Source organism: Sphingobium scionense, from assembly GCF_014197035.1.
GTDB lineage: Bacteria > Pseudomonadota > Alphaproteobacteria > Sphingomonadales > Sphingomonadaceae > Sphingobium > Sphingobium scionense.
Window position 1 is genome coordinate 1 of the sequence record NZ_JACIEU010000010.1, and the last position, 219470, is coordinate 219470.

General features: G+C 65.8%; 205 protein-coding genes, 4 tRNA genes, 1 pseudogene and 2 riboswitches. Of the genes and pseudogenes, 112 read left to right on the forward strand and 98 right to left on the reverse strand.

All coding sequences use genetic code 11. The features are described 5' to 3' along the window. Positions 1 to 78 precede the first annotated feature (78 nt). Genes GGQ90_RS12930 through GGQ90_RS12940 form a run of 3 tightly spaced genes read left to right on the forward strand, consistent with a single transcriptional unit; the run spans position 79 to position 2425 of the window. Complete coding sequence (locus GGQ90_RS12930; RefSeq protein ID WP_281391437.1) at positions 79 to 828, forward strand: 3'(2'),5'-bisphosphate nucleotidase CysQ; 750 nt, start codon at positions 79 to 81, stop codon at positions 826 to 828. Between the two features lie 21 nt (positions 829 to 849). Beyond that, on the forward strand, positions 850 to 2013 hold the full coding sequence (locus tag GGQ90_RS12935; protein WP_188082517.1) for a sulfotransferase family protein: 1164 nt from the start codon (positions 850 to 852) through the stop codon (positions 2011 to 2013). Between the two features lie 4 nt (positions 2014 to 2017). Next, the gene (locus GGQ90_RS12940; RefSeq protein ID WP_188082518.1) at positions 2018 to 2425 is read left to right on the forward strand and encodes a nuclear transport factor 2 family protein; all 408 of its coding nucleotides are present in this window, start codon (positions 2018 to 2020) and stop codon (positions 2423 to 2425) included. Positions 2426 to 2429: 4 nt separating this feature from the next. On the opposite strand, the gene GGQ90_RS12945 is transcribed toward GGQ90_RS12940, so the two are convergent. The 5 genes from GGQ90_RS12945 to GGQ90_RS12965 all read right to left on the reverse strand — a co-directional run bounded on the left by GGQ90_RS12945 (position 2430) and on the right by GGQ90_RS12965 (position 8602). Next, a complete protein-coding gene (locus GGQ90_RS12945; protein WP_188082519.1) occupies positions 2430 to 3347 on the reverse strand; it encodes an SDR family NAD(P)-dependent oxidoreductase in 918 nt (305 codons plus the stop codon). 83 nt (positions 3348 to 3430) lie between these two features. Further along, on the reverse strand, positions 3431 to 4645 hold the full coding sequence (locus GGQ90_RS12950) for a CaiB/BaiF CoA transferase family protein (RefSeq protein ID WP_188082520.1): 1215 nt from the start codon (positions 4643 to 4645) through the stop codon (positions 3431 to 3433). A gap of 2 nt (positions 4646 to 4647) precedes the next feature. Beyond that, a complete protein-coding gene (locus GGQ90_RS12955) occupies positions 4648 to 5715 on the reverse strand; it encodes an alpha/beta hydrolase (protein ID WP_188082693.1) in 1068 nt (355 codons plus the stop codon). Positions 5716 to 5867: 152 nt separating this feature from the next. Next, positions 5868 to 7016, reverse strand: a complete 1149-nt coding sequence (locus tag GGQ90_RS12960) for an FAS1-like dehydratase domain-containing protein (protein WP_188082521.1) — start codon at positions 7014 to 7016, stop codon at positions 5868 to 5870. A 17-nt stretch (positions 7017 to 7033) separates the two neighbouring features. After that, a complete protein-coding gene (locus tag GGQ90_RS12965) occupies positions 7034 to 8602 on the reverse strand; it encodes an acetate--CoA ligase (RefSeq protein ID WP_380766851.1) in 1569 nt (522 codons plus the stop codon). Positions 8603 to 8757: 155 nt separating this feature from the next. On the opposite strand from GGQ90_RS12965, the gene GGQ90_RS12970 reads away from it, so the two are divergent. Continuing rightward, positions 8758 to 9591 carry an IclR family transcriptional regulator gene (locus GGQ90_RS12970; RefSeq protein WP_188082523.1) on the forward strand — a complete coding sequence of 278 codons (834 nt, stop codon included), beginning with the start codon at positions 8758 to 8760 and terminating at the stop codon, positions 9589 to 9591. Here the strand turns inward: GGQ90_RS12970 and GGQ90_RS12975 are convergent. The 12 genes from GGQ90_RS12975 to GGQ90_RS13030 all read right to left on the reverse strand — a co-directional run bounded on the left by GGQ90_RS12975 (position 9577) and on the right by GGQ90_RS13030 (position 23353). After that, positions 9577 to 11175 (reverse strand): SMP-30/gluconolactonase/LRE family protein, encoded by a 1599-nt coding sequence (locus GGQ90_RS12975; protein WP_188082524.1) that lies wholly within the window; start codon positions 11173 to 11175, stop codon positions 9577 to 9579. The two genes, GGQ90_RS12970 and GGQ90_RS12975, sit on opposite strands and share 15 nt — an antisense overlap. A 1-nt stretch (position 11176) precedes the next feature. Next, a complete protein-coding gene (locus GGQ90_RS12980) occupies positions 11177 to 12592 on the reverse strand; it encodes an aldehyde dehydrogenase family protein (RefSeq protein ID WP_188082525.1) in 1416 nt (471 codons plus the stop codon). Positions 12593 to 12666: 74 nt separating this feature from the next. Further along, positions 12667 to 14451 carry a thiamine pyrophosphate-binding protein gene (locus GGQ90_RS12985; RefSeq protein WP_188082526.1) on the reverse strand — a complete coding sequence of 595 codons (1785 nt, stop codon included), beginning with the start codon at positions 14449 to 14451 and terminating at the stop codon, positions 12667 to 12669. Further along, positions 14448 to 15824: an aromatic ring-hydroxylating oxygenase subunit alpha gene (locus GGQ90_RS12990; protein WP_188082527.1), complete on the reverse strand. Its 1377-nt coding sequence runs from the start codon at positions 15822 to 15824 to the stop codon at positions 14448 to 14450. The genes GGQ90_RS12985 and GGQ90_RS12990 overlap by 4 nt, the downstream gene beginning before the upstream one ends. 167 nt (positions 15825 to 15991) lie before the next feature. Beyond that, positions 15992 to 17821, reverse strand: a complete 1830-nt coding sequence (locus GGQ90_RS12995) for a flavin-containing monooxygenase (RefSeq protein ID WP_188082528.1) — start codon at positions 17819 to 17821, stop codon at positions 15992 to 15994. A 186-nt stretch (positions 17822 to 18007) separates the two neighbouring features. Next, positions 18008 to 18163, reverse strand: a complete 156-nt coding sequence (locus tag GGQ90_RS13000; protein ID WP_188082529.1) for a hypothetical protein — start codon at positions 18161 to 18163, stop codon at positions 18008 to 18010. A gap of 152 nt (positions 18164 to 18315) precedes the next feature. Further along, entirely contained in the window at positions 18316 to 18993 is a 678-nt protein-coding gene (locus GGQ90_RS13005; protein WP_188082530.1) for an SDR family NAD(P)-dependent oxidoreductase, read from the reverse strand. A 19-nt stretch (positions 18994 to 19012) separates the two neighbouring features. Further along, the gene (locus tag GGQ90_RS13010; RefSeq protein WP_188082531.1) at positions 19013 to 20461 is read right to left on the reverse strand and encodes an NAD-dependent succinate-semialdehyde dehydrogenase; all 1449 of its coding nucleotides are present in this window, start codon (positions 20459 to 20461) and stop codon (positions 19013 to 19015) included. Between the two features lie 163 nt (positions 20462 to 20624). Further along, entirely contained in the window at positions 20625 to 21173 is a 549-nt protein-coding gene (locus GGQ90_RS13015; protein ID WP_188082532.1) for a nuclear transport factor 2 family protein, read from the reverse strand. A gap of 1 nt (position 21174) precedes the next feature. Continuing rightward, positions 21175 to 22053, reverse strand: a complete 879-nt coding sequence (locus GGQ90_RS13020; protein WP_188082533.1) for an SDR family NAD(P)-dependent oxidoreductase — start codon at positions 22051 to 22053, stop codon at positions 21175 to 21177. 11 nt (positions 22054 to 22064) lie between these two features. Then, positions 22065 to 22604, reverse strand: a complete 540-nt coding sequence (locus GGQ90_RS13025) for a nuclear transport factor 2 family protein (protein WP_188082534.1) — start codon at positions 22602 to 22604, stop codon at positions 22065 to 22067. A 113-nt stretch (positions 22605 to 22717) separates the two neighbouring features. Continuing rightward, the gene (locus tag GGQ90_RS13030; protein ID WP_188082535.1) at positions 22718 to 23353 is read right to left on the reverse strand and encodes a TetR-type transcription factor C-terminal domain-containing protein; all 636 of its coding nucleotides are present in this window, start codon (positions 23351 to 23353) and stop codon (positions 22718 to 22720) included. Positions 23354 to 23436: 83 nt separating this feature from the next. On the opposite strand from GGQ90_RS13030, the gene GGQ90_RS13035 reads away from it, so the two are divergent. The 6 genes from GGQ90_RS13035 to GGQ90_RS13060 are packed head-to-tail and all read left to right on the forward strand — an operon-like array spanning position 23437 to position 29501. Beyond that, positions 23437 to 24561, forward strand: a complete 1125-nt coding sequence (locus GGQ90_RS13035; RefSeq protein WP_188082536.1) for an acyl-CoA dehydrogenase family protein — start codon at positions 23437 to 23439, stop codon at positions 24559 to 24561. A 12-nt stretch (positions 24562 to 24573) separates the two neighbouring features. Further along, entirely contained in the window at positions 24574 to 25758 is a 1185-nt protein-coding gene (locus GGQ90_RS13040; RefSeq protein WP_188082537.1) for an acetyl-CoA C-acyltransferase, read from the forward strand. Between the two features lie 22 nt (positions 25759 to 25780). Further along, positions 25781 to 26542 carry an SDR family NAD(P)-dependent oxidoreductase gene (locus GGQ90_RS13045; protein WP_188082538.1) on the forward strand — a complete coding sequence of 254 codons (762 nt, stop codon included), beginning with the start codon at positions 25781 to 25783 and terminating at the stop codon, positions 26540 to 26542. A gap of 5 nt (positions 26543 to 26547) precedes the next feature. Continuing rightward, positions 26548 to 27336, forward strand: a complete 789-nt coding sequence (locus tag GGQ90_RS13050) for an enoyl-CoA hydratase/isomerase family protein (protein ID WP_188082539.1) — start codon at positions 26548 to 26550, stop codon at positions 27334 to 27336. Between the two features lie 3 nt (positions 27337 to 27339). After that, positions 27340 to 28503, forward strand: coding sequence for an acetyl-CoA C-acetyltransferase (locus GGQ90_RS13055; RefSeq protein WP_188082540.1), 1164 nt, complete (start codon positions 27340 to 27342; stop codon positions 28501 to 28503). Then, positions 28503 to 29501 carry an NAD(P)H-dependent flavin oxidoreductase gene (locus GGQ90_RS13060; RefSeq protein ID WP_188082541.1) on the forward strand — a complete coding sequence of 333 codons (999 nt, stop codon included), beginning with the start codon at positions 28503 to 28505 and terminating at the stop codon, positions 29499 to 29501. Before GGQ90_RS13055 ends, GGQ90_RS13060 begins: the two co-directional genes overlap by 1 nt. Before the next feature lie 351 nt (positions 29502 to 29852). Here GGQ90_RS13060 and GGQ90_RS13065 read toward each other — a convergent pair. The 4 genes and pseudogenes from GGQ90_RS13065 to GGQ90_RS13080 form a co-directional block, all read right to left on the reverse strand. Next, a pseudogene (locus GGQ90_RS13065) lies at positions 29853 to 31469 on the reverse strand (alpha-amylase family glycosyl hydrolase). 302 nt (positions 31470 to 31771) lie between these two features. Beyond that, entirely contained in the window at positions 31772 to 33142 is a 1371-nt protein-coding gene (locus GGQ90_RS13070) for an efflux transporter outer membrane subunit (protein WP_188082542.1), read from the reverse strand. Further along, on the reverse strand, positions 33139 to 36300 hold the full coding sequence (locus GGQ90_RS13075) for an efflux RND transporter permease subunit (RefSeq protein ID WP_188082543.1): 3162 nt from the start codon (positions 36298 to 36300) through the stop codon (positions 33139 to 33141). Before GGQ90_RS13075 ends, GGQ90_RS13070 begins: the two co-directional genes overlap by 4 nt. A 10-nt stretch (positions 36301 to 36310) precedes the next feature. Next, a complete protein-coding gene (locus tag GGQ90_RS13080) occupies positions 36311 to 37444 on the reverse strand; it encodes an efflux RND transporter periplasmic adaptor subunit (RefSeq protein WP_188082544.1) in 1134 nt (377 codons plus the stop codon). Between the two features lie 197 nt (positions 37445 to 37641). Between GGQ90_RS13080 and GGQ90_RS13085 the strand changes: the two genes are divergently transcribed. Beyond that, on the forward strand, positions 37642 to 38370 hold the full coding sequence (locus tag GGQ90_RS13085; RefSeq protein ID WP_188082545.1) for a response regulator: 729 nt from the start codon (positions 37642 to 37644) through the stop codon (positions 38368 to 38370). Continuing rightward, positions 38367 to 39737, forward strand: a complete 1371-nt coding sequence (locus GGQ90_RS13090; RefSeq protein WP_188082546.1) for an ATP-binding protein — start codon at positions 38367 to 38369, stop codon at positions 39735 to 39737. Before GGQ90_RS13085 ends, GGQ90_RS13090 begins: the two co-directional genes overlap by 4 nt. Here GGQ90_RS13090 and GGQ90_RS13095 read toward each other — a convergent pair. The 4 genes from GGQ90_RS13095 to GGQ90_RS13110 are packed head-to-tail and all read right to left on the reverse strand — an operon-like array spanning position 39734 to position 43984. Further along, positions 39734 to 40048 carry a DUF3325 domain-containing protein gene (locus GGQ90_RS13095; RefSeq protein ID WP_188082547.1) on the reverse strand — a complete coding sequence of 105 codons (315 nt, stop codon included), beginning with the start codon at positions 40046 to 40048 and terminating at the stop codon, positions 39734 to 39736. The two genes, GGQ90_RS13090 and GGQ90_RS13095, sit on opposite strands and share 4 nt — an antisense overlap. Further along, complete coding sequence (locus tag GGQ90_RS13100) at positions 40045 to 41559, reverse strand: PepSY-associated TM helix domain-containing protein (RefSeq protein WP_188082548.1); 1515 nt, start codon at positions 41557 to 41559, stop codon at positions 40045 to 40047. Before GGQ90_RS13100 ends, GGQ90_RS13095 begins: the two co-directional genes overlap by 4 nt. Further along, entirely contained in the window at positions 41556 to 41864 is a 309-nt protein-coding gene (locus GGQ90_RS13105) for a ketohydroxyglutarate aldolase (RefSeq protein WP_188082549.1), read from the reverse strand. The genes GGQ90_RS13100 and GGQ90_RS13105 overlap by 4 nt, the downstream gene beginning before the upstream one ends. Continuing rightward, a complete protein-coding gene (locus GGQ90_RS13110) occupies positions 41861 to 43984 on the reverse strand; it encodes a TonB-dependent siderophore receptor (RefSeq protein ID WP_188082550.1) in 2124 nt (707 codons plus the stop codon). Before GGQ90_RS13110 ends, GGQ90_RS13105 begins: the two co-directional genes overlap by 4 nt. Before the next feature lie 196 nt (positions 43985 to 44180). On the opposite strand from GGQ90_RS13110, the gene GGQ90_RS13115 reads away from it, so the two are divergent. Further along, positions 44181 to 46574, forward strand: a complete 2394-nt coding sequence (locus GGQ90_RS13115) for a membrane-bound PQQ-dependent dehydrogenase, glucose/quinate/shikimate family (protein WP_188082551.1) — start codon at positions 44181 to 44183, stop codon at positions 46572 to 46574. A 24-nt stretch (positions 46575 to 46598) separates the two neighbouring features. Here GGQ90_RS13115 and GGQ90_RS13120 read toward each other — a convergent pair whose 3' ends face one another. Both GGQ90_RS13120 and GGQ90_RS13125 read right to left on the reverse strand, forming a co-directional pair. Next, positions 46599 to 47762, reverse strand: a complete 1164-nt coding sequence (locus tag GGQ90_RS13120) for a TonB-dependent receptor domain-containing protein (protein WP_188082552.1) — start codon at positions 47760 to 47762, stop codon at positions 46599 to 46601. After that, positions 47753 to 48844, reverse strand: a complete 1092-nt coding sequence (locus GGQ90_RS13125; RefSeq protein ID WP_188082553.1) for an endonuclease/exonuclease/phosphatase family protein — start codon at positions 48842 to 48844, stop codon at positions 47753 to 47755. The genes GGQ90_RS13120 and GGQ90_RS13125 overlap by 10 nt, the downstream gene beginning before the upstream one ends. A gap of 199 nt (positions 48845 to 49043) precedes the next feature. Here GGQ90_RS13125 and GGQ90_RS13130 point away from each other — a divergent pair, with 199 nt between their 5' ends. Further along, positions 49044 to 49814, forward strand: a complete 771-nt coding sequence (locus GGQ90_RS13130) for a thioesterase family protein (RefSeq protein ID WP_188082554.1) — start codon at positions 49044 to 49046, stop codon at positions 49812 to 49814. On the opposite strand, the gene GGQ90_RS13135 is transcribed toward GGQ90_RS13130, so the two are convergent. Continuing rightward, the gene (locus tag GGQ90_RS13135) at positions 49815 to 51149 is read right to left on the reverse strand and encodes an acetyl-CoA hydrolase/transferase family protein (RefSeq protein WP_188082555.1); all 1335 of its coding nucleotides are present in this window, start codon (positions 51147 to 51149) and stop codon (positions 49815 to 49817) included. A 125-nt stretch (positions 51150 to 51274) separates the two neighbouring features. Beyond that, positions 51275 to 52774, reverse strand: coding sequence for a CoA-acylating methylmalonate-semialdehyde dehydrogenase (locus tag GGQ90_RS13140; RefSeq protein ID WP_188082556.1), 1500 nt, complete (start codon positions 52772 to 52774; stop codon positions 51275 to 51277). A gap of 154 nt (positions 52775 to 52928) precedes the next feature. Between GGQ90_RS13140 and GGQ90_RS13145 the strand changes: the two genes are divergently transcribed. Together GGQ90_RS13145 and GGQ90_RS13150 are read left to right on the forward strand one after the other, a co-directional pair. Continuing rightward, positions 52929 to 54557, forward strand: a complete 1629-nt coding sequence (locus tag GGQ90_RS13145; protein ID WP_188082557.1) for an AMP-binding protein — start codon at positions 52929 to 52931, stop codon at positions 54555 to 54557. A 49-nt stretch (positions 54558 to 54606) separates the two neighbouring features. Then, positions 54607 to 55044, forward strand: coding sequence for a c-type cytochrome (locus tag GGQ90_RS13150; RefSeq protein ID WP_188082558.1), 438 nt, complete (start codon positions 54607 to 54609; stop codon positions 55042 to 55044). Between the two features lie 102 nt (positions 55045 to 55146). Here the strand turns inward: GGQ90_RS13150 and GGQ90_RS13155 are convergent, their stop codons facing one another. Both GGQ90_RS13155 and GGQ90_RS13160 read right to left on the reverse strand, forming a co-directional pair. After that, positions 55147 to 56133: an alpha-ketoacid dehydrogenase subunit beta gene (locus GGQ90_RS13155; RefSeq protein WP_188082559.1), complete on the reverse strand. Its 987-nt coding sequence runs from the start codon at positions 56131 to 56133 to the stop codon at positions 55147 to 55149. Then, positions 56130 to 57125 (reverse strand): thiamine pyrophosphate-dependent dehydrogenase E1 component subunit alpha, encoded by a 996-nt coding sequence (locus tag GGQ90_RS13160; protein WP_010335430.1) that lies wholly within the window; start codon positions 57123 to 57125, stop codon positions 56130 to 56132. The genes GGQ90_RS13155 and GGQ90_RS13160 overlap by 4 nt, the downstream gene beginning before the upstream one ends. A 204-nt stretch (positions 57126 to 57329) precedes the next feature. On the opposite strand from GGQ90_RS13160, the gene GGQ90_RS13165 reads away from it, so the two are divergent. Then, a complete protein-coding gene (locus tag GGQ90_RS13165; RefSeq protein ID WP_188082560.1) occupies positions 57330 to 58337 on the forward strand; it encodes a zinc-dependent alcohol dehydrogenase family protein in 1008 nt (335 codons plus the stop codon). A gap of 16 nt (positions 58338 to 58353) precedes the next feature. Continuing rightward, complete coding sequence (locus GGQ90_RS13170; protein WP_004209488.1) at positions 58354 to 58653, forward strand: hypothetical protein; 300 nt, start codon at positions 58354 to 58356, stop codon at positions 58651 to 58653. A 129-nt stretch (positions 58654 to 58782) separates the two neighbouring features. Here GGQ90_RS13170 and GGQ90_RS13175 read toward each other — a convergent pair whose 3' ends face one another. Continuing rightward, on the reverse strand, positions 58783 to 60471 hold the full coding sequence (locus GGQ90_RS13175; RefSeq protein ID WP_188082561.1) for an FAD-dependent oxidoreductase: 1689 nt from the start codon (positions 60469 to 60471) through the stop codon (positions 58783 to 58785). A gap of 134 nt (positions 60472 to 60605) precedes the next feature. Here GGQ90_RS13175 and GGQ90_RS13180 point away from each other — a divergent pair, with 134 nt between their 5' ends. Then, entirely contained in the window at positions 60606 to 61406 is an 801-nt protein-coding gene (locus GGQ90_RS13180) for an enoyl-CoA hydratase/isomerase family protein (protein ID WP_188082562.1), read from the forward strand. A gap of 142 nt (positions 61407 to 61548) precedes the next feature. Here GGQ90_RS13180 and GGQ90_RS13185 read toward each other — a convergent pair whose 3' ends face one another. The 7 genes from GGQ90_RS13185 to GGQ90_RS13215 all read right to left on the reverse strand — a co-directional run bounded on the left by GGQ90_RS13185 (position 61549) and on the right by GGQ90_RS13215 (position 68338). After that, entirely contained in the window at positions 61549 to 62652 is a 1104-nt protein-coding gene (locus tag GGQ90_RS13185; protein ID WP_188082563.1) for a Gfo/Idh/MocA family protein, read from the reverse strand. A 1-nt stretch (position 62653) separates the two neighbouring features. After that, positions 62654 to 62884 (reverse strand): biotin/lipoyl-containing protein, encoded by a 231-nt coding sequence (locus GGQ90_RS13190; RefSeq protein ID WP_188082564.1) that lies wholly within the window; start codon positions 62882 to 62884, stop codon positions 62654 to 62656. Between the two features lie 117 nt (positions 62885 to 63001). Beyond that, on the reverse strand, positions 63002 to 63655 hold the full coding sequence (locus tag GGQ90_RS13195) for a carboxymuconolactone decarboxylase family protein (protein WP_188082565.1): 654 nt from the start codon (positions 63653 to 63655) through the stop codon (positions 63002 to 63004). A gap of 22 nt (positions 63656 to 63677) precedes the next feature. Continuing rightward, on the reverse strand, positions 63678 to 63980 hold the full coding sequence (locus tag GGQ90_RS13200) for a DUF1330 domain-containing protein (RefSeq protein ID WP_188082566.1): 303 nt from the start codon (positions 63978 to 63980) through the stop codon (positions 63678 to 63680). Between the two features lie 17 nt (positions 63981 to 63997). Continuing rightward, entirely contained in the window at positions 63998 to 65347 is a 1350-nt protein-coding gene (locus GGQ90_RS13205) for an MFS transporter (RefSeq protein WP_246428241.1), read from the reverse strand. Between the two features lie 160 nt (positions 65348 to 65507). Next, the gene (locus tag GGQ90_RS13210) at positions 65508 to 66926 is read right to left on the reverse strand and encodes an acyl-CoA reductase (RefSeq protein ID WP_188082568.1); all 1419 of its coding nucleotides are present in this window, start codon (positions 66924 to 66926) and stop codon (positions 65508 to 65510) included. Then, entirely contained in the window at positions 66923 to 68338 is a 1416-nt protein-coding gene (locus GGQ90_RS13215) for a hypothetical protein (protein ID WP_246428242.1), read from the reverse strand. Before GGQ90_RS13215 ends, GGQ90_RS13210 begins: the two co-directional genes overlap by 4 nt. A 27-nt stretch (positions 68339 to 68365) precedes the next feature. Here GGQ90_RS13215 and GGQ90_RS13220 point away from each other — a divergent pair, with 27 nt between their 5' ends. Genes GGQ90_RS13220 through GGQ90_RS13230 form a run of 3 tightly spaced genes read left to right on the forward strand, consistent with a single transcriptional unit; the run spans position 68366 to position 71168 of the window. Continuing rightward, positions 68366 to 69031: a TetR/AcrR family transcriptional regulator gene (locus tag GGQ90_RS13220; RefSeq protein ID WP_188082569.1), complete on the forward strand. Its 666-nt coding sequence runs from the start codon at positions 68366 to 68368 to the stop codon at positions 69029 to 69031. 50 nt (positions 69032 to 69081) lie between these two features. Continuing rightward, a complete protein-coding gene (locus GGQ90_RS13225; protein WP_188082570.1) occupies positions 69082 to 70308 on the forward strand; it encodes an MFS transporter in 1227 nt (408 codons plus the stop codon). Continuing rightward, positions 70305 to 71168, forward strand: coding sequence for an SDR family NAD(P)-dependent oxidoreductase (locus GGQ90_RS13230; protein ID WP_188082571.1), 864 nt, complete (start codon positions 70305 to 70307; stop codon positions 71166 to 71168). Before GGQ90_RS13225 ends, GGQ90_RS13230 begins: the two co-directional genes overlap by 4 nt. A 98-nt stretch (positions 71169 to 71266) precedes the next feature. On the opposite strand, the gene GGQ90_RS13235 is transcribed toward GGQ90_RS13230, so the two are convergent. From GGQ90_RS13235 to GGQ90_RS13250, 4 genes are all read right to left on the reverse strand, one after another. Then, positions 71267 to 72199 (reverse strand): SDR family NAD(P)-dependent oxidoreductase, encoded by a 933-nt coding sequence (locus GGQ90_RS13235; RefSeq protein ID WP_188082572.1) that lies wholly within the window; start codon positions 72197 to 72199, stop codon positions 71267 to 71269. Positions 72200 to 72201: 2 nt separating this feature from the next. After that, a complete protein-coding gene (locus GGQ90_RS13240) occupies positions 72202 to 73239 on the reverse strand; it encodes an NAD(P)H-dependent amine dehydrogenase family protein (RefSeq protein ID WP_188082573.1) in 1038 nt (345 codons plus the stop codon). Between the two features lie 25 nt (positions 73240 to 73264). Continuing rightward, the gene (locus GGQ90_RS13245; protein ID WP_188082574.1) at positions 73265 to 75454 is read right to left on the reverse strand and encodes a TonB-dependent receptor; all 2190 of its coding nucleotides are present in this window, start codon (positions 75452 to 75454) and stop codon (positions 73265 to 73267) included. A gap of 133 nt (positions 75455 to 75587) precedes the next feature. Further along, a complete protein-coding gene (locus GGQ90_RS13250) occupies positions 75588 to 77252 on the reverse strand; it encodes an MFS transporter (protein ID WP_188082575.1) in 1665 nt (554 codons plus the stop codon). Positions 77253 to 77412: 160 nt separating this feature from the next. Between GGQ90_RS13250 and GGQ90_RS13255 the strand changes: the two genes are divergently transcribed. Continuing rightward, positions 77413 to 78669 carry an acetyl-CoA C-acetyltransferase gene (locus GGQ90_RS13255; RefSeq protein ID WP_188082576.1) on the forward strand — a complete coding sequence of 419 codons (1257 nt, stop codon included), beginning with the start codon at positions 77413 to 77415 and terminating at the stop codon, positions 78667 to 78669. 82 nt (positions 78670 to 78751) lie between these two features. After that, positions 78752 to 79216 carry a MarR family winged helix-turn-helix transcriptional regulator gene (locus GGQ90_RS13260; protein ID WP_004209468.1) on the forward strand — a complete coding sequence of 155 codons (465 nt, stop codon included), beginning with the start codon at positions 78752 to 78754 and terminating at the stop codon, positions 79214 to 79216. Positions 79217 to 79330: 114 nt separating this feature from the next. Here the strand turns inward: GGQ90_RS13260 and GGQ90_RS13265 are convergent, their stop codons facing one another. Together GGQ90_RS13265 and GGQ90_RS13270 are read right to left on the reverse strand one after the other, a co-directional pair. Further along, entirely contained in the window at positions 79331 to 79633 is a 303-nt protein-coding gene (locus GGQ90_RS13265) for a hypothetical protein (protein ID WP_099233781.1), read from the reverse strand. A 199-nt stretch (positions 79634 to 79832) separates the two neighbouring features. After that, positions 79833 to 80624 (reverse strand): SDR family oxidoreductase, encoded by a 792-nt coding sequence (locus GGQ90_RS13270; RefSeq protein ID WP_188082577.1) that lies wholly within the window; start codon positions 80622 to 80624, stop codon positions 79833 to 79835. A 219-nt stretch (positions 80625 to 80843) separates the two neighbouring features. Here GGQ90_RS13270 and GGQ90_RS13275 point away from each other — a divergent pair, with 219 nt between their 5' ends. The 5 genes from GGQ90_RS13275 to GGQ90_RS13295 are packed head-to-tail and all read left to right on the forward strand — an operon-like array spanning position 80844 to position 86448. Beyond that, positions 80844 to 82070 carry a CaiB/BaiF CoA transferase family protein gene (locus GGQ90_RS13275; protein WP_188082695.1) on the forward strand — a complete coding sequence of 409 codons (1227 nt, stop codon included), beginning with the start codon at positions 80844 to 80846 and terminating at the stop codon, positions 82068 to 82070. 36 nt (positions 82071 to 82106) lie between these two features. Next, on the forward strand, positions 82107 to 82397 hold the full coding sequence (locus GGQ90_RS13280) for a hypothetical protein (protein ID WP_188082578.1): 291 nt from the start codon (positions 82107 to 82109) through the stop codon (positions 82395 to 82397). Positions 82398 to 82407: 10 nt separating this feature from the next. Then, positions 82408 to 83904, forward strand: a complete 1497-nt coding sequence (locus GGQ90_RS13285; protein ID WP_188082579.1) for a class I adenylate-forming enzyme family protein — start codon at positions 82408 to 82410, stop codon at positions 83902 to 83904. A 1-nt stretch (position 83905) separates the two neighbouring features. Continuing rightward, positions 83906 to 85060, forward strand: a complete 1155-nt coding sequence (locus GGQ90_RS13290; protein ID WP_188082580.1) for a CoA transferase — start codon at positions 83906 to 83908, stop codon at positions 85058 to 85060. After that, positions 85054 to 86448, forward strand: coding sequence for an amidohydrolase family protein (locus GGQ90_RS13295; protein ID WP_188082581.1), 1395 nt, complete (start codon positions 85054 to 85056; stop codon positions 86446 to 86448). Before GGQ90_RS13290 ends, GGQ90_RS13295 begins: the two co-directional genes overlap by 7 nt. On the opposite strand, the gene GGQ90_RS13300 is transcribed toward GGQ90_RS13295, so the two are convergent. Continuing rightward, positions 86410 to 87357, reverse strand: coding sequence for an enoyl-CoA hydratase/isomerase family protein (locus tag GGQ90_RS13300; RefSeq protein ID WP_188082582.1), 948 nt, complete (start codon positions 87355 to 87357; stop codon positions 86410 to 86412). The genes GGQ90_RS13295 and GGQ90_RS13300 overlap by 39 nt on opposite strands. Before the next feature lie 73 nt (positions 87358 to 87430). Between GGQ90_RS13300 and GGQ90_RS13305 the strand changes: the two genes are divergently transcribed. From GGQ90_RS13305 to GGQ90_RS13315, 3 genes are all read left to right on the forward strand, one after another. Beyond that, the gene (locus tag GGQ90_RS13305; RefSeq protein ID WP_188082583.1) at positions 87431 to 89002 is read left to right on the forward strand and encodes a class I adenylate-forming enzyme family protein; all 1572 of its coding nucleotides are present in this window, start codon (positions 87431 to 87433) and stop codon (positions 89000 to 89002) included. A 77-nt stretch (positions 89003 to 89079) separates the two neighbouring features. After that, entirely contained in the window at positions 89080 to 89946 is an 867-nt protein-coding gene (locus GGQ90_RS13310) for a helix-turn-helix domain-containing protein (protein WP_188082584.1), read from the forward strand. After that, the gene (locus GGQ90_RS13315) at positions 89939 to 91213 is read left to right on the forward strand and encodes an amidohydrolase family protein (RefSeq protein WP_188082585.1); all 1275 of its coding nucleotides are present in this window, start codon (positions 89939 to 89941) and stop codon (positions 91211 to 91213) included. The genes GGQ90_RS13310 and GGQ90_RS13315 overlap by 8 nt, the downstream gene beginning before the upstream one ends. Before the next feature lie 76 nt (positions 91214 to 91289). Here GGQ90_RS13315 and GGQ90_RS13320 read toward each other — a convergent pair whose 3' ends face one another. Further along, positions 91290 to 91682 carry a gamma-glutamylcyclotransferase family protein gene (locus tag GGQ90_RS13320; protein WP_188082586.1) on the reverse strand — a complete coding sequence of 131 codons (393 nt, stop codon included), beginning with the start codon at positions 91680 to 91682 and terminating at the stop codon, positions 91290 to 91292. Then, positions 91675 to 92031, reverse strand: a complete 357-nt coding sequence (locus GGQ90_RS13325) for a hypothetical protein (protein ID WP_223178247.1) — start codon at positions 92029 to 92031, stop codon at positions 91675 to 91677. Before GGQ90_RS13325 ends, GGQ90_RS13320 begins: the two co-directional genes overlap by 8 nt. On the opposite strand from GGQ90_RS13325, the gene GGQ90_RS13330 reads away from it, so the two are divergent. After that, positions 92030 to 92215, forward strand: a complete 186-nt coding sequence (locus GGQ90_RS13330; RefSeq protein ID WP_188082588.1) for a PspC domain-containing protein — start codon at positions 92030 to 92032, stop codon at positions 92213 to 92215. The genes GGQ90_RS13325 and GGQ90_RS13330 overlap by 2 nt on opposite strands. A gap of 319 nt (positions 92216 to 92534) precedes the next feature. On the opposite strand, the gene GGQ90_RS13335 is transcribed toward GGQ90_RS13330, so the two are convergent. Next, on the reverse strand, positions 92535 to 93284 hold the full coding sequence (locus tag GGQ90_RS13335) for a DUF72 domain-containing protein (protein WP_188082589.1): 750 nt from the start codon (positions 93282 to 93284) through the stop codon (positions 92535 to 92537). 120 nt (positions 93285 to 93404) lie between these two features. On the opposite strand from GGQ90_RS13335, the gene GGQ90_RS13340 reads away from it, so the two are divergent. Then, positions 93405 to 93641: a DUF2061 domain-containing protein gene (locus GGQ90_RS13340; RefSeq protein ID WP_188082590.1), complete on the forward strand. Its 237-nt coding sequence runs from the start codon at positions 93405 to 93407 to the stop codon at positions 93639 to 93641. 4 nt (positions 93642 to 93645) lie between these two features. On the opposite strand, the gene GGQ90_RS13345 is transcribed toward GGQ90_RS13340, so the two are convergent. Next, the gene (locus GGQ90_RS13345; RefSeq protein WP_188082696.1) at positions 93646 to 94320 is read right to left on the reverse strand and encodes a peptidylprolyl isomerase; all 675 of its coding nucleotides are present in this window, start codon (positions 94318 to 94320) and stop codon (positions 93646 to 93648) included. A 199-nt stretch (positions 94321 to 94519) separates the two neighbouring features. Here GGQ90_RS13345 and GGQ90_RS13350 point away from each other — a divergent pair, with 199 nt between their 5' ends. Together GGQ90_RS13350 and GGQ90_RS13355 are read left to right on the forward strand one after the other, a co-directional pair. Beyond that, on the forward strand, positions 94520 to 95059 hold the full coding sequence (locus GGQ90_RS13350) for a glycoside hydrolase family 108 protein (RefSeq protein WP_188082591.1): 540 nt from the start codon (positions 94520 to 94522) through the stop codon (positions 95057 to 95059). A gap of 14 nt (positions 95060 to 95073) precedes the next feature. Then, a complete protein-coding gene (locus GGQ90_RS13355) occupies positions 95074 to 95355 on the forward strand; it encodes a 3TM-type holin (protein WP_188082592.1) in 282 nt (93 codons plus the stop codon). 42 nt (positions 95356 to 95397) lie between these two features. Here the strand turns inward: GGQ90_RS13355 and GGQ90_RS13360 are convergent, their stop codons facing one another. Continuing rightward, complete coding sequence (locus GGQ90_RS13360) at positions 95398 to 95847, reverse strand: hypothetical protein (RefSeq protein ID WP_188082697.1); 450 nt, start codon at positions 95845 to 95847, stop codon at positions 95398 to 95400. A gap of 137 nt (positions 95848 to 95984) precedes the next feature. Here GGQ90_RS13360 and GGQ90_RS13365 point away from each other — a divergent pair, with 137 nt between their 5' ends. Beyond that, entirely contained in the window at positions 95985 to 96659 is a 675-nt protein-coding gene (locus GGQ90_RS13365) for a spermine/spermidine synthase domain-containing protein (RefSeq protein ID WP_188082593.1), read from the forward strand. A gap of 553 nt (positions 96660 to 97212) precedes the next feature. On the opposite strand, the gene GGQ90_RS13370 is transcribed toward GGQ90_RS13365, so the two are convergent. Beyond that, entirely contained in the window at positions 97213 to 97764 is a 552-nt protein-coding gene (locus GGQ90_RS13370; protein WP_188082594.1) for a hypothetical protein, read from the reverse strand. A 347-nt stretch (positions 97765 to 98111) separates the two neighbouring features. Between GGQ90_RS13370 and rpsM the strand changes: the two genes are divergently transcribed. From rpsM to guaA, 11 genes are all read left to right on the forward strand, one after another. After that, complete coding sequence (rpsM, locus tag GGQ90_RS13375) at positions 98112 to 98480, forward strand: 30S ribosomal protein S13 (RefSeq protein ID WP_004208751.1); 369 nt, start codon at positions 98112 to 98114, stop codon at positions 98478 to 98480. Positions 98481 to 98556: 76 nt separating this feature from the next. Beyond that, positions 98557 to 98946, forward strand: coding sequence for a 30S ribosomal protein S11 (rpsK, locus tag GGQ90_RS13380; protein ID WP_004208752.1), 390 nt, complete (start codon positions 98557 to 98559; stop codon positions 98944 to 98946). Between the two features lie 125 nt (positions 98947 to 99071). Beyond that, positions 99072 to 100133, forward strand: coding sequence for a DNA-directed RNA polymerase subunit alpha (locus GGQ90_RS13385; protein ID WP_007707981.1), 1062 nt, complete (start codon positions 99072 to 99074; stop codon positions 100131 to 100133). Between the two features lie 206 nt (positions 100134 to 100339). Continuing rightward, positions 100340 to 100765: a 50S ribosomal protein L17 gene (rplQ, locus tag GGQ90_RS13390; protein ID WP_004208754.1), complete on the forward strand. Its 426-nt coding sequence runs from the start codon at positions 100340 to 100342 to the stop codon at positions 100763 to 100765. Positions 100766 to 100868: 103 nt separating this feature from the next. Next, the gene (locus GGQ90_RS13395) at positions 100869 to 103076 is read left to right on the forward strand and encodes a prolyl oligopeptidase family serine peptidase (protein ID WP_188082595.1); all 2208 of its coding nucleotides are present in this window, start codon (positions 100869 to 100871) and stop codon (positions 103074 to 103076) included. 63 nt (positions 103077 to 103139) lie between these two features. Next, positions 103140 to 103775, forward strand: coding sequence for a hypothetical protein (locus tag GGQ90_RS13400; RefSeq protein ID WP_188082596.1), 636 nt, complete (start codon positions 103140 to 103142; stop codon positions 103773 to 103775). Positions 103776 to 103853: 78 nt separating this feature from the next. Further along, positions 103854 to 104453, forward strand: a complete 600-nt coding sequence (locus tag GGQ90_RS13405; protein WP_188082597.1) for an OB-fold-containig protein — start codon at positions 103854 to 103856, stop codon at positions 104451 to 104453. Between the two features lie 9 nt (positions 104454 to 104462). Continuing rightward, a complete protein-coding gene (locus tag GGQ90_RS13410; RefSeq protein ID WP_188082598.1) occupies positions 104463 to 106175 on the forward strand; it encodes a flotillin domain-containing protein in 1713 nt (570 codons plus the stop codon). 240 nt (positions 106176 to 106415) lie between these two features. Next, positions 106416 to 106766, forward strand: a complete 351-nt coding sequence (locus GGQ90_RS13415; protein WP_246428243.1) for an outer membrane protein — start codon at positions 106416 to 106418, stop codon at positions 106764 to 106766. Between the two features lie 355 nt (positions 106767 to 107121). Then, the gene (locus GGQ90_RS13420; protein WP_188082599.1) at positions 107122 to 108357 is read left to right on the forward strand and encodes a TCR/Tet family MFS transporter; all 1236 of its coding nucleotides are present in this window, start codon (positions 107122 to 107124) and stop codon (positions 108355 to 108357) included. A 182-nt stretch (positions 108358 to 108539) separates the two neighbouring features. Next, the gene (gene guaA, locus GGQ90_RS13425; protein WP_188082600.1) at positions 108540 to 110111 is read left to right on the forward strand and encodes a glutamine-hydrolyzing GMP synthase; all 1572 of its coding nucleotides are present in this window, start codon (positions 108540 to 108542) and stop codon (positions 110109 to 110111) included. A 70-nt stretch (positions 110112 to 110181) separates the two neighbouring features. On the opposite strand, the gene GGQ90_RS13430 is transcribed toward guaA, so the two are convergent. After that, positions 110182 to 110448, reverse strand: coding sequence for a DUF6356 family protein (locus GGQ90_RS13430; RefSeq protein ID WP_188082601.1), 267 nt, complete (start codon positions 110446 to 110448; stop codon positions 110182 to 110184). Between the two features lie 115 nt (positions 110449 to 110563). Between GGQ90_RS13430 and GGQ90_RS13435 the strand changes: the two genes are divergently transcribed. Then, positions 110564 to 112024 (forward strand): amidohydrolase family protein, encoded by a 1461-nt coding sequence (locus tag GGQ90_RS13435; protein ID WP_188082602.1) that lies wholly within the window; start codon positions 110564 to 110566, stop codon positions 112022 to 112024. Positions 112025 to 112028: 4 nt separating this feature from the next. On the opposite strand, the gene GGQ90_RS13440 is transcribed toward GGQ90_RS13435, so the two are convergent. Then, positions 112029 to 112805 carry a carbonic anhydrase gene (locus GGQ90_RS13440; RefSeq protein ID WP_188082603.1) on the reverse strand — a complete coding sequence of 259 codons (777 nt, stop codon included), beginning with the start codon at positions 112803 to 112805 and terminating at the stop codon, positions 112029 to 112031. A gap of 169 nt (positions 112806 to 112974) precedes the next feature. On the opposite strand from GGQ90_RS13440, the gene GGQ90_RS13445 reads away from it, so the two are divergent. Beyond that, positions 112975 to 114159, forward strand: coding sequence for an aminotransferase (locus tag GGQ90_RS13445; protein ID WP_188082604.1), 1185 nt, complete (start codon positions 112975 to 112977; stop codon positions 114157 to 114159). Here the strand turns inward: GGQ90_RS13445 and GGQ90_RS13450 are convergent. The 3 genes from GGQ90_RS13450 to GGQ90_RS13460 form a co-directional block, all read right to left on the reverse strand. Then, positions 114114 to 114626, reverse strand: coding sequence for a hypothetical protein (locus tag GGQ90_RS13450; protein ID WP_188082605.1), 513 nt, complete (start codon positions 114624 to 114626; stop codon positions 114114 to 114116). The genes GGQ90_RS13445 and GGQ90_RS13450 overlap by 46 nt on opposite strands. 137 nt (positions 114627 to 114763) lie before the next feature. Beyond that, positions 114764 to 115549 carry an SDR family NAD(P)-dependent oxidoreductase gene (locus tag GGQ90_RS13455; RefSeq protein WP_188082606.1) on the reverse strand — a complete coding sequence of 262 codons (786 nt, stop codon included), beginning with the start codon at positions 115547 to 115549 and terminating at the stop codon, positions 114764 to 114766. 132 nt (positions 115550 to 115681) lie between these two features. Further along, on the reverse strand, positions 115682 to 116512 hold the full coding sequence (locus GGQ90_RS13460; RefSeq protein ID WP_188082607.1) for an alpha/beta fold hydrolase: 831 nt from the start codon (positions 116510 to 116512) through the stop codon (positions 115682 to 115684). A gap of 130 nt (positions 116513 to 116642) precedes the next feature. Between GGQ90_RS13460 and GGQ90_RS13465 the strand changes: the two genes are divergently transcribed. Next, entirely contained in the window at positions 116643 to 117626 is a 984-nt protein-coding gene (locus GGQ90_RS13465) for a GlxA family transcriptional regulator (RefSeq protein WP_188082608.1), read from the forward strand. A gap of 77 nt (positions 117627 to 117703) precedes the next feature. Continuing rightward, on the forward strand, positions 117704 to 119185 hold the full coding sequence (locus GGQ90_RS13470; RefSeq protein WP_188082609.1) for a DNA recombination protein RmuC: 1482 nt from the start codon (positions 117704 to 117706) through the stop codon (positions 119183 to 119185). Positions 119186 to 119197: 12 nt separating this feature from the next. Here GGQ90_RS13470 and GGQ90_RS13475 read toward each other — a convergent pair whose 3' ends face one another. Beyond that, on the reverse strand, positions 119198 to 120214 hold the full coding sequence (locus GGQ90_RS13475) for an acyltransferase family protein (protein WP_188082610.1): 1017 nt from the start codon (positions 120212 to 120214) through the stop codon (positions 119198 to 119200). A gap of 35 nt (positions 120215 to 120249) precedes the next feature. Between GGQ90_RS13475 and GGQ90_RS13480 the strand changes: the two genes are divergently transcribed. The 11 genes from GGQ90_RS13480 to GGQ90_RS13530 all read left to right on the forward strand — a co-directional run bounded on the left by GGQ90_RS13480 (position 120250) and on the right by GGQ90_RS13530 (position 127358). Continuing rightward, positions 120250 to 120879, forward strand: a complete 630-nt coding sequence (locus tag GGQ90_RS13480; RefSeq protein WP_188082611.1) for a nicotinate-nucleotide adenylyltransferase — start codon at positions 120250 to 120252, stop codon at positions 120877 to 120879. A 12-nt stretch (positions 120880 to 120891) separates the two neighbouring features. Then, positions 120892 to 121281 (forward strand): ribosome silencing factor, encoded by a 390-nt coding sequence (rsfS, locus tag GGQ90_RS13485; RefSeq protein WP_007708029.1) that lies wholly within the window; start codon positions 120892 to 120894, stop codon positions 121279 to 121281. Positions 121282 to 121334: 53 nt separating this feature from the next. After that, positions 121335 to 121757: a 23S rRNA (pseudouridine(1915)-N(3))-methyltransferase RlmH gene (locus tag GGQ90_RS13490; RefSeq protein ID WP_004209840.1), complete on the forward strand. Its 423-nt coding sequence runs from the start codon at positions 121335 to 121337 to the stop codon at positions 121755 to 121757. 57 nt (positions 121758 to 121814) lie between these two features. Continuing rightward, entirely contained in the window at positions 121815 to 123053 is a 1239-nt protein-coding gene (locus tag GGQ90_RS13495; RefSeq protein ID WP_188082612.1) for a murein hydrolase activator EnvC family protein, read from the forward strand. 55 nt (positions 123054 to 123108) lie between these two features. Then, positions 123109 to 123306: a type II toxin-antitoxin system VapB family antitoxin gene (locus GGQ90_RS13500; RefSeq protein WP_188082613.1), complete on the forward strand. Its 198-nt coding sequence runs from the start codon at positions 123109 to 123111 to the stop codon at positions 123304 to 123306. Between the two features lie 12 nt (positions 123307 to 123318). Continuing rightward, positions 123319 to 123696 carry a PIN domain-containing protein gene (locus GGQ90_RS13505; RefSeq protein ID WP_188082614.1) on the forward strand — a complete coding sequence of 126 codons (378 nt, stop codon included), beginning with the start codon at positions 123319 to 123321 and terminating at the stop codon, positions 123694 to 123696. Positions 123697 to 123799: 103 nt separating this feature from the next. After that, positions 123800 to 125155, forward strand: a complete 1356-nt coding sequence (locus GGQ90_RS13510) for a S41 family peptidase (RefSeq protein WP_188082615.1) — start codon at positions 123800 to 123802, stop codon at positions 125153 to 125155. Between the two features lie 73 nt (positions 125156 to 125228). Further along, on the forward strand, positions 125229 to 125723 hold the full coding sequence (locus GGQ90_RS13515) for a disulfide bond formation protein B (protein WP_188082616.1): 495 nt from the start codon (positions 125229 to 125231) through the stop codon (positions 125721 to 125723). Further along, entirely contained in the window at positions 125720 to 126289 is a 570-nt protein-coding gene (locus tag GGQ90_RS13520; protein ID WP_188082617.1) for a demethoxyubiquinone hydroxylase family protein, read from the forward strand. Before GGQ90_RS13515 ends, GGQ90_RS13520 begins: the two co-directional genes overlap by 4 nt. Before the next feature lie 15 nt (positions 126290 to 126304). Further along, complete coding sequence (locus GGQ90_RS13525) at positions 126305 to 126862, forward strand: hypothetical protein (RefSeq protein WP_188082618.1); 558 nt, start codon at positions 126305 to 126307, stop codon at positions 126860 to 126862. A gap of 97 nt (positions 126863 to 126959) precedes the next feature. Next, entirely contained in the window at positions 126960 to 127358 is a 399-nt protein-coding gene (locus GGQ90_RS13530; protein ID WP_188082698.1) for a hypothetical protein, read from the forward strand. A gap of 9 nt (positions 127359 to 127367) precedes the next feature. On the opposite strand, the gene GGQ90_RS13535 is transcribed toward GGQ90_RS13530, so the two are convergent. Then, positions 127368 to 127784 carry a DUF1801 domain-containing protein gene (locus GGQ90_RS13535; RefSeq protein ID WP_188082619.1) on the reverse strand — a complete coding sequence of 139 codons (417 nt, stop codon included), beginning with the start codon at positions 127782 to 127784 and terminating at the stop codon, positions 127368 to 127370. A gap of 34 nt (positions 127785 to 127818) precedes the next feature. Then, positions 127819 to 127927, forward strand: a riboswitch (yybP-ykoY riboswitch). Positions 127928 to 128021: 94 nt separating this feature from the next. Here GGQ90_RS13535 and GGQ90_RS13540 point away from each other — a divergent pair. The 5 genes from GGQ90_RS13540 to gltB all read left to right on the forward strand — a co-directional run bounded on the left by GGQ90_RS13540 (position 128022) and on the right by gltB (position 136871). Further along, positions 128022 to 128600, forward strand: coding sequence for a TMEM165/GDT1 family protein (locus tag GGQ90_RS13540; RefSeq protein ID WP_188082620.1), 579 nt, complete (start codon positions 128022 to 128024; stop codon positions 128598 to 128600). Between the two features lie 102 nt (positions 128601 to 128702). Next, positions 128703 to 129632 carry a complex I NDUFA9 subunit family protein gene (locus tag GGQ90_RS13545; RefSeq protein ID WP_188082621.1) on the forward strand — a complete coding sequence of 310 codons (930 nt, stop codon included), beginning with the start codon at positions 128703 to 128705 and terminating at the stop codon, positions 129630 to 129632. A gap of 184 nt (positions 129633 to 129816) precedes the next feature. After that, entirely contained in the window at positions 129817 to 130626 is an 810-nt protein-coding gene (locus GGQ90_RS13550) for an undecaprenyl-diphosphate phosphatase (RefSeq protein ID WP_188082622.1), read from the forward strand. A gap of 165 nt (positions 130627 to 130791) precedes the next feature. Further along, positions 130792 to 132243, forward strand: coding sequence for an NAD(P)-dependent oxidoreductase (locus tag GGQ90_RS13555; protein ID WP_037507231.1), 1452 nt, complete (start codon positions 130792 to 130794; stop codon positions 132241 to 132243). Positions 132244 to 132335: 92 nt separating this feature from the next. Beyond that, positions 132336 to 136871, forward strand: coding sequence for a glutamate synthase large subunit (gene gltB, locus GGQ90_RS13560; protein WP_188082623.1), 4536 nt, complete (start codon positions 132336 to 132338; stop codon positions 136869 to 136871). Here the strand turns inward: gltB and GGQ90_RS13565 are convergent, their stop codons facing one another. Continuing rightward, positions 136872 to 137387: a hypothetical protein gene (locus GGQ90_RS13565; RefSeq protein WP_188082624.1), complete on the reverse strand. Its 516-nt coding sequence runs from the start codon at positions 137385 to 137387 to the stop codon at positions 136872 to 136874. It abuts the gene before it with no gap. A gap of 140 nt (positions 137388 to 137527) precedes the next feature. Here GGQ90_RS13565 and GGQ90_RS13570 point away from each other — a divergent pair. From GGQ90_RS13570 to GGQ90_RS13620, 11 genes are all read left to right on the forward strand, one after another. Next, positions 137528 to 137614, forward strand: a tRNA-Leu gene (locus GGQ90_RS13570). Between the two features lie 136 nt (positions 137615 to 137750). Continuing rightward, positions 137751 to 140018: an FdhF/YdeP family oxidoreductase gene (locus tag GGQ90_RS13575; protein ID WP_188082625.1), complete on the forward strand. Its 2268-nt coding sequence runs from the start codon at positions 137751 to 137753 to the stop codon at positions 140016 to 140018. Then, complete coding sequence (gene fdhD, locus GGQ90_RS13580) at positions 140015 to 140794, forward strand: formate dehydrogenase accessory sulfurtransferase FdhD (protein ID WP_188082626.1); 780 nt, start codon at positions 140015 to 140017, stop codon at positions 140792 to 140794. Before GGQ90_RS13575 ends, fdhD begins: the two co-directional genes overlap by 4 nt. Before the next feature lie 591 nt (positions 140795 to 141385). After that, positions 141386 to 143821 carry a TonB-dependent receptor gene (locus tag GGQ90_RS13585; RefSeq protein ID WP_188082627.1) on the forward strand — a complete coding sequence of 812 codons (2436 nt, stop codon included), beginning with the start codon at positions 141386 to 141388 and terminating at the stop codon, positions 143819 to 143821. 22 nt (positions 143822 to 143843) lie between these two features. Then, a complete protein-coding gene (locus GGQ90_RS13590) occupies positions 143844 to 145262 on the forward strand; it encodes an MFS transporter (protein ID WP_188082628.1) in 1419 nt (472 codons plus the stop codon). A 31-nt stretch (positions 145263 to 145293) separates the two neighbouring features. Next, positions 145294 to 146232: a TauD/TfdA dioxygenase family protein gene (locus GGQ90_RS13595; RefSeq protein ID WP_188082629.1), complete on the forward strand. Its 939-nt coding sequence runs from the start codon at positions 145294 to 145296 to the stop codon at positions 146230 to 146232. Positions 146233 to 146324: 92 nt separating this feature from the next. After that, the gene (locus GGQ90_RS13600; protein WP_188082630.1) at positions 146325 to 147959 is read left to right on the forward strand and encodes an arylsulfatase; all 1635 of its coding nucleotides are present in this window, start codon (positions 146325 to 146327) and stop codon (positions 147957 to 147959) included. 152 nt (positions 147960 to 148111) lie between these two features. Next, positions 148112 to 148912, forward strand: coding sequence for an LPS export ABC transporter ATP-binding protein (gene lptB, locus GGQ90_RS13605; protein ID WP_188082631.1), 801 nt, complete (start codon positions 148112 to 148114; stop codon positions 148910 to 148912). Positions 148913 to 148957: 45 nt separating this feature from the next. After that, positions 148958 to 150475 carry an RNA polymerase factor sigma-54 gene (rpoN, locus tag GGQ90_RS13610; RefSeq protein WP_188082632.1) on the forward strand — a complete coding sequence of 506 codons (1518 nt, stop codon included), beginning with the start codon at positions 148958 to 148960 and terminating at the stop codon, positions 150473 to 150475. Between the two features lie 207 nt (positions 150476 to 150682). Beyond that, positions 150683 to 151534 (forward strand): D-amino-acid transaminase, encoded by an 852-nt coding sequence (locus GGQ90_RS13615; RefSeq protein WP_188082633.1) that lies wholly within the window; start codon positions 150683 to 150685, stop codon positions 151532 to 151534. A gap of 221 nt (positions 151535 to 151755) precedes the next feature. Beyond that, positions 151756 to 152748 carry a helix-turn-helix domain-containing protein gene (locus GGQ90_RS13620; RefSeq protein ID WP_188082634.1) on the forward strand — a complete coding sequence of 331 codons (993 nt, stop codon included), beginning with the start codon at positions 151756 to 151758 and terminating at the stop codon, positions 152746 to 152748. A gap of 14 nt (positions 152749 to 152762) precedes the next feature. Here GGQ90_RS13620 and GGQ90_RS13625 read toward each other — a convergent pair whose 3' ends face one another. After that, on the reverse strand, positions 152763 to 152960 hold the full coding sequence (locus tag GGQ90_RS13625) for a hypothetical protein (protein WP_188082635.1): 198 nt from the start codon (positions 152958 to 152960) through the stop codon (positions 152763 to 152765). Positions 152961 to 153117: 157 nt separating this feature from the next. Here GGQ90_RS13625 and GGQ90_RS13630 point away from each other — a divergent pair. The 8 genes from GGQ90_RS13630 (at position 153118) to GGQ90_RS29025 (ending at position 158319) form a co-directional block, all read left to right on the forward strand. Then, positions 153118 to 153193: transfer RNA gene (locus tag GGQ90_RS13630), tRNA-Val, on the forward strand. 147 nt (positions 153194 to 153340) lie between these two features. Further along, complete coding sequence (locus GGQ90_RS13635; RefSeq protein ID WP_188082636.1) at positions 153341 to 153520, forward strand: hypothetical protein; 180 nt, start codon at positions 153341 to 153343, stop codon at positions 153518 to 153520. A gap of 53 nt (positions 153521 to 153573) precedes the next feature. Then, positions 153574 to 153801 (forward strand): zinc-finger domain-containing protein, encoded by a 228-nt coding sequence (locus GGQ90_RS13640; RefSeq protein ID WP_037518483.1) that lies wholly within the window; start codon positions 153574 to 153576, stop codon positions 153799 to 153801. A 44-nt stretch (positions 153802 to 153845) separates the two neighbouring features. Next, a complete protein-coding gene (tldD, locus tag GGQ90_RS13645) occupies positions 153846 to 155288 on the forward strand; it encodes a metalloprotease TldD (protein WP_188082637.1) in 1443 nt (480 codons plus the stop codon). A gap of 89 nt (positions 155289 to 155377) precedes the next feature. Beyond that, positions 155378 to 155953 carry a DUF924 family protein gene (locus tag GGQ90_RS13650; RefSeq protein ID WP_188082638.1) on the forward strand — a complete coding sequence of 192 codons (576 nt, stop codon included), beginning with the start codon at positions 155378 to 155380 and terminating at the stop codon, positions 155951 to 155953. A gap of 156 nt (positions 155954 to 156109) precedes the next feature. Further along, positions 156110 to 156448: a P-II family nitrogen regulator gene (locus tag GGQ90_RS13655; RefSeq protein ID WP_004209785.1), complete on the forward strand. Its 339-nt coding sequence runs from the start codon at positions 156110 to 156112 to the stop codon at positions 156446 to 156448. A gap of 13 nt (positions 156449 to 156461) precedes the next feature. Continuing rightward, entirely contained in the window at positions 156462 to 157808 is a 1347-nt protein-coding gene (locus tag GGQ90_RS13660) for an ammonium transporter (RefSeq protein ID WP_188082639.1), read from the forward strand. 187 nt (positions 157809 to 157995) lie between these two features. Then, complete coding sequence (locus tag GGQ90_RS29025; protein ID WP_223178248.1) at positions 157996 to 158319, forward strand: hypothetical protein; 324 nt, start codon at positions 157996 to 157998, stop codon at positions 158317 to 158319. Between the two features lie 24 nt (positions 158320 to 158343). Here the strand turns inward: GGQ90_RS29025 and GGQ90_RS13665 are convergent, their stop codons facing one another. From GGQ90_RS13665 to GGQ90_RS13685, 5 genes are all read right to left on the reverse strand, one after another. Continuing rightward, the gene (locus GGQ90_RS13665) at positions 158344 to 159333 is read right to left on the reverse strand and encodes a phytoene/squalene synthase family protein (protein WP_188082640.1); all 990 of its coding nucleotides are present in this window, start codon (positions 159331 to 159333) and stop codon (positions 158344 to 158346) included. A gap of 54 nt (positions 159334 to 159387) precedes the next feature. Then, positions 159388 to 159969: an LOG family protein gene (locus tag GGQ90_RS13670; RefSeq protein WP_010335596.1), complete on the reverse strand. Its 582-nt coding sequence runs from the start codon at positions 159967 to 159969 to the stop codon at positions 159388 to 159390. A 31-nt stretch (positions 159970 to 160000) separates the two neighbouring features. Beyond that, positions 160001 to 161482 (reverse strand): phytoene desaturase, encoded by a 1482-nt coding sequence (locus GGQ90_RS13675; protein WP_188082641.1) that lies wholly within the window; start codon positions 161480 to 161482, stop codon positions 160001 to 160003. Further along, positions 161482 to 162630, reverse strand: coding sequence for a lycopene beta-cyclase CrtY (gene crtY, locus GGQ90_RS13680; protein ID WP_188082642.1), 1149 nt, complete (start codon positions 162628 to 162630; stop codon positions 161482 to 161484). Before crtY ends, GGQ90_RS13675 begins: the two co-directional genes overlap by 1 nt. Before the next feature lie 61 nt (positions 162631 to 162691). After that, positions 162692 to 163219 carry a cupin domain-containing protein gene (locus tag GGQ90_RS13685; protein ID WP_188082643.1) on the reverse strand — a complete coding sequence of 176 codons (528 nt, stop codon included), beginning with the start codon at positions 163217 to 163219 and terminating at the stop codon, positions 162692 to 162694. Positions 163220 to 163404: 185 nt separating this feature from the next. Between GGQ90_RS13685 and GGQ90_RS13690 the strand changes: the two genes are divergently transcribed. From GGQ90_RS13690 to GGQ90_RS13705, 4 genes are all read left to right on the forward strand, one after another. After that, entirely contained in the window at positions 163405 to 164187 is a 783-nt protein-coding gene (locus GGQ90_RS13690; RefSeq protein ID WP_188082644.1) for a hypothetical protein, read from the forward strand. Positions 164188 to 164287: 100 nt separating this feature from the next. Further along, positions 164288 to 165025, forward strand: a complete 738-nt coding sequence (locus GGQ90_RS13695; protein ID WP_188082645.1) for an SDR family NAD(P)-dependent oxidoreductase — start codon at positions 164288 to 164290, stop codon at positions 165023 to 165025. Positions 165026 to 165089: 64 nt separating this feature from the next. Continuing rightward, positions 165090 to 166559, forward strand: coding sequence for an aldehyde dehydrogenase family protein (locus tag GGQ90_RS13700; RefSeq protein ID WP_188082646.1), 1470 nt, complete (start codon positions 165090 to 165092; stop codon positions 166557 to 166559). A 31-nt stretch (positions 166560 to 166590) separates the two neighbouring features. Next, positions 166591 to 167325: a TetR/AcrR family transcriptional regulator gene (locus GGQ90_RS13705; protein WP_188082647.1), complete on the forward strand. Its 735-nt coding sequence runs from the start codon at positions 166591 to 166593 to the stop codon at positions 167323 to 167325. A 265-nt stretch (positions 167326 to 167590) separates the two neighbouring features. On the opposite strand, the gene GGQ90_RS13710 is transcribed toward GGQ90_RS13705, so the two are convergent. From GGQ90_RS13710 to GGQ90_RS13725, 4 genes are read right to left on the reverse strand one after another with little or no spacing between them, the layout of a single operon-like run. Continuing rightward, on the reverse strand, positions 167591 to 168397 hold the full coding sequence (locus GGQ90_RS13710; protein ID WP_188082648.1) for an enoyl-CoA hydratase/isomerase family protein: 807 nt from the start codon (positions 168395 to 168397) through the stop codon (positions 167591 to 167593). Positions 168398 to 168407: 10 nt separating this feature from the next. Beyond that, positions 168408 to 170618 (reverse strand): acyl-CoA dehydrogenase family protein, encoded by a 2211-nt coding sequence (locus GGQ90_RS13715; protein ID WP_188082649.1) that lies wholly within the window; start codon positions 170616 to 170618, stop codon positions 168408 to 168410. Positions 170619 to 170623: 5 nt separating this feature from the next. Beyond that, positions 170624 to 171457, reverse strand: coding sequence for a coniferyl-alcohol dehydrogenase (locus GGQ90_RS13720; RefSeq protein WP_188082650.1), 834 nt, complete (start codon positions 171455 to 171457; stop codon positions 170624 to 170626). A gap of 22 nt (positions 171458 to 171479) precedes the next feature. Then, positions 171480 to 171710, reverse strand: a complete 231-nt coding sequence (locus GGQ90_RS13725) for a ferredoxin (RefSeq protein ID WP_188082651.1) — start codon at positions 171708 to 171710, stop codon at positions 171480 to 171482. Between the two features lie 236 nt (positions 171711 to 171946). On the opposite strand from GGQ90_RS13725, the gene GGQ90_RS13730 reads away from it, so the two are divergent. The 7 genes from GGQ90_RS13730 (at position 171947) to dmeF (ending at position 177885) form a co-directional block, all read left to right on the forward strand. Beyond that, positions 171947 to 173200: a cytochrome P450 gene (locus GGQ90_RS13730; RefSeq protein WP_188082652.1), complete on the forward strand. Its 1254-nt coding sequence runs from the start codon at positions 171947 to 171949 to the stop codon at positions 173198 to 173200. After that, positions 173200 to 173604, forward strand: a complete 405-nt coding sequence (locus GGQ90_RS13735) for a Zn-ribbon domain-containing OB-fold protein (protein WP_188082653.1) — start codon at positions 173200 to 173202, stop codon at positions 173602 to 173604. The genes GGQ90_RS13730 and GGQ90_RS13735 overlap by 1 nt, the downstream gene beginning before the upstream one ends. Next, a complete protein-coding gene (locus tag GGQ90_RS13740) occupies positions 173601 to 174767 on the forward strand; it encodes a thiolase family protein (RefSeq protein ID WP_188082654.1) in 1167 nt (388 codons plus the stop codon). Before GGQ90_RS13735 ends, GGQ90_RS13740 begins: the two co-directional genes overlap by 4 nt. Positions 174768 to 174772: 5 nt before the next feature. Beyond that, entirely contained in the window at positions 174773 to 175522 is a 750-nt protein-coding gene (locus GGQ90_RS13745) for a DUF2889 domain-containing protein (RefSeq protein WP_188082655.1), read from the forward strand. After that, a complete protein-coding gene (locus GGQ90_RS13750; protein WP_246428246.1) occupies positions 175497 to 176504 on the forward strand; it encodes an alpha/beta hydrolase in 1008 nt (335 codons plus the stop codon). The genes GGQ90_RS13745 and GGQ90_RS13750 overlap by 26 nt, the downstream gene beginning before the upstream one ends. Positions 176505 to 176590: 86 nt before the next feature. Continuing rightward, on the forward strand, positions 176591 to 176863 hold the full coding sequence (locus tag GGQ90_RS13755) for a metal/formaldehyde-sensitive transcriptional repressor (protein ID WP_188082657.1): 273 nt from the start codon (positions 176591 to 176593) through the stop codon (positions 176861 to 176863). Continuing rightward, positions 176860 to 177885 (forward strand): CDF family Co(II)/Ni(II) efflux transporter DmeF, encoded by a 1026-nt coding sequence (gene dmeF, locus GGQ90_RS13760; protein ID WP_188082658.1) that lies wholly within the window; start codon positions 176860 to 176862, stop codon positions 177883 to 177885. The genes GGQ90_RS13755 and dmeF overlap by 4 nt, the downstream gene beginning before the upstream one ends. Positions 177886 to 178048: 163 nt before the next feature. On the opposite strand, the gene GGQ90_RS13765 is transcribed toward dmeF, so the two are convergent. From GGQ90_RS13765 to GGQ90_RS13775, 3 genes are all read right to left on the reverse strand, one after another. Then, on the reverse strand, positions 178049 to 178477 hold the full coding sequence (locus GGQ90_RS13765) for a protein tyrosine phosphatase family protein (RefSeq protein WP_007706725.1): 429 nt from the start codon (positions 178475 to 178477) through the stop codon (positions 178049 to 178051). Positions 178478 to 178610: 133 nt separating this feature from the next. Continuing rightward, positions 178611 to 180383 (reverse strand): DNA helicase RecQ, encoded by a 1773-nt coding sequence (recQ, locus tag GGQ90_RS13770; RefSeq protein WP_188082659.1) that lies wholly within the window; start codon positions 180381 to 180383, stop codon positions 178611 to 178613. Between the two features lie 93 nt (positions 180384 to 180476). Beyond that, positions 180477 to 180797: a hypothetical protein gene (locus GGQ90_RS13775; RefSeq protein ID WP_188082660.1), complete on the reverse strand. Its 321-nt coding sequence runs from the start codon at positions 180795 to 180797 to the stop codon at positions 180477 to 180479. A gap of 38 nt (positions 180798 to 180835) precedes the next feature. On the opposite strand from GGQ90_RS13775, the gene GGQ90_RS13780 reads away from it, so the two are divergent. Next, positions 180836 to 181960 (forward strand): serine hydrolase domain-containing protein, encoded by a 1125-nt coding sequence (locus GGQ90_RS13780; protein ID WP_188082661.1) that lies wholly within the window; start codon positions 180836 to 180838, stop codon positions 181958 to 181960. Here the strand turns inward: GGQ90_RS13780 and GGQ90_RS13785 are convergent. From GGQ90_RS13785 to GGQ90_RS13810, 6 genes are all read right to left on the reverse strand, one after another. Then, complete coding sequence (locus tag GGQ90_RS13785) at positions 181957 to 182742, reverse strand: PhzF family phenazine biosynthesis protein (protein ID WP_188082662.1); 786 nt, start codon at positions 182740 to 182742, stop codon at positions 181957 to 181959. The genes GGQ90_RS13780 and GGQ90_RS13785 overlap by 4 nt on opposite strands. Positions 182743 to 182958: 216 nt before the next feature. Beyond that, positions 182959 to 184740: an SLC13 family permease gene (locus GGQ90_RS13790; RefSeq protein WP_188082663.1), complete on the reverse strand. Its 1782-nt coding sequence runs from the start codon at positions 184738 to 184740 to the stop codon at positions 182959 to 182961. Positions 184741 to 185003: 263 nt separating this feature from the next. After that, positions 185004 to 186077 carry a chorismate synthase gene (aroC, locus tag GGQ90_RS13795; protein WP_188082664.1) on the reverse strand — a complete coding sequence of 358 codons (1074 nt, stop codon included), beginning with the start codon at positions 186075 to 186077 and terminating at the stop codon, positions 185004 to 185006. A 27-nt stretch (positions 186078 to 186104) separates the two neighbouring features. Beyond that, positions 186105 to 186911 carry an enoyl-ACP reductase FabI gene (gene fabI, locus GGQ90_RS13800; RefSeq protein WP_188082665.1) on the reverse strand — a complete coding sequence of 269 codons (807 nt, stop codon included), beginning with the start codon at positions 186909 to 186911 and terminating at the stop codon, positions 186105 to 186107. After that, positions 186908 to 187831 carry a YihY/virulence factor BrkB family protein gene (locus GGQ90_RS13805; RefSeq protein ID WP_188082699.1) on the reverse strand — a complete coding sequence of 308 codons (924 nt, stop codon included), beginning with the start codon at positions 187829 to 187831 and terminating at the stop codon, positions 186908 to 186910. The genes fabI and GGQ90_RS13805 overlap by 4 nt, the downstream gene beginning before the upstream one ends. 56 nt (positions 187832 to 187887) lie before the next feature. Next, positions 187888 to 188805 (reverse strand): DnaJ C-terminal domain-containing protein, encoded by a 918-nt coding sequence (locus tag GGQ90_RS13810; RefSeq protein WP_188082666.1) that lies wholly within the window; start codon positions 188803 to 188805, stop codon positions 187888 to 187890. Positions 188806 to 188942: 137 nt separating this feature from the next. Between GGQ90_RS13810 and pdxH the strand changes: the two genes are divergently transcribed. Both pdxH and GGQ90_RS13820 read left to right on the forward strand, forming a co-directional pair. Further along, a complete protein-coding gene (gene pdxH / locus GGQ90_RS13815; RefSeq protein ID WP_188082667.1) occupies positions 188943 to 189518 on the forward strand; it encodes a pyridoxamine 5'-phosphate oxidase in 576 nt (191 codons plus the stop codon). 180 nt (positions 189519 to 189698) lie between these two features. Next, positions 189699 to 191030: a dicarboxylate/amino acid:cation symporter gene (locus GGQ90_RS13820; protein ID WP_188082668.1), complete on the forward strand. Its 1332-nt coding sequence runs from the start codon at positions 189699 to 189701 to the stop codon at positions 191028 to 191030. 63 nt (positions 191031 to 191093) lie between these two features. Here GGQ90_RS13820 and GGQ90_RS13825 read toward each other — a convergent pair whose 3' ends face one another. Further along, positions 191094 to 191978: a bestrophin family protein gene (locus GGQ90_RS13825; protein WP_188082669.1), complete on the reverse strand. Its 885-nt coding sequence runs from the start codon at positions 191976 to 191978 to the stop codon at positions 191094 to 191096. 137 nt (positions 191979 to 192115) lie between these two features. On the opposite strand from GGQ90_RS13825, the gene GGQ90_RS13830 reads away from it, so the two are divergent. Then, positions 192116 to 193444: a dicarboxylate/amino acid:cation symporter gene (locus tag GGQ90_RS13830; protein ID WP_188082670.1), complete on the forward strand. Its 1329-nt coding sequence runs from the start codon at positions 192116 to 192118 to the stop codon at positions 193442 to 193444. On the opposite strand, the gene GGQ90_RS13835 is transcribed toward GGQ90_RS13830, so the two are convergent. After that, positions 193407 to 193976, reverse strand: a complete 570-nt coding sequence (locus GGQ90_RS13835) for an NADPH-dependent FMN reductase (protein ID WP_188082671.1) — start codon at positions 193974 to 193976, stop codon at positions 193407 to 193409. The genes GGQ90_RS13830 and GGQ90_RS13835 overlap by 38 nt on opposite strands. A 154-nt stretch (positions 193977 to 194130) precedes the next feature. Here GGQ90_RS13835 and GGQ90_RS13840 point away from each other — a divergent pair, with 154 nt between their 5' ends. Further along, positions 194131 to 195060, forward strand: a complete 930-nt coding sequence (locus tag GGQ90_RS13840) for a family 43 glycosylhydrolase (RefSeq protein WP_188082672.1) — start codon at positions 194131 to 194133, stop codon at positions 195058 to 195060. Between the two features lie 37 nt (positions 195061 to 195097). Here GGQ90_RS13840 and GGQ90_RS13845 read toward each other — a convergent pair whose 3' ends face one another. Both GGQ90_RS13845 and GGQ90_RS13850 read right to left on the reverse strand, forming a co-directional pair. Next, the gene (locus GGQ90_RS13845; RefSeq protein WP_007706693.1) at positions 195098 to 195280 is read right to left on the reverse strand and encodes a hypothetical protein; all 183 of its coding nucleotides are present in this window, start codon (positions 195278 to 195280) and stop codon (positions 195098 to 195100) included. Between the two features lie 135 nt (positions 195281 to 195415). Then, positions 195416 to 196705, reverse strand: coding sequence for an adenylosuccinate synthase (locus tag GGQ90_RS13850; protein ID WP_188082673.1), 1290 nt, complete (start codon positions 196703 to 196705; stop codon positions 195416 to 195418). A gap of 241 nt (positions 196706 to 196946) precedes the next feature. On the opposite strand from GGQ90_RS13850, the gene GGQ90_RS13855 reads away from it, so the two are divergent. Continuing rightward, a complete protein-coding gene (locus GGQ90_RS13855) occupies positions 196947 to 197807 on the forward strand; it encodes an alpha/beta hydrolase (protein ID WP_188082674.1) in 861 nt (286 codons plus the stop codon). Here the strand turns inward: GGQ90_RS13855 and GGQ90_RS13860 are convergent. The 3 genes from GGQ90_RS13860 to GGQ90_RS13870 all read right to left on the reverse strand — a co-directional run bounded on the left by GGQ90_RS13860 (position 197801) and on the right by GGQ90_RS13870 (position 201928). Then, positions 197801 to 198931 carry an ATP phosphoribosyltransferase regulatory subunit gene (locus GGQ90_RS13860; RefSeq protein ID WP_188082675.1) on the reverse strand — a complete coding sequence of 377 codons (1131 nt, stop codon included), beginning with the start codon at positions 198929 to 198931 and terminating at the stop codon, positions 197801 to 197803. The two genes, GGQ90_RS13855 and GGQ90_RS13860, sit on opposite strands and share 7 nt — an antisense overlap. A gap of 149 nt (positions 198932 to 199080) precedes the next feature. Continuing rightward, positions 199081 to 200661 (reverse strand): phosphoglycerate dehydrogenase, encoded by a 1581-nt coding sequence (gene serA / locus GGQ90_RS13865; RefSeq protein ID WP_188082676.1) that lies wholly within the window; start codon positions 200659 to 200661, stop codon positions 199081 to 199083. Between the two features lie 106 nt (positions 200662 to 200767). Then, complete coding sequence (locus tag GGQ90_RS13870; protein ID WP_188082677.1) at positions 200768 to 201928, reverse strand: phosphoserine transaminase; 1161 nt, start codon at positions 201926 to 201928, stop codon at positions 200768 to 200770. Between the two features lie 160 nt (positions 201929 to 202088). Here GGQ90_RS13870 and GGQ90_RS13875 point away from each other — a divergent pair, with 160 nt between their 5' ends. From GGQ90_RS13875 to dapD, 4 genes are all read left to right on the forward strand, one after another. Beyond that, entirely contained in the window at positions 202089 to 202787 is a 699-nt protein-coding gene (locus tag GGQ90_RS13875; RefSeq protein ID WP_188082700.1) for an extensin family protein, read from the forward strand. 112 nt (positions 202788 to 202899) lie between these two features. Then, positions 202900 to 203775: an LOG family protein gene (locus GGQ90_RS13880; protein WP_188082678.1), complete on the forward strand. Its 876-nt coding sequence runs from the start codon at positions 202900 to 202902 to the stop codon at positions 203773 to 203775. 107 nt (positions 203776 to 203882) lie between these two features. Beyond that, positions 203883 to 204554 (forward strand): pyrimidine 5'-nucleotidase, encoded by a 672-nt coding sequence (locus GGQ90_RS13885; RefSeq protein WP_188082679.1) that lies wholly within the window; start codon positions 203883 to 203885, stop codon positions 204552 to 204554. After that, positions 204551 to 205390 (forward strand): 2,3,4,5-tetrahydropyridine-2,6-dicarboxylate N-succinyltransferase, encoded by an 840-nt coding sequence (dapD, locus tag GGQ90_RS13890; RefSeq protein WP_188082680.1) that lies wholly within the window; start codon positions 204551 to 204553, stop codon positions 205388 to 205390. The genes GGQ90_RS13885 and dapD overlap by 4 nt, the downstream gene beginning before the upstream one ends. Positions 205391 to 205418: 28 nt before the next feature. Here the strand turns inward: dapD and cobU are convergent, their stop codons facing one another. Genes cobU through GGQ90_RS13930 form a run of 8 tightly spaced genes read right to left on the reverse strand, consistent with a single transcriptional unit; the run spans position 205419 to position 212502 of the window. After that, on the reverse strand, positions 205419 to 205925 hold the full coding sequence (cobU, locus tag GGQ90_RS13895; RefSeq protein ID WP_188082681.1) for a bifunctional adenosylcobinamide kinase/adenosylcobinamide-phosphate guanylyltransferase: 507 nt from the start codon (positions 205923 to 205925) through the stop codon (positions 205419 to 205421). Further along, a complete protein-coding gene (cbiB, locus tag GGQ90_RS13900) occupies positions 205922 to 206875 on the reverse strand; it encodes an adenosylcobinamide-phosphate synthase CbiB (protein WP_188082682.1) in 954 nt (317 codons plus the stop codon). The genes cobU and cbiB overlap by 4 nt, the downstream gene beginning before the upstream one ends. After that, positions 206868 to 207851 (reverse strand): threonine-phosphate decarboxylase, encoded by a 984-nt coding sequence (locus tag GGQ90_RS13905; protein ID WP_188082683.1) that lies wholly within the window; start codon positions 207849 to 207851, stop codon positions 206868 to 206870. The genes cbiB and GGQ90_RS13905 overlap by 8 nt, the downstream gene beginning before the upstream one ends. Beyond that, on the reverse strand, positions 207848 to 208567 hold the full coding sequence (locus tag GGQ90_RS13910; RefSeq protein WP_188082684.1) for an adenosylcobinamide-GDP ribazoletransferase: 720 nt from the start codon (positions 208565 to 208567) through the stop codon (positions 207848 to 207850). Before GGQ90_RS13910 ends, GGQ90_RS13905 begins: the two co-directional genes overlap by 4 nt. Then, positions 208564 to 209133 carry a histidine phosphatase family protein gene (locus tag GGQ90_RS13915; RefSeq protein ID WP_004209730.1) on the reverse strand — a complete coding sequence of 190 codons (570 nt, stop codon included), beginning with the start codon at positions 209131 to 209133 and terminating at the stop codon, positions 208564 to 208566. Before GGQ90_RS13915 ends, GGQ90_RS13910 begins: the two co-directional genes overlap by 4 nt. Beyond that, positions 209130 to 210143, reverse strand: coding sequence for a nicotinate-nucleotide--dimethylbenzimidazole phosphoribosyltransferase (cobT, locus tag GGQ90_RS13920; protein WP_188082685.1), 1014 nt, complete (start codon positions 210141 to 210143; stop codon positions 209130 to 209132). Before cobT ends, GGQ90_RS13915 begins: the two co-directional genes overlap by 4 nt. Further along, entirely contained in the window at positions 210140 to 210547 is a 408-nt protein-coding gene (locus tag GGQ90_RS13925; protein ID WP_188082686.1) for a DUF1636 domain-containing protein, read from the reverse strand. The genes cobT and GGQ90_RS13925 overlap by 4 nt, the downstream gene beginning before the upstream one ends. Continuing rightward, positions 210547 to 212502: a TonB-dependent receptor gene (locus GGQ90_RS13930; protein WP_188082687.1), complete on the reverse strand. Its 1956-nt coding sequence runs from the start codon at positions 212500 to 212502 to the stop codon at positions 210547 to 210549. Before GGQ90_RS13930 ends, GGQ90_RS13925 begins: the two co-directional genes overlap by 1 nt. Positions 212503 to 212638: 136 nt before the next feature. Further along, a riboswitch (cobalamin riboswitch) is annotated at positions 212639 to 212831 on the reverse strand. Between the two features lie 66 nt (positions 212832 to 212897). Here GGQ90_RS13930 and GGQ90_RS13935 point away from each other — a divergent pair. Beyond that, positions 212898 to 213758 carry an ABC transporter substrate-binding protein gene (locus GGQ90_RS13935; protein ID WP_188082688.1) on the forward strand — a complete coding sequence of 287 codons (861 nt, stop codon included), beginning with the start codon at positions 212898 to 212900 and terminating at the stop codon, positions 213756 to 213758. A 14-nt stretch (positions 213759 to 213772) separates the two neighbouring features. Here the strand turns inward: GGQ90_RS13935 and GGQ90_RS13940 are convergent, their stop codons facing one another. Beyond that, positions 213773 to 214171 carry an acyl-CoA thioesterase gene (locus GGQ90_RS13940; protein WP_188082689.1) on the reverse strand — a complete coding sequence of 133 codons (399 nt, stop codon included), beginning with the start codon at positions 214169 to 214171 and terminating at the stop codon, positions 213773 to 213775. Continuing rightward, positions 214171 to 216243: a S9 family peptidase gene (locus tag GGQ90_RS13945; protein ID WP_188082690.1), complete on the reverse strand. Its 2073-nt coding sequence runs from the start codon at positions 216241 to 216243 to the stop codon at positions 214171 to 214173. The genes GGQ90_RS13940 and GGQ90_RS13945 overlap by 1 nt, the downstream gene beginning before the upstream one ends. A 110-nt stretch (positions 216244 to 216353) precedes the next feature. Between GGQ90_RS13945 and GGQ90_RS13950 the strand changes: the two genes are divergently transcribed. Beyond that, the gene (locus tag GGQ90_RS13950; protein WP_188082691.1) at positions 216354 to 218135 is read left to right on the forward strand and encodes an aminopeptidase P family protein; all 1782 of its coding nucleotides are present in this window, start codon (positions 216354 to 216356) and stop codon (positions 218133 to 218135) included. A gap of 6 nt (positions 218136 to 218141) precedes the next feature. Here GGQ90_RS13950 and GGQ90_RS13955 read toward each other — a convergent pair whose 3' ends face one another. After that, positions 218142 to 218282, reverse strand: a complete 141-nt coding sequence (locus GGQ90_RS13955; RefSeq protein WP_180275829.1) for a hypothetical protein — start codon at positions 218280 to 218282, stop codon at positions 218142 to 218144. Between the two features lie 115 nt (positions 218283 to 218397). Here GGQ90_RS13955 and GGQ90_RS13960 point away from each other — a divergent pair. Next, positions 218398 to 218472 (forward strand) — tRNA-Thr (locus GGQ90_RS13960). Between the two features lie 577 nt (positions 218473 to 219049). After that, on the forward strand, positions 219050 to 219289 hold the full coding sequence (locus GGQ90_RS13965) for a hypothetical protein (protein WP_188082692.1): 240 nt from the start codon (positions 219050 to 219052) through the stop codon (positions 219287 to 219289). A gap of 86 nt (positions 219290 to 219375) precedes the next feature. Here the strand turns inward: GGQ90_RS13965 and GGQ90_RS13970 are convergent. Beyond that, positions 219376 to 219452: transfer RNA gene (locus GGQ90_RS13970), tRNA-Met, on the reverse strand. Between the last annotated feature and the right edge of the window lie 18 nt (positions 219453 to 219470).

Genomic DNA, 219470 nt, shown 5'->3' on the forward strand with positions numbered 1-219470 from the left:
CAACACCGTCGAGATGACCCCGGAGGAAGCCGCCGAGCATATCATCCGCAAGATCATGCCGCTCAAATGAGCAACGTCATGACAGACGCGGACCTGGCCGCCCATCTTGCGCAGACTGCCGGCCGCCTGCTGCTGGAGGTCCGTGCCTCGGGCCTGTTCAGCGCCAAGGCGCTCGGCAAGGCCGGCGACCAGACCGCCAACCAGTTCCTGGTCCATGCGCTCCAGGAACAGCGGGCCGAGGACGGCCTGCTCTCCGAGGAAATGGCCTGTGACGGCGCGCGGCTCCAGCACAGCCGGGTGTGGATCGTCGATCCGGTCGACGGCACCCGCGAATATGGCGAGGAACGCGCCGACTGGGCTGTCCATGTCGGCCTTGCCATCGACGGCGTGCCGACCATCGGCGCGGTTGCGCTGCCGGGCCATGAAGACGGCATCGTCTTGCGCACCGACCAGCCGCGCGCAATCCCGCCCGCGCCCGACAAGCTCCGCATGGTCGTATCCCGCACCCGCCCCGCCCCACAGGCGGTCGCGGTCGCCGAGGCGCTGGGCGCCGAACTGGTCCCCATGGGATCGGCCGGTGCAAAGGCCATGGCCGTGATCCTGGGACAGGCCGACATCTATCTCCATGCCGGCGGCCAATATGAATGGGACAGCTGTGCCCCCGCCGCCGTCGCCATCGCTCACGGCCTCCATGCCTCCCGCATCGACGGATCGCCGCTCATCTACAACCAGCCAGACACATACATGCCCGACCTCCTCATCTGTCGCCACGAACATGCCGACATCGTGCTGGGGGCCTTGGCCGAGATCGCGGCGCAGGCCGCCTGAAAAACAGAAGGGAAGAGGATCATGACCACCGACACCATCGGCCTCGACGCCGACGCCCTGGTCGCCGCCGCGCGCGAACAGACCGGCCTTACCGACCTGGGCGACGACGCCATATTGGAAGGGCTGGACGTGCTGGTCGACGCGATCAACCGCGAGGCCAAGCTGACCGAGGCGGCGCAGGGCCGCTGGGCGCAGCAGCTGACCGCAACGCTCGCCAACCGCCTGCAGGTCGAGGACTGGCTCGCCCGCCATCCAGACCTGCTCGACGCCCCGGTCGAGAAGCCGATGTTCGTCTTCGGCCTGCCGCGCACCGGCACGACCTTGACGATCAACCTGCTGAACGCCGATCCCGCCCGCCGGTCCTTCCTGCGCTGGGAGGCGTTCAATTCGGCGCCGCCCGCCGCCGCCGGCACGCTCAGCAGCGATCCGCGCTATGTCGCGGAACAGGCGCGGCTGGACATGTCGCTCAAATATGCGCCGCATATCTCGGCCATCCATCATGAGGATGCCGACAGCCCGACCGAGTGCCAGTTCGCGATGGCGCCGTCCTTCTGCGCCCAATATTATGACTCGGTGCTGCATGTGCCGAGCTATCAGAAATGGCTGTTCGCCACGAGCTACCTGCCTGCTTTCCGCTATCACAAGCGGCTGCTGCAATTGCTGCAGGCGGAAAATGGCGGTCGCTGGACGCTGAAAAATCCCTGGCATCCGCTGTTCCTGGAAGATCTGACCACCGTCTATCCCGATGCCCAGCTGGTGATGACCCATCGCGATCCGGCCGATGTCGTCGGCTCGGCCTGCAGCCTCGTGTATCAGGTGCGCAAGATGTTCAGCGCCGATGTCGATCCGGTCGAGGTCGGCCGATCGCAGCTGCGCACTTTCGACCTGATGATCGAGCGGATGCTGGCCTATCGCGCCAAGCATGGCCAGGATGCGATCCACGACATCCAGTATGACGACCAGCTGCGCGACCCGATCGGCGAAATGCGCAAGCTCTATGCCCGGTTTGACGCGCCCCTCACTGCAGAGGCCGAGGCCGGTATGAACGCCATGCTGGCCGCCAATCCGCAGGGCAAACATGGCAAGCACAGCTATGACCTGGCCGATTATGGCCTGGATCGCGCGCAAATCCACGCCCATTTCAAGGACTATACCGACCGTTTCTCGATCCCGACCAAGGCCTGACCTCATGACGCAGGCGCATCACGACCTCGCCCGCCGCTTCTTCGCCGCCCTGTCGGCGGCGGCGCTGCCAGACGAGTTGCTGACCGAGGACATGACCGCCTGGACGACGACAGGGGGCGTCGATGCGCCCGCCGCCGCCTATCAGCGCGGCGTGGCGATGCTGGGGTCGCTTTTCCAGGGCGGGCTGACCTTCACCGTCGATTCACTGACGGCGCAAGAGGATCGGGTGGCGGCCGAGGTGCGGTCGGCGGGTATGCTTGTGAATGGCGAGCCCTTCGCCAATCGCTATGTCTTCCTGCTGCGCATCCGCGACGACCGGATCGCGTCGGTCGCCGAGCATTTCAACCCGGCACCGGTGGAAGCCCAGATCAAGCCGCTGATCCAGGCGATGATGGCGGCGAAACAGGGCTGAACGATCAGTCCTGTTTCGCGCCTTCGCTGGCCATCGCGAAACTGTAGCGCAGATGGTCGAGATGACCCGTCGGCACAGGCGGGAACAGCAGCGCGCCTTGCGCGTCGCGTATCCCCTCGAGCCGATCGGCGATCTGCTCGATCGTCCAGTCGGGCTGGAAGACGCCGACCGTTTCCATCGTGTAGGCGCGCGCAACCCGGCCGGCCATGGCGATCAGCATTTCACCACTGACCGCGCAATCCTGATGCGCCAGATAGCCGACGGCCGGCGCGACCAGTTCCGGGTCCATCGGCGGGTAGGCGCTGGTGTCGAGCCCCTCGGCCATGCGGGTGACGGCGCCCGGCAGGATGATGTTGCTCTTCACGCCATGGGTTGCGCCTTCGATCGCGGCGACGTTGGACAGGCCGATCATCCCCGCCTTGGCGACGCTGTAATTGACCACGCCGGCATTGCCATAAAGGCCGTTGATCGATCCGGTCAGGACGATGCGGCCATAGTTCGCTGCGCACATATGCGGGAAGGCGGCGCGCACGACATGGAAGGCGCCGCGCAGATGAACGTCGAGCACCGTCTCGAAATCAGCATAGCTTAGCTCCGCCAGACCGCCGCGCCGGACGATGCCGGCATTGTGGATAACTATGTCGATGCTGCCGAAATGATCGCGCGCCAGATCGATCATCGCCTGCCCGCCTTCGGGCGTGGCGACGCTGTCGGTCGAGGCAATCGCCTGGCCGCCGGCAGCGCGGATTTCGTCGACCACCGACTGGGCCGGGCCGGCATCGGTCCCCTCGCCCTGCACGCTGACGCCGGGATCATTGACCACTACCTTGGCCCCGCGCGCCGCCAGCAGCAGCGCATAGGCCCGGCCGAGGCCACGCCCCGCCCCGGTGATCAGGGCGACGCGGTCGTCAAATCGCAGCATGATGGTCTCTCTCCCGGATAGTGATTGGCGGGGAGCTTAGCGGTGCGTGCCTCATCTCCCCAAGCGGGAGGGGAAATGATCGCTCAGGCGACGATGCCGGCGTCCCGCAGTCGGGCGATGGTCTGCGCATCCATCCCGAGAAGGTCTGCCAGCACCATATCGCTATGCTCGCCCAGCACCGGCGGCGCGCTCGGCACCGGCTGCTCCGCACCGGGAAAGCGGAAGGGGCGGTTGACGATCGGAATTATGCCCAGCGTCTTGTGCTCGGTTTCCACCACCATGTTACGGGCCAGCGTCTGCGGCTGCGCCAGTGCCTCGCTGATGGTCAGGATCGGTGCGTGGGGCACCTGATGCGCGGCGAACAGGTCGGCGAGGTCGGCGACGGTGCGGGCCTGTGTCACCGCCGACAGCAAGGCATTCACCTCCGCCCGCCGCTCCCGCCTCTTGTCGAGCATGTCGTAGCGCGGATCGTCGGCCAGCGCGTCCAGCCCCAGCGCGACGCAGATCTTGCCCCAGAAATGATTGGTGAGGCAGGCGATGACGATCGATCCGTCGCTGGCCGGGAAGACGCCATAGGGGACCAGATTGGGATGCTGCGATCCCTGTGGCACCGGGTCCTGTCCGGTAAAGAAGCTGAGTTGCGCCAGATAGCCGAGCAGGCCGATCATCCCGTCCATCAGGCTGATGTCGATCAGCCGGCCGCGCCCGGTGGCATGGCGCTCATGCAGGGCGGCAAGGATCGCGATCGGCCCGTTGATGCCGCCGACCAGATCGCCCAACGGAATGCCGAGCTTGGTCGGCAGCCCACCCGGCTCGCCATTGACGCTGAGCGCACCGGACATGGCCTGCAGCACGATGTCGAAGGACGGCCGGTCCTTGAGCGGCCCGGTCATGCCGAAGCCGGAAATGGCGCAGTAGATGAGGCCGGGGTTGATCGCCGACAGCGCGTCATAGCCAAGGCCTAGCCGATCCATCACGCCGGGCCGGTAATTTTCGATGACGATGTCGGACTTCGTCGCCAGGTCGCGCGCGACCGCCAGCCCCTCGGGCGCCTTGAGGTCGAGCACGATGCTCTTCTTGCCGCGATTGACGCTGAGGAAATAATGACTCTCGCCCTGGCGCAGCGGCGGGAAGCTGCGAGTATCATCGCCGCTGCCGGGCGGCTCCACCTTGATGACCTCTGCGCCGAGGTCGGCAAGCGCCAGTGCAGCCGAGGGACCGGCCAGGACGCGGGTGAAATCCAGCACCCGCACCCCGGCCAGCGGCCCCGCCCAATCGCTGCGCACATCGTCCGCCATGCCTATTTCAGATGCTCCCTGAAGAAGGCAATGCTGGCCGCGTGGGCATCGCGCGCTTCGGGCAGGTCCGCCATGTAGGAATAGCAATGGCCCATGGCTTCGCCGACGATCAGGGTCGATCGGCGTCCGGCCTTGAGCAATTGGCTGTTGGTGTAGACTGCAGGGCTCATGTCCATCGCCCGGGTGCCGGTAATCAGCAGGGTCGGCGGAAAATGCGCGAGGACGTCCGGATGCAGCGCCGGCGAGATGATCGCGTCGCCCATGTCGGCCGCCTTGAAATAGCCGCGCGTCATATCGATCGCCGCTTCGCCGGGACGGGCAGGCGCCGGAAAGCTGCCATCGATGGCGGCCGCGATCCAGGCGGAATCACCGCTTTCCATCCGCACCGCACCAGCGCCGAAAATGCCGATCGCCCCCGCCTGAGGCAGGTGATGCGCCGGCAGCCAGGCAGCCAGTTGCGCGGTCAGCGCTCCGCCGGCGGAACAGCCGAAGACGCCGATCCGCTGCGGCCGATAATGTTTCAACAGCGCCGCATAGACGCTGGCAGCGTCCTCCACACCGGCGGGATGGGCCTGCTCGGGCGCCATGCGATAATTGACCGACACCACTTTGTAGCCGCCGAGCGCCGCAATCGGCGCGGATTCAAGGACCGAGCAACTATCCCAACACATGGTGAAGGCACCACCGTGCAGATTGATCAGCACGCGCGCGGGATCGGCCTTTGCCCCCTTGGGCGTGAAGATCCGCACCGGCACACCGGCGATCACATCCTCGGCGATATCCACCGGATAACGGGTGCGCATCGCCTGCACCTGCGGAGCCATCATCGCGTCGAGCTGGGCGCGACGGGCGGCGATATCGGGTTCTTGCTGCCGTGGCGGCGCCGCCGGGCGCACACCGCGCTGGCGCTGCATCGCCCGCGCTTCCTCGCTGGCCAATTCCGACGGCGGCAGGTCGAAGGCGGGAACCTGAACCGTGCCGTCCGGCGTGAAGCGCGGCTGGGCCTGCTCGGCGTGGGTGGCAGCGGCAGACAGAGCCAACAAGCTGGCCAGGCAAAAGCGAGCGCGCATCACGGTTCCTCTCCCTATCATGTCCGGAAATGATTGGGGCGGGCGGCGGGGCGGTCAATCGCCGCCACGCCACCCGCCCCAATCATCGCTCAGGCGACAGGCCGTTCCCTCCTATCCTCCCCAGGGGGAAGGAACGGCCCGCCGCGCCCGGATCAGGCCGGGCGGCTGGGCAGTTCGGCGATCGAGGTGCCGAAGGCCGAGATTTCGCCGCGATGGGTTTCCGCGCGCTGCTGGATCTCGACATATTTCTTGCCGTTCTCCTCGAACTTGCGGATCACGCTGCCGTCGATGAAGATCACGTCGCCATCGGGATTATGACGGCGGATCTGGCACTTGCTCTTGTGCAGGAAGCCATCGTCGCCGATCCAGTTGGTAACCTGATGGGTCAGCCAGCTGCAGCGTTCCGGACCATAGTCATAGGCGCCCGGCGCGCCGACTTCGAGCGCGAACGCCTCGTCCCAATGGACGCGTTCCGGGCAGTCGGGCACGTTGAAACGGTTCTTGATGCCGGTGCCGGGATGCTTCTGCTGCATCTTCCACGCCAGCTTGTTGGCGCGGATATAGAGCCCGCCCCAGCCCTGCGCGTAGCAGATGAAGCCGGTGACGGTCATCGGCCCCTTCATCATGCGCGGCAGTTCGTCACCGACCTGCACATCTTCCCAGTAACGAGGGGTGGCGCCGCGAATTTCTTCCTTCTCGTACAGCTTGTACATCTCGGCCAGCTGTTCGTCGGTGAAGGGCTCCACGCGGCCACGGGCTTCGGTATATTTGGTGCCGCGTTCGCGCGCTTCATCGCGGTCGGTGCGGAACACCCAGCTGTCGCCTTCGGCGACCTTGTCGCCCGACTGGTTGAAGAAATCGACATGGTAGATTTGCTGGAAGCTGCGGCCGGCAAACTTGGTCTGATGCTCGACCAGATCCTTCAAATAGGCTTCGGTGCGGATCGTGTCGTTGCGCAGCACGGGCTTGTGCCAGGTCCAGTCGGCGCCCGCCCACATGGCATGGACGCCCGACAGGCCACCGCAATAGCCCGAAATGATACGGCTGGTGGTGAAGAGGAAGCTCGGCAGCGCAACCAGCGAACCATGCTTGGTCTTTTCGGCATAGGCCGGATCGCACCACAGCGGATTATCGTCACCGATGCCATGGGCATAATGGCGGATCGCGTCGCGCGTGGCTTCGTAGTTCCAGGGTTCGACGGTATTCTCGATCTTGACGCCGATGCGCTTGCGCAGGTCGTCCAGCCCCTCCTCGGTGATCTTGGGGAATTTGTTCACGGGCGCGTCGGCCAATGTTGCCATCTCTCTTCTCCTGATATTCAGTTGGCGAGTTCGACCGCCTTGGCGGCCTCACGGTCTCTCAAAATCTTGCGGTGAACCTTGCCGGCCGGCGTCTTGGGCAGGTCGGTCACGAATTCGACGATGCGCGGGAATTCATGCTGGGCGAGCTTCTCGCGGGTGAAGTCCTGCAACTCGCGGACGAGCGCGTCGCTGCCGTCGCGATTGAGGATGATGAAGGCCTTCACCACCTGGCCGCGCTTGTCGTCGGGCACGCCGATCACCGCGCATTCCAGCACCGCCTCATGCTTGAGCAGCGTATTCTCGATCTCGACTGCGCTCATCGTCCAGCCGGCCGAGATGATGACGTCGTCGGCACGGCCGCAATGGTAGAAATAGCCGTCGGCATCGATCTTCGCCCGGTCCTTGGTGGTTTCCCACCGGTCGCGGCGCCACAGCATCAACTCGCCAATCTCGCCGGGATCGCAGGCGCTGCCCTCGGGGCGCTGCACTTCCAGCCTCTGGCCCGGCACCGCCTTGCCCAGCGAACCCGGCTTCACCATGAAATCCTGCGCGCCGGGATAGTTGACCAGCACCACGCCGATCTCGGTCGTGCCGTACATGGAGCAGGCCGGCACCTTGAAATGGGCGTCGATAAACTCCAGCGTGGCCGGGTCGATCGGCTCGCCGGTGTAGGACAGCTTGTCGAAATGGAAGGCGAAGTCGGCGGCCCGGCCGCTATTCTTCATCATCCGATAATGGGTCGCGGCGGCCGACATGTTGGTGATCTTGTGATCCGACAGCGCCTGCATCAGCCGTACCGGATCGAAGCGGCCGGCAAAGGTGCCGGTGGTCACGCCGAGGCCCAGCGGCGCCAGCGTGCCATGCCACAGGCCATGGCCCCAGGCCGGCGAGGAGGGGCAGAAAAACTCGTCGCCCGGCCGGATGCCGGTGCCGTAGAGGGCGGCGAACATCAAGGTCACCAGCGCGCGATGACTGTGCTTCACCGCCTCGGGCAGTTCGCGAGTGGTGCCCGACGTATATTGGAAGACAGCCAGGTCATTGGCCTTGGTCTTCGGGCTGTAGGTTGCCGGGAAGCGGGCGAGATCGGCCAGCAATGCGTCGTCGGCGACGATCACGCGAGGCCCGTCCATGCTGCGCGCGAGGTCCGCCTTTTCAGCATTGGTGATGAGGATGGCCGGCTTGCAATCATCCACCCGCAGCCGCAGCGCATCCGGGCCGAACAGGGTGAAGAGCGGCACCGAAATCGCGCCGGTCTGCATCGCTCCGAACAGGCAGACATAGAAGGGCAGCGAAGGCTCCAGCATGAAGGCGATGCGCTCGCCCGGCTGAACGCCCTCGGCATCGAGCCAATGGGCAAAGCGCGCAGCCCCCGCCGCGATCAGGTCAAAACTGAGGATTTCATCTCGACCATCGGAATGGGCGATGCGTACGGCGGCGCGGCCCGATCCATCGGCATGACGGGTGATGCATTCATGGGCGATGTTCAGTTCGTCGCGGTCGCCATCGAACAGATCCCACAGCGCGGCGGAGGTCGCATGCGCCTGTGCATCGGCATAGCTGCGATAGTCGGTTAGCTTCGCCATCATCCCATCCCATCGGTCCGGCATTCAACCGGGCGAACGGGTCGAAATCCCGTCGCTGCTTGCAAAAAGCGATGTCACAGCGACTCATTTGTTGTAAATAGTGAATGATGTTTTATATTTCGAATGACAGGCCATCGGTGTCGCGATAGGGTGAGGCCATGACCGACAGCCGCACCACGCCCCGCCCGCCCTCCACCGTCCGCAAGGTCGCCAAGGCCGTGCAGGAGAGCAAGGCGCCCGCCATCGCCCGCGCCGCCGCGATCCTGCGCCTGCTGGGCAAGAGCGACCGGCCGCTCGGCGTGCAGGCGATCGCCAAGGAACTGGGGCTGGTGCCCAGCACCTGCCTCTATGTGCTGCGCGCATTGGTGGAGGAGGAACTGGTCGCTTTCGACCCCGACACCAAACGCTATGCGCTGCAGGCCGGCGTGCTGACGCTGGCGCGCAACTGGCTGCGCCGCGACGCCTTCAACGACCTTGCCCAGCCGGCGCTGGATCGGCTGGCACAGCGCTTTGGCCTTACCATGCTGGGGGTGCAGGCGGTGGGCCTCGACCATATGATCGTCGTCGCCATGGCGCAGTCGGGCAGCGGCTTTCAGCTGAGCGCCCAGGTCGGCAGCCGGTTTCCCGCCCTCATCAGCGCCACCGGCCGCTGCATCGCCGCCTTTGGCGATTATGGCGAGAAGGAGCTGAAGGCGCGGTTCGACACGCTGCGCTGGGACGATCCGCCGCCCTTCGCCGACTGGATGGAGCAACTGCGCCAGACCCGCGCGCAGGGCTTCGCGGTGGATGAGGGCCAATATATTGCCGGCGTCACCGTCGTCTCCGCGCCCGTATGGAAAGGCGCGAGCCGCCCGGTCCATGCGCTGGTGGCGATCGGCATTGGCGCCGCGCTGCAACGCGAGGGGCTGGGCGCATTGCAACAGGCGCTGGTCGAGGCGGCGGACGCGCTCAGCCACCAGTTGAGCGGCGAGCGGCCCCTACCGGCGGCGTAGCGCCAGCACGCTCCCCTCGGCGTCGCCCGACACATAGAGCGTGCCGTCCGATCCCGCCGTCACATCGGCGAAATTGATCATCGGCCCGGCCATGTCGCCGATCGGCCCCAGGAACTTGGGCGTCACGCCAGCCGGCGCCCCCACCGGCAGGGCGCTGGCGATCGTCGCGCGCGCGCCGCCCGACAGGTCGGTGGCGACCAATGTCTTGGTCCGCGTATCAACGACGAACAATTGTCCGTCGTGGATCGCAAGCCCTTCCGGCCGATCCAGCCCGTCGAGGATCGTCTCGCTGCGGCCGCCCGCGATGCGCACCACGCGCCCCGCCCCGGCCTCGGCGACATAGACTGTCCCGTCCGGCGCCAGCGCCACGCCCATCGGCTGGTCGAGGCCGGTGGCCAGTTCGCCGACCGCGCCAGCTTCGATAGAGAGCAGCCGGCCGGTGCCATATTCGGCAACGACCACCGCGCCGTCGGGCGCGACCGCCACGCCCATCAACTGGTCGAGGCCGGTGGCGAGGAAATCGCTTTCCCCCTGTCCCGGCCGATAGCGCGCCACTGCGCCCAGACCGGTGCTGATGATCCACTCCCCTGCCTGCGCGCCGGCGGCAACGCCGCGCATATAGCCGGGACAACCGGGATAGAAGATCATGCCGGCCAGGGTCAGCGCCTCGCCGGCCCGCAGCGTGTAACCGAAAGTGCCGTCGGCGACGAACAGCGCGCCGTCCGCGCCCATGGCGAGGCCCAGCGGCCATTGCAGTGCGCGGGGCACCACGGAACGGACTTTGCCATCGCCCAGCAATTCGGTAATCTCGCCCGGAATGCTCGACACGAATATGCGGTCGCCAATGAAGCTGACATTGTCGAGACCGGGTCCGAGATCAGCCAGCACCTCGCGCGTGCCGCTCACCAGGTCGAGCCGCAACACCTGGCCGCTTGCTACCTGGGTCGTGACGATCCGCCCCTTGCTGTCGAACTTGACCGAATCCGGCACGCCCAGATCGCCGGCCACCACTTCGGGTGCGCCGCCATTCAGGTCTACCCGCCAAATCTCGTTGGCGCCCATCACCGGGAAATAGAGCTTGCCGTCCGGCCCGACCTGAAAGGCGTTGGCCATCGGAATATTGTCGAGGATGATGCGCGGTTCGCCGCCATCCAGGTCCAGCTCCATGATCCGCGCGCCGATGCGGCATTCGCCCGCGATCAGCCGGCCTTGATGCCAGGTGATCGGGTTGGCGACCGGAATGTCGCCGCGTATCACGCGGACATCCCCCGACGGCGTGCGCATCGCGACCCGCCCCTCGGTAATCTCGGTCAGATAGAGGTTGCCGGCGTCGTCGAACACCAGATCGTCGGGGGCGACGATGGCGCCGCCCATCGCGCTGATCGTCTCGATCGCGCCGCTGTCGACATCGATCGCGCTGACCTGGCTGCCGCCGACCTGCGCCACATAAAGTCGGCCGTCCGGCCCGGTCGCCAGGCCATTGGCGCCGTGCAGGCGGCTGGGCGGGGTCAGCCGCGCGAGGGACCAGCCCTCGGCAGCGACCGCAGCACTGGCGGCGCCATAGCGCCCGGACTGGACCGCCATCTCAGGCGTAGCCCAGCAGCGACTTCACTTCGAGATATTCGAGGAAGCCATGCTCGCCCCATTCCCGGCCATTGCCACTGCGCTTGTAACCGCCAAAGGGCGCATGGAAATCGAACCCGCCATTGATGCTTATCCAGCCGGTCCGCATCCGCCGGGCAACCGCGCGGCACTGGTCGACATCGGTGCCGCTCACATAGCCAGCCAGGCCGAAATTGCTGTCATTGGCGATGTCGACCGCATGGTCGATATCGTCATAGCCGATGATGACCAGAACGGGACCGAATATCTCCTCGCGCGCGATCACCATGTCGTTGGTGCCCACGAACACGGTCGGCTTGACGAACCAGCCCTTGTCGATCCCATCCGGGCGACCGGCGCCACCGGCGATCAGGGTCGCGCCCTCGTCCAGGCCCTTCTGGATATAGTCCTGGATGATATTATACTGGCTCTTCGACACCACCGGACCCATGGCGACATTGCCGGTCGGATCGCCAACCGTGACCGCTTCCGCCGCCGTCTTGGCTGCGGCCACCACTTCATCCATGCGTGCGGCCGGCACCAGCAGACGCGATCCCGCGCTGCAGGTCTGGCCCGAATTGCCCATCATGCCGCCGGTCGCGCCCGCGACATTGGCGGCCAGCGCGTCATCATCCAGCACGATGAACGCGCTCTTGCCGCCCAGTTCCAGCCCGACCCGCTTGATCGTCGTCGCGGCATCCTTCTGAATCTGGACGCCCACCGGCTCCGACCCGGTGAAGGACACCATGTCGACATCCTCGTGGGTGGAAAGCGCGGTGCCGATCACGCCGCCGCTGCCCTGGACCATGTTGAACACACCCGCCGGCACGCCCGCCGTATCGAGGATTTCGGCCAGGATCTGGGCCGAGAAGGGGGCGAGCTGTGGCGGCTTGAGGATCATGGTGCAGCCGGTCGCCAGCGCCGGGAAGATCTTCACGCAGGTCTGGTTCATCGGCCAGTTCCACGGCGTGATGAGCGCGCAGACGCCGATCGGCTCGCGCGCGATCATCGTCGCGCCATGTGGTTCGTCGAACTTGAAGTCGCGCAGCACCTCGATCGCGGTCTGCAGATGCCCCGCGCCCAGCCCGACATGGAAGCCATGGGCGAGCGAGGACGGCGCGCCCATTTCTTCGATGATCGCGTCGCCCAGTTCCGCCTGGCGCCGCGCATATTCGGCCTGGATGGCGAGCAGCAGGTCGAGCCGCTCTTCGCGCGTGGTCTGCGACCAGCCGACAAAGGCCTTGCGCGCGGCGGCCACCGCCTTGTTCACATCGGCCACGCCGCCGAGCGAAATGGTGCCGGCCACCGCCTCGGTCGCGGGGTTGATGACATCCGCGGTCTTCGGTTCGACCGGAGCAACCCACTGGCCGTCGATATAGAAGTTCCGATAGTCGCGCATGTCCTCACCCGTACAAAAGAGGGATTATCTTATAAATGGCCGGGCCGACATGACGCCGGCCCGGAGATCATTTCTTACTGGGTGCCTTCGGCGTACCAGGTACGGAATTCGGCATATTTTGGCATTTCTTCCGAATTCGCCTTGGGATCGATCACGACGTGGACGACGCCCGGCTTGCCGCTGGCATAGGCGCGCGCGATCGCGGGCTTGATGTCCTCGGCCTTGGTCACATATTCGCCGTGGCAGCCAAAGCCCTCGCCGATCTTGTCGAAGCGGACTTCCTTGCTCCAATGGGTGCCGGTTTCTTCCGTGCCCTGGCCGAAGGTGCGCTTGTAGACGCCCACTTCCAGGCCCCACTGGTTATCCACGCCGACGACGCAGACCAGAGGCAGCTTGGTGCGCACCGCCACTTCCAGTTCGGCGATATGGAACATGAAGCTGCTGTCCGACGTCAGCAACAGGCCCGGACGGCTAACGCCGGTGGCCGCCTTGTCCGCCAGCATCGCGCCGGTGGCATAGGGGATGCCGGTGCCGATATGACCGAAATTCTGGTTCCAGATGACGTCGTTCGGCTTGCACTGCGAATAGGTCCACTGGAAGATCACGCCGGCGCCGCCATCGCGGATCAGGATGCCGTCCTTGGGGAAGGCCTCGGTCGCTTCCACCGCCAGACGGGCGGGATGGATCGGCAGGTCGCCGGTGCCGTCGCTCTTGGTGCGCGATTCCGCCGCCAGTTCGTCCAGTTCCGCCTGGCCGTCCCGCATGAAGGCTTCCAGACCGGGCGCGGGTGCGCGCGGCGTGTCCTTCAGCGCCTCGACCAGCTGCGGCACGACACCGCGCAGATCGCCGACCAGCGGCACGTCGATCGGGCGGTTGACGCCGATCGCGGCGGGGTCCTGCTCGACATAGATCCACTTGCGGATCGCTTCATTCTTCATCCAGTAGCGCCATTTGCCGAAATGGACCGGCTCGCCCAGTTCGGTGCCCAGCGCCAGCACCAGATCCGATTCCGTGACCGCCTCGATCGACGCCTTGGAGAAGACATATTGGAAGGTGCGGTCTTCCAGCCCCTTGATATAGCTGGTGCCGCCCGAAGTCTGGATCACCGGGCAGTTCATCAGGTCCGCCAGTTGCTTGACCGCCGCGCCGGAGCGCGAGGTGTGGACGGCATGGCCGACCAGCAGGATCGGGTTCTTGGCGGCGCGGATCAGGTCGGCCGCTTCCTTGACCCGGTCGATGTCCGCGCCCTGATTGACCAGGCGATAGCGGTCCGGCGCCAGCGGCGCGGGCAGGTCCAGCTCTTCCAGGATGATGTGGCTGGGATATTCGATATAGACCGGGCCGGGGGTGCCGCCCATCGCCTTGCGAATGCCCTCGCGCACGACTTCGTCGGTCTGGTCGGCATATTCGATCGACGCGGCATATTTGACGCTATTCTCGAACAGCGGCATCTGCTTCACGAACTGGATGCGGCCGCGACGGACGCGCTGTTCGGTGACGCGGGCGCGCTGGCCCGACAGGAAGATGACCGGCGAATTTTCGACCAGCGCACACTGGATGGCGGGCGCCATATTGGCGATGCCCGGCCCCAGCGTGCCGATGGCGACGGCGGGCTTGCCGGTGATGCGCGACGCGGCCTCGGCCATGAAGCCGGCGGCGGCCTCATGATGGGGGGCGACCACGGTCCAGCCGCGACGCTCCGCCTCCAGGAACATGTGGACGAAATTGGGATCGGGAATGCCGAACAGCGTGTTGATGCCTTCGGCCTCGAACAGGTCCAGCATCCGCTTGTAGACCGGCGTGCCCTTCTTGTCGGTGGCATTCACGTTCACGGCGGGCTTGGGATCGTCATAGCTCATTTGAGTAACCTCGGTGCGCCCGTACCCATGTACGTGGCTAGGTTGCGGTGGAAATTGGTGATCTTGCGTTCCTGGTGGGGATTGGGCAGCGGCCCGCGGAACCCGCGCGACTTCATGCCCTTCTGCACCCATTCCATGTTCGAAAAGTCCTGGGCGAGGACAGCGCCCCAGCCTTCGGCGGTGGCCTCCGTCTCCTCCCACTCGGTCGCCGGCACTTCGCCTTCCGGGAAGCGCTCGATCGCGTAGGATTCAAAGATGCACATGTCGGGATCGTCGCCATAGGGACGGGTGCGGTAGCAAAGGGCGAAGGTGATCCCCTGCAGCACCGACATGTTGGGAAAGACGTGCCAGGCGAGGCCCGCTTCGGCCATCACCTCGGGCGGGATTTCCGGCCAGATGACGCCGCGCGCGGCATCGTCCGCCTTGGCGGATTTCAGCCAATGGGCGATGACGTCGCCGGCCGCCGTGCCTTCGGGCAGTTCGTCGACCAGCCGGCTCGCCGCATTGACCAGCGTCTCGGTCGAGGCCGCATAGTTCAACGTCTCGTAATTTTCGCGGATCAGCTCATAGGTGGAGCGGCGCGGATCATCGCCCTTGCCGGCGCGGGTGACGCTGCTGCTCTGGCTCATCTGGAACGCCGGGTCGCGCTGGTCGAAACCGCTGACGCCATGCAGGCCATAGGCCGCGCTGTATGCGTAATAATCGCCATAATCGAGCAGCTGGGTATGGGTGCCCGCGACATGATAGGGCTCCATGAAGGCTTCCAACGCGGTCTTCCAATTGGCCGGATAGACCACCCATTTGCGCCATTTGTAGCGCATCTTGTCCATCTCGAAGTGGGACAGGATACGCCCGGCATCGCCCAGGAAATCGGCCAACGGCGCGGCATCTGGATCCATATTGATCCAGATCCAGCCACCCCATGTGTCGATCTTCACGTCCGACAGGCGGGTGCATTCGGGCGTCAGCGCGCCCTGCCAGTCCTGCGGGTCGAGGATGTAGCTGTTGTTGCCCTCGGTATCGAAGGTCCAACCATGGAAGCCGCAGACGAAGCTGCGCCGGTTCTTGCCGCGCACCGAATGCACATCCTTGGGCACGTCGACCAGCTGGCGACCGCGATGCGGACAGACATTGAAGAAGGCGCGCAACGTGTCGGGCGCGGTCCGCACGATGATGATCGACTCGTCGCAAATGTCATAGGTCATCCAGTCGCCGACATCGGGCAGTTCCTCGACCCGCGCCGCCATCTGCCAGACATGGGGCCACAGCCTCTCCTTCTCCGCCAGGGCATAGTCCTTCGACAGGAATGCCTCGGTCGGATAGGTCAGCGGCTTGGCCAGCGCCTCCACATCGATATTGTCGATCTTGCTCATGGCATCCTCCTGCAACGTCCGCGTTGCCCGATGGGTACGGCCCGCGAGTCCACTCGCCGGGTCCGCAAGGACAATATTTTCAACCTGCCTATCGCAACTGGCGGGAGCGCCCCAAGGGAAGAGCGGCGAGCGCTACGAACCATCCCCGGGGCGATCCGGCCCATGGCTCAGGACCGCAATTCCATGCCGTCCAGATCGCCTTTGGCGCGCCAGTCCTGCACCAGCTTCTGGAACGCGCCCCAGCCCGGCCCATAGCTGCGGAACAGCGCCCAGGGCGCCTTCACCTGGCCTTCATTGGTGAAATAGCTGGGGGTGCATTCCTGCTGGAAGGCGGTCATGTCGATTTCCATTTCCTCGAAATGGCGGACATAATCCTCCTGCCCTTGCAGGGTGGTCTCGACCACCTTGGCGCCCTTATCCATCACCGCATGGATGATATGGGCGATATGCTCCGCCTGGCGGCCGAACTGTTCGGTCACGCTGGCATTGAGGCCGCCCTGGATATAGCCGATGAAGAACTGATTGGGGAAACCATGGGTCATGGTGCCGTGCAGGGTGCGCGGACCATTGGCCCAATGATCGTAGATGGACAGGCCGTCGCGCCCCTCGACCGCATCGATGCCCCAGCGGCGCTTCAGCTCGCTCGTCACCTCGAAGCCGCTGGCGAAGATGATGCAGTCGACCTCATATTCGACGCCGCCCGACACGAAGCCCTTCTCCGTGATCTTCTCCAGCCCCTTGCTGTCAGCGACGTCGATCAGCGTGACGTTGGGCCGGTTGAAGGTCGGGTAGAATTCGTTGCTCGACAGCGGCCGCTTGCACAGGAAGCGATACCAGGGCTTCAATGCCTCGGCCGTCGCCTTGTCCTCCACCATCTCGTCGACGCGGGCGCGCAGCCGCTCCATCACGCGATAATCGACCACCTCGCGCTTCGCCATAAACTGCTCGATCGAGATTTCCGGCCAGCCTTCAGCCTCCAGTTCGGCCGACAGGTTGCGGGCGATCTCGGTCCAGATGTCGCAGATGAGGTCAGGCTCGCCCGGTGCGAAGGATTCCATCGCGGCGCGGTGGAAATTGGCCTGGCGCTCCGCCTGCCAGCCGGGTTGCAGCGACGCGCTCCAGTCGGCATCGGTCGCCGGATTGGGCCGTTCGTCCACGGTCGATGGCGTGCGCTGGATAACATAGAGCTGCTTGGCGTGACGACCAAGATAGGGCACCGCCTGGATCGCGGTCGCGCCGGTGCCGATGATGGCGACGCGCTTGTCGGCCAGCCTGTCGAGCACCGGATTGTCGTAGCTGCCGCCGCTATAGTCATAGTCCCAACGGGCGGTGTGGAAAATCTTGCCCTTGAAGCTGTTGATGCCGGCGATGCCGGGCAGCTTGGGCATGTTGAGCACGCCGCAGCCCATCACCACGAAACGCGCCAGCAATTCGTCGCCCCGGCTGGTGCCGACGCGCCAGCGCTGGATCGCCTCGTCCCACTTCAAGGATGTGATGAGGGTATGGAACAGCGCCTTGTCGGCAAAGTCGAACTTTTCCGCGATCTGGCGGCAATAGGCCTGGATCTCCGCACCGTCGGCGAATTTCTTCGACGGCATGAAGCCCGTCTCTTCCAGCAGCGGCAGATAGCAATAGGCGTCATTGTCGCACTGGATGCCGGGATAGCGGTTCCAGTACCAGACGCCTCCGAAATCGCCGCCATGGTCGATATTGCGGAAATTGGTGACGCCCTGCTTGGTCAGATGATAGCCGGCGAGCAGGCCGGCAAAGCCCGCGCCCAGCACCACGACATCCAGTTCCTCGACGATCGGATCGCGCGCGACGACCGGCATATGCGGGTCGACGTCATAGCTGTGCGTCGTGTCGTCGGTGGTGGGCTGATATTGCCCTTCCCGGTCGGCGCGCATCCGCTTGTCACGCTCGGCACGATATTTCTCGCGCAGGGTCGGGATATCGAATGTGTCAGCCGCAGGCGTCTGCGTCGGCTTGCAGGTCATGACCTCTCCTGGGGATCGCTGTTCTCACCATTTTGTTAATCAACACATCTGTTGACTTGCAATGGCGGAGCGTCGAGCGGGCGCTGTTAGCGCCGTGGCGATCCCTTGGCGGCCTTCCGAGGCCGCGGCGCGATCCGGTAACGGGCCGCAGCGAGAGAGGTAGTCAGGTGGTAAGCGGCGGCCCGATCAGGCGGCGCGAGCCAACTTCTGTTCCTGGGCGACCGGGAAGGTCACGACATCGGCCGATGCGGGGGTAGCGGCGGGCGTCAGGCCGGCGATGTAGCGCTCGGCGGTGACGACATCCCGGCGATAGGAAAAATAGAGCGCGATAAGCGAGAACATGATGAACCTCTGAATAGACATTTGCTGCGTCGCAGCATCGAGGCTTATCTCGTCTTTCCGGGCTTTTTCGCAAATGCAAAGGCGCCAAGGCCAGTTGCACGAAACGACATGGACCGGTTGCGCGCCTTGCAACGGCAACCGGCCCATGTCGATCAGACCCGGCCGGTGACCGGGATTAGCACGCCGGTGATCGGCGTAGCAGCGGGCGACAGCAGGAAGGCGATCACTCCGCCCAGCGCCTCCGGCGAGACCCAGCGGCTGGCGTCCGCGTCGGGCATGTCGGCACGATTGGCCGGCGTGTCGATGATGCTCGGCAGCACCGCATTCACCCGCACGCCTGCATCCTTATATTCTTCGGCCAGCGCCTCGGTCAGGCGCGCGACACCCGCCTTGGACGCCGCATAGGCGCCCATGCCGGCCGCCGCCTTCACCGATGCCGCAGCCCCGATATTGACGATCGCGCCGCCGCCATCGCGCAACAGCGGCAACAGCGCGCGAGTCGCGATCAGCGTGGTACGGACATTCATGCCATAGAGCCGGTCCCATGTGGCGACCGATCCGCCCTCGACCGTTTCCCAGCTGAAACCGCCGGCGATATTGACCAGCGCATCCAACCCACCCAGCGCTTCGCCGATCTTGTCCGCCGCGCCGGCCACCGCCTGCTCGTCGGACAGGTCGACGCCGCCCAGCGCCAGGTCGACGCCATCGGTCGGCACATCGCCCAGGTCGATGCCCGCCACCGTCCAGCCCGCCGCGCGCAACACCTGCACCGTCGCCCGGCCCAGCGCACCGGCCGCGCCGGTTACCGCCACCACTCCCGCCATCATCATCCCCTTTCGATGTCTTGCGTCAGATCCCGGCCATGCACAGATATTTGATCTCGACATAGTCCTCGATGCCATGGCGCGATCCTTCGCGGCCCATGCCCGATTCCTTGATGCCGCCGAATGGCGCGACCTCGGTCGAAATGAGGCCGGTATTGATGCCGACCATGCCCACCTCCAGCGCCTCGCCCACGCGCCAGGCGCGCGACAGGTCGCGGGTGTAGAAATAGCCCGACAGGCCGACCTCGGTGGCGTTGGCCAGCGCGACCGCTTCCTCTTCCGTGTCGAACAGGAAGAGCGCGGCCAGTGGCCCGAACGTCTCCTCGTCAGCCAGCTTCATCTCCGGGGTGCAGCCGCTGATGATGGTCGGCTCGAAGAAGCTGTGGCCCAGCGCGTGACGATGCCCGCCGCTCACCAGCGTGCCGCCCTTGGCCAGCGCGTCGGCGACATGTTCCTCGACCTTCTCGACCGCCTTCTCGTCGATCAACGGCCCCTGGGTCACGCCCGCCTCGGTGCCCGGCCCGACCTTCAGCTTGGCGACGGCGGCTTTCAGCTTCTCGGCAAAGGCCGGCGCGACGTCGCGCTGGACCAGGATGCGGTTGACGCACACGCAGGTCTGGCCGCTGTTGCGATATTTGGACGCGATCGCGCCTTCGACGGCGGCATCCAGATCAGCGTCGGCAAAGACGATGAAGGGCGCGTTGCCGCCCAGTTCCATCGACAGCTTCTTCATCGTCGGCGCGCATTGCGCCATCAGCGTCTTGCCCACCTCGGTCGATCCGGTGAAGCTCAGCTTGCGCACCAGCGGGTTGCCGGTCAGTTCCGCGCCGATCACCCGCGACGATCCGGTGACGACATTGAACACGCCCCTGGGCACGCCCGCGCGCTCCGCCAGCACGGCGAGCGCCAGCGCGGTCAGAGGCGTCTGGGTCGCGGGTTTCAGCACCATGGTGCAGCCCGCCGCCAGCGCCGGCGCCGCCTTGCGCGTGATCATCGCCGCCGGGAAATTCCACGGCGTGATCGCCGCGACCACGCCGACCGGCTGCTTGATGACGACGATGCGGCTGTCGGCGCGATGGCTGGGAATGATCTCGCCATAGATGCGCTTGGCCTCTTCGCCGAACCATTCGATGAAGCTCGCGGCATAGGCGATCTCGCCCTTGGCCTCGGCCAGCGCCTTGCCCTGCTCGCGGGTCAGGATCATCGCCAGGTCATCCTGATGCGCGATCAGCAGTTCGAACCAGCGGCGCAATATGCGCGAGCGTTCGCCCGCCGTCTTCGCCTTCCACTCTGGCAGCGCCGCCTCGGCCGCCTCGATCGCCGCACGCGTGCCCGCCTCGTCGATCGCGGGAATGCCGGCCAGCCGCTCGTCCGTCGCGGGATCGGTCACGTCGATGCTGGCGGTGCCGATCCACTGGCCGTCGACATAGCATTGTTCGCGCAGCAGGCTGGGGTCGGCAAGGGCTATGGTCATCGGATCACCTTCTTCGGCAGGATGCGGGGCTACAGGCGCAGGGCGCGCCCGTCGCTGCGTCAAACGCAGCATGGCCCCATTTCGATGCGAAGGTGGGATGCAGCGCAAGCGGCGTCAACGTGGACAGAATGTCCCCGCTCAAGGATCGACCCCGCGATGCGCGCTATTGGGGAATATGCGGCGCCCGTCGATTGACCAGCGGCCGCTGATAGGAGGGATCGCTCGCGCCCCGTGCCGGCGCGCCATTGGCATGCAGGTCCGGCACGTCGCCGAACGGCAGCGGCAGCGTCGGCACAATCCCGGACCATTCGATCATGTTGGTGCGCAGCGCGATCTTCCACTGGCCATCGCGCCGTTCCAGCCGGTCGAGATAGCGGCCCCCGGCGATCCAGTTGCTCTCGTCCCGGTTGCGGCCGACGAACAGATAATAGGTTTCGGCATGGGCGGCGTCGCCGTCGATATCGATCGTCATGTTGAGCAGATTATGATGCGTCGCCACCTGCCCGCCCTCATGCAGGGCGCTGGCCCAGGCATAAAGCGCATCGGGGGCGCCGACGAAGCTGCCCGCCGCGACCGTGGCGTCATTATGAAAGGCCGACAGGAACAGGCTGCGGTCGAACCGGTCCATGCCCCGGCTGAACCGGGTCAGGCAGTCGACGATGTCCTGTCGGTCGAGCAGCGCGTCCATCCGCGCCTGGCGATCCGCGTCCATCCTATGCCTCCGTCCGCGGCGCGATCGGTTGCCAGATCGGCGCCCCGCGCTCGGCCCGCAGCGACGGGATGGTCTTTCCGTCGACATCGGTGATGCCATAATCCTGTGCCACCTCCGCGGTGATGAAGGTGCCGCCGGACCGCGCCATGATCGCCGGATCAGCGAGCAGCGCGGCGATTACCCGGCCGGGAAATTCAGGCGAGCAGCCGACCAGCGGATTGGTCACGGTCAGCGCCGTCATCGCCGGATTGGCGGCAATATTGCGCTGCGCCCGCTCGGTCATGGTCAGCCCCTGCCATAGCGAGAGCGAGGCGACGCCATGGGGCTGCAACTCTACGCCCATATCCCGCGCCATCCGGTCGACCGCCGACTTGGCAGTGCCGAACACGACGCCATAGGTATAAGTCACGCCGACATAGCCCGATATCGCAACGATCAGGCCTGATCCCTGCGGCACCATCATCTGCGCGGCATGGCGCGCGGCGACGAAGTTGGAGCGCACGCCGACATCGACCATGTCCCAGTTGGACAGCGGCTTTTCCCAGAAGCTGCCCGGCACAGTCAGATCCTCGGGGATCGCAAAGGCATTATTGACCAGCAGGTCGAGCCGCCCCTGTTCGCGCCGGACCTGGTCGAACAGCGCGGCAACCTGCGCATCGTCGCCATGGTCGACCTGCACCGCAATGCCCCGGCCGCCGCGCGCATCGCATTGCGCCGCCGTCTCGCCGACCGTGCCCGGCAATTCATGGTCGCCCGCATTGACCGTGCGCCCGGTGACATAGACCGTCGCCCCCTGTTCGGCGAGCGCCAGCGCCATCCCCTTGCCGATGCCCCGGCTCGCGCCGGTGACGATCGCAACCTTGCCGTCCAGCGGTTTCATGATCCTCTCCCTCAGTCGGTTGCGCGCGCGAAGAAGCGCACGCTATGATCGCCGTTCGCGCGACCGGTGAAATGCGGCGCGCTGAAGGCCATGCCCATCACGCCTTGAGCCCAATCGGCCGATGCGCCGATATCCTGCACCCAGTCATAGAGCATGGTGCGCCGCGCGATCCGCCACTGGCCCTCGCGCCGTTCGAAAATGTCGAGATAGCGGCCGCCGATCATGACGTCGCGCTGCGCATCGCCCATGTCGATGCGATGGTAGGATTGTACCTGCGTCTCGACCCGCGCCGTGTCGCCCTCCAGAACGATGAAGCTCTGCCCCAGCAGATGCTGGGTGCACAGGATCGCGTCGGCGCCGGGCACCACCCAGGCGAGATAGGCGTCGAAATCGCCGGCGAACACGCCATAGTCGGTGCTGCCATCGGCCCAGCAACTGGCCCGGATCAGGTCGGCGTCGCGCCGGTCCTCACCGCGCGCCAGTCGGGCAAGACAATCGCGGATCGCCTCCCGGTCCAGCATCGCCTGCAATGGCGTGGCACCATTCTCCATCCGGCCCTCTCCTTCCCGCCCGTCGCGGCGGGCTGTCTGTCCATGGGCCGGTCATAGGCGCGCGCCATGGCGCATCGCTTGACCAATTCAGACAGGAAGGAAGCCGGGCGGCCTCAGCCGCGCGGGGCGAGGCCCGCAATCAGCAGATCGACCTGCGCCGCCGCAATCGCCTCGGCGCTCAGCGCGCCGGCGGGATCGCGCCAGCGCGCCGCCCAGTTGAGCGCGCCGGCCAGGGTGAAACCGGCCAGCTTCACGTCGACCGGGGCGATCGACCCGTCCGCCACCGCGTCGGCGATCAGCCCGCGCATGGCCAGATCGATGTCGCGCTTGCGCGACCGGAACAGGATCGCCCCTTCGGCCGACAGGCATTCGTCGCCCGTCCGCACCACGCAGGCGCCGAAATCATCCATGATCACCGCGCCATAGCGGCGCAGGAAATAGCCGAGCCGGGCCAAGCCATTGCCTTCGCCCGCGCGCGCCTCATCGGCCGCCGCGCGCAGCATCTCCAGGCCGCGGGTGACGCATTCGATCAGCACCTGCTCCTTGTTGCCCAGATAATGATAGATGGTCGGCTTGCTGATCCCCAGGCTCGCGGCGACATCATCCAGCGAGGTCGCATGAAAGCCGCGCGCATTGAACATGCGCACCGCCGCGCGCAGCACCGCCTCGCGCTTTTCCTCCCGCTCGCGCGCCTTTTCCTCCCGCGTGCGGAAGGGAGACGGGATCGCCACTGCGCTTTTCGCCGACACCTGCTGTTCCTCCATGCCGCCTGTTGACAAGAAATCGCAACAGGCGCAACCTACTCATGAGTATAGGAGAGACGCAAGGGTTTATGCTGACCGAAATCCAGAGCGCGATTCGCGACACCGTCCGGGATTTCGCCCAGGCGACGATCCGCCCGCATTCGGCGCGGTTCGAGGCGGAGGGCGGCTACCCCCGCGCGCTGTTCGAAGAGATGGCGGGCCTTGGCCTCTGGGGCATGACCGCGCCCGAAGCCTATGGCGGCGCGGAGGCTGACTCGGTCTCCTATGCCCTCGCCCTGATGGAACTGGCCGCCGCCGACGGCGCCCTCTCCACCATCGTCTCGATCCAGAATTCGATCCTCGTCTCCGGCCTGCTCAAGGACGGCAGCGAAGAGCAGAAGGCGCGCTTCCTACCCGAGCTGATCGGCGGCCGCACCATCGGCGCCTTCGCCCTCACCGAAAGCGATGCCGGCTCCGACGCGTCGGCCGTCCGCACCCGCGCGGTCAAGGTCGATGGCGGCTGGCGCATCACCGGCGCCAAGCAGTTCATCACCTCGGGCAAGATCGGCGGGCTGGTGATGATCGTCGCCGTGACCGATCCCGACGCGGGCAAGAAGGGCCTGTCCGCCTTCATCGTGCCGACCGACCGGCCCGGCTATGCGGTCGACAAGGTCGAGCACAAAATGGGCCAGGGCGCTTCGGACACCTGCGCACTGCGGTTCGACGACATGTTCGTCGAGGATGATCTTCTGATCGGCCAGCCAGGCCAGGGCTATCGCATCGCACTCGCCAATCTGGAGACTGGCCGCATCGGCATCGCCGCCCAGTGCGTCGGCATGGCGCAGGCGGCGCTGGAGATCGCCGTCGCTTATGCCAGGGACCGCAAGAGCTTCGGAAAAGCCATTATCGAGCATCAGGCGGTTGGCTTCCGCCTTGCCGATCTCGCCACCCGGCTGGAGGCGGCGCGCCAGCTCGTCCTGTCCGCGGCCGCGATGAAGGACAGCGGCCAGCCCGCCCTGACCCAGGCATCGATGGCCAAGCTGTTCGCCTCCGAAGCGGCCGAGGCGGTGGTATCCGGCGCGATGCAGACACTGGGTGGCTATGGCTATCTTGAAGAATTCGGAATCGCGAAAATCTACCGCGATGTCCGCGTGTGCCAGATTTACGAGGGCACGTCGGACATCCAGCGCATGGTCATTGCGCGCAGCCTTTGAAGGAGTATTTCGATGCAGGACGATCCGGTAGTCATTGCGAGCTATGCCCGCACCCCCATGGGCGGGTTCCAGGGCGCGCTCTCGGCGGTCAAGGCGACCGATCTTGGCGCCACGGCGGTGAAGGCCGCAGTCGAGCGCGCCGGCGTCGCCACTGACGCCATCGATCGCATCTATATGGGCTGCGTGCTACCCGCCGGCCTTGGCCAGGCGCCCGCGCGCCAGGCGGCGCTCGGCGCGGGCCTCGGCCTCAATACCGAGGCCACGACCGTCAACAAGATGTGCGGTTCGGGCATGCAGGCGGCGATCATGGCGCATGAGGCGCTGGCATCGGGCGCGGCCGATATCGTCATCGCCGGCGGCATGGAAAGCATGACCAACGCCCCCTATGCCCTGCCCAAGCATCGTAGCGGCGCGCGCATCGGCCATGACCGCATCATCGACACGATGATGATGGACGGCCTCGAAGACGCCTATGAACCCGGCAAGGCGATGGGTGTCTTCGCCGAAGAGGCGGTGCGCGACTATCAGTTCACCCGTACCGACCAGGATGATTATGCCATCCGCTCGCTCGACCGCGCCAACGCGGCGATCGGCAGCGGCGCCTTCGTCCGTGAGATCACGCCCGTCACCGTTTCGGGCCGGGGCGGCGACACCGTCATCGATACCGACGAACAGCCCGGCAAGGCCCGGCCGGAAAAGATCCCCGGCCTCAAGCCCGCCTTCGTCAAGGATGGCACCATTACCGCCGCCAACGCCTCGTCCATTTCGGACGGCGCCGCCGCGCTGGTGATGACCCGCCAGAGCGTCGCGGAAAAGCAGGGCATGAAGATTGTGGCGAAGGTCGTCGCCACCGCTGGCCATGCCCATGAACCCGCCAAGTTCACCACCGCGCCGGTGCCCGCGATGCGCAAGCTGCTGGCCAAGGCCGGCTGGTCGGTCGAGGATGTCGACCTGTTCGAGGTCAACGAAGCCTTTGCCGTGGTCGCGATGATCGCCGCCAAGGAGCTGGGCATCCCGGCCGACAAGCTCAACGTCAATGGCGGCGCTACCGCGCTCGGCCATCCGATCGGCGCATCGGGTGCGCGCATCGTCGCCACCCTGCTCGGCGCGCTGGAAACCCGCGGCCTCAAGCGCGGCGTCGCCAGCCTCTGCATCGGCGGCGGCGAAGCCACCGCCATGGCCGTCGAACTCGTATAATTCTGCCGGGAGAGGACAGATAATGGATATCAAGGGACTGGCCGCCATCGTCACCGGTGGCGCCTCCGGCCTTGGCCGTGCCACCGCCACCATGCTCGCGGCGCAGGGTGCCAAGGTCGCGATCTTCGATCTCAATGAGGAAGCCGGCAAGGCGGTCGCCGCTGAAATCGGTGGCCTTTATGTCGGCGTCAATGTTGCCGATGATGCCAGCGTCACCGCCGGACTCGACACGGCGGAGGGCGCGCACGGCGTCGCCCGCATCCTGGTCAACTGTGCCGGCATCGCCCCGGCCGTGAAGACGGTGGGCAAGGAAAATGTGCCTCATCCGCTCGACAGCTTCGCCAAAACGGTGACCGTCAACCTGATCGGCACCTTCAACATGATCTCCAAATTCGCCGCCCGCGCGGCCGCCGCCGAGGAGATGGGCGGCGAGCGCGGCGTCATCGTCAACACCGCATCGGTCGCGGCCTATGACGGCCAGATCGGCCAGGCGGCCTATTCAGCGTCGAAGGGCGGCGTGGTCGGCATGACCCTGCCGATCGCCCGCGATCTGGCCCAGCACAAGATCCGCGTCATGACGATCGCGCCGGGCATCTTCCTGACGCCGATGCTGGAGGCCTTCCCCCAGCATGTGCAGGATGCGCTGGGCGCACAGGTGCCCCACCCCAGCCGCCTCGGCAAGCCGGCCGAATATGCCCAGCTGGTCGAATCGATCGTCCGCAACCCGATGCTGAATGGCGAAGTGATCCGGCTCGACGGCGCCATCCGCATGGCGCCCCGGTGACGGACATGGCGAGCAGCGACGGCGTGGCCCTGGCGATCGCAAACGGCATCGCCCGAATCACGCTTGATCGTCCGGCGGTCGGCAATGCGATCGACCTGCCGCTCGCCCACGCGCTGCTCGACGCCGCGATCCAGTGCGAGGGCGACGCGGCGGTCCGCTGCGTCGTCCTGACCGGCAACGGCAAGCTGTTCTGCGCCGGCGGCGATGTCGCGCTGATGGGCGGCGCGGGCGCGCAGCTGCCCACCGTCCTCACCGAACTCATCGCCACTTTCCACGCCGCCGTCACCCGCCTTGCCCGCATGGCCAAGCCGCTCATAACGCTGGTGAACGGCCCCGCTGCCGGTGCCGGCTTCAGCCTCGCCATATTGGGCGATGTCGTGCTGTCCGCCCGCTCGGCCCATTATACGGCGGCCTATGGCGCGATCGGCCTGACCGCCGATGGCGGGCTCAGCTGGCTGCTGCCGCGCCTCGTCGGTCTGCGCCGCGCGCAGGAAATCATCCTCACCAATCGCCGCATCAAAAGCGAGGAAGCCGAAGCCATCGGCCTCGTCACCCGGCTGGTCGATGACGACGCGCTGGAAGCCGAGGGGCTGGCGCTCGCCGCCCGCCTCGCCGATGCGCCGACCGCGGCCTATGGCGCCGCCCGCACCCTGCTGCACGACAGTTTCGACACCGGCTTCGAAACCCAGCTCGACAGCGAACTCCGATCGATGGCGGTCGCCGGCGCCGGTGAGGCGCAGGAAGGGCTTGCCGCCCTGCTCGCCAAGCGTCCCCCGAATTTCAGAGGAGCCTGACCCATGGCCGATGCCTATATTGTCGATGCCGTCCGCACCGCCGGTGGCCGCGCCCGCAAGGGCGGGCTGATCGACGTCCATCCCGCCGATCTGGGCGCCACCATTCTCAACGCGCTGGTCGATCGCACCGGCATCGATCCCGCCGCCATCGAGGATGTCATCGTAGGCTGCGTCAGCCAGGCAGGCGAACAGAGCTTCGCCTTTGGCCGCAACCTCGTCCTCGCCTCGAAACTACCCGACAGCGTGCCCGCCGTGACGATCGACCGGCAATGTGGCTCCTCGCAGCAGGCACTGCATTTCGCGGCGCAGGCGATCCTGTCCGGCACCCAGGATCTGGTGATCGCGGCGGGCGCCGAAAGCATGACCCGCGTGCCGATGGGGTCCAACTTCCAGCTCCACGCCGCCGCCGGCCTGGGCGATGGTCCCTGGCCCAAGAGCATCCAGAAGCGCTATGGCATCGCCGAATTCAGCCAGTTCCATGGTGCCCAGGCGATCGCCAACAAATATGGCTTCACCCGCGAGGATATGGACGCCTATGCGCTCGCCAGCCATGCCAAGGCGGCGGCGGCGATCGACAGCGGCGCCTTCAAGGCGGAGATCGTCCCCGTCCTGACGCCCGAAGGAATTTTCGACACCGATGACGGCGTGCGCCGTGGCGGCACGATGGAGGCGATGGCCAGCGTCAAGACGCTGGAGGAAGGCGGCACCATCACCGCCGCCAATGCCAGCCAGATGACCGACGGCGCATCGGGCGTGCTGGTGGCGAGCGAAGCGGCGATCAAGCGCTTCGGCCTCACCCCGCTCGCCCGCATCGTCAATCTGACCGTCACGGCGGGCGATCCGGTCATCATGCTGGAGGAGCCGATCCCCGCCACCCGCAAGGCGTTCGAACGCTCGGGCCTGAAACTCGACGATATCGACCTGTTCGAAGTGAACGAGGCTTTCGCCTCCATTCCCATGGCCTGGCTCAAGGCGATCGGTGCCGATCCGGCCAGGCTCAACGTCCATGGCGGCGCGATCGCGCTCGGCCATCCGCTCGGCGCTTCGGGCACCAAGCTGATGAGCACGCTCGTCCATGCGCTCAAGGCGCGGGGCAAGCGCTATGGCCTGCAAACCATGTGCGAAGGCGGCGGCATCGCCAATGTGACGATCGTGGAGGCACTGTGATGGCTTTGAAGACGCGTTTCACCGAACTGTGCGGCATCGAGCATCCGATCGTGCAGGGCGGCATGATGTGGGTCGGTCGCGCCGAACTGGCCGCCGCCGTCTCCAATGCCGGGGGCCTCGGCATCCTCACCGCGCTCACCCAACCGACGCCCGACGATCTGCGCCGCGAGATCGATCGCTGCCGCGCGATGACCGACAAGCCGTTCGGCGTGAACCTCACCATCCTGCCCTCGGTCAATCCACCGCCCTATGCGGAATATCGCCAGGCGATCATCGACAGCGGCGTGAAGATCGTCGAGACCGCCGGCCACAAGCCGCAGGAACATGTCGATGATTTCAAGGCGCATGGCATCATCGTCGTCCATAAATGCACCGCCGTCCGCCATGCCCTCTCGGCCGAGCGGATGGGCGTCGATGCCATCTCGATCGACGGTTTCGAATGCGCCGGCCATCCGGGCGAGGATGATATTCCCGGCCTCATCCTGATCCCGGCCGCGGCCGACAAGCTCAGCATCCCGATGATCGCCAGCGGCGGCTTCGGCGACGGGCGCGGACTCGCCGCCGCGCTGGCGCTGGGGGCGGAAGGCATCAACATGGGTACCCGCTTCTGCGCCACGGTCGAAGCGCCGATCCACCAGAATGTAAAGCAGTTCCTGGTCGACAATGACGAACGCGGCACCAACCTCATCTTCCGCAAGTTCAAGAATACCGGCCGCGTCGCCAAGAACAGCGTGTCGGACGAGGTGGTCGAAATCTCGCTGCGCGAAGGATCGGTCTTCCCCGACATCCAGCCGCTGGTGTCCGGGGCCAAGGGCCGGGTCGCGCTCGAAACCGGCGATCTCGACGCAGGCCTGATCTGGGCCGGCCAGATTCAGGGCCTGATCCACGATATCCCGACCTGTCAGCATCTCATCACCCGCATCGTCGACGACGCCACCGCCATCATCCAGAATCGCCTTGCCGGCTTGGTCACGCCGGAACTGGCACCGGTAGGCTGATCTGCCCAATGCCTCCCCAAACCTGACTTGGGGAGGCATTGGAGACGCGTGTCTTCATTGGCGTATCTCCAATAGCCCTGTCCTACTCGCCGCTTCTCTGATCTATCCTCAGCGATGGATCCCGTCTGCGCGCCCTTAATTCCCAAAGAGCATTCGTGCCCCAACCGACGCGTGGACAGTGCGTGGCTGGCGCGTGGCCGATACGTCGTCATGACCCGAAGGGCGCGTCACCCTGACCCGGATGTGACCCGATCGTCGCGTCGGTGGGGCGCTGCAGGGGCATTTGGGGGGCATTCGGCCCTTTTTGCCGCACGACACTATATACTTTGCCCGGTGGAACGCAGGTGTGACCTAATCCTGCGCCAGCAGCAGTGCGGCATAGCGCGGCAATGCCATCCCCGGCGCCGCATCGCTGATCGCCGCGACGATCGCGCCGCGCCCGTCCACCTCGATCGGCCAGGGCGCAGGCGCCGACGACAGGTTGAAGACGCAGGTCAGCGCCTGATCCTCTGTCACCCGGCGGAAGGCCAGGCACTGGTCGTCGGCACGCATGATATCCAGGCGCCCATGGCGCAACGCCGGATTGGCCTTGCGCAGCGCGATCATCGCGCGGGTGAAGTGCAGCAGCGAGGCCGGGTCGCCCTCCTGCGCCGCCACCGCCCGCGCGACATTGTCCGCGCCCAGCGGCAACCAGGGCTCACCGTCGGTGAAGCCCGCCTCCGCCGCATCGACCGACCAGGGCAGTGGCGTGCGCGCGCCGTCGCGCGACAGGGTCAGCGGCCAGTTGGCGATCGCCTCGGGGTCTTGCAGCTTCTCGAACGGGATATCCACCTGGGTGATGCCCAGTTCCTCGCCCTGATAGAGGATGACATTGCCGCGCAACGCCATCAGCAACAGCATCTTGAGCCGGGCGAAGGCCGCCTGATCCTCCGACGCGCACCAGCGCGACAAGGCACGCGGCGCATCATGATTCTCGAACGCCCAGCTCGGCCAGCCCATGCCCGGCTCATCCGGCCAGCGTGCCAGCGTATCGGCGATCAGGCCGGGGGTCAGCGCCGGGGCATAGAGAAAGTTGAAGCCATAGGCGCTGTTGAGATGATCCTCGCCCGCCGTATAGGCCTTCATCTCCTGCTCGGCGAGGTCTCCGCCCACCTCCGCCACGGTGAAGATCGCGCCATAGCGGTCGGTGAGTTCGCGGATGCGCGCGACGAAATCGACCACGCCGGGGTGCGACTGGCTGTAACGACGAATCTGATAGTCGAACGGCCGGGTGCGCGGCCCTTCCCCTTCGGGCGCGGGCGGATTGTCGCGCAGTTCCGGGTCGTGCATCGCATGATTCAGCGCATCGAGGCGAAAACCGTCGACGCCCCGATCCAGCCAGAATCGCATCGCGCCCAGCAGCGCATCCTGCACTGCGCCATTATGGACGTTGAGCTGCGGCTGGCTGGTCAGGAACTGGTGCATATAATATTGCCGCCGCCGCGCGTCTCAGGTCCAGGCCGGGCCGCCGAACACCGACTGCCAGTTATTGGGCGGCGTGCCGTCCGCCCTGGGATCGGCCCAGACGAACCAGTCCGCCTTGTCATTGTCCCGGTCCTGCCGGCTCTGCGCGAACCAGGGGTGCAGGTCGGAACTATGGGCATAGACCTGGTCGATCGTGACCTTGATCCCCAGTTCATGCGCGCGCGCCACCAGCGCGTCGAAATCGGCGAGCGTGCCGAAGATCGGGTCCACCCCGCAATAATCGGCGATGTCATAACCAAAATCGCGCATCGGCGAGGGGAAGAAGGGCGAAATCCAGATTGCGTCCACACCCAACCGGGCGACATGCTCCAGCCGCGCGGTGATGCCCGGCAAATCGCCAATGCCATCACCGTTCGAATCCTGAAAGCTGCGGGGATAGATTTGATAGAGGACCGCGCCCTTCCACCAGGGCCGATCGCCTGCATTACGACTGTCGGGAGCCATCTGCGCCACCCCATGTCCCAAGCCTGCGGCGCATCGTGCCGCAGCGCCAGTCTACACGGCGGCGCGCGCAGGTGAAGAACTATGTTGCGAGTGCGAAGAGATCAGGGCGTGTGCCGGGATCGCGCCACGCTGGAAATCAGCTGGTTGATGACACACTCGTCCTGCGCGGCGGAAGCACAAATGCCGCACAGCCAGTCCAGACACCGAGCCAGAAATGCCATGGCCCTCTCCTTCTTCTTTATGCGCGCAGAATAGCAGGATTCGCGGGCCTAGAAAAGCGGGAGAAGAGGGCGGATCGGCGCTTACTGGTCGGCGCCGATCACCCGGTAGAGCAGGATGCGATTCTGCACCGCCGCCAGCTGTGTCGCGATCGCCGACTGCTGCGCGCTGTAGAGCGACCGCTGGCTGGTCAGCGACGTGAGGAAGGTGTCGATGCCTGCACGATAACGCTGGTCGGCCAGCGCATAATAGCGCTGGTTCGCCGTCACCAGCGCCTGCTGCGCCGCCTGCTGCCGGTCGATCGTCCCGGCCCGCGCCAGCCCGTCCGACACTTCCTGGAAGGCGGTCTGGATCGCCTTCTCATATTGCGCGACATACAGGTCGCGCTGCGCCTTGCTATAGTCCAGATTGCCGCGCGCCGCGCCGCCGAAGATCGGCATGCTGGCGGACGGCGCCGCCGACCAGGCAAAGCCGCCATCGCCGAACAGCGAGGACAGGGCAGAGCTGGCCACACCGATCGCCGTGGTCAGGCTGATCTTGGGGAACATCGCCGCCCGCGCCGCGCCGATATCGGCATTGGCGGCCTTGAGCTGATGTTCCGCCTGCAGCACATCGGGCCGTTGCAACAGCACGTCGGAGGAGAGGCCAGCGGGCACCTTCGCGGTCGACTGCAACAGGCTGTCGAGCGATTGCGGCAACAGCGCATCCTCGACCGGCGCACCGACCAGCAGTTCCAGCGCGTTGCGGTCCTGCGCCACCTGGGTGACATTCGCCTCGATGTCGGCGCGCGCCTGCTCCACCGTGGTTTCGGCCTGATGCACGTCCAGCTTGCCGGCCAGACCCGATGTGTTGAGCGTCTGCGTCAGTTTCAGGCTGCGCTCGGCGCTCGCCAGCGTCTGGCGCGACAAGGCGAGCAATTCCTGGTCCGCCGCCATCGTCGCATAGGCGTTCGCCGTCTCGGCAATCAGGGTGATGCGGGTCGACCGCATCCCTTCCTGCGTCGCCAGATAGGATTCCAGCGCCGACCGGGTCAGATTCTTGACCCGGCCGAACAGGTCGATCTCGAACGCGCTGAAGCCGACATCGGCGCTATAGCTATTCTGCCGATTGTCGTTCTGGCGGCTAAAGCTCGCCGCCGCATCGCCGGTGATCGTCGGCAGCTGCGCCGCCCGCTCGACCATATATTGCGCCCGCGCCGACTGGACATTGGCCAGCGCGACGCGCAGGTCGCGATTATTGGCCAGCGCCCGCTCGATCACGGTCTTGAGCCGCGTATCGCCGATCAGCTCGGTCCAGGGCAGGCCCGCAGGCTCGGCGCCGGCGGGGGCATAGGCTTCCCCCGTCGGGAAAGCCGGCGCCACCGGCGTTTGCGGCCGCACATATTTGGGCGCCATGTCGCACCCGGCCAGCACCAGCGCCGACAGCGGCATCATCATCCATGCAGCGCGGGTCATGCGGGCACTCCGTCCACGGGCGCGTCCTGAACCGGCGGCTCGCCACCCGGCTTCTTCTTGTCCATGCCGAACAGGCGGGCGATCGAGACGAAGAAGAGCGGCACGTAGAAGATCGCCAGCACTGTCGCCGTCACCATGCCGCCCACCACCGCCGTGCCGATCGCGACGCGGCTCTGCGCCCCCGCTCCGGTGGCGATGGCAAGCGGAATGACGCCCGCGATGAAGGCCAGGCTGGTCATCAGGATCGGACGGAAGCGCAAACGCGCAGCCTCCAGCGCCGCGTCCAGCGCATTGCGGCCATTGCGATGCGCCAGTTCGGCAAACTCGACGATCAGGATCGCATTCTTCGCCGCCAGCCCCATGGTGGTGAGCAGGCCGACCTGAAAGAAGATATTATTCTCCAGCCCGCGCAGCGTCACCGCCAGCACCGCACCGATCAGGCCAAGCGGAATGACCAGCAGCACCGACAGCGGGATCGACCAGCTTTCATAGAGGGCGGCCAGGCACAGGAAGACGACCAGCACCGACAGGCCATAGAGAAGGGGCGCCTGTCCGCCGGACAATTGCTCCTGATAGCTGAGACCGCTCCAGGCATAGCTGGTGCCGGCCGGCAGCTGCTTCTGCAGCGCGACCATCCGGTCCATCGCATCGCCCGAACTGGCGCCCGGTGCCGACTGGCCCTGAAGCTCGTAGGCGGACAGGCCGTTGAAGCGTTGCACGCTGCTCGGTCCCATCACCCAATGGCTGGTCGCAAAGGCGGAGAAGGGCACCATCTCGCCAGTCGTGCTCGAGCGCACCATCCAGTTGTCGAGGTCGCTGGGGAGCGAACGATAGGCACCGTCAGCCTGCATGAAAACGCGCTTCACCCGGCCACGATCGACGAAGTCGTTGACATAGGTGCTGCCCCAGGCGGAACTGAGCACATCGTCGACATTGGCCTGGGTCAGGCCCAGCACGGTCAGCTTCTCGGTATCGATGTCGATCTTGAGCTGCGGCGTATCCTCCAGAGATGCCGCACGCACGCCGGCCAACACCGGATCCTGCTGCGCAGCGGCGATCAACTGGTTGCGCAGCTCCAGGAAGCGTTCCCGGCTGAGTCCGCCGCTGTTCAGCAGTTCGAAGGTGAAGCCGTTGGACTGGCCCAGACCGCGGATCGCCGGCGGCGTCATCGCCAGCACCTTGGCATCGCGGATCGCGCCCAGCTGCTTGGTCGCCCGATTGGCGATCGTGCCGGCCTCGTTCGCCTTGCCCTTGCGGTCGTCCCATGGCGCCAGGTTGATGAAGCCCTGGCCGACATTCTCGCCCTGCCCCTGGAAACTGAAGCCGGTCATGATGAACGCGAAGGCGACATTGTCCTTCTCGTCATTCAGGAAATAGCTCTGCACCTGGTCGATCGCCGCATTGGTGCGGCTCGACTTGGCGCCCGACGGCAGCGTGACCTGCACCATCACCTGTCCCTGGTCCTCGACCGGCAGGAAGCTGGTGGGCAGGCGCATGAACAGCAGCACCAATATACCCAGTACCAGCACATAGAGGCCCCAGAAGATGCCCCGCTTGCCGATCACCCCCTGGGTGCGACGGACATAGCTGTTGGTCAGCCGCTCGAACCAGCGGTTGAACTTGCCGAACCAGCCCTTTTCCCGATGCGCCTTGTCGATCGGCTTCAGGATGGTGGCGCACAGGGCCGGCGACAGGATGAGCGCGACCACGACCGACAGCAGCATCGACGACACGATCGTGATCGAGAATTGGCGATAGATGACGCCGGTCGATCCGCCGAAGAAGGCCATGGGCAGCAGCACCGCCGACAACACCAGCGCGATGCCGACCAGCGCACTGCCGATTTCCATCATCGACTTGATCGTGGCGTCGCGGGGCGACAGCCCCTCCTCCTCCATGATGCGTTCGACATTCTCCACCACGACGATCGCATCGTCGACCAGCAGGCCGATCGACAGCACCATGCCGAACAGGGTCAGCGTGTTGATCGAATAGCCGAACAGGGCAAGGATGCCGAACGTGCCGAGCAGCACGACCGGCACCGCGATCGCGGGCACCAGCGTCGCGCGCCAGCTCTGCAGGAAGACGAACATCACGATGACGACCAGCACGACCGCCTCGATCAGCGTCTGGACGACTTCCTCGACCGACAGCTTGATGAAGGGCGTGGTGTCGCGCGGATAGACGATCTTGTAGCCGTGCGGCAGGTTGCCGCCCAGTTCGGCGACGCGCGCCTTCACCAGTTCGGCGGTCTTGAGCGCGTCGGCACCCGGCGCCAGCTGCAACGCCATGCCCGATGCCGGATGGCCGTTGAGGCGCGCGCTGGTGGTATAGCTTTCATTGCCCAGTTCGACGCGGGCCACGTCGGACAGGTGGACGACCGACCCGTCGCTCTGCGTCTTCACCACGATATTGCGGAACTGGTCCGGCGTTTCCAGGCGCGCGCGCGCCGTGACGGTGGCGTTGATCTGCTGGTTGGCCGGTGCCGGATCGGCGCCGATCTGGCCGGCCGACACTTCGATATTCTGCGCCTTGATCGCGGTTTCGACGTCCGACGGCATCAGCTTGACCGCGGCCAGCTTATAGGGGTCCAGCCAGATGCGCATCGCATATTGCGACCCGAAGATCTGGGTCGCGCCGATGCCGTCGATACGGGCGATCGAATCCTGGAAATTATTGACCAGATAGTCGGCAATGTCCGCCTGGGTGGCATTGTCGGTCTCGTCATAGAGACCGACCAGCATCAGGAAGTCGGTCTGCTGCTTGGTGACCGACAGGCCCTGCTGCTGCACGGCGCTGGGCAGGCGGCTCAGCGCCTGCTGCACCCGGTTCTGCACCTGCACTTGCGCGGTGTCGGGGTCGGTGCCCTTCTGGAAGGTGACGGTGATGCGCGACTGCCCCGTCGATGTCGACGAGGAGGAGAAATACATGAGGCCGTCGATGCCGGTCAGCTGCTGCTCGATGACCTGGGTGACGCTGGTCTCGACCGTTTCGGCCGACGCGCCCGGATAGGTGGCGCTGATGCCGACGCCCGGCGGCGCGATATCGGGATATTGCGCGACCGGCAGCGACAGCATGCCGCCGAGGCCCGCCAGCATGATGCCGATGGCGATGACCCAGGCAAAGATCGGCCGGTCGATGAAAAAGCGGCTCAGCACCGGGCCTCTCCTACTTCTTCGCCGCGACGGCGACGGGCTTCACCTTGTCGTCGGGCTGGACCTTGTCGGTGCCCTCGACGATCAGCCGGTCGCCGGCCTTCAGGCCTGCGGTGATCAGCCACTTGTCGCCGATCGCCTGCGCGGCGGTGACGGTGCGGCGCTCGACCTTGTTGTCCTTGGTCACGACCAGCGCGGTCGCATTGCCCTTGGCATCGCGGGCGATACCCTGCTGCGGCGCCAGGATCGCGCCGGGCACGACCGACTGGGGCGCCACGACACGCACGAACATGCCGGGCAGCAACATCCCGTCGGGATTGGGGAAGCGCGCGCGCAGTGTCACCGTGCCGCTGTCGACATCGACGATCGGCTCGGCAAATTCGATCCGCCCTTCCAGCGGATATTCGCTGCCATCGTCCAGCTTCAGCCGGATCGTCGCGCTGGCTGGCAGCGTCTTGCCCGCCGCCAGCGATCGCCGCAGCTGCAGCAACTGGCTGCTCGACTGGGTGACGTCGACATAGATCGGATCGAGCTGCTGGATCGTCGTCAGCGGATCGGTCTGGCTGGCGGTCACCAGCGCACCGGGGGTGAAGAGGGTGCGGCCGATCCGCCCACTGATCGGCGCACGAAGCTGGGTGAAGGTCAGGTTGACATTGGCCGTGTCGAGCGAGGCGCGGGCCTGACCCACTGCTGCACTCGCCTGGCGAGCGGTCGCGATCACATCGTCGCGGTCCTGAGCGCTCACCGCCTCGGTATCACCAAGGCTGCGATAGCGCTGCGCCTTGGCCTGCGCGGCCACCGCCGTCGCCTGCGCACTCACCAGCGCCGCCTGCGCCTCGTCGCGTGACGCGCGATAGAGCCGCTCGTCAATCTGGTAGAGCGGCTGGCCTGCGGTCACCATCGATCCTTCGGTGAACAGCCGCTTCTGGATCACGCCGGTGATCTGGGGCCTTACTTCCGACTGCATGGTCGACACGGTGCGCGCCGGCAGTTCGGATGAGACGGTCACATTCTGTGCCGTCAACGTCACCACGCCCACTTCCACAGGCCCTTTCTTTGGCGCCTTTTCCTGTCCGCAAGCGGTGATCAGGATGCATAATGCAATCGGTGCGACCCGGAGGCTCCGGAGCTCTGCGAAAATGGGCATGGCTTCACATCGTTACCGCCGGCAGGCAGCGCCGACGGTCGCCTGATCGCGATTTGCGCAGTAGCGTGCTAGACCAAGTTGATATCCTGACGCATCAACATGTCGCGTGACATCCGGCCGCGTATCGCTTTGTATCGCCCTGTATCATCCCCGGTAGAGGCACAGACTTTTGCAATATCCGTCGCTAGAAGCGCAGCATGGCTGACCTGTCCGATACCCGCCGCAACAGCGTCATCGTCGTCGATGACGATGCCGATATTCGCGGCCTGATCGTCGATCAACTGCGGCAGGAAAATTACGACCTGCTTGCCGCATCGAACCTCACCGAATTGCGCCAGGCGCTGCGCGACCAGCCGGTCGACCTGATCGTCCTCGATCTCAACCTGCCCGATGGCGACGGCCTGTCGCTGTGCCGCGAACTGCGCGCCGAAGGATCGGGTATCCAGATCATCATGGTGACGGCGCGCGGCAGCGCGATCGACCGGGTGCTGGGGCTGGAACTGGGCGCCGACGATTATCTGACCAAGCCGTTCGAGCCGCGCGAGTTGCTGGTGCGCATCCGCAACCTGCTGCGTCGCCCACGCATGGAGCCCCCCGCGCCGACCGCTCAAGCGCGCTACGCCGTCTTCGGCCCCTGGCGGCTCGATCTGCTGCAACGCCGGCTGATCACCCCGGACGATCGGCTGGTGATGCTTTCGTCCGCCGAATTCCGCCTGCTCTCGCGCTTCATCGAGGAGCCCAATGTCGTGCTCGCGCGTGAGACTTTGCTGCCCGAACGGCGCGCCACCGCCGCCTTCGACCGCACCATCGACCTGCAGGTCAGCCGCCTGCGGCAAAAGCTGGCCGGTGCAGCAGGCGGCGGCGAACTGATCCTGACCGTCCGTGGCGAAGGCTATGTCCTCGCCAGCCCGGTGCGCTACGAATGATCGGCCAGCCGGTGCAGCGCGTGCGCGATTTCTTCCGCTCGATGGCGGGGCATATCTTCGTGCTGCTGACCGTCGGCATCTCGCTCTCGGCTCTCCTGGCGCTAGCCGTGTCGGAACAGGGCCGCCGCCATGACTTCGAGCGCGTCCGGCGCCAGCGCGTCCTGGCCAGTGCCTTCGACGTGGCCGACCGGCTGCGGCGCGATCCGGTGCGCGTCCAGCAGATGCTGGAAAATCATGGCATCGTCGGTGCCTCCAGCGTGCCCGACGGCATCGCCATCAACGAGCCCGATCCCGATCTCGAAGCCGCGCTCGCCCGGCGCTTCGGTCCCCGCGCCCAGCCGGAAGCGGGGCAGGTGCCCTTCGGCCTCTGCTTTCCGGACAAGGATGCCGGGCGCAGCCGCGCCGCCGGGTTGATCGACGCGCCCCGGCCCGATTGCTGGATCGTGCGCATGACCGATGCGACCGGCCAGCGGCGGGGCATGGCGCTCACTTTCCCGCGCCTCGCCCGTCCCCCCAGTTCCCTGTTCAGCCCGGCCTATCTGGTCGTCATCCTGCTCTCGGCCGCCGGCCTCTCCATCCTGATCGGCCGAATCGCCGCCAAGCCACTGCGCCGCCTGTCCCAGGCAGCCGAGGCCTTTTCCGTGTCACGTGACCCGGAGGAGATTCCCGAGCGCGGGCCGGAAGAGGTGCGCGCCGCCCTCTCCACCTTCAACCTGATGCAGCGCCGCGTCCGCGCTGGTTTCACCGAGCGGACCCAGTTGCTGGCGGCGATCAGCCATGATCTCCAGACCCCGCTGACCCGGCTGCGGCTGCGGCTGGAACTGGTCGAGAATGAGGAACTGCGCGCCCGCCTGTTGCAGGATCATGAGGCGATGCAGCGGCTGGTGCGCGAGGGGCTCGATCTCGCCGCCAGCACGGAAACGCACGAGGATTGGTCGGTGATCGACCTTGATTCCCTGCTCGCCAGCATGGCCGAGGATGCGCAGGAACTGGGCGCCCCGGTCCAGTTCGCCGCCGGCTGTGGCGTGTCGGTCCGGGTCAAGCCCAATGCGCTGGCCCGCTGCATGAGCAATCTGGTCGACAATGCCGTCAAATATGGCGGATGCGCGGAAATTAGCTGCCTGCGCACGCCCGGCCATGTCACGATCGAGATACGCGATCATGGCCCCGGCATCCCGCCGCAGGATCTGGACCAGATGTTCGAACCCTTCACCCGCGGCCCCAGCAGCCAGCCGGGCGGTCGTCACGGCACCGGCATCGGCCTTACCATCGCCCGGTCGCTGGGCCTCAGCTTCGGCGCGATCGTCGCGCTGCGCAATGCGCCCGATGGCGGCCTGATCGCCAGTATCGAGATGAAGGCGTCCTAGATCGCGCCAACCGCCATCAGCGCCAGCGCCACCAGCAAGCCACAGCGGGCTAGCCGGGGACCATAGGTCAGCGCCAGCAGCACCGCCCCGGCCATCAGCGGCAGCAGCCCGCACCAGGTGACGATGCCGATCCCGTCCGCCCCGGCCAGGATCGCGCCGAGCAGCGACAGGGCAATCGCGCTCCAGCCCAGCAGCGGCAGATGCCGGGCCAGGCCATGGCGCTGCCAGGGGCCAAGCAGCGCCGGCCCATGCCGCGTCATCGCCGCCGCCAATGCGAAGAAGCCGATATAGAGCAGCCCCGCGACGATCATGCCGGCTGCTCCCGCATCCGCCGACGCGCCGGTGTCGGGGCGTTGCGCCGCCGCATCTGCCGGCGCACGATCAGCGCCAGCGCGCCGGCCATGGCCAGGAACAGAAGATTGCCGACCAGCAAGACCGGTTCGGTCGACCAGACCGGTCCCAGCACCGCCGCCAGCACGCAGGCAACGGCCAGTAGACCCATCATCAACGGCCAGCCGATGGCCGGTCGCAGCACCAGCCCGGCCAGCACGGCCACCGCCGCCGTCCACAGCGCCACGGACACTTCCGCTTCCGGTCGGCCCGCCATGCCGATCGGCAACAGGCGATTGGCGATGAAATAGGCCACCGCGCCCAGCGGCACGCCGGTGATCACGCCGACATTCAGCCGTTCGAGGATGCGATTGCCGATCGAGAGCGGCTGGCGCTCGCGCCGCTTGGCGATCCACAGCACCATCCCGGTCGAGATCGCCAGCGTCAGCATCGCCCCGCCCAGCACATAGAGCCAGCGCGTGCCCATGGGTGCGAAGCGCGCCATGTGCAGGCCATAGATGACCTGATAGGTGCGCATCGCCGGCCGCCGTTCGACCCAGCTCTTGAGCAGCCGGCCCGTCCCCCCGTCGAAGCTCGCCTGGCCCCGCATATAGCCGACCGTGTCGGCATCGGACTGATAGACGGTGACGACCGATGCGGCATCGCCGGGATTGAACACATAGACGCGGCCGACATGGCCGCCGCCAAATTCGTGCTCGGCCGCCGTCAGCATCGGTGCGATCGGCGCCAAAGACGCGGGCTTGCCGGCCGCCGGCCGGGTCACCGCGCCCGGCGCCAGCGCCTCGTACATCTCCATTACCTTGTCACCATAGCCGGCACTGATCGGCCAGGGCATGTTGAGCGACGCCAGCGTCAGCAGCCCGGTGAAGGTGATCATCAGGTGGAAGGGCATGGCCAGCACGCCCGTCGCATTATGCCCGTCGAGCCAGGACCGCTGGCCCTTGGCCGGGCGGAAGGTGAAGAAGTCCTTGAAGATTCGCTTGTGCGCGATGATGCCGGTGACCAGCGCCACCAGCATGACCATCGCCGCCAGCGAGGCGAGCAGGCGACCCCAGGGATAGGGAATTTCCAGCTCGAAATGGAGGCGGTAGAAAAACTCCCCGCCCAGTGTCTCCCGCACGACCGGTGCGCCGGTCACCGGATCGAGCGCGCGATAGAGATAGTCCGTCCCCTGGTCGTAGGATGCCTCGACCGTATTGGCCCGGCCGTCGGGCGCGGTCAGATACCAGCCGGTGGAACCGGGCGCATTTTTCGACAGCCAGCCGGTCGCCGCGACGATCGCGCTCTTGCTGTCCGCCTGCGCCGTCACTTCGGGCCGCATCCAGCGGCCGATCTCCGGCTTGAAGACGCTGAGCGTGCCAGCGAGGCACATGACGAACAGCACATAGCCCAGCAGCAGCCCGGTCCAGCCATGCAGCCAGGCCATCGCCTGCCGCACACCGTCGCGCACCATCGCCGATGCCCCGCTCATGCAAAACCCCCGCTGATCCAGACCAACCCCGCCAACAACCCCGACAGCGCCACCACGCCGCCCAGTGCCACCCAAGGGCCGCGTGCCAGGAAGGCCCAGACGCTCACTGCCGGCGCGAACAGATAGGACAGCATCGTCGCCACTGTCACCGCCTCCAGCCGGCCCATCGGAAGGGCGCGGGCCAGCAGCATCGCCGCCAGCGCCGCAACCGCATAGGCCCCGACCGTGCCCGCCAGCGTGCGCAGCGCGACATTGCCGCGATAACGCCAGCCGCTACGGGCGCGCAGAGCCGCTGCCTTGCTCAATAGTCGACGCTCAGTGTGAACACCGCCGTGCGCGGCGCGGCATAGAAGGCCTGGCCCCACATCAGACTGCCGAGATATTTGGTGTTGGTGACATTCTTCACGTTCACGCTCGCCCGCAGATGATCCACCACCCGGATACCCGCCATCAGGTCGAGCACGGCATAGCTCTTCTGCTTAACGACCACATCGCCCATGTAAACATCGCCGTCATAGACATCGGTCAGCGTCGTCTTGATCGCGTTCTGCCAGCGCATCTGCGCGCCCAGCTTCAGGTCATTGAGCTGCGGCACCTGGTAGGTGGTGGCCAGTTTCAATGACTTGGTCGGCAGCCAGGTGCGGGTGTCGTTGCCCTCGTCATCCTCGATATCATATTGGGTATAGCCGCCGCTCAGCGTCCACTGGTCGGTGATCTTGCCCGCCACTTCCAGCTCGAAACCGGTCGAGGTGGTATCGACGCCGGCATAATAGCTGCCGCCGGCCTTGCCCGGACCATCCTCGCCAAAGGTGCCGGCATAGTCGGCCAGCCCCTTCTGCTTGGCGCGGAAGACGGTGGCCGTGGCATAGAGGCGATCGCCGAACCAACTGCTCTTGATGCCGCCTTCGATGCTGGTGCCCTTGGCCGGGTCCAGCTTGCGATTGTTGGCGTCGACCTCCGCCTGCGGATTATAGATGTCGGTATAGCTGGCATAGAGGGTGACATTGGGCGTCACGTCATAGAGCAGGCCGAGATAGGGGCTGATCTTGTGATCGTCGCGCGCCTGGTCGGTGCCATAGGAAGTGCCGGACGACTTGATCCACATCGCGCTGGCGCCGATCACGCCCTTCAGCTGGTCGGTGAAGTTGAGATGCGCCGCGCCATAGAGGCGGGTCAGCTCGTCGCTATATTTGGCGGCCAGATATTCGCCCGGATAATCCGGCTCGGTCACCTGCGCGTTGCCCCAGTCATAGACCGACGGATAGACCAGCGCCGTGTCTTCGGCGAAATTCTCCCATTCCTTGGCATTGGACTTGGCGTAGGACAGGCCCAGCACCAGCTTGTGCTCGCGGCCCAGCAGGCTGAACGGGCCGGTGGCGCTGAAATCGCCCAGATATTGCTTATAGTCGGACGGGTAGATGCCCGCCATGCCATAGACGCCCTCGCCGGTTTCCTTGTCGGGATAGCCATAGGCATAGAGCAGCTTCGCATTCTCCTGGAAACGCTTGTAGGTGAACATGCCGCTCAGCGTCCATTGGCCCATGGTATAGACCAGTTCGCCAAAGCTATTCTGGTCCTTGGTGTTCCAATAGGTCCAGTCGGCCGAGGTGGTCGCCGAACGAGGATAGTCGATCCGCGTGCCGTCGGTGAAGACCAGCGGCATCGCACCCCACATCACGCCGTCGGCGTCATTTTCCTGACGCGTGTAACCGACCGTCGCCTTGAGGTCGGGCGTCACCTGCCAGGCGACAATCGCGCCATAAACGTCACGGTTGATATGGTTGTAGTTCAGGTGGGTGTCGCGATCCTCATGCGCATAGATGAAGCGCGCCGACACCGTATCGGTCACCGGGACATTGACGTCGCCTTCCACGCGCCACAGGTCGCGCGAACCGACCTGGGCCGTGCCCTTGGCCTGGAACTCGTCGAGCGGCCGCTTGCGGACATAGTTGATCGTCGCCGATGGGTTGCCGATGCCGGTCATGATCGCATTGGCGCCGCGCACCGCCTCGACATTCTCGAACAGGGCGGTGTCGAGGTCGCCGAACTGGATGCCCCAGGCCAGCGGCAGGCCGACGCCGTCGACCTGAAAATTGGACACGTCGAAACCGCGCGAGTTGAAATAGGTGCGATCCGTCTCGACGCGCTCGACATTGATGCCGATCGTCTGGTCGAGCAGGTCGTTGACATTGGTGATCGCGAAATCCTCGATCCGTTCGCGATTGATGATCGTCACCGACTGCGGCGTCTCGCGCACCGACAGGGACAGGGCGGTGGCGGAGCTGGACGGCTGGTTGGCCGCGGTCACGACGATGCGCGACGCGTCCTCTGCGGCGTTGTCCGCTTCTGCCGCGCGGGCGACATGCGGCATCACGACAAGGGCAAAGCTGCTGCTCAACAGGAGGTGGCGCAACGACAGACGCATTTTTATTTCCCCGATGGCTCTCTATCTGCGCCGCGCGTTAGGCATGTCCAGAATGCGAGTCAAACGCATTAGCATTGCATGTGCGCTACAATCACGCCACGAAGATGAAATTTTGTTCATGTCTGGAACGAAGCTGGTCGGTTTCTCCTTTGTAAACCGGCACCTGCCCGTGCCTCCTGCCCAGGGAGTATCCGACATGACAAACGCACCGTCCCGCCGATCGATCGCCGCCCTGATATTGGGCATCGTCTTCGGCCTCATCGGGCTGGTGCTGACTGGCGGCGGCGCCTGGCTGCTGATCTCCGGCGGCTCGCCCTATTATCTTATCACCGGCATCGCCCTGATCGTCTCGGGCGTGCTGCTGGCGCGCGGGCGCAAGGCCGGCGGCTGGCTCTACATTGTCATCTTCGCTGTCACTTTGCTCTGGGCCTATTGGGAAGTGGGCCTTGATCCCTGGGCGCTGGTGCCGCGCGTTGTCGCCCCGCTGGTCCTCCTGATCGCGCTGCAACTGGTCTGGCCGACGCTCGATCGCAGCATCGGCCGTTGGCGCCGTGCATGGGGCGGTGTGGCTGTCACTTTCGCTGTCGCGATCGGCTTTTTCTGGAGCATCGCCGGCAACTTCATCCCGCCGGTGCTTCAGGGCCTGCCCGACGCCCGCTATGCGATGGCCGATCCCTCGATCGGCACCACCGGCGCCGACTGGCCGGCCTATGGCGGCACCAACAGCGCCCGGCGCTACTCGCCGCTCGCCCAGATCACTCCGGCCAATGTGGGTAACCTCAAGCGCGCCTGGCTGATCCACACCGGCGACCTTCCCGCGTCGGCCCAGATCCGCAACACCTATGGCGCGGAAAACACCCCGCTCAAGATCGGCGACACCCTCTATGTCTGCACGCCCAAGAGCATGGTGATCGCGCTCGATCCCGCCACCGGCAAGCAGAAATGGCGCTTCGATCCCAAAGTGTCGGACGAGGCCATTCCCTATACCGCCGCCTGTCGCGGGGTCAGCTATTATGCCGTGCCCGGCGCCGCTGCCGGCGCGCCCTGCGCGCAGCGTATCATCCTCGGCACGCTCGACGCGCGGATCATGGCCCTTGATGCCCGCACCGGCCGGCAGTGCCGCGACTTCGGCAGCAATGGCCAGGTCCGCATCACCGACGGCATGGGCAGCGTGCCGCCCGGCTATGTCTCCATCACCTCGCCGCCGACCATCGTGCGCGGCGTGATCGTCACCGGCCACCAGGTGCTGGACGGCCAGGACCGCTGGGCGCCGTCCGGCGTGATCCAGGCCTATGACGCGGTGACCGGCAAGATGCGCTGGGCCTGGGACATGATGCATCCGGAACGCAGCGGTCCGCCGCCGGCCGGCCAGACCTATGCTCGCGGCACGCCGAACATGTGGACGATCGCCTCGGGCGACGAAAAGCTCGGCCTCGTCTATCTGCCGATGGGCAACAGCGCCGCCGACTATTACAGCAGCCTGCGCCGCCCGGAGGAAAATCGCTACGCCACCTCGCTGGTCGCGATCGACGTGATGACCGGCAAGCCGCGCTGGAATTTCCAGGCGGTGCGCAAGGATGTATGGGACTATGATTTCGGCGCCCAGGCGACCCTGATCGACTTCCCGACGGCGCGTGGTCCGGTGCCGGCGATGCTGCTGCCCAGCAAGCAGGGCGACATCTATGTGCTCGACCGCCGTACCGGCCAGCCGCTGACTCCGATCGGTGACATCAAGGCGCCGCAGATCGGCGTCGAGCCGCAGCAGCGCGCCGTCACCCAGCGCATCTCGCTCTACCACACACTGCGCAAGCCCGACCTTACCGAAAAGGACATGTGGGGCATGTCGCCGATCGACCAGATGTTCTGTCGCATCCAGTTCCGCCGGGCGAGCTACATGGGATTCTTCACCCCGCCCGAGGCCGACAGGCGCTCGATCGAATATCCCGGCTATAATGGTGGGACCGACTGGGGCGGCATCGCCGTCGATCCGGCGCGCGGGGTGATCGTCGCCAATTATAACGACATGCCCAACTATGTCCGGCTGGTGCCCCGCAAGGAAGCCAACAAGAAAGGCTGGGCGCCGCGCGATCAGGCGCGGGGCGCGATCGGCGGGGCTGAGGGCGCGGGCGATCCGCAGGCACACACACCCTATGCGATCGACGTCAATGCCGGCTGGCGCCTGCCCTTCACCGGCCTGCTCTGCAAGCAGCCTCCCTATGGCGGCATCCGCGCGATCAACATCGCCACCGGCAAGACGATCTGGGACCGCCCCTTCGGCACGGCACGGACCAATGGCCCGTTCGGCATCCCCTCTATGCTGCCGCTGACGATCGGCACGCCCAATAATGGCGGGTCGGTGGTGACGGCCGGTGGCCTGATCTTCGTCGCCGCGGCTACCGACAATCTGATCCGCGCGATCGACCTCAAGACCGGCAAGACTTTGTGGCAGGATGTGCTGCCCGCAGGTGGTCAGGCGACGCCGATGACCTACAGCCAGAATGGCAAGCAATATCTGGTCATCATGGCCGGCGGCCATCATTTCATGCAGACGCCGGTAGGCGATGCACTGATCGCCTATGCGCTGAACTGAGGCGCTTTGTCGCCGCCCTTTGCCTTACCAGGCGAGGGCGGCGGTCAGCATCAGTGCCTGCGCCTGATCCTCCGGTCGCGCCGCGCCGGAAGTTTCGGCGCGTATGAGCCGGCTGCTCGCCAATTGGTCGGGGTCGGTGAGGTGCAGGCCGATGCGCATCGACCCGCGCCCGGCCAGCGCATAATCGATGCCAGCTTCCAGCCGCAGGCCACCATCATCCTGCATCAGCGCCGGCGCGCTGCTCTGCGCGGCAGCGATCCGGCAGCGCCATGGGCCTTGCGCCCACAGTCCTTCAAGCATCAGTTGCTGCTCCTGCACGCGGCCACCCCGGTCCTGGCGCAGTCGCGCCATATGGTAGCGCGCCGACAGGCTGAGCGCAGGCGTCAGCCGATGCTCCGCCAGCATCGCCAGCCCCCGCACATGCGCCGACCCGCGATTGACCGGCAGATAGCCGTCCTCGACAAAGGCCAGCCGGTCCTCGACCTCGCCGTCAAAGGCATCGACTGCGAATGTCAGGTCCGGGGCCACCATCCAGTCGCTGCCCAGCCGCATGCGGCTGTCGCGTTCCGGCCGCAAACCGGCCTGCAATGTGCGGAACGCCTCGAGCGTCAGCCCCAACGCGCCCGACAGACCGACCCCGGCATAGGCCTCTATCGTCTCGCGATAGTCCGCGCGCAGGGTGACGCCGGGCGCGGCGTCATAGGCCAGCCGCCCCGTCGGCAAAAACAGGTCGCGGCTCTTGATTGCGTCGCTACCATAGAGCGCCGTGACATTGGCGCCGCGATTGTTGAGCTTGGCCCCTTGCCAGCCCAGCTCGGCCTGCAAGCCGTCCGCCAGCGGCAAACTGCCATGGGCGTCGACCAGCATCAGACTGCTGCGTGGCTGGGCATCGCCGGACAGGTCGGCAAGCAGGGGCACCGCGCCGATCCGACGAGCCGGCAGCGCCACCATCCGGTTGCGCTTGCGCTGGACGGCGATGCTAATGGCCGCAGGTTCGGCCGGAGAAGGCGCCAGTTCGAGAGCATAGATGCGCGCCGGCTTCGCTGCGCCGTCCAGCGGCGCAGGCAGCAGGGAAAAACGAAGCGGCCGCTTCAGTACGAAACCACCATGGTCGGGAGTGATCGTCTGGGCCGATACCGGGATGGCAAGTGCTGCCAGCGGCATTAACATCCAGCGGATCAGCGCCATGACGCCACGGCCTCCCGACTGACTAGTTGGACTTTGCCACCGTCCGGCGCATAGGCGATCATGTAACCGAAATGGTCGGACAGCGGCGCGCCCTCCACCTCCGTACCAAAGGGCACGGCCGCGTGGATGGCCCGCATCGGCCGACCACGATCGTCGCGCGCGAACAGCCAGTCCTTGCCGCGCGCGCTTGCCTGTTCCAGATCGGCATGATTGCCGACATCGGTCAGGACGCGATCGACAAGCGCCCTGCGCGCGCCGCCCAGATGCGCCGCAACGAAGTCCATGCCCGTTTCCGCCCAGCGGCGGAAAAAGGCCCGGATGCGGTGGCGATCACCGCCGATATTGAGGTCGCCGCCCAGGATCATGGACTGTCCGGCGGGCACATGGCGCCGCACGAAATCGGCCAGAATCCCAGCCTGTCGGTCGAAGGCCCGTTGCGATCGGGCGATCGCCACGCCTGCCGCCTTGCGCGCGTTGAGATGGGTGTTGACCACGCTGACCGGCCGGTCGATACTTGGCACCGCCAGATGGGCAATCAGCACGCCCTTGTTCGCCAGGCAGTCAAAACCGGCACAGGCGAAATCGGGATAGGCCATGCGATCGATGCCGGTGATCGGATAATCGGACAGGATGAGCAGACCGCTGTTCAACTGCTTGGGCGCTGTCTCGCCCCGGTCCCATCGCGCCGCCTGCAGATAGGTGCGGTCGTCCGCTCCCGCTGCGATCACCGTGCGCAACCCGCGGTCCGGCCCGATCGCCACATGCGCATAGCCGGCGCGGCGCGCCAGTTGCTCGGCCTGCGGCGAAAAGGCTTCCTGCAGCAGGACGATATGGGGCTGCCGCCCGGCCCGGCGCAGCGCCGCCAGCCGATCGGCGATGCGTCCCAACGCTTGCTCCCGGCCAAGGGCCACCGGCCAGGGCAGGCCCATCACATTATAGGTCATCACCGACAAGGGCATGTCCGGTTGCGGCATGGTCGCCGCCGGCCCGGCGACATCGCCCTGCCGGCTTTCGCCCTGCGATCCCGTGGCGGCCAATACCGCCAGGCTCGCAACCAATATGGCACGCAAAGGCTTCGCCATCCCTCATTCCCCTGCGTCCGTCATAACGGGCAGATGAGTCACGCCGATGTCGATCGCGCGGCAGTCGGGTTAAATTTCGAAGGCGGTAATGGTCATCGGAGCGACGCGGGACTGTCATCTTCGCTGTCGGCTTGCCGCCCACAGGATCATGCTGATAGGGCAAAGGTCCCCCCGTCCAGACGGTAATGAAGAGGATCCTATGGCCTATTTCCGGCGTGTTGACGCTCGGCACTTCACCCCGACCGAACTGGTCGGCGGCGCCTGGACCGTGACGGAACAGCATGTCGCGCCCGCCATCGGCCTGCTTGCCCATGCGATCGAGGTGGATGCCAAGGCGCGCAGGCCCGATCCACTGCAACTGGGCCGCCTATCCTATGATATATTGGGTACAATCCCGCTCGACACGGTCGAGATCGACGTCACCGTCATCCGCCCCGGCCGCACCATCGAACTGGTCGAGGCACGGCTCAGTCACGACGGCCGACCGGCGATCCTGCTGCGTGCCTGGCTGGCGCAGGCCTATGATACCGGCGCGATCGCCGGCGGCGGCTTTGATCCCATTCCCGCCCCCGAAACCATGGCGCAGTGGGACGGCACCGGCGAATGGCCCGGCGGCTTCATCGCCAGCATCGATGCCCGCCGCCAGCCTATCGCGCCGGGCCGCGCCATTGGCTGGATTCGCACGCCCCATGCGTTGATCGAGGATGAAGCGGTATCATCGCTCGCCCGTGCCATGGGGCTGGTCGATACCGCCAATGGTCTCGCGCCACTGGTATCGACCGCCGACGCGGCCTTCCCCAATCTCGACCTTACCGCCCATATCTTCCGAGTGCCGGTCGGCGAATGGCTGGGCTGCGACGTCACCGTCTCTTTCGGTGCCGACGGCATCGGCCTCACCCACAGCATATTGCATGACCGGGACGGCGCGATCGGCACCGTCTCGCAATGGCTGACGATCCGTCCGCGCTGATCAACCGGCGAACAGCCCAGCATCGAATGCCGCGCGTTCCAGCTGCTCGCGGAAATCGGGGTGGGCGATGGCGATCAGCGCCCTGGCCCGCTCGCCTACAGACTTGCCCTTGAGGTCGGCCAGGCCATATTCGGTGACGATCAGATGCGTATCCATGCGCGGCGTCGTCACCGGCCCGTCGAGATGCGGGGTGATCCGGGAAATCGTGCCCTTGGCCGCCGTCGAATGGCAGGCGATGATCGATCGTCCACCACGCGAAGCATAGGCGCCGCGCACGAAATCCACCTGTCCGCCGGTGCCGCTGAACTGTCGCCCGTTGACGAATTCGGAATTGCAGGCACCGTGGAAATCGACCTGGAGTGTCGCGTTCACCGACACCATATTGTCGTTGCGCGCGATCAGGAACGGGTTGTTCACATAATCGACCGGATGCGCCTCGACCGCCGGATTGTCGTGCAGGAAATCATAAAGCGCCTGATCGCCGAGCGCGAAAGTGTAGATCGCCCTGCCGGCATGAATCTGCTTGCGGCTATTGTCGACCACGCCCGACTGCATCAGTCCGGCCAGCCCCGTGGTCATCATTTCGGTATGGATGCCCAGATGCCGGTGATTGGCAAGGCCGGCGCACACCGCCTCCGGCAGGGCGCCGATCCCCATCTGCAGGCAGTCGCCATCGCGGATCAGGCCGGCGACGGTGGCCCCGATCGCGTCGTCGACCGCCGTGCGGGTGATGGCCGGCAGCGTCGGCAGCGCGACATCATGCTCGACCAGCGCGGTCACGGCCGACAAGGGGATCATGCAATCGCCCTGAACATAGGGCATATGCGCATTCACCTCCAGGATGATCCGGGTGCCCGGCTTGCGCGCCACCGCCAGCGCATAGTCGACATCGGTCCCCAGGCTGAAATTGCCGTCGGCATCCATCGGCGCGACCGTCGCGATCAGCGTATCGACGCCGACATGCTCGACCATGGCCCGCGGCACCTGGCTGAAATGGCAGGGCAGGAAATCGACCATCGGCAGATGGGCCTCGCCATGCTGGCGATCCAGCATCCGTTCGACGCCACTATGGAACAGGCTCATCGGCGCGATCCGGTCGCGCAGTGCGAAGTCGAACACGCTGGCGCCAGCGATCCCGGTGCAGAGCATATAATAGATGCGCAGATCGGCGACCGAACCGGACCGGGCGCGTTCGGCAAGTGCGGCGAGCAAGGCGGGCGGCTGGCCGGTCCCCAATGCCATGCAAATTTTCGCGCCCGACGGGATCAGCGAAGCCGCCTCTTGCGCCGGACATCGCTTCTGCCCGTAGATTGCCTGGTCGCCCTTTTGGGTCATGGATCGCCTCTCTCCTGTGGTCGATCCCTACCCTATAGCGGCCGGCCCGCGTTTCACCACGCGGCAAACGGACCAAGGGCGGGCCGGTCACCCGGCCCGCCCTTGCCTTATCCACGGGAGACGCGTCAGCCCATGGTCGGGATGACGAAACTCTGGTCCAGCACCGCGCCGCCACTCGGCCAGCGCTGGGTCACGGTCTTGACCCGCGTGTAGAAGCGCACGCCATCCATGCCATATTGGTTCGTGTCGCCAAAGCCCGAACGCTTCCAGCCGCCGAAGCTGTGATAGCTGACCGGCACCGGGATCGGCACGTTGATGCCGACCATGCCGACCTCGACATTGGCGCAGAAGCGACGGGCGAAATCGCCATTGCGGGTGAAGAGCGCGACGCCATTGCCATATTGATGCTTCGTCGGGTAGCTCAACGCTTCCTCGAAGGTTTCGGCGCGCACCATCTGCAGGACGGGGCCGAAAATCTCCTCGTTATAGCTCTTCATGTCAGGCTTCACATGGTCGAGCAGGGTCGGCGCAAGGAAGAAGCCATCCTCATAGCCCTGTAGCGAGAAACCGCGACCGTCGATCACCAGTTCGGAGCCCTCGTCGACCGCCATCTGGATATAATTCTCGATCCGCGCCTTGTGTGCGGCACTGACCACCGGGCCATAATGGGCGTCGGGGTCGCTCGGCACGCCAACGCGCAGCCCAGCAATCCCCGCCTCCAGCTTGGCGCGCAATGCCACCGCCGTCTGTTCGCCCACCGGCACCACCACCGGCAGCGCCATGCAGCGCTCGCCTGCCGAGCCATAGGCTGCGCCGAGAATGTCTGCGACCGCCTGATCCAGATCGGCGTCGGGCATGACGATGCCATGATTCTTGGCGCCGCCCATGCACTGCATCCGCTTGCCGTTCGATGCGCCCCGGCCATAGACATATTGGGCAATGTCGGACGAACCGACGAAGCTCACTGCCTTGATCGCGGGATGGTCGAGGATCGCGTCCACCACCTGCTTGTCGCCATGGACGACATTCAGGATGCCGGCCGGCAGCCCCGCCTCCATCGCCAGTTCGGCCAGGCGCACCGGCACCGAGGGATTGCGCTCGCTGGGCTTCAGGATGAAGGCATTGCCGCAGGCGATCGCCGGGGCGAACATCCACATCGGGATCATCGCCGGGAAGTTGAAGGGGGTGATGCCCGCCGCGATGCCGATCGGCTGGCGCAACGAATAGACGTCGATGCCGGGGCCGGCACCTTCGGTATATTCGCCTTTCAGCAGATGCGGGATGCCGCAGGCAAATTCGACCACGTCGAGGCCGCGCTGGATATCGCCCTTGGCATCGGAATGGACCTTGCCATGCTCGACCGACAGAAGTTCGGCCAGCTCGTCCATATGCTGTTCGATCAGCGCCTTGAGGTTGAACATCACGCGGGCGCGGCGCTGCGGGTTCATCGCCGCCCAGGCGGGCTGCGCGGCCTGGGCATTGGCAACTGCTTCATCCAGTTCGCTCGGCGCTGACAGGCGGACCTGTGCCTGCACCTGGCCGGTGGCGGGATTGAAGATGTCGCCCAGGCGCGTCGACGCCGATGCGCGATGCTGCCCCCCGATGAAATTGTCGACTATACGCATGCTGCCCTCTCGAAACGGATCGGTCCGGCCATAAAGGAGGATCGGAAGGGTCGGAACCGGCTGGCCGATTTGATCGCGGGGACGGTGGATCGGCGCCGCGCTTGCCCGGTCGGCGCTTCTTTCGCATGGCTCATCCATCGACAGCGGAGCGAGCATGGCCGGGACAGGAGCAGGACGGCGGATCACCGCCGCAGGATGGGACATACGCTGGGATGCCGATCAGGCGGCACAGACCTATGCGGATGGCTGGTGGCGATCGGACACGGCCGCTGATGCGCTGGCGAGCGCCGCCCGCGACACGCCCGATCGCATCCTGCTGATCGACGGCGACCATTGCCTGACCGCTGCCGATCTGCACGACCAGGCGCAGCGACTGGCACAGGCGCTGCTGGCGCGCTTCCCGGTCGGCAGCGTCATATCCTTCATGCTGCCCAACTGGCAGGAGGCGGCGGTCATCTATATGGGCGCGACCCTGGCAGGGATGGTCGCCAATCCGATCCTGCCGTCGCTGCGCGATCACGACCTGCGTTTCATCCTGGCGGATGTGGACAGCCGGATGATCTTCGTGCCTGAACGCTTCCGTGGCCATGATTATGGCGCGATGCTGGAACGGGTGGCGGCGGAGATGGAGAGGCCGCCGGAGATCGTCATCGTCCGGGCGGAAGATGGCGAAGTTTGCGCCTATGACGCCCTGTTGACTTCGGCCCCGACCGGCCATCCACTGCCCGCGCTCGACGCCGACGAGGTGCGGATGGTCATGTACACCAGCGGCACCACAGGCCGGCCCAAGGGGGTGATGCACAGCCATAATTCGATCAATGCGCTGATCCGCCAGATTGGCCGCCACTGGCTGGTCGAACCGGGCGACCGCTTCCTCGTGCCGTCGCCGATCAGCCATATCGGCGGGTCGATCTATGCGTTCGAGACGCCGCTGCTGCTGGGCGCGACGGCGATCCTGATGGAACAGTGGAACCCGGACGATGCGGTGCGGATCATGGCCGAGGCCGATTGCACCCATATGGCCGGCGCCACGCCCTTCCTGCAGCATCTGCTGGCGGCGGCGCGCGCGGCGGATACGCGACTGCCCGCGCTCAAATTGTTCATCTGTGGCGGGGCGTCGGTGCCGCCGGCACTGATCCGCGAAGCGGCCGGCTATTTCGAGCAAGCGGTGGTCAGCCGCGTCTATGGATCGACCGAATTGCCGGTCACGACCGTCGGCGTGATCGACCGGGCCGATATCACCCATGCCGCCGAAACCGACGGCCGCCCCGGCATCGCCACCGTCCGCATCGCGCCGGATGGCGAGATTCGTGCACGCGGGCCGCAGATGATGGTCGGCTATATCCACAAGGAGGATGAAGCCGCGAGCTTCGATCCGGACGGCTATTATCGCAGCGGCGACCAGGGCGCCTGGATCGATGGCGACCATCTGGTGGTCACCGGCCGAATCAAGGATCTGATCATCCGCAATGGCGAGAATATCGCACCCAAGGAGATCGAGGATCTGCTGGTCGGCCATGACGCCATTGCCGAGATCGCGATCGTCGGCGTCCCCGACGCGCGCACCGGCGAGCGGGCGGTGGCGGTGATCGTGCCGCGCCCCGGCGCCACGCCCGACGTCGCGGCGCTGGCCGCGCATCTGGCGGGCCATGGCGTCGCCCGCTTCAAATATCCCGAGGCGGTGGCGCTGTGGGACGCGCTGCCCAAGAATGACGCCGGCAAGGTGCTGAAGCAGCAGATCCGCGCCCGGCTGGTGGAAGAGGCCGCACCAGCGACGTCGTAGGACAATCGGTCCGCTGGCCGCGCGCCCGCCGATCGGGCATGGGCGCGCCATGTTGCGTCCCGCCTCCGCCGCCCTGTTGCTGACCCTGAGCCTGATCGGCTGTGCCGACGATCGCCGCGCCGAGCGGTTGAAGGCGGCCGGCCCCAATCCGACGCTGGAAAAGCTCATGACGGTGGCCGATGCCAAGGCGGGCGCCCGGCTGTTCGGCACCTGCGCCGCCTGCCACACCAGCAGCGCTGGCGGCCCCGACACCGGCGGCCCCAATCTGCACGGCATTTACGGCCAGCCGATCGGCCAGCACAGCGCCCGGTTCGGCTATACCGCCGCGTTGCGCGCCAAGGGCGGCAATTGGGACGACAAGGCGCTCGACGCCTGGATCGCCAATCCGCAGCGCTTCGTGCCCGGCACCAAGATGCAGTTCAGCGGCATCCCCGACCCGCTCGCGCGCGCCGACCTGATCGCCTATCTGCGCAGCCTGTCGGACTAGCTGCGGCCACCCGATACTCGCGGACGCCGGCGACCCGACAACAGAACGGGGCCGGGACATTGGCTGCCCCGGCCCCGTCGGCCATCCCCCCAATAGTCTCGATCAGGCCATCAGCGCCTTGACGGCTTCGGCCACGCGCTCGGGCGAGACGATATAGGCGTCCTCCAGCACCTTGGCGAAGGGCACCGGCGACTTGGGCGCGCCCAGACGCCGGACCGGAGCCTTCAACTGGCCGAACAGTTCCTCGGCGATGGTCGAGGCGATTTCGCCACCCGGACCGAAGTCGCGCACTGCTTCATGCACCACCAGCGCGCGGCCGGTCTTGGCGACCGAAGCCAGCACAGCTTCGCGATCCCAGGGCGACACGGTGCGCAGATCGACCAGCTCGACCGAAATGCCCGCCTCCGCCAATGCCGGCAGCGCGGCCTGGCAGCGCAGCACCTGCGACGACCAGGAAACGATGGTGATGTCGGTGCCTTCCTGCACGATCCGCGCCTTGCCCAGCGGGATCGGCGTCGCGACCTCATCCACCTCGCCCGGAATGAACAGGCTGCCGGCGGATTCGATGAAGATGCAGGGATCGGGATCCTGGATGCAGGACAGCAGCAGCCCCTTGTAATCGGCCGGGGTCGAGGGCGCGACCACCTTGATGCCGGCGGTATGGGCGAACCAGCCTTCCAGATGGTCGGCATGCTGGCCGGCCGTCTGCCAGCCCGCACCGGTCAGGGTGCGGATGGTGATCGGCACTGTGCTCTGCCCGCCCGACATGAAGCGCAGCTTGGCGGCATGGTTGAAGATCATGTCCATGGCAACGGTGGTGAAGTTCATCAGCATGATCTCCGCCACCGGCTTGTAGCCGGACAGCGCCGCGCCGATCGCCGCGCCGATGATCGCCTGTTCGGAGATCGGCGTCGATTTGACGCGATCGTCTCCGAAGCGGGTCGAGAGGCCAGCGGTCGCGCCGGTGACGCCGCCGCCCTCGCGGTCGGCGACATCCTCGCCCAGCACCAGAACCTTGTTATCCTCCGCCATCGCCTGGGCGAGCGCCGAATTGACGGCCTGGAGCGAGTTCATCTTCTTGGCCGTCATGCGGGCATCTCCTGGGCAAACACATCGCGGCGCAATTCGTCGACCGATGGCAGCGGGCTCGCCAGCCCGAATTCCTGGGCATCCTCGACCTCGGCCTCGATCTTCGCCTGCATGTCGGCCAGCTGATCCTCGGTCGCGTGGCCCTGTGCCACCAGCCATGCCTTGAAGGCGGGCAGCGGATCCTTGGCGATCGCCGCGGCCTTTTCCTCCTTGGTCATGTATTTGTCGTCGTCACCCAGCACATGGCCGAGGAAACGGAAGGTCTTGCACTCCAGCAGGGTCGGCCCCTCGCCCTCGCGGGCGCGGGTGATCGCTTCATGCGCGGCGGCATACATGGCGAGCGGATCATTGCCGTCAACGGTATGGCCGGGCATGCCGTAGCCGATTGCGCGCTTGGCGATGAAGTCGACCGAGGTGCCATTTTCGTAGCGCGTATGTTCGGCAAAGCCGTTATTCTGGCACACGAAGATCACCGGCAGCTTCCACACCGACGCGAGGTTCAGCGCTTCGTGGAAGGCGCCGATGTTCGATGCGCCATCGCCGAAATAGGCGATCGTCACCCGCTTCGATCCGTCGAGCTTCGCCGCCCAGGCGAGGCCGTTGGCGATCGGCATGGAGGAACCGACGATGCCGGTCGTCACCATCACCCCGGTTTCGGGATGGGTAAGGTGCATCGGCCCGCCCTTGCCCTTGCAGGTGCCATCGACCCGGCCGGCAATTTCTGCCCAGAGCGGGCGCAGCGGCATGTCCTTGGCCACCATGTCGTGGATGCCGCGATAGATGGTGCAGATCTTGTCGTCATCGGTCAGCAGCGACGAGATGGTCGCTGGGATCACTTCCTGCCCGCGCGCCGAATAATAGGGCATGACCAGCCGCCCCAGGCGGATGGTCTTGCGGATCGCGTCGTCGTTGCGCTCGATCCGGATCATGCGGCGGTAGATATCCACCAGCGCTTCCTGGCTCGGCGCCGGGGCGTTGCTCAACTCTGCCATGGGTTCCTCGATGGCTATGGAATGTGCCCCCTGCATTGGCCGTCCGGCATCGGGGGTCAACTCGCCCCGGCGATATGTGCCCCCGCGCCCGAAAAGGCGCGAAAAGGCGCCGGTTTTCCGAGCGATTTCGCTCCACCGATATGCGGCCGGCGATGCTTGCAATGCGGTCCGATCGGCCCAAGCTGGCGGCAGGGAGAGCGCGCGATGACGAACATGCTGACCGCCGTTGCCAGGGGCGGCGAAGGGATTGAGGGGATCGCGCTCCGAAGCGTGCCGATCCCGGTTGCGGGGCCGGGCGAGGCGCTGGTGCGGCTCAAGGCGGCGACGCTCAATTTCCGCGATCTGATCATCGCCCGCGGCATGATGGCGGGACTCGCCAAGGAACCCGACTATGTCCCCCTGTCCTGCGCGACCGGCGAAGCGGTCGCGGTCGGCGAGGGCGTATCGCATGTGAAGCCGGGCGACCGGGTCAACCCGATCTTCGCGCTGGGCTGGCTGGAGGGACGACAGCCGAGCATGGCGATGCTGGGCGGCAGCGCCGACGGCGTCGCGCGCCAATATGCGATCTTTCCGGCCGAGAGCCTGTGCATCGTGCCAGACGCGCTCGGCGATCTGGAGGCCGCGACTTTGACCTGCGCCGGCCTCACCGCCTGGAACGCGCTGTTCCTGCCCCGCCCGATCCAGCGGGGCGAATGGATATTGTGCCAGGGCACCGGCGGCGTATCGATCGCGGCACTGCAATTTGCCAAGGCGGCTGGCGCCCATGTCGCCATCACCTCCTCCTCCGACGCGAAGCTGGCGCGCGCCCGCGCGCTGGGCGCCGACATCAGCGTCAATTATCGCACCGATCCGGACTGGCCAGCGGCGATCCGCCAGGCGCTGGGCGGGCGCGGCGTCGACATCGTCGTTGACGTGGTCGGTGCCAGCCAGGTCGAAACCGCCGCATCGCTGCTCAACCCCGGCGGGGTGATCGCCGCGATCGGCATGCTGGGGTCCGAGTTCAGCTGGCACCTGGCCGATGTCGGCGGCCACCCCGTCGCCCGCATCTCTGTCGGCAACCGCGCCGAGCATGAGGCGATGCTGGCCTTTTGCGCGCAACATCGCATCCGGCCGGTGGTCGATGCCGTCTATGATCTCACCCGCCTGGCCGATGCCTGCCGCCATCTGGAAAGCGGCCAATTCTTCGGCAAGATCGGAATCACCCTCCTCTAGATGCTGGAACGGACGCATGGACAAGAATGAAAAGGCGCGCGAGGCGGCCGAGCGCGTGCTGCAACTGGAGGCCGAGCTGGAGGCGGAGGGCGATGCCCGGACCGGCGGCGACGAACTCGCCCATTCGCGCGCGGTGCTGCACCAATGGGTCGATACGGTGGTCGCGGTCGTGGCCTCGCCGGGGGTCGGCCGCGTAACGCTGATCCACGCCGATGGCGGCCAGACCAAGATCGCCTCGCCCAGCCTGCCCTTCCTGCTCTCGCGTCCGGCCCGGTTCGATGCGCAGGATGAAAATTCTCCACCCGACGCGGGTTGAAAGCCGCAGAAGGCTTCCTATCTTTGAATGGTCCCGGCCAGCCCCCTCAGGCCGAGACATCTTACCAGGCCCCCGGCGCACTCCCCCCGCGTCGGGGGCAATGGTTTTCCGGGGCTATCCCTTCCCTCGTTACTGATTTTCCAGCCCGGCTGCATGGCGCGCGGCGATATAGCCGAACACCATCGACGGCCCGATGCTGGCGCCCGCCGCGACATAGACATTGCCCATGACCGACGCGGTGGTGACGCCGGTGGCATAGAGGCCGGGGATAGGCGCACCTGCGCCATCCACCACCCGCCCGCGTTCATCGGTGACGACGCCGCCATAGGTGCTGACATCGCCCGGCACGACCGGCACGGCATAGAACGGCCCCTGCTCGATTGATCCCATGGAGCGTTCCGCGGAAAAGGGATCGCCGACGAAGCCGCAATTGTCATAGGCGCGCGCGCCGCGATCAAAGTCGCCATCCTTGCCGGCGGCGACGAAGCCGTTCCAGCGCGCCACGGTAGCGGCCAGGGTGGCGGGGGCCGCACCGATGCTGGCCGCCAGCCCCTCGATCGTGTCGGCACTGTGCAGATAGCCGCTTTCCACCCAGCCTTCGGGAATCGCCTTGTCGATGAAGCGGCCGGCAACGGCATAAAGCTCGACATATTGACGGTCCAGGATCGCCCAGCTCGGCACCGCGGGCACGACCGCGTTCCGCCGGACCATCGTCTCGCAATAAAGCTCGTAGCTGCCCCCTTCGTTCATGAAGCGGGTGCCGCCCTGATCGACCAATATGGCGTGCGGCTTGCCGGTCATCGACTGGGCGCCGGGCGCGACATAGCCCTTGTCCCAGCCCGGCGCCGGGGTCAGCTGATAGCCGACCATCTGGTCCATCTGTGCCAGCCGGCCGCCGACCCGCTCCAGTTCCTGCTGCATCTCGCCGGTATCGCCTTCGGGCGTCTGCGACCATTCGGCGCGGGTGCCGGGCATATAGCGGTCACGCATCGCCTGATTGCGGGCAAAGCCGCCGGCATTGACCAGCACGCCGAGCCGCGCGCCGATCCGCCAGGGCTTGCCGTCCTTCACCGTGACGACGCCGGTGGCGACGCCCTCCTGCACGATGATCTCACCCACCGGCGCGTCGGTGCGGACATCGGCGCCGGCGGCCAGCACGGCTTTCAGCATCCGCCCCTGCAGCGCGGCCCCGGCGGTGGTATATTTGCGGCCCAGCAGCTTGTCGCGAATGGTGCGCAGCGCGATCTTCGCCATCAGCTTGCCCGATGCCTTGTTGGTGCGGCGATGGCCCTGCGCCTCCATCCCCTCGACCAGGGTCACGTTGAATTCGGCAAAGCCCTGGCGCAGCCGGTCGGCCCAGTCGCCCAGTTCCTTGCGGTTGAAGGGCTTTGCCACCACGGTGCGCGACGTCTTGCAGCCGCCAGGCTGCTCATCATAATAATCCGGCCAGAAGGTCGAACCGCGTTGCAGCGCGACGCCCTGATCCACCAGGAAATCGACCGCGCGCGGCGCCTGCGTCACATAGGCGAGGCGCTTCTCGCGCGAGGTGCCGGGGGCCGGATGGCCGTCCAGCGCCTGCAGCGCGTCGAGATAGGTCATCGCCGCCTCGGCACTGTCCGTCTCGCCATCGGCCAGCATGAAGCGGTTGGCGGGAATCCACATGACGCCGCCCGACTTGGCGGTGGTGCCGCCGATCTTGTCGGTCTTTTCCAGGATCATAACCGACTTGCCGGCCTGGCGCATGACCAGGGCCGAACTCATCGAACCGGCGCCGCTGCCCACGACCACCCAGTCGAATATCTCGTCGAACCCGTCCATGCGCCGCTCTCCCTTTTCTATGCGTCCGGGCTATCGTGCCGGGGCCATGATGGGGAGGGTGGCGCCACGCTCATCGCCACGGCGACGTTGGTGCTGAGCGGTGCCATGCTAGAGCAGGCCGCAAGGAGAGACGCATGAACCACGACCTGCCCGATTATCGCACAATCCTGCTGGAGCGGCGGGGGCGGCTGTTGGTGATGACGCTCAATCGGCCGGAAGCACTGAACGCGGTCAATCTCGACCTGCATGACGAACTACCCGAGGCGCTGGCCTTTGCCGGGCGCGACAATGGGTCGGACGTTGTGCTGCTGACCGGCGCGGGCCGCGCCTTTTCGGCTGGCGGCGACATCGCCCATATGGAGCATAATGCCGCCAATCCGCATCTGTTCGATCATGAGGCGCGGCAGGCGAAGCGGATCGTGTCCGCCCTGCTCGACATCGAAAAGCCGGTGGTGTGCCGGATGAATGGCCATGCGGTCGGCCTGGGCGCGTCGATCGCCCTGCTGTGCGACATCATCTTTGCCGCGGAGGGCGCGAAGATCGGCGACCCGCATGTCGGCATCGGCCTTGTCGCCGGCGATGGTGGCGCGGTCATATGGGCGCAGCGGATCGGCCTTGCCAAGGCGAAGGAATATCTGCTGACCGGCGAACTGCTGAGCGCGGCCAAGGCGGCCGAAATCGGCCTCATCAACCATTGCCTGCCGGCCGATCAACTGGACGAGGCGGTCGATACCTTCTGCGCCAAGCTGCTGGCCGGGGCACCCAATGCGATCCGCTGGACCAAGATCTTGACCAACATGGAATTGAAGCGGATCGCCGGCGCGGTGATGGAAGCGGGCATCGCCTATGAATCACTCAGCGTCCGCACCGCCGACCACCGCGAGGGGATTGCCGCGCTCAAGGAGAAGCGGACAGCGAAGTTTACAGGGCGATAGAAGGCCACTGATAGATGCGTAGGCGACAGCCTTCTTCATACCGTCATCCCAGCGAAGGCTGGGATCTCTCTTTTCTTTCAAGCCCATCGCCAAAAGAAGAGAGATGCCAGCCTTCGCTGGCATGACGAACGGTGGTGGCGCGTCAGATCATATCCGCCACGCGCACCCAGCGGCGTTCGGCACTGGAGATGCGGATCGCTTCCTGGATGCGTTCGACCTCCAGCGCGCGGGCGAAGTCAGGGGCTGCGGTGCCGCGTTCATGGATCGCATCCACCATGGCCTGCATCGACAGCGCCATCGGATAGCTGGGCTGCGGCTCGCTCTGCCAGTCGAGGGCGATGCCGGGCGTCGCCTTGAACGCATCGGGCAGCGCCACGTCCGCCAGCGTGCCGCCCAATTGCCCGGCGCGCAGCGTGCAGTCGCGCGCGGTCGGGAAAGTCGGTGAAGTGGAGACCATCCGTCCCTTGTCGCCGAACAGGTCGAGCAGGAAGCCATCGTGCAGCGCCATGCTCCAGCTGATCTGCATCTGCAGCACCAGCCCGCTTTCAAAGCGCAGGATGACATTGGCGAGATCGGTGGTTTCCGGCGTGATGGTGTCGCCGTCCGGGAAGGTCCAGCGCTGGAGTATCTGGCGGTCGTCGGCGACCAGTTCGGCGATCGGGCCGAGCAGGTGGCGCAGCAGATAGAGCGCATGGCTGCCATTGTTGCGCACCGCCGACACACCCTGCCCGGCCTGCGCAAACCAGTTATAGGGGAAGAGCTTGTTGGGCTGGTTGAACAGCGAGATGTTGAAATGGCAGGTGCCGCCGAGCGGCGCGCCGATATGGCCGTCGTCCAGCATCGCCTTCATCTGCCGCAGGGCGGGCAGATATTGCGAGAAGGCGTCGACTACGCCGATGCTGCTGCTATCGCGCCAGGCCGTGTCGATCGCCTTCGCCCCGGTCCAGTCGGGCGCATGAGGGCTGGCATTATAGACATGCTTGCCATGGGCGAGCGCGGCCAGCACCATCGGCAGGCGGACGCTGGGCCGGGTGCCGAGGTCGACAATGTCGATGTCGGGATCGGCGCACATTTCCTCCGCATTCCAGAAGGCGCGCGGCAGGCCGAGGCGCTGCTGCGCGGCGCGGGCCGTCTCCTCGCGCGCGGTGCAGATCGCCGTCACCTCGACGCCGGGAATGGCGCGCCAGGCAGGCAGATGCGCGAAGGCGCCCCAGGCGGCGCTGACGATGCCGACGCGCAGTGCCATCTTATTCGATCGTGCCCAGAACGGTGCCGACCTCATAGGTTTCGCCGGGCTGGGCGATGATGCGCAGCGTGCCGCTGGCCGGGGCCTCGACCTCGTTCGCCGACTTGTCGGCTTCCAGCAGATAGAGCGGCTGGCCTTCGGAAACGGCGGCGCCATCCTCGACCAGCCATTCGGCGATCTGCGCCTCGGTCATGGAAAAGCCGATCTTGGGCAGCAGGATGTCGGTGGCCATGTTGTGTCCCCTTCTAAGCGGAAATATCTTTCCTCCTGCTATCGCGCCTTTGGCGGCGGACAATGCGCAAAAGCGGCCCGCCGCCGCCATATCACCGGCGCGATAGAAGGGCGGGCATCAATAGCCGCGCGTGTCGGTCCAATTATCCGCTTCGCCCGGCTTGTAGGTCTTGCCCGGCGTCTTGCCCGATCCGGTTTTGAGGTCAAAGCCGATCGGGTCGGCACCACCCTCGATACCGACGCCGAAGGAGGAAAGCGCCCAGCTGGTCATGACATAATGGCCGATCGAAAAGACCAGATCCATCTTCTGCCGCGTGTCGAAATGGGCGCCCAGCCCCTCCCAGCTGGCGTCGCTGATCTTGCCATCCTCGATCAGTTCGTCGACCGAGCGCAGCACCAGCGCATCTTGCTCCGCCCAGTCGCCGCCTTCGGGGAAGTCACGGATCGCGCCAATCTCTTCCAGAGTGATGCCGGCGTTGAGCGCATAGCCGACATGATTATGCCACTCATAGGCCGAGTTCACCCGCCAGGCGACGCGCAGGATCAGCAGTTCCAGCGCACGCGTCGACAGGCTGTTCGCCATCAGCAGATGCTTGCCCCAGATATTATAGACCTTCCCCAGCGGCGGATGGTTGGCCATCACCATCATGACATTGGTCTTGGACCCTTCCTCCCAGGCATTGGGCTCGCCCCAGAAGGCGAACACCTCACGCGCGTCGTCGGTCCACTGGTCGCGCGGCAGATGGGAGATACGGGGGGTGATGTCGATCATGATGCGTCCTCAGTGGAGAATCTCAAAGTCCCTCGACCAGCAGCACGCGATAGGGCGCTGCCTTCATCCGATAAGGCAAGGCCGCCTGATATTCGGGGCTGTCATACCAGGCGCGGGCCTTGGCGGCGTCGGGAAATTCCAGGATGATCGCGCCGTCCGCACCTTCGCCCTCCAGCAATTGCTGCGCGCCATAAACGGCAAGCGGGCGGATGCCGTAATGGGCGACGAAGGTCGCCGCATTGGCGCGGTTCATCGCGCTATAGGCATCCATCGCCGCCTGATCGGCGATCGGGCCTTCGCGGGTGACGATCATATAAGCGGGCATGAATTGTGCTCCTCGCGTCAGTGAATGGCGGCTGGCATTGCAGCCCCACCCCAGCCGCCGATGGCGGCAAAATCCTTGCGGCAGCTGCGGCTGGCGAGCCAGGCGAGGATGGTGCTGGGAATGCCGACCAGCAGCGCCCAGCGCATCGCCATGCCCAGCGAATCCTCGCCATAGACCGGGCGCAGCGCATCGCTGAGCGCGCCCACCAGCACCGGCCCGCCACCCAGGCCAATGACCTGGATCGACACCATCAGCACCGCGATCGCGGTAGCGCGCGAGCGCGAGGGCACCAGCCCCGCCACCACCGCCATCAGTGGCGCGGCGGAGAGGCCGCCCAGCAGCATGTTGAGGCCATAGAGCGGGAAGACGCGCTCACCCGGCCCGGTCAGGATCATCCAACCGATCGCGGTGGCGCAGGCGCCCGACAGCATCAATATCCAGACATACCAACGCAGGTCGCGCCGCCCGAGATAGTCGGCCAGCGGTCCGCCCAGCGTATGGCCGATCGCCGAGCCGAAGAAGAGCGCGCCGCCCATCTGCAACCCGGCCTGGCTGGCCGGCATGCCGTGGGTCCGCTCCATGAAGGCCGGCGCCCAGCTGATGAAGCCCATGGTCAGCAACGCATTGAGCGAGGCGGCGGCAATCAGCGGCGGCAGGGTGCGGATCGCCAGCAATTCGCGCGCGGTCTGCAGGAAGGGCACGGGCCGCGCCTGTTCGGCCGAGGCACCGTCAGCCAGGCCCGATCGACTGTCCCGCAAGGTGAACCAGACGATCGGCGCCAAGATGAAACCGGGAATGGAGGCGAAGATCAGCGTCTCGCGCCAGCCATAGGCCTGCACCGCCCAGCCGCCGACCGCCGGGCCGAGAAAGGTGCCGAGCGAAGCGCCGAGCAGGAAGATGGATAAAGCGGTCGCGCGCTGACGGATCGGGAAAAGATCGGCGATCCAGGCCTGGGACGGCGGGGTGAAGCCGCCTTCGCCAAGGCCGATGCCGGCCCGGCCGATCAGCAATATCCAGAAGCTCTTCGCCAGGCCGCAGACGATGACGGCGGCGCTCCACACGGTGGCGGCGATGGCGACGATCTTGCGCTTCGACCAGCCATCGGCCAGCCGCGCCAGCGGGATGATGGCAAGGATATAGACGATCGCGATGATCATGTCCTTGGCCATGCCGATCGCCGCGTCGGACAGGCCCAGTTCGTGGCGGATCGGCTCGACCATCACCACCATCAGATAGCGTTCGCCCTGGACCGAGGCCGACACCAGCACCATCAGGAAAAGGAAATAGGCGCGATAGGCCATGGAGGGCAGCGCTTCGGGCGGCGTGACGGCGGAAGCCGTGTCGAAATGCGGGTCGCTGTCTGCCATGCGCTTGTCCTCACCTGTTGCGGCGCGGTCGTGGCGCGCGACGATCATGCGGCTGGGGCCGTCTTGTCCGGGCAGGATTTGAAACCGGTTCGGCGCGGGAGGCAATGCAGGCGGGAAAGGATCGCTTGCGCGATGGTCCCTCCCCGCCCACGAAGGAGGATCAGGCGTCCTCGTCGCTCATCCAGTGGACGAAGCGCTGGAGCGGCAGCATGCCGTCATGGGCGCCGCCCATCACATGCTTGGCCGCGCCGCCCAGCCGCACCACCCGCTGCGCGCCGGCGCTGGCGAGGCGGTCGCGCAACGCGAACTTGGCGGCGGGCGGATAGATGCCGATCGTCTGGGTCGCGACATTCACATGGCGGACCGCGTCGTCGAGCGAAGCGACATGGACGACATTGGCGGTCTTGTTGCTCGGGTGGAAATCCACTGGCTCGTCGGTCAGGATCACCAGGCCCCGGCCATCGGGCTTGCCCCAGACCTTGGTGTCGTCCCCCATCAGGGTCAGCATCTCGATCTCGTCGCGCACCTCGACGGGCAGCGGATGCGCCAGAGCCGACGTCGTTTCGCGATCAAGGCCAAGCTTCTCCTGCAACTTCGCGCAAAAGACCTCTACCCCGGCCCGGTCGCCCTCGACGAAGATGAAGCGGCTGGCGAGGCAGGCTTCCTGGTTCATCGTCGCGACGTCGGTGGCGGCGGCATCGGCGACCTCGTCGATGACGGCTGGGTCGAACCCTTCCGGCCCGATCATCGAGATCGACGTCTTGGGATCGAACGACACCATCTGGATGCCGGGGCCGAGATATTTGATGACATTCTTGATCGCGTCGCCGCCGCCCCAGGCAACGATCTTGTCGAAATATTGCGGGCGATAGAGCGTCCCTTCGATCCGCTCGTCGCCGCCGCGCCAATAGACCGCCGACATCGACCGGACGACCGGATGATTAGGATCGACATCGGCCATGGTGCGCAGCATCGCGACGCAGGTGAACGGGTCGCTCGACGGCATCTTGAAGACGTTGACCGCCTTCACCAGCGCGCCCTGCGCGATCGAGGAGATACAGCCGGTGGGCGAATTTCCTGCCAGCATATGCACCATGCGCGGCGGAAAGGCGCGCAGCGCGCCGCGATTGCCGTGCATATCGGTGCGTTCGACCCAGCGGTCGAGCGCGGCGGGATTAAGGAAGCTCGATTCGATGCTGCAACGCAGCCCCTCGGGCGTCAGGAAATGCTTGGCCCGGCGGAACAGATTTTCCACCACCCGGCGCGGCAGCGGATTGACCTTGACCGTATGCTCCAGTGCCGCCTGCAGATAGGGATTGGTCTCGAAATCCATCCGCTGCCCGGCCTCGACCAGGAAGTCGATGATCTCGCTGACCGGCACGTCAAGCAGCGGCGGCAGTTCGGATCGCGGCGCGACCAGCGCGTTCAAGTCGATCTGCGGTGTCGCGAAATCGACGCCCAGGTCGCGCGAGCGATGGCGCACCGCCCCGCCCTCGACCAGTGTGCCGCGCACGAAATGATCGACGCGGATCGGTTCGGCTGCCGTTTCAACCGGCGCCATCTGTTCAAGCACGCTCATGCTACACCTCGCACATAGGCATCGACGGTGCCCGCGCAGCCGATCTTGTCGTCGCCGTCCAGATCGGCATAGCGGGCAATGTTGTCGCGAATGGATGGCCCGCTATTGCCGCAGGCACAGGGACTGTAGTCGACCGATATCCGGTCGCCGGTGATGACCCCGCCCCAGCGGCCGTCGAGCGACAGGTCGAAGAAGGCGGCCCGCCCCTCGACCTCGCCGTCATGGGCGTGGTCGATCAGCGCGTCGCCGTCCTTGTCCAGGATCATCGGCACGATCCAGGGTGGCACATGATAACGCCCGCCCTCGCGGCATTTGGGCATGCCGCTATTGAGTTCCTGCATCGAATAATTCTGGAAATGCCGGCCTTCGGGGATGTTGAAGGTTTCATGCACGAACTGCTGATAATCGTCCGGCAGTTGCGCGCGCTTGAGCCCGCCGCCGATATAGATGCAGTTGTCCGGGTTGAAATCCTTGGCCGAATAGCCGCGCTCCCGCACCGCCTTGGCGACATGGTAGAGCGCGTTCCACATGCCCGCGATATAGAGTTTGTCGGCGCGATGCTCGATCATCGCATCGGCGGCGATATGGACGGCGGCGTCCATCGCCTCCTGCCGGAAGCGGGACGTTTCCTCGAACTCGGCAATGTCGCCGGGCAGCGCGCTGCCGTCCGCCATCGCCTTGCGCAGCACCACCATGCGGGTCAGCGACCCGACGGTGATCGGCGGCACGGGGTATTGGAACATCCCCTTGGCGGGATCGCCAAAGGCCTCGCGCTGGGCCTCGCCGATAATCTCGTTCTTGGGCACCTTGGCAACCGGGGCCAGCCCCATGATGCGGCGGTCCTGCGCCGGCTGCACGCCCGATCCCCAGGCGAAGACATTGACGGTATCGACCTTCGACCAGTCCATGTCCGCTTGCGATGCGATCAGCATCGCCGACTTGCCGGTGGTGCCGCTGGAGCAGGAGACATAATGGCCGGCCGCCTGCAGCCGGGCGATCCAGTCATCGACATCGGTGATGCCATCCAGATCGATGTCGGTCACGGGATGAGCGGAAATGGTGTTGAGCCACTGGGTCAGCTTGTCCCAGCGCTGCTGTATCAGCCAGTTTTCGGGATAGCTCTTGTAGGCCGTATGCGGGAACAGCAACCTCACCGCGTCGTCGAGCGAGGTCACCTCGCTGATCCCTGCTTCCCGCGCGCGATGGCCGAGCAGGCGGATGCCGTCCTTCTTTTCCTGGAACCGCTCGTTCAGCGCCGCGATCTGCGCGTCGCGCAATTCGGCGTGGGGAATGTTGAATCGATAGTCCGAACTGACCAGTCCGGTGAGGCGATCGGCCTGCGCGCCCATATCCTGCTCCTTGCCCTTGTGGCTCCGGTGCATTAATAGCACCTGACGCGTATCATTATGCATGATTCGCAAAAGGCAGCAAGGGCCATAATGATGCTGGTCATGGACACACCGATTTCAGACCCCCGACCCGCCGCCGGGCGCCCGACCCGTGAGCAGGCCCAGGCGCGCCAGGCCGCAATGCTCGACGCGGCGCTCGACATGTTCCTCGACAAGGGGTTCGAGCTGACGACGATGGAGGCGGTGGCGGCCGCCGTCGGCATGACCAAGCGCACCATTTATGCCCGCTATCCCGACAAGGCGGCGCTGTTCATGGCGGCGGTCGGCCGGGCGATCGACCGCACCGCCACGCCGCGCGCCGCGCTGGAGGAAATTGCCGGCGACGATCTGGAAACCATATTGGTCGCGATCGCCCGGCTGCGCATCGCCGACCTGTCGACGCCCGAGGGCGTTCGGCTGCGGCGGATCATCACCACCGAATCCTATCGTTTCCCCGACCTGCTGATGCTGTCCTACAGCCAGGGCGCGCAGCCGCTGCACGATCATCTGGCCGACCTGCTGCGCCGGCATGATAGCGCCGGGGCGATTTGCGTGGACCGGCCGGACATGGCAGCCAGCCTGTTCATGACGATGGTGCTGGGCGGCCCGATCCGGCTGGTGGGCTCCCCCCAACCGATGAGCGCCGCCGAGGTGGATGACTGGGTGCGGGCCGCCGTGCGCCTGTTCCTGAACGGCATAAGGACCAGATCGGACTAGCAACTCGGACCACCCGCAAGAGGGGGCCGGTACCAGATGAGGAGAGGGATATGGGATCGGCCTATTGGGGCGAGTTGCGGACGCATTGGCGCCCCCTGCTTGCCGCGACGATGGGACTGGGCTTCGGCATCGGCCTGTCGGCCTATACGATGAGCCTGTTTGCGCCGAAGATGATCGGCGAGTTCGGCTGGGAGAAATCGCAATTCGCGCTGCTCGGCAGTTTCGGCATGCTGATGCTGATCATGCAGCCGATCACCGGGCGGCTGACCGACCGGTTCGGGGTGCGCGCCGTCTCCGCCGTCGGCGTGCTGGCCGGGCCGATCGCCTATCTGGGCTTCGCCTTCCAGCCCGGCAGCATTCGCGCCTTCTTCGCCGTCGCCGTGCTGCAGATCATCCTTGGCACGCTCACCACTTCGCCGGTCTATACCCGTATCGTCGCCGAACGGTTCGAGCGGGCACGCGGCCTTGCCTTCTCGATCGTGATGACCGGCCCGCCGCTGGTCGGCGCGGTGATCGCCCCGCTGCTCGGCGGCTTCATCGAGAGCCAGGGCTGGCGCAACGGCTATCTGCTGATGGGCGGCGTCACCCTGGTCTTCGGCCTGATCGCGGTGCTGCTGACGCCGGCGCATGTCGGCATCCATCCGCATGACGAGGCGGAGGAATCCGATGCGTCGGCACCGGTCGGCAGCCGCGTCATCTTTCGCAATCCCGCCTTCTGGGTGCTGATCGTCGGCATGGTGCTGGTCAATTTCCCGCAGGGACTCGCCTCCGCCCAGATGAAGCTGGTGCTGATGGACAGCGGCGCCGCGTCGCAGACCGCGACCTGGCTGATTTCCATCTATGCGATCGGCGTGCTGCTCGGCCGCTTCGCCTGCGGCCTGTCGCTCGACCGGATGCCGCCGCACCATGTCGCTGCGCTGGCGCTGGCGATGCCGGCGATCGGCATGGCGCTGATGGCCTCGCCGCTCGATGCGACCATCGTCCTTGCCCTCTCCGTCGCGATGATGGGGCTGGCGCAGGGGGCGGAGGGCGACATCGCTGCCTATCTGGTCTCGCGCCGTTTTGGCCTGGGCGTGTTCAGCCTGGTCATGGGCTTTGTCGGCGCAGCGATCGCGGGCGGCGCGGCGCTGGGATCGCTGACGCTCAGCCTCACCTTGAGCATCTGGGGCAGCTATGCCCCGTTCCTGGCGCTGAGCGCCTGCGTCACCCTGGCCGGCGCCGCCCTGTTCCTGACCCTGGGGCGTCGCCCCCCCAATATGGAGCCCGTCTACGCATGAGCGACACCCAACGCACCGCGATCGTCACCGGCGCCAGCGCCGGCGTCGGCAAGGAAGCCGCCCGCGCCCTGCTGCAACAGGGCTGGCGGGTGATCGGCATCGGCCGCGACGCCGCCCGTTGCGCCGCGGCGGAGGCCGACCTCAAAGCCGATGCCGGCGGCGATTTCACGATGCTGCGCGCCGACCTGTCGTCCATGGCCGATACCGCACGAGCCGCGCGGGAGATTGCGACGCTTACGCCGGAGATCGACGCCCTGCTCAACAATGCCGGCGGCGTGGTGGCGGAGCGGACGATCACGCCCGAAGGGTTCGAGGCGACCTTTGCCTCCAACCATCTCGCGCCCTTCCTGTTGACGCAAAAGCTGCTGCCCAATCTGCGGGCTGCTGCCCGTAAGCGGGGGCCAGGCGCGGTGCGCGTGATCGCCGTGTCCTCGACCGGGCATGAGCAGAGTCCAGGCATCCAGTGGGACGACCTGAGCTTCGCCAGCCATTTCGTCGGCGGCGCGGCCTATTGCCATGCCAAGCTGGCCAATATCCTGTTCACCCGCGAACTGGCCCGCCGTGTCGCCGGTGACGGCATCGTCGCTCACGCCATGCATCCCGGCGTGGTCGCCAGCAATTTCGCCAGCCACTGCGACGCGCCGATGCAAGCCTATATGGAATCGATCCTCGACCGGTCGGTCACGCCGGCGCAGGCCGCCGACACGCTGGTCTGGCTCGCCAGCGCAGAGGAACCGGGGCGAAGCAGTGGCGGCTATTTCCATCAGCGCGCGGAACTGACGCCATCCGCCGCAGCACAGGATGATGCGCAGGCGCTGAAGCTGTGGCAGCTCAGCGAAGCGATGGTGGCGGGTTTCTAGAGCATCCTCCGATTAGGTTGAATCGGAGGATGCTCTAATTTCCTTTTGTTTGCCGCATTCTGCGAGTCGTCGGCTGTTCCAGCCGACTTCAGAATGCTCTAGCCCCGCCCCTCGGCCACGATGCGGAACTCGTCGAAGATATCGGTCGGGATGGCATAGCCGGCGCCATCGTCGCGGATCATGTCGATATGGGCGGCGACATCCTCGGCAGTCGGCGGCGCGTCCAGCCCATGGTCCCATCCCCTGGTCGCGCCGACGAACACCCGCGCGATCCGGCCGCCCAGCGCGGAATAGATGCTGTGGGTCGAGGTGCAGCGCTCATGGGCCAGCCAGGCGACGAGGCCGGTGGTGAAGCGTGGATCGAAGCTGGGGCCGAGCACCCGGCCCCAGGGATTATGGCCGAGCGTCCCCTCGCTCATCCCCGCCGACATGCGGCTGGCGGCATTGGGCATCACAGCGTTGCAGAGAATGCCATAAGGGCGCCCCTCCTCCGCCAGATTGTGCATCAGCCCCATGACGCCCCCCTTGGCCGCGCCATAGGCGGACAATTGCCCCATCCCCAGCATCCCGCCCGATGTGGTCAGCACCAGCCGGCCGCCGCCCTGCGTGCGCATATGTGGCCAGGCGGCGCGCGCGACATTGAAGGAACCGCGCACATGGACGGCGAGCAGCGCATCGAGATCGGCCGCCGTCAGATCCTCGACCGGCGCAAAGCGCATATTGCCGGCATTGGCGATCACCGCGTCGATCCGGCCGAAGCGGGCGATGGCGAGGTCGATCATCGCCTGCGCGCCAGCAGGCGACGACACATCATCGCCATTGGCGATCGCGATGCCGCCCGCCGCGACGATTTCCGCCACGACGGCATCGGCCATGGTCGAGGATGCCCCCTCCCCCGTTACCGATCCGCCCAGATCATTGACGATGACCGCGCCGCCGCGCGCGGCAATGTCGAGCGCATAGGCGCGGCCCAGGCCCCCGCCCGCCCCGGTGATGAGGATGGTGCGGCCGGTGAAATCGATCCTGTCCATGCTCATCCCAGTTGCGCGATGATCTGCGGCAGATCGGCGGTGGTGCGGATGCCCGGCGGCGCATCGCAGACCGCCGGAATCGCATTCACCGCGCGATGAGCGGTCAGGCCCGGCGTGAAGGCGGCATAATCTTCCGGCGCGACCGGGAAGCTGATGTGGACGTCGAGCGGGGTGTCGCCCTCCACCCGGATACGCCAGCCGGATTCGCGCAATTCCCAGTCAGGCCGGTCGATATCACGGGTGCAATACCAGTTGGCGCGGAAGCGCAGCACGGCCTTGTCGCCCTGCATCCCCGATATGGTGATGCGCTGGGCGCCGACCGTGCCAGCGGCGATCGTGCCGGCCGCGATCGCCACATCGCGGGTCGCCGCCGCCATTTCGCCGAACGCTTCCCACCGGTCGACCGCGATGCCGGCGGCGTCGGCCAGTTGGGCGAGCGAGCCGGCGAAATCATGCTTCACATAATCGACCTTGCGCTGGTCGAAGGCGGTCGGCGCAACGCCATAGCCCATGATGTTGAACAGGAGGTCGGGCGAATCCCGGCTTTCCATGTCGGCAAACTCGTCGATCGTCAGGCAGTCATGCCGGCGCGAGAGCGAGAGCAAGGGAATGGTCAGCGCCTCGGTCACGAAACCGGGGCTGGAGCCGGTGCTGTAGATCGAGCTGTTGCCGGCCTGGCAGGCCACCTCGATCCGGGCGCGGACATCCGGGTCCATGGAGGCGGGGTGGTGGAAATCGCCGCGCGTGGTGACGACATTCTTGCCCGATGCCAGCAGCCGGCACAGTTCGTCGATGTCGGTCCCTTGCCGCATATAGAGGACACAGTCGGCCGGGGTCGCGACCAGCGCGTCGACATCGCTGGTGCCGACGATGCCCTGCGGCGGAGTGCCGGCGAGCGTGCCGGCGTCCTGCCCCGCCTTGGCCGCCGAACTGACCCACAGGCCGGCAAGGTCCAGCCCCGGATGCTCGATCACCGCGCGCAGGGCGCGGCCGCCGATATTGCCGGTGGCCCACTGGATCACCCGATAGTGCTTGCCCATCGCCATCCTCTCCCTTGCTGCCCGATCAGAATTTGACGCCGGCCTGGACGCCCCAGGTCGCGGGCGCGCTCCAGACATTGCCGATGCCGAAATTATTGCTGAGCACCTGGGTGCGGTAGCGGCGGTCGGTGACATTGTCGCCGAAGACGGCCAGCGAGAAACGGTCGCTAGCGTCGGTCCATTCCGCGCGCAGCGCCAGCACCTCATAGCCCTTCTGCGCGAACTGGGTGCCGGACGGGCCGAAATAGAATTTCGAGGTGTAATAGAGATTGCCCGACAGGGCGAGCGAACCGCCCGCCAGATCCAGCGTGTAGCGCGCGCCGACATTGCCGGTGAAGTCGGGCGTGCGCTGCATATGCACGTCGTTGAGCTGGGTCGGCACGACGACGAAGCTGATCCCCTGCGCCGCGCAACTGGCGAGGGTGCAGCGGGTATAGATCGGCGCATCCTCGAAATTGGTGTAGCGTGCATGGGTGTAGGCGGCGCCGACATTGAACTGGAACCGGTCGGTCAGCCGATAGGAGAGCTGGCCTTCCAGACCATAGATTTCCGACGAGGCGGCGTTGATGATCTGGGCTGAAGGCGGGTTGCCGCGATAAAGCGACACCTGCAGATTCTTGTAATCATAATAATAGGCCGACAGATCGACCGACAGGCGGCGATCATCATATTTAAAGCCGGCTTCAAAGGCGTCGATATCCTCCGGCGCGACCTTGTTGCCCGTATTGCCGCCGACGTCGAGAATGCCCGACTTATAGCCCTTGCTATAGGAGGCGTAGACGCTCGATTCCTCGCTGGGCTTGTAGCGCAGCACCGCGCGCGGCGTGAACTTGTTGCCCTTGAGGTCCGGCACATAGGTGCGCACGCCTGAGAAGGGGATGATATAGTAAGCGTCGCCGATCCTGTCGTGGCTGTAGCGCCCCCCCACCGTCAGGAACAGGTCGGGCGTGAAAGCATAGGTGAGGTCGGCAAAGGCGGCATAGGATTTGCTGTTGGTGCCCGAACCGCCCAGCGCAATGCTGGCAAGCGGATCGCCGGCGGTCGGCGTGCCGACCCGCGTGCCCCATCGGTCCTTGTTGTTGAAGTAGAAGAGGCCGGCGGTCCATTGCAGCGGTCCGCCCGGCTTCGAGGTCAGCAGCAATTCCTGCGAGACGGTCTGGCTGCGCACCGGAATGTGCAGCAGGAAGATGTTCGCCGCCGTGCTGTCCAGATCCTCGACGATCAGCGAATTTTCGTCGCGATACTGGGTGTAGGAGGTGAGGTCGGCAAAGCCCAGGTCCGCCTTCAGCGTGCCCTGGATCACGTCATTGTTCGACAGGAATTCGGTCGGGCCGCCGGTCGCCACGTCATTATGCTTGGTCGCGTAGAGGCTGGACGGCAGGTTGGTGCCCGCGCCGCCAATATCGTCGCCGACATAGATATTGGTGTTGAGCAGGGTCGGATCATCAGTGTCGCCATGGGTGTAGCGCAGCAGCAGCGACACGGAATCGCTGATGTCCGCCTTGATCCCCGTCCGCACCGACCAGTTGCTGTAGCGTCCGTCCCGGTCACTGCCGGTGGTGACATTGTGGACGAAGCCGTTGCCGCGCCGGAACAGCCCTTCGACATCCATCGCCACATCCTGAACCACGCCGAAGGTGGCATAGCCCTGCACCGCCAGGCTGTTGAAGCGGCCATAGCTGACCTTGAACTCGCCCGCGCCGTCGCTGCTGGGATCGGCGGTGGTCAGCAGGATCGCGCCGCCGGTGGTGTTGCGGCCGAACAGCGTGCCCTGTGGTCCCTTGAGCACCTGCACGCTTTTCAGGCTCATCAGCTGGAAATCGGCGGCCAGCGGGTTGGGCGAGTAGAAGCCGTCGACATAGATGCCGACATTGGCGCCACCGCCCGAACTGGCGACCGCCGTGCCGACGCCGCGAATGGTCGGCTGGACAAAGGCGGCGGCGCTGTCGAAGCGCAGCGCCGGCGTGACCGTGGCGATGTCGGTCAACTGGCTGGCGCCGGCACTGGTCAGTTGATCCTGGGTGACGGTGGTGATGCTGATCGGCACGTCGCGCGACAATTCGGCGCGGCGCTGCGCGGTAACGATGATCAGATCCTGGTCATTCTGGGCCGGCTGCGGTGCAGCCTCCTGTGCAACGGCCAAGTGCGAGACCGTGGCCAGCAGCATGGCCGCGCCAATGCCCGACGAACGAATAAGCGTCTTCCGATGGATCATCCTTGCCTCCCATGATCGGTCGCCGGTGGTCCGGCTTTCCCTATGGGAGACATGATAGTGCGGAGAACGATGGTCTCGCGCGCAGATAAGCGGCCAGCGCCGTACTCATCGCCTCGGCGTTGCCGCGCGCCGTTCAGGGGCCAAGATATCCGATCGTATCCTGACGCGGATCGGGCGTATCGGCGCGCCAGCGGACCGATCCGAAGGGTCGCTCCAGCCGCCGCCGCACCCGCACCTCGCCCGCCTTGCGGTCGAAAGCGCGCGCCACCTGCTGCGCCAGCTTGTCGGCCTGGGTGAAGCGATCGCGCATGTGGAGATAATCGCCCCATGTCGGGCATTGATAGCGTTCGGTCCATAGCGCCGGATCGGCGATGTCGCGCGCGATCGACCAGTTGAAGCCGCCATTGCGCATCCGGGTGCGCTGCACCTCCACCATCGCCGCATAGAAATCGCGCGCCTGATCTGGGTCGACATCATAGTCGATCTCGATGATGACCGGGCCGGAACGACGGGTGAGCGCCATGCCGACTTCCGGTTCGCCCGCGATGATAAAGGGCTCGACATCCGCCTCGCTGGTTTCCGGCAGTGGCAGCAGCCAGCCCAGCAGCGGCAGAATGGCCAGTGCCAGCCCCGATCCATAGAGGGCGACATCGACCGACCAGCGTTGCGCCACCAGCCCCCAGAGCAGCGCGCCGATCGCGATGCCACCGGTCAGTGCGGAGGAGAAGAGCGACAAGGCCCGCGCCGTCACCCAGCGTGGCGCCGACAGCTGCACCGAGACGTTGAACAGGGCGATGGTCAATATATTGGCGCCCCCCGCGACCAGCAACGCCAGGCAGGTGAGCGGCACATGGCGGCTGGCCCCGACCAGCGCCAGCGCGATGCCGCTGACCAGCGCCAGCACGGCGGTCGTCCGTTGCGTTCCGAACCGGTCGCGGCATGGCCCGACCAGCAACGCCCCCAGCACGGCACCCACCCCGCTGGCGCCCAGCAACAGACCATAGACGCTGGCATCGCCGCCCAGCAGATCCTTCGCCACCAATGGCGCCAGCGCGGACGCCGACGCCCCGGCCAGCCCGAACAGGAAGGCGCGCAGCAGCACCGTGCGGATCGCCCCGGCATGCAGGGCATAGCGCATGCCCGACACCATCGCCCGGTGGAATTGTTCCGGCGGCAGGCGCGCGGGCACATGACGCCGCTGCCAGGCGAAGAAGGCGAGGAACAGCGGCAGATAGCAGATGGCGTTGATCGCAAAGGCGGCATGGGCGCCGGCGGCCAGCACGATGATTCCGCCCAGCGCCGGACCGAAGCTGCGCGCGACATTATAGCTGATCGTGCCGAGCGCGACCGCCGCAGGCAGCAGGCGCGGCCCGACCTGTTCGCTGATCGACGCCTGCCAGGCCGGCGAATAGAGCGCGACGCCCGCGCCGATCAGCGAACAGAAGGCAAGCAGCATCCAGGGGCCGGTATGGCCGGTCCAGGCCAGTAGGGTCAACGTCACGGCACTGAGCATCGAGAAGGCGAGGCCCGCCATCGCGATCCGCCGGCGATCGAACATGTCGGCAAAGGCCCCGGCGGGCAATGTCACCAGCATCAGCGGCAGCATCATCGCGGTCTGGACCAGCGCCACCATGCTGGGCGATGCGCTCATCCGCGTCATTTCCCAAGCCGCGCCGACGCCCAGGATCAGCTGGCCGAAATTGGAAAGGAGGCTGGCGGTCCAGATGCGGCGGAACACCGGTTCGCGCAACGGCGCGAAGCTGCCGCCCGTCGCCTGCGCGACATCGCCTTGCGCCATCCTTCTCCCTCCTCATCATCTGCCCGTCCAGCCTGCACCAGCCGGGCGACGCAGGCCAATCGGCGCGCGATCAATCGCCTGTGCGATTGGGGGCCATCCCGCTTCCATGCGATAGGATGCGAGAGCCGCGCCTGCGGGAAAAGAGACCGGGAGAAGATGCTTGACCGACGCCTATATCATTGATGCCGTCCGCACCCCGCGCAGCATCGGCAAGATGGGCAAGGGCGCGCTGTCGCACATGCACCCGCAGCATATTGCCGTGGCGGTGCTGAAGGCGCTCAAGGACCGCAACAATCTGAACACCGCCGACGTCGACGACATCATCTGGGGCACCAGCGCACAGATGGGGCTGCAGGGCGGCGATCTTGGCCGGATGGCGGCGCTCGACGCGGGCTATGACGTCAAGGCTTCGGGCGTGACGCTGGATCGCTTCTGCGGCAGCGGCCTGACCGCCACCAATCTGGCCGCGGCGCAGATCATGTCGGGCATGGAGGATCTGGTGATCGCCGGCGGGACCGAGATGATGTCCTATGTCACCTGGTATGGCCAGTCGCTGCGCGAAGCGGGCGTGAAGGCCGCTGGCGGGCTTGGCACTGGCAATATGCGGTTGCAGGACAAGCATCCCCAGTCGAACCAGGGCGTCGCCGCCGACGCGATCGCCGCGATGGAGGGGATCACCCGCGAAGAGCTGGATGCCTTTGGCGCCGAGAGCCAGCGCCGCGCCGGCATCGCGCTCAAGGAAGGTCGCTTCGCCAAGTCGACCGTGCCGGTGCATGACGAGGATGGCAGCGTCGTGCTGGACCATGAGGAATATCCCCGCCCCGACACCACCGCCGAGCAGCTGGCCGGCCTGAAACCCGCCTTCGCCGCGTTCATGGACATGCCCTCGCGCCAGGACGGACCGACCTTCCGTCAGCTCATCAACCAGAAATATCCCGACCTTGCGATCGAACCGCTGCATCATGCCGGCACCTCGTCAGGCGTGGTCGATGGCGCGGCGGCGATCCTGCTCGCATCGAAAGCCTATGCCGATGCCCATGGGCTGAAGCCCCGCGCCCGCATCGTCGCGACCGCCAATGTCGGCGACGATCCGACGCTGATGCTGAACGCCCCGGTCCCGGCTGCGCGCAAGGTGCTGGCCAAGGCCGGCCTGACCGTGGCCGACATCAACGTGTTCGAGGTCAATGAAGCCTTCGCCGTGGTGACGGAGAAGTTCATCCGCGATCTGGGCGTCGACCGGGCCAAGCTCAATCCCAATGGCGGCGCGATCGCGCTCGGCCACCCGATCGGCGCGACCGGGGCGGTGCTGATCGGCACCGCGCTCGACGAGCTGGAGCGCAGCGGCGGTCGCTATGCCCTGATCACCATGTGCGCGGCCGGGGGCATGGCGCCCGCGATCATCATCGAACGTGTCTGATCGGATCGTCCGGCCGCCGCGCTGCGCCGAACAGGAGGAGGCTGCTTTCGTTTCGCCGCGATGGCGCTATGCTGCGCGCACAATGGAAAGCCTGCAGGACAAGACACTCGCCGACAACCCGCCGGCGCTGATGCGCAACGCGACGATGAAGCTGACGATCATCGCGCGTCAGCTGCGCGCGCATTTCGACCAGAGCGTGGTGCGGCTGGGCGTTACCCGTTCGCAATGGACGGTGATCGCGGCGGTCGCGCGTTACCCCGGCACGACCCAGCGCCATATCGCCAACCTGCTGGAAATGGCCGAGGCATCGGCCGGGCGGCTGATCGATCGGCTCTGCGCCGACGGCCTGCTGGAGCGGCGGCAGAAGGATGACGACCGGCGCGCCCATGCCGTATTCCTGACCGAGCGCGGCCAGGCCATCACCATGCAGTTGTCGGGCATCGCCCAGGAGAATGAGGAAGTCGCCTTTGCCGGTTTCTCGGCCGAAGATCTCAAGCGCCTGAACAGCCTGCTCGACACCATTTCGGAAAATATCGTCAAGCCCTGAAGGCTGCCGCTATCCCGGCGCCCCTCCCTTCCCGGACATAAAAAAGGGCCGCTCCGGCAAGGAGCGGCCCATTCGCTATCGGCCGGCGCAGGGGAGGCCGCGCCCGGCGATCTCTTAGTGCGCGGTCAGCAGATCCTTCTTCGACAGGCTGGTGGTCAGCTTGCCGTCGGCGGCGGTCAGGCTGGACGCCGGAACATTCACCATCTTGCCGTTGAGGATGATCTGGGCGTTGCCGTCGGCCGCGACGCGATAGATGGCGGCCAGGCGATCACCACCCGCAGTGTAGAGCATCTTGCCCTTGTAGTCGGCAGCGGCGGTGGCCGCGCTGATCTGGACGGCTTCACCAGCGGCAGCAACCTGCGGCAGGGCAGCAGCGGCGAGGGAGAGCGACAGGGCGATCTTGGCGAAACGAGTCATGGCACAACCTCTTCAACTAAAAACGGGTCGAGGAACGATATCCCCTTAACACTAAGCTAGGTTAGCTATTGCCGGCGATAATGTCAACCTAGCTTAGTATTTATTTTTGCATGTGCGAACAGCGGCTTGGACAGGCAGACAAAAGGCCGCGTCCACCCGGAACGCGGCCTTTTCGCCCAAGGAACGCAGCGTCGGAGATTCAGCGCGGCGGAAAGCGAATCGCGCCGTCGATGCGGAACAGCTGGGCATTGATGTAGCTGTTGCGCGTGATCTCCAGCGCCAGTCCGGCAAATTCTTCCGGCTTTCCAAGGCGCTTGGGGAAAGGAACGCTGTTGTTCAGGCTTTCATACATGGCCGGATTCATGTCCTTAAAGCGCAGCATCGGCGGCGTCGCAAAGATGCCCGGCATGATCGCATTGACGCGAATCCCCAGTTCCATCAGGTCACGCGCCATCGGCAGCACCATGCCGTTGACCCCGGCCTTGAGCGAGCCATAGGCGACCTGGCCGACCTGCCCATCCTGCGCCGCAGCACTGGAGGTCAGGAGGATACTGCCCCGCTCGCCATCCTCCAGTGGGTCGAGCGCGGCCATGCCGAGCGCCGCGATCGAGGCCATGCGATAGCTGGCGACCAACACGCCTTCAGCCGAAATCGCATAATCCTGCGTCGACATGCGCTTGAAACCGCCGGTCTCCTTGTCCTTCGACACGGTCTTGCCGCCCTTCGACACGACCGCGCAATGGACCAGGATGCGTTCCTGCCCCTGCGCCGCCCGCGCCGCGTCGAAACCGGCCAGCACGCTGTCTTCCGACATGATGTCGACCTTGCAGAAGGTAGCCCCGACCTCCCCCGCGATCGCCTGACCGCTATCCTCGTTGATATCGAAGATCGCGACCTTCACGCCGGCGTCGCGCAGTGCCCGCACCGTCGCCAGCCCCAGGCCCGACGCACCGCCGGTCACCACCGCGGACAGGGAAGAGTCGAGTTTCATGGCATGTCTCCCACATCTGTTTTCGGACCGGCTATGGCATAGCGGCGAGGCGGCTCAACCCATGGCCCGGCCGACGCCGGCAATATCGCCGCGGCGCTAGGCGACCGGGGCGCATCGCGATAGCGATAGCAGGCCCGCCGGACTTGCGGCGACCGGCGCAGCTTCTACCCTTTCCCCAACAGGTCGCATCATGCGGCGAATGAGGGGATGGCTGATTTTATGACCCAGGTGATGAAGGGGGTGCGCGTTCTGGAAGTGGCGCAGTTCACCTATGTGCCGGCTGCCGGCGCGATCCTGGCCGACTGGGGCGCGGACGTCATCAAGATCGAGCATCCGGTGCGCGGCGACACGCAGCGCGGATTCCTCAATATGGGCGGGGTGCAGCTCGACCCGCTGCGCCACACCTTGTTCGAGCATCCCAATCGCGGCAAGCGCAGCGTCGGCATCGACCTGTCGACGGAAGAAGGCCAGGCCGTGCTCTATGAGCTGGCGAAGAGTGCCGACGTGTTCCTGACCAACTATCTTCCCCAGGTGCGGCAGAAGAACAAGTTCGACATCGAGCATATCCGCGCGGCCAATCCCAACATCATCTATGCCCGCGGCAGCGCGCTGGGCAACAAGGGGCCGGAGCGCGAGGTCGGCGGCTTCGACGGCACTTGCTTCTGGTCGCGCAGCGGCGTCGCCCATGCGATGACGCCCGAAGAACTGCCCGGCCCGCTGACCCAGGGCATTCCTGCCTTTGGCGACTCGATCGGCGGCATGTTCATTGCCGGCGGCATTTCCGGCGCGCTGTTCCACCGCGCCCAGACCGGCGAGGCGGTCGAGCTGGACGTCTCGCTGCTGTCGAGCGCCTGGTGGGCATCGGGCGCGCTGATCGCGCAGGTGATGGAAACCGACATCCTGACCCGCAACGGCATGCCGTCTTCCGGCGGATCGCTGCGCAACCCCTTCATGGGCAATTTCCATACGTCGGACGGCGGCACGATCAACCTGTGCATGGTCAGCCCCACCGGCCTGATCGCCGATACCTTCGCCCATGTAGGCGTGCCCGAGGCGGCGGACGATCCGCGCTTCAAGGATGTGCTGGCGCTGATCGAGAATGCCGGCGCGGCGAGCGACATATTGGTCAAGGCTTTCGGTCAGAAGCCCTTCGCCTATTGGCGCGAGCATCTGAAAACGATGAAGGGGCAATGGGCACCGATCCAGAGCTTCAAGGATCTGCTGACCGACGAGCAGGCCGTCGCCAACGACATGATCATCGAGGTGGAGGGCGCCGATGGCGGCGCGCCGCTGCGGCTGGTACGCGGCCCGGTGCAGTTTGACGGCCAGCCGGTGCAGACCACGCGATCGCCCCAGGCATCCGAACATACCGAACTGGTGCTGATGGAACTGGGCGTCGAGTGGGACCAGATTGAACAATGGAAGGCCAGCGGCGCTATCGCCTGAAGGGGCGGATGTCGGGGGCTGGAAGGCAGGAATGATATGAAACCGGGTACGAAACTGAAGAGCGCGGTGTGCGACACCGAAGTGATGGTGATCCGCAGCGGAACCGGCGCGATCGAATGCGGCGGCAGCGCCATGGGCGAAGCCAAGCCGGACGCGGTCGGCACGCCCGCCGCCGATTTCAGCGCCGGAACGCTGATGGGCAAGCGCTATGTCGATGCGGCCGGCAGTTTCGAATTGCTGTGCGTCAAGCCGGGCAAGGGTTCGCTGTCAGTCGACGGCGTCGCCCTGAGCCCCAAGGACGCCAAGCCCCTGCCCGCTTCGGACTGACGCGCACCCCATGAACATCGCCCTGTTCCTTGAAATGGCGGCTGATGCCGCGCCCGACCGCATCGGCCTGGTCTGTGACGGCCAGCGCTGGAGCTACGCCCGGCTGCTGGCCGGCGCGCGCGGCGCCGCCGCGCTGATCCGGGACAGCGGCTGCAGCCATGTCGCGCTGCTGGACGAAAGCAGCGAGGCAGCAGCGATGGCGCTGTTCGGCGCGGCGATCGCCGGCGTGCCCTATGTGCCGCTCAACTATCGGCTGGCCGACGCGGACCTGGCCGCGCTGTTGCAGCGGATCACCCCGGCGCTGATCATCGGCGATGTCGCGCGGGTCGAACGGCTCTGCCCCTCGGCCGACAACAAGGTGCTGGCGCGGGGCGATTTCGTTACCGCCGCGCTGGACGCTGCGGCCGATGCACCGATCGAGGCGGACGAAGGCGATGGCGTCGCGATCCAGCTCTTCACCAGCGGCACCACCGCCGCGCCCAAGGCGGCGATCCTGCGCCACGCCAATCTGGTGTCCTATATATTGGGCACGGTCGAATTCGGCGCCGCGCCCGAAGAGGATGCCGCGCTGGTCAGCGTGCCGCCCTATCATATCGCCGGCATCGCCGCCCTGCTCAGCTCCATCTATGCGCTGCGCCGCATATTGCTGCTGCCGGCCTTCGATCCGGCCGCCTGGCTCGATCTGGCGGCAGGCGAGCGGGCGAGCAATGCCTTCGTCGTGCCGACCATGCTCTCGCGCATCATCGAGACGGTAGACAAGGGTGTCCAACCCGACCTGAGCAACCTGCGCGCGGTCGCCTATGGTGGCGGCAAGATGCCGCTGGAGCTGATCCAGCGCGCGCTCGACCTGTTTCCCGACACCGGCTTCACCAACGCCTATGGCCTGACCGAGACCAGCTCGACCGTCGCCCTGCTGGGGCCGGACGAGCATCGCGCCGCCCATGCCGCAACCGATCCCGCCGCCCGCGCCCGGCTGGCGTCGGTCGGCCGGCCGCTGCCGACGGTCGAGATCGAGATTAGGGACGAGGACGGCCGCTGCCTGCCTGCGGGCGAGCCGGGCGAAATCTATGTCCGTGGCGACCAGGTGTCGGGCGAATATCGCGAGCGCAGCGCGCTCGACGCCGATGGTTGGTTCCCGACCCGCGACGCCGGCTATATCGATGCCGAGGGCTATCTGTTCCTGTCGGGCCGCGCCGACGACGTGATCGTGCGCGGCGGCGAGAATATCTCGCCCGGCGAGATCGAGGATGTGATGCTGGCCCTGCCCGCCATTGCCGAGGCGGCGGCGGTCGCCATTCCGTCGGCCGAATGGGGCGAGGCGGTCGGCCTGATCTTGGTCGTGCGCGACGGCCATGAGGCGCCGGCCGACGAGGAGCTGAAGCAGGTCATCCGCGCCCGGCTGCGTTCTTCGCGGGTGCCCGAGCGCGTGCTCTTTGCTAAGAGCCTGCCCTATAATGAAATGGGCAAGCTCCTCCGCCGGGAAATCAAGAAGCTGTTCGCAGCCTGACATGGCTCTCGCCCTGCCGCTTGCCGGCTGGGCCGAGGCGCAACTGGAGGCGATCCGGGCGCTGGCGGGAACGCCGGCGCTGGATGGTTTGAGCGGCGTGCAACTGCTGGGCGAGCGGGCGGCGCTGAACGGCTTTTCGATACCGGGCCGGCGCTCGGCCGGTGGGGGGTGCCATCTCTACGACACGATCGACGGACAGGTCGCGCTCACCCTGGCGCGGACCGACGACCGAGACTTGATGCCGGCGCTGTTCGGTGATGCGACCATCGAAAGTGACAGCGATATTGTCACGGCTTTCGCTACTGCGCAGACCAACGCGATCGTGACACAGGGGCGCCAGCTCGGCCTCGCGATCGCGGCGATCGACGAAGTGCCGGCCAGCCCCGCCTGTCGCCTGAGGGTGACAGGGGGTGCGCGGCCGAAGCGCGACCGTCCGCCGCTGGTGATCGACCTGTCGGCGCTGTGGGCCGGGCCGCTGGCCGGGCATTTGCTGGGGCTGGCCGGCGCGCAGGTCGTCAAGGTGGAGAGCCGCAACCGGTCCGACCGGATGCGCGAGGGCGACCCGATGCTGTTCGCGCGGCTGAACCAGCACAAGGCCAATGTCGCGATCGACCTGCGCGATACGGAGGATAGGGCGGCGCTGATCGCGCTGATCCGCCGCGCCGACATGGTGATCGCCGCCGCCCGGCCCCGCGCGCTGGCGCAACTGGGGATCGATGCCGACGCACTGGTGCGCGACGTGCCGGGGCTGGTCTGGGTGACGATCACCGGCCATGGCGCAGACGGCGACGCCGCCCACTGGATCGGCTTTGGCGATGATTGCAGCGTCGCCGGGGGACTGAGCGCCGCGCTGCGAGAGGCGAGCGGGCGGATCGGCTTTGGCGGCGATGCCTGCGCCGACCCGCTGACCGGCCTCCATGCTGCGCGGCAGGCATTGGCGCAGTGGCATAAAGGCACGGGCGCGCATCTGATGCTGTCGATGAGCGCCGTGGTGGCCGAGGCGATCGGCTGGGAACGAGCGCGTGACGCAGCCGGCTTTACCGCGACACTGCAACGCTGGACCGAAGCCGAGGGCGCCCCCTTCCCCGTCGTTGCGGCGCGAACCACGGGACCGGTCGCGGCGCTGGGACAGGATAATGGGGCCTGGCTGTGCTGATCCGCGACGCCGAACCATGGGGCATGGGCCGCGCCGACCTGCGCATCGCCAACGGACGGATCGCGGCGATCGGCGTGCTTGCCACGCTCCCCGGTGAGCCTGTGGTCGACGCACGCGGCAGCGCCCTGCTGCCCGGCCTGCACGACCATCATATCCATCTCGCCGCCCATGCCGTCGCCCGCGCCTCACTGCCCTGCGGACCGCCGGCCGTGTTGAACGAAGCCGATCTGGCCGCCGCGCTGGCGCAGCCGGGCGAGGGCTGGCTGCGCGGCATCGGCTATCATGAAAGCGTCGCCGGCTTGCCCGATGCGATGGCGATCGACCGGTGGCAGGCGAAACGGCCGGTGCGCATCCAGCATCGGTCGGGGCGCATGTGGCTGCTCAACAGCCGGGCGCTCGACCTGTTGCTGGCACTGGATGCCCCGCCGCCGGGACTGGAGTGGATCGACGGGCGCTGGACCGGGCGCTTGTTCGACGAGGATGGCTGGCTGCGCCGGGTGCTGGGCGGCACGCCACCGGCGCTGGATGCGGTGGGGACAGAACTGGCGCGCCATGGCGTCACCGGCGTTACCGACATGTCGCCCGGCAATGATGGCGCGAGCCTGCGCTATTTCGCCGCCGAACGGGCGGCCGGCCACCTGCCGCAGCATCTGGTCGCCGCCGGCACGCTCGCATCGGGCGACGCGCCCCCCCCGCCCGGCATCGCGGTCGGCCCGGCCAAGCTGCATCTGCATGAAAATGCCCTGCCCGACTTCGACCAGTGCGTCGCCTTCCTGCGCGCCGCCCATGATCAGGGCCGGGCGATCGCCAGCCATTGCACGACCGAGACCGAACTGGTCTTCACCCTTGCCGCGCTGGCACAGGCCGGCGCGCGGCCGGGCGACCGGATTGAACATGCCGGCATCACGCCAGACCTGCTGCTGGAACAGATGGTCGAGCTTGGCGTGCAGGTGGTGAGCCAGCCGCATTTCATCGCCGAGCGCGGCGATCAGTATCTGCGCGATGTCGAACCGCGCGAGCGGCCCTTGCTCTATCGGCTGGGTGGCTTCGCCCGCGCCGGGCTGGTGCTGGCGGCGGGGAGCGACGCGCCTTATGGCGTTGCCGATCCCTGGGCGGCGATGCGCGCGGCGGTATCGCGCGAAACGGCAGATGGCGCAGTGATCGGGCAGGACGAGGCGCTGACGCCCGAAGCGGCGCTGGCCCTCTATCACGCCGATCCGCTGGACCTGCGCCGACAGCGCAGTATCGCCATCGGCGCGCCGGCCGACCTGTGCCTGCTGGATCGCCCCTGGGGGCAGGCACGGGTCCGCTTATTGGCGCAGGATGTGGCGATGACGTGGATCGGTGGATCAATCGTCCATGATCGTATCAACCAGACCCCAGCCTAAGGCCGTGCGGGCATTGATCCGCTTGCCCGAGAGGATCATCAGCGCTGCGCGCTGACGCCCGATCCGGCGGCTGAGCGAGACGCAGCCGCCCGCGCCCGGAATGATCGCCATCGCCAGTTCAGGCAGATGGAACCAGGCGTCGGCGCTGGCTGTGATGTGCCCGGCAAAGGCCGCCATTTCCAGGCCCGATCCAACGCAACCGCCCTGTACATGGACCGACAGCCGGTCGCCGCATCCCAGCAGCGCATGGGCCGGCAGCGTCTGCATCCTGATATCATGGGCAGTCGCCGGATCGCGCGTGGTGCCGAATTCGCTGAGGTCCGCGCCGGTGCAGAAGCTGCGCCCGGCCCCGCGCAGGCTGACATGGCTGATATCGGGATCGAACGCGGCAATATCGAACGCCGCGCGCAGCCCGTCGCGCAGATCGCGGTCGATGGCATTATGGGCGTCGGGCCGATCGATCAGGATCGACAGCCGGTCGCCATCCCGATCGACCCGGATGGTGCCGGGCGATTGCACCGGCGCGGGCATTTGCGCGGCCAGCCAGCGAGCATGACCGGCGCTGCCCTGAAGCAGACCATAAGCGAGCGATTCGGCGACCAGCGCCTGGGCCGGGTCCATCCTATCGATCAGCCGCAGCAATTGCACCAGCACCCGCGCCGCTTCCGGCTGGGCCGCGATCTGCTGCGTGATCGCACCGAGCGACACCGGCAGTTCGACCAACGCATCGAGCCGCGGCGCGAGCGGATGGCTCGGGTCGCCGATCCCCAGCAAGGGAAAGGGCGGCAGATGCAGCGGGGCATCAGTGCGCGGCGCCTGGTCGAGATCGATCAGGCCATAGGGTTGCGCCTCCCCGGTCCAGGGCAGCGTCAGGCCATCGGGGTCGATCAGGGCGGCAGGGCCGGACATGGGTGGCAGGGTAGGACCGGGCCAACGCGCGGCAAAGGCGGACGCAGCACTGATCGCCAGGGCGTTGCGGACAATGGCTGACCAACGCCGCGCTCTACCGCAATATCGCGCCATGGAGACGGATCATCCCAGTCTGCGCGCGCTCGCCGCCGCCGCCCTACAACGGCCCGCCGATCAGGCAGTGATCCTTTATGAGGGCGAATGGATCGCTTGGGGAGCGCTGCGCGCGGTAGCCGAAGAGATCCAGGCCGCGCTGGATGCGAGCGGCATTGCCCCGGACGCTCCAGTCGCCTTCGTCGCGCGCAATCGGCCGGCGGCGCTCGCCGCGCTGCTGGGCCTGATTGCGCGGGGGCGGACGATTCGCATGATCTATGCCTTTCAGTCGGACGCCGCGATCGCCCGCGATCTGGCGCGCATGGCGCCCGCCGCGCTGGTCGCCTTTGCCGAGGATATCGGGCCGGAGATTCGAGCGGTGCTGGCCGCCGAAGCTATAGTAGCGGTCGCGATCGACGGCATGATCGCGGCCGCCCTGCCCGGCCATGCACTGGCATCGCCTCTGGCGCGGCAGCGCCATGGCCCTGCCGCGCCACAGATCGAGATTTTGACCAGCGGCACCACCGGCCCGCCGAAAAGCTTCGCCGTGCCCTATGCGCTGCTCGAACGGCATTTCCTCTCGACCCCGCTGACCCGGCAGCAGGCGGACGATCCACAGGCCGCACCGCCCTTCCTCCTCTATTTTCCGCTCGGCAATATCACCGGTCTCTATTCGACCTTGCCGATGCTGCTACGCGGGCAGCGGGTCGAGCTGCTGGAGCGCTTCTCGCTCGCCGCCTGGCATGCCGATGTGCGGCGCTGGCGGCCCAGCCATGGCGGCCTGCCGCCGGTCAGCGTGCAGGCCGTGCTGGACGCCGACATACCGGTCGAAGACCTCGCTTCGCTCCGCGCAATCGGTTGCGGCGCGGCGCCGCTCGATCCCGGCGTCCAGCAGGCGTTCGAGGCGCGCTACGGCATCCCCATCCTGCTCTCCTACGGCGCCACCGAATTTGCCGGACCGGTGGCGTCGATGACCGCCGCGCTCCATGCCGAATGGGGTGCCCGCAAGATCGGATCGGTGGGCCGCGCCATGCCGGGCGCGCAGTTGCGCATCGTCGATGCCGAAACCGGCATGGCGCTGCCACCCGACACCGAAGGACTGCTGGAAGTCATTTCGCCCCGGATCGGCCCGGACTGGATTCGCACGTCCGACATCGCCCTGATCGACGCCGATGATTTTCTGTTCCTGCGCGGCCGGGCAGACGGCGCGATCATCCGGGGCGGCTTCAAATTGCTGCCCGAGTCGATCGAGCGGGCACTGATGCTGCACCCCGGCGTCGCCGAGGCAGCGGTGACAGGCATGGCGGACGACCGGCTGGGGCAAGTACCCGTCGCTGCGATCCGTCTGCACCCCGGTCATGCTGCACCAGCGAGCGCAGCATTGGAAGCGCATGTGCGCCATCATCTTCCGGCCACCCACGTTCCCGTAAAATGGATGTTTGTCAGCACCTTGCCGCGCACCCCATCGCTCAAGACGGATCGACGCGCGCTTCAGACTCTCTTTGCGAATATGTCGCACGGCACGCAGAATGAGACAGAGAATATCACATAAACGAGGGCATCTCATTTTTTGTTGACAGTCCTCCAGCGTTAGTGAACAACCATGTTCAATAACGAAGGAGAGGAACCATGGCTCTGATCGAGTCCCATAAGCCGAGGGTAGCCAAGACCGAGTCCAACAAGGCGAAGATCGCCAAGCGCGTGGTCGAGGTACTGGAATTTTTCGACGAGGATCATCCGCAGGCGACGGTGATGGACATTGTCCGTCGCTTCGACCGCCCGCAGTCGAGCACGTCCGAATTGCTGTCGAGCCTGGTCGATCTGGGCCTGCTCCACAAGGATCCGGGTTCGCGCGCCTATTCGCCGACCCCGCGCGCCGCGATGCTGGGTGCAGCAATCCAGCCGCGCATGGTGCGCGATGGTGTCCTCAACGGCCTGATCGACCGCCTGTCGGCCCAGACCGGCCTTGGCATTGCCGTGTTCGGCATGGTCGGCCTCAACATCCAGATCGTTCACTGGCGCGCCGGCAAGAAGGCGCTGCGCACCTCGGCCAATAATGGCCTCGCCGGTGGCCGGCAGGAACGACTGACCGATTCCGCTGCCGGCCTGCTGATGCTGTCGACCGTGCCGCAGCCGCGCCGCGACGGCCTGATCCGCCGCCTCAATGCCGAAGCGCCGCAGGAGCGCAAGTTCGTCTTCGCCGATGTCGCCGGTCAGGTGCAGCGCTGCCGTGACGAGGGTCATATCAGTGGTTTTGCCGGCTTCGGTTCGATCGCCGACGTCACCGCCATGCTGCTGCCCCATATGCCCGACGGCCAGCCGCTGGCGATCGGTTTCGTCTATGAACCGTCCGACCAGATCGATGCCGCCGGCCTGCAGCGCACGCTTAATGAAGCTGTCCGCCGCTCGGTCGAGGAACAGTCGCCGGCCGCCTCCGTCCAGCCGATCTTCGAATCGGCCAGCTGGCAGGGCGCGCTGGAGGTGAAGCATGGCTGATGTGAAGGACAAGGACGTCGCCGACGCCCAGGCCGCCCGCAAATATTGGTCGGCCGAAGGCTATACCGAAGGCGGCGTCATCCGCGAGGTCGATTACAGCACCCAGTCGGGCGGGCTCGACCCGTCGCTGGCCGGCATCAAGATCGTCGATACCGACACCCATATCACCGAGGCGCCCGACCTGTTCACTTCGCGCGCGCCGGCCAAGTACAAGGCCAAGGTGCCCTATGTGAAGCAGGACGCCGACGGGGTCGAACGCTGGTATGTGGGCGACCGCAATTTCGGATCGATGGGCGGCAACGTCATTCGCGCCGACAATAACAAGCTGCTCGGCCGCCTCGCCTTCCCCAAACTGGAACAGGCACATCCGGGCGGCCACCTGATGAAGGAACGGCTGCAGGCGATGGACGATATGGGCATCTATGCCCAGATCGGCTTCCAGAATTCGGGCGTGACCCAGGCCGGGTCGCTGATGTCGCTGGGCGACCCCCACCTCGCGGTCGCGATCATCCAGATGTATAACGACGCATCGGCCGAATATCAGCAGGTGTCGGGCGAGCGCATCTTCAACATGGCCCATCTGCCCTTCTGGGACCAGAAGGCGATGGAGACCGAAGCGCGGCGCTGCGTCGACATGGGTCTGCGCGGCTTCGTGCTGCCCGATACGCCCGAGCGCGTCGGCGTGCCGAGCTTCCTCAATGACTATTGGACGCCCTTCCTGGAAATGTGCGAGGCCGAAAGCCTGCCGATCAATTTCCACCTCAATGCGGCGATCGATCCCAATACGCTCACCTGGGATGGCTTCGGCTTTGAACAGACGCTGTCGGTGGTCGCCACCATGTTCTCGATCGGCAATGCCGCGACGCTGGGCAACTGGATGGTGTCGGGCCGCCTGGACCGCCATCCCAAGCTCAAGATCGGCCTGATCGAGAGCGGCGCGGGCTGGGTGCCCTTCGCGATCGAGGCGCTGGAGCATCAGTTCAACGAGATGCTGCCGAGCAAGATGGGCATGTTGCATAAACGGCCGTGGGAATATTTCCGCGACCATTTCTGGGTCACCTTCTGGTTCGAGAAGGTCGCGCCCAAGCTGCTGCTGGAAACGATCGGCGTCGACAAGCTGATGTTCGAAACCGACTTCCCGCACCCCACCTCGCTCTATCCGGGCGTGCAGGAGCATCTCAAGGATGTGCTGGGCGGCTACGACTTCGCGGTGAAGAAGAAGGTGCTGCAGGACAATGCAGTGAACCTCTACAAGCTGCCCTTCTGAAGGCAGCGGACCGGACGGAAATAGAAAGGGGCGCTCCTGCCGGGAGCGCCCCTTTTTCGTTCGCTTCGTCGGCGCGTCAGCGTTCCGCCAGATAATCGCCGCTGGCGATCACCCTATGTCCGGTAACGGACAGGGCGTACAGATAGACCCAAGCCTCGACAGGCCCATTCGCGGTTTCCACCACTCTGCGTTCGCGCCGATATTCATGCGGCTGCGGATCGTCGGGCCGGCATTCTTCATAGGCGTCGAGCCGCGCCAGCAGCCCCTCCGCATCGGGTAGCGCGAGCAGGTCGCCACGCACGCGCCCCGCCTCCCCCGGCACGAAACCGGGATAATCCGCCACCTGATAGAGTCTGCCGCCGATCCAGCCTGCCCCGACCCACTCGGCGCGATCGGCCAGCCAATGCGCCATCGGCCCGTCAAAGCCCGGCCGCAGCGTGCCATAAACGAAGAGCAAGGGCCTATTCATTGCCTACCTGTAACTTTTCACCGATTGACGGCAAATTTTCCCAACCATCGGATTTTTTCGCATGGCGAAAAAATAGGTGATCGAAGAGAACCCACGCATTTCCGCCAAAAATCGAAACTGGCACGCCGCCTGCAATATCGTCTGGCATCAAGGCCGGACGGTCCGGCCAGCAAATATCTAGGGAGTAAATATCATGTCCATCGCCAAGTTCCAGAGCGTCGCCCTTGCCTTTGTCGGCGCCGTCATCTTCGCCAGCCTGTTCGTCGGCGCGGCGGTTCCGGTTGCCCCGATCGCCTGATAGGGCAACCGCCCCTTTCCCATCACAGATACTATTGAAGGCCAGATCCATGAACAACAGCTTCACCCTCGACCGCCGCAACGCGAAGATCATGGGCGTGTGCGCGGGCGTCGCCAACCGCACCGGGCTGGATGTCACGCTGATCCGCGTCGCCCTGGTGCTGCTGACCCTGTGCGCCCTGGGTCCGATCGGCGTCGTGGCCTATCTGCTCGCCGGCTGGCTGGCCGAGGGTTGATCCCTCGCCGCCGCCGGAAGGCAGGGTTTCCGGATACAAAAGCGCCGCCCCGGCATATGCCCTGGGCGGCCTTTTTATGCCCCGCATCGACGGGACAAAGACATGCGCAAAAAATGCGCTTAAGCGTATAGCACCGAGTAGAAGGTCAGCATCTGGACGCTGACCGCAACCACCAGCGCAGTCGCCTGAAAGGCCTGACGCATATTGGACTCCATCATTGGAACGACACCCCGGATCGGGATGGACGGCCATATGATGATTTCACATCATTGTAACAATCGCAAAGCCTGACATGCCAATTGCATCAAACGCAATGATGTCACAGCTGTTGCTCCAGAGCCATGATGGTCGCACGCGCCGCTGCCGGGTTCCGGACCTTGGCGCCGCTGATGTAGAAGAGATAGGCGTCACCCTGCGCCGCCTGCGCCTTTGCGCGATCGGCCCAGCCGGCGATGTCCGTCGCGCTATAGCCGGTCTCCTCGTCCTCCCGGCTGCGCATCAGCCGGCTGTAGGAAAAGCCGACATCATGGCCGGTGATTGCCGGATAGTCGTCATGATCGGCCAGCACCACCACCGCCCCCGCGTCCCGTGCCAGCGCCAGAAAGGCCGGATCGTCGAAGCTTTCATGTCGCACCTCCAGCGCATGACGCAGCGCCACGCCATCGACGCTGGCCGGCAACAGTTTCAGGAAGGCGCCGAAATCATCGGGATCGAATTTCTTGGTCGGCATGAACTGCCACAGAATCGGCCCCAGCCGGTCGCCCAGTTCGACGATCCCCTGATGAACGAATTTCTGAATTGACTCGCCCGCCTCCGCCAGCACGCGCCGGTTGGTGCAGAATCGCGATGCCTTGACCGCGAACTGGAAGCCGTCGGGCACGGCCTGCGCCCAGCCGGCAAAGGTCGCCGGCTTCTGGCTGCTATAATAGGTCGCGTTGATCTCCGTCGCGGTCAGTTGCACGCCGACATAGGCCAGTTCATCCTTCTGGCGCATGCCAGCCGGATAGAAGCTGCCGCGCCAGGGTTCATAGACCCATCCGCCGATGCCGACCCTGATCCGTCCCGTCATGAAGATCCTCCCTGCGCCATATTGATCGCCCGGAACGATCAGAGCCAGCGGGAAAAGCCATTGGCGATTATTGCGAATAATTCTTAATTATCGAGCAACAGTTTTCAAAGGGGTTCCGCCATGTCGCTCGATCTCATCAAGACCGCCACCTATTTGTCGATCCATCTCACCGTGGGCTTCACCGTCGCCTATCTGATGACCGGATCGGTCGCGCTGGCCGGCGGCATCGCGCTCGTCGAACCGATGGTCAATGCGGTCGCCTTCTTCTTTCACGAACAGGCCTGGAAGCGCTTCACCGCCCGGCCGCCGCGCAATGCGGGGCGCGACTGGAGGCGCGGTCAGGCGGCGATCGCCTGATCCGTCACTTTTGCGGGCGCGGCTTCGCGCGCGGGATCAGCCAGGGCTTCACCTTGCCGGTCGGCCGTGCCTGCCCATCCAGCCGTCGCACATGCAGGATGGTGACGGGCTTGATGATCATCTGTCCGCGCATCGGCCCCGTGCCGCAGCAGGTCGGCACCGCCAGGATGCGGCGCACCACGTCCATGCCGGCCACCACATGGCCAAAGGCGGCATAGCCGATGGAACTGCCCTGCGCGTCCATCGTCGGCGTCGGCCCCACCGTGATGAAGAAATTGCCCGAAGCCGAATTGGGCCGGTCCGGCCGCGCCATCGACAATGTCGCGTCGAGATGCCTGATCCCGGTCTGGCTGGTCGGCTCATGCCGGACCGGCGGCAAGGCCCGGCGCAGGTCGGTGTCGATTCCGCCTTGGATCAGCCCGAATTTCGGATCGCTCTTGCGCCGCGCCGCGCGGTAGAAGACCGTGCCGTCGAGCCGCTGGTCATCGGCATAGGCCAGGAAATTGGCACTTGTCAGCGGTGCCCGGCGCTGGTCGAGCGCCACGATGATCGTACCGACCGACGTGTCGATCGCTACCCGCGTGTAGCCGGGGGTCGGTCGATTGGTCGGCTGGGCCATGGCCAGCACGGGAAACAGGGCAAGCAGGACAGCGACAACACGGCAGGCGACAGGATGCATCGACACAGGGGCACTCGACAGGAATGTAAGTCTGTCAGGCTATCGCCCATGCAGCAGACACGCAACCGGCGCGGCGCCATCGCCCCGTCATGTCTACCGTGCGACCGCAAAAGCGCCAACCACCTTCAACTCACCCTGTCCTACAGATAACCATATGGGATAAATGATTCGCCATTCACGAACCATGGAAAGGCAGATCATGGACATCGATACATTGCTGGACGAACTGATCGCGCGGGAGGGTGGCTATGTCGACCATCCGGCCGATCGCGGCGGGCCGACCAATATGGGCATCACGCTGGGCGTCGCGCGGGCGAACGGCTTTGCCGGCGACATGCGGCGCCTGCCGCCCGCCACCGCCCGCGCCATCTATCGCCAGCTTTACTGGGATGGGCCGGGCTATGCCGCGGTCGCGCAGCAGAGCATGGCGCTCGCCGCCGAACTGTTCGACACCGCCGTCAACATGGGGCCGGGGGTCGCCAGCGCCTTTCTCCAGCGGGCGCTCAACGCGCTCAACCGCAACCAGCACGACTATCCCGACCTCCAGGCCGACGGCGCGATCGGCCCCCGCACGCTCGAAGCGCTACGCGCCTTCCGCACCCTGCGCGGCGCGGCGGGCGACGCCGTGCTGATCAAGGCGATCGAGGCATTGCAGGGCGAACGCTATCTGGCGCTGGCCGAAAGCCGCCCGGCCAACGAGGCCTTTCTCTATGGCTGGCTCGCCAACCGCATCGGCTGAAGGGAGACGCGATCATGATGAAGACCGACGACATTCCTCTCCCCTCCGAGCCGACCGACCTGTGGACCCAGCGGTCGCGGCCAGCCTTTCTCTACGTCATCTATGCGCTGCTGCTCTGGTCGATCCCGATGGGGCTGATCTCGGGCTCGCAGCCGGAGGTGGCGGGCGCGATCATCGCGGGCATGCGCGCCTATCTCGACGCCCTGCCCGAGCCGCTCTACGCCCTCTTCGGCACAGCCTATCTGGGCTATACGGCGGCCCATGCCTGGGGCAAGGCGCGGGGCACGGAGCGCTGAAACGCGAGGGGCGGGGCGCAAACCGCACCCGCCCCTTCCCGCTCAATTGTTGACGTAGAAGTCGCGCAGTGCCCGCGCATCATGCAGGGCATTGTGCGGCACCCGGCTGTTCGCCGCCGCGCTGAAGCCCGCCGCATTGATCAGTTCCAGCCGCAATCCATAGTCGATCGCCGCCATCTGCCCCGGCCCGGTCGCCAGCAATGCGCAGAAATGGGCCAGATCCTCGGGCCAGTCGGCGATGATGACCGGGTCGGAATCGCCATCCAGATAGGCAGCGATATGGTCCGCCGCCTCGACTCGGCTCAATTCATGGTCCAGCCCCGGTGGCACATGACGCAGATAGGGAATGACATGGCGCTCGACCCAGGGTTCGATCGCTTCAGGCAGCGGCAGCGACGCATAGAAATCATCGTCGCCATGTTCCGGCACCAGCGCCACGCTGATCAGAGTGCCACCAAAGCCGTTGAATTCGGTATCGAGAAAATAACGCATGATGGCGGTGCCGATAGACCCGCGCGCCGCCGCTGACCAGCCCATAGGCGGCAAACCGTCCCGTTTGCCGCCATTGCACAGCGGCGCGCGACCTGTCATGCGGCCGCTTTCCCCGTCGCACTTGAAGGACCATTGCCATGACACCCCGCGAATTGCTGGGCACCGCCGCCGTTCCGGGTGGGCAGGAACTGCGCCTCTATCGCCGCGGCGGCGACTTCATGATCGTGCTCGACCGCAACGAGCTGATGAGCAGCCGGATGAGCGGGTCTGAAAAGGCGCTGGCGCTGATGACGCTGGAACGGCTGGGCAAGCGCGCCGGCCTCCATATGCTGATCGGCGGCTATGGCATGGGCTTCACCCTGCGTGCGGCGCTCGCGGAAATGGATGCCAGGGCACAGATCACGCTGGCCGAACTGGTGCCCGAAATCATCGAATGGGCGCGCGGCCCGATGGTCGATCTTGCCGCCGGCTGCCTCGACGATCCGCGCGTGCGGCTGGTGATGGACGATGTCGCCCATGTGATTGCCGCCGGCCATGGCAGCTATGACGCGATCCTGCTGGATGTCGACAATGGCCCCGACGGCCTGACCGCCGACGCCAATGACCGGCTCTATACCAATGCGGGCTTGGGCAGCGCGATGCGCGCGCTCAAGCCCGGCGGCATATTGGCGATCTGGTCGGCGGGATCGGACGCCGCCTTCACCCGGCGATTGCAGAATGCGGGCTTCGCGGTGGAAGAAGTCGCGGTCAAGGCGCGCGACAATGGCAAGGGGCCGCGCCACGTCATCTGGTTCGCAACCCGCCGGCGGTAAGAATCCTGTTTGAGAAAGCCGGTTCCAGCCCACTCCCCCGCCCAACCGCCCGATCCAGTGTCATCCTGTCGGGTGGTTGGGCGGGGGAGCGGGCCGGCACCGCATCGGGAAGCCGCCCTTTCGCGGTTTCCCGAACAGGTGCCGCACCCCGGACATGAGAGGGGCCGCCGGGACGTAATGCCCGACGGCCCATCATGTGCATGGTCAGCGGCCGGAAACCGCCCAGAAGGAAGACAAGTTCGCGCTAAAGCCCCTGGCGGAGACGGCCTGTATGTCGGCGCTCTGGGTCTCTACACCATGAAGGGTTTGTACCGACGCTCCGGCGTCGTCAGCGGCGCATTTTCCGAATGGACTTGACCGACCCCATTGCTGAACCATGAGACATCGGATCACCTCCTTTCGCTTGTTGAAGCCCGCGTGGCCGGCTTTGGACTGCGCCGCGATCAGCCACGAGACGGACTGTGAATCAGACGGATCGCAGGATCAAGACTTGTAATATTCTTTTTTGGAATCATACTTGAACGTCCGCGCCGAAACGGCGGGACCGCCCGTTTCAGCCCCGACAATCCTCGATCACGCGCGATATTTCGGCCCAGGCCGGCACGATCAGCGTCTCCTGCCCCTGCACCTCGACCGCAAAACGACCCCGGCTATAGGCGAGCTGGTCCAGCACCGCGTCGCTCGCGCCGCGCACGGCGGTCAGCTGCGGCACCTGCGTCCCCGCCATCACCGCCGGCCAGCTGCTCGCGCCATAGCTCGTCCGCACCGTGATCGCCCCCTGCCCGCCGCCGGCGCGGCTGAGGCTGATCCGCCGCGTCGCCCGGTCGCAGCGCAGCGTCAAACGGGGATCATTGGCCGACAGGCCGAACAGCGCCACCGGTCCGGCCGGGTCGGCACGATAGGTCCAGTTGCCCGGCGTCGCAGGGCGATATTGCCACTCGACCGCCGCGGGCGCAGCCGGCTCGGCTGGGGGCACCGGCGCAGGCCGGGGTGCTGGCGCTGGGCGCGGTGCCGGCGCGGAGGGCGGCGCGACGCAACCTGCCACCAACAGGGTCAGCGGCGCTGCAAGGGCCGGGGCGGACACAAGAAATCGGGTCAGACGCATGGCGCTTCCATGCCCGAGCCGGCCGGAGCGCTCAACCCGAAAAGGGGCAGGGCGACAGCAGAGGCGGATAGCCGACCACGGCCGTCGCCGCCCGCACGGACGCGTGGCCGCTCCGTTCATCGCACGGATCGCGTCAAAAAAGCGCCGGATATTGACAGTTTTGGGGCGAATCGATAAAGGCCGCCGTTCCCTACACGCGTAATAGCGGCAGTGCTTCCTGCACTGGCCGTCTTTTTTGCGTCTTGGGAAGCAACATCATGGCCTATTTTTCCTTGCCAGGAAAGAGGTCCGAACGCTTTGAGATGGGGCGGCGCCAACTGCCCCGTGGAGCAGGAGATTTAATTACCATGGCACGTATTGCGGGTGTTAACATCCCGACCAACAAGCGCGTAATCATCGCGCTCACCTACATCCACGGCATCGGTCGCAAGACCGCCGTTGACCTCGCCGACAAGCTGGGCATCGATCATGCGCGCCGCGTGCAGGACCTGTCGGACGCCGAAGTCCTGCAGATCCGCGAAGCCATCGACGCCGACCTGACCGTCGAAGGCGATCTGCGTCGCGAAACCGCGATGAACATCAAGCGCCTGATGGATCTGGCCTGCTATCGCGGCCTGCGTCATCGCAAGGGCCTGCCGGTTCGCGGCCAGCGCACGCACACCAATGCGCGCACCCGCAAGGGCAAGGCGAAGCCGATCGCCGGCAAGAAGAAGTAATCGTTGAGGGTTGGTCCTTTGGACAGACCCTCCGGCGACTTCTGCTTTTGAACGATTTTTGTAGGATTAGAGCAAAATGGCACGCGAACCCCAGCGCATTAAGCGCCGCGAACGCAAGAACATCTCGGCCGGCGTCGCGCACGTCAACGCCAGCTTCAACAACACCATGGTGACCATCACCGACGCCCAGGGCAACGCGATTTCGTGGTCCTCGGCCGGCATGATGGGCTTCAAGGGCAGCCGCAAGTCGACCCCGTATGCCGCTCAGGTGTGCGCCGAAGACGCCGGCCGCAAGGCCGCCGAACATGGCGTCCGCACCCTCGAAGTCGAAGTCAAGGGTCCGGGTTCGGGCCGTGAATCGGCTCTGCGCGCGCTGCAGGCCGTCGGCTTCCACATCACCTCGATCCGCGACGTGACGCCGATCCCGCACAATGGTGTGCGTCCTTCGAAGCGTCGCCGCGTCTAATTAAGCTTCGCTAGAGGCTTGAAGGCGGGCGGCGGACGCGTCGCCCGCTTACCCGTTTGCATCGGCCGGAACGTCCTGATGGGTCCAGGATCTACCCGTTACGGCCACATCCCCAGGGGAAGTACATGACTGTCAACATGAAGAACTGGCAGGAATTGAAGAAGCCCAACGCCCTCGAGATCAAGCCGACCGGCGACGGCAAGCGCAAGGCGACCTTCGTTGCCGAACCGCTTGAGCGCGGTTTTGGCCTGACGCTCGGCAACGCGCTGCGCCGGGTTCTTCTCTCCTCGCTCCAGGGCGCGGCGGTCACCTCGATCAAGATCGAGAATGTCCTGCACGAATTCTCGTCGCTCGCTGGTGTGCGTGAAGACGTCACCGACATCGTCCTGAACATCAAGCAGGTCGCGCTGAAGATGGAAGGCGAAGGCCCCAAGCGTCTGCAGCTGTCCGCCACCGGCCCGGCCGTGGTGAAGGCAGGCGACATTGCCGTCGTCGGCGACATCGAAGTGATGAACCCCGATCTGGTGATCTGTCACCTCGATCAGGGCGCGACGCTGAACATGGAACTGACGGCTGACATCGGCAAGGGCTATGTCCCCGCCGTCGCCAACCGCCCGGCTGACGCACCGATCGGCCTGATCCCGATCGATGCGCTCTACTCGCCGGTCCGCCAGGTCGCCTACAAGGTGGATAACACCCGCGTCGGCCAGGAACTGGACTATGACAAGCTGTCGCTGACGCTGGAAACCGACGGCACCGTGACGCCGGAAGATGCGATTGCTTACGCAGCCCGCATCCTGCAGGACCAGCTCCAGCTGTTCGTCCACTTCGAGGACGCGCTGCCTGCCGCTGCCCCGGCTGCCGGCCATGCCGCTGCCGCTGCGTCGGAAGGCGAAAGCGACACCAACCAGATCAACCGCTATCTGCTCAAGAAGGTGGACGAACTGGAACTGTCGGTCCGCTCGGCCAACTGCCTCAAGAACGACAACATCATCTATATCGGCGATCTGGTCCAGAAGACCGAAGCCGAGATGCTGCGCACCCCCAATTTCGGCCGCAAGTCGCTGAACGAAATCAAGGAAGTGCTGTCGTCCATGGGCCTGCGCCTGGGCATGGACATCCCCGGCTGGCCGCCGGAAAATATCGAGGAAATGGCCAAGAAGCTCGAACAGGAGCTGCTGGGCTAAGTCGGAGCGAGCCGCGCAGCGCAGCAGCGCGGCGGTTCGCAACGCGAACGCGAACGACCGGCCAGCGACGCACAGCGTCGTCTGACGTCACGGGATTTACTCCCGTGACGGTCGCCGGACGGTCAATGGGGTATTAGGCGGTCCCCATGAAAACCGCCTGGTCTGGGGTACCTCATCCGGCCCCTTAACGAACGAAGGAATGAGACATGCGTCATAAAGTTGGTCATCGTAAGCTTCAGCGCAGCACCGGTCATCGTACCGCCCTGCTTCGCAACCTGGCTGCCTCGCTCATCAAGCATGAGCAGATCCTGACCACCACGCCGAAGGCGAAGGAACTGCGTCCCTACGTCGAGAAGCTGATCACCCTCGCCAAGAAGGGTGGCCTGTCCAACCGTCGTCTGGCCGACGCCCGCCTGAAGGACGATGCGCAGCTGACCAAGCTGTTCGAAGTCCTGGCCGAGCGCTACAAGGATCGCAACGGTGGCTACACCCGCGTGATCAAGGCCGGTTTCCGCGCTTCGGACGCGGCGCCGATCGCGATCATCGAACTGGTTGATCGTGACGTCGATGCCAAGGGCCAGGACTCCGGTCCGGTCAACACCGTCGACGAAGACGAATTCGAAGCCGCCTGATCGCGGTTCCGCCGGTAACGGTGGATAGACGATAGTCGAACAGGCCGCGGCTTCATCCGAAGCTGCGGCCTGTTTTCTTTTCAAGGACAATAGGGTCGAGAGGATGCGCGCGCTTCGCCGCCTGATCTGGCCGCTGCCGGCCCTGCTGGCAGTGATCGCCGCCGCGCCGGCCTCTGCTGTGGCCGCCGCCTCGGGCGATGCGACCCCGGCCGCGATCGACGCGACGCCGCCGGACAACGGCCTCCATTACCCGCTCACCCGCCGCCAGGATCTGGTCGAGGATCATTTCGGCGTGAAGGTGACCGATCCCTATCGCTGGCTGGAAAATGACGTCCGCACCGACCCCGCCGTGCGCGACTGGGTCGGCCGGGAAAATGATCTCACCCGCCGCTATATCGACGACCTGCCCGGCCGCGACGCGCTCAAGACGCGGATGCAGGCGCTCTTCGCCCATGGCCGCTTCACCGTGCCGCGCAAGGCCGGCACCCGCTATTTCTACGGCTATAACAAGGGGCTGCAGAACCAGACGCCGCTCTATGTCCGTGAAGGACTGGCCGGCGAACAGCGGCTGCTGCTCGATCCCAATCGCTGGGCCAGGGACGGCGCGAGCGCGCTGGCCGAATGGACGCCCTCGCCCGACGGCCGCTTCCTCGCCTATGGGGTGCAGGACGCCGGCAGCGACTGGCGCACGCTGCGCGTGCTCGACGTCGACAGCGGCAAGATCCTCGATGACAAGGTCGAATGGGCCAAATTCTCCCAGACCGCCTGGGACGGCCGGGGCGAAGGCTTTTTCTATTCCCGCTATGCCGCGCCGGTCGCCGGCGAAGCCTATCAATCGACCAACAGCGACCAGCAGCTTTATTATCATCGCATCGGCACGCCCCAGGCGCAGGACCAGCTCATCTATGCGACGCCCGATCGCCCGGGCCTCAGCCATACTGCCCAGGTGACGAGCGACGGCCGCTGGCTGATCGTCAGCAGCTTTGCCGGCATGGACCCGCGCCGCGAACTCCATGTCGCCGCGCTCGATGGCGGACCGGTCAAATTGCGGACACTGGTGAAGGGCCTCGCCAATGACTGGCGCCTGATCGGCAGCCGGGGATCGACCCTCTATTTCGTCACTGACCGCAAGGCCGCCCATATGCGCCTGGTGACACTCGACGCCCTAAGGGCAGGCCGCAGCGAAAAGCCATTGGTCGCCGAACGCGCCGATACGCTGGCCGGCGGATCGCTGGTCGGCAACCGCTTCATCCTCGCCTATATGACGGAAGCGGAGACCGTCGCCGAACTGGTCGAGCTGGACGGCCGCAAGGTCGGCGACGTGCCGCTGCCCGGCATGGGCACCGCTGCCGGCTTTGGCGGGCGCGATGGCGACCCGGAAACCTTCTTCTCCTTCTCCGGCTTCGTGACACCCGCCAGCATCTACCGCTTTGACACGGCGACCCAGCAGACCCAGCTCTTCGCCCAGCCCGACCTGCCCTTCAATCCCGCCGATTATGGCGTCGAACAGGTCAGCTATCCCTCGAAGGACGGCACGCTGATCCCGATGACGATCCTGCGTAAGAAGATACTGGCCGACCATGCGCAAGCGGTGCCGACCATCCTCTACGGCTATGGCGGCTTCAACATCGCGCTGACGCCCGGCTATTCGGCGACCCGCATGGCCTGGCTGGAACAGGGCGGTGCCTATGCCATCGCCAATCTGCGCGGCGGCGGCGAATTCGGCAAGGCCTGGCACGACGCCGGGCGCGGCGCCAACAAGCAGAATGTGTTCGACGATTTCATCGCCGCGGCCGAATATCTCAAGGCCCAGGGCTATACCCCCAAGGATGGCCTGGCGATCGAGGGCCGCTCCAATGGCGGCCTGCTGGTCGGCGCAGTGGTGAACCAGCGGCCCGACCTGTTCGCCGCCGCCTTGCCCGCGGTCGGTGTGATGGACATGCTGCGCTTCGACCGTTTCACCGCCGGCCGCTATTGGGTCGACGATTATGGATCGCCCGACAATGCGCGCGACTTCCCCCTGCTCTATGGCTATTCGCCCTATCATAATATCCTGAGCGGCAAGGATTATCCGGCGATCCTGGTGACCACGGCGGACACCGACGACCGGGTCGTGCCGGCGCACAGCTTCAAATATGCCGCCGCGCTGCAGGCCGCGTCGATCGGCGACAAGCCGCATCTGCTGCGGGTGGAAAACCGCGCCGGCCATGGCGCGGGCAAGCCGATCGACAAGCTGATCGAGGAATATGCCGACAGCTATGCCTTTGCCGCCCATTTCACCGGGCTCGACATCCAGCGCAAGCCGGACTGAGCCCATTCAGCCTCTGGACAGCCCGACGTGGCTATGGCTCTTTCCATCGCAGGAGACAGGCAGATGATCGGGAACAGGACGCGGTGGATGACGGGAGCGCTGGTCGGCGCAGGACTGCTGCTGGGCAGCGTCGCTCCGGCGCAGGCGCGCCCCCGTTATGACGATCGCGGCTGGCATCACCGCCATGATCGCGGCAATGGCTTCGGCTTTGGCGACGCGGTCGGCATCGCCGCGCTGCTGGGCGCCGCCGTGGTGGTCGCCAATTCCGTTTCGAAGGACCGCAAGGAACCGCGCGGCACCGATACGGATAATCGGCCCTATGCCGACAATGATGCCCCGCCCCCGGCCGGCGGCACCGACTATGGCGCGGATGTCGGCGGGCAGGATGCCGGCTATGCCGAACCGCCACCCCCTGCGGATGATTTTTCCGACGTCGCCGCCACCAACCAGAGCAATGACCAGTTGACCGACGCCTGCGCGCTTGCCGCACGGGACGAGGCACAGGGGCAGGCCGGCTATGCCGAAATCCGCCACATCGACGAGCCGCGCGCGACCGCTGGCGGCTATAATATCGATGGCGAGGTCGAGACCCGCGCCAGCTATCGCGCCACCGAAGGCACCACCCGCCGCTTCACCTGCGCGATGAAGGATGGCCGCGTGGCAGAGGTCTATCTCAGCCGCGACGTGGCGATGCACTGAACTAAGACAGCGCGTCGCTTTATCCTGTCCCGGCGTCATTTCGTCGGATAGCATCGCCTCCGAATCAGGGGGTTATGGGTGGCAGGCTTTCTTCTCGCGCCGGAAAATATCGTCTTCGTATCGGCCCTGCTGCTGATGCTGCTGATCGGTGGCGTCCAGGCGCTGGGCCTGGCCGGCGACGCCGATCTCGATCTGGATGCGGATGCCGACCTGCTCGGCTGGCTGGGCTTTGGTCGTCTGCCGCTGCTGGCGCTGATCGCGCTGTTCCTGACCTGCTTCGCCGTCATCGGGCTGCTTGGCCAGCAGGCGGCGCATGACCTGCTGGGCGCGATGCTGTCGCCCTGGATTGCGGTTCCGGCCGCCGGCGCCGCCGCCCTGCCCGCCACCGGCCTTGCCGCCCGCCTGCTCGCGCCGCTGCTGCCCCGCGACCACAGCACCGCCATTCCGCTCGACCATCTGGTCGGCAACCGCGCCCGCATCGTCACCGGCCGCGCGATCCGCGGCTCCCCCGCCCGCGCGCGGGTCGAGGATCATCATGGCCAGGCCCATTATGTCATGGTCGAGCCCGACAATGATGGCCAGGTGCTGGAGGAAGGCGAGACCATCCTGCTCGTGCGCCGCGAAGAGCATCTGTTCCGCGCCATCTCGCATGGCGACCATTATCTTCCCCGTCTCTAGGAGAGAGTCATGAATCTTCCCGCCGTGCAGGAGAGTTTCTCCATCCTGCCCTATGCGATGATCGCCGGCAGCGGCCTGCTCGTCCTGATCGTGCTGGGCATCGTCATCGCCCGCCTCTACAAGCGCGCATCCAAGGAAATCGGCTTTGTTCGCACCGGCTTCGGCGGGGAAAAGGTGGTGATGAACGGCGGCGCGCTGGTGCTGCCGATCTTCCACGAGACCATGCCGGTCAACATGAACACCGTCCGCCTTGCCGTCGAGCGCAAGAATAGCGACGCGCTCATCACGCTCGATCGGCTGCGCATCGATGTGAAGGCGGAATTCTACGTCCGCGTCCGCCCCGATGCCCAGTCGATCGCCACCGCCGCCCAGACGCTCGGCATGCGCACCATGAACCCTGAAGCGCTGAAAGAACTGGTCGAAGGCAAGTTCGTCGACGCGCTCCGCTCGGTCGCGGCCGGCATGACTATGAACCAGTTGCACGAACAGCGCGGCGATTTCGTGCAGAAGGTGCAGCAGGTGTCGTCCGTCGACCTCGCGATGAACGGTCTGGAGCTGGAAAGCGTCTCGCTCACGGGCCTCGATCAGACGTCGATCGAACATTTCAACGCCAATAACGCCTTCGATGCCGAGGGCCTGACCAAGCTGACCGAGCAGATCGAACTGCGCAAGAAGGCCCGCAACGACATCGAACAGGATACCCGTGTCCAGATCGAGACGAAGAATCTGGAGGCGGAGCGCCAGTCGATGCTGATCGCACGCGACACCGAATTTGCCCGGCTGGAGCAGGAACGCGAGGTCGAAATGCGCCGTGCCGTACAATCGGCCGAAGTCGCCCGCGAACAGTCGCTGCGCCAGCAGGAGGCCGAGCAGGCCAAGATCGAAGCGAAAAAGCTGGTCGACAGCCAGCAGATCGAGGCCGATCGTGCCGTGCAGCAGGCCAAGATCGCCCAGGCCCAGGCGCTCGAACTCGCCCGGCAGGAACAGCAGATCGCTGTCCAGAACAAGAGCCGCGAGGAAAGCCAGGCCAAGGCGCAGGCCGACGAAGCCCGGGCCAAGGCCGTCGCCGCCGAGGAACAGGTGCAGACGTCGCGCGCCACCGAAATCGCCGAGCGCGCCAAGCGGATCGAACTGATCGACGCCTCCCGCGAAGCCGAGCGCGCCGCCATCTCGATCCGCGTCGAGGCGGAGGCCGAGAAGCAGGTCGCCGCCGACCGGGCCGAGGCGTTGCGCGTCGCGGCCGAGGGCGAAGCGGAAGCCGCCAAGCTGCGCGCCGAGGCCGATCGCGTCCGCTTCGAGGTGGAGGCCGCGGGGCAGCGCGCCGTTAACGAGGCGGCAAACCTCCTCTCCTCCGACCAGATGTCGCTGCAGACCAAGCTGGCCTTGCTCAAGGTGCTGCCCGAGCTGGTGCGCGAAGCAGCCAAGCCCATGGAAGCCATCGACTCGATCAAGATCGTGCAGGTCGACGGCCTCACTGGCGGCGGCAACGGCGGCACGGACGGATTGGTAAGCGCCGGCGGCGACCAGAATCTCGCCAGCGCGGCCGTCTCCGCTGCGTTGCGCTACCGTGCCCAGGCGCCGGTGATCGACGGGCTGATGAAGGAACTGGGCCTCGACGGTTCCAGTCTCGACAACCTGGTCAAGAGCGCGGTCGATCCCGCACCGGTGGCCCCCGTCATCGTCGAGAAGATCCTGCCGAAGAAGGGCCAGCCCCAGGACTGATCCTTCCCCATTGCCGCATCGACCGGCCACCGGATTGCCTCGCCTAATGAGACAGTCTGGTGCGCCGCCGCCGGCTTATCATGTCCGCCCATTCCGCTATATCGGCGTCCAGGCGGACTGGAACCGCGACAGCATCGGCAGCGCCAACAGCGATATCGGCCGCCTCGACATGCATGAATCGCGCGACGCCTTTTCGGCGGCGGAGTTGCCATTTATGATCCTCAGCTTACCGACAGGATCATGGTCGGTCGGGAGCCCGGTTTCGACGTCGCCGCCGATGACGCATCGCGCGTCGGCGGGTCGCTGATCGCCCGCAATTCCAGCTTCGATATCGGCGCGCGGGCCGGCTATGTCGTCGGTGGCAATGCCCTGCTCTATGCCCGGGGCAGCTATGAAATATGCGCGCCCGCGTCGCCCCCAGCGATGCCAGCGGCTCCCTGTCGGGCCATGACAGTTTCGACGGCTGGAGCGTGGGCGCCGGGGGTCGAGCGTTTCGTCGCCGACAAGGTTAGCGCACGTATCGAATATCGATACAGCGACCTCAGCAGCGGCGGCAAGCGACCAGAAGCAGACCTGTTCCCCCTCCCGTAAACGGGAGGGGAATGGCAGGAAACCACCCTTCCCGGCCGCCCCTCCCCCAAAATCCAAATTTCTTCCCAAATAGGATTATTCCTGATCTATCCTTTCCGATGGATCCACCGCTTGCCTTCGCCTTCTCACCCATAGACGCGTCACAGCAACCCCGGCGACGCGCAAGTCTGACCGCCTTGTCGCGCCGGCGTCGCGTCAGGATGATCCACATGGCGCACCATGGTCGCTTCGCAGACGCGTTCCGGGTGCATCGGGCCGGAATCGCTCGACGACACTGTGAACTTCGCCCTGTGACCCACCCATTATCCAACCGCCGCGCTTGGCATCGCCATCCGGGCAGGATAGCGCCTGCGCCATGACCGCCCCCGCCCATCCGCGCCGCACCGCCGCCATCGCCTTCATCCTGGTGACGGCCCTGCTCGACGTCATGTCGATGGGCATCATCATTCCGGTGCTGCCGCAGCTGATCGAAACGCTATCGGGCTCCAGCACCAGCGCAGGCCTGTGGAACGGCCTGTTCGTCGCGCTCTGGGCGGCGATGCAGTTTCTCTGCTCGCCGGTGATCGGTTCGCTGTCCGATCGCTTCGGGCGCCGGCCGGTGATCCTGATCTCGGTCGCGGGTCTGGCACTCGACTATGTGCTGATGGCGCTCGCACCCAATCTCTGGTGGCTGGCGCTGGGCCGCATCCTCGCCGGCATCACTTCGTCCAGCTTCACCTCCACCTTCGCCTATATGGCCGACATCACCCCGCCCGAGGGTCGGGCGCGCGGCTATGGCCTGATCGGCGCGGCGTTCAGCGCGGGCTTCGTCGCCGGGCCGCTGCTGGGCGGGGTGCTGGGTGAAATCTCGCACCGTGCGCCTTTCTGGGCGGCGGCCGGCCTGTCCGGCCTCGCCTTCCTCTATGGCCTCATCGTGCTGCCGGAATCGCTCTCCCCGGAAAAGCGCATGGCGTTCAGCTGGCGCCGCGCCAACCCCTTTGGCGCGCTGCGACTGCTGCGCTCGCACCCCGAGCTGTCGAGCCTCGCAATCGTCAACTTCCTCCTCTATTTCGCCCATCATCTCTTCTCGGCCGTGTTCGTCCTCTATGCCGGCGACCGCTATGGCTGGGGCGCCTGGCAGGTCGGCACCCTGCTGGCGCTGGTCGGGCTGATGGACATGGGGGTTCAGGGCCTGCTGGTCGGCCCGGTGGTAAAACGGCTGGGCGATCGCACCACCATGGTCGTGGGCCTCGGCTTCGGTGCGGTCGGCATCGCCGCCATGGGCCTGGCCCCCACAGGCTGGCTGTTCGTCGCCGCCATGTTCCCCAATGCGCTCTGGGGCCTGGCCATGCCGACCATCCAGTCGCTGATGACCCAGCGCGTCTCCGAGAGCGAACAGGGCCAGTTGCAGGGCGCCAACAACAGCGTCGGCGCGATCGCCGGCATCGTTTCCCCGCTCTTCTTCGGCGCGGTCTATTCCGCCTCGGTCGGCGCTCGCCCGATCCTGCCCTTCATCGGCAGCGCCTTCCTGATTGCGGCGCTGGTGCTGGCCGGTGCCGCATTGCTCGGTCGGGCCGCGGGGCGCAAACAGGATCGCCATGCGCATGCCTAGAGCATTCTGAAGTCGGCTGGAACAGCCGACGACTCGCAGAATGCGGCAAACAAAAAGAAATCAGAGCATCATCCGATTCACCCTAATCGGATGATGCTCTGAACCGGGAAAACTGGACATATCGGGGCAGGGCGACTAACCGGGCGCGAATCCCTTCCACCGCTCGATATAAAGGCGATTCGATGACGCTGCCCCTTCAGGATTCCATCCTTATCGTGGACTTCGGCAGCCAGGTGACTCAGCTCATCGCCCGGCGCGTCCGCGAAGCCGGCGTCTATTCCGAGATCGCCCCCTTCACTCAGGCCCAGGCCGCGTTCGACCGCATGAAGCCCAAGGGCATCATCCTGTCGGGTTCGCCCGCTGGCGTGCCGGAAGAAGGCAGCCCGCGTGCGCCGCAGGCGCTGTTCGATGCCGGCGTGCCGATCCTGGGCATCTGCTACGGCCAGCAGGTGATGAGCCATCAGCTCGGCGGCGAAGTGCGCCCCGGTCACGAGACCGGCGAAGGCGGCGAATTCGGCCGCGCCTTCCTGACCGTGACCGAACCCTGCGCCCTGTTCGACGGGCTGTGGGAAGTCGGCGAACGCCATCAGGTGTGGATGAGCCATGGCGACAAGGTCACGAAATTCGCGCCCGGCTTCAAGATCGTGGCCGTGTCGGACGGCGCACCCTTCGCGGTGATCGCCGACGAGGAGCGGAAATTCTACGGCACGCAGTTCCACCCGGAAGTCGTGCATACGCCCGACGGCGGCAAGCTGATCGCCAATTTCGTCCGCCATGTCTGCGGCCTGGCCGGCGACTGGACCATGGCCGAGTTCCGCCAGGTCAAGATCGCCGAGATCCGCGAACAGGTCGGCACCGGCCGGGTCATCTGCGGCCTGTCGGGCGGCGTCGATTCCGCCGTGGCCGCCGTGCTGATCCATGAAGCGATCGGCGACCAGCTGACCTGCGTGTTCGTCGACCATGGCCTGATGCGCCTGGGCGAAGCCGAGCAGGTCGTCAGCCTGTTCCGCGAACATTATGGCATCAAGCTCGTTCATGTGAATGCCGAGGAGCGCTTCCTGGGCGGTCTCGCCGGCCTCACCGACCCGGAAAAGAAGCGCAAGTTCATCGGCGGCGAATTCATCGCCGTGTTCGAGGAGGAAGCCGCCAAGATCGGCGGTGCCGACTATCTGGCGCAGGGCACCCTCTATCCCGACGTCATTGAATCGGTGTCGTTCACCGGCGGCCCGTCGGTCACAATCAAGTCGCACCATAATGTCGGCGGCCTGCCCGAACGCATGAACATGAAGCTGGTCGAACCGCTGCGCGAACTGTTCAAGGACGAAGTTCGCGTGCTGGGCAAGGAACTGGGCCTGCCCGACATCTTCGTCGGCCGCCATCCCTTCCCTGGCCCCGGCCTCGCCATCCGCATTCCCGGCGAAGTCACCAAGGAACGCTGCGACATTTTGCGCAAGGCGGACTTCATCTATCTGGAGGAAATCCGCAACGCCGGCCTCTACGACGCGATCTGGCAGGCCTTCGCCGTGCTGCTGCCGGTCCGTACCGTCGGCGTGATGGGCGATTACCGCACCTATGACAGCGTCTGCGCGGTGCGCGCGGTCACTTCGACCGACGGCATGACCGCCGACATCTACCCCTTTGACGCCGCCTTCCTCAGCCGCGTCGCGACCCGCATCATCAACGAGGTCAAGGGCATCAACCGCGTCGTCTACGACTATACCAGCAAGCCCCCCGGCACGATCGAGTGGGAATAAAGCCGCGCAAGCAATCGCGACTTTCACATGCCAAGAAGCCGCCCTCCCCGGGCGGCTTTTTTCTTATCCCTCAAATCTCATATTCCGGCCGCCATTGCGGGCTGAGATAGGCGGGCGTCCTTTCCGCCAGATCGGGCTGGCGCTGACGCATTTCGCCATAGAGGTGCTTGACCGTCGAACTGCCGGTGCGCGTGAACCACGCCGGCACGATGCCATGGATCATGCAGGCCAACCCCGACCGCACCATCAAAAAGCCGAAGCGCATCGCCACCCCCATATGCTGGCCATAGCTTTCATCCACTTCGCGCGGATGTTTCAGGAAGAGTTGATCGATCATCGCTTTGCGCTCATTTGCTGGGGGTCGCGGCTATCCTATCGGAATTGGCGGAGAAGCGGGAGTGGTTCCGCGCAATCCAGCACGAGGATGGCAGCTACGAACGAGAGGAAGAAAGATGAAAACGCTTCTGGCCACCTTGCTGGCCGCCACTGCCCTGTTGCCCCTGCCCGCAACGGCAAAGTCCGCACCGGCCCACGCCGACCTGCTGATCCGCCATGCGACGCTGGTCGATGTCGAGCATGGCCGTCTGGTCCCCGATCAAGCGGTCGCGACCAGGGGGGACCGGATCGTTGCGGTCGGCGACGACGCCACGATCGCCGCCGCCTGGCGCGCGGGCAAGAGCGTCGAGGCGAAGGGTCGCTATCTGATCCCCGGCCTGTGGGACATGCATGTCCATTTCGGCGGCGGGCCGGATCTGATCGAAGAGAATAAGGCGCTGCTGCCGCTCTATATCGCCAATGGCATCACCACCGTGCGCGATGCGTCGGGCGACCTGCCCTATGATGTGCTGCGTTGGCGCGGCGAGATTGCCGACGGTCGCCTGTTCGGCCCGTCCCTGCTGAGTTCCGGCCCCAAGATCGAGGGGATCAAGCCGGTATGGAAGGGCACGCTGGAAACCGGGTCACAGGCCGATGTCGACGAAGCGATCGCCAGGCTCAAGCAACTGGACGTCAATTTCGTCAAGATCACCGACAGCACGCTAAAGCCCGAACTCTTCCTCTATGCCGTGCGCCAGGCGCGCGCCGCCGGGCTGCGCGCGTCGGGCCATATCCCCATGGCGCTGACCGTCGGCCAGGCGATCGAGGCCGGGATCAGTTCGATCGAGCATATCGACTATGCCCACAAGGCGGGCGTGAAGGATGAGGCGCGGATCACCGCCGATTTCGCCGCCGGCAAGATCGACCGGGCACAGGCCAGCGCGCAGATGGACGCCGGCTTTGACGAAACCACCGCCATGGCCGCCTATCGCGACATGGCTGCGCGCGGCGTGTTCGTGACGCCCACGCTCAGCATTTCGCGCACCGTCGCCTATCTCGACCGCGAGGATCATGGCTCCGATCCCGAACTGGCCTATATCGGCCCGCGCCTGCGCAAGACCTATGACTGGCGGATCGAGCGCGCGGCCAAGGCGACACCGGATCAGATCGCCCAGCGCCACGCCATCTACGAACATAATGCCGCGGTCCTGCCGCTGTTGCAGCAAGCCGGCGTCACCATCATGGCCGGCACCGATGCGGGCTTCCTCAATAGTTTCGACTATCCCGGCTTTGCCCTGCACCAGGAACTGGCCCTCTATGTCGATCGCGGCCTGACCCCGGCCCAGGCCCTGGCCAGCGCCACCCGCGCCGGCCCGGCCTGGTTCGGCCTGCTCGACCGCTATGGCGCGGTGGCGGAGGGCAAGCAGGCGGATATGGTCCTGCTGACCGCCAATCCGCTGGAGGATATCCACGCCACCAGGGCGATCGAAGCGGTGATCCTGCGCGGCACGTTGCAGGACCGCGCCCGGCTCGACGCGCTGCTGGCAGAGACGAAGGCGAAGGTCGCCGCCTGGAATGCGGCGGCGCCCCAGCCCTGACGGGTCAGCCGCGCATCAGCATGTCGGCCGGCACCGGCAGGATGTCGACCTTGCCGCTTGCCACATCATAGACGGCGGCGACCACCTTCAGCGTGCCCGCCTTCACCTTCTCCTCGATCACGGGGGAGGCGTTGACCAGAGTCGCCGCCTGCACCAGCGCATTGGTGCGGGTGACGATGGCCGCATCCTTGCTGCGGGCGAGATAGAGGGCGGGCAGGATCGCGGGGAAGAGCGCGCTGATCTGGCCTGGCACCTCGGGATTGTCGATTGCCGCCTTCACCGCGCCGCAATTGCTGTGGCCCATGACGACCAGCGCCTTCAGCCCCAGCACCGCCACGCCATATTCCAGGCTGGCGACGATTTCCGGCGTGGTGATGTTGCCGGCGATGCGGGTGACGAACAGCCGGCCGATATATTCGTCGAACAGCATCTCCACCGGCACGCGCGAGTCGGCGCAGGACAGGACGCCGACCACCGGCCATTGCCCCTCGGCCGCGCGCGCCTTGATGATCGCCAGATCCTGCAGATGGGCGGTCGGCTTGCCGGCGACGAAACGGGCATTGCCCGCCACGATCTCGGCCAGCGCCGCGTCCGGCGTCATCGATGCGTCCGGGCCGTCGGCGGACGCCGCCGCCATTGCGGGTACGGCCGGCAAGGCGGCCATGGCCACCCCACCCGCCATCGTCATCGCTGTCAGAAAGGCGCGGCGGGAGGGCGCGGCGCCATCCTCCTCCTGCGTCCCGTGCGGCTTGTCATGCATGCCATCGACGTCCGAACACATGGGTCTGTCTCCCTGTGATGAGGAGGCGTCATGATGCCGGACCGGTTTGCGCGAGGCAATGGAAAGACCTGGATCAAGAAGCAGAGCCTGATTCACGTGATCGGTAGAAGCGCAAGGCGCTTCCACCTCAAACGATCAGGCTCTAGATCGGTCCATCGCCGCCGATCCGATGGAGCCCCGCTTGCCCGACACCCGACTTGGCCATCCCGTCTATCGCGACATGCCGACCACCATCTTCGAGCATATGTCGGCCCGTGCGCGCGAAACCGGCGCGATCAATCTGGGGCAGGGTTTCCCCGAAGGGCCGGGGCCACAGGATGTGCTGCAGGCAGCGGCCGACGCGCTGCTCACCCGCTCCAGCCAATATCCGCCAATGCCGGGCCTGATCGAGCTGCGCACCGCGCTGGCCGATCATTATGCCCGGCGCCAGGGCCTCGACCTCAGCCCACAGGAAATCATCGTCACATCGGGCGCGACCGAGGCGATTGCCGCCAGCCTGCTGGCGCTGGTGCGACCGGGGGACGAGGTGCTGATGCTGGCGCCGCTCTATGACGCCTATCTGCCGCTGGTCGAGCGGGTCGGCGGCGTGGCCAGGGTGGTGAAGCTGACGCCGCCCGACTGGCGCGTCACCCGCGATGCGCTGGAGGCGGCGATTACGCCCAAGACCCGCATCCTGCTGATGAACAATCCGGTCAATCCCACCGGCATCGTGCTGCGCGAGGCGGAACTGGCACTGCTGGCCGATCTCTGCGTCGGCCATGACCTGATCGCGCTGTGCGACGAGGTATGGGAGGAAACCGTCTATGACGGCCTGCCGCATCGCCCGCTGATCGGTTTCCCCGGCATGCGCGAGCGCACGGTCAAGATCGGGTCGGCGGGCAAGATCTTCTCCGTCACCGGCTGGAAGGTCGGCTGGATGTGCGCTGCGCCACCGATCGCCACCCTGCTCGCCCGCGCGCACCAGTTCCTGACCTTCACCACCCCGCCCAATCTGCAATGGGCGGTGGCGCAGGGACTGGGCTGGCCCGACCAATGGCTGAACGACCAGCGCGCCGCCTATCAGGCGTCGCGCGACCGGCTGGCTGCGGGGCTCATCAAGGCGGGCTATGTCGTGCAGCCCAGCGGCGCCACCTGGTTCCTGTCGATCGACCTGCCCGCGTCGGGCATCGCGATGGACGATGTGACCTTCTGCAACCGGATCATCGACGAAGCCGGGGTGGCGGCGATCCCGATCTCCGCCTTCTACCCCGACGATCCGGTCACCCATCTGGTCCGCCTCTGCTTCTCCAAGTCGGACGCGACGCTGGATCAGGCAATCGAGCGGCTCGCCACCTTCCGCGCCAGCCTGGTCTGACGCAGGATCGCCGCGCCCAGGATCAGCATGAGGATCAGGAGCAGTCCCTGTGCGGCCAGGAAGGGCGGCTCCGTGCCGGTCGGCGCCAGCCGGTTGAGCGCCGGCACCTTGAGGAAGCTCTGCACGACAGCCACGAACAGGTTGAGCCACAGGGCGATGGTCGCGGTCACCGCATAAATGCCCCGTGCCCGGCCCCGCAGGCCAAGGCCGTAAAAGGCAGCGAAAGCGATAATCAGCACCAGCGTCGAGAGGGTGCCGACGCCGATCGCCGGGGTGAAGCCGCGAAAGGGGAAGAGGAAGCCGGTCAGGCTGGTGAGCAGGGTCGTCACCAGGAACAGGCCCTGCACTTTTGGCAGGCCATGCCCCCTGGCCATGGCCGGAAGGGCGACAAGGCCGCTGACGATGCCGATCAGGCTGATCGCGACATGCAGGGCGATGAAGGCGGGAATGGAAAGACCGAGGATCATGATTTCTCTCCTTGGAAAACTAACCAATGCCGTTCGTCCTGAGTAGCCATTGAGCTTGTCGAAATGGCGTATCGAAGGATCGATGCTTCGATACGGGTCTTCGACAAGCTCAGCCCCTACTCAGCAAGAACGGATTTTCATGCTTCCACCCGATAACGGGGCGCCGCGTCCTTGAGCGACAGGTTGGGCCGCAGCGCGGCCCGCGCGGCGAGATAGGCGTCGAGATCGGCATTGTCCGGCAGGGCCGGGATGGTGATCGCCTCGCCCATGTCGAGCCCGGCCAGTGCCGCGTCGACCATCACCTCGACATCCATCACCATATGCGGCGGCAGGCCGGCAATCTGTTCCGCCGTCCAGATGGCCGTGCGGGTGATGCCGGGCAGCACCGCCTGCACCTTCACGCCCTTGCCGCCCAGTTCGACCTGCAACGCTTCGGTAAAGGCCAGCACATAGGCCTTGGTCGCGGGATAGACGGCGGTGAAGCCGTCCGGCATCAGCGCGGTGACCGACGTGATGTTGACCAGTGTGCCTGCGCCCTTCGCCGCCAGCCGCGGGGCGATCGCACGGGACAGCCGCGTCACCGCCAGGATGTTGAGGTTGATGAGGCCGGTGAGATAGGCCGGGTCGGTCTCGACAAAGGCCTGCTCCCCGGCGATGCCGGCATTGTTGACGAGGCCGGTGATCGCGTCATCGTCACGCAGCCGCGCTTCGACCCGCGCCAGATCGTCGGCTTGTGACAAGTCGGCGGCGATCACTTCCACGCTGACGCCGGCATCGGCGCGCAGGCGGGTAGCCAGCGCCTCCAGCTTCTCGGCGCGACGAGCGACCAGGATCAGATTGGCGCCGCGCTTGGCAAAGCGATCGGCATAGACCGCGCCGATACCGTCCGACGCGCCGGTGATGAGAATGGTTTCTTTGGTCATGGGATGTCTCCTTTGAAAGACTATTTTCCCGTTCGGGCTGAGCGAAGTCGAAGCCTGGCCTGCGCGAAGCGAAGGCACCTCGCTCCGCTCGGTGGAACCCTTCGACTTCGCTCAGGGCGAACGGTATCTGTGTCAGCCGTTGATGAAATCGAGCAGGTCGGCGTTGAACCGGTCCTGGTGAGTCTGCGTCAGCCCATGGTCGGCGCCTTCATACACGATCAGCACCGCATCCGTAACGACCTTGATGGTCGACAGGGCGGCCGCGCCGATCGGCACGATCTGGTCGTCATCGCCATGCAGGACCAGCGTGGGCACATCGACCTTCGCCAGGTCGGCATGGAAATCACTTTCGGAAAAGGCGCGGATCGAGTCGAGCTGGCCCTTGAGGCCGCCCATCATCCCCTGCCGCCAGAACTCGTCGCGAATGCCCTCGGAGATGACCGCGCCGTCCCGGTTATAGCCATAGAAGGGGATGGTCAGATCCTTGAAGAACTGGCTGCGATTGTCGAACGTGCCCTTGCGGATGCCGTCGAACACGTCGATCGGCAGACCGCCGGGATTGGCTTCGGTCTTCAGCATCAGCGGCGGCACCGCGCCGATCAGCGCCAGCTTGGCGACCCGGCCGGTGCCATGGCGGCCGATATAGCGGGTGACTTCGCCGCCGCCGGTCGAATGACCGACCAGGATGACGTCGGACAGGTCCAGCGCCGCGATCAGGTCGGCCAGATCGTCGGCATATTGGTCCATATTGTTGTTATCCCACACCTGGTCCGAACGGCCATGGCTGCGGCGGTCATGGGCGATGGTGCGGAAGCCCTGATTGGCGAAATAGACCATCTGCGCGTCCCAGGCGTCGGCGCTGAGCGGCCAGCCATGGGAGAAGATAATCGGCTGGCCATCGCGTGGCCCCCAATCCTTGTAGAAGATGCGGGTGCCGTCCCTGGTGGTGACAAAGTTGCTCATGTGAAATTCCCTTCTCGTTTCAGAGAGGGCGTCCCTCACGCCCTGTGCTTGCACTATTAAGGGCAATGGCGGAGGATCGGGATTGGCGGTTCCGACATTAAGCGGGCTGATTCCGACAAAGGATCAGGACATGGCCGACACCAGCCTTCCGCGTGCCGAGGTGGGCATCCTGCTCTACCGCAACTGTCAGCAGGCGATGGTCCATGGCATGACCGACCTGATCGACATTGCCGGGCAGTTCTCGGTCCAGCATGGCGGCCCGGTGGTGCGCGTCAGCCATTGGCAGATGGGCGATGACGGCTGCTTCGCCCGCAGCCATGACACGCATGAAGGGCTTGGCGGCACCCCCGACATCTGGCTGGTCCCCGGCCGCCTGACCGGCGTTCCCGAGGCGGAGGAGGCCGCACCCTATGCCCGCTGGCTTCTGGATCGCCATGCCGCGGGAGCGACGCTCGCCTCCAATTGCGGCGGCGCCTTCCTGCTGGCGGCGACCGGCCTGCTCGATGGCCGTCCTGCCACCACCCACTGGTGGTTCGCCGACGCCTTCCGCGCCCGCTTCCCTGCCGTGAAGCTCGATTGCGACCGCATCGTCATCGACGATGGCGACATCGTCACTGCCGGCGGCCTGATGGCCTGGACCGACCTTGGCATGCGGCTGGTCGACCGGCTGCTCGGCCCCACGGTGATGCTCGACACCGCCAAATTCCTGCTGATCGACACGGCCGGGCGGGAACAGAAGCATTTCGCCCGCTTCCTGCCGCGCCTGACCCATGGCGACGAGCCGATCTTGAAGGTGCAGCACTGGCTCGCCGCGCGGGAGGCGAAGGCGGTCAGCGTCACCGAGATGGCGGCGCAGGCCGCGCTGGAGGAACGCACCTTCCAGCGCCGGTTCAAGGCGGCGACTGCCATGACCCCGATCGAATATGTCCAGCATCTGCGCGTCGCACGGGCGCGCGAGCATCTGGAATTTACCCGGCGCACGATCGACCAGATCGCCTGGAGCGTCGGCTATGAGGATGCCGCCGCCTTCCGCAAGCTGTTCCACCGCCTGGTCGGCCTGTCGCCCGGCGACTATCGCGCCCGCTTCGCGGCGCCCAGCGCGCAGGCGGCATGACGGCACGCACGAGGAAGGTTCTTGCGACCTTCGACGCGGCCCGCTAGGTTCCCGTTTCGTTCCCAAAAAGGATAGTTATGGACAGCCTCGCCGCCCTTCTCATTCCCGTCGCGCTGCTGATCGGCCTGGCCGTCGGCTGGCTGCTCAAGGGCAAGGTGCTGGCGCCGCTGACCGCCGAAAAGGCCGATCTGGCCGGCAAGCTCGACATCGCCGCCGCCCAGCGCAACGGCGCGATCGCCGAACTGGCGGTGGAGAAGGAACGGGTCGCTCAGGGCATGAGCCAGCTCGCCCGGCTCGAATCCGCGCTGGCCGCGTCCGACCAGCGGATCGAGGCGCTGCAGGCCGCCGCCAGCCAGCGCATCGAGGCGATCCAGACCGAGCGCGAGGCCGCGCTGCGCGACCTCGCCGCGCTCCAGTCCGATATCCATGCCCGCACCCAGGCGTTCGAGCAGCAGATCGCCGCACTCAAGGATGCCAAGGAACAGCTCTCCGCCCAGTTCAGCGAAATCGGCGGCAAATTGCTCGAATCCGCCCAGGCCCAGTTCCTGACCCGCGCTGACCAGCGCTTCGCCCAGGCGAACGAGAAGAGCGAAGCGCAGTTGAAGACGCTGCTCAACCCGGTCGAAACGACGCTGAAACGCTATGAGGAGGGCCTCGCCCGCGTCGAGAAGGATCGGGTCGGCAGCTATGCCGAACTGCGCGAAGCGGTGCAGCAGGTTCATCTGGGCCAAGGCCAGGTGCGCGAGGAAACCGCCAAGCTGGTCAACGCCCTGCGCGCCGCGCCCAAGACGCGCGGCCGCTGGGGCGAGCAGCAGTTCAAGAATCTGATCGAGACCGCCGGCCTTTCCCCCTTCGTCGACTTCAAGGAGGAAGTGTCGGTCGCGGTCGAAGACGGCCGCCTGCGCCCGGACTTCGTCATCAACCTGCCCGGCGACCAGCAGATGGTGGTCGACGTCAAATGCTCGCTCGTCGCCTATCTGAATGCCGTCGACCAGGTCGATCCCGCACAGCGCGATGCCCATATGCTCGACCATGCCCGCGCGATGCGCACCCATGCCGACGCGCTGGGGCGCAAGGCCTATTGGGAACAGTTCGACAAGGCGCCCGACTTCGTCATCATGTATGTGCCGGGCGACAATTTCGTCACCGCCGCGCTGGAAGCGGACATGGAATTGTGGGAGCGCGCCGCCAAGAATCGCGTCATCATCTGCGGCCCCGCCACCTTCCTGCCCCTCGCCCGCACCCTGGCGGGCCATTGGCGACAGGCCAAGATGCAGGAACAGGCGCAGCAGGTCGGCCAGCTCGGCAAGGAACTCTATGAGCGCCTCGCCGTTGCCGCGACGCACCTCAAACGCCTCGGCTCCGGCCTCAACAGCGCCGTCTCCAATTACAACAGCTTCATCGGCAGCTTCGAGACCCGCGTCCTCTCCACCGGACGCAAGTTCCGCGATCTCGACATCGAGACCGGCGGCAAGGAAATCGAGGCGATGGAACCGCTCGACGTCCTCGCCCGCGACGCCCAGGCCGACGAGGCGCGGGCGCTGCCGGCGGCGGAATAACGAAGGCGCCGCCTATCGCGCCGGCAGCGGCACGGAGTGCGGCCTCCCAGCAGCTGGACCACGCGGCCGGGTCTGAATCCAGGCGACCAGAACTGCAACCGCCAGGCTGGCCACCACGCTGCCGATCATCGGCACACCCAGCAGCAGCGCCATCATGCCGATTGGCGCATGCACGGCATAGAGCGGGAAGGACATGGCGCCGGCCACCCTCATCCATCGGGATTCGCGCTGCCAGCGCAAGGCCCCGGCCAGCATCAGGGGACAGACCAGCAAGATGAAGATCATGCCGCTGATCCAGCCCTGCGCATCGACCATCGTGCCAATCCCGAAATAAAGCGGCATCGCCGCCAGCGCCACCAACGGCGGGACCGCAAGAGGCGGTCGATCGCGCCACCAACGCCACAGGAGGATGCCCATGCCATAGGCCAGCATCACCCTTTGCAGGCCAAAGACAAAGCTGGCGGGCTGGGCACCGACGTCTATCCCGATCCGGCTCGCACTGACCGCAAACATTATGGCGCCGATCAGCGTCACCAAAATCAGCATGCCCATCGACAAGCGCCGCAGGATCAACCCGTGAACGGCATTGGCGACCAGTTCCAGAAGGATAGACCAGGCCGGGCCGTTGAGCGGATAGACGCGCTGGAAGCAGAAGGCCGGGATCAGCAGCAGATTCGCGAGCGCGATCGGCCAGGCGCTTGCCCCATAAGTGATGAAAAACCAGGGCAGTGCAATCAGGCCGGCGATTGCCATGACCGGCAGAAAGCGCCCGATCCGCGCCCGAACGAAGGCGATGGTCGACAGCCCCTGCCCCAGCCGCGCTTCATAGGTGCGTGCCATCACATAGCCGCTCAGCATGAAGAAGAAATCGACCGCGAGATAGCCGTTGCCCCGCGCCTCTCCCCTAGTCCAGGTGAGCGCGTGGAACAGCAGAACGCTGAGCGCGGCGATCCCGCGCAGTCCATCGAATCCGATCAGCCGCCCCTGCATGGCGTCGATGTAGCGGACAAGCCTTAAGAATCTGCCCATTGCCGCCCTGCCCCGGCGCTGGCATGGCTTGCTCCATGAAAAAGATCGGCCTGCTCGGCGGCTCCTTCAACCCGGCGCATGGCGGGCACCGCGCCATTTCATTGTTCGCCCGGGAAGCATTGGGCCTGGATGAAGTGTGGTGGCTGGTCTCGCCGGGCAACCCGTTGAAGCCGGCCAAGGGCATGGCGCCGCTGCCCACCCGCCTGGCCCATGCGCAGAGAATCGCCCGCCGCGCGCCGATTCGTGCCACCGCGATCGAGCGGCACTTACACACCCGCTACACCATCGACACGCTGCGTGCGCTCTGCCAGCGCTACCCCCGTCATCGCTTCATATGGCTGATGGGCGCCGATAATCTGGCGCAATTTGGCCAATGGCGCGACTGGCGTGGCATTGCACGTCAGATGCCCATTGCCGTAATCGCCCGTCCGGGTTATGATGACGCTGCCCGTGGCTCTACGGCCATGAGCTGGCTGCGGCGCTTCGTCCGGTCCGCGCGCCAGAGTGCAGATTGGACGAATTGGAGACCACCGGCGCTCGTGCTATTGCGCTTTCGCCCTGATCCAAGATCGGCAACCCTGCTGCGGCAGGCGGACCCCCTCTGGCATCGCGAATATGAAGCAACGTGTGTGCGCGATCCGCTCACGCGCCGGTTGATCGTCTAGATTGGAGTTTAATTGACTAACCTCGCCCCTGCCAACGATACGGCGCCCGCCGCCGATAGCGTGGCCGCCCTGCACGCCCTTGTCATGCAGTCGCTCGACGACGACCAGGCACAGGAAACCATCTCCATCCCCCTGGAAGGCAAGAGCAGCATCGCCGATCATATGGTGATCGCGAGCGGGCGCTCGTCGCGTCAGGTCGCGGCGATCGCCCAGCATCTGGCCGAACGCATCAAGAAGGAAACCGGCCGTTCCGCACGGGTCGAAGGCCTGCCGGTCGCCGACTGGGTGCTGATCGATGCCGGCGACGTGATCGTCCACCTGTTCAAGCCGGAAGTGCGCAGCTTCTACAATCTGGAACGGATGTGGGGCTTCGTCGACGCGCCGGTCGCGGGCAACGCCTGATCCTTGCCGTCGCGCCCTTCGACAGGGGCGCGATGACAGGCTAGGGAGGAGCCATGCTCCTCCACATCATCGCACGCGGCAAGATCGGGCGCTCGCCCGAAGCCGATCTGGTCGACCGCTATGTCAAGCGGCTGACCATGCCGCACAAGATCACCGAAATGCCCGACCGGGGCGGCAAGCTGCCGCCCGTCGGTCCCGGCACGGTGACGGTGATGCTCGATGAAAAGGGCAAGCAGCTCTCCTCGATGGACTTTGCCCGGCGGATCGAGGGCTGGCGTGACACCGGCACGCGCGAGATTCGCTTCCTGATCGGCGCGGCCGATGGCTTCGACGATGCCGAACGGACCAATGCCGACCTGCTGATCGCTTTCGGCGCCATGACCTGGCCGCACATGATCGCCCGCGCCATGCTCGCCGAACAGCTATGGCGCGCCTGCTCGATCCTCGCCAACCACCCCTATCACCGCGAAGGCTGAGGCTCGACATGCCGGCTGCTTGCGCCTAGTCAAAGCCCTATCGGGCGGGACAAGCGGTTGAAGCGCAGCATCATCACGGGCATCGCATTGGCGGGCATCGCGGCCCTCGTCGCCACGCGCCTGCCCGCGGCCGACGATGCCGCGATCATCCTGCCCGGCACCGCCGGCACCACACTGGCACAGGAACAGAAGGCGCTGCGCGACGCCCGCCGCCAGTCGGTGGAGGCCGCCGACCGGTCGGTCCGGCTGGAGCGCCAGGCCGGCATGGCCCGGGACGAGGCCGAACAGGCCGGCCGCCGCGCCGCCGCCATGGCCGCCCGCATCCAGCAGGCCGAGGCCGATGTACAGGCCGCCCAGGCCCGCATCGCCATCATCGCCCGGATGCAACGCGCCCAGGCCGCGCGCCTCGCCGCCAGGCAGGAACCGGTGGTGCGCCTGACCGCCGCGCTGCAGATGATGAGCCGCCGCCCGCTCGCCCTTGCCCTGGTCCAGCCCGGATCGATCAGCGACGCCGTCCATATGCGCGCGGTGCTGGGACAGGTGCTGCCAGTGATCGAGCAGCGCACCGCCGGCCTGCGCGCCGAACTGGACCGCAGCCGCGCGATCCGCGCCACCGCCCAGCAGGCCGCCGACGCCCTGACAAACAGCCGCCGCGCCCTCACCGATCGACAGGCCGCCCTGCGCCAGCTCGAAACGCAAAAGCGCGTCGCCGCCCGCGACTATCGCGCCAATGCCGGGCTGGAGAGCGAACGCGCGCTGGCGCTGGGTGAAAAGGCGCGCGACATTGTCGACCTGATGGACCAGCTTGAGGTGGCGAGCGACCTGCGTGATCGCCTGGCGCAACTGTCCGGTCCGATGCTGCGCCCCGCCCGCCCCGACCGGGCCGGCGCCCCCGCGCCCGACCGCGAGACGCTGGACAGCGGCCCGCCGCCCTATCGCCTGCCGGTCGTCGGCCAGCTCGTCACCGGCATGGGCGAGGTGAATGACGGCGGCGTGCGCTCGCGCGGCCTGACCCTGGTGACCCAGGCCGGCGCCCAGGCGGTCGCACCGACCGCCGGCCGCATCGCCTTTGCCGGCCCCTATCGCGGTTATGGCCAGATTCTCATCATCGACCATGGCCAGGGCTGGACCACCCTCATCACCGGCCTGCACCGCGTCACCGCCCAGGTCGGCGAGACCGTGCGCCAGGGCGACCCGGTCGGCCTCACCGCCGCCCAGGGCCGCCCGACAGTGACGATCGAACTGCGCCGCAACGGCCGCCCGGTGGACATCGTGCCGCTGGTGGGCCTGGGCTGAGGCATTGAAAGTATCATCATATGATGATAAATATCGTGCCTAAGGAGCATGACAAATGCGCACGACACTGGCTCTTGATGATGAACTTCTAGCCGAGGCTCAGGAATTGACCGGCCTGACAGAGAAATCGGCGCTCGTTCGCGAAGCGCTCAAAGCCCTGATTCAGCGCGAAGCCGCGCGCCGTCTAGCGCTATTGGGTGGCACGGAACCAGATCTGGAACTGCCCCCGCGCCGCCGCGCTGCTATTGCGTAGCGCCGGAATCGCATGATCCTTGCCGACAGCTCGATCTGGATCGATCATCTGCGCGATACGGATCGCGACATGGCCGCCATGCTGAACGCCGGCCGTATTTTGACGCATCCTTTCATCATTGGCGAAATCGCGTTGGGCAGCATGCGCAACCGGCGCACCATCCTCCACATGTTGCGCCGCCTGCCGGAAGTCGTTCAGGCGCGCAATGCCGAGGTGGACATGCTGATCGAGCAAATCCCCCTGTTCAACCTCGGCATCGGCTATATCGACGCGCATCTGCTCGTTTCGGTGCAGCTGACGCCCGGCGCGTCGATCTGGACACGGGATCGCAGATTGTTGCAAGCGGCGGCATTATTAGGTGTCGATCGCCCCATGGACCGCCCCCATTAACCCCCCGCTCATCGACGCCAGGCAACATTGGTCGAAGCGCGCTTTTGCGTTGGATAGCGAATCGACGTATATCGATCCCTTGATGCGGACTCCAAGGACAGCCATGAAATCCACCTTCCTGCAGGGCGCGGTCGCGCTCGGCGCGCTTGCGCTCATCCCCGCCACCACCGCGGCGCTCGCCGATGGCGAGGCATCGAGCTACAAGGCGCTCGACGAATTCATGGACGTCTTCCAGAAGGTCCGCAGCGACTATGTCGAGAAGGTCGACGATGAAAAGCTGATCAAGGGCGCGATCGACGGCATGCTCGCCAGCCTCGATCCGCACAGCAGCTTCCTCGACGCGCGCGATTTCCAGAATCTGCGCACCCAGACCGAGGGCAGCTACGGCGGCCTTGGCCTGTCGGTCACGCAGGAGGATGGCGCGGTCAAGGTGATCGCCCCGACCCAGGACACGCCGGCCTGGCGCGCCGGGATCAAGGCGGGCGACTATATCACCCATATCGACGGCCAGCTCATCTATGGCGGCACGCTGGACGAGGCGGTCGACAAGATGCGCGGCGCGCCGGGTACCAGCCTCAAGCTCACCATCGTGCGCACCGGCCGCGACAAGCCGATCGAGATGAGCCTCACCCGCGAGATCATCGAGATCAAGCCGGTGAAGTGGGAAGTGAAGAACAATATCGGTGTCATCAACATCGTCAGCTTCTCGGCCAATACCGGCGCCGATGTCCGCTCGGCGATCCGCAGCATCGACAAGAGCCTGGGCCACAAGCCGACCGGCTATATCCTCGACCTGCGCTCCAACCCCGGCGGCCTGCTGGACGAAGCGGTGTCGACCAGCGACGTCTTCCTGGAGCGCGGCGAGATCGTGTCGCAGCGCGGCCGCAACAAGGGCGATGTCGAACGCTATTATGCCAAGCCGGGCGATGACGCGAAGGGCCTGCCGGTGATCGTGCTGGTCGATGCGGGTTCCGCCTCGGCTTCCGAAATCGTAGCCGGCGCGCTGCAGGATCAGCATCGCGCGCTCGTCATGGGCGAACGCAGCTTCGGCAAGGGCTCGGTCCAGACCATGTTGCCGCTGTCGAACACCACCGCCCTCAAGCTCACCACCGCGCGCTATTTCACCCCGTCGGGCCGCAGCGTGCAGGAAGGCGGCATCCAGCCGGATATCAAGGTGCCGCAGCTCAGCGACCCCGATTACAAGAATCGGCCCAAGTTCCGCGAGAGCGACCTGCGCCGCCACCTGATCAACGAGATCAAGACTGACGACGCCGCGCTGGAAGAGGATAGCAAGGACGATCCGCGCTTCGCCATGTCCGCCGAGGATCTGAAGAAGAAGGGGGTCGAGGACTTCCAGCTCGACTATGCGCTCAAGACCATTTCGCGCCTTGCCGGCACGCCCGGCGCCACCATCGCCCAGGCGCAACAGGCCGCCGCGCGCAAGCCCGGCGCGAAATGAATCGTGCCCGTTCGGATGACCGGACGGGCAAGTTCAGCATGACGAAAGGCGGACAAGGGTTTAAGCGGGCGATATGAACAGCTTGTCCCCCGCCCTGGGCCGCGCCCGCTTGGCTGCCCTGCTCGTGCCCGTGATTGCGCTGGGCACGGCCTATGCCTCCCAATATCTGGGCGGGCTGCATCCGTGCGACATGTGCTGGTGGCAGCGTTATCCCCATATGGCGGCGATCCCGCTGGCGCTGGTCGCCTATGCCCTGCGCGGCCGCGCCTGCATGAGCGGGCTGTTCGCCGGTTTCGCCGGCATCGCCATCGGCATCAGCGGCGCCATCGGCCTGTTCCATGCCGGGGTCGAATATGGCTGGTGGGAAGGGCTGACCGCCTGCTCGACCACCCCGACCGGCGGCAACAGCGCCGATATTTTGAGCCAGATCATGGCGACGCCGATCACCCGCTGCGATGTCGCGCCCTGGAGCCTCTTCGGCATTTCGCTGGCAGGCTATAACGGCCTCTTGTCGGGCGCGGCCGCGCTCGCCATCTTGGCCCTGCTGCTGAAAGCGAGGAAGGCATGAGCGCCACCAGGGATTTCCCGCGTCCTGATTTTCCCAGGCCGGGACGCCGCACCAACGTCACCGACCGCGCCTCCATGGTGCGCGTCGACCAGGCAGGCGAATTCGGCGCGGTGCGCATCTATGCCGGGCAGCTTGCCGTGATGGGCGATCGCCATCCCTATGGCCGGCTGATCGCCGGCATGGCCGCGCAGGAGGAACGCCACCGTGCCGCTTTCGACGCGCTGATCGCCAAACGCGGCGTGCGCCCGACCGCTATCCACCCGATCTGGAATGTCGCCGGCTTCGCGCTGGGCGCCGTGACCGCCGCGATGGGGCCGAAGGCCGCCATGGCCTGCACCGCCGCGATCGAGACCGAGATCGACCTTCATTATGAGGAACAGTTGCAGCAACTGGGCGAGGACGACCCGGAACTCTCTGCACTGATAAAGGATTTCCAGGCGGAGGAGGTCGAGCATCGCGACGCCGCCATCGCCCATGGCGCGGAACAGGCCCCGGCCTATCCGCTGCTGTCCGGCGCGATCCGCCTGGGTTGCCGCGCCGCCATCGCGCTCTCGAAGCGCATCTGAACAAGGGACGGACCGATGATGAAGACCCCGTTGATCGCTCTGGCCGCCAGCCTGATGCTGGGCACCGCCGCCCCCGCGCTCGCACAGCAGGACAGCGCGCCAGCCGCCGCCAGCACCGGCTCCGAAAAGATCAATCTGGTCATCGTCTATGGCGATGATGCCTGCCCGCAGAGCGCGGGCGATGGCATCGTCGTGTGCGCGCGCAAGGGCGAGGAAGAACGCTATCGCATTCCCGAGCCACTGCGCGGCGATCCCAACAAGCCCAGCAACCAGGCCTGGGGCGAGCGGGTGAAGTCGATGGAATATGTCGGCCGCGACGGCACCGAAAGCTGCTCGCCGGTCGGCGGCGGCGGCGCCACCGGCTGCTTCGCCAAGCTGTCGCGCCTCGCCAAGGCGGAACGGCAGCAGGCCGACAATGCCAGTTGGAAGGATCTGGTCGCAGCCGAGCGCGCCAAGCGCCTGTCGACCATCGACGCTGACAGCGAAGCGATCGAAAAGCGCGTCCTGGCCGAGGAAAAGGCCGACGCCGATGCCAAGAAGGCGCAGGAGCAGGAAGTCCCGCCCCGGCCGTGACGGCATGGGGCGTCCTGCGACGTCTGTTCATATCGATCCCGCGCCAGTGCAGCGCGGGACGGACGGGGTGCAACCGGGGCGAATGAAGGAATTGATGATGCGTCTCTCCCGCCCCCTGCTGATCGCCGGCCTGGCCGCGCTGATGCTGCCCGCCGCGCCGGCCGTCGCCCAGGACGATCCGCCGCAGAAGATCTTCAACCTCATCGTCTTTGGCGATGATCCCTGCCCGACCGGCGCGGGCGAGGAAATCGTGGTCTGCGCCCGCAAACCCGAATCCGAACGCTATCGCATCCCCAAGAAACTGCGCGAAAAGCCCGAAGAGGTGGGTGGCCCCGGCTGGGGCAGCCAGGTCGCGACGATGGAACAGACCCAGCGCCAGATCCTGCCCAACAGCTGCTCGGCCATCGGCAGCAACGGCTTCACCGGCTGCACCGCGCAGATGCTGCAACAATGGTTCGCCGAACGGCGGATGCAGCAGAGCAGCAGCACGCCCTGAACGCTTGTCCTAGCGCGGATACAGCCCGTCCATATGCGCCAGGCTCTGCACGATCAGCGCCTCCAGCGCGCCCATGTCGATATCGGCCAGCCGCTTGACATAGAGGCAGCCCTTGCCGCGTCGATGCTTGCCTAATGCCATGAAATCCGCGTCGTCGAGACCGGCCAGATAGAAGACCAGTTCCGCCTTGCGCGGCGCAAAGCCGATCCGGCACATGTCGCCCTCGCGCCCGCTGTCATAGCGATAATGATAGCGGCCAAAGCCGATGATGCTCGGCCCCCACAGCCGCGGTGGCTCACCCGACAGCAGCGCCATCAACACCGTAATAGCGCGTCCATCCGCCTGTCGCTCGGCCGGTTCGACCGTGTCGAGATAGGCGGCAACGTCCGCCGCCGTCTCCATGGTCTTGTTCTCACCGGTTCCCATCGGCTTGCCTTTCGCGGCCTGTCCGACTACAGGCTAGCGCGTCATCTGGGGAGTAGCCAGCCGTTCCACTGACGGGACGGGCCATATGTCAACATATTTGGCCGAGAGGCCATGGCATATGGGACGCAGTATCTAGCTGCGTCGGGCGAGACCAATGGCATCGGCTTCCCAGTCCGGCCGGGCGGGGAAGACGGTGGCATTGTGTCTTTTTGTCAGAGCCCGGCCCGGACGCTATTCATGGAAGCCTTCCTCACCTCCACCGCCCTCGTCGCGCTCGCCGAAATGGGCGACAAGACGCAGCTGCTGGCCATGCTGCTCGCCACCCGCTTTCGCAAGCCGGTGCCGGTCATCCTGGGCATCTTCGTCGCCACCATCGCCAATCATTTCCTCGCCGCGCTGGTCGGCCATTCGATCGCCGGCGTGCTGACCCGGCCCTGGTTCCGCTATGCCGTGGCGGGCAGCTTCATCGCCATGGCGCTCTGGACGCTGGTGCCCGACAAGATCGATGAGGATGCGCCGCTGAAGGCCCCGTCGAAGGCCGGCGTGTTCGTGACCACGCTGGTCGCCTTCTTCCTGGTCGAGATGGGCGACAAGACCCAGGTGGCGACCGTGGCGCTGGGCGCCCAGTTCGACAATCTGCTCGCCGTCACCGCCGGCACCACCTGCGGCATGATGCTGGCCAATGTGCCCGCCGTGCTGTTCGGCGAAGCGCTGGCGAAGCGCGTGCCGATGCGCGCGCTGCAGATCGGCGCGGCACTGCTCTTCCTGCTGCTGGGCCTGTGGATGATCGCCGGATTGCAGGGCTGGATCGGGTAAAATTGGAACGCCGCCGCCGGCGGGCGGTTGTCAGCGGGCGGCGGAAGTTGCAAGGGAAACGGCACGAACTTTCCCCTTTTCGAACAGCATGGGACGCGCGTGATGCAGGACAATCTGGTAACCATCTTCGGCGGCGGCGGCTTTCTCGGGCGCCAGGTCGCTCAGGCGCTGATGGCGCGCGGCGCCCGCGTGCGCATCGCCCAGCGCGACCTCGCCAACTCGGTCAAGGTGAAGGCGCTCGGCAATCTGGGCCAGACCCAGTTCGTCGCGGCCAATATCCGCAAGCCCGACACCGTCGCCCGCGCCCTCCACGGCAGCGACATCGTCATCAACCTGGTCGGCATCCTCAGCGGAGATTTCGACGCCGTCCAGCATGAGGGCGCCGCCAATGTCGCCAAGGCGGCGGCCGCCGCCGGCGTCACCGCGCTGGTCCATATCTCGGCGATCGGCGCCGACGCCAACAGCCCCTCGGCCTATGGCCGGTCCAAGGCCGCAGGCGAAGCCGCCGTGCTGGCCGCCTTCCCGACCGCGACCATCATTCGCCCGTCGATCATCTTCGGCCAGGAGGACCAGTTCCTCAACCGCTTCGCCGGCGTCGCCAGCAGCGGCCCGGTCGTCCCGGTGATCGGTGCCGCGACCAAATTCCAGCCCGTCTATGTCGGCGACCTGGCCGAAGCGATCGCCAATGCGGCGCAGCAGCCCGGCGTCTACGGCGGCAAAACCTTCGAACTCGCCGGCCCGCAGGTCATGAGCATGAAGGAAATCAACGCCTGGGTCGCCAAGGCGATCGGCCGTGGCGACAAGCCGCTGGTCGAAGTGCCCGGCGCCTTCGCCTCGCTGCTGGCGATGCTGCCCGGCGGCCCGATCACCCGCGACCAGCTCGCCATGCTGGGCCAGGACAATGTCGCCGCCCCCGGCGCGCCGGGCCTTGAAGCGCTGGGCGTCGCCCCCACGCCGATGGCCGCCATCGCCGAACGCTGGATGGTCCCCTATCGCAGGCATGGCCGCTTCGCCGGCCGCGCCAAGGCCTGACCCATTCCCGCCATCGGCTCGACGGGCCGATGATCGACCGCGACCGACCGTGGCCATGCCGCTTTGCCTTTTCGCTGCACTGCGGCATGGTGCATCCCTGACATATAGGCATTGCCCGGCCCTCTCCCTTCGCGGGGGGAGGGCTTGGCTTATGCGCCCCCCTGCTTGAGGATCCGACATCCCCATGGACATGCATTATCTGACGGTCATCCTGCTCGGCATCGTGGAGGGATTGACCGAATTTCTCCCCGTGTCCTCGACCGGCCACTTGATCCTGGCAAGCGAACTGCTTGGCTATGATGCCTCGGTCTGGGCGATGTTCAATGTCATGATCCAGCTCGGCGCGATCCTCGCTGTCGTCGTCCTTTACTGGCGCACCTTCTGGGCGGTGGCCATGGGCCTGCTCCGCCTCGACCCGGTCAGCATCCGCTTCGTGCGCAACCTGCTCGTCGCCTTCATCCCCGCCGTCGTCATCGGCCTTGCCCTGCACGACTATATCGACACGCTGCTCGGTTCGCCCCGCGTCGTCGCCTGCGCGCTGGTGGTCGGCGGCATCGCCATCCTGGTGATCGAGCGCCTGATCAAGGAACAGCGCTTCCACGGCATCGCCGACATTCCGCTGGTCCGCGTGATCGGCATCGGCTTCATCCAGTGCCTCGCCATGGTGCCGGGCGTCAGCCGATCGGGCGCGACCATCATGGGCGCCCTTGCCCTGGGCGTCGAGCGTCGCACCGCCGCCGAATTCAGCTTCTTCCTCGCCATCCCGACCATGCTCGGCGCCTCGACGCTCGAACTGCTCAAGAAGGGCGACCAGCTCACCAGCGCCCAGGTCGGCTGGGACAGCATTGCGCTCGGCTTCGTCGTCTCCTTCATCGTCGCGCTGCTGGTAATCAAATGGTTCGTTGGCCTGGTGTCGCGCCATGGCTTCGCCCCCTTCGCCTGGTATCGAATCATTGCCGGCATCGGCGCCCTGGTATGGCTCACCCTGAGATAAGGCCGATACGGACCTAATAATTGAAAGATAATTACATCGTCGCGACAGTCTTTTCCAATATCGCCAGATAATAGGTCAGCTTAACTGTCTTATTTGCCAGAATCCGCGTGACTCCGCGGGTTTTCCTGCTATGCGCACTGCAAACAATCGTTGCAGGGAAATGCCATGGCTGAAAATCCGATGCTGAAGTTCGTGGGCAAGGAACAGGCCTATCCGGAAAAGCGCGGCGCCGACGCGCGCGCCGAGGACTTTCTGGAAATCAGCAAGTCCTTCATCCTGGACAAGGCCGAGGAACAAGCGTCGCGCTGCTCGCAATGCGGCGTACCCTATTGCTCGACCCATTGCCCGCTGCACAATCATATCCCCGACTGGCTGCGGCTGACCGCCGAAGGGCGCCTGCGCGAAGCCTATGAGCTGTCGAACCTGACCAGCACCATGCCGGAAATCTGCGGTCGCATCTGCCCGCAGGACCGTCTGTGCGAGGGCAATTGCGTGATCGAATTTTCCGGCCACGGATCGGTCACCATCGGCTCGGTGGAAAAGTTCATCACCGACACCGCCTGGAAGGAAGGCTGGGTCGAACCGCTCGTCCCCGGCGCCGCGCGCGGCCAGTCGGTCGGCGTCATCGGTGCCGGCCCCGCTGGCCTCACCACCGCCGAATATCTGCGCGTCGCGGGCTATGAAGTGCATGTCTATGACCGGCACGACCGCGCCGGCGGCCTGCTGACCTACGGCATCCCCGGCTTCAAGCTGGAAAAGGATGTCGTCATGCGCCGCGTCCAGCGCCTCAAGGACGGCGGCATCATCTTCCACGAAGGGTTCGAAGTCGGCCGCGACGCCAGCATGGAACAGCTGCGCGCGAAGCATGACGCGATCCTGATCGCCACCGGCGTCTACAAGGCCCGCGACATCAAGGCGCCGGGCGTCGGCGCGCCGGGCGTGGTCAAGGCGCTCGACTATCTCACCGCCTCCAACAAGGCGGGCTTCGGCGATGCCGTGCCCGGCCATGAGGATGGCACCCTGCTCGCCACCGGCAAGAATGTCGTTGTGATCGGCGGCGGCGACACCGCGATGGACTGCGTCCGCACCGCCATCCGCCAGGGCGCCAAGTCGGTGAAGTGCCTCTATCGCCGCGACCGCGACAATATGCCCGGCTCGCAGCGCGAAGTCGCCAATGCCGAGGAGGAAGGCGTCGAGTTCGTCTGGCTGACCGCGCCGATCGCCTTCGAGGGCACGGAACATGTCACCGGCGTCAAGGTCACCAAGATGCGCCTGGGTTCGCCCGACGCATCGGGCCGCCGCGCGCCCGAGCCCGATCCGGGCAGCGAACATACGCTGGAAGCCGATCTGGTCATCAAGGCGCTGGGCTATGACCCCGAAGACCTGCCCCGCCTGTTCGGCGCCGACGACCTCTCGGTAACCCGCTGGGGCACGCTGCGCGTCGATCACAAGACGATGATGACCAGCATGGACGGCGTCTTCGCCGCCGGCGACATCGTGCGCGGCGCATCGCTGGTGGTCTGGGCCATCCGCGACGGCCGCGACGTGACCGACCATATGCACAAATATCTCAAGGCCAAGGCCGTCGCCGCCGCCAGCGAGCGCGTCGCCGCCTGAGATCCCCCTTCCGTCCGTTCGGTTCGAGCTTGTCCAGAACGCGGCGCCAGATTTCGACAGGCTCGAACCGAACGACAGGATTGGATAGCAACATGACCGACACCCCCTATATGGCCAGCCCCGAGGAACGGGCACGCATCGCTGCCGAGGGCATGTATCATCCCGAGATGGAGGGCGATGCCTGCGGCGTCGGCCTGGTCGCCGCGACCGACGGCCGGCCCAGCCGCCGCGTCGTCTCCTCCGCAATCGATGCGCTCAAGGCGGTGTGGCACCGCGGCGCGGTCGATGCCGATGGCAAGACCGGCGACGGTGCCGGCATCCATGTCGACCTGCCGGTCCGCTTCTTCGACGATGCGATCGCGGATTCGGGTCACAAGCCGCTGCCCAACCGCCTCGCCGTCGGCATGATCTTCCTGCCGCGCACCGACCTCAGCGCCCAGGAAACCTGCCGCACCATCGTCGAATCGGAAATCATCGACGCGGGCTACACCATCTATGGCTGGCGCCAGGTGCCGGTCGACGTCTCCGTCATCGGCGAGAAGGCGCAGCGCACCCGTCCCGAGATCGAGCAGATCATGATCGCCGGCCCGATGCCGGAGGAACGCGACGTCGGCGAGTTCGAGAAGGATCTCTACCTGATCCGCCGCCGCATCGAGAAGAAGGTGATCGAAGCGCAGATCAGCGACTTCTACGTCTGCTCGCTGTCGTGCCGCTCGATCATCTACAAGGGCCTGTTCCTCGCCGAATCGCTGTCTGTCTTCTATCCGGACCTGCAGGATGAACGGTTCGAGAGCCGCGTCGCCATCTTCCACCAGCGCTATTCGACCAACACCTTCCCGCAATGGTGGCTGGCCCAGCCGTTCCGCACCCTCGCCCATAATGGCGAGATCAACACGATCCGCGGCAACAAGAACTGGATGAAGAGCCACGAGATCAAGATGGCCTCTCTGGCCTTTGGCGAGCAGTCGGAGGACATCAAGCCGGTGATCCCGGCCGGCGCGTCGGATACCGCCGCACTGGACGCCGTGTTCGAGGCGATCTGCCGCTCGGGCCGCGATGCGCCCACGGCCAAGCTGATGCTGGTGCCCGAGGCATGGCAGGACGACAGTGCCGAGCTGCCCAAGGCGCATGCCGACATGTATGAATATCTCGCCTCCGTGATGGAGCCGTGGGACGGCCCGGCCGCGCTCGCGATGACCGATGGCCGCTGGGTCGTGGCCGGCGTCGACCGCAACGCGCTGCGCCCGCTGCGCTACACGCTGACCGGCGACAATCTGCTGATCGTGGGCTCGGAAACCGGCATGGTCGTCGTGCCCGAAACCACCATCGTCCAGAAGGGCCGCATGGGTCCGGGCCAGATGATCGCGATCGATCTGCAGGAAGGCGAAGTCTATGACGACCGCGCGATCAAGGATCGGATCGCGGGCGAACGTCCCTATGGCGACCTGATCAAGGACTTCCTCGACATCGGCGACCTGCCCGACGTCCCCAGCGCGCTGCCGGCATGGGACAAGGCGGAACTGACCCGTCGCCAGGTCGCGGCCAACATGACGCTGGAGGATATGGAACTGATCCTCGCGCCGATGGTCGAGGATGCCAAGGAAGCGATCGGCTCGATGGGCGACGACACGCCGCTGGCGGTCATCTCCGACAAGCCGCGCACCATCAGCCATTTCTTCCGCCAGAATTTCAGCCAGGTCACCAACCCGCCGATCGACCCGTTGCGCGAACGGCATGTGATGAGCCTCAAGACGCGCTTCTCCAACCTCCACAACATCCTGGAGGAAGGCGCCCAGAACAGCCATGTGCTGGTGCTGGAATCGCCGGTGCTCAACAGCGCCGAATGGGCGCGGCTCAAGGCCTATTTCGGTCCGGCCGTGGCGGAAATCGACTGCACCTTCCCCTCGACCGGCGGCCAGGAACAGCTGCGCGCGGCGATCGCCCGCATCCGTGAGGAAGCCGAGCAGGCGGTGCGCGAAGGGCGCAGCGAACTGTTCCTGACCGACGAACGCGCCGGGCAGGACCGGGTCGCGATCCAGGGCGTGCTGGCGGCCGCGGCCGTCCACACCCATCTCGTCCGCAAGGGGTTGCGCAGCTACGCGTCAATCAACGTGCGCTCGGCCGAAGCGCTCGACACCCATTATTTCGCGGTGCTGATCGGCGTCGGCGCGACCACGGTGAACGCCTATCTGGCCGAAGCCAGCATCGCCGATCGCCACGCCCGCGGCCTGTTCGGCGACCTGACCCTCGACCAGTGTTTCGAGCGTCAGCGCACCGCGATCAACGAGGGCCTGCTCAAGATCATGTCCAAGATGGGCATCGCGGTCGTCAGCTCCTATCGCGGCGGCTATAATTTCGAAGCGGTCGGCCTGTCGCGCGCTCTGGTCAACGATCTCTTCCCCGGCATGCCGGCGAAGATTTCGGGCGAAGGCTATGCCTCGCTCCACTATTCGGCGATGCTGCGCCACGACAAGGCCTATGACAGCGCGGTCGTCCGCCTGCCGATCGGCGGCTTCTATCGCCAGCGCAACGGTGGCGAGGCCCATGCCTATTCCGCCCAGTTGATGCACCTGCTGCAGACCGCCGTCGGCACCGACAGCTATTCGACCTATCTGCAATTCTCGCGCGGCGTGCGCGACCTGCCGCCGGTCTATCTGCGCGACCTGATGGAGTTCAACTTCGCTCGCGAGGCGGTGCCGATCGACGAGGTCGAAGCCACCACCGAAATCCGCAAGCGCTTCGTGACGCCAGGCATGTCGCTCGGCGCGCTCAGCCCGGAGGCGCATGAGACGCTGGCGATCGCCATGAACCGCATCGGCGCCAAGGCGGTGTCGGGCGAGGGTGGCGAGGATGCCGCGCGCTTCAAGCCCTATGAGAATGGCGACAACGCCAATTCGGTGATCAAGCAGATCGCGTCGGGCCGTTTCGGCGTCCATGCCGAATATCTGGCCAGCGCCGAGGAAATCGAGATCAAGGTCGCACAGGGCGCCAAGCCCGGCGAGGGCGGCCAGTTGCCCGGCTTCAAGGTGACCGAATTCATCGCCCGCCTGCGTCACTCGACGCCCGGCGTGACGCTGATCTCGCCGCCGCCGCACCATGACATCTACTCGATCGAGGATCTCGCGCAGCTCATCTACGACTGCAAGATGATCAACCCGCGCGCCCGCGTCTGCGTCAAGCTGGTCAGCCAGGCCGGCATCGGCACGGTCGCGGCCGGCGTGGCCAAGGCGCATGCCGACGTCATCCTGGTCGCCGGCCATGTCGGCGGCACCGGCGCCAGCCCGCAAACCTCGATCAAATATGCCGGCACGCCCTGGGAAATGGGCCTGTCGGAAGCCAATCAGGTGCTGACCCTCAACGGTCTGCGCCACCGCGTGAAGCTGCGCACCGATGGCGGCCTCAAGACCGGGCGCGACATCGTCATCGCTGCGATCCTGGGCGCCGAAGAGTTCGGCATCGGCACGCTGTCGCTGGTCGCTATGGGCTGCATCATGGTGCGCCAGTGCCACAGCAACACCTGCCCCGTGGGCGTCTGCGTGCAGGATGAAAAGCTGCGCCAGAAGTTCACCGGCACCCCGGAAAAGGTCATCAACCTGATGACCTTCATCGCCGAGGAAGTGCGCGAAATCCTGGCGCGTCTGGGCTTCCGCAGCCTGGACGAAGTGATCGGCCGCACCGAACTGTTGAAGCAGGTCAATCGCGGTGCCGAACATCTCGACGATCTCGATCTCAACCCGATCCTGGCCAAGGTCGACGCCCCCGACGAGCATCGCCGCTTCAGCCTGCCCCAATGGCGCAACGAAGTGCCCGACAGCCTCGACGCGCAGATGATGAAGGACGCCCGCGCCGTGTTCGAGCGCGGCGAGAAGATGCAGCTGACCTACACGGTGCGCAACACGCACCGCGCCGTCGGCACCCGCCTCTCCTCGGCCGTGACCGACAAGTTCGGCATGTCGACCCTGGCCGACGGCCATCTGACCGTCCGCCTGCGCGGTTCGGCCGGCCAGTCGCTCGGCGCCTTCCTCTGCAAGGGCATCACGCTCGAAGTGTTCGGCGACGCCAACGACTATGTCGGCAAGGGGCTTTCGGGCGGCATCATCAAGGTGCGCACCACCGTCTCCTCGCCGCTCTCGTCGAAGGACAACACGATCATCGGCAACACCGTCCTCTACGGCGCGACCAGCGGCAAGCTGTTCGCGGCGGGCCAGGCCGGCGAGCGCTTCGCGGTCCGCAATTCGGGCGCGAAGGTGGTGGTCGAAGGATGCGGCGCCAATGGCTGCGAATATATGACCGGCGGCACCGCCGTGATCCTGGGCAAGACCGGCGCCAATTTCGGCGCGGGCATGACCGGCGGCATGGCCTTCATCCTCGACGAGGATGGCAGCTTCCCGAGCCGCGCCAACCCGGAAAGCATCGTCTGGCAGCGGCTGGACAGCGCCCATTGGGAAGGCGAACTCAAGGCGCTGATCGCGGAACATGCGGTCGCGACCGACAGCAAATGGTCGAACACCATCCTGGAGGATTGGGATCGCTGGCGCCGGTACATCTGGCAGGTCTGCCCGAAGGAAATGGTCAATCGCCTGGCCCAGCCGCTGAGCGACGCATCGACCTCGGTCGCCGCCGAATAATTACTGCGGCACTCTTGCCTCTGTCGGTTCTGCGGGAACCGGCGGAGGCAGCGCCGTCGTCGCCGCGACCGGCATCAACGCTGGTCCCGGTTCCGCCTCGCCCGCCGCGAATCGCTCGATCCGCGGCGGCAGGCGATCGACCCGAACGCTTGGCTGCGGCAGCGGCGGATCGCCCAGTGCTGCCGATTCGACCGACATATCCTCCTGCGCCAGATAATCGCGCACCGCCGAATCCTGTGATTCGCCGATCATGCCATCGGCATCGAGCCCTGCCATGTCGGCCGCCATCCGACGTTGCTCCAGCGTCGGCCCGCATCCGGTACAGGTCACGATCGCTGGCCCCCGTTCGGCCTCGGGCAGATCCTGCGCCATCGCCATGGCGCCGCTATCAAATTCCGCCTCCAGCGCCGGCTGCCCCGGCTTTTGCGGACTTGTGACATAGGCGCCCAGGCCCAGGCCCATGACCGCGGCGACCACCAGCGCGCCGCCCGATCCTACCCAGAAATGCAACGACATGGGGCCAGCCCCCTTTCGCAACCGACTTTCTGCCAAACAAAGATAACGTTGATGCCGATCACTGGTTGCATGACCCAAAAGCCTTTGCTAAGGGCCGCCTCCTACCAAGACACCGGCCCCGCCGGTTTCCCTGTTGATGTGCGGTCGTGGCGGAATTGGTAGACGCGCAACGTTGAGGTCGTTGTGGCCGAAAGGCCGTGGAAGTTCGAGTCTTCTCGACCGCACCATCATTCTCCTGACAGTAGCAGATGACGATATCACGCCCCACCGGGCGCCTCTCGTCGTGCCGGCTTGGCCTTGGTTAGCCAGCCGAATTTTCCTATATCCGTGGCGGGGCACCGCGATGATGTGGGACAGACGACCATGGACAAATCCACCGAAGACCTGATCCCCGACACGGTGGAAGGCGTATCCAGCTATGACGGCCCGGCCGGCGGCTGGGGCGCGCTGCGCGCCGTCGCCAGAACCGTTGCCGAACAGATGCGCGCCAGCCCCGACACCCGCGCCCTGCTCCAGATGAACCAGCCCGACGGGTTCGACTGTCCCGGCTGCGCCTGGCCCGACCCCAAGCACACCTCTTCGTTCGAGTTCTGCGAGAATGGCGCCAAGGCCGTCACCTGGGAAGCGACGGTCAAGCGCGTCGATCCCGATTTCTTCGCCCGCCACAGCGTCAGCGAATTGTGGGACTGGACCGACCACAAACTCGAAGATGCCGGCCGCCTGACCGAGCCGCTGCGCTATGACGCGGCGACCGACCATTTCGTGCCGATCAGCTGGGACGAGGCCTTTGCCCGCGCCGGCGCCGCCTTGCAGGCGCTCGACCATGCCGATCAGGCGGAATTCTACTGCTCGGGCCGCGCGTCGAACGAAGCCGCCTTCCTCTACCAGCTCTTCGCGCGCGAGTTCGGCACCAACAATTTCCCCGACTGTTCGAACATGTGCCATGAAGCGACCAGTACCGGCCTCCCCAAGTCGATCGGCATCGGCAAGGGCACCGTGACGCTGGAGGATTTCGACCATGCCGATGCGATCTTCTGCATCGGCCATAATCCGGGCACCAACCATCCCCGCATGCTGAGCACGCTCGCCACCGCGTCCAAGCGCGGCGTGCCGATCATCGTCGCCAATCCGATGCGCGAGCGCGGGCTGGAACGCTTCAAATCGCCCCAGCATCCCACCGAAATGCTCTCGCCCGGCGCCACCCCGCTCGCCTCGGCCTATCATCAGGTGCGGATCGGCGGCGACATGGCGATGCTCAAGGGGATGATGAAGGCGCTGCTGGCGATCGAGGCACAGCAGCCCGGCACGCTCGATCACGGCTTCATCGCCCAGCATACCGAGGGCTTCGACGCCCTGCGCGCCGATATCGAAGCCACCGACTGGCCCTGGATCGAGCGCCTGTCCGGCCTCACCCGCGAGGCGATCGAGAGCATGACCCATGTCTATGCCAAGGCCGATCGGGTCATCATCTGCTATGGCATGGGCATCACCCAGCATCGCCACGGCACGCAGAATGTGCAGGCGCTCGCGAACCTGCTGCTGCTGCGCGGCAATTTCGGCAAGCCCGGCGCCGGCATCTGCCCGCTGCGCGGCCATAGCAATGTGCAGGGCGACCGCACCGTCGGCATCACCGAACTGCCGACCGAAGCGATGCTGCACCGGCTCGACGCCGCCTTTGCCATCCAGTCGCCGCGCAAACATGGCCATAATGCGGTCGAGGCGCTCGCCGCCATGCATGCCGGCGAATCCAAGGCGCTGATTGCGCTTGGCGGCAATCTCGCCGTTGCCATGCCCGATCCTGACGCCTGTTTCGCTGCCGTGCGCCACCTCGACCTGTCGGTCAACATCCTTACCAAATTCAACCGCACCTGCCTGCTGACCGCGCGCGAGACCCTGGTCCTGCCCTGCCTTGGCCGCACCGAACTGGATCTGCAGGCCGCCGGCCCGCAATGGGTGACGGTGGAGGACAGCATGTCGATGGTCCATGCCTCGCGCGGCAAGCTGAAGCCCCCCTCGCCCCATGTCCGGTCCGAACCGGCGATCGTCGCCGGCCTCGCCAAGGCCGCCATGCCCGCCAGCCGCACCGACTGGGACGGCATGGTCGCCGATTATGACCGCATCCGCGACGGGATCGAGGCGGTCTATCCCGATTTCCACGATTTCAACGTCCGGGTGCGCGAACCCGGCGGTTTCCGCCTGACCATCGGCCCCAGCGAGCGGATCTGGACCACGCCCAGCGGCAAGGCGCAGTTCATCACCCATCCGGCCGCGCCGGACGAGGGCGCGCTGCCGCTGCTGCTCACCACCATCCGCAGCCATGACCAGTATAATACGACCATCTACAGCTATGATGATCGCTATCGCGGCATCCATGGCCGGCGCGACATCATCTTCGCCAACGAGGTCGACCTGGCCGAGATGGGCCTTGCCCATGGCGACAAGGTGGACCTGACGACGCCGGCCGGGCGCGAATTGCGCGGCTTCACCATCGTCAGCCATGCTATCGCCCGCGGCTCACTCGCGGCCTATTATCCCGAGGCGAACAATCTCGTCCCGCTCGACGATTTTGATCCCGCCAGCGGCACGCCCGCCTATAAATCGATTCCCGTGACGGTGTGCGCTGCCCGATGACGGCTGACCGGCCCGTCCGCTTCACCCGCATCTCGCCGGACGGCGAGCGCGAAGACCTGACCCGCGCCGTCGCGGTCGAATGCCCGGTGGCGCTCGAATATAATGGCATCGGCTATGCCGTGCTGATGGCGACCCCGGCCGATCTCGACGATCTCGCGACCGGCTTCGCTTTGTCCGAACGGCTGATCGATCGCGCCGCCGACATCATCGACATCGACATCCATGAAGCGCCCCAGGGCCTGTTGCTGCGCATTCGGCTGCTCGCCGGGCGCCATGACCGCATCCTCGCCCGCGTCCGTCACCGCGTCGCAGAATCCTCCTGTGGCCTGTGCGGCATAGAGAATCTGGAGCAGGCGCTTCGCCCGCTGCCGCGCATCACCACGACCAGCCAGGCGAATGACGGCGCGCTGTTTCGTGCGCTCGACGCGCTCGACGCCCGCCAGCCGGTCAACCAGCGTACCGGCGCGCTGCATGCCGCCGCCCTCGCCGCGCCAGACGGCATGCTCCGCCTCGTGCGCGAGGATGTCGGGCGCCACAACGCGTTCGACAAGCTGATCGGCGCCATGGCCCGCGCCGGTCTCGGCTGGGACGGCGGCTTCGCCCTCCTCTCCTCGCGCTGCTCCTATGAGTTGGTGGAAAAGGCGGTCCTTGCCGACTGCCCGCTGCTGGTCACCGTCTCCGCCCCCACCAGCCTCGCCCTCGATCGCGCCGGCGATGCCGGCCTGCGCCTGGTCACCCTCGCCCGGCGCGACGCTATGCTGGCGCTCGCCGACTGATACCATAGCTCATAGGGGTCGACCCATGCTGGCACCGGTCGCCCTGTATCCGGGCAAACACGCCACGCAGCGCAATTTGGGCACGGCCAAGCAAAACTTGGTTGAGCATCGCACTCTATCTTATAAGTAGAGATTGCCTGAAACGGAGCGGACTGGTCCCCGCCCGGATGACGACATCGGCACCGGACCCGCGGCTTTTGATCGGGATGCAGCTTGCTCCGCGTCACCAACAGCTAAAGCGCACGATGCTCGGGCGACGACGCCAGCTTCGTGTTCCCCCCAACTGGAACGGGGAATGAAACGATGTGCCATCCACATAGACATTAGGGGCTGACGCCCGCCACGCTGCACGCTGCCTGTCAGCGTGCCTCCATCCGCCCGTCCACCGCCGATCATGCGCGCGGGAAAGGGGGATTGCATGCCCGTGGACCATCACGGCCGGCGCCCGTCACCGCGCCCAGCCTATTCCGTGTCGCTGCTGCAGGCGGCCGCCGCGCTCTACGGCCTCAGCGCCGTGCGCGACGATGCATTGCGCCCACAGCCCTGCGCCACGCGAAAACCAGACAAAAAATTCAGGGAGTAAGCCTCTTCATGTCCGATATTCTCGCGCCCAGCCGACCCCGGCACGGCCTTCTCTTGCGTCGTCTGCTGCTCACCGGCGTTGCTGCCGGCCTGCTGCCGACCACCGCCCACGCTGCCGACGAACCCGCTGCCGCTGCCGCCGCTCCTGCGCCCGAAGCGGCCCTGGATGAAGGCGATTATGGCGCGCCCATCCTCGTCACCGCCCGCCGCCGCGCCGAAAAGGCGCAGGACGTGCCGGTCGCCCTCTCCGTCGTCGGTGGCGACCTGTTCGAACAGCGCGGCAACTACACCCTCGCCGCCGTGCAGCAGGTCGCGCCCAGCCTCCAGCTGTTCAGCTTCAACCCCCGCAACACCAACATCAACATTCGCGGCCTCGGCTCCAACGTCGCACTGACCAATGACGGCCTCGAAAATGGCGTCGGCGTCTATATTGACGATGTCTATTATGGCCGCGTCGGCGCCAGCCAGTTCGACCTGGTCGACCTTGAACGGATCGAGGTGCTGCGCGGGCCGCAGGGCACGCTGTTCGGCAAGAACACCACCGCCGGCGCGATCAACATCACCACCCGCCAGCCGAGCTTCGATTTCGGCGGCCAGGTGGAAGCAACGCTGGGCGATTATGGCTTCCGCCAGCTGCGCGGCACGGTCACCGGTGGCCTCACCGACTGGGCGGCGGTGCGCGTCAGTATCGCCGACACCCATCGCGATGGCTTCCTGACCAATGTCTATAACGGCAAGAAAGTCCATGATTACGATAATTTCACCGCGCGCGGCCAGTTGCTGCTGACCCAGGGTGAAGGCTTCAGCCTGCGCCTGATCGGCGACTATTCGAAACAGACGCTCAATTGCTGCGTCCGCCTGCCCAGCACCGTCTTCACCACCTATGATGACGGCAACACGATCGCGAACAATTTCAACATCCGCGCCGCCCGTGCCGGCTACACGCCGCTGCCGACCGATCCCTTCGCTCGCAAGGTCGATGTCGACGGCCAGTTCCAGGCGAACATGAATCAGTGGGGCGTCTCGGGCAAGGCCGACTGGGATGTCGGCCCGGTCACGCTCAGCTCCATCACCGCCTATCGCGCCTGGAACTGGTATCCGCGCAACGACAGCGACGCGACCTCGCTCTCGGTCAACACGCTCAATCATCAGGAAAATAACCAGCGCCAGTTCAGCCAGGAATTTCGCGTCGCCTCCAATGGCGACACCCGCCTCTCCTATGTGCTGGGCGCCTATTATTTCTGGCAGATCATCAACGGGTCGGGCGCCGCCGGCTATGGCCCGGACGCGCCGCGCTGGCTCTTCCCCAATGCCGATCCGGTGGTCAGCAACGCCGCCCTCAATGGCTTCGTCGCCCGCTCCAGCTCCAACCCCGAGACGAAGAGCGCCGCGCTGTTCGGCCAGGCCAGCTATGCCATCATCCCCGACAGCCTCTCGCTGACGCTCGGCCTGCGCTACACCCATGAGAAGAAGCAGGGCAGCTACAGCCAGTGGTGGGCGGAAGGGAATGATCTTTCCAGCCTGACCGCCGCCCAGCGCACCGCCGCGATCGCGCTGCGCAACAGCCTCAACCCCGTCACCAGTTACTCGACCGGCTTCACCGACAACAGCCTCTCGGGCCTTGCCACCTTGTCCTACAAGGTGACGCCCGACGTGCTGGTCTATGCCACTTATTCGCGCGGCAACAAGTCGGGCGGCCTCAACCTCACCAACATCCCGGCCGGGGTCAGCCCCGATGTCGGCGGCGAGAAGGTCGACAATTACGAAGCGGGCGTGAAGAGCCAGTTCTGGGGCGGCAAGGCGACGCTCAACGCCGCCGCCTTCTGGACCAACATCTTCGACTATCAGACCGCGATCACCGAACAGATTGTCGGCACCAACAGCACCCGCAACTATATCACCAACATTCCCGAGGCCCGCGCGCGCGGCTTCGAGCTGGACGGTGCGCTGGCGCTCAGCCGCTATGTCAACCTGAACGCCTCGCTTGCCTACACCGACGCCTATTATGTCGACTTCAAGAACGGCCCGACCCCGGTCGAGGCGCTGAACCCGACCACCGGCGGCTCGGCGGTAACCGACCTCAGCGGCAAGCCCCTGTCGGGCGTGCCCGAATGGTCGTGGAGCGCGGGCGGCGACTTCGCCATTCCGCTCGGCACCACCAAATGGGGCGACGCGCAATTCTATGGCCGCGCCGACTATAGCTGGCGCTCCTCCTACTACACCGCCGTGTCGGACAGCCGCTACTCGCTGGTGCCCAGCTACGGCGTCGCCAATGCGCGCATCGGCGTGCGGCTGGACGATGGCCTGATCGACCTGTCGCTCTGGGCCAAGAACCTGTTCGACAAGGATTATGTCGACACGCTCTCGGTCGCGAACACCGGCCTCGTCACCGCCACCGTTGGCGATCCCCGCACCATCGGCGTCACGCTGCGCAGCAAATTCTGACCCCCAATACGGAGGCAAGATCATGGCTACCCTTCCCTACGCAGACTATCTGGATGACCGGACCCGGCAACGGGTCCGGCCGGAAGAACCCGCCCGCGTCGGGGAGGGGGAACCCTCGCGCCTGCGCCTCACCGGCTTCGCCTCGATCGCGGTGCCGATCGCCGGCGCCGGCCTGCCGCTCGCCTTGTTCGTGCCCCAGCTTTACGCCACCCAGTTCGGCCTCTCGCTGGCGACCATCGGCTTCATCTTCCTGCTGGGCCGCATCTGGGATGTCAGCGCCGATCCGCTGGTCGGCGCGCTCAGCGACCGCACCCGCAGCCGCTTCGGCCGGCGCCGCCCGTGGATCGCCGCCGGCGGGCTGTTGTTCGGCCTGTCCTCGGCCCTGCTCTTCTTCCCGCCCGCCGCGCTGGTGACGCCCGCCTATCTCGGCGCCGCCCTCTTCTTCTTCTATCTCGGCTGGTCGATGATCGAGATCCCGGCCTCCGCCTGGGCCGGCGAGCTGTCGCGCCATTATCATGGCCGCACCCGCGTGGTCAGCTATCAGGCGCTGCTGCGCGCCATCGGCCTGCTCGCCGTGCTGGTGCTGCCGACCATCCTAGACCAGGTCGAACCGGGCAATGGCACGCTGAAGCTCCAGCTGGTCGGCGGCTTCATCATCGCCACGCTCATCCCCAGCCTGGCCCTCACCCTCTTTTCCGTGCCCGAACCGCCGGTGCCCGCCACCCCGCCGGTCCGCCAGAGCTTCTGGCGCGCCACCAGCGTCATCTTCTCCGACCGACTGCTGCTGCGCGTCCTCGCCTCCGACGCGGTGGTCACCGCCGGCCAGTCGATCCGCGCCAGCCTGATCGTCTTCTTCGCCGTCTGGTATATGGGCCTGCCCGCCTGGGCGAGCGGCCTCTATCTGCTCCAGTTCGTCTTCGGCGTCGCCGCCGCGCCGATCTGGCTGCGCATCGGCACCCGCATCGGCAAGCGCCAGGCGGCGATCTGCGGCGAAATCGCCCAGGCCGCGATCAATATCGGCCTGCTCTTCGTTTTCCCCGGCGGCCTGCCGCTGCTGCTCGCCCTCACCATCGCCCAGGGGCTGACCCAGGGGTCGGGCAACCTCATGCTGCGCGCCATGGTTGCCGACGTGTCGGACGCCCACCGGCTGCGCACCGGCCATGACCGCACCGGCCTCTTCTTCTCGGTCTTCGCCCTCTCGGCCAAGCTCGGCCCGGCGATCGGCATCGGCATCGCTTTGCCGCTCATCGCCTGGCTCGGCTTTGCCGCCGGCCCGCACAATGATCCCACCGCGCTCGAAGGATTGAAGACCGTCTTCGCCCTCGGTCCGGCCCTGGCCCACATCATCGCCACCCTCATCATCTGGCGCTTCCCGCTCGACGAAGCCGCCCATGCCGAAATCCGCCGCGCCCTCGACCAGCGCGACGCGATCCCCGCCTGACCGTCCACGCATAATTTCAAGGAGACCTGCCATGACCATATTGACCCAGAGCTTCCTCAACGCCGCCGATGCCGACGGTCCGCTCGATATCGTTCCCGTCGCCGGCCGCATCGGCGCGGAGATTCGCGGCGTTGCGCTGGGCGGCGACCTCGACGATGCCACCATCGCCGCGATCCGCGCCGCGCTCGTCCGTCACAAGGTGATCTTCTTCCGGCAGCAGCATCATCTCGACGATGCCGGCCAGGAAGCCTTTGCCGAACGCTTCGGCAAGCCCGTCGCCCACCCGACCGTGCCGGTCGTGCCCGGCTCCAAATATCTGCTGGAGCTGGATTCGAAGGAAGGCCGCGCCGCATCGAGCTGGCACACCGACGTCACCTTCGTTCCCGCCTATCCCGAATCCTCGATCCTGCGCGCCATCGTCATCCCGCAGGCCGGCGGCGACACGCTCTGGGCCAATACGGCGGCCGCCTATGAGGAACTGCCCGAACCGCTGCGTCAACTCGCCAACAGCCTGTGGGCGGTCCATTCCAACCTCTACGACTATGCCTCGGTCGTCACCAACGCGAACGAGGAAGCGGTGAAGCGCTATCGCGAAGTCTTCGCCTCGACCGTCTATGAAACCGAACATCCGCTGGTCCATGTCCATCCCGAAAGCGGCGAGCGCTCGCTGATCCTGGGCCATTTCTTCAAGCAGTTCGTCGGCCTCAGCCAGGCCGACAGCCAGCGCCTGTTCGCCACCTTCCAGGACGCCGTGACCCGGCCGGAAAACACCGTGCGCTGGCGCTGGCAGCCGGGCGACGTCGCCATCTGGGACAATCGCGCCACCCAGCATCGCGCCATCGCCGATTTCGGCACCCAGCATCGCCAGCTCCGCCGCGCCACCATCGCCGGCACCGTCCCGGTCTCGATCGACGGCCGCAACAGCCGCATCATCAAGAAGGAAGATGGCAAGATTGCCGAAGCCGCCTGAGCAGGGCTTGCTCACCCCCTTACCCTGACCCTGACCTTCGGCACACTGGGCCGCGTTCCATTCGGACGCGGCCCCTTTTCACGGAAGACCCCATGAAGCTCCGCACTGTCCTTGCCAGCCTGGCGCTGGCCACCGCCCTCACCACGCCCGCGGCGGCGCAGGAAAAGCGTCCCAATTTCCTGGTGATCGTCGCCGACGACCTGGGCTATTCCGATCTCGGCGCCTTTGGCAGCGAGATATCCACCCCCAATCTCGACCGGCTCGCTTTGTCGGGCGTGCGCCTGACCGGCTTCCACACCGCGCCGACCTGCTCGCCGACCCGCTCTATGCTGTTGTCGGGCACCGACAATCATCGCGCCGGCCTTGGCACCATGGCGGAAATGCAGGCCCCCAATCAGGTCGGCAAGCCCGGCCATGAAGGCTATCTGCGCACCGACATCGCTGCCCTGCCCGAAGTCCTGACCGCCGGCGGCTACCGCACCCTCTTTTCGGGCAAATGGCATCTCGGCCTCACACCCGAGCAGGATCCCCATGCGCGCGGTTTCCAGCACAGCTTCGCGCTGCTGCAGGGGGCGGGCAATCATTATGGCACCGACATTTCGGCCACGCCCAAGCCCGGCTTCACCACCTATCGGGAGGATGGCCGCACGCTCGAAAGCCTGCCCAAGGATTATTATTCCTCCGACGCCTTCGCCACCAAGCTGATCGACCAGATCAAGACGACGAAGGACGACAAGCCCTTCTTCGCCTATCTCGCCTTCACCGCGCCGCACTGGCCGCTGCAGGCTCCGGCCGAAACCATCGCCAAATATCAGGGCCGCTATGAGGCGGGCTATGAAGCGCTGCGCGCCGAGCGGCTCAAGAAGCAGGTCGCGCTCGGCCTGGTCCCGGCCAGCGCCGCCCAGCACCCCCTCGAAAACAGCAAGCCCTGGGCGCAGTTGACCCCGGACGAGAAGAAGACCGCGTCGCGGACGATGGAAATCTATGCCGCGATGGTCGACCGGCTCGACCAGAATGTCGGCCGGGTGATCGATGCGCTCAAGGCCAGCGGCGAGTATGACAATACCGTCATCCTCTTCCTCGCCGACAATGGCGCCGAGGGGATGGATCTGGTCCATGCCCGCAATCCCCGCTTCCGCGCCCGCGCCGAAGCCGCCGACAACAGCTATGACAATCTCGGCAAGGACAGCAGCTATATCAGCTATGGTCCGGGCTGGGCGCAGGCGGCGACCACCCCCTCCTGGCTCTACAAGGCGTTCGCGACCGAGGGCGGCACCCGCACCACCGCCTTCCTCTCCGGCCCGGCCGTCAAGAAGCCCGGCAGCATCGCCCATGACTATCTCAATGTCATGGACGTCGCCCCCACCCTGATCGACCTTGCCGGCATCGCCCCGCCCAAGGGGACGTTCCAGGGCCGCACCGTCCAGCCGATCCGAGGCACCAGCTGGGCGCCCTGGCTTGCCGGCACGGCGCCGACGGTCCATCCCGCCAGCGAGGCGATCGGCACCGAATTGTTCGGCTCGCGCGCGCTGCGTCAGGGCGACTGGAAGATCACGGATGCCGGCGATGGCCAATGGCATCTGTTCAACATCGCCGCCGATCCGGGCGAAACCACGGACCTGTCCACCCGCGAACCGGCGCGCCGCGCGGCGCTGGAAAAGGCGTGGGACGCCTATGCCAGCGATGTCGGCGTCGTCCTGCCCAACCCGCGCATCATGGTGGAATGACCCGCGCATGAGGGGGATGGCGCACCCATCCCCCTCTTCTTCATCGCATTTTCCCCTTGCCCCGGCGGCGATCCCATGCACAAAGCTTGCCAATTGCCGCGGGCGGACCCATGTCCGCCGCACCCCGATCTGGCGGCGCAAGGATTGAAGTGATGGACGATGTGACGATCCAGGACAGGGCCGCCCAGGAAAGGGCCGCCTCCGCGCGACCGCTCGCCCCGCAGGAAGTGGGCGAGGGCCTGTCCGTCATCTCGATCGCGAAAAGCTATGACAAGCGCGTCGTCCTGTCCGACGTGTCGCTGACCGTGGGCAAGGGCGAGGTCGTCGGCCTGCTCGGCCCCAATGGCGCGGGCAAGACGACCTGCTTCTATTCGGTCATGGGCCTCGTCCGTCCCGACCAGGGCCGCATCATCCTCGACGGCCAGGATATTACCGGCCTGCCCATGTATCGCCGCGCGATCCTGGGCCTGGGCTATCTGCCGCAGGAAACCTCGATCTTCCGGGGCCTGACCGTCGCCCAGAATATCGGCGCCGTGCTGGAAATGGCCGAGCCGGACAAGGCCGCCCGCGCCGCCAAGCTGGAACAGCTGCTCGACGAATTCGGCCTCACCCGTTTGCGCGATTCCGCCGCCATGGCGCTATCGGGCGGTGAACGGCGCCGCTGCGAAATCGCCCGTGCGCTTGCCGCCGATCCCTCGATCGTGCTGCTCGACGAGCCGTTCGCCGGCATCGATCCGCTGTCGATCTCGGACATTCGCGACCTGGTGAAACAGCTCAAGACACGCGGCATCGGCGTCCTCATCACCGACCATAATGTGCGCGAGACGCTGGAAATCGTCGACCGCGCCTGCATCATCTACAGCGGCCAGGTGCTGTTCGCCGGCAGCCCGACCGAACTGGTCGCTCACCCCGATGTCCGTCGCCTCTATCTGGGCGAGAATTTCCAGCTCTGACATGGCCAGCCGGTACGCCCTCGCTGATGCAGGACGGCCCGGCTGATGGCGCTGGGGCCACGCCTCGACATCCGCCAGAGCCAGTCTCTGGTGATGACGCCGCAGCTCCAGCAGGCGATCAAGCTGCTGGCGCTGTCCAACCTGGAAATCGAATCCTTCGTCGCGGGTGAACTGGAAAAGAACCCGCTGCTTGAACAGGGCGCCGCCGATGACGGCGGCCGTGAAGGCAGCGGCGTCGACCGTGAGGTGGAGGCGCCGACATTGGCCGCCGAAACCGGCGCCAGCGACGATCTGATCGCCCAGGGGCTGGGCAGCGCCGACAGTCCGCTCGACGTCGATCATGGCGCGGAAACCTTCATCGACGATGGCCCGGCCGACCGCATGGCCGCGGGCAGCGGCTCTGGCTCGCTCGACATGCTCGGCGGCGGCAGCGGCTCGGGCGAAGCGGTCGATTTCGACAGTTTCGCCAATGCCGCGCCCAGCCTGCAGGAACATCTGATGGACCAGGCCCGCAGCACGCTGTCGGACATGGACCTGCTGATCGCCACCCAGTTGATCGGCCAGATCAGCGAAGCGGGCTATCTGGAGGCCAATCTGCTCCAGACCGCCCATGGCCTGGGCGTGCCGCTCTTTGCGGTGGAGGGCGTGCTGGAAGTTATCCACAGCTTCGATCCCACCGGCGTCGGCGCCCGTTCGCTCGCCGAATGCCTCGCCCTTCAGGCGAAGGAGGCGAACCGCTACGATCCCTGCATCCAGCGGCTGCTCGCCAATCTCGACCTTCTGGCCAAGGGCGCCCTGCCCCAGTTGCGCCGCATCTGCGGCGTCGATGAAGAGGATCTGGCCGACATGATCCGCGAACTGCGCGGCTATGATCCCAAGCCCGGCCTGCGCTTCGCCAGCGACAGCGCCACGCCGGTCACGCCCGACCTGTTCGTCAGCCGCACCCGCGAGGGCTGGGGCATAGAGGTCAACAGTGCCACCCTGCCGCGCGTGCTGGTCAACCGCACCTATTATGTCGAACTGGCGAGCGGCCCGCAGGACAAGGCAAGCAAGGCCTGGCTGGCCGACTGCCTTGCCAGCGCCAACTGGCTGGTCAAGGCGCTCGACCAGCGACAGAAGACGATCATCAAGGTCGCGAGCGAGATCGTCCGCCAGCAGGAGGATTTCTTCCGCAACGGCGTCGCCTATCTGAAGCCCCTGACCCTGCGCGCGGTCGCCGACGCGATCGAGATGCATGAATCGACCGTCAGCCGCGTCACCTCGAACAAATATCTCTCCTGCCCGCGCGGCCTCTACGAACTCAAATATTTCTTCACCAGCGGTGTCGCGGCGGCGGATGGCGACGGCGCCGTCTCGGCCGAGGCGGTGAAGAGCCATATCAAGACGCTGATCGGCGCGGAGGAGGCCCATGCCATCCTCTCCGACGACACATTGGTCGACCTGCTGCGCGCCAAGGGCATGGACATCGCCCGCCGCACCGTCGCCAAATATCGCGAATCCATGGGCATCGGCTCCTCGGTCCAGCGCCGCCGGCAAAAGGCGCTCAAGGGCAAGGCTGCCTGAGCCTGTCCTACAGCGGCCCTTTCCTCTATCATCGGGACCGGCTTCGCTTCACTTTTCGATAGGATCAAGCCAGCGCAAGATAATGTCACGATGTGCGGGAAATATGCGAAGTTAAGCGGCGCAAATCCTATTCCGCTGCCTTGACCCCGGCCGTCGCGGCGGCAAAAGCGGCGGCGTAAATCATCAGACCAAGGATCGCCCGCCGCCATGTCCGTCGCCTATCTCAACGGCCAGTATCTGCCGCTCGAAGACGTCCGCATCTCCCCGCTCGATCGCGGCTTCCTGTTCGCCGACGGCATTTATGAAGTGGCGGCCGTGATCGATGGCCGGCTGGTCGACAGCGCCAGCCATCTCGCCCGGCTGGAACGCTCCTGCACCGAAATCGGCATCGCCCTGCCGCTGACCTTGGACGAGATCGAGGCGGCACAAAAGGCACTCGTCGCCCATAACGGCCTTGGCGAGGGCCTCGTCTATCTGCAGATCACCCGCGGCGCCGATGTCACCCGCGACTTCATCCCGCCCGCCGGGCTGCAGCCGACGCTGTTCATGTTCGTCCAGGACAAGAGCTTCCTCGACGTGCCCGCCGCCAAAACCGGTGTCGCGGTCGCCACCATGGCCGACCTGCGCTGGGCGCGGCGCGACATCAAGAGCGTCGGCCTGCTCGCCCAGGCGATGGCCAAGATGGCGGCCAAGGAAGCCGGCGCGCAGGAAGCCTGGATGATCGAGGATGGCTTCATCACCGAAGGCGCCTCCTCCACCGCCTTCATCGTCACCGACGAAGGCATCGTCACCCGCCCCTACAGCCAGTCGGTGCTGGCCGGCTGTACCGGCGCGGCGCTGACGGCCCTTGCGGAAGAAAGCGGCATCGCCGTCATCCGCCGCCCCTTCACCCTCGCCGAGGCGCTCGCGGCCAAGGAAGCCTTCATGACCAGCGCCTCGACATTCTGTCTTTCGATCGTCAGGATCGACGGCCAGCCGGTCGGTGACGGCACCCCCGGCCCGGTCGCGACCCGGCTGCGCGAACTCTATATCGACTTCGCCCGCCGCACTGCGGTGTGACCTGCGGCGAAATGACTCCATTTCGGATCGAATAGGACGAACAGGGCGCCTGCACCCAGCCGGCGCCCCGTTCTCTTCCACCCTCCGGCCGATAACCGTGCCGCGTGACGGCCATCACGACAGACCCGTGCAATTGCGCCATTATGGAGTCAGCCCAGGCTGCACTCGGCGGGCAAGCGACTAAGCTTTGGAACATAACAGGCACGGGAGATTACGTGGTGATGGCCGATCCCTTCTCGACCGATCATGATAGTCCCTTCGCCGCGCCAGACGATCGGCGTGGGCTTCTGATCGTGGCGGACGGGGCATGGATCGACGATGCCGATAGCTTGGCGAATGCCGCCGGCCTGCGCCTGCTCGGCACCGTGCCGCTCGATCAGGCCGCCGCCCGGCTCGACATGCAGGTCGGGTGCGACGTCGTCCTGCTGCTCTGCCGCCAGCCCGATCCGTTGCTTGAACGGCTGATCGTCCAGGTCGAAACCATCGCGATCCAGAGCCGCATGGCGGTCGTGCTGCTCGCGGGGATCGATACGCTCGACATGGCCTATGCCTGCATGCGCAGTCCGCAGACCCAATTGCTGTGCAACCCCGACACTGGCGACATCGCTGCCGCCCTGATCGCCGCCGCACACAGCGATGCCCTGCCCCATAATCTGCACGATGCCACCCACGAAAGCGACGGCAACCGGCTACAACGGCTGAGCGAGGAGGTCAGTCGCCTCGCCCGCACGATCGAGGCCTTGACCGATCGCCCGCGCCCCGCGCGCCCCTCGTTCGAAATGCCGGCCCGCATCGCCGATCGCCAGGGCAGCTATGCCGCCATGCCCGCCATGGCCCCGATCGGCGCGACAACCACCGTGCTGGATGCCTCCCCCGTTACAGCCGCCCAGGTGCGCGACCTGCTGCGCGCGCGCCGGCTGCGCGCCGATTTCCTGCCCGGTGACCTGTTCGCCGATCCGGCGTGGGACATGATGCTCGACCTGCTCGCCGCGCGACTGGAACAGGCCCATGTTTCGGTATCCAGCCTGTGTATTGCCTCGGCCGTGCCGCCGACCACGGCGCTGCGCTGGATTCGCACGCTCACCGACAAGGCCCTGGTCGAACGCCGCGCCGATCCGCATGACGGCCGCCGCATCTTCATCGCGCTGGCCGATGACGCGGCCGAACAACTGACCCGCTGGTTCGGCGCCAGCCGTCGCTATCTGAATGCCTGATTCTATTGCCAGCCTTATTCGCTGATCAGCGTCAACGCACTGAACGTCAGGATAAGCCCCATGGCGTAGGCCAGATATTTGGTTTGTCGCCAGCGATCGCGGTCTGCCAGCCAGCGCTCATCATCGACCGGCCCGTCCGACCGCTCGAACTCCGCATTCTGTGATGCAACATAGTCGACGATCCGGGTCCAGATATTCGATTTCCGTTTCATCATCCCTGCTCCGCCAGTGGATCAGATAGGGCAAATATGGGGCATGGGGTCAAGGCGCTGCCGCCAAAGCCACGGCTTTTTCTCGAACCAACGCCATGGCCCGAAAACCGATCTTGACCGCTGCCCAAAATCCCCTAGAAGCGCCCGCACCCCATGGGGGCGATTAGCTCAGTTGGTAGAGCGTCTCGTTTACACCGAGAATGTCGGCGGTTCGAGCCCGTCATCGCCCACCAGTTTTGCGGTTTGAGAAAATGTCCGGGGGACATTTTCCCGCAAAACTACCGAGCGACAGCCGGTCTGGCCACCCCGGCAAAACCAGCCCCACTCCGCACCCGTAACATTCATCCTGCAGCAAGCATGGTTCCGGCATCCTGCCTGCCATGCCGATCAGCTTCTTCCTTGGCGGCTCCGTCGCGCCGATCCTGCTGATGCTGTCGCCCTTCGCGGTGATGGCGGTCGGCAATTGCGCCGACTGGCAACCCACGACGAAGACGGTCAACCTCACCAAGGCATCCGACCGTGCTGCAGGCTGCACCCAGCCCCGCTTTGCGTTGATGTAATCACGCGCAACGGATATTGCGGCGCAGCGCCGCCGCTGCTAATTCCGCCTCCCATGATCCAGCCGCCCGAAATCATCCGAGTCACCAAGTCCCGCGTCTCCTGCGACGGTTCGGGTGACATTCCCGCCGCCCTTGGCCATCCGCGCGTCTTCCTGGAAATCGACGAGCATGGCTATGTCGATTGCGGCTATTGTGATCGCCGCTTCGTGCTGGCTGGCGGCGTCGCCGACAATGCCGATCTCGGCAACAAGCCGGACATCGCTTCGGGCGCCAGCCTTTAAAATTTCCATTGGGCATCCGTCATGCCGCGCCTATATCGGGCGGCATGACCGATCTCGCTTCGCAATTCACTGATGCCCGCGGCCTGCTTTATCGTCCGGGCCTGCTCGATCCCGATGGCGCCCGGCGCCTGACCGCCGATGCCCTCAAGGCCTGCGACGATGGCGAGCTATACCTCCAGTATCGCGCCAGCGAGAGCTTCGGCTTCGACGACGGCCGCCTCAAGACCGCCGACTATTCGACCGATGCCGGCTTCGGCCTGCGCGGCGTTTCGGGCGAGATGACCGGCTTTGCCCATGCCAACGATCTCAGCGAAGCGGCAATCCGCAAGGCGGCGCAGACGCTGACCCTGCTCGATCCGGCCAAGGGCCAGCCCGCCCCGCCGCCCCAGCGCACCAATCGCCACCTATATACCGACGCCAATCCGCTGGAGCTGGTGCCCTTCGCCGAGAAGGTGACCCTGTGCGCCGCGATCGATGCCGCCGCCCGCGCCCGCGACCCGCGCGTCGCCCAGGTCTCGGTCAGCCTCGCCGGCAGCTGGTCGGCGATCGAAATCGTCCGCGCCGACGGCTTCACCGCCAGCGACATCCGCCCGCTCGTCCGCCTCAACGTCTCGGTCATCCTCGAAGAAAATGGCCGGCGCGAAACCGGCGTGTTCGGCATTGGCGGCCGCTATCTCTACGATCAGGTGATGGACCCCAGCATCTGGAACCGCGCCATCGACGAGGCGCTGGCCCAGGCGCAGGTCAATCTCCGCTCGGTCGCCGCGCCTGCCGGCGAAATGACCGTGCTGCTCGGCCCCGGCTGGCCGGGCGTGCTGGTCCATGAAGCGATCGGCCATGGCCTGGAAGGCGATTTCAACCGCAAGGGCACCAGCGCCTTTTCCGGCCGCATCGGCCAGCGCGTCGCCGCGCCGGGCGTCACCGTGGTCGACGATGGCAGCATCCTCGATCGCCGCGGATCGCTGTCGATCGACGATGAAGGCACGCCGACCCAGGAAAATATCCTGATCGAGGATGGCATCCTCAAGGGCTATATGCAGGATCGCCTCAACGCCCGGCTGATGGGCGTCGCGCCGACCGGCAATGGCCGCCGCGAATCCTATGCCCATGCGCCGATGCCGCGCATGACCAACACTTTCATCAAGGGCGGTCAGGACGATCCGGAAGAGCTGCTGTCGCGCGTCAAGTCGGGCATCTTCGCCAAGAGCTTCGGCGGCGGCCAGGTCGACATCGTCTCGGGCAAGTTCGTCTTCTCCTGCACCGAAGCCTATAAGGTCGAGAACGGCAAGATCGGCGATCCGATCAAGGGCGCGACCCTGATCGGCGACGGCCCGACCGCGCTGACCAAGGTGATCGGCATCGGCCATGACTGGGCACTCGACGAAGGTATCGGCATGTGCGGCAAGGGCGGGCAGAGCGTGCCCGCCGGCGTCGGCCAGCCGACGCTGCTGATGGATGGCCTTACCGTCGGCGGCACCGCCGCCTGACCCGCGTCATCCCGTGGCAGCGCGGCGACCTGACGCAACGCTGCCACGGGCCGAGGAACCTCCGGCCTTTTCCAGCACTTGTTAAGGTCATGAACATGCTGACCGACAGCCATGACGCCGTGACCGCCGACTGGGCGGCGGCCCTGCTCGACTTCTGGTTCAACCAGGTGGGCGAAACGGGCTGGTACAGCCATGATCCGGCGCTCGACCAGCATTGCATCGACCGTTTCGCCGTTCTGTGGAGCGAAAAGCGGACGCTTCCGCCGGAAAACTTCCTCGACCGCGCCGACGATGCGCTGGCCGCGGTGCTGCTGTTCGACCAGCTGCCCCGCAACATGTTCCGCGCTCAGGCCCAGGCCTTTGCCACCGACCCGATCGCCCGTGAGGTGGCGCGCGGCGCCATTGCTCTGGGCTATGACATCCAGATCGGCGGCGCCGGCCGGCTCTTCTTCTACATGCCCTTCCAGCATAGCGAGGATCTGGCCGATCAGGAATTGTCGCTCACCCTGTTCGAAGGGGCCGGCGACGCCCGGTCGCTCGATTTTGCCCGCCAGCATCATGCAACCATCGCGCGCTTCGGCCGTTTCCCCCATCGCAACGCTGCCCTTGGCCGCACTACCCTGCCCGCCGAGGCAGCAGCGGTTGCCGAAGGATCGCAATGGTAGGCGAGAACATGCCTATTTTTTAGGCATGGCTGTGCATCTGCACATTTTTTCGGCGCCGCAACAATCTCCCCTAGTGGAAATCCCGCGTTAATGCGTCATTAGAAAATTGGCACGCCTCTTGCTGGTATGTCGCCGCACACCAAATAAGGGGGCGACATGAAACTTGTCATGGCTATCATCAAGCCGTTCAAGCTTGACGATGTCCGCGAGGCTCTTTCCTCGCTTGGCATCGCCGGTATGACGGTCAGCGAAGTGAAGGGCTTTGGTCGCCAGAAGGGCCAGACCGAAATCTATCGCGGCGCCGAATATTCCACCAACATGGTTCCCAAGATCAAGATCGAGGTGGTCTGCGACGACGACCTCGCGCCGCGCGTGGTGGAAGCGACGCAGGCCGCCGCCAATTCGGGCGCCATCGGCGATGGCAAGATCTTCGTCCTCGATGTCGGCCAGGCCGTGCGCATCCGCACCGGCGAGACCGGCGAAACCGCGCTGTAAGAAGGGGGGAATAATGACCTTTTCGAAGAAACTCTGCGGCGCGCTGGGGGCCACCGGCCTTTCGCTGTTCGCCGCACTGCCCGCCTGGGCACAGGACGCGGCCGCGCCGGCCGCGACCGTGGACAAGGGCGACGTCGCCTGGATGATGACCTCCACCATCCTGGTGCTGGCGATGATCCTGCCGGGCCTGGCCCTGTTCTACGGCGGTCTCGTCCGCAGCAAGAACATGCTGTCGGTGATGACGCAGATCGGCGCCGCCGCCTGCCTCGCCATGCTGATCTGGGTCATGTACGGCTATTCGATGGCCTTCGGCCCCGATTATACCAGCGGCCTCTCCAACTTCATCTCGACCTTCGACAAGGCGTTCCTGAAGGGCATCACGCCCGCTTCGCAGGCCGCGACCTTCACCGCCGGCGTCGAGATCCCTGAATATGTCTTCGTCTCCTTCCAGATGACCTTCGCCGCGATCACGGTCGCGCTGGTGCTGGGTTCGGTGGTCGAACGCATCAAATTCTCGGCCGTGATGGTGTTTGCCGCCGTCTGGCTGACGATCGTCTATTTCCCGATCGCGCACATGGTCTGGGCCGCTTCGGGCTATTTCTTCAAGGCCGGCGCGCTCGATTTCGCGGGCGGCACCGTGGTCCACATCAACGCCGGCGTCTCGGCGCTGGTGGCCTGCATCATCCTGGGCAAGCGTATCGGCTATCCCAAGGAACCGATGGCCCCGCACAGCCTGACGCTGACCGCCGTCGGCACCGGCCTGCTGTGGGTCGGCTGGTTCGGCTTCAACGCCGGTTCGGCACTCGAAGCCAATGGCTCGGCCGCCCTCGCCATGATCAACACCTTCGTCGCCACCGCATCGGCCGGTCTGTTCTGGATGCTGGCTGAAAAGGTCAATGGCCACAAGGCATCGGCTCTGGGCTTCTGCTCGGGCATCATCGCCGGCCTCGTCGCCATCACCCCGGCCGCCGGCAACTCCGGTCCGTTCGGTGCGATCGTCCTGGGCGCTGTTGCCTCGATCGTCTGCTTCTATGCCGTCACCGTGCTCAAGCCCAAGCTTGGCTATGACGACAGCCTGGACGCCTTCGGCATCCACGGCATCGGCGGCATGATCGGCGCCATCGGCACTGCGATCGTCTATTCGCCGGCCCTCGGCGGCCCCGGCGCGGCGGACTATGAAATCGGCGCCAAGCTGCTCGTCCAGATCGAAGCGGTCGTCGTGACCATCATCTGGGCCTCGATCGGCACCGCCATCGCCATCTTCATCGCCAAGGCCATCACCGGCCTGCGGGTCAGCCAGGAGGTCGAATATGAAGGCCTCGACCTCGGCGAGCATGGCGAGCGCGCCTACAATTACTGAGATTGGCAGGGCGGCCCATCCCACGGGCCAGGGCCGCCCGCCTCACCTTGTTCCTCCTGCGAACATGCCTTGGGGCCGGTGTGAAAACACCGGCCCTATTTTTATCCACAGGGCAGGCAGCGGGTCGAGTTCAATGGGCCAGGTACGACCATTTGCAGACATGCTTCATCCAGCGCATGATAGGCTCATGCCGGTTGCCCTTATCATCCCGCCATTGTTTACAATTGGCCTTGGCATGTTGCTGGGCGGGGTTTTTGGGCCAGCTTACCCTTTGCGGTGGTGGATACTGCGCCTGGGGCTCATCCCAATGCTTTGCTTCGGGGCGGCCGCCTATATTGCCGTTTATCCGACGCCAATTCCCACGAATTACGATCCAAATGTTCACGGAAATCCCGGCCGTAGCGATTTCGCCGCCATGTTGGTCTGGGGATTTGTTTTTCCCAGTGCATATCTCTTGGCAGCTGTACCAGTCTCGCTCGCCTATGCCATTTGGCGTCGACGTAAACCTTAGCGGACGTTCCGCTCACCACCCCAATCAAACAGTCGGTCGCGTCCACAACCCGGCAGCCCGCGCCACCCCCGCCGGCCAGCGCCGCGCCCGGCCCGGCACCTGCCGGCCCGCGCGGATCACCCAGCCCAGCTTCTCGCGCCCCGGCGTCACCACGCGATGGTCCCAGGCATGCTCGCCCCGCCGCGCCACTTCGCGCGCGATGTCGCCATAGATGCCCGCCGCCGCCAGCACCGCCCAGGCCGCCCGTGCCGGCAGCGCGCCAGTGCCATGGCGCGCACTATCCTCATAGGCGGCCGCCATGTCGGCCAGCCGCCGGCCCAATATCGCCAGCTGCGGCCGCAGCCAGGGCTTCATATGCTCGCCGGGCGGCATGTCCATTTCCACCAGCCATTCGACCGGCAGGTAACAGCGATCGGCCAGTTCATCCTCGCTGATGTCGCGGGCGATATTGGCGAGCTGGAAGGCGATGCCCAGGTCGCAGGCGCGGTCCAGCGTCGCCTCGTCATCGGGATCGACGCCCATCAGCACCGCCATCATGCAGCCGACGGCGCCCGCGACATGATAGCAATAGCGCAGCATGTCCGCCTCACTGCGCGGCCGCCAGTCGCGCGCGTCGAGCGCAAATCCCTCCAGCAGGTCATGGGCATAGCGGTGCGGGATCGCGCATTCGCGCATGACGACGCCAAAGCCGTCAAAGGCCGGGTCGCCGGTCGGCTCGCCACGCAGCGCCGCATCGGTCAGCACCCGCAGCGTCGACAGCCGCGCCTGCCCGTCGGCGACGCCGGTCATCGTCCCGCCATGGTCCTGCCCATCGGCGATATCGTCGCATTTGCGGCACCAGGCATAGAGCAGCCAGGCCCGCTCGCGCGTCTCCCGGTCGAACAGCTTCGACGCCATGGCAAAACTCCTGGACCCTCGCGCGATGCTGTCGCGGGCATGGGCGACCAGGGCGGGGCGATTCCATTCTCCCCTCCCGCCTGCGGGAGGGGCCGGGGGAGGGCCTGTTAAGTCCATGAAGCGGACATGCCCTCCCCTCACCCCTCCCGCAAGCGGGAGGGGAATATTATTTCAGAGCCGCGCGGCCTTCATCGCGAAGATCGTCTCATGCGGCTGATAGGCAGCCATCTGGTCCAGCAGCCCTTCGATGCTGTCATCATGGATCATGATGCCGGCATGCTGCGGCCGGATGAAGCCGGCTTCCACCATCTGCCGGTTGAAGCCGATCAGCTGGTCATAGAAGCCCGCGACATTGAGCAGGCCGACCGGCTTGTTATGATAGCCCAGCTGCGCCCAGCTGATCGCTTCCCACAGCTCGTCCATCGTGCCGACGCCGCCCGGAATAGTGACGAAGCCGTCCGACAGGTCGGTGAAGAACTGCTTGCGCTGGTGCATGGTCTGGACGACGTGCAATTCAGTGCAGCCGCGATGCGCCACTTCGGCGCCGACCAGCGCCTCGGGGATCACGCCGATCACCTCGCCGCCCGCCTCCAGCGCCGCGTCCGCCACCGCGCCCATCAGGCCCAGCCGTCCGCCGCCATAGACGACGCCGATGCCGCGCTGTGCCAAAGTGCGGCCGACATGGCGCGCCGCGTCGATATAGGTGAGGTCGGCCGGCGTCGCCGAACCGCAATAAACAGCCAGTCTTTTCATCATCTTCCAGTCCCGAAGCGCCGCGCGCTCCTCAAGCCATGTCCTGCAGCATCAGCGCCGCGGTCGCCTTGGCGCTGCCCACCACGCCGGGGATGCCCGCGCCCGGATGGGTGCCGGCCCCTACCAGATAAAGGTTGGGAATGACATCGTCGCGATTATGGGCGCGGAACCAGGCGCTCTGGGTCAACAGCGGCTCCAGGCTGAACCCGCTCCCCAGATGGGCATTGAGGTCGCGGCCGAAGTCGCTCGGCGCATAATGGAACTGGGTCACGATGCGTGATCGTATGTCGGGGATAAGCCGATGCTGGATCTCGTCCAGGATACGCTCGGCATAGGCCGGGCCAAACCGGTCCCAGTCGATCGGCAACTTGCCCATGTGCGGCACCGGCGCGAGTGCATAGAAGGTCGAATAGCCCTCCGGCGCCATCGACGGATCGGTCACGGTCGGGTGATGCAGATAGAGCGAGAAATCCGCCGGCAGCACGCCATGGCTGTAGATATCGGTCAGCAGCCCCTCATAGCGCGGACCGAACAGGATCATATGGTGGGGAATGCCCGGCCAGCTGCCCTTGATGCCGAAATGCAGCACGAACAGGCTGGGCGACCATTTCTTGTGCTGCAGCTTTTCCGCCTGCTTGCGCCCGCGCGGATGATGACCCAGCAAGTCGCGATAGCTGTGCATCAGGTCGCCATTGCTGGCGATCGCATCGGCCTCCCCGCGCCAGCCCGACGCGGTGCGCACCGCCACTGCCCGGTCGCCATGGGTCTCGATCTCGACCACCGCGTCGCCCAGCCGCAGCACGCCGCCCAGCCGCTCGAAATGGGTCGCCATGCCCTGCACCAGCCGGTTGGTCCCGCCCTTGGCGAACCACACCCCGCCATCCTTCTCCAGCTTGTGGATCAGGGCATAGATGCCGCTGGTGGTCATCGGATTGCCGCCGACCAGCAGGCTGTGGAAGGACAGGGCCTGGCGCAGGCGCTCATCCTTCACATGGCTCGACACGATCGAATAGACTGACCGCCAGGCCTGATATTTGGCGAGACTCGGCCCCGCCCGCACCATCGAGGCAAAGTCGAGAAAGGCGACCGAGCCGAGCTTGCGATAGCCTTCCTCATAGACGCCGTCGGCATAGGCTAGAAACCGCTCATAGCCCGCGACATCCTCGGGATTGAGCTTGGCGATCTGCGCGCGCAGCGCCACTTCATCGTTGGAATAGTCGAAATTGGTGCCGTCGCGCCAGTTGAGCCGGTAGAAGGGCGACACCGGCACCAGGCTGACATCCTGCGCCATGTCGTTCCCCGACAGGCGCCACAGTTCGGCCAGGCAGGCGGGATCGGTGATGACCGTCGGCCCCGCGTCAAAGGTAAAGCCGTCCTTCTCCCACATATAGGCGCGGCCACCGGGCCGGTCGCGCGCCTCGATCAGGGTGGTCGCCACCCCGGCCGACTGCAGACGGATGGCCAGCGCCAGGCCGCCAAAGCCCGCGCCAATGACAATCGCTTTCCGCTCCATCAGGCGGGTGGGTTCAACAATGCGTGCATGGCGTCCCTTATGCGCACCGGCGGGCGCCCGCACAAGATGCGGATGCGATCGGCGATGGTCGATCGTCCGGCATAGAAGCGCTGGATCAGCCCCGGCCGCAACCGATAGAAGCGGGCAAAGATGCGCCAGCGCTGGGCCGGCACCGCAGCGCCGAAGAGCATCCGGCCAAGCAGCCGATAATAAAACCCCTGTTTCCAGTGCGCCGCAGCATAGGCCCGCGTCGCCGCTGGCACCCCCTTCAAGGGCTGCTCCACCAGCCAGGCCGCGAATCGTACCGCATCGGGCAGCGAATAGCCGGTCATCGGCTGGAACAGCCCGGCCTTCACCCCGGCCCGCGCGACCGGGTCATCGGCTGGCCAGTAACGGTCGAAATCGCCGCCATGGACCACCGGCAGCACCCCGCTCTCGCTGTGGATAATTTCCTCCACCTGCCAGCCCTGCGCCTGCGCATAGGCCGCAATTCGTTCCGCGATTCCGGTCGCGTCCAGTTCCGGCCCGTCGCTATAATAGGTATCCTCGACAAAGATCGTCCAGGCGTCGCGCGGCAACAGATAGACGAAGCGATAGCCGTCGATCTGCTCGACCGTGGCATCCATGATCACCGGCCGCTCGACCCCGTGCGGCTGCGCCAGCCGCAGCGTCTGCCCGACGAATTTCTGCCAGCCACAGCGCAGCGCCGACAGGTCGCCCGCGCCCCGCGCATCGATCACCGCCCGCGCGGCGATTCGCCGCCCATCGGCCAGCCGCACCCGATCCGGCGCGACCTCGTCCACCGCCGCGCCGGTCAGCAGCCGATCGCCCAGCGCCGAACGGACATGCGCATCGAAACGGGGGGAGGCGATGCTGTTATAGGGCGTATCGAGCTGTCGCCCATAACCGGGAAAGCGCACTTCATGCCCCTGCGACCAGCGGCGGCTGACCAGCGGATCGACCAGCCAGCGATCGCGCGTATCGACATCGCCATCGAAGAAGGACCAGATATGGTTGCCCCCCACATGATCGGCCTGCTCGATCAGCAATAGGCGCGTGCCCGGCCGCCGCTCGGCAAAGGCAAGCGCGATCAGCCCCCCGGCAAGGCCGCCGCCAACAATTGCAAGATCACAGTCCAGATCAACCACCCACCCCTGTTAGCGATGGCGGTAACGAAGGCAAAGCACGATGGTCGATAATGGCCTTGACCTAACCCTGCCCGAACATCAGGCCCGAAGGCGGCGTTTCATGCGTCCACCGCTCTCGCTGGGTGACGACCTGCGCCACGGCCCGGTCCCAATAGGCGGGATTGTTGGCCAGCATCCTGATGTCGAAACTGTTCGCTCCACGGAACTCCAGCACCTCGACCCCCTGCTCGCCGGGGACATAGGTGTAGGGGACATTCGCGCCGACGAAGAAGCCGTCGCCCGCACCCAGTTCCTCCGTGCCGATGCGCAGCGATCCGGCCAGGATGAAATAGAGGCAGTCGACATCATGGCTATGGCGCGGCAGCGGAAAGCCGCTGCGGAACCAGGCATGGGTGAGGCTGAGGCCCGGCATGGCGAAGAGCAGCTTCACCCGCGTGCCTTCCAGCATGCCGGCCTCGACCGCGGCGATTGATCCTGCCATCTCGATCGGCGTCGGCGGCACCGTCGCCATCAGGCCGCTTTCCTCGAAATCGGTGGCGTCCTTCGCACGGAACAGGGCGAAGCGGGGCGCGGCTACAGGGTCGGTCATCACCCATCCTTCCGGCATGATTGCGGCGTCAGGATGCGGAGCGCTGCCGACAGGGTCAATTCGTGCCCGCTTCTCAATGCCCCGGCGATCATTGGCCGGCGGCTCTGGCATCCCCCGGGCATCCATGCTGGATTGCCGCCGCATAATGGGCCGGGACCAGCCGGCCGGGCAGCCGGGGACGAGGAATGAGCCTGTATACCACCATCCATCTGCACAATGTCGCGGCCGGCCGGGCGGAGGATTATGCGCGCTGGTTCGACGGCGCGCATCAGCAGGATCTCGCCCGGTTGCGCGGCTTTCGTTCGGCCGATCGCTACGAGGTGACGCCGCAACAGATCATGCCCGACATTCCCCAGCCCTGGCGTTTCCTGTCGGTCTATGAATTCGATTATGCCGCGCCGGAGATCGACCTGCCCGCGCTCGCGCCCTTGCTGGCGCAGGCGCGCGACGCGGGGCTGATCGACGACAGCGACGAAAGCGAGCGCATTCACAGCTATGCGATGTATTCGGACTGGGTCGCCAGCCCCAATCACCGGGCCGACCAGCCCTTTTCCGGGGTCTCGATCATCCTCGCCAATTTTGTCGCCGGGCGGGAGGCGGAATATCATCATTGGTACGACACGGTCCATGGCCCCGAAGTGACGCGCGTGCCAGGCAAGGTGGCGATGAAGCGCGGCCGGCTGTCGCCGCTCCAGGTCGAACCGCGGCGCTATTGTCCCGGCAGCGACCTGGTCTTCTGCGCCCAGCAGACCGACGACCTGCTGTTCACGGTCAAGGATTTCAGCGCGCGCGCGCGCGGCGTCAGCCCCAGCGGCGTCGCCTTCCAACCGCGCTCCTCGGCGGGTTCCTTCGCCCGCACGGTCCATTATTTCGCCAGGGCCAGCGGCACCCGCTTCTGGCCTGGCGGCATCGCCTATGATGGCGACCTGTCCGTCTATCCGGCCGATTTCGCGCGGCCGGCGGGCTGAACCGGGGAACCATCGCAAGCGCGATGCGGCATGGCCTTGCCGGGCCGAAGATCCCGTGCGCTATTAGCATGAAGTTTGAAAAGAACAGGTGGAGCGAGAGGTGAGCAAGGTCATCGTCATTACCGGTGCGGGCGACGGGCTGGGACGCGCATTGGCGCGGCGGTTCGTGCGCGACGGCGAAACCGTCATCCTGCTGGGCCGCACCCTGGCGAAGGTCGAGGCGGTCGCGCAGGAACTGGGCGAACCCCATTTTGCCGTCGCATGCGATGTCGGGAACCCCGACTCTGTTCGCGCCGCCTTTGCCGCGATTGCACAGCGCCACCCCAGGATCGACGTGCTGATCAACAATGCCGCGATCTACGAACCATTCACCCTGGCCGAGGTGCGCGACGAGCAGATCGCAGCATCGCTCGCTACCAATGTCGCAGGCCCGATCTATTGCGCGCGCGAGGCGCTGCCGCTGCTGCGCGGTGGCGGCCATATCATCAACGTCACCAGCGAATCCGTGCCGCTGAAAATGCCGATGCTGTGGCTCTATGCCGGCGGTAAGGCGGGCCTCGAACTGATGTCGGACATGTGGGCGCGCGAACTGGAGCCCGAGGGCGTGCGCGTCACCGTGGTCCAGGCGGGCATGATGATGGACGAGACCAAGACCGGCAGCAGCTGGCCGATGGACGTGTCGATCCGCTTCGCCCAGGAAAATGCCAAGGTCGGCCTCAACCTGCGCGAGCGCGGCATCAGCCATTATAATTCGGTGACCGACGTGTTCCGCGCCGTGCTCGACATGCCGGCGGACCTCCACATCGGATCGGTCGCCCTGAGCGCGCGCAAGCGCTGACCGGGCGACTTATCCCCAACGTCGACAAAAGTTATCCACAGAAGTTATCCACAGGAAGGCGATCATGGCCACTCTTCCCGAAGCCAAGCTCTATATCGACGGCGTGCTGCGCGGTGCCGAAGGCGGCAAGACCTTTGACGTGATCGGCCCCTGGACCGGCGAACCGGTCGGCGTCGCCGCCGATGCCTCAGCCGCCGATGTCGAGGCCGCGATCGTCGCCGCCCGCCGCGCCTTTGACGAAACCGACTGGTCGACCAATGTCGACCTGCGCGTCGCGCTGGTGACGAAGCTGCGCGACCTGTTCCAGGCGAACAAGGAACGGCTGTCGGACCTCGCCCGGCATGAGGCCGGCGCCGCGCTGGGGGCTGTCGGCCGTGCCCATGTCGACATGGCGCTCGACGGCTGGGACGATTATCTCGCCGTCTTCCCCCAGCTCAAATGGGACAAGGATTATGGCGGCCGCACCGGCTATGGCTTTGAAAGCCTGCGCAAGGCGGTCTATGAACCGGTCGGCGTGGTCGCGGCGATCACCCCCTGGAACGTGCCGCTCTATGTGAATGTCGGCAAGGTGGTGGCCGCACTGCTGGCGGGCTGCACCGTGATCCTGAAGCCCGCGCCCAACACGCCGGGCATGGGCGCGATCTTCGGCGAACTGGCGGCGGAGGCGGGCTTCCCTGCCGGCGTCATCAACGTCGTGTTCGGCAGCGATCCGGCGCTGGCCGGCGAGATGCTGGTCACCGATCCGCGCGTCGATCTCATTTCCTTCACCGGCTCGACCGGCGTCGGCAAGCGCATCATGGAACAGGGCGCCGCCACGCTGAAGCGCGTCTTCCTGGAACTGGGTGGCAAGTCGGCCAAGATCGTGCTCGACGATTCCGCCAATTTCGCGATGGACGTCGCCCAGACCATGCTGGTCTTCCATGCCGGCCAGGGCTGCGCCGTGCATTCGCGCCTGCTGGTGCCGCGCAGCCGCTATGAGGAGGCGAAGGCGATCCTCAAGCACGCCTATGCCAGCTTCGGCGATAATTGGGGCGATTTCGACAATCCCCAGCACATCATGGGGCCGGTCATTTCGCAGCGGCAGCGTGACCGGGTGCTGTCCTATGTCGAAATCGGCCAGGCCGAGGGTGCGACCCTGCTGGCCGGTGGCAAGGCGCGGCCGGACAAGGGCGGTGGCTATTTCATCGAGCCGACCTGCTTCGCCGACGTCACCAACGACATGCGCATCGCCCAGGAAGAGATTTTCGGACCGGTGCTGGTGGTCATCCCGTTCGAGGATGATGCCGACGCGGTGCGCATCGCCAATGAAAGCAGCTATGGCCTGTCGGGCGGCGTCAGTTCGGGCAATCTTGACCGGGCGATCAATGTCGCCAAGCAGATTCGCAGCGGTTCGATCAGCGTCAATGGCGGCATGTGCATCGCCGGCGACTTGCCTTTCGGTGGCTACAAGGCCAGTGGTGTTGGCCGCGAATGGGGCCTCGAAGGGATCGAGGAGTTCCTGGAGACCAAGCTGATTGCCTGGCGCGCGGCCTGAACCGCGCGACAGGGCATGGATAGGACGGGTTTTGACGGCAAAGGCATCGATCGCGGCGGAAGGGCCGTCGGAACCCAAGGGCCGGGGACGGACCACCAAGGCGCTGAGCCATAATCTCAATGGCCAGCGGCTGGGTCGCAAGGGGCGCGATACACGTGAGCGCATCCTGGCGGCGACCAATGAACTGCTGGCCGGGCCGGTCGATGTCGAGCTGTCGCTAAGCGCCGTCGCGCGCCAGGCCTCGCTCGGCATGACGTCGCTCTATAATTATTTCTCAGACCTCACCGAATTGCTGCTCGCCGTGCTGGAGCCGGTAATGGCGACGGCGGAGGCCGACTATGTCGGCCTGCTGCGGACCCGATGGAGCGAGGAGGAACTGGGCGAGAGGGCGCTGGCCTTCGTCACCGCCTATCATGGCTTCTGGGTCAAGCATTCGCGCCTGCTCCATTTGCGCAACAATATGGCCGATCGTCAGAATGAACGGATGATGCTGCATCGCGTCCATGCCGCCCAGCCGGTGATGCGGCTGCTGGTCGACCAGATGGATGGCGGCACCGAGGCGGCCGGATCGCCGGTGTTCAGCATGGGCACCGCGCTGATGACCGGGCTGGAGCGTGTCGTCACCGTCACCACCGACATGGCGCTGCAGAATATCCTCCATTCCCCGCATCCGCTGGCGCGCACCCATTTGCTGCGGGCCGAAGCGCGGCTGATGGAACTGGGCATCCGCGACTATCGCGCGATGCTCCGCGACGCGCGCGCCTGAGACCGGCGCGGGTCGACTTATCCACAGGCTTATCGACAGAAGTTATCCACAGCTTTTCCCACACCCCTCTGTGGGAAAAGCTGTGGATAAGTCTGTGGACAGATGAAGGCGCTTAGCCTGTGTTGGAAAATCCGGCCGTAGCCGGATTGCGCCGCACCAGCCCACACCCCCACCCGGCCGCCCATCAGGGTACCATGTCTGGGCGGCCGGGTGGGGGTGTGGGCTGGTGCCGATGCGCCGGAGGCGCATTTCTCCAAACGGACTTTTATTCCTTCTTGCCGCCAATGCCCTTCAGATAGCGTTCCATCCCCTCCAGATAGGCGGGGTTCAGCATCAGCGCGCTATTGGCCATGCGCTCGACATGGCGGCCCATGGACGGACCGACTTCGGCGGCCAGTTCGATCGCGATCTTGGCGGCGCCCATCTGCTCGCCATTCTGCTTGGTGAGGTGGCGACAGAAGGCGAGGGCAGCGTCCTCGAAACCCTCGTCCGGCATCACGTCATGCACCAGGCCCATGATGAGTGCGCGGTCGGCATCGGCCTTCTGGTTGCCCATGATCAGCCAGCGCGCCCAGTGCGGGCCACAGATGCGGGTCAGGCGGCTGACCCCGTTGGAGGCCGGCAGCACGCCGAACAGTCCTTCGGGGAAGGAGAAGGCCGCCGACTTGGCCGCCAGGCGGAAATCGCAGGACAGCGCCATTTCCAGCCCGCCGCCGACGCAGGTGGCGTGGATGGCGCAGACGATCGGCTTTTCCACATGCTCCATCTCGTCATAGATGCGCTGCATGCCGTTGAGCTGGAGCCGGTGATTTTCGCGGATGCCGCTGGGCGTGCGGGGATATTCCCTGGGCGACCCGCCGCTTTTCATGTCCGCGCCCGAACAGAAATAGCGGCCGGTCGACCGGATCAGCATCACCTTGAGGTCGGGCGTGTCGCGGAAGCGGATCAGCGCCGCCTCGAACAGCGCCATCGTTTCGGCCGACAGGGCATTGAGCTTGTCCGGCCGGTTCAGCGTGGCAATCAATATGCCATCCTGAACTTCGGTCAGCAGATGGGGAGCGTCGTCCGACATGCGATCTTCCTCAGGCGCGGGTGCGCGGCAGGCCCAGGCCCTTTTCCGCGATCATGCTGCGATGGACCTCGCTGGTGCCGCCATAGATGGTTGCGCCCTGGGCGTGGCGATAGAACATGTTGATCTCCTCCGCCGGCCCCTTGCGCTTGGAGAGCGAGGCCGGGGCGGTGAGGTCGAGCAGGTCGCGCGCGTCGGTCAGGAATTTCTCCGAACTGAACATCTTGGCCATCGGGCCATAGGCCAGGTTCGGCTTGTTCTCCATGCTCACCCACTGCGCGCGGAAGGCGATGAGTTCCGACGCCCACAGATTGGCGGCGGTGCGGGCGAGCCGCGCCTGAGCGCCGCCATCCTCGATCAGCGGCCTGCCCCTGTGGATAACTTCCCGGCACAACGCCTCGCCGGCGTGCAGCATCTTGCGCTGATATTTGGCGAAGCCGCCGCCATGTTCCAGTTCCAGGCTGGCGCTCATGGTGCGCACGCCGCCGTCGATCGTGCCCAGCCGCCAGCTGTCGGGGATGCGCACGCCATCATAGAAGGTGATGTTGGTGCGCTCGTCCTGGAAGGTGTGGACCGGTTGCACCGTCACGCCATCGGCCTTCAGCGGCACGATGAACATGGTTAGGCCCTTGTGCTTGGCTACGTCCGGGTTGGTGCGGCAGAGCATCAGCACATAGCTGGAAAGATTGGCGCCCGATGTGAACATCTTGGTGCCGTCGATCCGCCAGCTGCCATCCGCCTCCTGCGTCGCGCGGCATTGCGCGGCGAACACGTCGGAACCCGAGCCGGGTTCGGAATAGCCAAGCGAGCAGATCACCTCGCCGCGCATGATTTCCGGCAGCACCGCCTGCTTCAATTCCTCGGTGCCGAAGCGGTGGATGATGAGCGACACCATCTGCGTCACATTGGCCGCGGGGTTGTTATAGCCCTGCTCCTCGAACGCATCCATCGCCGCCGTCTTTTCATAGGCGGACAGGCCCCGGCCACCCACATCCTTGGGCAGGCCGAGATAGAGGAGATTCTGTGCCGCCAGCTTGCGGTTGAGTGCGGGGTTATAGCCCTCCCAGCTATAGTGGAAGGTCGCCCGCATCTCCGGCGTCACATTGGCGGCGAAGAAGGCGTTGATCTCGTCCTTGATCGCCTGCGCCGCCTCGCCCAGGTCGAAATCGACCGGCATCGGCCCGGCATCGGGCAGCGATGCGGCCTCATCGGCGTAGAGCCGGCGCCCGGCCTCGTCGAGCCAGCGCTGCGGATCGCCGCCGATCAGCGGCCAGGCCTTGGCCCGCAGATTATAGAGGAAGATGTCATATTCGGTGGTGAGGCCATAGCCGCCGAAGGTGTGGAGCGATTGCGCCACCGCCTTGGCCGCGCTCTGCGCATTCCACCAGGCCGCGATCGAGATCGCGCCTCCAGCTTCGGGCGCGCCGTCGGCCAGGTCGCGGATCGCCTTCCAAACCAGGAATTTGCCGCCGTCAATCTCGCAGAGAATGTCGGCCAGCGGATGGGAAATGGCCTGGAACTGGCCGATATACTGGTCGAACTGCTTGCGCTCGCAGGCATAGGCAGCGGCAAGCTTCAGCGCCTCGCGACCGATACCGGCCAGACCGGCGGCGATCAGCAGCTTCCATTCCTCGATCCCGGCGGCGAAGGTCGCCAGCGCCTCGGCTCCCGATGCCAGCACCGTGCGGGAATGCACCGACAGGTCGATCTCCGCGATCGGGGTGGAGGCGAGATTGTCCTCCGCCTTGCGCGCGTCTGCCGGCACGGTGACGAGGATGATGTCGTCGCCTGACCGGGCCAGCACCGCTTCGGCCACCAGACCGCCGCCAACCCACTGGACGGGCGTGCCCGCCACATCCTCGAAGGCGAAACCTACAACCGCATCGCCCGCCAGCACCCGGCCGAGCAGATCAGCGGTGGTTTCACCGCCCAGTTGCGCCAGCAAGCGCGCCGTCACCAGCACTTCGGCCAGCGGCCCTGATGCCAGCGTCCGGCCTGCTTCCTCCATCAGGATGGTCGCGTCGAAGAGGCCGAGGCCAAGGCCACCCGCCTCTTCGGGTACGCGGATCGACAGCGCCCCCAGCTCCGCCAGCCCCTGCCACAGGGCCGGGTCGAATCCGGTCGGTTCGGCCGCGCGCACGCGCGCCATGCTGCTATGCTCGTCCAGGAAGCGCGCGAACATGTCGCGCATCATGTCCTGATCGTCGGTCAGGTCGAAATTCATGGGGTTCAGGCCTCGGCGGGCGCCGAACGCCGCATCATGACGCTCAGGTCCACCTGGCCGGTGGCGACGCCGCCCATGAAGCCGCCATCGACCGGGAAGACCACGCCGTTGACGATGGAGGCGAGGTCGCTGTTCAGCAGCACGATGCCGCTCGCCTGCTCGGCCGGCGTGGAATAGCGGCCCATCGGCTCGGCGGCGGCGGCGACAACATCCTTGCCGGACGCGGCCTCGAACGTCGCCATCATCGGCGTCTGGGTGGGCGAAGGCAGGGTGCAATTGATGCGGATGCCCTTCTTGATGAGATGCGCGCCCATATACTGGGTCCAGACGATCACATTCTCCTTGGAGAAGCTGTAGCCTTCCTTGACCACATCATCGAGATGCGCCTCGCACCAGGCGACGGCGGCATCATAGCCCTTGGTGGTGACGAATTCCATGTTGGTCGGGATGCGACGGCTCCAACCCAGCCCTCCGGTGGAGGCGATGCTGGCGATCGCGCCGCCCGGCCCCATCAGCGGCAAAACCTGTTCGGTCAGGTGGCGCAGGCCGATGAAGTTCACCTTCATGACGTCGAGCGGCGGGAAGGACTGCGGCAGGCCGGCGCAGTTGAACAGCGCATCGACCTTGCCGCCGATGCCGGCCACCGCCGCCTCGATCGAGGCCGGATCGCGCAGGTCGACATTGGTGAAGGAGGCGAGCGGCAGGCTGCTGTCCTTGAAGTCCAGGCCATGGACCTCGGCGCCCAGCTCCAGCAGCAGCTTGGCGGTCGCCTCCCCCATGCCGGAGAAGCAGCCGCTCACGATCACGCGCTTGCCCTTATAGCCCAAAATGTCGCTCATCTCGCTCTCCTGGAATCTCTGATTATGCCTTGGCCTTGGGCGGCCAGCTGATGCTGCCATCATCTTCTTCGACGAAGATGATGCGTTCGGGGCAGGCGCGCGCGCCGCGCTTGGCGGTCTGCTGTTCACCGTCTGCCACGTCGAAACCCCCGGTCGCGATATAGCCGTCCTCGTCCAGCGGATACATGTCCTCGGACACGGCGGCGCAGCGGGCATTGCCCACGCAGCCTGATTTTTCGATGCGGATCTTCATCGGCCCTCTCCGGCTATTCTGACCTTCCTTAGAAAGGAGATTGCCCAGCCGATCAACGTGGCCTGCGGCACAATCGCCATCGCGATACGGCAGCGGGGACGCGGATCGTCGGTGCGTTATCTGGCGGCGGCGCCCCCTGCCCCTTTGCCTTTGCCGGGCCGCCGGGCAAAACGGGTCCGACAAGAAGGGACGCGCCCTGCGCGCGCTCGCCCACGCAGGGACAGACGGAGAGAATTATGGCCCACGCCACCTTGAGCGCCGCCGCGCCGCAGCCGGCCCATGTGCCCGACGCGCTCGTCTATGATTTCGATATCCACGCCGATCCCGGCCTGCTCGCCGATCCGCATGCCCGCATCCTCGACATGCTCAAAAATGCCCCGCCGGTCTTCTGGACGCCGCGCAATGGCGGCGGCTGGGTCGCGCTGACCCACGCGGCCAATTATGAGGCGTCGCGCGATACCGAGACCTATTCCAGCGAATTCGTGCCGGCCGACAAGATGAAGGCGCTGCTCGCCTCATTGCCGCCGGGCGCACCGCATATCCCGCAGCCGATCCCGATCACGCTCGACCCGCCCGAGCACACCAAATATCGCCAGCCGCTGCAGAAGGTCTTCTCGCCCAAGACGATCGCGGCCCTGAAGGACAGCATCCGCGAACTGGCGGGCGAACTGATCGACGCGATCAAGGCCGATGGCCAGTGCGAGTTCATGAGCACGGTGGCCGAGCCGCTGCCGGTGCAGGTCTTCCTCAAGATGCTGGGCCTGCCGCTCGACCGGCTGCCGGAATATCGCCAGATTGTGAAGGAGCATATGGAAGCGATCGATACCGATCGCGAAGGATCGATGCGCCGCCTGCAGCGCATTGCCGCGGCGATGCGCGACACCGTGCTCGACCGGAAGGACAATCCGAAGGATGACATCATCTCCATGCTGTGGAAGCTGGAGGTGGACGGCCAGCCGAGCACGCTTGCCGACATGGAAAATTACGGCGTGCTGCTGTTCATCGCGGGCCTCGACACGGTGATGAACGGCATGGGTCTCGCCATGCGCGGCCTCGCGCTCGACCTGCCGTTGCAGGACAAGCTGCGTGCCGAGCCGAAACTGGTGGCGGAAGCCGCCGAGGAAATGCTGCGTCGCTTCACCTTCACCGTGCCGATGCGGGTCATCAAGAAGCCGGCGGAGCTGGCCGGGGCCAAGCTGATGCCGGGCGACATGCTCAAGCTGTTCCTGCCCGCCGCCGATCTCGACGCGAAGGAGTTCCCGCAGCCAGACAGCTATGATCTCGATCGCGAGAACAATGTTCACATTGCCTTTGGCGTTGGTCCGCATCGCTGCCTCGGCTCGCACCTCGCCCGCATCGAGCTGCAGGTTCTCTATGAGGAGATGCTGGCGCGCATGCCGCAGTTCCGGCTCGATCCTGCCAAGCCCACAGTCTTCCACGGCGGCCATGTGATCGGCATAGAGACGCTCAATCTGGTCTGGGACGCCTGATGGTCTGGCAACGTTCGCGCCCGCGCCTCGACCGGGAAAATCGTGCCTTCTGGACCGGCGGGGCGGAGGGGAAGCTCAACATCACCCGCTGCGACGACTGCGGCCAGTTCACCCATCCCCCGCGCGAAATCTGCCGCCATTGCCAGTCGGAACATGTCGGCCCGCATGCGGTCGCCGGCACCGGCGCGGTCGATACCTATACGATCAACTATCAGGCCTGGGCCAAGGATATGGAGGTGCCCTTCGTCATCGCCCGTGTCCGGCTCGACGATGTGCCGGGGGTCTATCTCACCACCAATATCGTCAATTGCCCGGTCGATGCCGTCGACATGGATGACCGCGTCCGCGTCACCTTCGAGGAGCAGGACGGCATCTGGTTCCCCCTGTTCGAGAAGGTCGCATGAGCATGGCGCGCGAAGCCTATATTACCGGCATCGGCATGTCGGAGGTCGGCGTGCGGCTGACCCGGTCGCCGCTGGGCCTGACGCTGGACGCCGTGCGCGAGGCGATTGCCGACGCGGGCCTGACGCTCGACCAGATTGACGGCGTCGCCACCTATCCCGGCAAGATGTCGACCTTCCTCGGCTTCTCGCCGGTCAGTGCCGACGATGTGATCGAGATATTGGGCCTCAACACGCGCTGGCATATCGGCGCGGCGGAGGCGACGGCGCAGCTGGGCGCGATCGCCGAGGCGGCGATGGCGGTGAAGGCCGGCCTTGCCCGCCATGTCCTGTGTTTCCGCACCGTCTATGAAGCGGCGGCGCTGGCCCGCCCCGAGGAATTCCCGCCGATGGAACGGCGCAAGGATGTGTCGGGCAATTCGCAATGGGTCTCGCCCTTCGGCGCCTTCTCGGCCGCCAACTGGACCGCGCAATTCGCGATGCGCCACATGAAGCGCTATGGCCTGACCCGCGAACAGCTCGCCCAGGTGGCGCTGAACGATCATGCCAATGCGGCGCGCAACCCGCGCGCGATCGTCAAGAAGCCGCTGACCATGGACGACTATATGGCGGCGCGGATGATCAGTTCGCCCTTCTGCCTCTATGATTGCGACCGCTTCACCGATGCATCGACCGTGCTGATCGTGTCGGCGGGCGATGCGCTGGATGAGGTGAAGACGACACCGGTCCGCATCGCCGCCAGCGCCGGATCAGTCGAGCGCTACAGCTGGGATCAGGCCGAATGGGCGAGCGCCTATCCGACCGGGCGCGACCTGTGGAAGAACACGGACTATAGCGCCAAGGATGTCGATACCGTCCAATTCTATGACGGCTTCGCCTTCCAGCCGATCACCTGGCTCGAAGGGCTGGGCTTCTGCGATGTCGGCGAGGGCGGCCAGTTCCTCGAAGGCGGCAAGCGCATCGCGCTCGACGGCGAACTGCCGATGAACACCGGCGGCGGCCAGCTTGGCTGGGGGCGTCTGCACGGCTTCGGCTTTGCCTATGAATCGGTGGTGCAGTTGCGCGGCGAAGGCGGTGCGCGCCAGATCGCTGGCGACCCGAAGGTGGCCGTGGCGACATCGGGTGGCGGCCCGATGGCGGCGGCGCTGCTGCTGGCCAGGGACTGACACGCATGGACAGCGGGATGCTCGACCTGCTGCCCGGCTTTCGCCGTCGCTTCCTGGTGACGCCGCTGCCCGGCCGGGTGACGGCCGCGGTCGAGGATGATTATCATTCGATGGCGGTCATCCTTCACCATGACGGCGCGCGCATCACCGACGTCGAATCGATCATGGAGCGGGTGCCCTGGACCACTTGTCCGGGCGCGCCCGCCGTGCTTCAGGCGACCTTCACCGGGGTCGCGCTCGCCAATGTTGCGGCGCGCGGCGAGAAGAAGGCGAACTGCACTCATTTGCATGATCTGGCCGTGCTGGCCGCGGCCCATGCCGACGACGAGGCGCCGACCCGCTACGAGATTCTCGCCTGCGATCCGGTCGAGGAGGATCTGGCCGTGGCTGAGATTCGCCGCGACGGCATGCCGCTGCTGCAATGGGCGCATCGCCGCCATGTCATGGTCGCGCCGGCCGAGATGGCCGGCCAGTCGCTGATGAAGCTGCGGCCGTGGATCGATGCGCTGGACCAGCCAGAGCGGGAGGCCGCCCGGCTGCTGCAATGGGGCACGATCCTCGCCAATGGCCGGCTCATTCCGATGGAGCGGCAATCGACCGCGACCCGCGTCCCGCCCAACTGCTTCACCTTCCAGCCGGAAAATGCGGTCAAGGCGCAGCGTGTCGGCCGGGTGGTCGACTTTACCGCCGAACCTTTGGTGCCGCTCGACCATTTTGACGGCGCCGCCTATGACCGGCCGCGCGACGCAGGATAGAGGAAACGGGACGATGGACGAGGCGCGGAAACTGGTAGCTCCCGAATTGCGCGCGGCGCTCGACCTCTTCCCGCCGCTCGACCTGAGCGATCAGAATATCGCCGCCTTCCGCCAGCCCTTTGCCACCCGCCCGGCCGAGCCCATGCCCGAAGCGCTGGCCGCCGTGCAGCGCGAAGAAGTCTTCCTGCCCGGCGCGCCCGGATCGCCCGATGTGCGCTGCCTGCTCTATCGCCCGACGGAGACCGTTGGCGACGCGCTGCGGCCGGCCTATCTCCATATTCATGGCGGCGGCTTCGTGCTGGGCATGGCCGACATGAGCGACCTGTCCAATCGGGCCTGGGTGGCGCAACTGGGCTGTGTCGTCCTGTCGGTCGATTATCGGCTGGCGCCCGAGACGCCGTTTCCCGGTGCGCGCGACGATTGCCATGTCGCGCTCGCCTGGCTGCATGACCAGGCCGAGGCGCTGGGCATCGACCGCAGCCGTATCGCGATCGGCGGCGAGAGCGCGGGCGGCGGCCATGCCGTGGCGCTGGCGATCCATGCCCGCGACCAGGGCACCTATCCGATCTGCTTCATGCTGCTCGATGCGCCGATGCTCGACGATCGCACCGGCAGCAGCGCGCCGCTCCACCCCGTCACTGGCCGGTTCGTCTGGACGCCGGTGCAGAATCGCTATGGCTGGGGGGCACTGCTCGGGCAGGAAGCCGGGACCGACCATGTCCCGACCGACGCCGTGCCGGCCCGCTGCCCCGACCTGTCCGGCCTGCCGCCTGCCTTCATCAGCGTCGGCGCGCTCGACTTGTTTCTGGAGGAGGATATCGACTTCGCCCGCCGGCTGATGGCGCTGGGCATCGCGGTCGAACTCCATGTCACGCCCGGCGCCTATCATGGCTTCGGCCTTGCCGGCCCCGATACGCCGCAGATGCAGGCGCTCCAGACGATGCGCCTTGCCGCCCTCCGCCGCGCCCTGGCCGCGCAATAAGCCCCGGCCTCTACGCACCGCCAGCCCCCTCCCCAACGATGAGAGCGTCTTGTCCAACTCATTCACATAGTATAGGGGGGTATCCTATGCACATCATCGCGGATCAGGACAAATTGCTGGCGCGGGTGCGCCGCATCGCGGGGCAGGTCAACGCCGTCGAGCGCCAGTTGGCGGGCGATGCGGGCTGCTCGGAAACACTCCAGCTGGTCGCCTCGGTGCGTGGCGCGGTCGGCAGCCTGATGGAGGAACTGATCGAGCAGCATATGCGCGAGCATGTCGCCCGCCCCGGCCTGACCGACGAAGCGCGCACGGCCGCCACCGAAGAAATGCTGGCGCTGATCCGCCGCTACGGGAAATGACCATGCACGACGATCACGCCCATGGGCACCATCATCATGGCGCGGGCTGCAACCATGAGCATGCGCATCATCCCGCCCCGCCGCCGCCGCCGACCGACAAGGATGGCGAGGAACGCCATTATTTCGACCATATCTATTTGAGCGCAGGGCATGACAAAAATGCCAGGCGCACCCTGTGGGTCGTCTGGCTGACTGCCGCGACCATGGTGGTGGAGATCGCCTTCGGCTGGATCACCGGGTCGATGGCGCTGCTGGCCGACGGCTTCCACATGGCGACCCATGCCGGCGCGCTGGCCGTGGCCGCGGCGGCCTACAGCTATGCCAGGCGCCATGCCCGCAACCCGCGCTACACCTTCGGCACCGGCAAGGTCGGCGACCTGTCCGGCTTCGCCTCTGCGCTCCTGCTGCTGCTGACCGCGCTCTTCATCGCGATCGAGTCCGGCATGCGCCTGTTCGAGCCGGTGCAGGTCGCCTTTGGCGAGGCGACCCTGGTCGCGGTGGTCGGTCTTGCCATCAATCTGGTGAGCGCCCTGCTGCTCGGCCACGACCATAGCCATGATCATTCGCATGGCCATGCCCATGACGATCATGACCATGGTCCCGACCAGAAGGGCGGCCATGCCGACAACAACCTGCGCGCCGCCTATGTCCATGTGCTGACCGATGCGCTGACGTCGGTGCTGGCGATCGCTGCGCTTCTCGCCGGTCGCTATCTGGGCTGGTGGTGGCTCGATCCGGCGGTCGGCCTCCTGGGCGCAGTGGTCATCGCCCGCTGGGCCTGGGGCCTGATGAAGGACACCGCCGCCATCCTGCTCGACACCGCCGAACCCGCATTAATGGCCAGGGTGCGCGGAATGGTCGAAGCCGAAGGCGCCACCATCCGCGATCTCCATGTTTGGCGTATCGGCCCGCACGCCCATGCCGCGATCATCAGCCTCGCCCCCGGCGCCGACGGCGCCAGGGTCCGCGAACGGGTCCGCAGCCTGCCGCGCATGGAGCATGTCACGGTGGAGTGCGGCTAAACCCCCGCACCTGTCCTACAGAGCCGGGCCTATGTTAGGCTGCGCCCGGCTCTTTCCTATCGTCCGGCGCACCCATCTCCTTCGCAAGATGATTTCCTACAGGAGCAAGGAAATGTCGAAATGTGCGGGAAATATGCGAAGTTAAGCGGACGAAATCCTATTTTCAGGCGGGCTTCAACGCATCCATGATCTGGCGCACCGGGGTCAGGTCATAGCCAGCCGCCTCGGCCTGCGCCGCCAGCACATTGGCATTGTCGCCCGCCCGCGCCCGGGTCAGTGCCCACAGCAAGGTGCTACGCGTGCCCGACCGGCAATAGGCCAGGATCTTGCCCTCGCCCGCCTGCTCGATCGCGGCGGCCATGCCGTCGAGCTGCCAGGGCGCGAAGCCGCCATGGGCGACCGGCACGGCGGCATAGGCGACACCGGCATCGATCGCCGCCGCCTCGACCGCAGCGCCGTTGGTCTGCCCCGGCTCCTCGTCATCGGGGCGGTTGTTGATGATCATGGTCACGCCCAGCGCCTTGGCGGTCTCCACCTGATCGACGCTGATCTGGGGCGAGACATAGAGGCGGTCGGTCAGCTGGCGGAACATGGGCAAATCTCCTTCGCCCCCGCCATGCGCCCGCCCGCCGCAGGATTCAAGCGTCTGAACGCCCACCCGGCATTGATGCCCCTTCATCCGTTCGTTTCGAGCCTGTCGAGAAACGGGGCCACAAGCTCAGCCGCTACAGATAGGGCCGGATCGCCGCCAGGAAGGCATCGCCATAGGCGTCCAGCTTCTTCTGCCCGACGCCACTGACCGTGCCCAGTTCATGGATGGTCGCGGGCCGCTGCTCCGCCATTTCCCGCAGCGTCGAATCATGGAAGATAACATAGGGCGGCACCCCCGCGTCCTGCGCCAGTTCGCGGCGACAGGTGCGCAGCGCGTCGAACAGCGGATCGCCGACCGGATTGGCGTCGCTGCCATTGCGAGCGTTGCGCTTCTTCCGCTCGCGCCGGGGCGGCACCAGGATGCGCACCTCCTCCTCGCCACGCAGGATCGGCCGGGCATTGGGGCCGAGCATCAGCCCGCCATGCTCGGTCGTCTCCAGCGCGTCGCGCACCAGCAGCGCGCGCGACACCGGCCGCAGCAAGGCCGTCTCGTCGCCATCGACGATCGCATAGACGGAGATCCTGTCATGCCCGCGCTCGCGAATCTTGTCGGTCACCGCCCCGCTCAGCACCGCCTCGATATGCCCCGCGCCGAAACTCTGGCCGGTGCGATAGACCGCCGACAGATATTTGCGCGCGGTCTCGGTTGCGTCGACGCTGGCCGGCGGGGTCAGGCAATTGTCGCAATTGCCGCAGGTCGGCGACGGGTCTTCCCCGAAGTGCCGCAGCAATATCGCGCGACGGCAGGTCGCGGTCTCCACCAGCGCGCCCAGCGCCGCGATCCGCGCCCGCTCGCCCTGCTGGCGCGCCGGTTCCAGCTCCATGATGCGCTGGCGGGCGCGGGCGAAATCCTCCGCCCCCCAGAAGAGATGCGCCACCGCCGGTTCACCATCGCGGCCGGCGCGACCCGATTCCTGATAATAGCCCTCGATCGACTTGGGCAGGCCGGCATGGGCGACGAAGCGCACGTCGGGCTTGTCGATCCCCATGCCAAAGGCGACGGTGGCGACCATCACCATATCCTCGCTGGCGATAAAGGCGGCCTGGTTGGCGGCGCGCTGGGCCGGGTCCATGCCGGCATGATAGGCACGCACCGCCCGGCCACCGCGCCCCAGCGTCTCGGCCAGCTTCTCGGTCGCCGCGCGGGTCGGCGCATAGACCACGCCCGGCCCCGGATTGGCGGCGAGCAGGTCGGCCAGTTGACGCGTCAGCCCGTCGCGCGGATGGACGGCATAGCGGATATTCGGCCGGTCGAAGCCCGAGATAATCAGGCCATCCTCGGGAATGCCGAGCTGGACCAATATATCCTTGCGGGTATGCGCGTCCGCCGTCGCCGTCAGCGCCAGCCGCGGGACATCGGGAAATTCATCGAGCAGCGGCCGCAGCAACCGATAGTCGGGGCGGAAATCATGTCCCCATTCGGACACGCAATGCGCTTCGTCGATCGCGAACAGCGCAACCTTCGCCGAGCGCAGCAGATTGCGGAACCCCTCACCGCTCGCCCGTTCCGGCGCGACATAGAGCAGGTCCAGCTCGCCATTGCGCAGCCGATCCTGCGTCTCGCGCCAGTCGGCATCGACGCTGGTCAGGCTGGCGGCGCGGATGCCCACGGCGGTCGCCGCGCGCAGCTGGTCATGCATCAACGCGATCAGCGGCGATACCACCACGCAACAGCCATCGAGCGCCACGGCCGGCAGCTGGTAGCAGAGCGACTTGCCCGCGCCGGTCGGCATGATCGCCAGGGTCGGCTGCCCGGCCATGACACGGCCGACCACCTGTTCCTGCACCCCGCGGAAAGTCGTGAAGCCGAAAATATCATGGAGCAGCGTGGGAATGTCGCGGGGCATCCAGCGGCCTTAGCGACTCAAGACCAACGGTGCCAGTGGCGCGAAGTGCCGGTTTGAGAATGCGCCATCCAGCGCATTCCGGCACCAGCTCCCTTAACCCACCGGATCGAGCAGACAGCCCCAGCCCGGCTTGAACCGCGCAGTGCGCGACGCCAGCAGCGGCACATGGGCCTCTACCGCCCGCTCCTCCGGCTTGTCGGTCAGCCGCACCATCGCCATGCCCGGCTCCTTGTCGCCCTGGCAGCTTCCCATGGCACGCCCTTCGACATAGCGGCAGGAACAGGTCAGCCGCGCGCCATAGGCCGAGCCGAGCTGCGCGCGGGCACGCAGCGTCGACCAGTTCCACGCCAGCGCCGCCAGCAACGCGAAGAGGATCAGTCCGGCGACGATCCACCATTTACCACGAACCGCCATGGTCCTTCTTCCCGCCTCCATGCTAAGGGCGCCGGCTTATGCAGATCGAGAAGCGAATCGTAAAGCGCCTTGCCATGGGTGCCGGACTGGTGGCGCTCGTCCTCGCCGGCACGCTGGCGGGGCGCGCCGCCCATGCGCCCGAGCCCGTCTATAGCGTAGACACCGACGCGGTGGTCAGCGCCAGCGCGCTGCGCGGCGCGATCGATCCGCTGTTCGACGACAAGGCAATGGGCGAAACCCGCGCCCTGCTGGTCATGCGCGACGGCAAGGTGATTGCCGAGCGCTATGCCCCCGGCATCACCCCCGACACGAAATTGCTGTCCTGGTCGATGGCCAAGAGCGTGACCGGGGTGCTGGTCGGGCTGATGGTGTCGGACGGGCGGCTGGCGCTCGATTCGCCGGTGCCGGTCGCGGCCTGGAGCCAGCCGGGCGATCCGCGCGGCCGCATCACCCTGCGCCAGTTGCTGTCGATGACCTCGGGCCTCGACCATGCCGAGGATGACGAGCCGATCACCGAGGGCGATACCGTGCGCATGCTGTTCATGGACGGCGCGCAGGACATGGCGGCCTATGCCGAATCCAAGCCACTCGCGCATAATCCCGGCGAGACATTTTCCTACTCCACCGGCAGCACGATGATCCTGTCGGACCTGATGACCCGGATGCTGACCAACAGCAACCATCCCGACGTGCGCCGCCGGGCAATGCAGATGTTCATCGACGGCCGGCTGAAGGCGCCGGGCAAGCTGTCCAGCCTGACCCCGGAATATGACGCCAACGGCACGCTGATCGGCGGGTCGATCATGCACATGACCGCGCGCGACTATGGCCGCTTCGGCGAATTGCTGCGCAACCATGGCCGCTCGCCCAACGGCCATCAGATCGTACCGGAAAAATGGGTCGACTATATGCGCGCGCCCTCGCCCCGGAACGCGGCCTATGGCGCCCATCTCTGGCTCAACCGCGACGCCCGCGAGAGCGCGCTGATGCCCGGCCTCGCCTCGGCCAGCCTGTTCGGCTGCGTCGGCCATAATGGCCAATATATATTGGTCGCGCCCGGTCAGCGGCTGACGATCGTGCGGATCGGCATGTCGCCGGAGAAGGAACAGCGCAGCGCCGTGAAGGCGCAGCTTGCCCGGCTGATCGGCCTCTTCCCCGGTTAAAGGGTGAAGGTGCCTTCGATGACCGTGCGACATGCGCCGGTCATCACCACCCGGTCGCCCTCCAGCCGGCAGCCGAGCCGCCCGCCCCGCGCCGAAGCTTGGATTGCGCTGATCGCATCCTTGCCGAGCCGCTCCGCCCAATAGGGCGTCAGCAGGCCATGGGCCGATCCGGTCACCGGATCCTCGTCGATTCCGCCGCCGGGCACGAAGACGCGGCTGATGATGTCGCTGTCGTCGCCCGGCGCGGTCGCCATCAGCAGAGTGTCGCCCAACTTGCGCAGGGTCGCGAAATCAGGCTCCAGCGCGCGGATCGCCGCAGCATCACGATAGACGAAGATCGCATAGCCGCCATCGCGCCACCGGGTTTCGACGATGTCGCCGCCCATCCCCGCCGCCAGCTCCGGCAGAGGCTTGGGTTCGCTGGTCCAGGCCGGCAGCGACAGTTCATAGCCCTCGCCCGCGCGGCTCACGGTCAGCACCCCGGCATGGCGCGTGCGAAAGCGGATGGTATCACCCTGCATCAGCACATGCCCGCTCGCCAGCGTGGCATGGCCGCACAGCTTCACCTCGACCGCCGGGGTGAACCAGCGCAGCGCATAATCGGCGTCCGCATCGCCCGGCGTCGGCACGGTGAAGGCGGTTTCCGACAGATTGTTTTCTGCGGCGATCGCCTGCAGCACCGCATCGTCCAGCCAGGCGTCGAGCGGCATCACCGCTGCCGGATTGCCGGTGAAGGGCGCGTCGGCAAAGGCGTCGACCTGGGTGAAGCGAAGGCGGGTCATGGACGATACTCCTGATGGATCGACGCCTTCATGCCGGGCGCGCACCACCCCCGACAGGGCCGGACGCGGGGAATTGGTCCCTTAGCAGGCACGTTTAAAATCCCGTTCGGGCTGCGCGAAGTCGAAGCCATCGACTGAGCGGAGCGAAGTACCCTCCCGTCGGTCGGGTGAGCCCTTCGACTTCGCTCAGGGCGAACGGTGATCGGCGGCGCAACGCTAGCCCAAAATGACCAGCGCCGTGCATACGGCACCGCCGACGATCAGGTTGAGCGGCACGCCGATGCGCACGAAATCGGCGAAGCGATAATCGCCCGCGGCATAGACCAGCGCGTTGGTCTGATAGCCGATCGGCGTCGCAAAACAGGCCGATGCCCCGATCATCAGCGCGATCACCAGCGGACGTGGATCGGTGCCCAGTTGATGCGCCAGCGCGATGGTGAGCGGGGTCAGCAGCGCCGCGACCGCATTGTTGCTGAGCAGTTCGGACAGGATCAGCGCGGCGAAATAGACGATGAAGACCAGGCTCCATTGCGGCGCGACCTGCATCAGCGGCGTGATCCAGCCCACCATCAGCGCGACGCTGCCCGCCTGTTCCAGCGCAAGCCCCACCGCCAGCATGGCAAAGATCAGGATCAGCACATCGCCGTCGATCGCCGCCCAGGCCTCCTCCGCGTCGATGCAGCGGGTGACCAGAATCACGCCGACGGCGATGAAGGCACCCAGGCCGATGCCGATCACGTCCAGCGCAGACAGGATCACCACCGCCGCCATCGCCAGGATCGCGATCCATGCCTTGCGCGGGCGGAAGGCGCGGGTGCGGCTGATGTCGACGCCGATCAGGTTGGGATTGTCTTTCAGCGAACGCATCGCATCGTCGCTGCCCGCCACCAGCAGCCGGTCGGCGCCCCGCACCCGTGTATCGGCCAGATCCGGCCCCGGCAGATGCCGCGCGCGATGGATGCCGATCAGGCGGACGCGCAACGCGTGGAGGAAGGGAATGTCGATCAGCCGCTCGCCGATCGAGGGATGGCTGGGCGCGACCATCGCCTCGATCACCGTGCCCTCGCGCGCGGAGGTTTCGGAATCGGCCGCGATGCCCAGTTCGAAATCGCCCGACTCGCGCAGCGTCATGATCGCCGTGCCATCGGCGCGAACGATCAACCGGTCACCGACATGCAGTTCCTCCTGCGCCAGGTCGTGGCGCCGTATCTCGCCCGCGCGCTTGAGCCCGATCAGCGTCACCGACCGGCCCAGCACCGACAGGTCGCCAATCTCGCGGCCGATCAGATCGCTATCCGGCGTCACCACCAGTTCGGTCAGATATTCCTGGACATTGCCGCCATGTTCCCCGCCGATCGAGGGCGGGTCGCTGGGCAGCAGGAAGCTGAGACTGACGAGGGTCAGGATACCGGCCGCAACGCCGGCCAGGCCATAGGGGGTGATGTCGAAAATGCCGAACGGCACCATGCCCTGATCGGCCGCGATGCCCGCGACGATCAAATTGGTCGACGTGCCGATCAACGTGATGCAGCCGCCCAGCACGGCGATCGCGTTCATCGGGATGAGCAACTTCTTCACCGGATAGCCGGTCGCCTGCGCCAGGCGGAACATGATCGGGATCAACAGCACGACGACCGGCGTGTTGTTGAGGAAAGCGGACAGCAGCACGGTGCCCAGCGTGACTTCGGCGAGCGCCAGCCGGGGCCGCTTTTGCGCCCGCACCATCACCAGTTCGGCGATGCGGTTGATCGTGCCGGTGCGAATGAGCGCCCCCGACAGCACGAACATCGCGCCGACAGTCAGCGGCGCACTATTGGAGAAGACCGAAAAGAGCGATTTCTCGTCGAGCAGCCCCAGCAGCGCGAAAGCACAAGCGCCCAGCACCGACACGACGGTCGGCGAATAACGTTCGCGCACGAAGGCGACGAACATACAGGCCAGGATCAGGAGACTGATTTCCGCGCGGTAGATGCCCAGCAACGCGGTGATGAAATGCATCTGGTCATTGCCCCCGTTGATCGCGTGATCGCGTCTCTGACGGAGGTGAAACGAAATGGGCCAGCCATGGTTGCATGGCTGGCCCGTGTCGCGGCGTCAGGGGACGTTTTGACCGTCAAACCGCGCTTGGCGCGCTGACGCTCCCCAGGCTTACGCTCTGCCGCTCACCCTCCCGCGGGTGACATCTGTCATCCTAGCGTAATATGGGCGAGTCGTCTCTTGTCATTTGCACATTCGGCGCGCGATTGGCGCAGTTCGGCGCGTCAGTCGGCGCCACACTGGGCGCGGTGCAGCAGCTTCTGGTCTGCCAGCACCAGCGCCATCATCGCTTCGACCACCGGCACGCCGCGAATGCCGACACAGGGGTCATGGCGCCCCTTGGTGATGATGTCCGACGCATCGCCTTCGCGCGTCACCGTTTCGACCGGGATCAGGATCGAACTGGTCGGCTTGAAGGCGATCCGCACCTTGACCGGCTGGCCGGTGGAAATCCCCCCGGCAATGCCGCCGGCATGGTTGGCGAGAAAGACCGGGCCATCGTTGCCGGGCCGCATCGGATCGGCATTCTGTTCGCCACGCAGCCGGGCGGCCGCGAAGCCATCGCCAATCTCCACGCCCTTGACCGCGTTGATGCTCATCATCGCGCTCGCCAGTTCGCTGTCGAGTTTGGCATAGAGCGGCGCGCCCCAGCCGGCCGGCACGCCCGATGCGACGCATTCGACCACCGCGCCGAGCGAAGAGCCATCCTTGCGCGCACCATCGACCAGCGCTTCCCAACGCACGGCGGCTGCAGCGTCCGGGCAGAAGAAGGGGTTCTGGCCGATCTGCGAAGCGTCGAAATTGCCATAGTCGATCGCGTCGCCGCCAATCTCGCTCACATAGGCGAAGATATCGACTTCCGGGATGACCAGCCGCGCGACCGCGCCAGCCGCCACCCGGCTGGCGGTCTCGCGCGCCGAGGACCGCCCGCCGCCGCGATAATCGCGAAAGCCATATTTGGCGTCATAGGCATAGTCGGCATGGCCGGGGCGATAGGCCTTGGCGACCTCCGAATAATCCTTCGATCTCTGATCGGTGTTCTCGATCATCAGGCTGATCGGCGTGCCGGTGGTCTTGCCATCGAACACACCCGACAGGATGCGCACCTCATCGGCCTCGCGCCGCTGGGTCGTGAACTTCGACGTGCCCGGCTTGCGCAGGTCGAGCCAGGGCTGGATGTCCGCCTCGCTCAGCTCAAGCCCCGGAGGGCAGCCATCCACCATCGCACCGATGGCCGGACCATGGCTTTCACCCCAGGTCGAAAAGCGGAATACGCGACCGAAACTGTTGAAGCTCATATCTATCCCAATCCGGTCGCGTCGTTCTTACTTGTCCAGCGCGATATCGGGCGCGTCCTCGGCCTTCATGCCAATGACATTATAGCCCGCATCGACATGGTGGATCTCGCCGGTCACGCCCGAGGCCAGGTCCGACAGGAGATAGAGGCCGGCGCCGCCGACATCGTCGATGGTGACGTTGCGACGCAGCGGCGAGTTCAGCTCGTTCCACTTGAGGATATAGCGGAAATCGCCAATGCCGCTGGCCGCCAGCGTCTTGATCGGACCGGCCGAGATCGCATTGACGCGGATATTTTCCGGGCCGAGGTCCATCGCCAGATATTTGACGCTGGTTTCCAGCGCTGCCTTGGCCACGCCCATGACGTTATAATGCGGGATGACCTTTTCCGCACCATAATAGCTCAGCGTCAGCAGGCTGCCGCCTTCCTTCATCAGCTTGCGCGCGCGCGCCGCAACGGCCACGAAGCTGTAGACCGAGATGTTCATGGTCATCAGGAAATTGTCGAGACTGGTGTCGGCATAGAGGCCGCGCAGTTCATTCTTGTCGGAAAAGCCGATCGCATGGACGACAAAATCCAGCTTGCCCCAGCGCGCCTCGATCTCGGCAAAGGCCTCGTCCAGCTTCGCCATGTCGGATACGTCGCAATCGATCAGAAAGTCCGAGCCCAGTTGCTCGGCCAGCGGCTTCACGCGCTTGGCCAGCGCCTCGCCCTGATAGGAGAAGGCCAGTTCCGCGCCCTGCGCATGCAATTGCTGCGAAATACCCCAAGCCAGCGACTTTTCGTTCGCCAGCCCCATGATCAGCCCGCGCTTTCCCGCCATCAAGCCTGTCATATCGTCGTTCCGTTCCCTTTATCCTGCACGGTGCCGGCCGCTTCGTCTTCCGGAAATTCCGCCAGTGCCGCATTCAATTCGGCGCCAATTACCACGCCAAGCCCAACGAGGAAGAAAAAAATGAGGGTGATCATGACACCGGCCAGACTGCCATAGGTCCGGTCATAGCCGCCAAGCATCGACAAGGTGATCGGCAGCAACAGGGTGACGGCATACCACCACAGCGCGGTGGCGATCGCGCCGGGCCATTTGGGGAAGCGCTTGTCGCGATAAACCGATGGCGTCAGCGACACATAAAGCGAATGGAGCGCCACGCACAGGATGGCCATCGGCACCAGCTTCGCCGAGGAAACCCAGGCGATCGCCTCATCGGCGAAGGGTAGCAGCCGGTGGAGCAACTGATCGACAGCGGTAATCGCCACCTGGAGCGAAAAGGCAAACATCACTGCCAGCACGCTGACCAGGGTTATGCCCACTGCCGCCAGGCGATAACGCCAGAAGGGCTTGGTGCTCTTCGTGCCATAGGCGCGGCGCAATATGTCGCGGATCGTCTCGATCAGGCTGCCCACCGTCCACAGGCCGACCAAACCGCCGAACCAGAGCAGATGGCCGGAACGCGCCTGCAACACGTCGCTGATCGGCTGGCGCACCACATCGGCCACGCCACGCGGCACGGTATAGAGAAAGGCATTGACCGCCGACAGCCCGTCCGACGTGCGGCCAAAGACGCTGGCGACCGCGGCCGCGACGATGAAGAAGGGGAACAACGTCATCAACGAGAGATAGGCCAGGTTCCCCGCATGGATGAACCCGTCGCTGTAGACGCCGACGGCCACCCGCTTGGCGATCTCGAAGCTGCGCGATCCAGGCCGGACCCGATCGATCTGGCGATGAAGCTTTTCCTGTGCCTGCGCCGCCATGTGGCGGCGCGACTCAGGGCTGTAGGGGGAGGGCAGCGGCACCCTTGCCGAACGTCCTAGACGCCCAGATGGGTCCGGACCGCCCGACCATCCTGCCAATCCTCGACCAGATGGAGGATCACCGGATCATCGGCGGGCACATCGATCAGCAGCGTCACCAACTGGTCGCCGCGCTGGCCATCCTTGCCGGTAAAGCCCTTCCCGCGCAGGCGCAGCGCCTTGCCCGACGTGGTGCCGGCGGGCACGCCCAGCATCACCGGACCGTCGACGGTCGGCACCTTGACCTTGCCGCCCTTCACCGCCTCGTTGAGGGTGATCGGCAGGTCGAGCAGCACATTGTCGCCGTCGCGCCTGAAGAAGGGATGCGGCTTCACCTCGATGGTGACGATCGCGTCGCCCGCGCCGCCAGCCCCAGGCTGCCCCTTGCCCGACAGGCGCATCTGCGTCCCCGTCTCGACCCCGGCGGGCAGCTTCAGGTCGAGCGTCTTGCCGTCCTGCAAGGTGATGCGCTGCGGCGCCAGCGTCGCCGCGTCGACGAACTGCACTGCCAGCCGATAGGCGACATTAGCGCCCTTGGCCGGTGGCGCGCCGCGACCGAAGCCACCAAAACCGCCGCCACCCCCGGCGCGACGGCCCGCACCGCCGAACAGGCCTTCGAAGATGTCGCCGAAATCGGCGCCGCCCTCATTGAACTCGAACCCGCCGGGCCGCCCGCGGCCACCGCCGCCGCCAAAGCCGAAAGGCGCGGTCGGATTGCCGTCGGCATCGATCTCGCCCCGGTCGAAGCGGGCGCGCTTGTCCTTGTCCGACAACAGGTCATAGGCGTTGGTCACGGCCGAGAATTTCTCCGCCGCCTTCGGATTGTCCTGATTCTTGTCGGGGTGATATTGCTTGGCCAGCTTGCGATAGGCGGACTTGATCTCCGCTTCGCTCGCGCTGCGCGCCACACCCAGAGTGGAATAGGGATCCGCCATCTATCATCCTGTTATGTTGAAACCGGTATCTGCCGCGTCGCGGCCATAATGCCCCCTATGTGGCGGAAGGCCGGGCATCGTTCAAGCTGCGGCGCATCCGTATCGACAGTGCGGTGCCGGGAAACTAAGGCAGGGTCATGACCGATCCCTTCGCCCTTTTCGACGAGTGGTACGCGCAGGCGCGCGAAACCGAGATCAACGATAGCAACGCCATGGCGCTGGCCACGGCCGATGCCCAAGGCCGCCCCTCGGTCCGCATGGTGCTGCTCAAGGGGCATGGCCCCGACGGCTTCATTTTTTACACCAATTTCGAAGGACGCAAGGCAGGCGACCTGCTCGCCAATCCGCATGCCGCCCTGCTGTTCCACTGGAAGTCGGTGCGCCGCCAGATCCGGATCGAAGGCCGCGTCGGCCCGGTCGACGACGCTACCGCCGATGCCTATTTCGCTACCCGCAGCCGCGACAGCCAGCTGGGCGCCTGGGCGTCCGACCAGTCCCGCCCCCTGCCCTCACGCGACGCCTTCATGGATCGCTATGAAGCGGTGCGCGCCCGGTTCGAGGGCGGCCCGGTGTCACGCCCACCCCACTGGTCGGGCTTCCGCCTGACCCCGGAACGGATCGAGTTCTGGCAGGATCGCGAGCATCGCCTGCATGAGCGGCGCGTCTTCACCCGCCAGGAAAATGGCTGGAACGAAGGGCTTCTCTATCCCTGAGCGAGCACCATGCCATTGTCCTGCCGTAAAACAGGGCGCGGAATATGGTGGCTCATTCGTCTATCCCCGCACAGCCCAAGCGTGCCCGATTGCGGGCCAGCCGGGCGCCTGTTAGGTGTCAGCACCCAGCAGGACCAGAATGAATGCGCGGGCGGACCGCTCGCTGGCTAGAGGAATATAATGCGAAATCGACTGACGGCCTACATCCTGACAGGCATGGTCCTGGGCGTGATCGTGGGCTTCGTGGCCAATCTCTGGGTCGGCGGGGATGAAGCGCTGGCCAAAGATGTGGCAGGCTACTTCCATCTTCTGGCCGACATCTTCCTCCATCTGATCAAGATGATCATCGCGCCTTTGGTCTTTTCCACGCTGGTCGCGGGCATCGCCCATATGGGCGACAGCGCGGCGCTGGGGCGGATCGGCGGGCGCGCGCTCGCCTGGTTCATCATCGCCAGCCTGATCTCGCTGACCCTGGGCCTGATCTTCGTCAATTTCTTCGAGCCGGGCGCCGGCCTCAACCTCGTCCGGTCGGGCGCGGATGCGGGCGTGAACACCGAAGCGCTCAATTTCCGCGACTTCATCCTGCACGTCTTCCCGACGTCGATGATCGGGGCGATGGCGGACAATCAGATCCTGCAGATCGTCGTCTTCTCGCTGTTCGTCGGCGTGGCGCTGACCGCCATCGGCGAAAAGGGCAAGCCGATCATCACCGTGATCGAGGCATTGGTCGAACTGATGCTGCAGGTCACCGGCTATGTCATGCGGGTCGCCCCGCTCGCCGTGTTCGGCGCGCTCGCTTCGTCGGTGACGGTGCAGGGGCTTGGCGTGCTCAAGACCTATGGCGCGCTGGTCGGCGAATTCTACATCGCCCTCATCTGCCTGTGGGTGCTGCTGTTCGGCGCGGGCGCGATCTTCCTTGGCAAGCGGATGTTCAAGCTGATCCGCTATGTCCGCGAGCCGATCCTGATCGCCTTCTCCACCGCTTCGTCGGAAGCCGCCTATCCCAAGATGCTGGAGCAACTCGACCGGTTCGGCGTACCGCGCCGCATCTACAGCTTCGTTCTGCCGCTGGGCTACAGCTTCAACCTCGACGGCTCGATGATGTATGCGACCTTCGCGACCATCTTCATCGCCCAGGCCTATGGCATCGACCTGCCGATCGCGACCCAGATCACGATCCTGCTGGTGCTGATGGTGACGAGCAAGGGCATCGCCGCCGTGCCGCGCGCCTCACTCGTCGTCGTCGCCGCCACCCTGGGCCAGTTCGACCTGCCGGTCGAGGGCGTCGCCTTCATCCTGGCGGTCGACCATTTCATGGACATGGGCCGCACCGCGACCAACGTTCTGGGCAACGCCATCGCCACCTCGGTCATCACCAAGTGGGAAGGCATGCTGGAGGTGGAGGAGCCGGTCGACGTGCCCCATCCCAGGGCGCCGACCCACACCCCCTCGCACGGCCGGGCGGGACTGGAGCTGGCATCCGACATGGTAGACGAGGATCGCAAGGGCTGACGCCCTTTCCCCGACCAAAGGAAAAGGCCCCGCCTGCGGCATGCAAGCGGGGCTTTTTTCTGCCTACCAAAGAACGCCGCGCACCGGCTCTACGGGTGCGGGTGCCGGATCACCGATCGACTGGAGCAAGTCGATCTCGATCGTGCGGCACATGGCGGTCAGCGGCACGTCATGGACACTGTCGGCAAAGGGATCGGTCAGATCGTCACCGATCCGCAGCACGGCCATGAACATCAGGCCCGCGACGGTCGAACCGAGCGGCGTCGCAAGGCCCAGCGTCTCGACCAGCCCGATCGGCAACAGGATGCAGAAGAGGTGGGTGAAGACCACCGGCAGCAATCGATACTGAAATGGCAGCGGGGTGTTCTTCAGCCGCTCCATCCCGCCCTGGGCATTGGCGATATCGACCAGCACCTTCTCCATCTGGGTCTGCTGGATGGTGTCGATCCAGCCTTCCTGTCGGGCCATGTCGATTCGCCGGCCGGTGCTGTCGAGCAGGCCGTTGGCCGGATTGACGCGGGCCAGAGCCTTGCCCTGATCCTCCTCCCGCAGGAATTTCGTCACATCCTCGCCGATCGGCTGGCGCCGCAGTTGGCAGCGCAGCGCATTAACATAGGCGATCTGACGTCGCACAATTTCGCGCTTCAACTCACGCCCCTCCGGGTCGGGCAGGAAGTTGCGCGCCGAACGCGCCAGGCTGCGCGAGGCATTGATCATCGCGCCCCACAACACGCGCCCTTCCCACCAGCGCTGATAGCTGCTGTTCGATCGGAAGCCCAGGAACAGCGCCAGCGCCGAACCGAAGATGGTGAGCGGCAATGACGGCGCCTTGAAGGGCAGCAGATAATAGGCAGCCGTAACGGCACAGTCCCACACGAACAGCGCGGTCAGCGGCTTCCATACTTCCGATGCGATCCGGCGCATGCTGGGGACGGCATCAACGATCATGCAAGACTCCTTCTGATGAACCGGCGCAACGCCTGAGCATGCGGCTATGCTCCATCGATGCCCTATCGAAACGAAATATTGCCCACAGCGCAACCGCCATCCGCATGGCTCGTTGGTTAGGGAGACAGGGAGAGGCCATGACTGATATGGGCACAGAGGAAAAGGATGGCAGGCGCGCGGCCTTCTCGCTGCAATGGCAGATGCTGGCCGGTTTCCTGATCGGCCTTGTCGCCGGACTGGTCGCATACACCGCCACGCCCGGCGCGCCCTGGATCGACGCGGTCACCACCTATGCCACCGGCCCGATCGGCCAGATTTTCCTGCGGCTGCTGTTCATGCTGGTGATCCCGCTGCTGGTCTCCGCGCTGATCGTCGGCATCGCCGAAATGGGCGAGATGCGCTCGCTGCGACGGGTGGGCCTGCGCACTCTCATCTATACGCTGGTCGTGTCGGGCATCGCGGTCGTCATCAGTCTGGCGCTGGTCAATCTGCTGCAGCCCGGCACCGGGGTAGACCCGGCACAGGCACGCGCCCTGCTGGCCGATGCAGGACAGGGGGCGAAGGCGATCCTTGACCGCGGCGCCGACACGCCGACCGGCATGCAGGCGCTGATCGCGATCATCCCCGACAATGTGATCGCGGCGATGGTCGACAATGACATATTGGCGGTGATGGTCTTCGCCCTCTTCTTCGGCATCGGACTGGTGCTGGTGCAGACCGAGCAATCGAAACTGCTGCTTAATGCCATGGAGGGGGTGTTCGAAGTGTCGATGCGCCTGATCGGCATCGTCATCCGCCTGGCGCCGATCGCCATCGCCTGCTTCATGTTCAACCTCGCCGCCCAGTTCGGCTGGGATCTGCTCCTGCGCCTGTCCGCCTATGTCGGGGTCGTGCTGCTGGCGCTCGCAATCCAAATGTTCGGCATCTATTCGCTGTTGATCGCCCTGCTCGCGCGCCGGTCGCCGTTGCGCTTCTTCGCCGCCGTGCAGGAAGCGAGCGTCATGGCTTTTGCCACCGCCTCCTCCAACGCTACCCTGCCGACCGCCATCCGCGTCGCGGAAGAGAATCTGCACCTGCCGCGCCGCATCGCCCGCTTCGTCCTCACCATCGGCGCCACCGCCAACCAGAATGGCACGGCGATGTTCGAAGGGATCACCGTCCTGTTCCTCGCCCAATTCTTCCATGTCGACCTCAGCCTTGGCCAGCAGTTGATGGTGATGCTGGTCTGCATATTGGGCGGAGTCGGCACGGCGGGCGTGCCGGCCGGATCGCTGCCGGTGGTCGCGATGATCCTGGCGATGGTCGGCATCCCGCCAGAGGGAATCGGACTGGTGCTGGGCGTCGACCGGCTGCTCGACATGTGCCGCACCGCGCTCAACGTCACCGGCGACCTGGTGGCCGCGACGGTGATATCGGCGCTTGAGGAGATCAGCGCTGCGCCTTTGCCGCCTGCGCCCACCAGATGAGCGTGTCGGCGAAACCAGCAAAGCCGCGGTCCAGTGCCGCTCCGCCCTCCCCCTGGGGCCGGGCCTGCTCGTCCAGCGTCTGCCCGATCTGGCCGACACTCAGCCGTTCGGGTATCACCGCCATGCCCATGGCGGACAACGTCACCGTCCAGTCGGCATGGCTGTTCACCCCGGCGAAGCGGCCCATCGAATAGCTCGCGATCGCCGCCGGCCGGCGGTCGAACTCCTTGAGATAATGGTCGACCATATCCTTGAGGCCGGGCTGCATGCCGCGATTATATTCGCCCGCGACGAACACGAAGGCATCGGCAGCGGACAGACGCTCGGCAAGCTGCGCCATGGCGGCGGGCGCCTCACCAGCCGGATAGTCGCTGTAGCGCAGGTCGAGCATCGGCAGATCGATCGCCTTGGCATCGACCAGTTCCGCCTTGTGCCCCAGCCCTTCAAAGCCGCGGATCAGATAATCCGCCAGCCGGATACCGAGCCGGCCGCGCCGATAGGAGCCGTAGAGGACGAGGATATCGAGTGCCATGCGGAGCCTCCTGCTTTGATGTCGCAAGACTTGTCGCATCCTGCCCCGATCGGGTCCAGCCGGTGTTGAAATCCTGCAAATTCCATGATGCGAAATTGCATTTCACATGGCGGAACACCATCATCGCATCAAATATCGATCAGGGAGGATGTGGATGAAGAGGATGGCACTGCTGGCCTATATGGGCCTGCTGATGGCCAATGGTGATGCCGAACCGGGCCAGCCGATCAGCCCGCGCTTCGCCGGCGATCCCTCGCCGCACTGGTTCGACGACCGCTGGTATCTCTACGCCACCGACGATGCATCCAATTCCGGCCGCTATTGGGACAGCACCAGCTGGCGCCTCTACAGTTCGGCCGACATGCAAAGCTGGCAGGATGACGGCGCCTTTCTCGATGTCACCACCTTCACATGGGCACGGCCCGATGCCAAGGCCTGGGCACCCGAAGTCGCCCGGCGCAACGGACGCTATTATTTCTACGCGCCGATCGGCGGCGACCGGATCGGCGTCGCGGTGGCTGACCATCCCCAAGGCCCCTATCGCGACGCGCGCGGCGACGCGTTGATCGACAAGGCGCGCGACGCCAATGCCGGTGCCGAGCCGATCGACCCAGCCGTCTTCATTGACAAGGACGGACAGGCCTATCTCTATTTCGGCACCCGCGTGCCCAAGGTGGTGCGGCTGAAGCCGGACATGATCCATGTCGACGGCCCGATCATGGATGTCGTCGTCACCGGACTGCCGGCAAGCGACCCCAAGAAGAAATATGGCGAAGCGCCCTATCTCCACGCCCATGACGGCCGCTATTATTTCAGCTTCTCGACCGGCTGGCCCGGCCAGATCATCTACGGCACCGCCGCCTCGCCGCTCGGCCCCTTCGCCTATGGCGGCGTGATCCTTGACTATCTGCCGATCTCGACCAATCACCAGGCGATCGTCGAACGCCAGGGCAAGAGCTGGCTCTTCTATCATGACAAGCTGTTGCCCGGTGGCGGCGATCATCGGCGGTCGATCACCATTGCGCCGCTGACCTATGCCAAGGACGGCGCCATCCTGCCGGTCCAGCGCCACGCCCCGGAATGAGGAAAGGCCGGACGTTACCGCCCGGCCCCTCAATCTCTCAGCGCAGCTTGGCGATCGACAGCCCGTCCTGCTTGGCCCGGGTCTTCACCGATTCCTCGCTGCGGGTCAGCGCCTTGGCGATCGCCTTCAGCGCCATGCCTTTCTTGGCGAGCGTATGCAGCTTCTGGACCTCATCCTGGGTCCAGGGCTGCTTGTGCCGCTCGAAGCGCTGTTCGCCCATCGGAATGTCCTTTGTTTGGAGAACCGCACCAGCCCGCTCCCTCACCCGGCCACCCAACGGCAGTATCATATGGGTGGTCGGGTGGGGGAGCGGGCTGGTGCCGATCTGTTTCAGCTTAGCTGAAACTCAGAAAAATCAATCCGCAAACGGATCGCGGACGAGGATCGTGTCGTCGCGTTCCGGGCTGGTCGACACGAGCGTGACCGGGCAACCGATCAGTTCTTCGATGCGGCGGATATATTTGATCGCCTGGGCCGGAAGGTCCGCCCAGCTGCGCGCGCCGGCGGTGGTTTCGCTCCAGCCAGCGATGCTTTCATAGATCGGCTCGGCCTTGGCCTGGTCCTGCGCATGGGCGGGCAGATAGTCGAAGCTCTGGTCGCCGATCTTGTAGCCGACGCAGATCTTCAGCTCCTCGAAGCCGTCGAGCACGTCCAGCTTGGTCAGCGCAATGCCGGTCACGCCCGACACCGCGACCGACTGGCGCACCAGCACCGCGTCGAACCAGCCGCAGCGGCGCTTGCGACCAGTGACGGTGCCGAATTCATGGCCGCGTTCGCCCAGACGCTGGCCGACGTCATTTTCCTGCTCGCTGGGGAACGGACCGGAGCCGACGCGGGTGGTATAGGCCTTGACGATGCCCAGCACGAAACCGGCAGCGTTCGGGCCAAGGCCGGTGCCGCTCGCCGCCGTGCCCGCCACCGTGTTGGACGAGGTGACGAAGGGATAGGTGCCATGGTCGATGTCGAGCAAAGTGCCCTGCGCGCCCTCGAACAGGATGCGCTTGCCTTCCGACTTCGCCTTGTTGAGCGTCAGCCAGACCGGCTTGACGAAAGGCAGGATGAAGGCGGCGATTTCGGTCAGGTCGGCCATCAACTGGGCGCGGTCGATCGGCGCTTCGCCAAAACCAGCGCGCAGCGCGTCATGATGGGCGGTCAGGCGGTCGATCTGCAGGTCGAGATCGTCGAGATGGGCCAGATCGCAGACGCGGATGGCACGGCGGCCGACCTTGTCCTCATAGGCCGGACCGATACCACGACGGGTGGTGCCGATCTTGCCGGCGCCCGACGCGTCCTCGCGCAAACCGTCGAGGTCGCGGTGGAAGGGCAGGATCAGCGGGCAGGTCTCGGCGATCTGCAGATTGTCGGGATTGATCTCGACGCCCTGGCCCTTGAGCTTGGCGACCTCGTCGCGGAAGTGCCAGGGGTCCAGCACCACGCCATTGCCGATCACCGACAAGGTGCCGCGCACGATGCCCGACGGCAGCAGCGAGAGCTTGTAGACCTTTTCGCCGACGACCAGCGTGTGGCCGGCATTATGGCCGCCCTGGAAACGGGCGACGACATCGGCGCGCTCCGACAGCCAGTCGACGATCTTGCCCTTGCCTTCGTCACCCCATTGGGCGCCGATCACGGTAACATTTGCCATGGATACACTCCTCCGCCCGCCGCGCGGACCGGCCATGCCCTTCGACGGGACTCGGCATGCCGGTGGAATAGGATGGGCGCGTCAACCTGAGTCAAGGGCGCCCTGTGCGGGGCGCGGGTTAGCCGGGTGGCGCCGATGCGTCAAGGTTGGAGGAGCATTACACTTTGATACCAGCTGCCGGCTTTACGGCACGATGCGCCCTCGCGATCATGCCAACTCAGGGGCAGCGAAGGACGACCAGATGCGCAGACGGCCGATTCCCATCCTGATTCTCTCCCTGCTCGCAGGCACACCGCTGGCCGCGCAGGCCCAGACAACCGCCGCCACCCCGCAGGCCATGACCTATGGCCATGATCCATTGCAGGCGATCGATTTCTGGCCGGGCAAGGGCACGAAGGCGCCGCTTGTCCTCTTCGTCCATGGCGGCGGTTGGAAGCGCGGCAGCAAGGATAATACCACCGGCGCGGCCAAGGCGCCCCATTATGGCGCCCTTGGCTATGCCTTCGCCTCGATCAATTACCGGCTGGTGCCCGATGCAACGGTCGAACAGCAGGCGCAGGATGTCGCCGATGCGGTCGCCCATCTGCGCAGCCAGGCGACGACGCTGGGTATCGATCCCGACCGCATCACGCTGATGGGCCACAGCGCCGGCGCGCATCTGGTCGCGCTGGTCGGCACCGACATGCGCTATTTCGCCAGGGCCGGGCTGAAGCCCGATGCCGTGCGCGGCATCGTCGCGCTGGATGGTGCAGCCTATGACGTGCCGACCCAGATGGCGCAGGGCGGCCGCTTCATGGCGAAGACCTATGAACAGGCGTTCGGCACCGATCCGGCGCGGCAGAAGGCGCTATCACCGTCCTTGCAGGCGGCAAAGCCCAATGCCCCCGATTTCCTGTTGCTGCATGTCGATCGGGTCGACGGCACCGCCCAGTCCAATGCGCTCGCCGCAGCGCTGCGCAAGGCGGGCACGCCAGTGGAAATCCATGCGCTCCCTGGACGCGGCCTGCGCGGCCATATGCAGATCAATCGCGAGATGGGCGATGCCGACTATGCCGGCACCGGCATTGTGGACGCCTGGCTGCGCCGCCTGTTCGGTCAGTAAGCGCGGGGCTCGCTGCCATCCAGCCAGTGCGAGCAGCGCTGAGCAGCGCCATCTTCACCGTCAGCCAGGGCCGCAACCGTGTGCCAGCCTTCGGCCCGCAGCGCGGCCGCGCGCACCGCATCATGACCCACCGGCAGAAACAGGCGCCGGGGCCGTTCGTCGCCAAAGCCCGCATCAATCAGCGGATCGGGATAAAGGGAAAAGCCCATGGCGGGCTCGTCCGTCTCGCCAGCGCGGGCGATGGCATAGCTGCCACCCCGGCCGATCTCGCCGATGAAGCCCTCGGCAAAGATGGAGAAGCCAAACCAGTTCTGGAACTCGAAACCGTGCCGTTCGGTCGGATCGAGGGTCAGGGTGATGTCCCAGCCGATCGGCTTGGCAATTGCGCGCAGGCCCGCGATCCGGCTGTCGATGGCGCCGTCCAGACTGGCGCTGAACGCCTCCAGCCGTTCCATCGCGGCATGGAAGGGACCGGTCGCCTCGATCAGCGGCAGATAGGCGGCGGCGGCCGGGCTGATCGCCACCAGCGCACCGGCATCCTTGGCGTCCAGTTCGGCGCGCACGGCTTCCAGTTCTTCGGCGCCCAGCGGCAACGGACCGGCGGCCAGCGCGTCGATCAGGTCGGGCAAGGTGAAATCGATGGTGATGCCGGTCACGCCGGCGGCGGTCAGTGCCTCGATCGCGATGTTGACGATCTCGACGGCGGCGGCATTGCTGTCGCTGCCGATCAGTTCGGCGCCCAGCTGCATCTTCTCGCGCTCGGGGCGCAGCTGGCTCGCCTTCTGGCGGATCACCGGGCCGGCATAGGACAGGCGCAGCGGACGCGGCGCGCTGCGCAGGCGGGTGGCAGCGATGCGGCCGACCTGCGCGGTCATGTCGGGGCGGAAGGCCAAGGTGCGCTGCGACACCGGGTCGACGGCGCGGACCAGATCCTGCGCGCGCATCGACTTGAGGCGCTGGGTCAGCGTATCCTCGAACTCCGCCAGCGGCGGCATGACCCGTTCATAGCCATGGGTCGCGACCGTATCGAGCACGCGGCGCGCCAGGCGCGCGGAGGCTTCGGCCTGCGGCGGCAGGCGATCGGAGAGCCCCTCCGGGAGCAGGCTTGGCGGGATCATGGTCATGGGACAGGCCCTTTAGCGCAAAACGCGGCCAATTCTACTCCGTTCGTCCTGAGTAGCCATTGAGCGAAGTCGAAATGGCGTATCGAAGGATGCTTCGATACGGGACTTCGACAGGCTCAGCCCCTACTCAGCACGAACGGAATTGAGAATCAGGCGAAGCGCAGCAGCTTCACCTGCTTCACGCCGGCGAGGTTGCAGATCGCCCAGCGCAGCGGTTCGGTGACGGTGCCGTCGACCGACAGCAGCAGCACGGCTTCGCCGCCCTGGTTGCGACGACCCAGGTGGAAGGTGCCGATATTGACGTCCGATTCGCCCAGCTTCGAGCCCAGACGGCCGATGAAGCCGGGCGCGTCCTGGTTGACGATGTAGAGCATGTGGCCGTCGAGATCGGCCTCCACCTTGATGCCGAACAGCTCGACCAGGCGCGGCTGGGCGTGGCCGAACAGCGTGCCGGCGACCGACTTGTCGCCCGCTTCGGTCGAAACGGTGACGCGCACCAGCGTTTGATAGTCGCCCTCGCGGTCATGGCGCACTTCACGCACGTCCAGACCGCGTTCCTTCGCCAGGAAGGGCGCGTTGACCATGTTCACCGTGTCGGAATAGACGCGCATCAGGCCAGCCAGCACTGCGGCGGTGATCGGCTTCTGGTTGAGTTCAGCGGCATGGCCCTCGACCTCGACTGACACGCCGGTGATCTGGTCACCTTCCAGCTGTCCGATCAGGCTGCCCAGCTTTTCCGCGAGCGCCATATAGGGCTTCAGCTTCGGCGCTTCCTCGGCCGACAGGCTGGGGACGTTCAGCGCATTGGTGATGCCGCCGTCGAGCAGATAGTCGCTGAGCTGTTCGGCCACCTGCAGCGCGACATTGACCTGCGCTTCGTCGGTCGATGCGCCCAGATGCGGGGTGCAGATGAAGTTCGGCGTGTCGAACAGCGGCGATTCCTTGGCCGGCTCGGTCTGGAACACGTCGAGCGCAGCACCCGCGACATGCCCCGAATCCAGCGCGTCCTTCAGCGCCGCTTCGTCGATCAGGCCACCACGGGCACAGTTGACGATACGCACGCCCTTCTTGGTCTTGGCCAGGTTTTCCTTCGACAGGATGTTACGGGTCTGGTCGGTCAGCGGCGTGTGCAGCGTGATGAAGTCGGCCTTGGCCAGCAGCGTGTCGAGATCGGCCTTTTCCACACCCATTTCCACGGCACGCTCGGGCGTCAGGAACGGATCGAAGGCGACGACCTTCATCTTGAGGCCGAGCGCGCGGCTGGCGACGATCGAGCCGATATTGCCGGCGCCGATCAGGCCGAGCGTCTTGCCGGTGACTTCCACACCCATGAAGCCATTCTTGGGCCACAGGCCCTGCTGCGTCTGGGCATTGGCTTCGGGGATCTGGCGGGCCAGCGCGAACATCAGCGCGATGGCATGTTCAGCGGTGGTGATCGAGTTGCCGAACGGCGTGTTCATCACGATAACGCCCTGGGCCGAGGCGGCCGGGATGTCGACATTGTCGACGCCGATGCCGGCGCGGCCGATGACCTTGAGGTTGGTCGCGGCGTCGAGGATCGCCTTGGTGACCTTGGTCGAGCTGCGGATGGCGAGGCCATCATAGGCGCCGATCATCGCGGCCAGTTCTTCGGGCGTCTGGCCGGTGATGACGTCGACCTCGACACCACGCTCGCGGAAGATCGCGGCTGCGCGGGGGTCCATCTTGTCGGAAATAAGAACCTTGGGCATGGATTTGATCCTTGAATTTACGAGCCGTCATCCCAGCGAAGGCTGGGATCTCTCTTGTTCTTGAAAGGAAGTGAGACCCCAGCTTTCGCTGGGGTGACGCTTGATTTTAAGCAGCCTTGGTCTGGGCATAGGCCCAGTCGAGCCAGGGACCGAGCGCCTCGATATCGGCGGTCTCGACCGTGGCGCCGCACCAGATGCGCAGGCCCGCCGGGGCGTCGCGATAGCCCGCCACGTCATAGGCGGCGCCTTCCTTCTCCAGCAGGCCGGCGAAGGCCTTGATGAAGGCTTCGTCGGCGCCCGCGACGGTCAGGCAGACGCTGGTGGTCGAGCGCGAGGCTTCATCGACGGCGAGATGGCCGAGCCAGTCGCGGTCGGCGACGATCTTGCCCAGCGCCGCCGCATTGGCGTTGCTGCGCGCGATCAAGCCATTGAGGCCGCCCAGCGACTTGCCCCATTCCAGCGCGAAGATCGCGTCCTCGACGGCCAGCATCGACGGCGTGTTGATGGTTTCGCCCTTGAACACGCCTTCGGCCAGCTTGCCCTTGGCCATCAGGCGGAACACCTTGGGCAGCGGCCATGCGGGGGTGTGGGTTTCCAGACGCTCGACGGCACGGGGGCCGAGGATCAGCACGCCATGGCCGCCCTCGCCGCCCAGCACCTTCTGCCAGGAGAAGGTAGCGACGTCGATCTTGGTCCAGTCGATCTCATAGGCGAAGACCGCGCTGGTGGCGTCGGCGAAGGTCAGGCCCTCGCGGTCGGCCGGAATCCAGTCGGCATTGGGCACCCGCACGCCCGAGGTCGTGCCGTTCCAGGTGAACAGCACGTCGTTCGAGAAGTCGACGGTGGAAAGGTCGGGCAGCTGGCCATAGTCGGCGCGGATCACGGTCGGATCGAGCTTGAGCTGCTTGGCGGCATCCGTCACCCAGCCTTCGCCGAAGCTTTCCCAGGCCAGCGTCGTCACCGGGCGGGCGCCCAGCATCGTCCACATCGCCATTTCGAAGGCGCCGGTGTCGCTACCCGGCACGATGCCGATGCGGTGGGTGTCGGGCAGGTTCAGCAGCTCGCGCATCAGGTCGATGCTGTAGGCAAGGCGAGTCTTGCCGATCTTGGCGCGGTGCGAACGGCCCAGCGACTGCGTGGCCAGCTTGGCGGCATCCCAGCCCGGAGGCTTGGCGCAGGGACCGGAAGAGAAAAAGGGGCGAGCCGGACGGGTTGCAGGCTTTGCGGCAGGCGCAAGGGTGGCGTCAACGGCAGTCAGATCAGTCATGTAATGCGTCTCCTTACAGAGAGCACGCGCGGCGTTGGGACCGCGTGGCCCGTCGGCCGCCCTAAAGATTTCCGAAAAAGAGTCAAGCTGCAGCAAAATGCGACGAAACGACCGCGCCGTTAACCCATCGGCCTGGAAAGCCGTGGTAAATGCAGGATTGATGGTGGAGCTGGCGACGAGATATTCGGTGTGGCGCAGCGCGGCCCTGGCCGCGACGATGGCGGCCATGCTGGCGGCGTGCAGCGGTGATCTGGTCCCCAAGGGCCGAGTCGCACGCGCATCCAAGCCGGTGAAGAGCGCGCGCCCGGCGACACCGCCCGCGCCGCCCCCGCTCGAAACCCGGCAATGCTTCGCCAAGCTGCAATCCCAGTCGGTCGCCTTCACCCCCCTGCCCGACCAGAATTTCGGCGGCGGATGCAGCGCAATCGGCAGCGTCAAGCTGCTCGACATCGGTGTGCCGACTTCGGGCCTGGGCGCCATGACCTGCAACCTTGCCGCCAATTTCGCGGCCTGGTCGCGCCATGCCGTGCAGCCCGCCGCCCGGCTGATCCTGGGCGCGGAGATCGAGAAGATCGAGACGTTCGGCACCTATAATTGTCGGCCGATCGCAGGCAGCGGCAAGCTCAGCGAACATGCGCATAGCAATGCGATCGATGTGTCCGCCTTCGTCCTGAGCGATGGGCGCCGGATCAGCGTCGAGAAGGACTGGAATGGTGACAAGCGCACCCGCCAGTTTCTGGAAGTGGTTCATGCGAGCGCCTGCAAGCGGTTCAACACGGTGCTGTCGCCCAACTATAATGCCGCCCATCGCGACCATTTCCATTTCGACATGGGCGGCCGCGGCGGCTTTTGCCGCTAAGCGGAAATCAGAGATGCGGCGGCTTTTGCCGCTGAGCGAAAATCGAAAACTTGGCGGATTTTGCCGCTGAACGGTCTTGGCATTGTCACCTGCCGCGCCTAGCTTGTTGGGAATGACCAAGAAAGAAATTGAAGAACGCAAATTCCGCCCCGCACGCCAGGAAGCGGACGACGCCAAGAAGGCGATCGAAACCCCCCAGACCAGCAGCGCCGCCTACAAGCTCGCCTTCCAGGACAATGAGTTCCTGCTGCGCGAGGATCTGCGGCCGGTGCGCTTCCAGCTCGAATTGCTCAAACCCCAGTTGCTGATGGACGAGGCGCGGATCGAATCCACCTTCGTCTTTTACGGCTCCGCCCGCATTCCCGAACCCGACCAGGTCCAGGCGCGGATCGACGCAGCCAATACGCCCGAACAGAAGAAGATCGCGGAGAATCTGGGCAAGAAGGCCCGCTATTATGAGGAAGCGCGCAAGCTGGCGCGGATCGCGGCGCAATATCCGGTCAATGCCGCCGGCTGCCGTCACTTCGTCGTCTGCTCGGGCGGCGGTCCCTCGATCATGGAAGCGGCCAATCGCGGCGCGGTCGATGTCGGCCAGACCACGATCGGCATGAACATCGTCCTGCCGCACGAGCAGGCGCCCAACCTGTTCGTCACGCCGGAACTGAGCTTCCAGTTCCACTATTTCGCGCTGCGCAAGATGCATTTCCTGCTCCGCGCCCGCGCGCTCGCCGTTTTCCCAGGCGGGTTCGGCACGTTCGACGAGATGTTCGAACTGCTGACCCTGATCCAGACCGGCAAGATGAAGCCGATCCCGATCCTGCTGTTCGGCAAGGATTTCTGGAATCGGGTCGTGGATTTCGAGGCGCTGGCGGATGAGGGCGTGATTTCGCACGCGGACCTCAACCTGCTGACCTGGGTCGAGACCGCCGAGGACGCCTGGACGGCCGTGCAGGACTTCTACCACGACAGCGAGACGCCCGGCTGCTGATCCGGCAGCACGCATCCGTTCGTTTCCCGATGGCGCGAAACGAACGGATGTTGCGCAAAAGCCCCTGCACGCTTGCCCTTCCATCCACAGGGGATTAGGGCGCGGCCATGCGCGCGGACCTGGCCCATGTCGACACCTGGATCTTCGATCTGGACAATACGCTCTATCCGGCGAAGGCGGACCTGTTCGCGCTGATCGACGTGAAGATGGGCGAGTTCATCCAGGGCCTGCTGGGCTGCGACCCGGCCGAGGCGCGGACTGTCCAGAAACGCTATTTCATGGAGCATGGCACGACCCTGTCCGGGCTGATGCACCATCATGGCATCGAGCCGCGCGCATTTCTCGACTATGTCCACGATATTTCGATGGAGCGGCTGGCGGTCGATCCCGATCTCAACGCCCATATCGCCGCCCTGCCCGGCCGCCGGCTGATCTTCACCAATGGCGACGCCACCTATGCCGGCCGCGTGCTCGACCGGCTGGGCCTCGCCGGCGCGTTCGAACTGATCCACGACATCCATGCCTGCCGCTATGTGCCCAAGCCCGATCCGTCGGGCTATGCCGAGTTGTGCAGCGTCCACGCCGTCGACCCGACCCGCGCCGCCTTTTTCGAGGACATGGCGCGCAATCTGAAGCCTGCCAAGGCGATCGGCATGACCACCATCTGGGTCAATAACGGGTCGGAAGCGGGCAATCACGATCATCATCCCGATTTCATCGATTATGAAACCGACCATCTGACGCCGTTCCTGGCGAATATTTTTGGGGAAAGACCATGAGCCAAGACCTTATCGCGATCATCGACGCCGCCTGGGAGGACCGGGCCAACATCAACCTGTCGACCCAGGGCGAAGTCCGCCAGGCGGTCGACAAGGCGCTGGCCCTGCTCGACAAGGGCGAGTTGCGCGTCGCCGAGCCCACTGAGGCTGGCTGGCAGGTCAACCAGTGGGCGAAGAAGGCCGTGCTGCTCTCCTTCCGCCTCAACGACAATGTCATGATCGACAATGGTCCGGGCGCCGGCCACTGGTGGGACAAGGTGCCGAGCAAGTTCGCCGGCTGGGACGAGGCTGCCTTCCGCGCCGCCGGTTTCCGCGCCGTGCCGGGCAGCTTCGCCCGCGCCGGATCGCACATCGCCAAGAATGTCATCCTGATGCCCAGCTTCGTCAACATCGGCGCCTTCGTCGATGAAGGCACGATGGTCGACACCTGGGTGACGGTCGGCAGCTGCGCCCAGATCGGCAAGAATGTCCATCTGTCGGGGGGCGTCGGCATTGGCGGCGTGCTGGAACCGCTGCAGGCCGATCCGGTCATCATCGAGGATGACTGCTTCATCGGCGCCCGTTCGGAAGTGGTCGAAGGCGTGCGCATCGGCAAGGGGTCGGTGCTGTCGATGGGCGTGTTCATCGGCATGTCGACCAAGATCGTCGATCGCGCCACCGGCGAGGTCTTCATCGGCGAAGTGCCGCCCTACTCGGTCGTCGTCCCCGGCTCGCTGCCCGGCAAGCCGCTGCCCGACGGTACGCCCGGCCCCAGCCTCTATTGCGCCGTGATCGTCAAGCGCGTCGACGCCCAGACCCGGTCGAAAACCGGCATCAACGAACTGCTGCGCGACTAATATCCGGAAGGGGCGGTCCGCCGCCCCTTCACCCTTTCAGGGCAAGCGGCAAACCAGCCGCGACGAACACGACCCGATCGGCCACCGCCGCGACCCGCTGGTTCAACGTCCCGGCCAGGTCGCGAAAACGCCGTGCCAGCGCATTGTCCGGCACGATGCCCAGCCCCACTTCATTGGCGACCAGAATGATCGCCCCGTCATGGGCCTGGATCGCGGCGCAGAGCGCATCGGCCGCAGCCTCCCCATCCCGTTCCGCCAGCAGCAGGTTGCTCGCCCACAATGTCAGGCAATCGACCAGCACGGTCTTGCCCCGCGCCGCCGCGAGCGCGCCCGGCAGGTCGATCGGCGCCTCCACCGTTTCCCATTCCGGCCCTCGATCGGCCCGGTGCCGTGCAATCCGGTCGGCCATTTCCGCATCCCAAATCTCGGCCGTGGCGATGAAGAGGCGCGCGCCGGGCAGCGCTTCGGCCGCCGCCTGGGCATGGCGGCTCTTGCCCGATCGCGCACCGCCCAGCACCAGCAGGCTGCTTGTCATATCCTGTCTCCGGCAAACAGCGCCTGCAGCCCCGCCACCAGCCAGAGCAGCAGGCAGGCCTGGACATAGATGGCAAGCGCCCAGCGCAGGTCGAGCGGATCGGCATCAGTCCGTCCGTTGCCGATCCAGGGCTTGTCATGGCGCACGCCATCATAGCGGATCGGTCCGGCCAGCCGCAGGTCGAGCGCGCCCGCCATCGCCGCTTCGGGCCAGCCGGCATTGGGCGAGGCATGGTTGCGCGCGTCCCGCCACATCACCCGCCAGCCGCCACCACCGGCCAGGCAGAGCAGGCAACCGGCCAGCCGCGCCGGGATCAGGTTCATGAGGTCATCGGTGCGCGCCGCCGCCCAGCCGAACGGCCCCCAGGGGGCTTCGCGATGGCCGATCATGCTGTCGGCGGTGTTGATCGCCTTATAGGCCCAGACGCCCGGCAGGCCCAGCAGCAGCAACCAGAAGAAGGGCGCGACGACTCCGTCGCAGAAGCTTTCCGCCAGACTCTCGATCGCGGCGCGGGTCACGCCGGCGGCATCCAGGCTGGCGGTATCGCGGCCGACGATCATGCCGACCGCCTCCCGCGCCGCCGGCAGATCATCGGCCACCAATGCGCGGTGGACGGCGCGGACATGGCTGTGCAGGCTGCGCAGTGCAAGCGCCGGATAGGCCAGCAGGCCGATCAGCATCCAGCTCAAGGGTGCCGGCAGCCAGAGCCGCAGCAGATGCTGGACCAGCCATCCGCCGCCACCCGAGACGAGCAGCAGGACCAGCAGGGTCGCGATGCCGCCAACCCGCCGGGCAAGCGCGCTGCGGATGGGATCGTTCCAGCATGCAGCACAATGATCGATGAGACGCGCAAAGCCGCCGACCGGATGGCCGATCCGGCGATAAAGCGCCGCCGGCCAGCCGACCACTGCGTCGAGTGTCAGCGCGATCAGCGCAACCGGGTCAGCCATGGCGGAGCGCCTGCTTCAGCCGTGCAAGACCGATAGCATCCGCAGGCAGACCGATACGCAGCCAGTTCGGCTGGGCCTCGAACGGCCGGGTCAGGATCGCCTGCCCGGCCAGCCGCTCGAACAGGGCCATGGCATCGGCTGTTTCGATCAGGCGGAAGAGCGGGCTTTGGCCCATGGGCTGATAACCGTAGTGGACCAGTAACGCGTCGAGCGCCTGCGCCTCCCGCTGGAGCTGGTCGCGCATCGCTTCTATCCAACCGCTATCGCGATAGGCGGCCGTGCCGATGGCAATGGCGGCGGCCGACACCGGCCAGGCACCCAGCCGCTCCCGGACCCGCGCGATGATCGCGCGCGGCGCCACCAGAAAGCCGAGGCGCAGGCCGGCAAGCCCGAAAAACTTGCCGAAGGAGCGCAGCAGCATGAGGCGGCGATCGTCGGCCACGAAGGGCGCCAGGCTGATGCCGGGATGGCCATCGGCAAAGGCCTCGTCCACCACCAGCCAGCCGTCCGGCCCGCGCCGGTCGAGCAGTGCCACAAGATCGGCCGCGTCATGAAAGCGCCCGTCGGGGTTATTCGGATTGGCGAGGATAAGCGTCTGCCCGTCCGCATCGCCCAGACGGTCGATATCGACCGGCGCTGCGCCGGGCACCATCGCGCCATGGGTGCGATAGGCTGGGCTGGCATGGCGGACCGAGCCGTCAAGCAAAGTGCCGACGAGGCGCAGGCCAACCTCCGTCCCCGGCAGCGCGCAGACATGATCGGCCGCGACGCCGAAATGATCGGCCGCCGCCTGTTCGAGCGCGCGCAGCCCCTGCTCGTCGGGCAAGACGCGCCAGTCGATGGCCTGCTCGGCAGCGCCGGGCCAGGCATGGGGATTGATGCCTGTGGATAAGTCGAGCCAGCTTTCGGGCGCGCCACCGAAATGCGCGCTCGCCGCCGCGACGCCGCCGCCATGCCATGTCCAGCGCGCCGTCATGTCGCGCCGCCAGCGATCAGGACGACGAAAAGCAGCCCGCTTTCAACCAGTTCGATACCCGCGCCATGGCCATCGCCGGAAATGCCGCCCAGCCTGCGCTTCAGCCACAGGCCCCAGAGCAGCATCAGCAGCGGCGCAGCGAGCAAGGCCGGCAGCCACCAGGCAGCGATTATCAACAAACTTATCCACAGGGCGATGTGGATCGTTTTGACGGTATCGGCAAAGCGCGCGCCCAGCCCTGCATGCAGGGGCGGCAGCATCCGCGCCCACAGCAGCGGCCCGATCCGCGCGGCAAAGGGAATGAGCAGCAGCGGCAGCATCATGCCCCGTTCGACCAGCGCGTGGAGCAGCAGCAGCTTGGCGATCAGTTGCAGGCCGATCGCCACCACGCCGAAACTGCCGACATGCGGGTCGGCCAGCACCGCCAGCAGCCGGTCGCGCCCCTTATGCACCGCGCCGCAGGCGTCGGCGATGTCGCCGAGCCCGTCGAGATGCAGCGCCCCGGTCACGCCGACCCAGCAGAGCAGCCCGGCCAGCGCCCCGATCCAGGGATCGATGCGCACGCCAAGATTGACAGCGAACATGACAGATAGACCGACCATCGCGCCGACCGCCGGAAACCATCGGATCGACCGTGCGAAGTCTGTCTCGTTCGCTGTCACCTTTGGCATCGGCAGGCGGGTGAGAAACTGGATGGCAAGGACCAGCCCCTTCATGGGCGCAGGCCCGTGATACGGGCGAGCGGCGGCTCCCCGGTCCAGCGTTCCAGCGACAGCAAGGCGGCATAGGGCAGGCCGAAGCTCCAGCTCTGCTGCACGCTGAACCCGCACAGATGGGCCAGCGCCGCGCGCATCGCCCCGCCATGGGTCAGCACCAAGGTTGGCACGCGCGGCAGATCCTCGACCGCATCGGCAATCCGCCCCAACAATGCCGTCCAGCCCTCGCTGCCCGGCGGCGCGAAGCCATCGGGATCCTGCCAGAAACGGGCGAGCGCCTCGGGATCGACATCGGCCGGGGCCAGACCGTCCCAGATGCCGAAATCCAGTTCCCGCCAGCGCGGATCGACCCATACCGGCAACCCGGCGCGCTCGCCGATCGCCGTCGCCGCCTGCCGGGCGCGCTGCAGGTCGGACGTCACGATCATCTCGATCTCCAGCCCCTCCGCCTGCGCCAGGCAGGCGTCGATGCCCGCGCGCGTCGGCACGCTGTCGGTGCGCCCCAGCAACAGGCCGGGCGTCTCGGGCGCACCATGCCGCAGCAGATGGAGCGGCATGCCCATCATGTCGCGGTCGACACCGCCGCTTCGGCAAAGGTCGCCATGCCGGCATGGGCCGCCACCGCTGCGCGGATGATATTGGCCGCTACCGCCGCGCCGCTGCCTTCCCCCAGCCGCATGTCGAGGCGCAGCAGCGGTTCAAGGCCCATCCGCTCCAGCAGCAGGCCATGGCCCGGCTCGGCCGAGCAATGGCCGGCCAGGCAATGGTCGGCAAAGGCCGGCACCTGCGCCACCAGCGGCGCGATCGCGGCGCAACTGATGAAACCGTCGAGCAGCACCGGCACACCCAGCTGGCGTGCCCGCAGCACCGCGCCGGCAATCGCCGCCAGTTCGCGCCCGCCCAGCCGGCGCAGCGTTTCGAAGGCACCGTCCGGCGCATCGGCATGGAAGGCCAGCGCGCGATCGATCGTCGCTATCTTGCGCGCAATCCCCTCGCCATCGACGCCCGTGCCGGGACCAACCCAGTCACTGACGTTTCCGCCAAAGCTGCGGGCGCTCAGGGCTGCGGCGGCGGTCGAATTGCCGATCCCCATTTCGCCCACGACCAGCAGGTCCAGATCCTCCTCGGCCGCCGCCGCGCCGATCGACAGCGCGGTCAGGCACTCCTCCTCGGTCATGGCGGGGGCAATGGTGAAGTCCGCCGTCGGCCGGTCCAGGTCGATGGAGCGGACCGCCAGCTCCAGCCCCGCCACGCCAGCCAGCGCATTGATCGCCGCGCCGCCAGCGGCGAAATTGGCGACCATCTGCGCGGTCACGGCGGCGGGATAGGCGCTGACGCCATGGACGGTGAAGCCATGATTGCCGGCAAAGATCGCGGCACGCGCCCGCTTCAGGCGCGGCACCGCGCGTCCCTGCCAGCTTGCCATGAAGATCGCGACATCCTCCAGCCGGCCGAGCGCCCCCAATGGCTTGGTCAGTTCGGCCTGCCGCGCCCGTGCAGCCGTGCTGGCCAGTTCCTCGGCCGGCGGCAGGTTGGCCAGGGCATTTTCGAAATCGGTGATCGAGGCGAAGCTCATTCGACGACAAATCCTTCCGGCGGGGTACGGGTGATGAAATGGCCCTTCACGCCTTCGGGCCATTCGCGAAAGGCGACGCGGCCATGCTCGCTGACGGTATAGGCAATGGCGTAATCGAGGATCGCGCGTGCCGCATCGGCATCCGGAGCAAAGCGCCCCAGAACATAGCCGACCTTGCCCGGCGCGCGCAGATGGACGGTGCAATGATCCTGGCAGGCGAACAGGCAGGGCGTGTCCTGCACCGCCACGGCGGCATAGCGCGGGTCGGAGGCCTGCACGCTGCGCAGCGCCTCCGCCAGTCGTGCCCCGCCGCGCACGCCCTCCTCATCCTCCCGCATCGTCGCCGAATGACGGCAGGTATTGCAGGTGACGATGGCGGGGCCGGGTTCGACAGGGCGCAGCATCAGAAGCGCCCCCGGAAGCCGGCATAGAGGCTGCGGCCGAGCGTGCCATAGCGATAGGCCGTCATATAATTCTCGTCGAAGAGATTCTCGACGCGGGCAAAGAGCCGCAACGCCGGAGTCAGCGCATATTCGGCGCGCAGGTCGACCAGCGTATAATCGTCCAGCCGCGTCGTGTTGGCCGCATTGTCATAGCTGTGGCCGGACCAGCGCACCGCCGCGCCGGTGGTGAGGCCGAAGGGCCAGGCATAGCTGATCGCGCCATTGGCGCTGTTGCGCGGCCGACGCGGCAGCCAGTTGCCCTCGTTCGCGGTCCCCTCCGAACGATCCTCCGCTACCGTCCAGCTATAATTGCCGTCGATGGTCAGCCCCTTGACCGGCTCGACCGCCGCCTGCGCCTCTACGCCATGTGCCTTGGCGCGCGCGACATTGAGATAATAGCCATAGCGGCGAGTGGTGGTGCCGGGCGTGAAGCAGAGCGGATCGGTCGAACTGGTGGAACAGCTATTATAGATGATCTGGTCGGTCGTGGTCCGGTCGAACCAGGTCGCGCCCAGCCGAAGTTTCTCGCCAAAGAAACGCTGCTCCGCGCCGGCTTCCCAGCCATGGGCGCGTTCGGGATCGAGCGCCTGGTTCCCATATTCGGAATAGAGCTGATAGAGGGTCGGCGCCTTGAACCCCTCGCCATAGCTGGCGCGCAGCACCGTCCCGGTCGGCAGCGCCCAGACGCCGCCGGCGGAAAAGAGGGTGTGGCCGCCATAGCGGTCATGATCGTCGTAACGCACACCGCCGGTCAGGGTCAGGCCTGTAATCGGCTGGGCATTGAGCTGGCCATAGACGCTCGTGATCTCCGCCTTGCCGCGAGCCGGATCGGGAATCGGCACCGACAGCGACGCCGAAGGTGACACGCTGCGGAAGCGGCTATTCTCATTCTCCACCCCGAACAGCGCGGTCCAGCCGTCGGCGATCGCGAAGCTGCCCTGATATTCCAGCCGCTGGTTGCGCCCCGCTGCATCGAAGCTCTGCTTGCGCTGGTTGCGCGGGTCGTAATTGTCACGATCGGTGTCGGTATAGCCATAGCCGAAACGGTTGCGGAACCGACCGTCGAGCAGCGCCAGGTTGAGACCGGCATAGCCGACAAATTCGCGATTGGTGCCATAGGCCGGGCTGTCCGCGCTGGTCCCGTCGAAATCGACCCGGCCGTCGGAATAATAGCCGCGCAGGTCCGCGCTGATCCCGTCGGCCAGAGCCACCTCTACCCGGCCGGTGACGCTGCGATTGGTATAGCCGTCCTTCTCCTTGCCGCCAAAGGCCGGGCTGATCGCCGAAATGCCGTTGGTGGTGAAGCTCTGGCCGCCGATCCGCCAACTGACCGGGCCGGTCTTCCCGCCCAACGCCGCGCGGGCGCTGACCGTATCGCGCGACCCCGCCTCTATGTCGAAGCTACCCTCCAGCGCCTGTTCGGGCATGGCGGTGACGACATTGACGACGCCGCCGATCGCCTGGCTGCCCCACAGGGTCGACTGGGGGCCGCGCAGCACTTCTATGCGCGAGGCATCGCCGACCAGCAGGTTGGCGAAATTATAGCCCCCGCCGGCCGAGGAGGGATCGTTGAGCTTCACGCCGTCGATCACCACCACGGTCTGGTCGGATTCCGCGCCCCGAATGCGCAGCGAGGTCGCCGTGCCATAGCCGCCGTTGCGCGAGATGCTGACGCCCGGCGTGCGCAGCAGCAATTCGGTGACGCCCAGATCCTGCGCCCGGTCGATCGCCGCCTTGTCGAGCACGGTGACGGAGGCCGGCACCTGATCGACCGGCGTGGCGAGGCGGGTCGCGGTGACGAGGATCGAGGATGCCCCGGCATCGGCGGCGGCATCGGGCGGTGGTGCCTGTTGCGCCGTTTCGGCGAAAGCGGTGGTGGAGAGAAGGAAAGAACAGAAAGTCAGATATTTGAACATGCAAGCCCCCGGACGAGGGACCATATCCTGGAGACGTTATCGGTGCCCGGACGGACGCGACATGGCCCCCGCAAGATGCGGTCCACCTGTCGTCACGCGGGTTCACCCCCGTCCGCTCGGCACACCCTGTCCGCGCGAAGGACGACCGCGACGGGCAGGTCTCCTGGCTTGCGGGTCGTCGCTTATTCGTGCCGCCTTCTCAGAACCTTGCGGCCCCAATGGCATGTGGCACAAAGGCTCGCCGCTCACAGTTGCAGGGGCAGCCGGGGTCTTGAACCCCATTCCCTTTTCATCCCCGTTGCCGGGAAACCTGTCGCAGCCCGGGCGATAGGCGAGCGCGGCGGGAGCGTCAATCTTCCTTGCCTGGAGCAGCCTCCCGGCTAAGGGAGAAGGCCATGCGGATATTTGCGCCCATCGGCCCCGGCAAGGGGATGATCGCCCTGATGATCGCCCTGATCGGCGGTGCCACATTATGGGCGGCCGCCACGCGTCCGCCTGCCAATGCAGGCAAACGTCCGCAACGGATCGTGTCGCTGAACCTGTGCGCCGACCAGTTGCTGGTGGCGCTGGCCGATCGCGACCAGATTGCCGGCCTGACCCATAATGCCCCGGACCGCCAGATGTCGGCGGTGGCTGCCGCGACCCGAGGGCTGCCGATTCTGAACGGTTCCGCCGAGCAGATATTGGCGACCAATCCCGATCTGGTGATCGGCATGCCGGCGCGACGCAATCCGGCAATCGCGATCCTCAAGGCGCAACATTACCCCGCAGTCGATCTGAAAAGCGCCGATAGCTACGCCGATATCGTCGCGTCGATTCGCACCGTGGCGCAGGCGATCGGCCACACGGACCGCGGCGAAGCGATGATCGCGCGGATGGACCGTGACCTAGCGGCCCTGCCCCGAGCGCCCCGGCAGAAGGTCGCTGCCTATTATCAGCGGCGCGGCTACATGACCGGCACCGGCACGCTGGTCGACGACCTGATGACGCGGGCGGGGCTGCGCAATCTGGCCGCCGACCTTGGCAAGCCGGCGATCGCGCAGGTCAGCCTGGAGGAAATGGTCGCGGCCCGGCCCGACTATTTGATCGTCGAGAGCGCGACCGACCGGATCACCGACCAGGGCACCGAAATGCTGCATCATCCCGTGCTGCGCGACATACCGCGCATCAGCCTGCCCCAGGCCTGGACCGTGTGCGGCGGGCCGGCCTATGTGCAGGCGGCCCGCGCCCTGTCACAGGCCGTCAGCACTCGCTGAGCGCTGCCGGCGGCTCAGCCCTCGACGAAATTCGCCGCAACTTCGGGCGGCACCCGCATCAGCCGACCGCTTGCCTTGTCGATCATCGCCCAGGTCGAGCGGGCCGACACCTTCACCTTGCCGTCCGGCCCGGTGAACTCGATCAGCCGATCGAACCGCGCGCCGCGCGGTCCTTCCGGAATCCAGGTGCGGCCCGACACGACATCGCCCTCGGTCACGTTACCGCGATAATCGACCTCATGCCGGGTCACGACCCAGATATAGGCGTCGACATGGGCGGGATCGGCATCGGTCGTCCAATGTTCGACCGACAATTGCTCCATCCACTGCACCCACACCGCGTTGTTCACATGGCCCAGCACATCGATATGCTCGGGCCGCGCGGTGAAGGACTTGGTGAAGCTCGACGCCATCAGCCTTCCACTCCCAGCTGCCACAGGATGAACGCGAATTCCTCGGCGGTTTCGTGCAGGCTTTCGAACCGCCCGGACTTGCCGCCATGGCCTGCGCCCATATTGGTCTTGAGCAACAGGATATTGCTGTCGGTCTTGGTCGCGCGCAGCTTCGCCACCCATTTGGCCGGCTCCCAATAGGTCACGCGCGGATCGTTGAGCCCGGCGGTCACCATCAGCGGCGGATAGGCCTGCGCACTGACATGGGTGTAGGGATCATAGGACTGGATGGTGCGGAATGCGTCCTCATCCTCGATCGGATTGCCCCATTCGGGCCATTCGCCCGGCGTCAGCGGAAGCGTCTCGTCCAGCATGGTGTTCAGCACGTCGACGAACGGCACATGCGCCACCACCGCGCCCCACAGATCGGGATCGGAGTTGATAACCGCACCCATCAGCTCGCCGCCGGCCGATCCGCCCGAAATGCTGATCCTGCCCCTGGTCGAATAGCCAAGATCGATCAGCCCCTTCGCGACATCGACGAAATCGGTGAAGGTGTTGGTGCGCTTGTCGAGCTTGCCGTCCAGATACCATTGCTGGCCCATGTCGTCGCCGCCGCGAATATGGGCGATGGCAAAGGCAAAGCCGCGATCCAGCAGCGACAGGCGGCTGGTCGAGAAGCCCGGCTCCATCGCCAGACCATAGGCGCCATAGCCATAAAGGTGCAGCGGCGCGCTGCCGTCGCGGGGGAAATCGGCGGGATAGACGATCGACACCGGAATCTGCGTGCCGTCGCGCGCCGCGATCATCAGCCGCTCGGTGGCATAAAGGCTGGCGTCATAGCCCGAGGGAATTTCCTGGACCTTGAGTATCTCCAGCTCACCCGTTTCCAGATGATAATCATAGATGGTGTCGGGCGTGACCATCGATTCATAACCGATGCGCAGCTTCGTCACCTCATATTCGGGATTGTCGTCGAGGCTCGCCGAATAGCTGGCTTCCGGGAACGGAATGCGCTTGGCGCTGTGGGTCGCATAATCGCGCAGCTCGATCTGGTCGAGCCCGTCCTGCCGCCCCTCGGTGACGTAGAAGGTCTTGAACAGGGTGAAATCGGTCAGGTAGAAATGCGCGTCCGCGCCGATCACTTCCTCCCACTGGTCGGGCGCGCCCAGCGTCGCCTTCACCAGTCGGAAATTGGGATGGGTGTCGTTGGTCTTGATGTAGAGCGTGCCCTCATGCTCATCGACGTCATATTCGCGGCCGGCCTGGCGCGCGGCGACGAGCAGCGGCGTCGCGGTCGGATTGTCGGCGGGCACCAGCCAAGCTTCGCTGGTGACATGGTCGCCGGTCGCGATGACGATCCATTTTTCCGAGGAAGTGAGGCCGATCGAAACGCGAAAGCCCTCGTCATCCTCATGGAACAGTTCGACGTCGCTGGCGACATCCTGGCCCAGCCAGTGCAGCCGCGCATTGTCGGTCCGCCAATTCTCGTTGGCGAGGCCATAGAGCAGCCCCTTGGAATCGCTGGTCCACACCAGCGACGACAATGTGTCGGGAATGACTTCGGGCAGGATTTCGCCCGAGAAGAGATCCTTGATCCGCGCCTCGAACCGTTCGGAACCATTGGTGTCGATCGCATAGGCAAGGTAGCGGCCGTCCGGGCTGACCGACATGGCGCCCAGGCGGAAATAGTCATGCCCCTGCGCCAGTGCGGGTTCGTCCAGGATCAGCTGGTCGTCACCGCCTGCTGCGGGCTTGCGATACCATTTGCGATATTGGGCGCCGGTCTCGAACGCACGCCAGTAGATATAGTCGCCATCCTTCTGCGGGACCGACTGGTCATCCTCCTTGATGCGCCCCTTCATCTCGTGGAACAGCGTGTCGAGCAGCGGCTTGTGCGGCGCCATCGCCCCCTCGAACCAGGCGTTCTCAGCCTCCAGATAGGCCAGCACATCCTTGTCCTTGACGTCAGGGTAACCGGGATCGCGCAGCCATGCGTAAGGATCGTCCACCGTGATGCCATGATGCGCGAAACTGTGCGCGCGGCGCTCGGCGATCGGCGGGGACAGGGGCGGCTGCATTTGATCGGTCATTAACTATCCATGGTCCAGACGGGGGCTGCGCTGGAATAAGCGTGCCGGTCCCTCTATGTTGTCGGCATTATGGCCAACGCAAGAGGCCGGAATGATCCAAGGGAAGTTCGATGTCCAGTTATGAAGATCGCCTGAAGGCCCTGCGTGCCCAGTTGGTGCGCCAGAAGCTCGATGGTTTCGTGGTCCCCCTGACCGACGAGCATATGAGCGAATATGTCGGCGCCTATGCCCAGCGGCTCGCCTGGCTGACCGGTTTCCAGGGTTCGGCCGGCAGCGCCGTGGTCCTGCCGGAGGCGGCCGCGATCTTCGTCGACGGCCGCTACACGCTACAGGTGCGCGAGCAGGTGGACGGCGCCCATTGGCAATATCAAAGCGTGCCGCAGACCTCGATCGCCGCCTGGCTGAAGGATCATGCGGGCGAAGGCGCGCGCATCGGCTATGATTCCTGGCTGCACACCCGCGCCTGGGTGAAGCAGGCGACACAGGCCCTAGCGGACAAGGGCGCCGAGCTGGTCGCGGTCGACACCAACCCCGTCGATGCCGTCTGGCCCGATCGCCCGGCGCCCAGCGACGCCAAGCTGGTGGTCCATGAGGATCGCTATGCCGGCAAGAATGCGGCCGAGAAGCGTGCCGATATCGCCGACTGGCTGGTGTCGAAGAAGGCAGACGCCGCCGTCCTCTCCGCGCTCGATTCGATCGCCTGGGCCTTCAACATCCGCGGCAAGGATGTCGAGCGCACCCCGGTCGCGCTGGCCTATGCCATCGTCCATGCCGATGCGACCGCCGACCTCTATGTCGCGCCGGAAAAGATGGACGAGGCGGTCGCCAAGCATTTGGGCAATGCCGTGCGCATCCATGACCGCGCCGCCTTTGCCGATGCGCTGGCAGCGCTGAGCGGCAAGAGCGTCGTCGCCGACCCCGAGCGCGCCGTCGCCGCGATCTTCGAAGCACTCGACGCGGGCGGCGCGCAGATACTCAGCCTGCGCGACCCCGTGGTCCTGCCCAAGGCGATCAAGAATGATACCGAGATCGCCGGGCACAAGGCGGCGCAAGCGCGCGATGGCGCGGCACTCAGCCGCTTCCTCCACTGGATCGCGGTCGAGGCTCCCAAGGGCGGCCTGGATGAGATGAGCGCGGCCGACCGGCTGGAAGCCTTCCGTCAGGATACCGGCCTGCTGCAGGATCTGTCGTTCGACACGATCAGCGGCGCCGGCCCCAATGGCGCGGTCGTTCATTACAAGGTCGAGGAAAAGACCAACCGCCCGATCGAGACGGGCAGCTTCTACCTGGTCGATTCGGGCGGCCAGTATCGCGACGGCACCACCGACGTGACCCGCACCATCGCCATCGGTACGCCGAGCGAAGAGATGAAGCAGCGCTTCACCCTGGTGCTGAAGGGGCATATCGCGCTTGCTCGCGCCGTCTTCCCGGTCGGCACGCGCGGCGGCCAGCTCGACGTGCTGGCGCGCCAATATCTGTGGGCGCAGGGTCTGGATTATGCCCATGGCACCGGCCATGGCGTCGGCAGCTTCCTGTCGGTGCATGAAGGGCCGCAGCGGATCGCGACCTTCGGCGGCGGCGACGAGCCGCTGGTGGCGGGCATGATCCTCTCGAACGAGCCGGGCTATTACAAGACCGGCGAATATGGCATCCGCATCGAGAATCTGGTGCTGGTCGAGGAACGGGCGATCGCCGGCGGCGAAAAGCCCATGCTGGGCTTTGAAACCCTGACCTTCGCGCCAATCGACCGCAATGCCATCGTCACCGACCTGCTGGATGCAGGCGAGCGTGCCTGGGTCGACGCCTATCATGCGCAGGTGCTGGCCGTGGTCGGCCCACAGCTCGATGGCGAGGCCCTGGCCTGGCTGCAGGCGGCCTGCGCAGCCCTGTAACGCGGATCAGTCTTTCGACGGTTCCGGCGCGGGGGCGGGCTCAGTCCCCTCCCGCGCCACATCGCGGCTCTGGGCCTTGCGCCGCCGCAAATTGTCGCGCAGCGCCTGCGCCAGCCTGGCTTTCTTTTCGTCCTGGGTCTCGCTCATGACAAAGCGCATAAGCAAAATGCATAATCTACCGCAACCCGCCTTGACAGGACGCGCGGGGGCGGCCATAGGCGCGACCTCCGAAGCGCACAACGCGACGGAGACGAAATAGAGTGCTGCCGTAGCTCAGTGGTAGAGCGCATCCTTGGTAAGGCTGAGGTCGCGAGTTCAATCCTCGCCGGCAGCACCATTTCTTCCTTTTTTCCTGCAACTCAAAAGTTTCCCACCGGGAATTGCACCTCTGCAGGAAGCCCCTTTCAGACCATCGCAGAGTCAAGAGCAGAACTGCTGCCGAACATGTAGCTGTTAGGTCGCCATACCAACCGGCAGGCGCACCTCGAACCGCGCAGGCGAAGCCGATGGGTAGAGCGCCTCACTGACAGTTTATTTGGCGACGCTTGCAATATGTCTGGCGCCCGATCGATTCCATCTGCCTCTGAGGCTGCGGACGCCCTGTTGCGCACGTAGACGCAATGTTGCGTGCGTGATGCGTTTGCGGATGCGCTTGCGCCGTTTGGAGAGGTGGCGGTGGACCTGCCGCTGACGCCGGCCAAGCTGCTGACGATGATCGAGGGGCGGCTCTGGCCTGAGCGTCCGGTCAGCCGCTTCCATCCCGATCATCGGGTGCTGGAGGTCGAAGCCCCTGCCCCGGTAAAGCCCTCTCCCCCGCCGGTCGCGCCAGCCATTCCGGTTGGGATTGAGGGGGCGTGGAAGCTTGTGCTTGCGACGCCGATGGGCCCGCAGCGTTCTTCATGTGGTGTTCGCGAATGGCGGGAGACCGGTTCGACGCGGGCGACATGGAAAGGCAATCGCAGTCCGATCCGGGCCTGGTCGCGGAGGCAGGCTTGGACCTGGAGATTGGGATTTTGCGCGGCGGTGGCTTTCCGGTGATCCGTGATGTCGTGATGGTGGCGATTGTTGCGGTATCGGGCGGTTCGCTGAGCGGCGTTCAGGGTCTGTACGAGGCTTGCGCGCGGATTGCTGTGGCCCGGCTGCAAGATCGTTGAGGCGGAACGGGGCGAGCGCTCGCGATGATTTCGGGGCACAAAAAAGCCGCCGCGGCTGATCCAAGACGGCTGTTTATGTGTGTGTATGGTTGCGGGAGTAGGATTTGAACCTACGACCTTCAGGTTATGAGCCTGACGAGCTACCGGGCTGCTCCATCCCGCGACACTGGGCGATTATGTG

Bases quoted from the DNA above. Each gene is read 5' to 3' on its own strand.
- GGQ90_RS13340 (WP_188082590.1), top strand. From the start codon at position 93,405: ATGTCGCTCGATCTCATCAAGACCGCCACCTATTTGTCGATCCATCTC.
- GGQ90_RS13665 (WP_188082640.1), bottom strand. From the start codon at position 159,333: ATGGACTTAACAGGCCCTCCCCCGGCCCCTCCCGCAGGCGGGAGGGGA.
- GGQ90_RS13190 (WP_188082564.1), bottom strand. From the start codon at position 62,884: ATGGCCACCGACATCCTGCTGCCCAAGATCGGCTTTTCCATGACCGAG.
- GGQ90_RS13700 (WP_188082646.1), top strand. From the start codon at position 165,090: ATGGCCACTCTTCCCGAAGCCAAGCTCTATATCGACGGCGTGCTGCGC.
- GGQ90_RS13170 (WP_004209488.1), top strand. From the start codon at position 58,354: ATGGACAAGAATGAAAAGGCGCGCGAGGCGGCCGAGCGCGTGCTGCAA.
- lptB (WP_188082631.1), top strand. From the start codon at position 148,112: ATGGACGATGTGACGATCCAGGACAGGGCCGCCCAGGAAAGGGCCGCC.
- GGQ90_RS13145 (WP_188082557.1), top strand. From the start codon at position 52,929: ATGGCCGGGACAGGAGCAGGACGGCGGATCACCGCCGCAGGATGGGAC.
- GGQ90_RS13045 (WP_188082538.1), top strand. From the start codon at position 25,781: ATGGATATCAAGGGACTGGCCGCCATCGTCACCGGTGGCGCCTCCGGC.
- GGQ90_RS13725 (WP_188082651.1), bottom strand. From the start codon at position 171,710: ATGAAGATCCGCATCGAAAAATCAGGCTGCGTGGGCAATGCCCGCTGC.
- GGQ90_RS13755 (WP_188082657.1), top strand. From the start codon at position 176,591: ATGCACATCATCGCGGATCAGGACAAATTGCTGGCGCGGGTGCGCCGC.
- GGQ90_RS13935 (WP_188082688.1), top strand. From the start codon at position 212,898: ATGCGGATATTTGCGCCCATCGGCCCCGGCAAGGGGATGATCGCCCTG.
- GGQ90_RS13855 (WP_188082674.1), top strand. From the start codon at position 196,947: ATGCGCAGACGGCCGATTCCCATCCTGATTCTCTCCCTGCTCGCAGGC.
- GGQ90_RS13575 (WP_188082625.1), top strand. From the start codon at position 137,751: ATGGACAAATCCACCGAAGACCTGATCCCCGACACGGTGGAAGGCGTA.
- GGQ90_RS13110 (WP_188082550.1), bottom strand. From the start codon at position 43,984: ATGCGTCTGTCGTTGCGCCACCTCCTGTTGAGCAGCAGCTTTGCCCTT.
- GGQ90_RS13780 (WP_188082661.1), top strand. From the start codon at position 180,836: ATGCAGATCGAGAAGCGAATCGTAAAGCGCCTTGCCATGGGTGCCGGA.
- GGQ90_RS13135 (WP_188082555.1), bottom strand. From the start codon at position 51,149: ATGACCCAAAAGGGCGACCAGGCAATCTACGGGCAGAAGCGATGTCCG.
- GGQ90_RS13115 (WP_188082551.1), top strand. From the start codon at position 44,181: ATGACAAACGCACCGTCCCGCCGATCGATCGCCGCCCTGATATTGGGC.
- GGQ90_RS13230 (WP_188082571.1), top strand. From the start codon at position 70,305: ATGAGCGACACCCAACGCACCGCGATCGTCACCGGCGCCAGCGCCGGC.
- GGQ90_RS13805 (WP_188082699.1), bottom strand. From the start codon at position 187,831: ATGGCGGCGCAGGCACAGGAAAAGCTTCATCGCCAGATCGATCGGGTC.
- GGQ90_RS13140 (WP_188082556.1), bottom strand. From the start codon at position 52,774: ATGCGTATAGTCGACAATTTCATCGGGGGGCAGCATCGCGCATCGGCG.
- GGQ90_RS13400 (WP_188082596.1), top strand. From the start codon at position 103,140: ATGATCGGGAACAGGACGCGGTGGATGACGGGAGCGCTGGTCGGCGCA.
- GGQ90_RS13460 (WP_188082607.1), bottom strand. From the start codon at position 116,512: ATGAGCAACTTTGTCACCACCAGGGACGGCACCCGCATCTTCTACAAG.
- GGQ90_RS13410 (WP_188082598.1), top strand. From the start codon at position 104,463: ATGAATCTTCCCGCCGTGCAGGAGAGTTTCTCCATCCTGCCCTATGCG.
- GGQ90_RS13055 (WP_188082540.1), top strand. From the start codon at position 27,340: ATGGCCGATGCCTATATTGTCGATGCCGTCCGCACCGCCGGTGGCCGC.
- GGQ90_RS13005 (WP_188082530.1), bottom strand. From the start codon at position 18,993: ATGATGATGGCGGGAGTGGTGGCGGTAACCGGCGCGGCCGGTGCGCTG.
- GGQ90_RS13950 (WP_188082691.1), top strand. From the start codon at position 216,354: ATGTCCAGTTATGAAGATCGCCTGAAGGCCCTGCGTGCCCAGTTGGTG.
- GGQ90_RS13200 (WP_188082566.1), bottom strand. From the start codon at position 63,980: ATGCCCGCTTATATGATCGTCACCCGCGAAGGCCCGATCGCCGATCAG.
- GGQ90_RS13840 (WP_188082672.1), top strand. From the start codon at position 194,131: ATGAAGAGGATGGCACTGCTGGCCTATATGGGCCTGCTGATGGCCAAT.
- cobU (WP_188082681.1), bottom strand. From the start codon at position 205,925: ATGACAAGCAGCCTGCTGGTGCTGGGCGGTGCGCGATCGGGCAAGAGC.
- GGQ90_RS13165 (WP_188082560.1), top strand. From the start codon at position 57,330: ATGACGAACATGCTGACCGCCGTTGCCAGGGGCGGCGAAGGGATTGAG.
- GGQ90_RS13785 (WP_188082662.1), bottom strand. From the start codon at position 182,742: ATGACCCGCCTTCGCTTCACCCAGGTCGACGCCTTTGCCGACGCGCCC.
- GGQ90_RS13430 (WP_188082601.1), bottom strand. From the start codon at position 110,448: ATGATCGATCAACTCTTCCTGAAACATCCGCGCGAAGTGGATGAAAGC.
- GGQ90_RS13825 (WP_188082669.1), bottom strand. From the start codon at position 191,978: ATGATCGTTGATGCCGTCCCCAGCATGCGCCGGATCGCATCGGAAGTA.
- GGQ90_RS13730 (WP_188082652.1), top strand. From the start codon at position 171,947: ATGGCCCACGCCACCTTGAGCGCCGCCGCGCCGCAGCCGGCCCATGTG.
- GGQ90_RS13625 (WP_188082635.1), bottom strand. From the start codon at position 152,960: ATGAAACGGAAATCGAATATCTGGACCCGGATCGTCGACTATGTTGCA.
- GGQ90_RS13930 (WP_188082687.1), bottom strand. From the start codon at position 212,502: ATGTTCAAATATCTGACTTTCTGTTCTTTCCTTCTCTCCACCACCGCT.
- GGQ90_RS13525 (WP_188082618.1), top strand. From the start codon at position 126,305: ATGATGAAGACCCCGTTGATCGCTCTGGCCGCCAGCCTGATGCTGGGC.
- GGQ90_RS13130 (WP_188082554.1), top strand. From the start codon at position 49,044: ATGGCCTATTTCCGGCGTGTTGACGCTCGGCACTTCACCCCGACCGAA.
- GGQ90_RS13335 (WP_188082589.1), bottom strand. From the start codon at position 93,284: ATGACGGGACGGATCAGGGTCGGCATCGGCGGATGGGTCTATGAACCC.
- GGQ90_RS13835 (WP_188082671.1), bottom strand. From the start codon at position 193,976: ATGGCACTCGATATCCTCGTCCTCTACGGCTCCTATCGGCGCGGCCGG.
- GGQ90_RS13070 (WP_188082542.1), bottom strand. From the start codon at position 33,142: ATGACCCGCGCTGCATGGATGATGATGCCGCTGTCGGCGCTGGTGCTG.
- GGQ90_RS12940 (WP_188082518.1), top strand. From the start codon at position 2,018: ATGACGCAGGCGCATCACGACCTCGCCCGCCGCTTCTTCGCCGCCCTG.
- GGQ90_RS13540 (WP_188082620.1), top strand. From the start codon at position 128,022: ATGGAAGCCTTCCTCACCTCCACCGCCCTCGTCGCGCTCGCCGAAATG.
- GGQ90_RS13220 (WP_188082569.1), top strand. From the start codon at position 68,366: ATGATGCTGGTCATGGACACACCGATTTCAGACCCCCGACCCGCCGCC.
- GGQ90_RS13355 (WP_188082592.1), top strand. From the start codon at position 95,074: ATGATGAAGACCGACGACATTCCTCTCCCCTCCGAGCCGACCGACCTG.
- GGQ90_RS12980 (WP_188082525.1), bottom strand. From the start codon at position 12,592: ATGCGCGACTATCGGAACTTCTATATCGACGGCCAGTGGGTTGCTCCG.
- cbiB (WP_188082682.1), bottom strand. From the start codon at position 206,875: ATGGCTGACCCGGTTGCGCTGATCGCGCTGACACTCGACGCAGTGGTC.
- GGQ90_RS13550 (WP_188082622.1), top strand. From the start codon at position 129,817: ATGGACATGCATTATCTGACGGTCATCCTGCTCGGCATCGTGGAGGGA.
- GGQ90_RS12930 (WP_281391437.1), top strand. From the start codon at position 79: ATGACAGACGCGGACCTGGCCGCCCATCTTGCGCAGACTGCCGGCCGC.
- rpsM (WP_004208751.1), top strand. From the start codon at position 98,112: ATGGCACGTATTGCGGGTGTTAACATCCCGACCAACAAGCGCGTAATC.
- GGQ90_RS13765 (WP_007706725.1), bottom strand. From the start codon at position 178,477: ATGTTCCGCCAGCTGACCGACCGCCTCTATGTCTCGCCCCAGATCAGC.
- dmeF (WP_188082658.1), top strand. From the start codon at position 176,860: ATGACCATGCACGACGATCACGCCCATGGGCACCATCATCATGGCGCG.
- GGQ90_RS13235 (WP_188082572.1), bottom strand. From the start codon at position 72,199: ATGGACAGGATCGATTTCACCGGCCGCACCATCCTCATCACCGGGGCG.
- GGQ90_RS13875 (WP_188082700.1), top strand. From the start codon at position 202,089: ATGGTGGAGCTGGCGACGAGATATTCGGTGTGGCGCAGCGCGGCCCTG.
- GGQ90_RS13880 (WP_188082678.1), top strand. From the start codon at position 202,900: ATGACCAAGAAAGAAATTGAAGAACGCAAATTCCGCCCCGCACGCCAG.
- GGQ90_RS13305 (WP_188082583.1), top strand. From the start codon at position 87,431: ATGGCTGACCAACGCCGCGCTCTACCGCAATATCGCGCCATGGAGACG.
- GGQ90_RS13480 (WP_188082611.1), top strand. From the start codon at position 120,250: ATGAAAAAGATCGGCCTGCTCGGCGGCTCCTTCAACCCGGCGCATGGC.
- GGQ90_RS13315 (WP_188082585.1), top strand. From the start codon at position 89,939: ATGGCTGATGTGAAGGACAAGGACGTCGCCGACGCCCAGGCCGCCCGC.
- GGQ90_RS13215 (WP_246428242.1), bottom strand. From the start codon at position 68,338: ATGCATAATGATACGCGTCAGGTGCTATTAATGCACCGGAGCCACAAG.
- GGQ90_RS13720 (WP_188082650.1), bottom strand. From the start codon at position 171,457: ATGAGCGACATTTTGGGCTATAAGGGCAAGCGCGTGATCGTGAGCGGC.
- GGQ90_RS13505 (WP_188082614.1), top strand. From the start codon at position 123,319: ATGATCCTTGCCGACAGCTCGATCTGGATCGATCATCTGCGCGATACG.
- GGQ90_RS13100 (WP_188082548.1), bottom strand. From the start codon at position 41,559: ATGAGCGGGGCATCGGCGATGGTGCGCGACGGTGTGCGGCAGGCGATG.
- GGQ90_RS13640 (WP_037518483.1), top strand. From the start codon at position 153,574: ATGATCCAGCCGCCCGAAATCATCCGAGTCACCAAGTCCCGCGTCTCC.
- GGQ90_RS13160 (WP_010335430.1), bottom strand. From the start codon at position 57,125: ATGGCAGAGTTGAGCAACGCCCCGGCGCCGAGCCAGGAAGCGCTGGTG.
- GGQ90_RS13195 (WP_188082565.1), bottom strand. From the start codon at position 63,655: ATGATCGACATCACCCCCCGTATCTCCCATCTGCCGCGCGACCAGTGG.
- GGQ90_RS13635 (WP_188082636.1), top strand. From the start codon at position 153,341: ATGCCGATCAGCTTCTTCCTTGGCGGCTCCGTCGCGCCGATCCTGCTG.
- GGQ90_RS13585 (WP_188082627.1), top strand. From the start codon at position 141,386: ATGTCCGATATTCTCGCGCCCAGCCGACCCCGGCACGGCCTTCTCTTG.
- cobT (WP_188082685.1), bottom strand. From the start codon at position 210,143: ATGAGCTTCGCCTCGATCACCGATTTCGAAAATGCCCTGGCCAACCTG.
- GGQ90_RS13530 (WP_188082698.1), top strand. From the start codon at position 126,960: ATGCGTCTCTCCCGCCCCCTGCTGATCGCCGGCCTGGCCGCGCTGATG.
- GGQ90_RS13515 (WP_188082616.1), top strand. From the start codon at position 125,229: ATGAACAGCTTGTCCCCCGCCCTGGGCCGCGCCCGCTTGGCTGCCCTG.
- GGQ90_RS13555 (WP_037507231.1), top strand. From the start codon at position 130,792: ATGGCTGAAAATCCGATGCTGAAGTTCGTGGGCAAGGAACAGGCCTAT.
- GGQ90_RS13365 (WP_188082593.1), top strand. From the start codon at position 95,985: ATGACACCCCGCGAATTGCTGGGCACCGCCGCCGTTCCGGGTGGGCAG.
- GGQ90_RS13710 (WP_188082648.1), bottom strand. From the start codon at position 168,397: ATGTCGGACGACGCTCCCCATCTGCTGACCGAAGTTCAGGATGGCATA.
- GGQ90_RS13565 (WP_188082624.1), bottom strand. From the start codon at position 137,387: ATGTCGTTGCATTTCTGGGTAGGATCGGGCGGCGCGCTGGTGGTCGCC.
- GGQ90_RS13225 (WP_188082570.1), top strand. From the start codon at position 69,082: ATGGGATCGGCCTATTGGGGCGAGTTGCGGACGCATTGGCGCCCCCTG.
- GGQ90_RS13535 (WP_188082619.1), bottom strand. From the start codon at position 127,784: ATGGGAACCGGTGAGAACAAGACCATGGAGACGGCGGCGGACGTTGCC.
- GGQ90_RS13600 (WP_188082630.1), top strand. From the start codon at position 146,325: ATGAAGCTCCGCACTGTCCTTGCCAGCCTGGCGCTGGCCACCGCCCTC.
- recQ (WP_188082659.1), bottom strand. From the start codon at position 180,383: ATGCCCCGCGACATTCCCACGCTGCTCCATGATATTTTCGGCTTCACG.
- GGQ90_RS13940 (WP_188082689.1), bottom strand. From the start codon at position 214,171: ATGGCGTCGAGCTTCACCAAGTCCTTCACCGCGCGGCCCGAGCATATC.
- GGQ90_RS13180 (WP_188082562.1), top strand. From the start codon at position 60,606: ATGAACCACGACCTGCCCGATTATCGCACAATCCTGCTGGAGCGGCGG.
- GGQ90_RS13085 (WP_188082545.1), top strand. From the start codon at position 37,642: ATGGCTGACCTGTCCGATACCCGCCGCAACAGCGTCATCGTCGTCGAT.
- GGQ90_RS13490 (WP_004209840.1), top strand. From the start codon at position 121,335: ATGCTCCTCCACATCATCGCACGCGGCAAGATCGGGCGCTCGCCCGAA.
- GGQ90_RS12975 (WP_188082524.1), bottom strand. From the start codon at position 11,175: ATGGCGGTCCAGTCCGGGCGCTATGGCGCCGCCAGTGCTGCGGTCGCT.
- GGQ90_RS13370 (WP_188082594.1), bottom strand. From the start codon at position 97,764: ATGCGTCTGACCCGATTTCTTGTGTCCGCCCCGGCCCTTGCAGCGCCG.
- GGQ90_RS13000 (WP_188082529.1), bottom strand. From the start codon at position 18,163: ATGTTCTCGCTTATCGCGCTCTATTTTTCCTATCGCCGGGATGTCGTC.
- GGQ90_RS13740 (WP_188082654.1), top strand. From the start codon at position 173,601: ATGAGCATGGCGCGCGAAGCCTATATTACCGGCATCGGCATGTCGGAG.
- GGQ90_RS13175 (WP_188082561.1), bottom strand. From the start codon at position 60,471: ATGGACGGGTTCGACGAGATATTCGACTGGGTGGTCGTGGGCAGCGGC.
- GGQ90_RS13350 (WP_188082591.1), top strand. From the start codon at position 94,520: ATGGACATCGATACATTGCTGGACGAACTGATCGCGCGGGAGGGTGGC.
- GGQ90_RS13415 (WP_246428243.1), top strand. From the start codon at position 106,416: ATGGTCGGTCGGGAGCCCGGTTTCGACGTCGCCGCCGATGACGCATCG.
- aroC (WP_188082664.1), bottom strand. From the start codon at position 186,077: ATGAGCTTCAACAGTTTCGGTCGCGTATTCCGCTTTTCGACCTGGGGT.
- GGQ90_RS13150 (WP_188082558.1), top strand. From the start codon at position 54,607: ATGTTGCGTCCCGCCTCCGCCGCCCTGTTGCTGACCCTGAGCCTGATC.
- GGQ90_RS13050 (WP_188082539.1), top strand. From the start codon at position 26,548: ATGGCGAGCAGCGACGGCGTGGCCCTGGCGATCGCAAACGGCATCGCC.
- GGQ90_RS13330 (WP_188082588.1), top strand. From the start codon at position 92,030: ATGAACAACAGCTTCACCCTCGACCGCCGCAACGCGAAGATCATGGGC.
- GGQ90_RS13650 (WP_188082638.1), top strand. From the start codon at position 155,378: ATGAACATGCTGACCGACAGCCATGACGCCGTGACCGCCGACTGGGCG.
- GGQ90_RS13715 (WP_188082649.1), bottom strand. From the start codon at position 170,618: ATGAATTTCGACCTGACCGACGATCAGGACATGATGCGCGACATGTTC.
- GGQ90_RS13155 (WP_188082559.1), bottom strand. From the start codon at position 56,133: ATGACGGCCAAGAAGATGAACTCGCTCCAGGCCGTCAATTCGGCGCTC.
- GGQ90_RS13945 (WP_188082690.1), bottom strand. From the start codon at position 216,243: ATGACCGATCAAATGCAGCCGCCCCTGTCCCCGCCGATCGCCGAGCGC.
- GGQ90_RS13060 (WP_188082541.1), top strand. From the start codon at position 28,503: ATGGCTTTGAAGACGCGTTTCACCGAACTGTGCGGCATCGAGCATCCG.
- GGQ90_RS13500 (WP_188082613.1), top strand. From the start codon at position 123,109: ATGCGCACGACACTGGCTCTTGATGATGAACTTCTAGCCGAGGCTCAG.
- fabI (WP_188082665.1), bottom strand. From the start codon at position 186,911: ATGACAGGCTTGATGGCGGGAAAGCGCGGGCTGATCATGGGGCTGGCG.
- GGQ90_RS13310 (WP_188082584.1), top strand. From the start codon at position 89,080: ATGGCTCTGATCGAGTCCCATAAGCCGAGGGTAGCCAAGACCGAGTCC.
- GGQ90_RS13210 (WP_188082568.1), bottom strand. From the start codon at position 66,926: ATGAGCGTGCTTGAACAGATGGCGCCGGTTGAAACGGCAGCCGAACCG.
- fdhD (WP_188082626.1), top strand. From the start codon at position 140,015: ATGACGGCTGACCGGCCCGTCCGCTTCACCCGCATCTCGCCGGACGGC.
- GGQ90_RS13750 (WP_246428246.1), top strand. From the start codon at position 175,497: ATGACCGGCCGCGCGACGCAGGATAGAGGAAACGGGACGATGGACGAG.
- GGQ90_RS13475 (WP_188082610.1), bottom strand. From the start codon at position 120,214: ATGGGCAGATTCTTAAGGCTTGTCCGCTACATCGACGCCATGCAGGGG.
- GGQ90_RS13205 (WP_246428241.1), bottom strand. From the start codon at position 65,347: ATGGCAGACAGCGACCCGCATTTCGACACGGCTTCCGCCGTCACGCCG.
- GGQ90_RS13465 (WP_188082608.1), top strand. From the start codon at position 116,643: ATGGCCGACACCAGCCTTCCGCGTGCCGAGGTGGGCATCCTGCTCTAC.
- GGQ90_RS13520 (WP_188082617.1), top strand. From the start codon at position 125,720: ATGAGCGCCACCAGGGATTTCCCGCGTCCTGATTTTCCCAGGCCGGGA.
- GGQ90_RS13455 (WP_188082606.1), bottom strand. From the start codon at position 115,549: ATGACCAAAGAAACCATTCTCATCACCGGCGCGTCGGACGGTATCGGC.
- GGQ90_RS13260 (WP_004209468.1), top strand. From the start codon at position 78,752: ATGGAAAGCCTGCAGGACAAGACACTCGCCGACAACCCGCCGGCGCTG.
- GGQ90_RS13020 (WP_188082533.1), bottom strand. From the start codon at position 22,053: ATGAAACCGCTGGACGGCAAGGTTGCGATCGTCACCGGCGCGAGCCGG.
- rpoN (WP_188082632.1), top strand. From the start codon at position 148,958: ATGGCGCTGGGGCCACGCCTCGACATCCGCCAGAGCCAGTCTCTGGTG.
- GGQ90_RS13245 (WP_188082574.1), bottom strand. From the start codon at position 75,454: ATGATCCATCGGAAGACGCTTATTCGTTCGTCGGGCATTGGCGCGGCC.
- GGQ90_RS12970 (WP_188082523.1), top strand. From the start codon at position 8,758: ATGACCGACAGCCGCACCACGCCCCGCCCGCCCTCCACCGTCCGCAAG.
- GGQ90_RS13275 (WP_188082695.1), top strand. From the start codon at position 80,844: ATGACCCAGGTGATGAAGGGGGTGCGCGTTCTGGAAGTGGCGCAGTTC.
- GGQ90_RS13270 (WP_188082577.1), bottom strand. From the start codon at position 80,624: ATGAAACTCGACTCTTCCCTGTCCGCGGTGGTGACCGGCGGTGCGTCG.
- GGQ90_RS13510 (WP_188082615.1), top strand. From the start codon at position 123,800: ATGAAATCCACCTTCCTGCAGGGCGCGGTCGCGCTCGGCGCGCTTGCG.
- GGQ90_RS12960 (WP_188082521.1), bottom strand. From the start codon at position 7,016: ATGGCAACATTGGCCGACGCGCCCGTGAACAAATTCCCCAAGATCACC.
- GGQ90_RS13080 (WP_188082544.1), bottom strand. From the start codon at position 37,444: ATGCCCATTTTCGCAGAGCTCCGGAGCCTCCGGGTCGCACCGATTGCA.
- GGQ90_RS13285 (WP_188082579.1), top strand. From the start codon at position 82,408: ATGAACATCGCCCTGTTCCTTGAAATGGCGGCTGATGCCGCGCCCGAC.
- GGQ90_RS12965 (WP_380766851.1), bottom strand. From the start codon at position 8,602: ATGATGGCGAAGCTAACCGACTATCGCAGCTATGCCGATGCACAGGCG.
- GGQ90_RS13385 (WP_007707981.1), top strand. From the start codon at position 99,072: ATGACTGTCAACATGAAGAACTGGCAGGAATTGAAGAAGCCCAACGCC.
- GGQ90_RS13360 (WP_188082697.1), bottom strand. From the start codon at position 95,847: ATGCGTTATTTTCTCGATACCGAATTCAACGGCTTTGGTGGCACTCTG.
- GGQ90_RS13685 (WP_188082643.1), bottom strand. From the start codon at position 163,219: ATGACCGACCCTGTAGCCGCGCCCCGCTTCGCCCTGTTCCGTGCGAAG.
- guaA (WP_188082600.1), top strand. From the start codon at position 108,540: ATGACGCTGCCCCTTCAGGATTCCATCCTTATCGTGGACTTCGGCAGC.
- GGQ90_RS13595 (WP_188082629.1), top strand. From the start codon at position 145,294: ATGACCATATTGACCCAGAGCTTCCTCAACGCCGCCGATGCCGACGGT.
- GGQ90_RS13185 (WP_188082563.1), bottom strand. From the start codon at position 62,652: ATGGCACTGCGCGTCGGCATCGTCAGCGCCGCCTGGGGCGCCTTCGCG.
- GGQ90_RS13905 (WP_188082683.1), bottom strand. From the start codon at position 207,851: ATGACGGCGCGCTGGACATGGCATGGCGGCGGCGTCGCGGCGGCGAGC.
- GGQ90_RS12935 (WP_188082517.1), top strand. From the start codon at position 850: ATGACCACCGACACCATCGGCCTCGACGCCGACGCCCTGGTCGCCGCC.
- GGQ90_RS13675 (WP_188082641.1), bottom strand. From the start codon at position 161,482: ATGGAGCGGAAAGCGATTGTCATTGGCGCGGGCTTTGGCGGCCTGGCG.
- GGQ90_RS13090 (WP_188082546.1), top strand. From the start codon at position 38,367: ATGATCGGCCAGCCGGTGCAGCGCGTGCGCGATTTCTTCCGCTCGATG.
- GGQ90_RS13290 (WP_188082580.1), top strand. From the start codon at position 83,906: ATGGCTCTCGCCCTGCCGCTTGCCGGCTGGGCCGAGGCGCAACTGGAG.
- GGQ90_RS13775 (WP_188082660.1), bottom strand. From the start codon at position 180,797: ATGGCGGTTCGTGGTAAATGGTGGATCGTCGCCGGACTGATCCTCTTC.
- GGQ90_RS13125 (WP_188082553.1), bottom strand. From the start codon at position 48,844: ATGGCGAAGCCTTTGCGTGCCATATTGGTTGCGAGCCTGGCGGTATTG.
- GGQ90_RS13860 (WP_188082675.1), bottom strand. From the start codon at position 198,931: ATGACCATGATCCCGCCAAGCCTGCTCCCGGAGGGGCTCTCCGATCGC.
- GGQ90_RS13735 (WP_188082653.1), top strand. From the start codon at position 173,200: ATGGTCTGGCAACGTTCGCGCCCGCGCCTCGACCGGGAAAATCGTGCC.
- rplQ (WP_004208754.1), top strand. From the start codon at position 100,340: ATGCGTCATAAAGTTGGTCATCGTAAGCTTCAGCGCAGCACCGGTCAT.
- GGQ90_RS13280 (WP_188082578.1), top strand. From the start codon at position 82,107: ATGAAACCGGGTACGAAACTGAAGAGCGCGGTGTGCGACACCGAAGTG.
- GGQ90_RS13955 (WP_180275829.1), bottom strand. From the start codon at position 218,282: ATGAGCGAGACCCAGGACGAAAAGAAAGCCAGGCTGGCGCAGGCGCTG.
- GGQ90_RS13440 (WP_188082603.1), bottom strand. From the start codon at position 112,805: ATGTGTTCGGACGTCGATGGCATGCATGACAAGCCGCACGGGACGCAG.
- GGQ90_RS12950 (WP_188082520.1), bottom strand. From the start codon at position 4,645: ATGGCGGACGATGTGCGCAGCGATTGGGCGGGGCCGCTGGCCGGGGTG.
- tldD (WP_188082637.1), top strand. From the start codon at position 153,846: ATGACCGATCTCGCTTCGCAATTCACTGATGCCCGCGGCCTGCTTTAT.
- GGQ90_RS13040 (WP_188082537.1), top strand. From the start codon at position 24,574: ATGCAGGACGATCCGGTAGTCATTGCGAGCTATGCCCGCACCCCCATG.
- GGQ90_RS12955 (WP_188082693.1), bottom strand. From the start codon at position 5,715: ATGCGCGCTCGCTTTTGCCTGGCCAGCTTGTTGGCTCTGTCTGCCGCT.
- dapD (WP_188082680.1), top strand. From the start codon at position 204,551: ATGAGCCAAGACCTTATCGCGATCATCGACGCCGCCTGGGAGGACCGG.
- GGQ90_RS13240 (WP_188082573.1), bottom strand. From the start codon at position 73,239: ATGGGCAAGCACTATCGGGTGATCCAGTGGGCCACCGGCAATATCGGC.
- GGQ90_RS13545 (WP_188082621.1), top strand. From the start codon at position 128,703: ATGCAGGACAATCTGGTAACCATCTTCGGCGGCGGCGGCTTTCTCGGG.
- GGQ90_RS13420 (WP_188082599.1), top strand. From the start codon at position 107,122: ATGACCGCCCCCGCCCATCCGCGCCGCACCGCCGCCATCGCCTTCATC.
- GGQ90_RS29025 (WP_223178248.1), top strand. From the start codon at position 157,996: ATGCCGGTTGCCCTTATCATCCCGCCATTGTTTACAATTGGCCTTGGC.
- GGQ90_RS13745 (WP_188082655.1), top strand. From the start codon at position 174,773: ATGGACAGCGGGATGCTCGACCTGCTGCCCGGCTTTCGCCGTCGCTTC.
- GGQ90_RS13670 (WP_010335596.1), bottom strand. From the start codon at position 159,969: ATGAAAAGACTGGCTGTTTATTGCGGTTCGGCGACGCCGGCCGACCTC.
- GGQ90_RS13915 (WP_004209730.1), bottom strand. From the start codon at position 209,133: ATGATGGGCATGCCGCTCCATCTGCTGCGGCATGGTGCGCCCGAGACG.
- GGQ90_RS13655 (WP_004209785.1), top strand. From the start codon at position 156,110: ATGAAACTTGTCATGGCTATCATCAAGCCGTTCAAGCTTGACGATGTC.
- GGQ90_RS13690 (WP_188082644.1), top strand. From the start codon at position 163,405: ATGAGCCTGTATACCACCATCCATCTGCACAATGTCGCGGCCGGCCGG.
- GGQ90_RS13885 (WP_188082679.1), top strand. From the start codon at position 203,883: ATGCGCGCGGACCTGGCCCATGTCGACACCTGGATCTTCGATCTGGAC.
- GGQ90_RS12945 (WP_188082519.1), bottom strand. From the start codon at position 3,347: ATGCTGCGATTTGACGACCGCGTCGCCCTGATCACCGGGGCGGGGCGT.
- GGQ90_RS13790 (WP_188082663.1), bottom strand. From the start codon at position 184,740: ATGCATTTCATCACCGCGTTGCTGGGCATCTACCGCGCGGAAATCAGT.
- GGQ90_RS13445 (WP_188082604.1), top strand. From the start codon at position 112,975: ATGGAGCCCCGCTTGCCCGACACCCGACTTGGCCATCCCGTCTATCGC.
- GGQ90_RS13325 (WP_223178247.1), bottom strand. From the start codon at position 92,031: ATGGATCTGGCCTTCAATAGTATCTGTGATGGGAAAGGGGCGGTTGCC.
- GGQ90_RS13830 (WP_188082670.1), top strand. From the start codon at position 192,116: ATGACTGATATGGGCACAGAGGAAAAGGATGGCAGGCGCGCGGCCTTC.
- GGQ90_RS13660 (WP_188082639.1), top strand. From the start codon at position 156,462: ATGACCTTTTCGAAGAAACTCTGCGGCGCGCTGGGGGCCACCGGCCTT.
- GGQ90_RS13615 (WP_188082633.1), top strand. From the start codon at position 150,683: ATGTCCGTCGCCTATCTCAACGGCCAGTATCTGCCGCTCGAAGACGTC.
- GGQ90_RS13035 (WP_188082536.1), top strand. From the start codon at position 23,437: ATGCTGACCGAAATCCAGAGCGCGATTCGCGACACCGTCCGGGATTTC.
- GGQ90_RS13320 (WP_188082586.1), bottom strand. From the start codon at position 91,682: ATGAATAGGCCCTTGCTCTTCGTTTATGGCACGCTGCGGCCGGGCTTT.
- GGQ90_RS12985 (WP_188082526.1), bottom strand. From the start codon at position 14,451: ATGAGCTATGACGATCCCAAGCCCGCCGTGAACGTGAATGCCACCGAC.
- GGQ90_RS13590 (WP_188082628.1), top strand. From the start codon at position 143,844: ATGGCTACCCTTCCCTACGCAGACTATCTGGATGACCGGACCCGGCAA.
- GGQ90_RS13435 (WP_188082602.1), top strand. From the start codon at position 110,564: ATGAAAACGCTTCTGGCCACCTTGCTGGCCGCCACTGCCCTGTTGCCC.
- GGQ90_RS13025 (WP_188082534.1), bottom strand. From the start codon at position 22,604: ATGGAGAATGGTGCCACGCCATTGCAGGCGATGCTGGACCGGGAGGCG.
- gltB (WP_188082623.1), top strand. From the start codon at position 132,336: ATGACCGACACCCCCTATATGGCCAGCCCCGAGGAACGGGCACGCATC.
- GGQ90_RS13965 (WP_188082692.1), top strand. From the start codon at position 219,050: ATGGCGGGAGACCGGTTCGACGCGGGCGACATGGAAAGGCAATCGCAG.
- GGQ90_RS13300 (WP_188082582.1), bottom strand. From the start codon at position 87,357: ATGTCCGGCCCTGCCGCCCTGATCGACCCCGATGGCCTGACGCTGCCC.
- GGQ90_RS13395 (WP_188082595.1), top strand. From the start codon at position 100,869: ATGCGCGCGCTTCGCCGCCTGATCTGGCCGCTGCCGGCCCTGCTGGCA.
- GGQ90_RS13925 (WP_188082686.1), bottom strand. From the start codon at position 210,547: ATGCTGCGCCCTGTCGAACCCGGCCCCGCCATCGTCACCTGCAATACC.
- GGQ90_RS13450 (WP_188082605.1), bottom strand. From the start codon at position 114,626: ATGATCCTCGGTCTTTCCATTCCCGCCTTCATCGCCCTGCATGTCGCG.
- GGQ90_RS13850 (WP_188082673.1), bottom strand. From the start codon at position 196,705: ATGGCAAATGTTACCGTGATCGGCGCCCAATGGGGTGACGAAGGCAAG.
- GGQ90_RS13120 (WP_188082552.1), bottom strand. From the start codon at position 47,762: ATGGCGCTGATCCGCTGGATGTTAATGCCGCTGGCAGCACTTGCCATC.
- GGQ90_RS13095 (WP_188082547.1), bottom strand. From the start codon at position 40,048: ATGATCGTCGCGGGGCTGCTCTATATCGGCTTCTTCGCATTGGCGGCG.
- GGQ90_RS13820 (WP_188082668.1), top strand. From the start codon at position 189,699: ATGCGAAATCGACTGACGGCCTACATCCTGACAGGCATGGTCCTGGGC.
- GGQ90_RS13015 (WP_188082532.1), bottom strand. From the start codon at position 21,173: ATGGACGCGGATCGCCAGGCGCGGATGGACGCGCTGCTCGACCGACAG.
- GGQ90_RS13470 (WP_188082609.1), top strand. From the start codon at position 117,704: ATGGACAGCCTCGCCGCCCTTCTCATTCCCGTCGCGCTGCTGATCGGC.
- GGQ90_RS12995 (WP_188082528.1), bottom strand. From the start codon at position 17,821: ATGACCTGCAAGCCGACGCAGACGCCTGCGGCTGACACATTCGATATC.
- GGQ90_RS13345 (WP_188082696.1), bottom strand. From the start codon at position 94,320: ATGCATCCTGTCGCCTGCCGTGTTGTCGCTGTCCTGCTTGCCCTGTTT.
- GGQ90_RS13870 (WP_188082677.1), bottom strand. From the start codon at position 201,928: ATGACTGATCTGACTGCCGTTGACGCCACCCTTGCGCCTGCCGCAAAG.
- GGQ90_RS13810 (WP_188082666.1), bottom strand. From the start codon at position 188,805: ATGGCGGATCCCTATTCCACTCTGGGTGTGGCGCGCAGCGCGAGCGAA.
- GGQ90_RS13910 (WP_188082684.1), bottom strand. From the start codon at position 208,567: ATGAAGGGGCTGGTCCTTGCCATCCAGTTTCTCACCCGCCTGCCGATG.
- rpsK (WP_004208752.1), top strand. From the start codon at position 98,557: ATGGCACGCGAACCCCAGCGCATTAAGCGCCGCGAACGCAAGAACATC.
- GGQ90_RS13620 (WP_188082634.1), top strand. From the start codon at position 151,756: ATGGCCGATCCCTTCTCGACCGATCATGATAGTCCCTTCGCCGCGCCA.
- GGQ90_RS13010 (WP_188082531.1), bottom strand. From the start codon at position 20,461: ATGACCATAGCCCTTGCCGACCCCAGCCTGCTGCGCGAACAATGCTAT.
- GGQ90_RS13250 (WP_188082575.1), bottom strand. From the start codon at position 77,252: ATGGCGCAAGGCGATGTCGCGCAGGCGACGGGCGGCAGCTTCGCGCCG.
- GGQ90_RS13845 (WP_007706693.1), bottom strand. From the start codon at position 195,280: ATGGGCGAACAGCGCTTCGAGCGGCACAAGCAGCCCTGGACCCAGGAT.
- pdxH (WP_188082667.1), top strand. From the start codon at position 188,943: ATGACCGATCCCTTCGCCCTTTTCGACGAGTGGTACGCGCAGGCGCGC.
- serA (WP_188082676.1), bottom strand. From the start codon at position 200,661: ATGCCCAAGGTTCTTATTTCCGACAAGATGGACCCCCGCGCAGCCGCG.
- GGQ90_RS13265 (WP_099233781.1), bottom strand. From the start codon at position 79,633: ATGACTCGTTTCGCCAAGATCGCCCTGTCGCTCTCCCTCGCCGCTGCT.
- GGQ90_RS12990 (WP_188082527.1), bottom strand. From the start codon at position 15,824: ATGAGCAAGATCGACAATATCGATGTGGAGGCGCTGGCCAAGCCGCTG.